Raw genomic sequence first — 230,686 nt, forward strand, 5'->3', positions numbered from 1 at the left:
TATCAAATGCTAGTTTAATTTGGTCACCAGGTGAAAATGTATGTCTTGCATCAACACGTGCTGCAAAATCTTGATTTCCAAGTTTCGTATATAAAATAGATTCAGCACCTAATAACTCAGCAACTTCAATTTTTGTTGTGAAGGCAGTAGATTGTGAAGCTTCTAAAAATAATAGTTCATCATGAATGTCCTCAGGACGAATACCTAAAACAATGTCTTTATTTACATAGCCTTGTTCACGTAATATCTTCATTTTTCCTTCAGTTACTTTAATTTTTGCAGCATTGTCTATAACGAAATCGGTTTCAGTTAATTTACCACGGAAGAAATTCATCGCTGGAGAGCCGATAAATCCACCAACAAAAATGTTTTCAGGTGTTTCGTATACTTCTTTTGGAGTACCGATTTGTTGAATTTTTCCGTCTTTCATAACAACAAGACGAGAAGCCATTGTCATCGCTTCAGTTTGATCATGCGTTACATAAATTGTTGTCGTTCCAAGGCGGTGGTGTAACTTAGAAATTTCTGAGCGCATTGCAACACGTAATTTAGCGTCTAAGTTAGATAATGGCTCATCCATTAAGAACACTTTCGCGTCTCGAACGATTGCTCTCCCTAACGCAACACGTTGACGTTGTCCACCAGATAATGCTTTCGGTTTTCTATCTAAATATTGTTCCAGTCCTAAAATTTTTGCTGCATCTTTCACACGACGATCAATTTCATCTTTTGGTATTTTTCTAAGTTTTAATCCAAATGCCATATTATCATATACACTCATATGTGGATATAGAGCATAGTTTTGGAAGACCATTGCGATATCGCGATCTTTTGGAGGGACATCATTCATTAGCTTACCATCAATTGAAAACTCTCCTTTTGAAATGTCTTCAAGTCCAGCCACCATTCGTAATGTTGTAGATTTTCCGCATCCAGAAGGACCGACAAATACGATAAATTCTTTATCTTGAATGTGTAAATTGAAGTCTGTTACAGCTGTTACGTTATTATCATATATTTTATAAATGTTTTCTAATTTCAGTTCTGCCATGGTATTTCCCCCTAGAAATAATTATGCAAACGTTTTCTTTTAGTTCATTATAAACGAATAGATTCAAAAAATAAACAAAAAAATAAAACGTTTTCATAAATTGGAAGGATATTAGTAAATTTCGTATGTTTTCTTAGAAAAATAAGAATAAAAGTTGTAAGCGCTATTTTAAATTAAGATAGAATCTGTTATCATTCATTAATGAAAACGTTTGCGCCTTAAAAAGAGAAAATCGAATTATGAATGAAATGGGGTAGCATAATGGAAAAACAGTGGTGGAAAGAAAGTGTAGTATATCAAATTTATCCTCGTAGCTTTATGGATAGCAACGGTGATGGTATCGGGGATCTTCGCGGTATTATTTCAAAGTTAGATTACTTAAAAGAATTAGGGATTGATGTAATTTGGTTATCACCAGTCTATGAATCTCCAAATGATGATAATGGTTATGATATAAGTGATTATTGTAAAATTATGAATGAGTTCGGAACAATGGAAGATTGGGATGAGCTATTACATGAAATGCATGAACGTAATATGAAACTTATGATGGACTTAGTTGTTAATCATACTTCTGATGAACATAATTGGTTTATTGAATCACGTAAATCAAAAGATAATAAATATAGAGATTACTATATATGGCGCCCTGGAAAAGAAGGAAAAGAGCCGAATAACTGGGGAGCAGCGTTTAGTGGATCAGCATGGCAGTATGATGAAATGACAGATGAATATTATTTACATTTGTTTTCTAAAAAACAGCCAGATTTAAATTGGGATAATGAAAAGGTAAGGCAAGATGTTTATGAAATGATGAAGTTTTGGTTAGAAAAAGGAATTGATGGCTTCCGTATGGATGTTATTAATTTTATTTCTAAAGAAGAGGGATTACCAGCTGTTGAAACAGAAGAAGAGGGGTATGTTTCAGGTCATAAGCATTTTATGAACGGTCCAAACATTCATAAATATTTACATGAAATGAATGAAGAAGCATTGTCTCATTATGATATTATGACGGTTGGTGAAATGCCTGGTGTAACGACAGAAGAAGCGAAATTGTATACCGGGGAAGAACGAAAAGAACTGCAGATGGTATTCCAATTTGAACATATGGATTTAGACTCAGGAGAAGGCGGAAAATGGGATGTAAAACCATGTTCACTCCTTACTTTAAAAGAGAATTTAACGAAGTGGCAAAAAGCATTAGAACATACAGGCTGGAATAGTCTGTATTGGAATAACCATGATCAGCCTCGCGTTGTATCTCGTTTTGGTAATGATGGAATGTATCGCATTGAATCTGCGAAAATGTTAGCGACGGTGCTTCATATGATGAAAGGAACGCCGTATATTTATCAAGGAGAAGAAATTGGAATGACAAACGTCCGATTTGAGTCGATTGATGAATATCGAGATATTGAAACGTTAAATATGTATAAAGAAAAAGTGATAGACCGTGGTGAAGATATAGAAAAAGTAATGGAATCTATTTATATAAAGGGTCGTGATAATGCTAGAACTCCGATGCAGTGGGATGATCAGAATCACGCTGGATTTACAACAGGTGAACCTTGGATTACGGTAAACCCTAATTACAAAGAAATTAATGTGAAACAAGCGATCCAAAATAAAGATTCAATTTTTTATTATTATAAAAAATTAATTGAGTTACGCAAAAATAATGAAATAGTTGTGTATGGATCATATGATTTAATATTGGAGAATAATCCATCTATTTTTGCATACGTAAGAACATATGGGGAAGAAAAACTTCTTGTTATTGCAAACTTTACTGCAGAAGAATGTGTATTTGAATTGCCTGAGGACATTAGTTATAGTGAAGCAGAGTTATTCATACACAATTACGAAGTAGAGAATGGACCGATAGAAAACATACCATTACGTCCGTATGAAGCAATGGTGTTCAAATTGAAATAAGAAAAATCCTTATACCACTTTGGTATAAGGATTTTTTTGATTACCATTTTAATATGGAGAATCCATATGGAGGAAGTGTGACTTGTAATACACTTGCTTCCGCTGAAAATTCTTCGTTTGTATAAATATTAATGATTTTCTTTCCAGTAACATGGAGAGGCAGTGAAGCTGTAATATCACTATTAGTCGGATTTAAAACGAAAAAGATAGTTTCATCTTTATATGTTTTTGTATAAGAAATATAATTATGTTCATCATTTGCTTCAATGAATTGGAAAGTACCATGTCCTCCAAATGCTTTATATTGCTTTCGTAACGAAATTAATGTTTGTACATGTGTAAATAATAGATGATCTTGTTCTTTCGTATCCCAAACCATACATTTGCGACAATCAGGGTCCATACCGCCATCCATACCAATTTCGTCTCCATAATAAATACAAGGAGAGCCGATGAAAGAAAGGTGGAATACATAAAGTAACTTTAACTTATTTTTATCTCCGTTACATGTTGTCAATATTCTTGGTGTATCATGGCTGTCTAATAAATGAAATGCTGCTTCATTTACATTCATAGAGTAGGAATGTAGAGATTCTATAATTTGTTTCATAAATTCATTTGCCTTAATGGAATTGTTAGCAAAGTAAGACAGTAGAGCGTTTGTAACAGGATAGCTCATTACAGCATCAAATTGATCTCCTTGTAACCATGGAAGTGCATCGTGCCAAATTTCTCCTAAAATATATACTTCAGAATTTAATGCTTTTATCTCATTTCGGAATTCTCTCCAAAAGTTATGGTCGACTTCATTTGCTACATCAAGGCGCCACCCGTCTATATTGAATTCTTTTACCCAATAACGCCCTACTTCAAGTAAGTATTCTTTTACATCCGGGTGTGCAGTGTTTAATTTTGGCATATACGGTGTAAACGCGAAAGTATCATAATTCGGAAGTGGCTCAGTTCTAATAGGGAACTCATGAATATGAAACCATTCTTTATATGCTGACTGTTCACCATTTTCTAGTACGTCTTGAAATTTATCGAAAAAGTATCCACTGTGATTGAATACGGCATCGAGCATTACTTTTATACCATGTGTATGACATGCTTGAACGAGTTCTTTGAATGTTTCTTTTGTGCCAAATTGCGGATCGATTTCCATGTAGTCAATTGTGTCATATTTATGGTTTGAATGTGCTTTGAAAATAGGTGTGAAATATATTCCCGAAATTCCAAGTTTAACAAGGTAATCGAGGTTTTGCATAATACCAGCAAAATCTCCGCCGAAAAAATTAGTTGGAGTTGGTTCAGCGCTTCCCCAAGGAAGGGTGTTTTCTGGATTCAACGTATGATCTCCATTAGCGAACCGTTCTGGGAAAATTTGATACCAAACAGTATCTTTAATCCAGGAAGGTGCTTTGAATACATCATTTGCATGAATAAATGGAAAACAGAAAAATTTACCAACGTCATCATTTGGAATGCTGGAAAAAAATCCGCGTTCTGCATAAATAAGCGTTTCTGTCTCTGCTTTTAATTCAAATCCATAACGTAAGCGCTTAAATTTTGGCTCGATGGAAATGGACCAATAATCAAACAATGCAGTAGAACCAGTTTTTTTCATCGGTGCACTTGAAGAAATCCACTTCCCGTCTGTCCATTCATAAGGATCACCATAAATAAGATTGGTGCTTTGAACATCGTCTCTTTTCGTACGTATTCGGATATGAATCGTTTTTTCATCGTAAGCGTATGCGTAATTATCTTTTGGCCTATGATAGATGGCGTCTTTAAGCATATAAAAAATCCCCCTTTACTATCTCTATGCATATTGTTCCCTTAAGTATAATAATAAAGCATATGTTGCAAACGATTGCCTTTTGCATAGCTTTAATATTGCTTATAAGAGTAGTATTCATTTCGTATAAAGTCAATGTACAAAGAGTATAGTAATAATATTTTTAAAATTAATATTTGCAAAATGAATAAAAGAATGTATAATGATAGACAAATAGCGCAAACGTTTTCATAGATTGAGATATTGTTTGCGCTTCTATTAAACTATTCAATGCAAACGTTTTCAATTAGTAGGGTACATATACAATTCAGGGAGGTTTTTGGGATGAAGAAAGCATTATCATTATTAACGGTTTCAGCATTATCAATTGGTATGTTATCTGCATGTGGACCGAAAGATTCAGGGAAAAAAGAAGAAAGTAAAGCGAAGAAAGATTACGATCTTCTCGTTTGGGAAGATGAGAAAAAAGGTGTTGGTCTAGAGCAAGCGGTGAAAAGTTTTGAAAAGAAATATAATGTGAAAGTAAAAGTTGAAGAGGTTCAGATGACGAAACAAATAGAAAAACTTCGTCTCGATGGTCCAGCTGGCACAGGACCAGATGTTGTAACATTACCACATGATCATATTGGTAATGCGGTAACAGAAGGACTACTTTCAGAAGTGAAAGTAGATGATACAGTAAAAAGTAAATTTACAGATTTATCAATAGAAGCACAAACATATAACGGAAAAATATACGGTTTACCAAAAGCGATTGAAACACCAATCTTTATTTATAATAAAAAATTGATGCAAAAAGCACCTGAAACGATGGATGAACTGTTTAACTTCTCAAAAGACTTTACGAAAGATGGAAAATACGGATTTTTAGCACTAGGAGATAATTTCTACTTCGCTAATGCATTTATGGCAGGTATGGGTGGTTATGTATTTGGTGAAAAAGATGGAAAGCCAAATGCAAATGATATTGGATTAAATAATAGCGGTGCAGTACAAGGTGCTGAATACATTCAAAAATGGTACAAAGAAAAGTTATTCCCGAAAGGTATTATCGGTGAATCTGGTGGTTCAGCTGCAGATGGATTATTTAATGAAGGAAAAGCAGCATCTATTATGAATGGTCCATGGGCATTCCAAGCGATGGAAAAGGCTGGAATAGATTATGGCGTTGCTCCAATGCCGAAATTACCAAATGGTCAACCAATGAAAACGTTTGTTGGAGTTAAAGGATGGCATGTAACAAGTTTCTCTAAACAAAATGATTTAGCTACAAAGTTCACTGAGTGGGTAACGAATGAAGAAAACGCAAAAATTCGATTTGAGAAAACAAAAGAAATTCCTCCAGTAAAATCAGTAATGGAAGATCCAATTATTAAAGATAACGAAGCTGCAAAAGCAGTTGCAACGCAATCTGAAAATGGAATTCCAATGCCAAACATTCCGGAAATGCAAGAAGTTTGGAAACCAGCTGGAGATGCGCTTCAATTAGTTGTATCAGATAAAGAAGCACCAAAATCCGCACTTGATAGTGCAGTGAAACAAATTAAAGGTAATATTGAGGCAAATCATAGTAAGAAAAAATAAGGTGAAATTCGTGCCTCTAATATGAGGGGCACGAATTCTCTCCCTTCCATGTGGGAAGAAAAAAGGGGGAAGGAACATGCAAACATCTATGGAACCTGCAAAGGGGTTAAACCATTCAAAGCATAGGAAAATGGCAACCATGTTATCAATCATTCCAGGCGTGGGTCAAATGTATAATAAACAATTTGTAAAAGGTCTTATTTTTCTAGTATTAACAGGTTCATTTATTGTAGCCTTTGCTGATTTATTAAATATGGGATTATGGGGCATTGTAACGCTTGGTACAGAAGTTCCACGTGATCATTCTGTCTTTCTATTAGTAGAAGGAATCTTGGCACTCATTGTCATCGTGTTTGGACTCGGAATATATGCATTTAACTTATATGATGCATATCAAAATGGGAAGAAACGTGATATTGGAACACCGTTAAATTCTGTAAAAGAGCAATACCGTAATTTGTTAGATCAAGGCTTTCCTTATTTAATGGTTTCACCAGGTTTTCTACTACTTATCTTTGTTGTCGTATTCCCAATCATCTTCGTAATTTTAATTGGATTTACGAACTATGATTTATATCATTCTCCTCCAGCTAAATTAGTAGATTGGGTGGGCTTTAAAAACTTTATTGATATCTTTACATTACCGATGTGGAGAGATACATTTTTAAGTGTATTTTCTTGGACTGTCATTTGGACATTCGTTGCAACAACATTACAAGTTGCACTTGGTATTTTTTTAGCGATTATCGTAAATCAGCCTGGTATTAAAGGCAAGGCAATTATTCGAACAATCTTTATTTTACCGTGGGCTGTTCCAGCATTCGTATCTATTCTTGTATTTGCTGGTATGTTTAATGAAACATTTGGAGCAATTAATAACCAAGTATTAGCTTTATTCGGGATTGAAAAGATTGCTTGGATGACAGACCCGTTTTGGTCAAAGATTGCTTTAATTATGATTCAAACGTGGCTTGGTTTCCCGTTCGTCTTTGCAATGACAACAGGTATACTGCAATCGATTCCAGGAGAATTATATGAAGCGGCTACAGTAGATGGAGCAACTGCTTGGCAACAGTTCCGCAAAATTACATTGCCACTTGTGTTATACGCAACAGCGCCAATATTAATTACGCAATATACGTTTAATTTTAATAATTTTAGTATTATTTATCTATTTAATAACGGAGGGCCTGCTGTGTCTGGACAAAATGCAGGTGGAACAGATATTTTAATTTCATGGATTTATAAGTTAACGATGACTTCCGCGCAGTACGGAAAAGCAGCAGCTCTTACAATGATTTTATCGTTAATCGTTATTACAGTTGCGTTATGGCAATTTAAGAGAACAAAATCATTCCAAGAAGAGGATATGATGTAAATGAATATTAAACGACAAAAGATGCTACGTCTTTCATTAAGTTATTTAGTTATCTTCATAATGTGTGCGATTATTTTCTATCCATTACTATGGATAATTGGCTCATCGTTTAATCCAGGGGATAGTTTATCTGGGTCAAGTATTATTCCGAAAAATGCCACATTAGATCATTATCGCAAGCTACTTGATCTCGATTCAAGTAATTACTTACTTTGGTATAAAAATACTTTGAAAGTTAGCGTAATGACGATGATTTTCTCTGTACTAGCCATTAGTTTTACTGCTTATGCATTTTCAAGATATCGTTTTGTTGGAAGAAAGAATGGTTTATTAACATTTTTAATTTTGCAAATGATCCCAAACTTTGCAGCGTTAATCGCACTATATATATTAGCTCAGTTAACAGGGTTACTTGATACACATCTTGCATTAATTTTAATTTATGTAGGCGGAGCCATTCCGATGAATACATGGCTTATGAAAGGGTATTTTGATACGATTCCGAAAGAGTTGGATGAATCAGCTCGAATGGATGGAGCAGGACATTTCCGTATTTTCTGGCAAATCATTATGCCACTTGCAAAGCCAATCGTAGCGGTTGTAGCGTTATTTACTTTCATCGGTCCATTTACAGATTTCATTTTAGCGAGTATTATTTTGCGCACACCAGAAAATTATACGTTAGCAGTTGGGTTATATGAAATGGTAGCGAAGAAATTTGGTAATGAATTTACAACGTTTGCAGCGGGTTCAGTATTGATTGCAATCCCAATTTCAATTTTATTCCTATCACTACAAAAATATTTTGTTTCCGGTTTAACAGCTGGAGGTACAAAAGGATGAAAAATGGGACATTACGTCCCATTTTTCTTTTCATCTCCCTATAAATAAGTTTATAGGGAGATGAAAAGAGATTTGACATCCCATATGAAAAGAAGTGAAATAAATAGTATATTATAGTATAGGAAAAAAGAGCTCTATCCCTTACAATACATGGAGAGGGAGAATATGATAGGTTTTACAAGATAGAATCAATGAAAGTTTATGACTTCTCCTATTACTTGCAACGGGTGCAAGATGAAAATATATAAAATGGCAGAGAAGTGAAAGGAGGGGGATTTTTATGACAGTTACAATTAAAGATGTGGCGAAGAAGGCGAATGTAGCACCATCTACCGTTTCTCGTGTAATTGCTGATAATCCAAGTATAAGTGAAAAAACAAAGCGTCGTGTTCGGAAAGTAATGAGTGAACTAGGGTATCATCCTAATTTAAACGCAAGAAACCTAGCTAACCAAACAACAAAAACACTTGGCCTTGTTATGCCAAGTTCTGCAAGTAAAGCTTTTCAAAATCCGTTTTTCCCAGAAGTTATAAGAGGGATTAGTTCGTTTGCACATGTGGAAGGGTATGCACTTTATATGTCGACAGGTGAAACGGAAGATGAAATTTTTAATGGTGTTGTAAAGATGGTGCAGGGGCGCCAAATTGGTGGCATTATTCTTTTATATTCAAGAGAGAATGATCGGATTATTCAATATTTACATAAACAAAATTTCCCGTTCGTATTAATCGGGAAACCATATGATCGTAAAGAAGAAATTACATATGTAGATAATGACAATTATACAGCTGCAAGAGAAGTAGCAGAATATTTGATTTCATTAGGTCATAAACAAATCGCGTTCATCGGCGGTGGATCAGATTTACTTGTAACGAGAGATCGTTTGGCTGGTATGAGTGATGCTTTAAAATTAGCAGACATTGTATTACCAAAAGAGTATATTTTACATTTTGATTTCTCAAGAGAAAGTGGTCAACAAGCCGTGGAGGAATTAATGGGATTGAAGCAACCACCAACAGCAATTATGGCAACGGATGATCTAATTGGACTTGGTGTGCTAAGTGCACTTTCTAAAAAAGGGTTCGTTGTACCGAAGGATGTTTCAATTGTAAGTTTTAATAATGCTTTATTATCAGAAATTTCGAGTCCGCCACTTTCAACAGTTGATGTGAATATATATCAGCTAGGATATGAAGCTGCAAAAGCTTTAGTTGATAAAGTAGAGAATGCAGAGTCTACTGCAAAGTGTATCATTATTCCGCATAAATTATTGAAGCGTCAAACTTGTGATCATTATGCATAAAAAAAGCTAAGAGTTTAACTCTTAGCTTTTTTTTGTAGAAAGGCTTCTAAACGGTCACAGCCTTCTTTTAAAGTTTCAATACTATACGCATAGGACAAGCGAAGGTAGCCTTCCCCATATTCAGAGAATGCTGTTCCGGGAACGACGGCAAGTCCAGCTTCTTTCACAAGATCAAGTGCAAAATCAAATGATGAAGATGTTAAATGGCCAACATATGGGAATAAGTAAAATGCACCTGTTGGCTTTTCAACTGTTAAGCCCATTTGAATGAGTCTATTATATACGTAATCACGGCGTTTTTTGTATTGATGACGCATCATTTTTGGTGCATCTTTAGCAGCTGTTAATGCTTCAATTGCAGCATATTGAGCGATTGAAGTAGCGCACGTTACGTTGTATTGATGAACTTTTAATATATGCCCAGCTAAATAGTTTGGTGCGAATAATAGACCGATACGCCAGCCAGTCATCGAATGCGATTTTGATAAACCGTTAATGACGATAGTCTTTTCGCGCATTTCTGGGAAATGAGCAATCGATGTATGTGTTTGTTCATATACAAGTTCGCTATAAATTTCATCAGAAAGGACGAAAATCTTTTTATCTTTTAAAACATGTACAATATCCTGTAGTTCTTCTTTTGATAAAGTTACACCAGTTGGGTTAGAAGGATACGGCAGTACGACGCATCTTGTTTTTTCTGTAATGGCATTTTTTAGTGCATCGGCTGTTAAACGGAAGCCAGTTTCACGAACATCTATAAATACAGGGGTTGCACCGCATAATCGAATAATCGGCTCGTACCCTGGATAAATAGGGGCAGGTAAAATGACTTCTGTTCCTGGCTCTAAAATCGTTCGAAATGCAACATCAATTGCTTCACTAGCACCGATTGTAACGATAGTTTCGTTTTCAGGTGAATAATGTAAATCGTAGTTATCTTTTACAAAGTTACAAGCTGCCTTGCGTAATTCTAGTAAACCAGCGTTATGTGTATAGCTTGTATAATTTTCTGTAATAGCCCGTTTTGCCGCTTCTTTTACGAGAGAAGGTGTAGGAAAATCAGGTTGTCCAATTGTTAAAGAGATAAGATTATCATAGTTTTGAATCATATTAGAGAATTGACGGATTCCAGAAATTTGGATGTCCTTCACTCTAGGGTTAATGAATTGTTCCATTGTATCTCCCTTTCTTCCGTTTGAAAATTAAATTCATTTTAACATATTTTCTATGATTTCGCTTGCGTATATGGTATGTAGAAAGAGAAGGATAATAGAAAAAAAGCCGCTGTAAGCGACTTTTTAATATCCGTATTCCCAATCTATTTCATCTTCATTCCAAAGTACAGAGGATACTTTGCCAAGGTGAACAACTGATTCATTCACAGCGCATGTGCAATTTTCTTCTCCTGTTTTATGCTGTAACTCTTCGTACACTGATTTTTCAACGTTTTCTAGAACGACCAAATTTTCTTCTTTTAAAACAAGCGTAGTACCCGCCATATTTATCTTCCTCCTACTAAAATAATGATCACTTATTTGTAAACATAGATAGTATGGATTATATGCTGTATTTTGCTATAGTTGTCCGTCTTATGAAGTATTTTTTATTTTCTTTGTAATCCGTATTCATTGTATACTGCCGGGCAGAAATTTGGTACAGGGTTTACATTCATTTCGAAAATCTGTAACAATTATTATGTGTTGTTAACAAAGAATTAACAAATATGTTAAGAAAAATCAAAATTTTAAAACAAACAAACCTGTAAAATGATATAATCATATCAAAATACATATAGGGGATGAGAGGCTATGGAGCTTATCCGTGATTTAATGATCCAAATTGCCATCATTATTTTGCCACTATTTTTATACGAAGCGATTCGTTTAAATCGTTATCAAGAAATGCCTCCGAAGCCGAACCGCTACTTTATTATGTTTTTATCTAGCATTACACTCGTTCTCTCTATGACATACTCTATTTGTTTTGGGGACGTTTGCGGGTATAACTTTCACCCAATCCCAATTGTTAGTGGTTTTTTATATGGTGGGATTGTTGGTTTAATCCCGGCCGTTATTTTTGTTGTCTATGAATGGGCGCTAAAGGGCATAAACCTTCTTCCAGTCATAGAAGTAATATTTCTATTGATAGTTCCATTATTTTTATCAAAGAAATGGTCTCTATTTTCAAGGGATAAGAAGCTAATTTTAGCATTTATGATTTCATCATTGTACGTACTTGTTTCTTTAGTGATTGGTATGATTAACGTTCTGTTAGAAAAGGGATTTACACCATATGTTTCGCACTTATATAGCGGATATATATTTGCTTCGCTTATTATGGTTATGACAATGGTATTTCAGGTGTACTTAACAGAATATTTAAATGAAAATGCAATACTACGTACAGAGATGCAAAAGTCAGAGAAACTTAATATTGTAAGTGAGTTAGCAGCAAGTGTTGCACATGAGGTTCGAAATCCACTCACTGTTGTTCGTGGTTTTATTCAATTGCTAGAAAGTACGGAAGATGTGAAGAATAAGGATTATATGCGTCTCGTATTAGCTGAATTGGACCGGGCAGAACAAATTATTTCAGATTATTTAAATTTAGCAAGACCACAAATTGAGAAAAAAGAACATATTTGCTTATCCGCTCAATTAATAGAAATGACAACTCTTATGTCATCATTTGCAGCGATGCAGGGTGTATATTTGCAAGTTGAGATTTCTGAAAGTCTTTATACGATCGGTGATAAAACGAAATTGAAGCAAGCTATTATGAATGTTGTTAAAAATGGTATTGAAGCAATTCAAGGAAATAAAGGATATTTAAAAGTAACGGCGATGCAAAAAGATGAAACGATTGTAATAAGAGTTAAAGATAGTGGTGTTGGGATGACGAAAGAACAATTAGCAAGGCTCGGACAACCGTATTATTCTTTAAAAGAAAAAGGGACAGGATTAGGACTAATGGTAACATTTAGTATTTTACAAGCGCATAATGGTACGCTGGAATATAAAAGCGAAAGTGGGAAAGGAACTGAAGCGATTATTATATTGCCAGCTGTAAGAAATAAGGAATAAAAGTTACCGATAGAAGGTAACTTTTTATTTTATATTAGAAAAAATATATTATGCTATTCAGTTGTTTTTTCTTGTTTTGTTCGGCTAAATAAACTTCTAAATGATTGGAAAAAGCTTTGTTCTTTTGAGGCGGCGACTAATCTTTTTGTTTCTTGAATTTCGCGAATTACTTGCATAAGTTGTGCATCACGGTTGCTATCTTTATTATAAATTTGATTTACGAGTTTATTCATTTTTTCTTCTTGTTTAGATTCTCGTTTATACATATGATTCATTAATAAGTCCATCTTTTCTTTTTGCAGAGCATCTGTTTGAGCGGCATGATCCACTAACTCTTGTAGCATCTTTTCCTGAGATCCTTCTTTTACATAAACTTGTTGCATCAACTCATCTAGCTTTTCATCTTTTAAACGATTTTGGGTAATAAGGGTAGAATTTTGATGAATAATGGCTTCATTTAGTTGAGCGAGCATTTCAAGTTTTAACATGAACTCCTCGAAGTTACGCCCATCTTCTTTTTCTTTCGGTTGTATTTCTTGCGTATCTTGTATAACTGGTACAGGTGGGGCCTCTTTTTCTTTTAAAATAATTGGTATCGTTTCTGAAATATCTTCCTGCAATGTAGCAGCTCTTTCATGTATAGATTTCAATAGTTTTAAATCATCAAGTTTATAAATACGAGCATCAGCTGTTTTGGAAATTATATAACCATGTTCCTCTAACAGTTGACTATATTTGCGGACTATATGTTTTGGGATGCCTGTTTTATTCGTCACATCTTTCGTTTTATAGGTAGCTTCCATGATATTTCCTCCCCAAAAAGTATCGTATATATCATTTCAATCTTTTATGAGGACTTCCTTTGAAAAAGAATGTCGGAAGGTTATTAGTTTTCTACAGCATTAGTGAAAAGATGAAGAAAAATGAGAGTTTTTGGCGGAATGGCGAAGAAGAGCTAAAATAATGTCTGAAAACATATACAGGATAAGTTTGTTATAATAAAGTGAAACTTTAATCAGTGGGGGTTTTGTTCATCCACCACTGATCATCAGCCCTCACCAATCGGGCTTTTACGGACAGTTAATCCCCCACCTAACTTCTTTGCTTTCGCTGAATTTTGAGGTGGGGGTCTTACTGCTCGTTAATGCGTGATAACTGAGGAAAAGAAACAGGTAGAATCACGGAGGTATACATGAAACAATTAAAAGGTATTATCATTTCAATTATTGCAATTCTTTCTATTGTAGTAGCGGTGTATGAAGTGCTTGTTCCAGAGGAAACAAGTATTAAAAAAACAAATGCGTATGATCAAGTTCTAGAATTTCCGAAAGATCGATATCCAGAGACAGGGAAACATATTACGGATGCTATAAAAGAAGGACATTCAGAAGTTTGTACAATCGACCGTGGTGGTGCTGCGGATAGAAGAAAATTATCGTTAGCTCCATACCCATCAAAAAAAGGGTATGATCGTGATGAATGGCCAATGGCGATGTGTAAAGAAGGCGGAAAAGGAGCACATATTGAATATATAAGTCCAGCCGATAACCGCGGAGCAGGCTCTTGGGTAGGAAATAAGTTAGATAAATACCCAGATGGTACGCGTGTGAAATTTGACGTAAAGTAGTAGTTGCATATTTCATAATGAAGGAGAAGGGAACGATGGAGTTAACAATTTCGTATTCGCAATTAATGTTGATGAACTATGACGGTGATCAGCCTTACGTTGACTGGACGGATGAGGATTTTGAAAGAGGTTATGCGAAGGCGGATGGAACTGTTATTTTTGAAGCACTCTCTGATTATACTTGTGAAGTAAAAGTGACCCCAGGGAAACATATTGAGAAAGAAGAAGTGATTAGAACGGTTACAGTTCCTTTTACAGTTGAAAATGAATGTATCGTTGTAACAAGTATTCTTTCAAATAAATTTCAAATCCCTATTCCAAATGGTGAGTATACGGTTGTATTACAAGCAACACCTCTTGAAGAACCAACGGATGATGAATTATATAAAATACAATATGAATTCTTTTTTGAAAGTAAAGAATAAAAAATGGGGTATCCTCAAAAAGGATACCCCATTTTTATTATGCGTTTGTTTTTAGCAAGGAACGAGCGTCTTTTGCCGCTTGCACCATGTGCTCTAAAGCTGGAATAACTTCTTCTGTTCTTCTCGTTTTTAAACCACAATCAGGATTAATCCAGAAATATTTAGGATCGCATACTTTTAAAGATTGTTCTACGATTTTATACATTTCATCTTTACTTGGTACACGTGGGCTATGAATATCATATACACCTAGACCGATGCCTTTTTCATATGTTGTATGTTTTAATGTATCAATAAATTCACCGTGACTTCTTGATGTTTCGATAGAAATCACATCTGCATCTAATGCGCGAATCGCATCAACGATATCTTCGAAGTTACTGTAACACATATGAGTATGAATTTGTGTTTCATTTGCTACAGAAGAAGTTGCTAAAAGGAAGGATTGTACTGCCCATGTAATATAAGCGTCCCAATCTTTTTCTTTTAGTGGCATTCCTTCACGAAGTGCTGGCTCATCGACTTGAATTACTCGAATTCCGGAAGATTCAAGTAGTTCAATTTCATGACGAAGAGCTAATGCAATTTGATATGAAACTTCTTTTCTTGGAATGTCATTTCGAACGAAGGACCAATTTAAAATCGTAACCGGTCCAGTTAACATTCCTTTTACAACTTTCTCTGTTAAGCTTTGTGCATAAACAGTTTCCTTAATAGTCATTCCGTTAATAAAGGCTACATCACCATAAATAACAGGTGGTTTTACGCAGCGGGAACCGTATGATTGCACCCAACCGTTTTTAGTGAATGAGAAACCAGCAAGGCGTTCACCAAAATATTCGACCATGTCAGTTCTTTCAAATTCACCATGTACAAGAACATCAAGACCAATTTCTTCTTGGTAACGAATCCATTTTTCTGTCTCTTTTTCAATAAATTGTTCATATTGTTCATTTGAAATAACACCGTTACGCCATTCTTTTCGCGTTTGGCGAACTTCAGTTGTTTGCGGGAAGCTACCGATAGTTGTTGTTGGTAACAACGGTAACTTCAGGGCAACTTGTTGTAATTCATATCGTTTTTCAAATGGAAGAGGACGTGAAAAATCTTCTTCTTTTAGTGCTGTTCGTGCTGCTTTGACATCTTCTCGGTTACGTGCAGCAGATGAACGAATTGTATGATGTACATTTCGATATGTTTCTAGCTCATTATGAATGCTTTCTGTACCTTGAGTTAGAGCGGAATGAATAAGAACTAACTCTTCTAATTTTTGATTTGCAAATGCCAACGCATCAAATAGCTCAGTCGATAAGTGAGTTTCTTCTGTTTTATCGATTGGCGTATGCAATAAGCTACAAGAAGGCTGAACGATGAAATCTTTCGTTTGGACTTGTTTTTGTAACGTTGTAAATAACGTAAGAACTTCATCAAGATCGGCTCTCCAAATGTTACGGCCATCTATACAACCAACAGCTAAAGTTTTATCAGCTGGGAATCCATATTTTGAAATAGCATGTAGATTACCTTCTTTACCATGAACGAAATCTAATCCAATACTTGATACTGGGAATGTAATAATTTCTTCATAGTTTTCTTCTACACTATCAAAATATGTTTGTAAAAGAAGATTCGCATTTGGAACTTCTTTACGAATAGCTTCATAAATTTCTTTTGCTTGTTGAACTTCTTCTCTCGTTAAAGAAGCGAAAATCGGTTCATCAACTTGAATGATTTGTGCACCAGCTGCATGTAGTTCTGAAAGCAGTTGTACGTAGGGTGCAACTAACTGTTTTAAAATAGTAGCAAATTGTTCTTGTGTATAGCCTTTAGCTAATTTCAAGAAAGTATATGGTCCTAAAATAACAGGTTTTCCATCTACTCCTAATTCTTGTTTTGCCTCTTCGTATAAGCGAAGTGGACGATTATCTTTTAAAGAGATTTGTAATCCCTCTTCATATTCTGGAACGATATAATGATAGTTTGTGTTAAACCATTTTGTCATTTCGGAAGCTACGTGATCTTTAGAGCCACGCGCCATTGCGAAATATACATCAAGGTAAGATGTAAACTCAGAAAAACGTGATGGGATAAATCCTAGCATATAAGCAGTATCCAAAACGTGATCGTAATATGTAAAGTCGCCAATTGGAATAAGTTCAATCCCTTTTTCTTGCTGTGCTTTAACGTGTTGAAGACGAATTTCTTTCATTGTTGTTAAAAATTGTTCTTCATCAATTTTATTAGACCAAAAAGCTTCCAATGTTTTTTTCCACTCTCGTTGTAGTCCGATACGTGGATAACCTAAGTTACTTGTTTGAATTGCCATTTCAAATTCCTCCCCAATTGAAAGTAAGCATTTCCGTTTACTAGGAAATACCTATAACAAAAAGCATAAAGGCATAGAAAATAAGCCTTCCTTTTTGTTTTAACACCTCATCATCATCCGTGAATCTATCAGTGTTGTTAAAACAGGCAGGTCTCCTGACTTATGCTTCATATGATTTCTTTCACCTTCCCGTTTTCACAGTGGCATTAAAAAGAAATCTCAGCATTTACAGTGGCGGGACCGTGTTGGAGTTTCACCAAGCTTCCCTTTTAAACACGAAACAAACTGTTCGTGTACCCATTTTCCTTTTGAAAGGAATTTAACAAGCGATATGATATTGAAACAAATTCTAACACAATTTTTGGAATTTTGTCTACTGTTTTGAAATAAGAAAATTCTAAAGTTTTTTATTTTAATTATTTGTATTTTTCTGATTTTTTTAGAGTGGAGAAACATGAGGAGAATTGAAATAAAGTGCGATTAAATTTATAAAGAAATGGGTACCTATACATAGATAAGATGCCAGTTATGTTATTAAATAATTGGTTTATCTTATATCGAAAATTAAACAAGCATAACCCCAACCTAAATTAGAATGGGGTTATATTTGTTTTAGACTTTGAAATAAAATAACTATATTGTCATTTTACAGTTTCTATTTTGAAAGTTTAATCCGCATCTATATCAATTTCTGAAAGTCGCCCGGCAACAGCATCTGCAAGAAGGGTGTTTAACCATTGCAATTCAACTGTAATATGTTCAATAACGCTTTGCAAAATATATAGTTGTGCGCGTGGGATTTTTCCTTTGCTACAGTCATAAATAGTTTGCATGTTATGTAAATATTGAACGGTATCATTTTTCTTTTTTTCTAAAATAGGAATTAACTCTTGATCATCACCAAAATGAGCGAAAGAGAGTGCCGAATAAATTGGTTTATATATTTGATTTTTTGCCTCGAATTGTTTTAATAGCAACGTGTGAAATAATTGTTTACCTTCTTTTGTTATATGAAAGATTGTTTTATCTGGTCTATTTGTATCTCGAACAATAGTTGTAACACGAATTGCCCCTTGTTTTTCTAATTGCTCAAAGGCATAGTAAAGTGATCCTTTTGCATATTTAATATAACAGTCCATTTGTCGTTCTTTCATTATGTGTTGCACTTCATATGGATGTTTATCCCCTTCGAGTAGCAAACCGAGAATGACTAATTTCATGCTCATGCTGTCTCAACTGCTACTAAAAATATAGACAAATGTATATTCTTAGAGTATTCCTGCTTCTACGTGCCCTGCCTCGCTAATCACTTGCTACTACAGTTTGCTGTGACACTCCACAGGCGTAAATTCCGATGTAGCCCACCGTACATATATACAATCTATTTACGTTAGTATTGTATATTCTTTTGCTTGTAAAAGGTTGATCGCTGCGTTCAAATCTCTATCCATTACATTGCCACATTCACATGTATATACTCGGTCAGATAGCTTTAAATCCGCTTTCTTTTGACTGCAACATGAGCATAACTTTGACGATGGATAAAACCGGTCTACTTGACGTAATTCAATTCCATTCCATATTCCTCACATTTCGTCAAAAGCCACGTTTTAAAAGCAAAAAAAGACTGCTTGGCAATTGTTTTAGATAAATGTTTATTCTTCATCATACCTTTCACATTCAAATCTTCCACTGTAATAAACGTTGGCTTGGTTTTCACCACATTCGTTACAATAGACTTTACATACTCTATTCGAATATTCGCTAATCGAGCATGCAACTTTTGCACTCTAAGAACATTTTTATCTATATTCACTCTTTTATTAGTAACAGATTTTTCACCTCTTTTTTTTAGATTTTCAAATTTACGTGCTAAAGAGCGTTGTTCACGTTTTAACCGTTTTTCTATCTTTTTTACTTTTATTGTTTTGTTGATGTTTTCATGAACGATACCATCGCTACGTGTAGCAAAATCCTTCACTCCTAAATCAATCCCTAGACCTATTTTATTGAGTGCCAACTTTGTTGCCATTTCTTCCAATTCGCAAAGTACAGATACAAAATATCTTCCTGCTCTTTGATATACTGTGCCACTTTTTACAGTTGCATTTTTAGGGATATATCCATATTCTTTTAACCTTACCCAACCAATTGTAGGAACTTTGACTCTATGTCTTTCTACTGTCCAATCTGTTTTGTTGTTTTTCGGAAAGTAGCACTTCACATCTTGCTTTCTCTTTTTTTTATATCGTGGAAACTTAGATAAACCTTTAAAAAACCGCTTAAAAGCTTTATCTCCATTCATAATCGCTTGTTTTACCGCTTTGCTCGACACTTCTTTAATCCACTGGTCACACTCTTTTGTATGAATATTGTTCAGCCATTTGGAAAAGTCATAGCCACTAAGAAATTTCCCCTCCGACTCATATGCCTCTTTATTTTTAGAGATATACAGGTTATATACATATCGACACCCCCCAATAGTTTGACGGATTTTACTAACTTGTTCAGTTGTCGGTTTGATTTCTATTAAATATGCTCTTTTCATAAGTCTTCATCCTCCGACATTTTCTTTTTGTATTTTCTCAACCCATATATTCTACAGCTAAATACATGAATGATAGATATTAAATCCTGAACAAGTTCTTCTTGAATACCCATATATTCCTTATACTGTTCTTCTGTAGAATATCTTCTTCCTTTTTGGTTTCGGTAAGCAGTTAAAACACCTTGATTGTCCCACCTTTGTAATTTCTTAACAGAGACATTAAGCATTTCTGAAAATTCTTTTGGTTTATATTGTTTCATAATTACTTTTTTGCTATATATGCACACTTTTGTCTATGTTTTTGTTTACTGCTTCTTTCTCCTGTATATAGAAACTTTATCCCGATTGGTGAGGGATAATAACCAGTGGGAATAGTTCCTTACTGATCAAAGATTTACTTTATATATTATAAGCGGCATACCCTTTTTCATAAAGGGTATGCCGCTTCTTTTTTCTATACTAACTTACTTGCTTTTGTTTTTGTTTCGTTTTTGGTCCTGTAAAAAGACGCTCATTTCCCATAAGTAAAATGCAAATAATACTTAGTACAGCCGGGAGCAGTGCCCAGAAGAATGTACTGGCAATAGATGTAGCTAGAGCTTCTTTAATACCAGTTAATATTTCAGGTGGTATTTTATCGGTAGCACCTGGTGATAATAAGAAACTTGTGTCTCCACCCTTTGGAGCTAATTTTGCTAGTTCAGGTGGGAAGAGAGTGTTTAGTTTATCTGTAAAAATATGATTTTGAATTGTACCGAAAATTGTTACACCAAGAGTCATACCGAGTGAACGGAAAAATGAGTTTGTTGATGTAGCAGAACCACGATCTCTCATTTCTAATTTGTGAATCGAAGACATACTTAAAACTGAGAATGAGAAACCAACACCAAGTCCAGCGAGAACCATAAATAGTGTTACGAGTAGGCGAGGTGTATCCATTGTTAAAGTGCTTAGTAAATAAATGCCAAGAACGAAGAAAACTCCAGATGCCATCATAATGTTACGATAACTTGTTCGAGAAGCTAACTGTCCACCCGTTTGACTTCCAATTACAGAGCCAATCATCATAGGTGTTAAAATTAATCCAGCATTTGAGGCCGAACCACCGAGAACACCTTGAACGAAGATTGGGATATAAACTGTACAGATGATAAAAGCGGCACCATAGAAAAAGGCAACACCTTGGCTAGCTGCGAATAAAGGTTTTTTAAATAGATGGAAAGAAATGATAGGCTCGGTTGCTTTTCGTTCTACGAAGAAGAAAATAATAAGCATAATAACAACTGTTGTAAATAAGCCGATAATCACAGGGGAATTCCATGCGTATTCTTTACCACCAAGTTCTAAGGCGAACATTAAGCAAACGATACTAATAACAAGTGTAATAGCGCCAGCCCAATCAATTTTTTGTTTTCTAAATTCTAGAGATTCACTGTAATATTTCGTAATGAAGAAGAAGGAAATAAGTCCTAATGGAATATTAATATAGAAGACCCAGTGCCAACTTATATAGTCTGTAATATAAGCACCTAATAAAGGGCCGAATACACTAGATGTTCCGAAAACAGCACCGAATAGCCCTGTCATTTTTCCGCGCTTTTCTGGTGGGAATATGTCGTACATAATAGTGAAGGCGATAGGCATAAGAGCGCCGCCACCAATTCCTTGAATTGCTCTATAAATACTTAGTTGCTCAATACTAGATGCTGTTCCGCAAAGTGCAGAACCGAACAAGAAAAGAATAAGGCCACCAATATAAAAGCGTTTCCGTCCATACATATCAGAAAGTTTTCCGAAGATAGGCATCCCTGCCATTGTTGCTACCATATATGCAGACGTGACCCAAACGAACTTGTCAAATCCTCCTAGGTCTCCAACGATTGTTGCCATTGCTGTTGCAACGATTGTATTATCCATTGCAGCCATTAAAATACCAAGTAGTAAACCCGCAACAACAATTTTTGTCTTGCTGGAGTCTTTTTTTGATAATTGAGATTCCAAAGATAACCCTCCTTTAATAATAAGTAAACTATATTAAGTTTTGAGTGCAGCGCATAAAAATTATAAATATATTTTTTAAAATCAATTTACACAAGTGCACTGACAAAGCCATAAAGAATATTATAGTCAAATTTGACTAAAAGGCAAACTTTTTCTTCCGTCAAAATATTCTGTTGTATGGACAGCAAAAGAGTGAGTAATACTTAGTATTGGTAAAAAGTCAATGAAGGAAATTGTAAAAAAATATTTCAGTAAGAATACCTGCTGTTAACAGATGAAAAATGGTTTTTTCTTTACTTTGTCGAATAGGATAAAAGGAAGAGTAATAACTATATATCGTTTGTAACGAGCTTTATTAATATTGTGTAGAGAGGCAGAATAAGGTCGTATGGATATGATGCATCTGAAATGGGGTGAATATTATTATGAAAATATGGAAACGAATTCCGGATCAAGGAAGGCGTTCAATACCGCTACAACCGGTATTATGGATTGATGGCTCAAAAAAGGAAAACGAATGTCCTAACGTAGCAGTTACATTACAAATCCGTAGTATGTATAAAGAAAAATTTTCATATGAACTGACCTGTGATGTAAACGACATACTTATTATTCGAATTAAAGTTGAAAATAAAGGAATGAAAATGATTTCACGAGTTGTAGTAAGCCATATGATTCGAGATTATTTTGCATATATTCCAAATTCATTAAAGGCTGATAAGGGAATGAGCGAGTTTCTGTTCCAGCTTGTAAGGTGGAGAATCGATAATTTATTACCAAATGAGAAGGTAGAATTAATTTGCAAAATAAAAGCAAATAAAGATAAAGAACTCAAAAACACACTATTTCAAGCTACATATACATTTCAATATAACGGAGTATCATATGGTCCGCTGCAAACAAATGAAGTTGTGGTGCGACAATGATAAAAAGGAACCTGTATGAAAGGTTCCTTTTTTAGTCCCTTTTTTGTTCAATCAATATTTACAATAGCGTCAATTTGATTATATGTAATGAAGTTTACTCCGAAAGAATTAAATAGTAATTTTAGCGACAACAGAAACCCCGATAGTAAACATATAATATCTGATAGATTTTTCTTTTGTAGCATGTAGGTCACCATATTTCTAAAATGATGTATGGTATATATGAAATAGAATAGAAATGGTAGACAAGCTTAAGCGGAAATGTACACTCAATATGTACATTTTTTATTTTGTAGAAAAACATAATTGTTATAGAAACATATATTGGTATAGAAGGGAGGCGAAGCATGAAACATAAAGGGAAAATTAGTGGATTATTACTTGGGAATACAGTGGCAGTTACAGAATGGATTGCGCTTCAGGATGTAATTACAAAACTGGATTCGCGATCATTTTATACCGTCTTTATTATTTATATATTGCAAATGATACTCAGCTATTATTTTGGACATTGGTATGATAAAAGAGCGAGTGGGCGTATGGATACGGAAGTAGGAGGAATGGCAAGTAATGATTTTGTAGTTGATTTTTTTGAGAAAGTAGCTGCTTTATCAGAACGAGATTCTCATAATATTACAGTGTACATTCTTTCTGTGAAAGAATGGAAAGGACTAAAAGAAACAGTGCAAGAAAAAAAAATGGAGGTGTTAGTACAAAAGTTGGAGAGTACGATTGTAAAGACAATTCGTAAAGGCGATGTCGTTACGAAGTGGGATGAAAATAAGTATGTTATTGTGGCGATCGATAACGGACATGAAAAATCGACAATAACAAACCGATTAATGAAAAATATTGAAAGTGAAATAGAAAATGGCTTGTTAAGTATGACTCTATTATTTGGGGCTGCTAGTTATCCAATAGAAGGAAAAACGTTTGAAGAATTGTTAAGAAAGGCACAAAATCAATTGTACCAGCATAGAAATTCGTAAAAAAATAAGTAAAACTTTGATGTGAAGAAATATGATATGAAGAAGTTTTGATTGTAACATTTTTTTGACTTTTATTACAAAAAGAACTTTTTTTGTAATAAAAGTCTTTAAAAATATATGAAATAGGCATATAATTATGATGGATGTGTCAATGCATTTTGCACAATGTGTTTCACTTTAAAAGTGTAGAGGAAAGCATACTCTACACTTTTCCTTTTTAGGGAATAGTTGCAAGATCGCATTTATACTGTGTAAAATGAACAAAGAGATTATTTGATAGAAAGCGGGAAAGGGAATGATAGACGTGAGAGAACAACGAACATCTTTTATCAGGTGAATGATTACTGTTGTTCTTCAAATTATTATGGTTGTGATGAATTCCGTTGTACTTTTGTGTAATACATAATATCAATAGGTTTTAAAAAGTGCCAAGTAAAAGATGGATATGGAACTGCTATTTAGTCCAAAAACGGAAAATGTAATTTTAAGTAATACAATTTGTACAAGCATTATAAACAATATGAATGATTTTCGTGAAAAAGGTGCGAGTGTGGAGTTTATAAAAGACTATATAATTTCATAGCTTTATACACGATGATCGTATATAAGTAGGAGGAAAAAGATGTTGAAATATAGTAAATTAGCAATTGTAACTGCATTATCAATGACTTTACTAGCGGGTTGTTTCGGGCCGAAACCAGAAGAGGAATTATATGTTGCATTTGAAAATGCTGCAAAGCAAGAAAAAACAATGTTTGAAGATGCAAAAAAACTTGAAACTTTAGAGAAAGAGGGACAAGAATTATATAACCAGATTGTTCAAGAAGGAAAAGATAATAATCAAACTGTTAAGGAAAAACTAAACCAAGCAGTGAAAAATACAGATGAACGAGAAAAAGTGCTTAAACAAGAAAAAGAATCTTTAACTAAGGCACAAGAAGAAGTGAAATCGGCAGATAAATATGTGAAGAAAATTGAAGATAAGAAATTGAAAGATCAAGCGGATAAAGTGAAAAGCACATATGAGAAACGACATGATTCATTTAACAAAATGTATGATAGCTATAATAAATCGTTAAAACAAGAAAAAGAATTATATACAATGCTACAAGATAAAGGTACAAAATTAAAAGATATTAGTGAAAAAGTAAAAGTAGTAAATCAGTCTTATAAAGATATTGAATCAGAAAAAGACAAGTTTAATGAATTTACGAAATCTTATAATACAGAAAAAATAGCTTTTTATAAACAAGCAAATATTAAAATTAAAGAAGAGAAAAAATAAAACAGTTTGGCCTACAATTGGCCAAACTGTTTTATTTTTTTGTATAGGTACGACTATACCATGGGACAGGTTCACTTAATTTTTTTTCTTGTTTTAGCGCTTCAGGACCAATATAATCTTGAAGTGTTTTTTTTGCTACTGTTAAAGATAAGGTTGTTTTCGGATTTCGATAGGAGGATTCAAGATGACCGAGATGTGGTAGGATTCGAAAATCTTCTTTTGTAGGAGGAATATGGAAAAAGTAATCACCTAAACGTATAAGAACATCAGATTGTTGTTGGCTAAAACGTGGATTTCTAGAGAAATGTAATCCTTCTTTAATAGCTTTTTTTTCAGTAATTAAGCGTTCTAAAGCTGTCTTTTTTAACCAGTATAAATACTTCGGATTAGTTGCAGCTTTAGCATGACGATTCACAACGAAAATAGATTGAGCTAGTCGATTAATAGAATGTTGGTTTTGTAATTGAGATTGTGGTTGTGAAGGTTTCATATTAAATCTCCTTTCAATTTTTCATTATTATACCATAAGTAAAAGCGATTTTTATTATATGCAAAAAGTGATTGTATATATTTTCAATATTAAAGCAATATTGTTACAAAAAACAACTATTTTGTATAATAGTAATAGAATGTGTTTTAGAAATTTGATAATGAAAGAGTGAGAAGTTTGAAAGAAATATTAAAACAGCAATATGCCATTATAGATATTGGATCTAATACAATGCGTTTAGTTATTTATGAAAAGCAAAACGGAGGTTTTTATAAAGAGATTGAAAATACGAAAGTGGTTGCAAGGTTAAGGAATTACTTAGTCGATGGTGTGTTGATTGAAGAAGGAATAGAGATATTGTTACAAACATTATTTCAATTTCAAGAAAGTACACGATTCCATCAGTTGCGCCATGTACTTTGTGTTGCAACAGCAACAATTAGGCAGGCTGAGAATCAAGAGGAAATTAAAAAACTTGTTGAAGGACAAACAGACTTTACTCTTAGAGTATTATCAGAATATGAAGAAGCACGTTACGGCTATTTAGCGGTTATGAATTCAACTTCGTTCTCGGAAGGGATTACAGTAGATATTGGTGGAGGAAGTACGGAAGTTACATACTTTCGAAATAGAGAGATTTTAGAGTATCATAGCTTTCCTTTTGGGGCACTTTCTTTAAAGAAACAATTTATTAAAGAGGATATACCTACTGAAGAAGAGTTGGACAAGCTTCAAACGTATCTAGAATATCAATTTCGAACATTACCATGGTTAATTGATAAGAAATTGCCCCTTATTGCAATTGGTGGTAGTGCGAGGAACTTAGTGAAAATTCATCAAAATTTAATTTGTTATCCTATAGCAGGAGTACATTTATACAAGATGAAAAAAGAAGATATTAAAAATGTGAAAGAAGAATTGGAAGGACTGTCGTTCATAGAACTTCAAAAAATGGAAGGATTGGCAAAAGATCGAGCGGATACAATTGTTCCAGCAGCTGAAGTATTTCATACGCTTGTTAATGTTATAGAGGCGCCAGCATTTGTATTAAGTAGAAAAGGATTAAGAGAAGGTGTTTTCTATGAAGAGTTGACAAAAGATTTGGGGATTTCATATTATCCGAACGTGGTCGAAGAAAGTTTGTATTTATTATCACATGAATATGAAATGGACATGGAATTTGTAATGCAGCTTATTAAACATGGAAGATTAATTTGTCAACAGCTTGAAGAAACAGGGCTGATTTCTATGTCAATAAAAGACTGGGAAGTATTCCATCAAGCAGCGAAAGTATTTAATATAGGCAAATATATAGACGAAGAAGCGAGCCGCTTACATACGTTTTATTTATTAGCAAATAAAACAATTGATGGTATGATGCATAAAGAGCGAGTTAGATTAGCGCTTATTGCGTCTTATAAATCAAAAATGTTATTCAAACAACATCTGTCTCCGTTTGAAGGATGGTTTGATAAAAACGAACAAAAAAAAATACGCCTATTAGGGGCTGTTTTACAATTTTCAGCAGCTCTAAATATAAGACAAAGATCGCTTGTTGAATCGATATCTATAACAGAAAGCAAAGAAGGATTAACATTTAAAATTGTATGTGAGCAATCGGCATTAGCGGAAAAAGTGCAAGCTGAAAAGCAAAAAAAGCAGCTGGAAAGAGTATTGAAAACGAATATTAACTTATTCTTCGAATCAAAACAATAAGTTGTACGGATGTCTTTACAAAAAATTAACACTTTGGAATATTGTAATTTGTTAAAATGAAAGTAACTAAATTATAGTGAAAAAGTTTCAAGGGAAGTGTGAAGAGGATGGAAATGTTGAAGGGGAATATAGTCAATTTAAATGATACAGCTTATTACAACAATAGAGAACTAAGTTGGTTAGCATTTAATGAACGTGTACTACAAGAAGCACAGGATGAAATGAATCCGCTTTTAGAAAGATTAAAGTTTATTAGCATTTTTAGCTCCAATTTAGATGAATTCTTTATGGTACGTGTAGCAGGATTGAAGGATCAAGTGAGCGCTGGGTTTAACCAACCAGAAAATAAGGCTGGCTTAACACCAAAAAAGCAATTAAATAAAATTGCGATAAAGGCCCATGAATTAATGACTGTACAATATGATACGTTTAAAAATTATGTGTTGCCAGCGTTGGAGCTAGAGGGGATTGAGCGTTTAACATTCCATGATTTGACGAAAGAACAAAGAGAATTTATAGAAGAGTATTTTGATGAGCAAATTTTCCCAGTCTTAACACCTGTAGCTATCGATGCGTATCGTCCATTTCCTATGTTATTAAATAAAAGTTTGAATTTAGCTACTCTTTTATATGATGAGAAACAAGTGGAGGAAGAAAACCGCACGAAGTTAGGAATTGTACAAGTTCCTTCATTACTTGAACGTTTCATATTTTTACCGAGTGAAGGGCAAAAGCATAAATTTATTTTATTAGAAGATGTAATTAGTGGTTTTACTCATAAATTATTCACTGGATATAAAGTATCATCTGTTACTCGTTTCCGTATTACACGCAATGCGGATTTAACGATTCATGAAGAAGGTGCGAGAGATTTATTAAAAGTAATTGAAAAAGAATTAAAAAAGCGTAAGTGGGGAGCTGCTGTACGTTTAGAAGTTGGCAAAGAACACATTGATGAAAGAGTATTAGCGTTATTATATGAGGTGTTGGAAGTAAAAGATGAAGATGTGTATATAATGGATGGACCGTTAGATTTAACATGTCTATTTTCTTTATATAAAAAACTAGCACCTTTATATGAACATCTTGTATATCCGGCTCTTATTCCGCAACCTCCTCAAGACTTAGGTGATGAGGAAGATGTATTTGAAAAGGCGATCGAACATGATATTTTATTACATCATCCTTTTGAATCGTTTCAGCCAGTAGTTGATTTTGTTCGTGATGCGGCAGACGACCCAAATGTACTTGCGATCAAACAAACATTATATCGAGTAAGTGGTGATTCTCCAATTATTCAGGCGCTAAAGGTAGCGGCTGAAAAAGGGAAACAAGTGACGGTGTTGGTTGAATTAAAGGCAAGGTTTGATGAAGAAAATAATGTGCATTGGGCTAAAGAATTAGAACAGGCGGGTTGTCATGTTATTTACGGTGTAAGTCATTTGAAAACACATAGTAAAATTACGCTAGTTGTAAGAAGAAAAAACGGAAAAATTGAAAGGTTCGTACATCTTGGAACCGGAAATTACAATGATGCAACGGCAAAGCTATATACTGATTTTGGCTATATTACATCACGGAAAGACTTTGGGGTCGATGCAACAAATTTCTTTAATTATTTGAGTGGTTATACAACAAAGCCACATTTTCATCATTTATCGGTTGCACCATTTGATATAAGAGAGCAATTTATGGATTTAATAGATGAAGAAATTCGTTATCATAGGCAATATGGAAATGGATATATCATTGCTAAAATGAATTCATTAACTGATAAACCACTTATTAAAAAAATATATGAAGCATCACAAGCTGGAGTAAAGGTAGAACTCATCGTTCGAGGAACATGCTGCCTACGACCTGGCATTCCAAATGTAAGTGAAAATATTCGGGTAGTTAGTGTTGTCGGGAGATATTTAGAACATAGCCGTATTTATTATTTCCATCATAATGGAGAAGAGAAAATATATTTATCTTCAGCTGACTGGATGACACGAAATATGGAGAAACGTGTAGAAATCTCTTTCCCGATATTAGATATTGAAATGAAGGCACGAATTAAGGCGATTTTACAGCTTACTTTAGCTGATAATGTGAAAACACGTGAACAGAATAAATCTGGTGACTATTACTATGTTATTAATAGTAGTACAGAAGAAATTGATAGCCAAGTGAAGTTATTTAAGATGGCGTATCAAAATACAGATGCTGAATAATGAGAACAAAGTAAAAAACCTCTTTTTTAAGAGGTTTTTTACTTTGTTCTCTACTTATTATAAAGGATGCGTAGAGAGAATACTTTTTATTATAAGCATGTTAATGGATCATCAATCGGTTAAGAAAGGAAATAACATTAGTAGAATTGTTGTGGTACATTAATAATAGAATGGTTGTTGACAAGGTCCACCATAACAAGGATAAGGTGTCGGCGGTGGGAAAGGTGGTGGATATGGTGGGTAATACGGTCTAGGACCGAAAGCTAATGCTCCGCCAAGCAGTCCACCAGCAATACCAGCTAGAAATGGGACGCCAAAAAACGGAAAGAAGCGTGAGTCGCCTACTGGACCAATAGGTGCTGAACGGACTGGGATTGGTTGATAATATGGATACATGAACAAACCTCCTTTATTGGACTCACTTTTATCATATGGTAAATGAAACATGGATGAGCGCGTACAAGAAAGGATATGTAAGAAAATAGGCGAATGATTACGAATGCTGGAGCGTAAAAATTGTTATTTCAGGTTTTGCCATAAATCGGAATGGGACACGTGTTCTGCCAAGGCCTCGATTGACATAGAGAGCTAAATCTTGGATCGTATAGAAACCTTCTACATAGTTTTTAGCAAGTGCTGGGGTAATAATAGCGCCTAAAAAAGGAATTTGTACTTGTCCGCCATGGCTATGACCAGAAAGTTGTAAGTTAACTGGATATGTAGCAATTTGCGGTGCAATATCTGGTTCGTGAACAAGAACAATGTTATAAATATTTTTCCGAGCGCGCTGTAGTGTTTCCTTTATTTTTGGTTTGCCTAATAGTATATCATCAAGACCGAAAATTGAAATTTCACTATTATCCAGTAGACGGATTCTCTTTTCACTGTTTAGTAATAGTTCAAATCCAGATTCACGCATGATGTGTTCGTAGTATTCCGTTCCATATCCGCCGTGATCATGGTTACCATAAATAGAAAATTTACCGAAGGGTGCTTGTATATTTTTTAAGATGGATGCAACGAAAGGAGTGTCAGTATATGTTTGATAATTATCAATGAGATCACCAGTAAAGAGAACAATGTCGGGTTTTACAGCATTAATTTTAGAAACGATTTGAGATAAATGTTGGAGAGAGAAATAGTATCCGAGATGTAAATCACTAAATTGAAGAATCTTCATACCATGAAAACTTTTTGGTATGAGTTGTGATTTCAATGTATGCTCTGTAAAAGAGAGTAGATGAGGCTCAATATATTTAGCGTAATAGTATCCGACGCTAGTCGTTATAATTGAATATAGACACGTACGCATTCCAGTTTTTAGAAAATCTCTTCTCGTAATTTTCTTCATAAAAATATGAGTATACCTAATTGGTTTATATTATATGTGTTCGTTACATTTACAGGTTACTCAAATCTCCTTTCGTTTTTTTTAATATATTTTAAATCATGTAAAAGTAGTATAGATAACGAAAAAACGAATAAAAAGAAACCTCTTTACGTTAAGATATCAGAAAAGTTTAAAAATATAAAGATTTCTATTAAATAAAATGATAAAATGAATGTGTATTCATTTTTGGGAGGGGATATATATGAAAGAAAAAGTAGTTATTATAACAGGTGGATCGAGCGGAATGGGAAAAGGAATGGCGACTCGCTTTGCAAAAGAAGGGGCACGAGTTGTTATTACAGGACGTACAAAGGAAAAACTAGAGGAAACAAAATTGGAAATTGAACAATTTCCAGGACAAATATTACCGGTACAAATGGATGTAAGAAATACGGATGATATTCAGAAAATGATTGAACAGATTGATGAGAAGTTTGGACGAATTGATATTTTAATCAATAATGCAGCTGGAAACTTTATTTGTCCAGCAGAAGATTTATCCGTGAACGGCTGGAATTCGGTTATTAATATTGTGTTAAACGGTACATTTTACTGTAGCCAGGCTGTCGGAAAATATTGGATTGAAAAAGGTATAAAAGGAAATATCATTAACATGGTAGCAACATATGCGTGGGATGCAGGTCCGGGAGTTATTCATTCGGCTGCAGCGAAGGCTGGAGTATTAGCAATGACGAAGACACTCGCTGTTGAGTGGGGACGTAAATATGGAATCCGAGTTAACGCTATTGCGCCAGGACCAATTGAACGTACGGGCGGTGCTGATAAATTATGGATTTCAGAAGAAATGGCTAAGCGTACGATACAAAGTGTTCCGCTTGGAAGACTTGGTACGCCAGAAGAAATTGCAGGTCTAGCTTATTATTTATGTTCAGATGAAGCTGCGTACATAAATGGAACTTGTATGACAATGGATGGAGGACAACATTTACATCAATATCCATTTTAAAAGGGATAAGAAAAATGTGACGGAATTGTGACATATGAAAGAAAAGTGTTTACAAGAGGTCATATATACGTTATATTTAAGACCTCTTTTTTCTTCATAGTAGAATTGCTAATTCCCCTTAGCATTTTACCCCTCTAATCCCTTCAGGAAAACTGAAGGGATTTTTTATTATTTTTCCGTAAATATCATGTTATAATTTTTGAAAAGTAAAGGGAGGGAAGCACGTTGATAGATGCATTAGATGTAATGAGTAACTTGGATAAAGTCCTTCCTTATTATCAAGCAATTTTTAGTGCTGATGAACATACTGTAATTGGATATGAAGTAGTAGGGCGTATTCAAACAGAAGAGGGCATACAAAGTTTAGCTTCTTTCTTTCATGATGACTCTATTCCAAGTGAGTTTCAACTAGAAGCGGATAACATTATAGTAGAAAAAGCTTTAAATCGTTATTTAGAAAGTGATCAAAAACTATTATTATTTATACATCGGAATGCTAACGTATTAATGAACGATGATGATGAAAGTTTGCTTCAACTTTTATTGATGTATGAAAAACAAGGTTTAAATTTGAAAAACATTGTTTTAGAGATTACAGAACATGAATGTAAAGAAGATATAGAGCAATTTAATCATTTGCTTATGTATTATCGTACATATGGTATTCAAATTTCGATTAATAAAGTCGGAACAGGTACAAGTAATTTAGAACGTATTAGCGTGTTAGCACCTGATATTTTAAAAGTAGATTTAACAAATTTAAGGCAAACTGCACTTTTACAATCTTATCAAGATATTTTATATTCTTTATCATTACTTGCTAGAAGAATTGGTGCGACATTGTTATATGAAGAAATAGATGCTTTTTATCAATTACAATATGCATGGAAAAACGGTGGTAGGTACTATCAAGGGAATTATTTGAAAGAATGCTTACCTGATTTTATTGAAACGAACGTTTTGAAAGAACGACTTGGTAATGAGTGTCATCAATTTATTCAACATGAGAAGAAAAAACTACAAAAGATTTATAATTTAACAGAAATGTTACGCGATCGAATTGGCGATGTTTTAGCGAAACAGAAAAAGAATGAAGATATAAATGATTGGTTATTACAATTTAGCCAAAGTGTATCACAATGTAGTTTTCGTATATTTATTTGTAACGAAGATGGTTTCCAACAATCAGGAAACGTTATGAAAAAAGATGGGGAATGGATTGTGATGCCTGAGTATTACATGAAGAACTGGAGTTGGCGCCCGTATTTTCTAGAGAATATTATGAAAATGCGTTTTGAGAATAAAGCAAGACTTTCAGATTTATATGCTGATATTGAAACCGGTGAGATGGTACGAACATTTTCTTTCCCGATTGATGATGAAAACTTTTTATTTATAGATTTATCGTATGAATATTTATATGAAGAAGATGTTTTATTTTAATGCACGAAGAGATTCGTGCATTTTTTGTTTGTTTTTATCATAAATTGGTAATAGTGAAAATGGTGCTGAAAATGCTGTCTATCGTTGTAAAGATTTTACGAACGAAACCAGCCCTTTCTTTGCATAATCATTGTTACAATGAATACTACAAAGACAAGTTTTCTTAAAAGGAAGGTGAAAAAATGAGGAAATATGGAATATGGTTAGTTCTATTTGTATGCGTTGCCTTTCTAGTTGGTTATAGTGTTACAACTGTTTTAGGAAAAGAGGAAGTGAAAGTCGATCGGAAAGAAGTGTTTGAAACGATACAAAAAGGCTATGAAAGCCAATTTTCAATTCGTGGGAAGCATTTGCCGATGAATAAGATGATAGAAACGTTATCACCATATTTTACAGAGAATTTCCTTCAAGTATTTACAGATGAAAATAGTAGAAGTGATAAACAAAGTGGTGAATATTTACTTCCAGCAAAAGAAGCGCCATTTTCTTTTAATTCAGAAACGAAAATGTCATATGATGAAGAGCATAAAATTTTATATGTTTATGAGCGGGCGAAAAGTGGACAATATCAAATTGTAACATTGCAAAGAGATCAAGGGAAATGGAAATTGGCCGGATATCATGAAAGCCAAGAACTTTTAACTGAAATAAAAAGGTTACAACAATTATAAAGTGAAACTTTAATCAATAGGGGGCATACCCCGTTGAATATTAACCCGCCACAATCGGATGTATACTTCCAAAATATAGCGGGATAAGAATAGGAATAGGTCTTTACCTATTCCTATTCTATATTAAGTAGTTGTTGTAATTTTTCAATTTGAAAACCAGCAACGACTTCTCCGTCAATTACAACCGTTGGAGTTGAATAAGAATCATAGTCATATAAAAGACGATTGCGAGCAGCGGCGTCTTTTTTTACGTCAAATTCTTCGTATACAACGTTATTATGCTTTAAAAATTCTTTCACAATAACACATGGCGGACAATCAGGTTGTGTGTAAACCTCAATTTTTTTCATTGCAATTCCTCCTTTTTACTGTTTTTTATTATATTCTTCCAGTATAAAAATCGCAATAAAGAAGGGAAAAGATGTTCTTTCTGTTTTTTCCTTCGTATTTCGACAAATTTTTAGTTGAGTTTCTGGCCAATAACCTTTATCCTAGAGTGTGGAACATTTTTTCTGTTATGACGGATAGAATGAGTATAGCTGTAAAACCTATTGGTAGGAAGATCAGAGAAAGGAGAGATTTCATGTCTCTACTCCAAGGAATTTTAACTCGACTTGTTAGTCTACAAGAACAAGCTGAAAGCGGTGAAGTAGCACAACGCTATTTTGAAGTGAACGGTGAGCGCAAATGTAGCGTGAAATTTTTCGATAAAAGTGAAATGTATGAGTTAGAAGTGTATCAACAAGGTGAAAAACCTCAAGTGTATCAATTCGATAATATCGACATGGTTGCAATTGAGATTTACGATATCATTTCTTGATACATATAAAAAAGGTGTTGCCATAGGGCAACACCTTTTTTAGTTCTATTACTTTTAGTATATATGTATAAGGATTTTTCATTTTTCCTACAATGGTAATAAAGTGAAAGTGTAATTAGTAGGGTTTCTTCGGCCTATGCTGTTTATTATCCATCACCAATTGTAAATAGCGGGATGAAAATAGTGAGGAGGTGTGTTATATGGAACGTTTACCAGTTGTGATTTGTCCTAATTGTCACAATGCTGCTGAGATTATTCATGTACTAACGGCTCAATCGAATCAAAACGTAATTTATACGTGCCAAGTTTGCCAATATGTAATTCGGAATATTGAAACGAATAAAGGGTAGGGAGTTATAATTTTGGTTTTTGTCCCATACAATGAGAATACGAAAAGTCTGTCTAATTGAAAGGACGTGACTATGTGGCCGGTGAACATAAATTTTATAATGTTTCAGAGAGACATTTAAATTTTGATATGGTCTTTACCCGTATTTGTAATTTCATTGAAAAGGATCCGCGAAATTTATATCGTTTATCCATTGGGACAGACTCACAAGCACATCAAAAGGATACGAGGTTTATTACGGCAATTCATATTCATCGCGTTGGAAAAGGAGCCTGGGGGTGTTTACACCATCAATCAGTAAAAGATAAGCCAGCAACTTTACGTGAGAAAATATATTTAGAGACGCAGTTTAGTCAAGAAATTGCATGCCTATTTACTCCAAATCATATACAAACAATATGGGATTTATTGCATCCATATGCTCAAGATGGGGCTGGTTTTATAATGGAGATTCATTTAGATATTGGAAATGATGGTTTAACAAAAGAATTTATTCTAGATATGACAGCGAAAATTCAAGCGATGGGATTAACTGCAAAAATTAAGCCAGATGCTTATGCGGCGTTTAGTTATGCAAATCGATATACGAAATAAAAACAATTTATATATTTCTTCCACTAAAAACTGAATATTACATCTATTAAATAGGCTGAAAATTGTATATAATAATGGTAACGATGCGAGTATAAGGAGAGGGGTATATGAAAAGGGAATTTGTTTTAACGGAAGAAGAGGAAAGTTTGTTATTAGATATTTTATTTCAGCAAAATTATGCGAGTGAAATTTTAGCTGTGGAACTTACAGATATCGAGAATGGTTTAAAAAAGACAGACGTGATGCAATATAAAAAAATCACAAGGTTATTTTACAGATTAAAAAATAAAGGGTATTAAGCGCTACCGGAATGGTAGTCTTTTTTTTGTGTTATATGCTAAAATAGCTGTGTAATTTTGTTTTTACTGAAAGAATGTAAGGACAAAATAATAATGTGAAAACGCTGTCATAAAATGTGAATAGAGCCGGTAATTATAAGCAGGAAAAAGGGAAAATGGGGGATGTAATATGATTAGTATTCCAAAAGACGAGTTTCAACAAATTTTTGTAAAAGATTTAATGATTTCATCAGAAAAAGTAGCACACGTCCAAATAGGGAATGGTTTAGAGCATGCTTTACTCGTACTTGTGAAATCTGGATATTCGGCGATACCTGTTTTGGACCCGATGTACAAATTGCATGGGTTAATTAGTACTGCTATGATTTTAGACGGTATGTTAGGGCTAGAACGCATTGAGTTTGAAAGACTTGACGAAATGAAAGTAGAGCAAGTAATGAAGAAAGATATTCCGGTTCTTAAGTTAGAAGATTCATTTGCAAAAGCATTAGAAATGACTATTGATCATCCATTTATTTGCGCTGTCAATGAAGATGGGTATTTTGAGGGGATTTTAACACGTCGAGCCATTTTAAAATTGTTGAATAAAAAAGTAAGGCAACATAATCGATAATGTGAGAAAAGTGACTTCATAGAACCGAAGAAGTCACTTTTTTTTCGTGCATATCAGTTGTGTATGTATTATATTTAAAAAGATAAAAAATATAAGCGTATGTAGTTAAATTAAGGATGAAAAGCTTATTGAGATAAGGTGTATGGAAGCTAAGGAAAGAGGGAGAAAGTTGCAAATTGATGATTTTCAAATGATGGTTGTGTTAGCACAGGAATCAAATATGAGAAAAGCGGCGGAACGTTTATTTGTTTCACAACCTGCGCTTAGTCAACGATTACAATCTATGGAGAAACAATGGGGAATGAAGTTTTTTATTCGTTCGCAAAAAGGATTGACAATTACACCTGAAGGGGAAAAAGTCGCAAATTACGCAAAAGAAATGCTACAAAGGGAAGAGGATATTAAAAGTGAGCTAGCTGTTTTTAGAACAGAAACTCATGGGACGTTAAAAATAGCTGTCGCATCAGTTATTGGTCAATATTGGCTTCCTCCTGTTTTGAAGAAGTTTGTACATAAATATCCTTCTGTGAAAATATCGCTGTTTACTGGCTGGAGTAGTGAAGTGCAAAAGCAATTTTATGAAGGAGACGTTCATGTTGCTATATTGAGAGGAACACAAGAATATAAAGGCCAGAAGCAACAATTATTTGAAGATGAACTTTATTTAGTGGATAAAGAAATAAAAGATATTTCGATGTTAAAAGAAACAAATAGACCATTTATTCAATTTAAAAGTGATTCGACTTATTATGGACAAATACAAAATTGGTGGTATGGTTTATTTTCTAATCCACCTAAGAGAACAATTGTCGTTGATCAAATTGAGACTTGCAAACAACTCGTTTTAAATGGTATAGGTTATGCTCTTTTACCTTCTACTGTTTTAAAAGAAGTACAGGAAAATATGTATAAAACACCTGTCCAATTAACGAGAGAAACATGGTTATTGACGAGTGAATCAGCTAGACAATTGAAGCAAGTACAAGCATTTTTAGAAATTATAGAAGAAATTCAAATGGAAAAATAGGATTATTATCTTGCTACTCGCTCTATCGTTTGGTAGAGTAACATTATAAATGGATTTAGGAGGCAACAAGAATGAAAATGATGGACGCTAACGAAATTATTTCGTTTATTCAAAAAAGTGAAAAGAAAACTCCTGTAAAGGTATACATAAAAGGGGATTTAAAAGAAGTAACATTCCCTGAAACGGTACAAGCATTTGTAAATAAAAAGTCTGGTGTATTATTTGGAGAATGGTCTGAAATTAAGACAATTCTAGATGAAAATAGCAAGTACATTGTGGATTACGTTGTTGAAAATGACCGTCGTAATTCTGCAATTCCAATGCTTGATTTAAAAGGTATTAAAGCTCGTATTGAGCCAGGTGCGATTATTCGTGACCACGTTGAAATCGGCGACAACGCTGTTATTATGATGAATGCAACAATTAATATCGGTGCTGTAATTGGTGAAGGGTCTATGATCGACATGAACGCGGTACTTGGTGGACGTGCAACTGTTGGTAAGAACTGTCACGTAGGTGCAGGCGCAGTACTTGCAGGTGTTATTGAGCCACCTTCAGCAAAACCAGTTATCGTTGAAGACGATGTTGTTATTGGTGCTAACGTAGTTGTGTTAGAGGGAGTTACAGTAGGTAAAGGTGCAGTTGTAGCAGCAGGAGCTGTTGTAACAGAAGATGTACCTCCATATACAGTTGTAGCAGGTACTCCAGCACGTGTAATTAAAGAGATTGATGAGAAGACAAAAGCAAAAACTGAAATTAAACAAGAGCTTCGTCAATTAAACCCAGAGAAATAAAAACAAAAAAGCGTAAGAGCATAAACAGGCTCTTACGCTTTTTATAGATAGAGGTGCAAAAATGGTAGTAAGCAAATTCGTTCAAATTCGTAGAGACTTACACAAAATACCGGAAATTGGATTTAAAGAGTGGAAAACACAACAGTATATTTTAGATTACATAGGAACGCTTTCGAATGAACATGTGGAAGTGAAAGTATGGAGAACAGGTGTCATTGTTAAAGTAAAGGGAAGAAATCCAGAAAAAGTTATAGGTTATCGCGCAGATATAGACGGTTTACCAATTACAGAGGAAACTGGATATGAGTTCGCTTCTGTTCATGAAGGAATGATGCATGCATGTGGACATGACTTACATACGACAATCGGTTTAGGCCTCCTAACAGCAGCTGTAACAGAAAGAATAGATGATGACCTTGTATTTCTATTCCAACCAGCTGAAGAAGGGCCTGGAGGGGCTCTTCCTATGTTAGAGAGTGAAGAGTTAAAAGAGTGGAAGCCAAATATTATTCTCGGCCTTCATATTGCACCTGAATACCCTGTAGGAACAATTGCTACAAAAGAGGGGCTATTATTTGCAAATACATCAGAGTTATATGTTGATTTAAAGGGGAAAGGTGGACATGCAGCTTATCCTCATACTGCAAATGATATGATTGTCGCAGCTAGTCACCTTGTTACACAGCTTCAGTCCGTTATTAGTCGTAATGTAAACCCACTTGATAGTGCAGTAATTACAATCGGAAAAATAACAGGCGGTACAGTTCAAAATATCATAGCAGAAAAGTCTCGGTTAGAAGGAACGATTCGAACGTTATCAGTGGAATCAATGAGTCGTGTTAAAAGTAGGATTGAGGCAATTGTTGCAGGTATAGAAGCTTCCTTCCAATGTGAAGCGGCTATTGACTACGGAGCGATGTATCACCAAGTATACAACCATGAAGCATTAACGAGAGAGTTTATGCAATTTGTAAGTGAACAAACTGATATGAAAGTAATTACATGTACTGAGGCAATGACAGGTGAAGATTTTGGTTATATGCTTCAAGAGATTCCTGGATTTATGTTTTGGCTTGGGGTAAATTCAGAATATGGTTTACATCATGCAAAATTAAAGCCAGATGAAGAGGCTATTGAGAAAGCTATCGTATTTTTAGATCAATATGTAAAGTGGAAGGGAACTAGAAAGTAAATTTGCTCGCCAACTTGGTAACAATTTAAAGTGGGTATTCGTTAGTTCCAAGGTGAAAACATCTTTTATCCCGCTTTAATGGGCAGTAAGACCCCACCTCAAAATTCAGCGAAAGCAAAGAAGTTAGGTGGGGGTCGGGCTGCCCATAAAAGTCCGATTGGTGAGGGCTGATTAAAGTTTCACTTTATATTTGTTTTGGATACACATCGGCATACAAATAGATAAAATAATGAGCAGTGGTTTTGAGCCGCTGCTCATTATTCATTATCGCTTATTGAGAAAGATGATTAGTTAACTAGCTTATATATGTTTACAATTCGTGTGGAAAGTGTGTAAAATCAAGGTGAAACGTAGAAAAAAGGGTGGGGAATTACGTGCAGATTAGCAGTGCGATTTTATGTTTTGTTTTATATACATATGTTATTATTGCGGCGGTTTATTTTGGGATAAGTTTTTATGCCTACCGTTTAGCGAATAATAATGAATATGAAGAGACATACAACTGGGTGAAAAGGTATTTATCACCTGTACTAGAAATTATGAATGGGTTTGTTCTTTTTTTATTTATTGGATTAATTGCTTTTTCAACGAGCTTAGTAGGAAATAAGACTACATTATTTGTACTAGGTATCATTATTTTTATGCTATTAGGAATTCGTATTGGTAATACGGTATTTTGGAATGAGAGAAAAGTAGATGGTTGGACGGGAATGCTAATACCGTGTATGCTAGCTGCTATCGTGACGAATATAGAACATGAATATTATCAGTTGCATTTTTGGCTCATAATTGTTTTAACAATTCTCTCTGTTTTGTATATAAGTACTGTCGTGCTAACATACATTGCAAATGAAAAGGGAGATGTAAAAGGTACGCGTTTCTTTAGAGGGCGTGCATTGTTATGGAGTGTGCCAACGATGGCGGTTATAGCAATTATTGCGATATTAGTAAATGGGTATCAATTTGCGAATTGGCAACTGTTTTTAGAAAATTGGTGGATTTTCATTCTTTCTTTTATCGCTTTTTTAGGTGCAACGCATTACTTATTCCATCAACACCATTACATATTGGCATTGCTATTCGCATTTACACAACTATTATTTGCTTTCTTCGGACAAGAAACGTTATTATTCGTTTTTGAAACGTTTAGTTCATTCGGAAACATATTTGTATTTGGTATGTTAATTTTCAGTATCGCATTTTATTTACAACAGTATTTTTATATGCAAAAACAAAAATAAAGAATGATATACAGGTTTTTGTAGCAAATCTAAAGTATGTTACAATAAAAATACATAGTATTCAATGTTATTGGAGGAATTTCTGTGGGTGAAAAAGAGAAAGAATTTGCTGTCATTGGGCTTGGGCGTTTTGGTGGAAGTATTTGCCGGGAACTTGCTCAATTAGGTATGGAAGTAATGGCAATTGACTCAGATGAGGATAAAATTAATGAGTTTGCAAATATAGCTTCACATGCTGTAATTGCAGATTCAACAGATGAGATGGTATTAAAAAGTCTTGGTATTCGTAATTTTGATCATGTAGTCGTTGCGATTGGAGACAATTTAAATTCAAGTATTTTAACAACGTTAATTCTGAAAGAGTTAGGTGTAAAAAATATTACTGTAAAAGCTCAAAATGATTACCATGAAAAAGTATTAAGTAAAATAGGAGCAGATCACATTGTGCACCCAGAGCGTGATATGGGAAAAAGGATTGCTAATAATATTGCATCAAGTAATGTGTTAGACTATCTTGAGCTTTCAGATGAGCATAGCATTGTAGAGATTATTGCAAATAAAAAAATTGATGGTCATTCTTTAATCGAATTAGATATTCGTGCGAAGTTTGGATTGAATATTGTAGCGATTAAACGTGGTAAAGAAGTTATTGTATCCCCTCGAGCTACGGAAAACATTCAAGCGGGAGATATATTAATTGTAATTGGTCATGACGATGAAGTAGATCGTTTCAAGCACTTTTTAAGATAAGAGAAAAGGACAATACCATAAAGGTATTGTCCTTTTTCTTATATCTCCATAATGATTGGTAAAATCATTGGGCGACGTTTCGTTTTCTCATATAGGAATGGTGCTAATGTATCTGTAATTTCATTTTTAATTTCAGACCATTGCGTTGTTTTACGTTCCATTACTTTTTCTAAATGAGTTGTAATTAATGTTTGAGCATCATTAATTAAATCACTACTTTCGCGCATATAAACGAAACCACGTGAGATAATATCAGGCCCTGCTGCAACTTTAAATTCTTTCATATCAATGCTTACAACGACAATAACAAGTCCTTCTTCAGAAAGGATACGACGATCGCGTAATACGATATTACCGATATCTCCAATACCATTTCCGTCAATATAAACAGATCCAGATGGTATTTTACCAGCTACACTTGCTTCATCTGAACGTAAGGCAAGAACATCACCATTATCCATAATGAAACAGTTTTCTTCTGGAATACCACAATCATTTGCTAATTTCATATGCATACGTTGCATACGATATTCACCATGAATTGGCATGAAATACTTCGGTTTAATTAGACGAAGCATTAGTTTTTGTTCTTCTTGTCCACCGTGTCCACTCGTATGAATGTTTGACAGTTTTCCGTGGATTACATCAGCACCAGCACGGTACAACATATTAATTGTACGGCTTACACTAATTGTATTACCAGGGATTGGTGAAGAAGAGAAAACAACTGTGTCGCCAGGAATAATTTGAATTTGACGATGGGTACCATTAGCAATACGTGATAGTGCTGCCATTGGCTCCCCTTGACTACCTGTACATAAAATAACAACTTTATTAGCCGGTAGACGATTTAATTGAGATGCATCTATAAATGTATCTTTCGGACAGCGAATATAACCGAGGTTTTGTCCGATTTCAATCGCTGCTTCCATACTTCGGCCAAATACAGCCACTTTACGATTGTTTTCAACAGCCGCTTCAACGACTTGTTGCAAGCGATGGATATTTGATGCAAAGGTTGCGAAGATAATACGACCTTCTACTTTGCGGAAAATATCTTGAATACTATCACCAACACGGCGCTCAGACATTGTAAAGTTTGGAACTTCACTGTTTGTACTGTCAGATAAGAGACAAAGTACACCGTCTTTTCCGATTTCAGCCATTTTTGTTAAGTCCGCTGGTTCACCAACCGGTGTGAAGTCAAATTTGAAATCTCCAGTATGAACCACTTGTCCTTGAGGTGTTTTCACAACAACTCCGTATGAATCTGGGATACTGTGAGTTGTACGGAAGAAGGAAACAGATGTCTTTTTAAATTTAATAACATCATCTTCTTGAATTTCATAAAGCTTTGCTTTACGAAGTAATCCGTGCTCTTCTAATTTGTTTTTGATTAGTGCAATTGCTAATTTTCCGCCATAAATCGGAATGTTCACTTGACGTAATAAGTAAGGAATTCCACCGATATGATCTTCGTGACCATGTGTAATGAATAATCCTTTAATTTTATCTTCGTTTCGCACAAAATAAGTGTAATCTGGTATTACATAATCGATTCCGAGGAGTTCGTCTTCTGGAAACTTAATTCCAGCGTCAATTATAATAATTTCATCTTGAAATTGAACAGCATATGTATTTTTACCGATTTCACCAAGTCCACCTAAAGCAAAAACGGCTGCTTGATCATTCTTTAGAAATTTCATATGACTATACGATTTCCGCTAATGTTAAATCAGCGTTTTCTTTTTCATATTCAAGATGATTGCCAGTCACAGACTGAACGAATTCGATATTATATGCGAACTTATTTAATTTTGTACGAACATCCTTCTCAGACGTAGCCTCTAAATATAAAACTTTTGTATTTTCACGTACTGGAACCTCAGTCATTTTTTCTTGATAAAATACTTTAAAAATCATTTGGAAAACCTCTCCTTGTCTATGTTTTGCATTATCTGTTACTTATTATAAAGCAAACAGTCACGATTTTCATGTTTTTTCGAATGAGAATGAAGAAAAAGCCCGAAATGGGCACAATTTAAGCGATCGTCTTTTTACGGACTAGATCTTTTAAATAACGCTTCAGCTTTTTCTTCAGCTTCTTCAGCATGATTACTCCTTCCTTTCCTTATTTTAAACATGCATATTACTAGTGAAAACGCCGTCTCTGATATAAGAAAGAGGACAAAAGTGAATGTTGAATCTTGTCTTTTCTCATACAGAGAAAGTTATTCTATAGTAACGATTAGTAGCCGTTAGTTATAGATATAGTATGAGAAAGAATAGAAAAGAAAATTCATACGAACAAGTATCCACATTTTTTACTAATATATATATGCAGGTTTCATAAATAAGGTCAGAAAGTGAACGCTTTCTTCACAGATGTTTAATATGTTATACTTTTTTTTAGCATTTGAAAAGCGATAATCAAAATAGGAATATAGAGTAACAGAAAGGATTTTGACAAATGAATGATAAAATTGTCTTTTTTGATATTGATGGAACATTATTAGATCATGATAAGAAGATTCCGCAATCTACACGAGATGCAGTAAGACAGTTACAAGAAAAAGGCGTGCATGTAGCAATTGCGACAGGACGTGCACCATTTATGTTTGAAGATATTCGTAAGGAACTGAATATCCACAATTATGTTAGCTTTAATGGACAGTACGTTGTATTTGAAGATGAGGTAGTATTTAATAACCCATTACATCCAGCTGCTCTACATAAGTTTACTCAGTTTGCAAAACAAGAAGGATATCCGCTCGTATATCTTGATCATCAAGAAATGAGAGCATCAGTGGAATATCATGATTATGTGAAAGAAGGGTTTGGAAGTTTACATTTTGAGCATCCGGCATATGAACCTGATTTTTATGAGAAGCGTAATATTTATCAAACACTTCTTTTCTGTGAAGTAAATGAAGAAGAAAAGTTTATAAATCAGTACCCAGACTTTCATTTTATTCGCTGGCATGCGTATTCAATGGATATTATTCCAAATGGTGGTTCTAAGGCAAAAGGGATTGAGAAATTCATTGAAAAATTAGGATTTAACCGTGAACAAGTGTATGCATTTGGGGATGGTTTAAATGATTTAGAAATGATTGAAGCGGTTGGGACAGGTATTGTGATGGGGAATGGTCATGAAGACTTGAAAAAACTTGCAAATCATGTGACAAAGGATGTTAGCGAAGACGGTATATATCACGGTTTAAAATGGGCTGGATTGCTATAAGTGAATATGGAATCTATTTCATATAGTAAAAAGGCGGAAGAGTATCTTCCGCCTTTTTTACTATCGCTCCAGAGGTTTTGAATCGTCAGGAGCGGCAAATGGATTTTCTTTATTAATGTGGTCATAGAACATAACACCATTTAAATGGTCAATTTCATGTTGAAATACAATTGCTGGTAACCCTTTTAAACGTAATTTTACTTCTTCGCCGTTGATAGAAGTTGCTTTCACTGTAATTCTTGTATAACGAGGAACATAACCAGGTACTTCACGGTCTACTGATAGACAGCCTTCACCACTTTGTAAATATGTACGTTCAACAGAATGGCTAATGATTTTTGGATTGAATAATGCATGACTATATAACGTACCGTCCGTATCTGTTACATGAACCGCAATCATTTTCTTTGAAATACCGATTTGCGGAGCCGCTAATCCGATTCCAGGGCGTAAACTATATTTTTCAGCCATTTCAGGATCTTGGCTATTTATTACAAATTCAATCATTTCTTTAAGAGTATTTGTATCTTCTTCGCTTGCTGGTAGTACTACCTCTTCTGCAACGTTTCGCAAAATAGGATCTCCTTCGCGAATTACATCTTTCATTGTAAGCATATGTAATCTCTCCTTTCCCCTTTAGTCTACCAAAGGAGATGGAAAAAGTCATCGGCAAGTAAGGGGAGGATAGATCGGTTATGTAGGAATAAAAAGAAAGAGACGGCAGAGCCGTCTCTTTCTTTCCATAGTTGTTTCATTTTACATTAGCGAATGCAAGCAGCACCAACGATAATTAAAAGAATAAACAACACAACGATTAAGGCGAAGCCGCGTCCAGACCCACCACAAGAACCGCCATAACCGTAGGAAGGATATGAACAAGTTGGATAGCAATATGAATATCCGTACATGAGATGACCTCCTTTATCATTTCCCGCTAATACTGCGGTTACTATAATGTATGGAGGGAAGAGTAGAAATGTATGGGTAATTACCTATAAAAGGAAGAAGAGTTTGTATATTTTTGCTAAGAAGAGAGAAAAACTAAAGGGAATTAAATCGTTTACATATTATTCTAAGAGAAAAAACAAGTTAAAAAGGGAATAATATAACAGTAGGTTAATGCTTACTAATACAGATGTGAAAAATAAAAACACGTTTGTGTAGGAGAAACCTGCAGATTATTTATAAAAAAACGTATTCAAAGTAATTGACATCGTAATTAGAATAGTTGTAAACTAAAAAACGTGATCAAGATTGTATTAATATGTTTCTGAAAAAACATTAGTACAGATTGTTAGGTACACAAAATTATTCTCAACCGACAAATAAATTTGTTGGTTTACATTGTTGCGGTTTCCATCTAGCGAATAGATAGTGAAAGCGTTTCAGAATATGGTTCAAGAGAGGAAGAGGTGAACGGAATGGGTACTAAAACAAAAAAGACCCTATTTAATGTTGATGAGCAAATGAAAGCTATCGCAGCTCAATTTGAAACATTACAAATTTTAAATGAAAAAGGCGAAGTTGTGAATGAAGCAGCTATGCCTGAATTATCTGATGATCAATTAAAAGAATTAATGCGCCGTATGGTGTATACTCGCGTACTAGATCAACGTTCTATTTCTTTAAACCGTCAAGGACGTTTAGGTTTCTACGCACCAACAGCTGGACAAGAGGCTTCTCAATTAGCAAGTCATTTCGCACTTGAAGCAGAAGATTTCATCTTACCAGGATATCGTGATGTGCCACAATTAGTATGGCACGGTTTACCATTATACCAAGCATTCTTATTCTCTCGTGGACATTTCATGGGTAACCAAATGCCTGAGAACGTAAATGCACTTGCTCCACAAATCATCATCGGTGCGCAAATCATCCAAACTGCTGGTGTTGCGTTAGGTATGAAATTACGTGGTAAAAAATCTGTTGCAATTACTTACACTGGTGACGGTGGTGCTTCACAAGGTGACTTCTACGAAGGTATGAACTTTGCGGGTGCATTCAAAGCTCCAGCAATCTTCGTTGTACAAAACAACCGTTATGCAATCTCTACTCCAGTAGAAAAGCAATCTGCGGCTAAAACTGTAGCACAAAAAGCAGTAGCAGCAGGTATTTACGGAATCCAAGTAGACGGTATGGATCCATTAGCTGTATACGCAGCAACTGCTTTCGCTCGTGAGCGTGCAGTAAATGGCGAAGGTCCTACTTTAATCGAGACTTTAACATTCCGTTACGGTCCACATACAATGGCTGGTGATGACCCAACTCGTTACCGTACAAAAGATATCGAGAACGAATGGGAACAAAAAGATCCAATCGTACGCTTCCGTGCATTCTTAGAAAACAAAGGCCTATGGTCTCAAGAAGTTGAAGAGAAAGTAATCGAAGAAGCAAAAGAAGATATTAAACAAGCAATTGCTAAGGCTGACCAAGCTCCAAAACAAAAAGTTACTGATTTAATGGAAATCATGTACGAAAAAATGCCTTACAACTTAGCTGAACAATATGAAATTTACAAAGAAAAGGAGTCGAAGTAAGCCATGGCTCAAATGACAATGATTCAAGCAATCACTGATGCTTTACGCGTTGAAATGAAAAATGACCCTAACGTACTTGTGTTTGGTGAAGACGTTGGTGTAAACGGCGGTGTATTCCGTGCTACTGAAGGTTTACAAGCTGAATTCGGTGAAGACCGTGTAATGGATACTCCACTTGCAGAGTCTGGTATTGGTGGACTTGCAGTTGGACTTGCACTTGAAGGATTCCGTCCAGTTCCAGAAATCCAATTCTTCGGTTTCGTTTATGAAGTAATGGATTCAATTTCTGGTCAATTAGCTCGTATGCGTTACCGTTCTGGTGGACGTTGGACTGCTCCAGTAACAGTTCGTTCTCCATTCGGTGGTGGTGTTCATACTCCTGAACTACATGCTGATAGCTTAGAAGGTTTAGTGGCTCAACAACCTGGTCTAAAAGTTGTTATTCCATCTACTCCATACGATGCAAAAGGTCTTTTAATCTCTGCGATTCGTGACAACGATCCAGTTATCTACTTAGAGCATATGAAATTGTACCGTTCATTCCGTCAAGATGTACCAGAAGGCGAATACACAATTGATTTAGGCAAAGCTGATATCAAACGTGAAGGTACAGATGTATCTGTTATCGCTTACGGGGCTATGGTTCACGCTGCATTAAAAGCTGCTGAAGAACTTGAAAAAGAAGGTATCTCTTTAGAGGTTGTTGACTTACGTACAGTTCAACCATTAGATATCGAAACAATCATCGCTTCTGTTGAAAAAACAGGCCGCGTAGTTGTAGTTCAAGAAGCTCAAAAACAAGCTGGTATTGCAGCTAACGTTGTAGCGGAAATTAACGACCGTGCAATCTTAAACTTAGAAGCTCCAGTTGTACGTGTTGCAGCTGCTGATACAGTATTCCCATTCTCTCAAGCTGAGAGCGTATGGTTACCAAACCACAAAGATATTGTTGAAGCTGTTAACAAAGTAATGAACTTCTAATTTTTACTTATTCATGTGCAAAAGAAATCAGCACATGCTGATTTCTTTTGCCATATTCCATAATAAAGAAATGAATCAGGGGGCTGAATTCCGTGGCATTTGAATTTAAACTACCAGATATCGGTGAAGGTATCCACGAAGGTGAAATCGTAAAATGGTTTATTAAACCAGGCGACGAAGTAAACGAAGACGACGTACTTCTTGAAGTACAAAATGATAAAGCAGTAGTAGAAATTCCTTCTCCTGTTAAAGGTAAAGTACTTGAAGTACTTGTAGAAGAAGGTACGGTTGCAGTAGTTGGAGATACATTAATTAAATTTGATGCTCCTGGATACGAAAACCTTAAATTTAAAGGCGACGATCATGACGAAGCTCCTAAAGCTGAAGAAGCAAAAGAAGAAGCTCCTAAAGCTGAAGCTACTCCAGCAGCAACTGCAGAAGTAGTAAATGAGCGCGTAATCGCTATGCCATCTGTTCGTAAATATGCTCGTGAAAACGGCGTAGACATTCATAAAGTAGCTGGTTCTGGTAAGAACGGTCGTATCGTAAAAGCTGACATCGATGCATTTGCAAATGGTGGACAAGCAGTAGCAGCAACTGAGGCTCCAGCAGCAGTAGAAGCTACTCCAGCAGCAGCGAAAGAAGAAGCACCAAAAGCACAACCAATTCCAGCTGGTGAATATCCAGAAACTCGTGAGAAAATGAGTGGTATCCGTAAAGCAATTGCGAAAGCAATGGTTAACTCTAAACATACAGCTCCTCACGTAACATTAATGGATGAAGTAGATGTAACTGAACTTGTTGCTCACCGTAAGAAGTTCAAAGCTGTTGCAGCTGACAAAGGTATTAAATTAACTTACCTTCCATACGTTGTTAAAGCTTTAACATCTGCATTACGTGAATATCCAATGTTAAACACTTCTTTAGATGATGCTTCTCAAGAAGTAGTTCATAAACATTACTTCAACATCGGTATCGCAGCTGATACAGACAAAGGTCTATTAGTACCAGTTGTTAAAGATACAGATCGCAAGTCTATCTTCACAATTTCTAACGAGATCAATGATCTTGCTGGTAAAGCACGTGAAGGTCGTTTAGCTCCTGCTGAAATGAAAGGCGCTTCTTGCACAATTACAAACATTGGTTCTGCAGGTGGACAATGGTTCACTCCAGTTATCAACCACCCAGAAGTAGCAATCCTTGGTATCGGCCGTATCGCTGAGAAACCAGTTGTGAAAAATGGTGAGATCGTTGCAGCTCCAGTATTAGCATTATCTCTAAGCTTTGACCATCGTTTAATTGACGGCGCAACTGCTCAAAAAGCATTAAACCAAATTAAACGTCTATTGAATGACCCACAATTATTAGTAATGGAGGCGTAATAACAATGGTAGTAGGAGATTTCCCAATTGAATTAGATACAGTCGTTGTTGGTGCAGGTCCTGGTGGATACGTTGCGGCAATTCGTGCAGCACAATTAGGTCAAAAGGTAGCAATCATTGAAAAAGCTAACCTTGGTGGCGTATGCTTAAACGTTGGATGTATTCCTTCAAAAGCGTTAATCAATGCAGGTCATCGTTATGAGAATGCAATGCATTCTGATGACATGGGTATCACTGCAGAGAACGTAAAAGTTGACTTTACAAAAGTTCAAGAATGGAAAAACGGCGTAGTTAAGAAATTAACTGGCGGTGTTGAAGGCCTTCTTAAAGGTAACAAAGTTGAAATCATTCGCGGTGAAGCTTACTTCGTAGATGCTAACACATTACGCGTAATGACTGAAGATGCAGCTCAAACTTATACGTTTAAAAATGCTGTTCTTGCAACTGGTTCTACACCAATCGAAATTCCAGGATTCAAATACTCTAAACGTGTTATCAACTCTACAGGCGCTTTAAGCTTACCTGAAATTCCTAAAAAACTTGTTGTAATCGGCGGCGGTTACATCGGTATGGAATTAGGTACTGCATATGCTAACTTCGGTACAGAAGTTACTGTAGTAGAAGCTGGCGACGAAATCTTAGCTGGTTTCGAAAAAGCTATGAGCTCTGTTGTTAAACGTGCTCTACAGAAAAAAGGTAACGTAACAATCCATACAAAAGCTATGGCTAAAGGCGTTGAAGAAACAGAAACTGGCGTAAAAGTTAGCTTCGAAGTTAAAGGTGAAATCCAAACTGTAGAAGCAGATTACGTATTAGTAACTGTAGGTCGTCGTCCAAACACTCAAGAAATCGGTCTTGAGCAAGTTGGAGTTAAAATGACTGACCGCGGCATCATCGAAATCGATGAGCAATGTCGTACAAATGTACCAAACATCTATGCAATCGGTGATATCGTTCCTGGACCACCATTAGCTCACAAAGCTTCTTACGAAGGTAAAGTAGCTGTAGAAGCAATTAGTGGCCATGCGTCAGCTATCGATTACATCGGAATTCCTGCAGTATGCTTCACTGATCCAGAATTAGCATCTGTTGGTTACACTAAGAAACAAGCTGAAGAAGCTGGAATGACTGTAACTGTATCTAAGTTCCCATTCGCTGCTAACGGTCGTGCATTATCATTAAATAGCACTGACGGTTTCTTACAACTTGTAACACGTAAAGAAGATGGTCTTCTTGTAGGTGCTCAAGTTGCAGGTGCAGGCGCTTCTGACATTATTTCTGAGATTGGTTTAGCTATCGAAGCTGGAATGACAGCAGAAGATATCGCTCAAACAATCCACGCTCACCCAACATTAGGTGAAATCACAATGGAAGCAGCTGAAGTTGCTCTTGGAATGCCAATTCACATTGTAAAATAATTTAAGTAATGAAAATAGCCCATCTCTTATTTAAAGAGATGGGCTATTTTTTATTTTATAATAAAAGTGGCTTGCAAGGTCTTTATACGTACTTGTCGAATGAATATATAATAATTTAATTGAATCGTTAAAACATATATAAATCCAAAAGCCATATATATGCTTTTGTGTAATATGTAATTGATTCAAACTTAATACCATATATTAATAAAATAGAGCATGTCAAAGGAGAAGGTTCCATGAGAATATTACATGTTATATTTTATCATTTTTTATTATGGAGTGGTTTTTCTGTTGTATTATCATTGTCAAATGGTGATAAGTTGCATTATAAAGTTATTCTATTTTTTGTATTTCTTTATTTAGCATATGTGATCGCATATTTTGTATTACAAATTAGAAAGCAGGCATTATTCCTTACGTGTTCAAATTGCATACTTTTCTTAATTATATTTTCTATTTTTTAAATTAACGTTTATAGAAATACATTGTTCTTCCATTAAATAATTGTAACTCTCCTTCTAATTTCTTCGCTAGAAAACGGCAAAATTCATTTGCTTTTCCTTTATCACCAAATGTTGCATTAGGTGGTAAAGAAACTTGAATATAAGTTTGTTCCTTGTCTATACCGACACCAACATAAATGGAGTCATATCGATCGTGAGTAGATTGTAGTTTGAATGTTGTTGCTGATGTATCTAAAATTTCATACGGAAAAGCGGTATTTGTATAAGCGTAATTAATTTGAACACCAGTTTTGGAAGTAACTGTTTTATAATAATGAAAAAGTTGTTTTATATCATCTATTGAAACAGATTGTTGATTGGATTTAGGTACAAGCGTAATAAAGGCATGTTGCATATAAGTTCCCCCTAACTTAGTAGAATACTCTCATTCTACATCCTACTGAATTTTTTGACAATTAAAAGGAGTATTCCTTTTTTTGTTTAATATACTAATGAAAGGTGATGTAGAAAGGTGGAAACCGATGTTTGAAAAATTGTATGATGAACATGAAAGTGTGAAGGTACGATTTTTGGGGTTTATGACACATGATACTCGTTATGATTTTGGTGTTATTTATACAAATATGTTTTTTGGAAAGCCACTTATTGTTTGCATGCAAACAGGAAGGTCTACTTTACTTGGACGAGATGATGTAGAGAATGTTCAACATTTGCAGGAAGTGTTCAAATTAGGTTCAGAAGAGGAAGCAGCTGAGTTAGCTCAGTTCTTCTCATTTCTAGTTCCATCTACATCTTTGCATGCGGAATACGAAGAATAAATAATGTAAAACAGTCGTACGTATAAATATGGCTGTTTTTTTGTTTGAATATCGCATACTAATTTAAAATTAAAATATTTAATGTGTTATACTAAAAACCTATTGACGCAAAAAGTATAACATATTAAAATAAAGACAGAAAGTTAAGCGGTTACAAAAAGTTTTTGGGATTATAAACTTAGGGGGAAATGAAAAATGGGAACAATCGTATGTCAAGATTGTGAAGGTACAATTGCACACTTCGAGGATGAGAAAGTAACGGTACTTTACGGGAAATGTGGATCTTGCGGATGTGATCACACAGAGCATACAAAAGCCCAATAATTGATAGGAAATGGACAGCTGAAAGTTTTTAGGACCATAAACTTAGGGGGAAATGAAAAATGGGAACAATCGTATGCCAAGTATGTGAAGGAACAATCGGACATTTTGAAGATGAAAAAACGACAGTGCTTTACGGAAAATGCGGTACAAATTGTGACTGTGCTAGTAGAGATAATGCGAAAGCTTAATGATAAATAAATAGATTACTATTAAAACTCAGGGGGAAATGAAAAATGGGAACAATCGTATGCCAAGTATGTGAAGGAACAATCGGACATTTTGAAGATGAAAAATCAACAGTACTATACGGGAAATGTGGATCTCATTGCGACTGTGACCATAAAGAACATTCAAAAGCTTAAATAAAAAAAGCGCCTACATATGTAGGTGCTTTTTTTAATAAACTGTAGTTGTGTTGCCAACTGTTGCAACAATTGCATCATCTCTAATCGGAATAAATCCTATGGATGTCTGTGGTGTGCTAGGAGAAGCGTGGTAGCTCATAAGACGGCTATCAATACGGGTAATAGTATCGGTTAAGAAAGCGGAAATAAAAGCGTAAGGGACTCGTCGCTCATTTAACGCGTATATAATTTCTTCTTTTGTTTTTACACCTACGCCATGCCCATAAAAAAAGAAATTTCCTAGATAGATTGTATTTTCTCCTTGCCACTCGATTGTAGCTGGGTTCACTTGTGGATTTTTAAAGTAAACGAGATCACCTGGGACAAGATCGCCACCCGTCTTTGTTATGAGCTTTAAATCTTGATCGTAGTCCCACGTATAAAGTAAAAGGTTTGCAAAGAGACGGTTGAAGGTTTCTTCCTCATATAATGCTAGTAAAGCTTTGTAAAAAATAATGATCATAGCGGTGGCACATTCAGTTCCATATAGTTTTCCGTTTTTGAAAATATCTTGTATGGCAATGGAAGGGGGTATGTTTGGAAGGAGCTCGAATCCTCCAAGAGATGTTCTTTTCCAATACTGAGGGTTACAAAAAGATTGTTGAAATGTGCGAAACTGAAAACCACTTTGAAAAAGTTCTAATGCAGAAGTAATAATATTAACACGCAAATTTAGATCAAAGCTGAGTTCATCAGATGTTCGGAAGGAATAGATTTCTTGATTTCCTGCCATTATAGATAAAATTTGTTGTTTCTCATTTGCAAATGGCTCATATTCATTTGTGATATAAGGATGTACAATAGAACGGCCTATTACAATCATAATAGTATCCCCACCTATACGTTACATTACATAATATCGTATGAGAAAAGGCCAAAAGGGTGAAAGAAAAGCCTATCAACTGATAGGCTTGTACTCTTTAATCACGCGTAATGTTTGTAATGTCATATCTTCAGGACCTTGTACAGGTAAACCTGCTTCTAAGTTTTTACGAATATACTCTAAGTTATCTTGTGTAATAATTTCCCCCGGAGTAAAGATTGGAATCCCTGGCGGATAAACCATAACGAAATCAGCTATAATACGACCTGCTGCATTTTCAAATGGGATGACTTCTGTTTCCGAATAAAAAGCATCTCGAGGAGAAAGTGCTAAAACAGGTATTTCTGGAATTTCTACTTGCACTTGAACACCTTTATCAGCTTTATTTTTAAATGTTGCTGATAAATCTTGTAATGCTACAATAAGTGTATTTGTCTCACTTTCTGTATCCCCAAAAGTGATAAGACATAGTATGTTGTATAAATCTGAGAGCTCTACTTCAATGTTATATTGCTCTCTAAGCCATACTTCAGCCTGATGACCTGTAATACCTAAATCTTTTACAGATACAATTATCTTTGTAGGATCATAGTTAAAAGTAGCATCCGTACCTAGCATTTCTTTCCCTGGACAGTAAAGATGTTCAATATCATTTATAGCATCACGAACTTGTTCCGCTAATTGTATTGTTTGTTCTATGAGTGCCGTTCCTTCTGTAGCAAGACGTTTTCTAGCAACATCTAGGGAGGCTAACAAGATGTAAGACGTTGATGTAGTCGTAAGCATGCTAATAATAGATTGAACATGTTTTACGTTCACAAGGCCCTCTTTTACATTAAGAATAGAACTTTGCGTTAAAGATCCACCTAATTTGTGAACACTTGTTGCTGCCATATCTGCACCGGCTTGCATCGCTGACATCGGCAGTTCATCGTGAAAATGAATATGAACACCATGAGCCTCATCAACGAGTACAGGGATATCGTAAGAATGTGCTAATTGTACAATCTGTTCTAAGTCCGCAGCAAAGCCAAAGTATGTTGGGTTAATAACAAGTAGGCCTTTCGCATCTGAGTGCTCTTCAAGTGCCTTTTTGACAGATTGAATTGTGATTCCATGTGAAATACCAAGTTTTGGATCAATTTCAGGATGCATGAAAATAGGTTTTGCACCTGAGAAAATAATAGCTGACATTACTGATTTATGCACGTTTCTTGGTACTAGTATTTTGTCACCAGGACCGCAAACGCTCATCACCATTGTCATAATTGCGCCACTTGTACCTTGAATAGAAAAGAAAGTATGATCCGCACCAAATGCAGCGGCTGCTAAATCCTGTGCTTCTTTAATCATACCTTTTGGATGATGTAAATCATCGAGCGGCGCAATATTAATTAAATCAATTGCTAATGCATTATGCCCAATAAATTCGCGAAATTCAGGATCCATGCCCTGTCCTTTTTTATGCCCTGGAATATGGAATTGAATTGGATTTCGCTTACTGTGCTCAACTAAAGCGGTAAACAATGGTGTTTCGTATTGGGACAATCTATACACCCCTTCTTTTTTTAATATTTATGAGAGTTTGTTTTATATAATCTTGTTCTAAAAAAGTTACGTTCTTTTTTAGAATGAGACTTGTTTTTCTGCCATTCACAAAAGCTTTTTTGAGATGGAAGCTTCACTTTATTTTCTATAAAACAAAAGCATTATATCACCAATAATTATAGATGTATAGCAAAAAATATTTTTACGGTGAGTATGTTAAATAGTAGCGTCCTACTAACTTCTAGTGGAAGGCAATTCCATTAAAATGAATAAATAGTGTATAATGCAAAGTGGCTATAGTGAAGTAGAAAAAATCACTTTAAGATAGCGTATTGAAATAAGAAGAAATGATAAATGAGGTGCGAAATGGAATATCAATATCCGTTAGATTATGATTGGTCAAATGAGGAAATGGTTACAATTGTGAAGTTTTATGAAGCGATTGAGAAAGCATATGAAAAAGGAATTGTAAGAGAAGAATTAATGGGTTTATATCGTCGTTTTAAAGAGATTGTTCCATCGAAAGCAGAAGAAAAGAAAATTGATAAAGAGTTCCAAGAAGTAAGTGGATATTCTATATACCGTGCGATTCAGAAGGCTAAAGAAATTGAAGAAGAAAAGCTTGTGAAAATGTAAAAAATATTTTGAAAAATAAAAACTGAAGTGATATAATGTGATAACAACTAAAAACGGACAATATAAATTGTCCGTTTTCTACTATCGATTACAAAGTGCATATAAAGGAAGGAGTGATTGCATCGTAGATTCAATCTTAGCAAGGAATTGTTCGTTGGTCATTGCTGAAAACTCCTCTGGTGATATATGAATACCAACTAATAATTCTGCTTTTTTTACAGTAGCTAGACGTTCAATCATCTTTTGTAAATCATTTGTTTCAAGTGTTTTATGTAATTTTACACTTGGTTTAGTATGGTCAATGGACCAAACGAAGTCATTTGGAATATTTGTTTTTAAATCATTTATATGTTCTAAGAAGGCGTGAGCCGTCTCCACTTTTTGTGGACACTCATAGATTAAACCAAAGTATATGAAGGCATGAGTACCCCATAATCCAATTTGGAAATGTGGTAGCATTTTATATCCGCGTTTATTTGTTGAAAAAGCAACCCAAGTATCGTTTGGTGGATTGACTTTGCGACGTGCGTGTTTTGCTACATGATAAAAAAAGTTCTCATCAGTTTGTTTGGATAAATACGCTGCAAACTGTTCCCCTAAAGCTTCTAGCTTAGGATGAATGTTCGTTTTAATTGCACTCATTCGTTCTTCGAGACCATCAACTGTAAAGACCTCAAAATCAGTTGATTTGAATGTTTGTAGTGTCATGATTGTTCCTCCAACTCCTATTTTGCTTTTATTTTAGCATAGCTTGTACTATTCATAAAAAAAACAGCACAAAAAAATTTAAATAAAAAAATATAATTTTGTTGCATAGATGATTTATCCAACATAGTATAGTATAAAACAAAAAATCAGAAAATTGAATCAATTCTAGTCCGAGGGCAGACGAATATTGGGAGGAGGCAAATAATATGAGACAGGTGATTAATGCGTTAAAGAGAACAGATGCTGAAAAGAGAATACCGGTGCTACGTTTGGAGCTAGATTATGAATTAGCGACTTTATATGATGCGATGATGGAAAATGATAAACAGAAAAAAGAAGAGTGTGTACAAAAGTTAGAAGTGTTAAGACTTGAAATGATTCGTTTAGAAGCGTAATAATAGTATATGTATAAAAAATTAGTTGGTGCGAACCTTATAAAGGGTTCGTTTTTTCTGTGAACAGTATAGATCGGAGTGTTTAAACATGCAAGAAGTATGGAAAGACATCGATGCACACGCCAAACAGTGGATTCGGGATGCGGGAGAGCGTTTAATGGCATCAATGAAAAAAGCACTTATTATAGAAACAAAATCAAATGCAGCTGATTTAGTAACAAATATGGACCGAGAAATAGAACAGTTTTTAATTGGGAAAATTAAAGAAACATTCCCACATCATCATATTTTAGGTGAAGAGGGCTATGGAGACGAGGTAACTTCTTCTGACGGGGTTGTTTGGTTAATTGATCCAATTGACGGCACGATGAACTTTGTTCACCAAAAAAGAAATTTTGCAATTTCAATTGGAATTTATGAGAACGGTATCGGAAAGATTGGACTTATTTATGATCCAGTTCATGATGAATTATATCATGCGTTAAAAGGGGCTGGAGCATTTTGTAATGAAGTACCAATACCTTTATTAGAAAAAGGTACTGTAGAGCAAGGTATTGTAGCTTTAAATGCGATATGGCTTACCGACAATCCATTGCTTAATATGGAAAGTATGATGGCACTTGTTAAGAAAGCAAGAGGCACGAGATCATATGGCTGTGCAGCTTTAGAGATGGTATACGTTGCAACTGGAAGAATTGATGCATATGTAACGCCTAGATTATCACCATGGGACTTTGGTGGGGGACAGATAATTGTAGAGGAAGTTGGAGGCAAGGTAACAACATTCTCCGGAGCGCCACTTTCTATCGTGGAGAAGAGTAGCGTATTAGTTGCGAAGCCAGGGGTGTATGAAGAAGTGTTATCGTTTATCCCGCTTTAATGGGCAGTAAGACCCCCACCTCAAATTTCAGCGAAAGCAAAGAAGTGAGGTGGGGGGCGGGCTATCCATAAAAGCCCGATTGGTAAGGGCTGATTAAAGTTTCACTTTATATCCAAGTAACAAAAAAAGTAAGAGGCTATATACAGGCTTCTTACTTTTTGACGTTATTGCGATTTACGCATTTTTCTTTTTGTTACAAAACCGTATCCAACTGTAACAAATGTGCCGATAATGCAAATAATAATACCGATTGGACTATTTTCAGCAATCATAATGCCGATACCGATTAAGAAAATAACACCGATAATTGCAGTTAATAAAAAGCGATATTGAATGTGTTCCATTTCTTCACCCTCCAATCTCATTTTACTTTCACAAAAGTAAGAATACAACTATATTTTCATTCTTGATTTTATTTTAATTGCTATTGTATCCCCTTCGCTCTTATAATAGAGAAGGATTAAAAAGACATTAGGAGTTGGACATGTTGAAAAAACGACAAGATTTACGCAATATAGCAATTATTGCCCACGTTGACCATGGTAAAACAACACTTGTTGACCAGTTATTACGTCAAGCGGGGACTTTCCGTGCGAACGAACACGTTGAAGAGCGCGCAATGGATTCAAATGATCTAGAAAGAGAGCGCGGTATTACAATTTTAGCGAAAAATACTGCGATTCACTATGAAGATAAAAGAATTAACATTTTAGATACACCGGGTCACGCTGACTTCGGTGGAGAAGTAGAACGTATTATGAAAATGGTTGATGGTGTTTTACTTGTTGTTGATGCATATGAAGGTTGTATGCCACAAACACGATTTGTTTTAAAGAAAGCTCTTGAGCAAAACTTAACTCCAATCGTAGTTGTAAATAAAATTGACCGTGACTTCGCTCGCCCTGATGAAGTAGTTGATGAAGTAATCGACTTATTCATCGAACTTGGTGCAAACGAAGATCAATTAGAGTTCCCAGTTGTATTTGCATCAGCAATGAACGGAACAGCAAGCTTAGATTCAAACCCAGCAAATCAAGAAGAGAATATGAAATCATTATTTGATACAATTATTGAACATATTCCTGCACCAATTGATAACAGCGAAGAGCCACTTCAATTCCAAGTAGCACTTCTTGATTACAACGACTATGTTGGACGTATTGGAGTTGGACGCGTATTCCGCGGTACAATGAAGGTTGGACAACAAGTTGCTTTAATGAAAGTAGACGGAAGCGTAAAACAATTCCGCGTAACAAAATTATTTGGTTACATGGGATTAAAACGTCAAGAAATTGAAGAAGCAAAAGCTGGAGACTTAGTAGCTGTTTCTGGTATGGAAGACATTAACGTTGGTGAAACAGTATGTCCAGTTGAACATCAAGATGCGTTACCATTATTACGTATTGATGAGCCAACACTACAAATGACGTTCCTTGTAAATAACAGTCCATTTGCAGGTCGTGAAGGTAAATACATTACATCTCGTAAAATTGAAGAGCGTCTTCGTTCACAATTAGAAACAGATGTAAGTTTACGTGTAGATAATACAGAGTCTCCTGATGCATGGATCGTATCTGGACGTGGGGAACTACATTTATCTATCTTAATTGAAAACATGCGTCGTGAGGGTTATGAACTACAAGTATCTAAGCCAGAAGTAATTATTAAAGAAGTTGATGGCGTAAGATGTGAGCCTGTAGAGCGTGTACAAATCGATGTACCTGAAGAATACACTGGTTCTATTATGGAATCTATGGGTGCACGTAAAGGTGAAATGTTAGATATGGTGAATAACGGAAACGGTCAAGTTCGCCTTACTTTCATGGTTCCAGCACGTGGTTTAATTGGTTACACAACAGAATTCTTAACATTAACTCGTGGTTACGGTATTTTAAACCATACATTCGATTGCTACCAACCAGTACACGCTGGACAAGTTGGTGGACGTCGTCAAGGTGTTCTAGTTTCACTTGAAACAGGAAAAGCATCACAATACGGTATTATGCAAGTTGAAGACCGTGGTGTAATCTTCGTTGAACCAGGTACAGAAGTATATGCTGGTATGATTGTCGGAGAACACACTCGTGAGAATGACTTAACAGTTAACGTTGTGAAAATGAAACAACAAACTAACATTCGTTCTGCGACGAAAGATCAAACTTCAACAATGAAAAAACCACGCTTAATGACTTTAGAAGAATCATTAGAGTACTTAAACGATGACGAGTTCTGTGAAGTAACTCCAGAATCAATTCGTTTACGTAAAAAGATTCTTGATAAGAGCGAACGTGAAAGAGCTGCTAAGAAAAAGAAATCTGTAGAAGCGTAAAATAGTAAAACAGCTACCTTTAATTAAGGTAGCTGTTTTTTATGTTTTATTTTTTAGAATATTTACTCTTTTTGTGGACAGTATTTTTTTCACAGGTTACTCTTGTATTAAGTACATAAAGAAAAATGGTTTGATTTATGAGGAAGGGGGATAAATGGTGTTAGAAAGAATGTCGTTTTTTGCGAAGTTATGTAAAGTTGATGAAAATCCAGAACTAGGGATGTGGTTACTGTATGGCGTCATTATTGTATTAAGTGCACTTGTGTATAATTTAGGTTTTGCAAGAAAACTATCTATAATAAAAAATATAGTGATATATGTATCGTTAGCGATTGGGTGTACAGTGTTAACTTTCTTTGCAGTTTTTTTACCTGTTGGAGAGGGGCTTGTTGTAGCAGCAATTGTACTTGGGATTTATAGGTTGCGATTACGTCAAGCAAGACAACAAAAAGCAGGATGAGGGGGGAAGTTTTATGCGTTCCGTACAAGATGCGTTATATAATTGGTTAACAATTAAAACAGTTGCTGAAGCACGTCCGGATGATAGTGCTGCAAAAGAAACGTATTTGTTATTTCAAAATATGATATATGAAGAACATAAATTGAGAAATGTGGAAGTTAAGAAGGACGAGGAAATGTATTTAGTTACATATGAAATAAATGGAGAAAGAAAATCTGTAAGGTTTCCATTAGAAGCTATTGATTGTTTTTTGGATCAAATGAATCGCGAACCTGAAAAATATAAATAAGTCCTTTATCATATTGATAAAGGACTTATTTATATTTTACCAATCGTCTTCGACTTTTTTATCACGATATAATCGGAAATTACCGCTTGCATGACGTTCCATCGTACGTTCAGCAATTCGTTCCGAACATTCCATGCACATATATGTATGAATAGGGCGATTACGCAGTTTTTTTGCCATAGGATTTTCATCATCTAACATATCTTTTTTATCACAAATCATACATTTGACTCTCATTTCGTCACCTCAATACGAATTCTATCAGTATAAGTATATCATGGAAGTGTAATGTTTTTGAATAATAGCGGGAAAAAATAATATTTTCGCAATTCGAAAAATAGGTTATGATAAGGATATATGAAGTATATTTGGAGGTGGAAATATGGCGAATGTAGTAGAGCCCACATTAACAGATGATTTAGTACAAACATTACGTAAAGAGTGTATTGTTATGGTAGCGACAACAGATTTTGAAAAACAAGTTCCTAACGTAAGTGCTATTTCTTGGGTGTATGCAGTGAGTAAAACTAGTATTCGATTTGCAGTAGATCAACGTTCACGTATTGTGGAAAATATAAGACATAGTACTGGAGTGGTATTGACTATAATGGCGAATGAATCCGTATTTTCCATAAGTGGTGCAGGTGAAATTTTGACTGATAGAATGGAAGGCATTCCTCTAAAATTAACTGTAATAGAAGTAAATGTACAAGAAGTACGTGATGTTATGTTTTATGGTGCAAAACTTGCAATTGAGCCAACATATGAAAAAACGTATGATCTTCGTGCAGCTAAAAAGCTCGATAACCAAGTGTTAGCAGGAATGAAAGAATTATAAATGTGATAAATAAGAAAGTCAGTTATTAACTTTTGTAATCACTTATTGTGATTTTATGTTAATAATTATAATTAAAAGTAATATATTGAATAGAAATGAATAAAAAATAAATAAAAGGTTTAATGGCTATAAATTTCGATTCTACCTCGTTTATACGTTACATATAATTATAACAATGGTTCGTCCATATTTTATGGATGAAACCCTTGTTCTACAAATTTAAAAGTGGAGTCAGGGGGTAACAGGTTGGATAAAATTTATGTGTTAGATACGAATGTACTTTTGCAGGATCCTTTATCTATTTTTTCATTTGAAACCAATGAAGTAGTGATTCCAGCAGTTGTATTAGAAGAGGTTGATTCGAAAAAACGTTATATGGATGAAGTAGGACGAAACGCTCGTTATGTATCTAAGTTAATAGACAAATTTCGTGAAATAGGAAAACTGCATGAAAGTATTCCGCTAGAAAACGGCGGTACATTTCGTATTGAATTAAATCATCGTTCGTTTGTCCAACTACAAGATATTTTTGTAGAAAAAACAAATGATAATCGAATTTTAGCTGTAGCAAAAAATCTATCTTTAGAAGAACAAGAAAAAGAGGACGGGAAGTCTGTTATTTTAGTAAGTAAAGACGTGCTCGTAAGGGTAAAAGCAGATGCAATAGGTTTAAAGGCGGAAGATTATTTAAGTGATCGGGTCATTGAAGTGGAAAATATATATTCAGGATTTTTAGAAGGATATATATCAAAAGAACAATTGGATTATTTTTATGAAAAAGGCGAATTGCCTTTATCCGAAATTGCAAATCATCCTTTTTATCCAAATCAGTTTGTAGTAATGAAAGATGCATTAGGTGGATCTAGTTCAGCACTAGGTATTGTGGATCATTTAGGTAAGAAGGTAAAAAAACTTATTTTTCACAATGAACAAGTATGGGGAATACGACCACGAAATGTGCAGCAAATTATGGGATTAGAATTGTTGCTTCGTGAAGATATTCCACTAGTCACGCTAACAGGGAAAGCTGGTACAGGAAAGACATTACTAGCTTTAGCTTCGGGCCTCATGCAAACGGAAGATTTAGGGTTATACAAAAAACTACTCGTTGCACGGCCAATTGTTCCAGTTGGGAAAGATATCGGTTATTTACCGGGAGAAAAAGAAGAAAAGTTAAGACCGTGGATGCAACCGATTTTTGATAATCTAGAGTATTTATTTAATACGAAAAAACCAGGAGAGTTAGATGCTATTTTAGCTGGAATGGGTTCGATAGAAGTGGAAGCTCTTACGTATATACGCGGGAGAAGTATTCCAGATCAGTTCATTATAATTGATGAAGCACAAAATTTAACGAAGCATGAAGTGAAAACGATACTAACGAGGGTAGGAGAAAAAAGTAAAATCGTATTAATGGGAGATCCTCAGCAAATTGATCATCCGTATTTGGATGAGTATAATAATGGTTTAACATATGTTGTAGAGAAATTTAAAGAGCAACGTATTAGTGGTCATGTGAAATTTGTAAAAGGGGAGCGATCTAATTTAGCTCAACTAGCAGCAGATTTATTATAAAAAGGAGTGAGCTAAAGCTCACTCCTTTTCTTTAAATAATTGTAAATTTGCGGATGTTACGGATTGGATTTTGTCTATTAGATCCATCATTGTAATATAAATGAACAGGTCCATCTTCTTTTAATGGTTTTCCTTTTTTTGAAAAACCAAGAATAGCATGTTTGACAGTTTCTAATGGAAGCGTTATTGTAGCATCTACTGTTTCGATCTCGACTTGCGTAGCGTCATCTGAAATTTCGGCGTTAGCAAGAAAAGGTTGAAATGGTATACCGAATGTTCCAGTAATTAGCTGTTCTTTTTTAAATTTCTTTACACTTTGTTGTATCGGCGGGAAAGCAGCACCATCACGGATTTCGCGATCCCAATGTTCCGAAGTGTTTTTTAAATAAGTTTCTAGTTCTGAAGTGTTTTCTCTCGTTTCATCAAAGTAAGTTGTCAAATCTACTTTTCGATCATCAAAGATCCAAACGGTTGGATCGATAGTGATTGGAAAACGAACTTTTCCATTAATAAATAAAATTTCGCTCATTGTTGTTCCCCCATTTGTGTTATACTCCCACTTTTCAGTATAATAGTATTAGACACTATTGTCACAAAAAATGTTTCTATTGCAATTTATTAAAACTATCGCTAATATTAATAGATAGGAGAGAGTAGGACGGAAACGGAGGGAATCAATTTGGCGTCTGAGACAGTATCAAATCATCAGGAAAAGGCACTAGCCCTTCTACAAGCGGATGCGGAGAAGATTTTAAGACTTATTAAGGTGCAAATGGACCATCTTACAATGCCGCAATGTCCATTATATGAAGAAGTGTTAGACACACAAATGTTTGGACTATCCCGCGAAGTCGATTTTGCAGTTCGCCTTGGTCTTATTTCAGAAGAACAAGGGAAAGCAATGTTAGGAGAGCTTGAACGTGAGTTATCTGCACTTCATGAAGCATTTACAAACAAACAACAATAACGGGTTCAAATAAGGGGGCTCAAACTGAAAAAGTTTGAGCTTTTTATTTGTATAATAAAGCAGGAAGAATCAATGTACATATGGAATACAACAATAATTAAATTGAAACAGAGAGAGGAAATGAAATGAAAAGAGTATGGAAATCAATGGATTATTCATTATTACTTCCTCTTGTTATCTTATGTGTGCTGGGAGTTATAATGGTATATAGTTCTAGTTCCATTGTTGCGATTTCGAGGTTTGATAAACCAGCAAATTTCTTTTTTAAAAGACAATTAATTACTTTAGCTGCTGGGACAATAGTATTAATAATTCTTGCTATTATTCCATATAAAGTGTGGAGAAAACGAATCTTTTTATTGGGAAGTTATGGAATTAGTGTAGCGTTATTAGCAGCAGCTGCCTTTTTTGCTAAAGCAGTAAATGGTGCAAATGGATGGATATTTGGAATACAGCCTGCGGAATTTGTTAAGATAACAGTTATTCTCGTATTGGCTCATTTCTTTGCGAAAAGGCAAGAAACGAATACGTCTGTTTTTAAAGGATCAGGACCAGTACTTTTGGGTGTTGGTTTAATCATGTTTTTAATTTTAAAGCAAAATGACTTAGGTACCGATATGTTAATTGCGGGAACAGTAGGAATTATGTTTCTTTGTTCAGGAGTTAATGTGAATTTGTGGATAAAGAGATTCTTGTTAACGTCTATAGTATGGGCTCCGGCGTTGTATTTCCTTGGGAGTTATAAATTAAGTCAGTACCAAAAAGCACGGTTTTCCGTTTTTCTTGATCCATTTAGCGATCCACAAAAGGATGGATTTCAATTAATAAATTCGTTTATTGGAATTGCTTCGGGAGGGCTAAATGGTAGAGGATTAGGAAATAGTGTACAAAAGTATGGTTACTTACCAGAACCACAAACGGATTTTATAATGGCAATTATATCTGAAGAACTTGGTTTTATAGGTGTGGCTATTATTTTAATCTGTTTATTACTTATAATTATTCGGGCGTTTAGAGTTGCACAAAAGTGTAAAGATCCATTTGGAAGTTTAATAGCTATCGGAATTGCAAGTTTGTTTGGAGTCCAAACATTTGTTAATGTTGGTGGTATGTCTGGATTGATACCACTTACAGGAGTTCCTTTACCGTTTGTTAGTTATGGCGGGAGTTCCTTATTAGCTAATCTACTCGCGATGGGGATATTACTCAATATTGCTAGTCATGTAAAACGACAAGAGAAACAACAGAACGAGACAGTTAAAGAAAGAGAACAAGGCGGACCACATCTTGTAGTTGTAAAATAAAACACATTGTGCTTTAGAGCGCGATGTGTTTTTTTATTTTTAAGTATTTTTAAATATGATGTATTAATTTATCTTTTAGTTAAAGGGTATATCACATTAAGTTGAAAGTGATATACAATTAGGTTGTTACATAAGGAAGAGGTATGCTATACTATTTTTGTGAGACAAATTGCTCAGAAAACTTATCATTTGTTAAAAAATAAGGTATGATGGATAAAAATAAAGTGAAGCTTTCTAAGTATAATATAATGTAGAAAGTGAAGAACTTCACGCTCTTTATGGTGTGTATATATTTTATCTCTAGAGTGGTAGGAAAGTAGAGGGGGAAAATCATGACAAAGCTGCAACGTATTCAAAAAGTATTGGTAGCTAACCGTGGAGAGATTGCAATTCGTGTGTTTCGAGCTTGTTCGGAACTGGGATTAAAAACAGTTGCAATCTATTCTAAAGAGGATAGTGGTTCTTATCATCGTTATAAAGCCGATGAATCCTATTTAGTTGGGGAAGGAAAAAAGCCAATTGATGCTTATCTAGATATTGAGGGCATTATTGAGATTGCGAAAAGTAATCATGTAGATGCAATTCACCCTGGATATGGTTTCTTGTCAGAAAATATTCAATTCGCAAAACGTTGTGAAGAAGAAGGGATTATCTTTATCGGTCCAAAAAGTAAGCATTTAGATATGTTTGGAGATAAAGTAAAAGCAAGAACACAAGCGCAGCTAGCACAAATTCCAGTTATTCCTGGTAGTGATGGGCCAGTAGATTCATTAGAAGAAGTCGAAGAATTTGCCGAAAAGTATGATTACCCGATTATTATTAAAGCTTCCCTTGGCGGTGGCGGTCGTGGTATGCGTATTGTACGTACTAGTGAAGAATTAAGAGAATCGTATAATCGAGCAAAGTCAGAAGCAAAAGCAGCCTTTGGTAATGATGAAGTATACGTAGAAAAATTCGTTGAAAAACCTAAACATATAGAAGTTCAAATTTTAGCAGATGAAGAGGGCAATGTTGTTCATTTATACGAGCGAGACTGTTCTGTACAACGTCGTCATCAAAAAGTAGTAGAAATTGCACCTAGTGTGTCGCTTTCAGATGATTTGCGTCAGCGTATTTGTGATGCTGCTGTGAAATTAACGAAAAATGTAAATTATTTAAACGCAGGAACAGTTGAATTCCTTGTAAAAGATGATAATTTCTATTTCATTGAAGTAAATCCGCGTGTTCAAGTAGAACATACAATTACAGAAATGATTACAGGAGTCGATATCGTTCAATCACAAATTTTAATAGCTGATGGACATGCATTACATAGCAAAATGGTAGGTGTTCCAAAGCAAGAGGAAGTTGTTGTACATGGATTTGCAATACAATCTCGAGTAACGACTGAGGATCCACTAAATAATTTCATGCCGGATACAGGAAAAATTATGGCGTATCGATCAGGTGGTGGCTTTGGGGTTCGTCTTGATACAGGTAATAGTTTCCAAGGTGCTGTTATTACACCGTACTATGATTCTTTACTTGTAAAAGTTACAACATGGGCGCTTACTTTTGAACAAGCTGCTGCAAAAATGGAACGTAACTTAAAAGAATTCCGTATTCGTGGTATTAAAACTAATATTCCATTCCTAGAGAATGTAGTAAAACATAAAAACTTCTTATCAGGGGAATATGACACTTCATTTATTGATGCGTCACCGGAACTATTCTTGTTCCCCAAACGTAAAGACCGCGGAACGAAAATGTTAAATTATATCGGGACAGTAACAGTAAATGGCTTCCCAGGAGTAGGGAAAAAAGAGAAACCAATTTTCCCAGATGCTCGTATACCAAATGTATTACACTCAGAGCCAATCCAAAATGGAACGAAACAAATTTTGGATGAGCGTGGAGCAGACGGATTAGTAAAATGGGTACAAGATCAAAAACGTGTACTTTTAACGGATACAACATTCCGTGATGCGCATCAGTCATTACTTGCAACGCGTATTCGTACAAAAGATTTACACCAAATTGCAGAGCCGACAGCGAGAATGTTACCGAACTTATTCTCAGCAGAAATGTGGGGCGGTGCAACGTTTGATGTTGCATATCGTTTCTTAAAAGAAGATCCGTGGGAACGATTACTAGATCTTCGTGAAAAAATGCCAAATGTTTTATTCCAAATGTTACTTCGTTCTTCAAACGCGGTTGGTTACAAAAACTATCCGGATAATTTAATTCAAAAGTTTGTGGAGTGTTCTGCTCAAGCTGGAATTGATGTGTTCCGTATTTTTGATAGCTTAAACTGGGTAGAAGGTATGAGAGTTGCGATTGATGCTGTACGAGATACTGGTAAAATTGCAGAAGCAACTATGTGTTACACAGGGGATATCCATGATCCGTTACGTAGTAAATATGATTTAAATTACTATAAAAATTTAGCAAAAGAATTAGAAGCATCAGGAGCTCACATTTTAGGTATTAAAGATATGGCGGGCTTACTAAAACCAAATGCAGCATATGATTTAGTTTCAGCATTAAAAGAGACGGTATCGATTCCGATTCACCTGCACACACACGATACGAGTGGAAATGGTATATTAACGTATACGAAAGCAATTGAAGCAGGTGTTGACATTGTCGATGTAGCAGTAAGTTCTATGGCTGGTCAAACGTCACAACCAAGTGCGAACACGCTATACTATGCGTTAGGTGGAAACGAAAGACAGCCAGATGTTAATATAGATTCATTAGAAAAATTATCTCATTACTGGGAAGATGTACGTAAATACTACGCACCGTTTGAAAGTGGTATGAATGCTCCTCATACAGAGGTATATATGCACGAAATGCCAGGCGGACAGTATAGTAATTTACAACAACAAGCGAAAGCGGTTGGCTTAGGCGATCGTTTCGATGAAGTGAAAGTAATGTACCGCCGTGTGAATGACATGTTTGGTGATATTGTTAAAGTAACACCATCATCTAAAGTTGTCGGTGATATGGCATTATTCATGGTTCAAAATCACTTAACAGAACAAGATGTTTTAGAGCGTGGACATTCTATGGACTTCCCAGGATCTGTTGTTGAAATGTTCTCTGGAGATTTAGGACAACCATATGGTGGTTTCCCGAAAAAGTTACAAGAAATTATTTTAAAAGGGAAAGAACCATTAACAGTAAGACCAGGTGAATTATTAGAACCAGTAGATTTCGACGCGTTAAAAGAAGAGCTATTCCATAAACTTGGACGCGAAGTGACGATGTTTGATGTAGTTGCATATGCATTATATCCAAAAGTATTTATGGATTACGAAAAAGTTGCTGAGATTTATGGAAATGTATCTGTGCTTGATACACCGACATTCTTCTATGGTATGAGACTTGGTGAAGAAATCAATGTGGAAATTGAACAAGGTAAAACATTGATGGTTAAACTAGTATCAATTGGAGAGCCTCAGCCAGATGGGAATCGTGTTCTTTACTTGGAGTTTAACGGTCAACCACGTGAGATTGTTGTGAAAGACGAAAGTGTGAAAGCAACAGTTGCACAACGTGTGAAAGGAAACCGTGAAAATCCAAACCACATTAGCGCAACAATGCCAGGAACGGTTATTAAAGTAGTTGTAAAAGAAGGCGATGAAGTGAAAAAAGGCGATTCTATGGCAATTACAGAAGCGATGAAAATGGAAACGACAGTTCAAGCGCCGTTCAATGGTAAAGTGAAAAAAGTATATGTTAACGATGGAGATGCAATTCAAACGGGTGACTTACTCATTGAATTAGATCACTAAAATAAAAAAGAGTTGTGGAAACACAGCTCTTTTTTATTAAGAAAAAATACCTTGCCAATTCGGCAAGGTATTTTCATTTATTTTGTTTGTTTAGAAGTTGATGCAGCTTCTTTTGCATTCACTTTACTTCTTGTACCTAACATAACTAAATAGCATAGTACAGCAAACAAGCAAGAAATGAATAGTGAATGTAATAATGCCATTGATAAACTAGCATTTGTAAATACGACTAAAATTCCTACGATAGCTTGAAGTGTAACAAGGATAAATGAGATGATCCATCCCCAGTATACGACAGGCTGCTGTTTGTAATGGCGGATAGCGAGAATCATCGCGTATAGTATCCAAGCGAAAATTAACATCGCTGCAACTCTATGTCCCATTTGAACCCATTCATGTAATTGAGTTGGCATAGGTCTATTTTTGCTACATAAAGGAAAGTCTGGACAGGCTAAGCTAGCTCGTTCGTGACGTACTAAAGCCCCTGTGTAGACGACAATATAACTGTAAATTGTTACACCATAAATATGAAATTTCATTTTTTTATCCATAATAAGTGAACGTGCATCAAATTTTTGGTCAATTTCAAAGATAAGACACGTTAATAAAATGACAGAAGCAAATGAAATTAAGGAAATACCGAAATGGATAGCAAGTACAGCTGGCATTTGCCCCCAAACAACCGCTGCGGCTCCCATTAATGCTTGTGCAACTAAAAATACGAAGGATAAAATTGCTAACGTTTTTGTTTCGCGCACATGTTTATAATATTTCCAGGACAAAATACAAAGGAGAGTGACAAGAATTCCTGCTGATCCTGATGTAAGGCGATGACTTAGTTCAATAATAGTTTCCATTGATAAATTAGATGGAACAAATTCGCCGTTACAAAGTGGCCATGATTTACCGCACCCTTGGCCAGAGCCTGTTTTTGTAACTAAGGCGCCTCCTAATAAAACTATTAATAAATCAAGACTCGTAATGACTGCTAACCATTTAATAAAGCGTTGCAATCTCTTTCACCATCTTTCTGCTATGAAGTTATTGCGAAATATTTTCATTCCATTATGTATAGAATAAAACGCGCTAGTTCCTATGATATATAAAAAATAATAAAATAGCAAAGAAATGGAGGGGGAAGACAGGGAAGAGAAAACGGGTGTGGAAATAAGGTTTATAAGGAAATTTTTAGGTGAAAAATAGGCTATTTTGAAAAGAAATGGGGAGAATACGTGTTAAATATGACAAAAAAGTTTATTATAGAAGGTAACATCATGTTATGATATGGATAAGTAACAATTAAGTTTTTTATGTTCGACACAAAAAGTTCATGTTTTCTTCACAAAATGTTCGGGAAATATGATTTAATATATTGGAGTATGGGCGTAGATTAGTAGTAGAATGGGTTAACAATGTTTCTACTGTAATAATATTGCTATATAGAAGCGAAATATTTCAATTTGAAATAGGCGCAAAAAGAAAGATGAAAGTTTTAAGAGGGGGTTAAAGTGATGAACCATGCAACAAGTGAGCTGCATGATGAGTCTGCTGTTACAAGCGTACCGGAAACAACTCGGTTACAAGATTTAAAAGCGCTCGTTAAAATGGGGATTGTAAACTCAAATACACTTACTGTATTTACAGGATTTTGGTTGGCATTACACTTTAATGGATTAAGTGTAATGGACAATCTGGATAAGTTATTCTTTACAATCGTTGGTTCTGGATTAGTTATGGCAGGGGTATGTTGTTTAAACAACTACATTGATCGAGACATCGATCCATTAATGGAAAGAACAAAGACCCGTCCAACGGTTACTGGAAAGTATAAACCAGGATTTGCACTTACATTTGGACTAGTTATATTACTTCTTGGTTTTGTATTTTTATTATTAACAACACCAATGGCAGTCTTAATGGGATTTATTGGTGCTTTCACATATGTTGTTCTATATAGTTTATGGACAAAGAGAAAGTATACACTAAATACTGTTGTAGGTAGTATATCTGGTGCAGTTCCACCTTTAATTGGGTGGGCAGCAATCGATCCATCTTTAGGCCATCCAATTGCTTGGATGTTATTTTTAATTATGTTTATTTGGCAAATCCCACATTTCCTTGCATTAGCAATGAAACGTGTTGATGAATATCGAAACGCAGGAATTCCAATGCTTCCTGTAGTTCATGGATTTGAAATTACGAAACGCCAAATTATGATTTGGACAGTATGTTTATTACCACTACCATTTTATATGAGTGGACTAGGGATAACATTTATGGTAATTGCAACACTGCTTAACATCGGATGGATCGTTTTAGGTTTTTATGGCTTCCGTAAGAAAGATGACATCAAATGGTCTGTGCAAATGTTTGTTTATTCCCTAAATTATTTAACAATCTTATTTGTATCAATGATTGTAGTTACATTCTTCTAAGACAACGACATAATTGGATTTCTTTACGTTGAGATTTACTTTACTTAACTATAAAGTACAATCTAATTCACAAGGAAAGTGGGGGTTGTTTGTATGAAGAAACAGTGGCGACTGCTTTCGTTCGTTTCACTGCTGGCTTTACTGTTAGGGGGATGCGGTAAAGCCTTTCAATCTACTTTAATTCCGCAAGGAGAGGTAGCAAAAATGCAATATGATCTGCTCTTACTAGCAAGTGCGATCATGGTAGGAGTAGTACTAGTAGTTACTATTATTTTCTTATATGTAATTGTGCGTTTCCGACAAAAGAAAGGTCAGGAAGATTATATTCCGGAGCAAGTTGAAGGGAATCACAAACTAGAAATTATATGGACAGTTATTCCGATTATTCTTTTGCTAATCTTAGCTGTTCCGACGGTTACATATACATTCAAACTTGCTGATGTAAGTGCGATGGAGAAAAAGAATATTGATAAAGATACTATCGTTGTTGATGTAACAGCGAATCTTTATTGGTGGGAATTTTCTTATAAATCAGAAAAGATAGTAACTTCTCAAGATTTAGTCATCCCCACAGGTAAGAAAGTGTATTTGAATTTGAAGGGTGCCGATATTAAACATTCGTTTTGGGTTCCATCTTTAGCTGGGAAAATGGATACAAATACAGATAATGTGAACAAAATGTGGTTAAAGGCAGATAAATCGGGCACTTATAATGGTTTTTGTACAGAATTTTGCGGCCCATCACATTCTTTAATGCAATTCAAAGTGAAAGCTTTAGATGAAAGCGAGTACAAAAAGTGGCTTGCTGATATGAAGAAAATTGATGGGAAGAAAGAAGTAGCTTCAACAAAGGCGCAAGAAGGCCAAGAAATATTTAATAAAAGCTGTATTGGTTGTCACGCAGTTGGATCTAATGATAGTAGACCACCTTCCGCTCGTATCGCACCAAACTTAGCAAACTTTGCGGATCGCGATACAGTTGCCGGCATTGCTGAAAACAATGAAGAAAACTTAAAAAAATGGCTGAAAGATCCTGAAAATATGAAACCAGGAAATAAAATGACTGGTAAATATGGCAACTTAACAGACGATCAAATTGATGCATTAAATGCATATTTACAAACGTTGAAAGTTGAAAAGTAAAGAGGGATTATTCGCGAAGGGGAGGTTGAAAACGTGAGTTCTGTAGCAAAAAAACAGGGGATGGGTGCTGTCATATGGGATTATTTAACGACAGTAGACCATAAAAAGATTGCCATTCTCTATTTAATTGCAGGTGGATTGTTTTTTATAATAGGCGGAATAGAAGCTCTATTTATTCGCCTTCAATTAGCGATTCCTAACAACGCTTTTCTTGTTGGGGATGCTTATAATCAAGTATTAACTATGCACGGTACAACAATGATTTTCCTCGCAGCTATGCCACTCGTGTTTGCATTTATGAACGCCGCTGTACCACTTCAAATTGGTGCACGTGATGTAGCGTTCCCGTTTTTGAATTCACTCGGATTTTGGTTATTTTTCTTTGGTGGAGTATTTTTAAATTTAAGTTGGTTTTTAGGTGGAGCACCTGATGCAGGATGGACATCTTATGCATCTTTAGCTTTAGCCTCTAAAGGCCATGGTGTTGATTTTTATGTGCTTGGCTTGCAAATCTCCGGTATAGGTACATTAATTGGAGGTATTAACTTCCTTGTAACCATTATTAATATGCGTGCGCCAGGGATGACGTATATGCGTATGCCGATGTTTACATGGACGACATTTGTAACATCTTCATTAATATTATTTGCTTTTCCGCCGTTAACTGTAGGATTAGGACTTTTAATGTTAGACCGCTTATTTGGAACAAGTTTCTTTAATCCAGCACTGGGCGGGAATACAATTATATGGGAGCACTTATTCTGGATTTTCGGTCATCCAGAAGTATACATTCTTATACTCCCAGCTTTCGGAATATTCTCGGAAATCTTCGCGACGTTTTCGAAGAAACGATTATTTGGTTATTCGTCGATGGTGTTTGCGACAGTATTAATTGGATTTTTAGGATTTATGGTATGGGCGCATCATATGTTTACCGTTGGGCTTGGTCCGGTTGCAAATGCTATTTTCTCGGTTGCAACAATGGCGATTGCGGTTCCGACTGGTATTAAAATATTCAACTGGCTCTTTACAATGTGGGGCGGAAGTATTCGTTTTACGACACCGATGATGTGGGCAGTAGCCTTCATTCCATCATTCGTAATGGGAGGAGTTACAGGTGTTATGCTAGCATCTGCACCAGCTGATTATCAATTTCATGATAACTATTTCGTAGTAGCTCACTTTCATTACGTAATTGTCGGCGGTGTTGTATTTGGTTTACTAGCAGGAGCCCATTATTATTGGCCACTGATGTTTAATAAAGTATTGAATGAAACGTTAGGAAAGATAACATTTTGGTTATTCTTTATCGGTTTCCATTTAACGTTCTTCATTCAGCATTTCCTAGGATTAATTGGTATGCCACGTCGTTACTACACATATCTTGAAGGTCAAGGGTTGGAAATGGGCAATATGATTAGTTCTATTGGAGCGGTATTTATGGCTCTTGGAACGATTGTTCTTCTATTCAATGTAATTAAAACAACAGTATCAAAAGAAAAGGCTGGTCGTGATCCATGGGATGGACGTACATTAGAATGGACAATGCCAGCACCTACACCAGAATATAACTTTAAACAATTACCATTTGTTCGCGGGTTAGATCCGTTTTGGATTGAAAAACGTGAAGGGAATAAAGAGATGACAGCGGCGGAACCAGTTGGTGATATTCATATGCCAAATCCATCATTTTCACCATTTATCATTTCTTTAGGATTGTTTATAGCGGCATTCGGTGCAATGTATATGCAGGGTGGAAAAGATAAGTTTTGGTTATTAGTAGCAATTATCGGTTTAATTATTACGTTTGGTACAATGTTCCTACGTTCAGTAATTGATGATCATGGATATCATATTCATAAAGAAGATTTAGAAGATAAGGGGGGCAAGGCGTAATGCATGTAGATGAAAAATTAACGAATGAAACATTTCCAGCAGAGCCTGAAAAAGCAACCCTTGAGGGGAAAAATAAGTTTGTCGGTTTTTGGTTATTTCTTGGAGGCGAAACAGTATTGTTCGCTTCCTTATTTGGCACATATTTAGCGTTAAAGAATTCTACAAATGGCGGACCAACATCTCAAGAGATGTTCCAAATGCCACTCGTTTTCATTATGACGATGCTTTTATTAACGAGTAGCTTAACGAGCGTATATGCGATGTACCATATGAAAAACTTTAATTTTAAGAAAATGCAACTTTGGCTACTGGTAACAGTGCTGCTAGGTTTAGGGTTTTTAGGATTTGAGATCTATGAGTTTTATCATTATACGCATGAATTTAAGCATACTATGAGAAGTAGCGCATTTGGTTCCGCGTTTTATGCTCTTGTTGGTACACATGGACTCCACGTATTGTTTGGATTGTGTTGGATTTTAACATTAATCTTTAGAAATGCGAAGAGAGGTCTAAATTTATACAATGCACCGAAGTTTTATGTTGCATCGATTTATTGGCACTTTATTGACGTAGTTTGGGTGTTTATTTTCACTGTAGTATATTTGATGGGAATGGTGGGATAAACAATGGCGATAAAGCAAACGAATAATCCTAAAGTTGATCTTGTTTATCGGAAAAGAAAAAGTGCGGAGGAAATGAAGCATCAAGTTATTACATTTGCATTAATGATTTTTTTAACATTAGTTGCATTTGTAGCAGTAGCATATCCGAAAACTTTTAGTCCGACTTTTTCAGTACCATTTATTTTACTATTAGCGGTGGTACAAGTAATTTTTCAATTGTATTATTTTATGCATATGAGTCATAAAGGACATGAAGCGGCAAGTTTCTTTCTTTATTCTGGTCTGTTGATCGGATTAATTACAATTTTAGCTTTTATGACAATTGTGTGGATTTGAAAAGTGAAGAATAAGGGAGCTTGTGTTGACACAGCTCCCTCTTCATGTTATGTGAACGGATAACCTTAAGAAGGTAGGTGTGAAAATGAGTAACTTGTGGATATTTGGTTTTCAAGCGCTATGGAGTCCAATCTTTTTACTATTTATGATTTCAATCCTTATTGGGTACTTTTTAATTATTGGGCCATATAGAATGCGATTTGAACATGCGACAAAGGTAAGTAAGAAGCAAGTTTTTTATTTTACGACTGGAATTGTTCTTTTGTATTTTGTAAAGGGAGGGCCTATTGATTTAATTGGTCATATTATATTTAGTGCACATATGTTTGAAATGGCAGTTATGTATATTGCCGTTCCGCCGTTATTGTTGCTTGGTATACCAGTTTGGTTATATCGCTATATTACTTCTTTTAAGTTCGTTCAAATTATATTGAAGATATTTGCTAAGCCACTTATTGCATTGTTTGTATTTAATGGCCTGTTTTCTTTTTATCATTTACCAGTTGTTTTTGATACAGTAAAACAAAGTCAAATTGCTCATCCTATTTGTCTCGCTATATTGTTCTTTACGGCAATCATGATGTGGTGGCCGATGCTAAATCCATTACCAGAATATCAAACGTTGAGTGATATAAAGAAACTTGGTTATATGTTTGCTAATGGTATATTATTAACGCCAGCTTGCGCGTTAATCATTTTTGCGACGGCACCATTATTTGCAACGTATACGGATCCGGCTGCTTGGATGAAGGCGATGGAATTATGTGTACCAGCGGGAACTTTATCTGATTTAAATATAACTGGACCAGAATTTTTACACTGGATGCCCGTCGTGCAAGATCAACAAACAGGTGGCATCATTATGAAAATTGTCCAGGAAATAGTGTACGGTACGATTATTGGTTATGTGTTCTTTCGATGGGCGCGTAGAGAGCGTGAAAAAGATAAAGAACAGTTGCAACAATTACCGCCATATTTACAAACGAAGTAAAAAGTGTATGGGTTTCCATACACTTTTTTAGTTTTACTAAACTTTTATAGATTGAATTTTCTGATTATTTATGTTAAGTTAGTGTAGGCATGTACTAAAAGTGGATATAAGATTTACTACTAGCTTTAATGCATAATAATTCCATGTGTAGTACAAGTTTTTTAGAGAGTTACAAATTTATATTGTTATCTTTAATAAAACAAGGACTATTTTAAGGGGGAATTTAAATGGGTAGTAGTGGAAGTATGGTAAAGCCAATTAGTGGTTTTTTAACAGCATTAATACAATATCCAGTACCGGTAGTAGAGTCACGTGCAGACATTGATAAACAAATTAAACAGATCATAAAAACAATTCATTCAACTAAAGCAGGGTATCCTGGATTGGAATTAATAGTATTTCCAGAATATAGTACGCAAGGGCTTAATACAAAAAAATGGACTACAGAAGAGTTTTTATGTACAGTCCCTGGGCCAGAAACAGACTTGTTTGCTGAGGCATGTAAAGAGTCTGAAGTATATGGTGTTTTTTCTATAATGGAAAGAAATCCTGATGGTGGAGAACCGTATAATACAGCAATAATTATTGATCCACAAGGTGAAATGATTTTGAAGTATCGTAAGCTAAATCCTTGGGTGCCAGTTGAACCTTGGAAGGCTGGAGATTTAGGTTTACCTGTTTGTGATGGACCTGGAGGAAGTAAATTAGCTGTTTGTATTTGTCATGATGGTATGTTTCCTGAAGTAGCTCGTGAAGCAGCTTATAAAGGCGCAAATGTCTTGATTCGTATTTCTGGATATAGCACACAAGTTAGTGAACAATGGATGTTAACTAATCGTTCGAATGCATGGCAAAATTTAATGTATACATTGTCGGTGAACTTAGCCGGTTATGATGGTGTATTTTATTATTTTGGTGAAGGACAAGTATGTAATTTTGATGGGACTACTTTAGTGCAGGGACACCGAAATCCTTGGGAGATTGTTACTGCTGAAGTATATCCAGAGCTAGCAGATCAAGCTAGATTAGGATGGGGTCTCGAAAATAATATATATAATTTAGGTTCAAGGGGATATGTAGCGACTCCTGGTGGGGTGAAAGAAAACCCATATACGTTTGTAAAAGATTTAGCTGAAGGTAAATATAAGGTTCCTTGGGAAGATGAGATTAAAGTAAAGGATGGAACTATTTATGGGTATCCAGTCAAAAAGACGATTCATTCTTAAGTAAGATAAATAGAACAAGCGCATCAATATGATGCGCTTGTTCTATTTACTCAATGATTTGGAATTCTTTTAACTCTTTTTCGACATTTTGTAGGAGTTGTTCGCTTTTTTGAAGTACATTCGTTGGGAAAATTTCACCATCACCATATTCAACGCCGTGAGGATAATAGTGTTTACCTAATAAAGGAGGAAGTAGCTTTATTTCAGCGTGTCTACTACCAATGTCACCTTCAACAGCTAAACCTTGTACACGTAAATAATAAACATCGTTTAATATTTCGAATTTATAATCGTATGTAACTCGTTCATAATCCCACTGTCCAGCAAGTACAAAATGGTTCTTTTCCATAATCTCTGTTAATAGTGTTAAATCAACGACGGCTCCATTAAATTTTGTATTTGTAAATTGCATAAAATACCTCCTTTTTTAATGTTACATCATTATTTTTATAATAGTATGAATAATAAGAAAGTGCAATTCATATTGAGAGAAAAGGGATAATCCAGACTTTTTTTGCGAAAATATGATATAGTGAAAAGAGTACGGTACACACAAAAAAAGGAAAGAAAAGGATTTGTGTATATCTCAATTTTATGTTTTGTGCAGGAGGTATATCGATTGAAGAAATTATTGCGTATCGTAATGATTACAATTTTAATTTTAGCTGTTGATTTATACGGGAAATTACTCGTTTCACAATATATATTAACCCCATCTCAATCAAAGCAAGAAAATAAAATTGTGAAAAAGAAAAAACAAGTAAATGAAGACTCTTCCGATACGGTTTTAAATATGATTGGTGGGGACTCTGAAATTTTATTAGCAAAATGGGGCGAACCTTCTCGAATAGAGCCATCTGCTTACGGATATGAATGGTGGGTATACAATCAAGATTTATCTCAGTATGTTCAATTTGGGGTTGCTGAGCGTAAAGTTGTAACGGCGTATGTTGCTGGTGAGCAAGTTAAGGTGCCACCTTATTATATAAATGAAAAGTATGAAGATGTGTATAAAAAGAATCCACTCTCGCATGAGATTTCATTAAAAAGAGGGAAGAGTAGTTATCAATTTGAGTTATCTGATACTGAAGTGATGGAGCAACCATTAATACCAGTAGAAGATGGCTGGGCACAATTATATTTTGATCATTTTACGCATGAGCTTGTTGGTGTTCGTTATATGGATGACGAAACGTTATTACGTCAAAGACCGTATCAGCTCGTTTATTCAGGTGAATTACTGGCAGAACAACCATTAACTCCAGATAAAATGAAACAAATAGAGAATGGGAATATGCAACAAATTTTTGATTTAACAAATATTATTCGAAGTCGTCATAATTTACCGTTGTTAGCGTGGGACCAACAAACGGCAGAAGTGGCAATCGGTCATAGTAAAGATATGAAGGATAATAATTACTTTTCACACGATTCACCTACGTTAGGTACGTTAGGAGATCGTTTACAACGCGGGAAAGTAGGATTTCAACTTGCCGGTGAGAACATAGCGGCTCAACATAGTGATGGAGTTGCTGCATTGCAAGGTTGGTTAAACAGTGAGGGACATCGAAAGAATTTATTGAATGAACAATTTACAGGATTAGGTGTTGGCGTATACGATAAGTTTTATACACAAAATTTTATTCGGAAATAAAATGAAACTGTAAATTGTGGATGGGAATCTTCCCCTATGCAAATAGTAGGATAAAAAGGTGCATGAATCGTCTAAAAATAGGCGAACCATGCGCCTTTTTTTTCTTATTATATAGTAGATATACATGAAGAGGTGAGGATTATGCCGACAACAAAAGGACCGTTACATCCATCGGTTCAACAGTTTAAAGAGTTTGTAAACCATCACCCTAAAATGGTTCATGAAGTTCGAAGTGGTCATAAAACTTGGCAACAGTTTTATGAGGAATGGTACTTACTTGGTGAAGAAGATCCAATATGGGCAACTTTTAGACCGGATGGAGCGCCTGCTTTTTCTTCGGTAAAAGAAAAGAAAAAAGAAAAAGGAAAAGAAAAGGATACTCGAACTGAAGAGGAAAAAACTGCTGATGTGATGGGACAAATGCTTTCTTTTTTTAAAAAGTTAGACGTGGAACAAATGCAACATCATTTAGCCAATGTGACGAGTGCTATTGGTAGTGTGCAACAAGTTTTTCAACAATTTCAAGGAAAACGCACGCAGCAAGAAGAGAGTACTTCCGAAAATAATCCATTTTTCTTTCAGAAGGATTAGGAGGAAAGCGGATGAGAGCAGAAATTATGGAGTTTATAAAGGCTGATGAGGATTTATCTCGCTATATTAGGGAGCAACCTTACTGGTATAGAAAACTAACGCGAAACCCTGAAGAAAAAGAGGCATTTGAGTTAGCAGCTATGCAACATTTCAAAAAAACGATACCAGATAAAGTTGAGAAATTCCAAAATCAATTGGCAGTTGCTTCCATTATGATTGATATGTTTCAGTATATGAAGCAGCAAAATGCAACATAATTGGAAGGGAAAACTATGTCCGTCATGCAGAACTTTTGATACAATAGAAGCGGATTATTTAAAAAGGAGTTGCAGCATGAGCATGACGGAAATTTGTTTAGTACGACATGGACAAACTGATTGGAATTTTCAAGAGATTATTCAGGGACGTGAAGATATTCCGCTTAATGAAGTGGGGAAGAAGCAAGCAAGTCAAAGTGCAGCTGCTTTGAAAGCGGAGGCATGGGATATAATTATAAGTAGCCCATTAATTAGAGCGCAAGAAACAGCTAAGGAAATTGCAGAGGCAACTGGATTACAATCAATTTTATTAGATGAGCGATTTGTTGAACGTAATTTTGGTGAAGCTTCTGGGAAGCCAGTTGCGACTGTTAGGGAATTAATTGCAGAAGGTAAAGTAGAAGGTATGGAGCAAGATGAAGAAATTGTAGCTCGTTGTTTTGCTGCGGTAAAAGACGTTGCAGAAACTCATTCTGGCAAACGTATTATTATTGTAGCCCATTCACATGCGATAAAAGCAATTTTACATGCAATTGCTCCGGAAGATATTTCGTTTAAGACACCGTTAAAAAACGCATGTATTAGTTATGTGAATGAAAATAGTGGGAAGTGGGATGTTCTTAAATACAACATTGCGGAACATATTAATGTATAAATGCGTACTGAAATTATTAAAAAATAGTTAGAATGATATCTTTCTGTTTAGTGAGACACTTCAATTAGTAGTTCTATTCTAAATGTGGTATGATAAATACTCGGAGGTGTCTCTCATGATTGTAGCGACGCTAGAAAGCGTATTAATATTAGATAAGGCAGAGCAGCTTGCAAAAGCGATCATCTGTTCAGATATAGCAGAAGATTACCGTAAATGTTATAAAGACTTGCATGAAGATATGGAAGTTCAGACGTTAATTCAGCAATTTACAGCGATGAAAGAACGATATGAGGAAGTGCAACGTTTCGGTAAATATCATCCTGACTATACTTTCGTTTCGACGAAAATGAGGGAATTGAAGCGTTCTGTAGACTTACATGATAAGATTGCAGCTTTTAAACGAGTAGAAACGGCTTTACAAAAGTTGTTAGATGAAGTGAGTGTAGCAATCGGTTCTGAGGTGTCCTCTTCCATCAAAGTTCCAACAGGAAATCCATTTTTTGATGCTGGTGGCTGTGGTGGCGGTTGTGGTACCGGCGGAGGTTGCGGTTGTAAAAAAACGGGGTAAATCACCCCGTTTTTTAGAAGATAGAAGAAAACGTATACAGAGTTTGTCCTGTAATGTCATAAATTTCTGATTGGTTTTCATAAAATATAAAATATATGTTTTTAAAAGGAGAAGATGGAGAAGATTATGTTCGGGCAACGACAAAGTATGATTGTTTATTTACATTCATTGAAACATGCCAAGATTTTAAGAAAATATGGTAACATACATTACATATCAAAACGTTTAAAATATGCAGTAGTATATTGTGATATGGAACAAATTGAGCATATGATGCAAAAGTTGAACAAACTTCCTTTTGTGAAAAAGATAGAACAGTCGTACCGCCCGTATTTAAAAACGGAATTTGAAAATTCACGTCCTGATCGGGCAAAAGAATACGATTATAGCTAATAGAAAAAATCCCCTGCTAATTTTAGCAGGGGATTTTTCATTTGAAATAACACATTATTTCATTGGAGGAATAAAATTATTCATTCGTAAAATACCAATTAAATGATTGAAAAACAGTTCTTTTTCTGGGAAAGTTGTGGATGGTTTTACCGTAAAGGTAGTCACTTTTTTTCCAAGTTGTTCTGCCGTTTCTTCAAATAAAATGACGCGTTTACTTTTTTTATTTTCAAGTACAGGAATGCCTTCACGACATATGTATAATGGTTGGAAATCACCAGTAGTAGTTGGTTTTAATATTACAACAAGTGAGCACACTTTTTTTTCATTTTTAATTGTTTCAAATTGTAACATATGTGTTATACGTTCTTGATTTGCTTTGGCAATTTCAAGTAATTCATATAAATCAGAGTAGCCCTCTCCGAGTTCTATAAAACGTTGAATCATATCTTTTCCTCCTCTTTCTTTTACTGTACCATCTCACTTTTTAAATGAAAAGTAGACAAAGAAAAAAAACCCTGCAAAGCAGGGCCCTTCTTATACTAGCATGTACTAGTAAGAAGGCAAAGGGAGAGGAGAAACCGGAGGAAGAACTTATGGGGAAACGTAAGTCTTCTCCGCGGTTGGCAACAACATCGAAGGTGATGTTGTTATAGTTATTTATGTCCAATCTAAATGAAGATATACATGATGAAATTAAATTTTATGTTGGGCTTTTTATTTTTCTTTTTTTTATTTTATGATAGGATAAAAAAGATAAAGTGAAACTTTAATCAGTGGGGGCATTTCCCACTGATTATTAGCCCGCACCAATCGGGCTTTTACTGCCCGTTAACGCGGGGTAAAGTGAAACGAATAGTTCGTGTTAGCGAATGGTGAGATGAATACATAAAAATGCAGAGCGGTTATTTTAAGTTAAGTTCTTCTAGTCTTCGTTGGAAGATGAATGGAATCGTAAAGTTTGGTAGCGGTTACCGAATGAAGAAGGGCTTTCTATAATTGCTCGATAGATTGAAATAAAGGTAGTGACAACAGATGAGAGTAGTTTCAGGAAAATGTAAGGGACACCCGCTTAAAGCGGTGCCAGGTAATACAACACGTCCAACGACTGATAAAGTAAAAGAATCCATTTTTAATATGATAGGCCCTTATTTTGATGGGGGTGTCGCTCTTGATTTATTTGGTGGTAGCGGTGGTCTTGGAATCGAAGCTATAAGTAGAGGGATTGATAAAGCGATTTTTGTTGATCGAGACAATAAAGCGATAAAGGTAATCCATCAAAATTTAGAAAGTTGTAGAATACAGGAACAAGCTGAAGTATATCGGAATGATGCAGAACGTGCGATAAAAGCACTTATAAAACGTGAAATATCATTTGATCTTATATTAATTGATCCTCCATATAAAGATCAAAAAATTATATCTTTAATTAGTGTAATGGATCAACATGGATTGCTACATAACGATGGTTTAATTATGGCGGAGCATGGTAATGATGTAGTTTTACCCGAGTCTATAGGAAGACTTGTAAAAGTGCGAGCTGAAAATTATGGTATTACAGCGATATCGATTTATAAGTATGAAGGTGAGGGGACGGAATGACAAGTATAGCTATTTCTTCGGGAAGTTTTGATCCAATTACCCTTGGGCATCTGGATATTATTAAAAGGGGAGCAAAAGTATTTGACGAGGTATACGTAGTAGTTTTAAACAACTCGTCAAAAAAACCGTTCTTTTCAGTGGAAGAGCGTTTAGATTTAATTCGAGAAGCAACAAAGGATATTCCTAATGTCAAAGTAGATTCACATAGTGGACTACTAGTTGAGTATGCAAAAATGCGTAATGCGAACGCGATTTTACGTGGATTACGAGCAGTTTCTGATTTTGAATATGAGATGCAAATTACTTCTATGAATCGAAAGTTAGATGAAAACATTGAAACCTTTTTTATTATGACAAACAATCAATACTCATTTTTAAGCTCGAGCATTGTGAAAGAAGTTGCGAGATATGGAGGAAGTGTAGTAGATCTTGTACCTCCTGTTGTAGAACGTGCTTTAAAAGAAAAGTTTCAAACCCCGTTAAAGTGAACGGGGTTTTTCTTTGTTGCTCCGAAAAAATAATAAGATGACATATACATATAAACAAAATAATGTAAATATCGGTCCGTAGTGTATAAAAGATGTCCAAATTTCATGCAGAATAGAAGAATGATTCGATAAAAAGACGGGGATATCTTTTTGCATAGGTGAAAAAGAGCTTACTTTTTCATAAAATGGTTTCCAAAATATAAAAGTAAAAATAGGAGCAAGAATACTTTGGATAATTCGTGCGAAAAAATAGGGCTTAAATCTAATGTCTGTTTCAGCTAATATGCTAGCGACTTGTGCCTGAATAGAAAGGCCGCTAAATGCTAAAATAAAGCTTGTTACCATAGCTTGCTGCAGGAGGGGTGTTTCAGTTATTTGACTAATCATTTGGCTTCCAAGTGTCATTTCAAACATGCCAGATAATATCGGGATACTAAATTCGGTAGTTAGTTGGAAGAATGATAAAATATGTTGCATAATAAAAGAAAGGGCTGCTGTAATATGAAATACAGTAATCATTTTATTTAAAACAGAGAATAAAATAATAAATCCACCAATCATAAGTAGCGTTTGAATAGAAGAAACGATAGCGTCCCCAAGTAATTTTCCTATTGGTCTTTTTTCTTGCATACGTGTCTCGTGTAGAATTGAAAAAGGGTTTTGAAAAGGGTGTTTTTTAGTAACATGTTTATCATGCGTGGAACTGTTGTTATTGCCGTAAAAACGCATCAGTAACCCGACAGCAAAATTACTTAAATAATGTGCAGCAGCTAATACGATTCCTAATTTCGGATTATTGAAAAAACCGATAGAAACAGCGCCAAAAATAAAAAGTGGATTGGATGAGTTTGTAAAAGATACGAGGCGCTCTGCTTCAATTTGTGTTAGCTGATTGCTTTTGCGCAGTCTAGCGCTTAATTTGGCGCCAGCGGGAAAGCCTGAAGCCATTCCCATTGCCCAAACAAATCCGCCTATTCCTGGAACGCGGAAAAGTGGTCGCATAAGTGGTTCTAATATAACGCCTATAAATTTTACAACACCAATACTAATGAGAAGTTCGGCAATGATGAAAAACGGTAAAAGTGAAGGGAATACAACTTCCCACCATATATTTAACCCTCGAATGGAAGCTTGTAAAGCAGCTTGGGGGTGGAGTACAAGAGAAAAGGTTAAAAAAAGTGTTGATATGGTAAGGAAAGCCGTTTTCCATTTTTCATACATGTAAGTAAATCCCCCTTTGTCCCAAAAAACGTTCATTTCAGTATACGTGGATACGTAGTGAATTTAGACCATAAGTATGAAAAAGGAACGAAAAAAATTAAAGGGTGAGAAAAGTGAAAGAACCGAAAATTGGCTTAGCTCTTGGATCTGGGGGCGCAAAAGGTTTTGCTCATATTGGTGTTATAAAGGTTTTAAGGGAAAATGATATACCGATTCATATGATTGCAGGAAGTAGTATGGGGGCTTTAGTAGGTACATTTTATGCCGCTAGTTCAAACGTTGAAAGACTGTATAAACTGGCAAATGTTTTTAAGAGGAAATATTATTTAGATTTTACGGTTCCGAAAATGGGATTTATTTCTGGAAAACGTGTCAAAGATATGATTAAAATGTTTACATATAATAAAAATTTAGAAGAATTAGATATCCCGACGGCTGTTGTGGCTACTGATATCTTAAAGGGGGAAAAAGTTGTTTTTACAAGTGGTCCAGTTGCAGAGGCGGTGAGAGCGAGTATTTCTGTACCTGGAGTGTTTGTGCCAGAGAAAATAGATGGACGATTATTGGTAGATGGTGGAGTGATTGATCGCATCCCAGTATCGGTTGTGAAAGAGTTAGGTGCCGATATTGTCATTGCTGTTGATGTATCCCCGATTAAAGTAAATGGAGAGGTTACGTCTATTTATGATGTAATTATGCAGAGTATTGAAATTATGCAACATGAGCTTGTGATAAATCGGCAAATTGCATCTGATTTAATGATGCGCCCAGCTGTAGAACAATTTAGTTCCCGGGCTTTTACAAACATTGAAGACATTATTCGAGTTGGAGAGGTAGAAGCGGAAAAGCATGTTGCAAATATTCATTTATTAATTGAGCAGTGGAAGGAGAAACATAATGTTTAAGCGTTTTCGGTTTATATATGCAATTTTAATAGGGGTTATATTGGCAATGTTACTTGTTTATGTACGCCTGCCGTATTATGTAACGAAACCAGGAATGGCTGCCAAATTAGAGCCTTACGTTCAAGTTGAAGGGGGAACAAAAGAATCTGGTGATTTTATGCTTGTTACGGTTTCAATGGGACCGGCAAATGTAGTGAATTTAATAGCGGCACAGTTTAATAAATATACACATATTTCAAAAGCGGAAGAAATATTGCAAAAAGGTGAAAGTGATGAAGAATATCAATTTCGCCAAAATTATGCGATGAAAGATTCGCAAAATGCAGCGATTTATAATGCTTATAAACGTGCAAATCGTACTGTTTCTTTTGAAAATAAAGGTGTGTTGGTTGCTGGTGTAGCGAAAGGGATGCCTTCAGAAGGAAAGCTTAAACTTGGAGATGTTATCATTGCCGTCGACGGAAAAACATTTGAAAAGACAGAACAATTTATTGAATATATGACAGGGAAAAAAGAAGGAGATACAGTAAATATTGAGTACAAGAGGGATGGGAAACAGTTAAAAGAAAATTTAAATGTAAAGACTATTCCGAATGGAAATGGACGTGTTGGTATAGGTGTTTCTATCGTTACGGAAAGAGAATTAGTGGTAGATCCGAAAGTGAAAATTGACTCTCATGAAATAGGCGGACCATCGGCAGGCCTAATGTTTACATTAGAAATATATAATCAACTGGTGGAAGATGATTTAACAAGAGGGCATGAAATAGCTGGAACAGGGACGATCAATGAAAAGGGAGAAGTTGGTCCGATTGGTGGTATTCAGCAAAAAGTGGTTGCTGCAAGTGATGCTGGTGCTGAAGTGTTCTTTGCACCAAATGAAAAAGGTGCGGAGAAATCGAATTATAAAGATGCACTTGAGGCTGCGAAAGATATTAAAACGAAAATGAAAGTTGTGCCAGTTGATACGTTGGATGATGCATTAATGTATTTGGAAAAAATGGGAAAGAAATAAAAAAATCTCTCTGAAAAGAGAGATTTTTTTATAGGAATTTTGCAGTTGTTTCATCGTAACGAATTGGGTGATGTGTTGCATCTTGTTTTAGTAGTTGTGTTCGTAATGGTTCTTGTATGATGGAGAAATATACAGAATTGGCTTTTCGCTCTATGTGTAAAGTAGGATGGTCAAATGTTTTTGTATGGGTAAGGATTGGAAGCTCTATTTTTTTCTTGTTTTTTGAAAGGTACGTTTGTCCTTTTTGTGACATGCCTAATAGACGAATGTATGGTGCATGTTGCTCTATATTTGCGCAATGTATTTCTTCTTTTGTTGTATTTGTTAAAATATGTGTACAAGCTCTTTGTAATCTAGTCCACGTATAACGTTTCGTTTTTAGCGCTTCCATGAATGAATGGAAGGAGGAACTGGTTTGTATTTTTGATAAAATACGATGCTCTAAACCTTCCTCAATTTCATATATATGTCGTAAGTCTTCTGGAGACATTGTCATAAGTTTGTATTTAAAAAATGAAAAGTATTGTTCCCAATTATGTAATGTCCCGTAGTTTTGTTTATAACTCGCTAAAAGAGAAGCAGTCGCTTTTGGGATGAAAGGCTCAACTTCTGTAAAGGAACTATTTTCACTAAAAAGTTGTTTGCGAATACTTGTTGCGCTTGCAATATGTTGGTCGTTAAATGTTTCATCATGATAATGAGATGCGAATCTTTTTATCGTTTGTGCTTGCATAGAACTATTTTGCATTAGAATTGCTTTTATGTATTGGAAGCCTAAAATGTTATTTGGTTGTGACATGTCTATATTTTTTTCAGAAGATAAAATGTGTAGGAAAGCTTCAGATGTAGCTTTTGCGTAACTATTACCTGCGTTCATAAATTGCTTTACAAGACGATTAAAAGTCTTTTCTTCACTTTTTTGCACAGAGATGGTGTTATAAAAATTTTCGATTTGTCCATCTTCACTGCCGAAACAAATTTCAGAAACGTGTAGGGCGTTTAAAATAGAAATAGCGCCATTTGCAAAGGTTTCGGCCTTTTGCGTTGAAAAGGCATAAGGAAGCTCTACAACGAGGTCTACACCGCATGCTAAGGCCATTTTGGTACGATACCATTTGGATACGAGTGCTGGCTCACCACGTTGTAAAAAAGGGCCACTCATAACAGCGATTGTAATATCAGAGTGTGTTAACTTTTTTGTTTGTTGCACATGATAAGCATGACCGTTATGAAAAGGGTTATATTCAACAACAATACCACTGGCTTTTATGGTAATCTCTCCTTTCGATGTAGCATCTTTTTGAAAAACGTGATACTCTATATATTATTTACTATGATGACTTCATTATAGTGTAAAGAAAAAACATTGACAAATATAAAATGGCTAGCTATAATTTTGTTTGTTGCCTTGAGGTGATATGATATGAAATGGTCCATCCATCAATTGAATAAATTGAGAAATAAAGGATTGACATTGGATGAGATGGTAGATGTAAGTGAGCTAAAAGAGGTCGAGAAAGATATTCGTGAAATTAATCCTGTTCACGTAACAGGAAGAGTTGATTTTGGCTCCGGTAAGTTTACGTTCCATCTACATATAACTGGAAGCATGGTTTTACCATGTTCTCGCTCTTTAGTAGATGTGACATTACCATTTGACATTAAAACAACTGAGGTGTTCCAAACTTCACAAGAAGAATTTGAAACTGAAGCTGAAATTCATTGTTTAGAAGGAGAAGTACTTGACTTACTGCCCGTAATCAAGGAAAATATACTTTTGGAGATTCCAATGCAAATTTTCAGTGATGATGTTTCTGGTGGAGCACCGACGCAAGGTCAAGACTGGCAAGTGATTTCGGAAGAAGACAAAGAAAAGCCTGTTGATCCAAGATTGGCAGGACTTGCAAAGTTTTTTGACAAATAATCGGAAGACTGGTTCAGGCCTTCATATGAAAATAACTATTTCTTTTAAGGAGGTGGGAAGAATGGCTGTACCTTTTAGAAGAACTTCTAAAACAGTAAAAAGAAAGCGTCGTACGCATTTCAAATTATCAGTACCTGGTATGGTAGAGTGCCCAAGCTGTGGTGAAGCGAAATTAGCTCACCGTGTATGTAAAGCATGCGGTACTTACAAAGGTAAAGAAGTAATCAGCAAGTAATTGCGGGAAAATAAACGTAGAAGATATCTTCTACGTTTATTTTTTTTGTCTTATTCTTCATTTGTTGTATTCTATCTTTTCTAGTAACTGCATATGTTTAATAAAAAATGCATAGGGAGGACTAGAGAGATGGCGACAACAAGACAAGATGCTTGGACTGATGATGAAGATTTGCTTCTGGCAGAAGTAGTACTCCGGCATATTCGAGAAGGTGGAACGCAATTATCTGCCTTTAAAGAAGTGGGAAGACATTTATCTCGTACACCAGCAGCATGTGGCTTTAGATGGAATTCTTACGTTAGAAAGCAATACAAAGAACGTATTGAAGAAGCGAAGCAACAGCGTAAAGTGGAAAATTATGAAGTGAAAGAGACGAAGGTATTAGAACCTACGTCAATTACATTGAATGATGTTATTGATTTCTTGCAAAATTATAAAGATGAGAACTCTTTAGTGGTGTTGCAACAGCAAATTGAATCGTTACAAACAGAGAAAGAGAGCCTGTTGGAGCGATTATCAGTATATGAGGAAGAATATAGAACGTTGCTTGATTATATCGATCAAAAAAGAAGTGTAATGGTAGCGGAAAGAAATAGCGCTCGTTCGAATGGGAAATTAGAGAAGTTAAAGAAATAAAAAAACAGCTGCTATGTAGCTGTTTTTTTATTTCTTATGCAGACTCTTCATTTGTAACCGCATTCAAATTTGTTTCTGGGTGCCAAACGTAAAAATCACCATCAGGTACTGATACAGGTTGGAAATTTAATTTATCCCAAAAACCAGCTGAATGGATACGTGCGATCGTTTTAATTGGGAACTGCAGTCCCTTCGCATAATTTACAAGCATTTCTCCGAATCCTTGTTTTTGGAAAGTTGGTAATACTTCAAGTTTATAAAGTTCTAGGTAAGTACCTGTAATTTCGAATGGTTCCCCGCCGTTCCTTTTCATGTATAGACTCATACGTGCAATGAGTGATCCGCCGTAATAAATACCGTAAAATGGAGATTCACTATTGTTTTCAATAATGTTTGCTTGTAATTCTTCTAACATGGATAGTTCTTGAGCTCCGCAGCCTTTAAATTTTTTAAACTCGTCTAATGTTTTATAATTGATGAGCAAGCGCTCAACTTTTGGGAATCCCATAACATCACATCCTTTTTGTCTCATTGAATGCAGAAAAGTGAAAATATTTATAATAATATTATAACTCATTTTTTTATTTTTATGAAGATGATAGTGTATTTCTTTTATTATTTTTTTGAGGATTTGCTAAACTAAGAGTAGAAGCATAGTAATAAGTAGTATATACATATTGAAAGAAGAGGTGGCATTTGATCATCTTTAGTTAATTATGATTCCGTATGAATCGGGGGTTCGCGGAATAAAAGAGGAGGGGAAAAAGGGACTTATGTATCGTGTTCAGATGAGTTCCTTGTGTGAAAATGAAAATTGGAGTTGTGGGACCGGGAGCTATTGGTCTATTGTATACATTTTATTTACAAAAAAGTAATCAAGATGTTACGTTGTTTACAAGGACAGCTAAGCAGGCTGACGAATTAAATATAACGGGTGTAACTTGTATTAGGGAGGGGAAACGTGAAACTGTATTCCCGCCAGTATTACCAATAGAAAGTATGCTAGACCAGCAGCTAGATTATATATTTATTGCTGTTAAGCAATATCATATAACTGACATACTACCTTTTGTGCGAGGGAAATCCTCAGTAGTCTTTTTGCAAAACGGAATGTCACACCTTCATGCTATGCAGAAAATAGAGAATGAAAATATTGCAGTTGGAATTGTAGAGCATGGTGCAAAAAAAGAAGAAAGACATACCGTTTATCATACAGGGATAGGTGTAACGAAGTTTGGAATCGTGCGCGGTCGGTCTATACATTTTGAAAAAATGTTTAATTGCTTTCCTTTTCCGCATTTTCCAATTCGAATAGAAGATGATTGGAAGGGTGTTATGCACAAAAAATTAGTAGTGAATGTATGTATCAATCCATTGACGGCATTATTACAGGTCAAGAACGGGGAATTGATTACGAACCCGTTTTTTTATCAGATGATGGAGCAAGTATTCCAGGAAGTCGTTTTTCTCGTTAAAGAAGAAAAAGAAATGGTATGGGAAATGGTACGTCATGTATGTGAAAGAACGTCTCATAATACATCATCTATGCTGGCAGATGTAAGGGCGAATAGACAAACAGAGATTGGTGCGATTGTTGGATATGTATTAGAAGAAGCGAAGAAACAGCAACGATCCGTTCCGACACTTCAATTTTTGTTCGACGCAATAAAAGGATTAGAAGTAAAAGTATAAGTGTAATTCTTTGCTTTTACGTGAAACATTGACTACAATGTGGATTGGTGAGAGAACAGGATACGAAAGGAAGAATTATATGGAGATAAAAGAAATCTCTGTTCCGCAACAAGGTGTTGTAGCGGACTATATGAACGGTAAAAAAGAGATACAGTCGTGTTTTGATTATATGTTAACAGAAGATGCTTTTAAACAGCGTGTACAAGATTTGCGTGAGAGGGAGTTTTTCCGCCAAGATTTAGTAGCGCATTTATTAGAATATAATACAAAATTACAAGCGGGAGAAGCTACAATTCAAAATGTAAAAGCGCTTGAAGATGAAGATACATATGTTGTTATAGCTGGACAACAAGCTGGGCTATTAACTGGGCCACTTTATACGATTCATAAAATTATTTCAGTTTTACAGCTTGCGAAGGAAAAGGAAGAAAGTTTAGGCGTTAAAGTTATTCCTGTTTTCTGGATTGCTGGTGAAGACCATGATATGGATGAAATTAATCATACTTTTGTAACGAAGAATAAAAAAATAAAAAAGACCATTTTTCATGATCGTAATCCGAAAAAGGCGAGTGCTTCAGAGTCTGAGCTTTCTTTGGAAGACTGTAGAAAGTGGATTGAAGAAATTTTTAAAACATACCCTGAAACGAATTTTACAAAGGATGTACTGCGATTTATTGATGATTCTTTAGGGAAATCGAATACGTATGTAGATTTCTTTGGTCACCTTATTATGAAAATGTTTATGAATTCTGGTTTAATTCTTGTCGATTCGCATCATCCTGAATTAAGAAAATTAGAAGTGCCGTTTTTTAAACAAATTGTAAGTAAGTATAAAGAAGTGCAAGAGGGGCTTCATAACCAACAGGAAGTAATTAAAGAATTAGGATATAAGCCAATTATTGAAACAAAGTCTAATGCAGTACATATATTCATGGAAATTGATAATGAGCGAGTGTTGCTTGAAGACAATCAAGGGAAGTTTGTTGGGAAGGATGGGACGTATTCCTTTTCATATGAGGAATTGATTGAAGAGATGGAAAGAAGCCCAGAGCGCTTTAGTAATAATGTTGTAACGCGCCCTCTTATGCAAGAGTATGTATTTCCTACGTTGGCGTTTATTGGAGGTCCAGGGGAATTAGCTTACTGGAGTGAATTACAACAAGTCTTCCATACTATCGGCTTCCGAATGCCGCCTGTCGTTCCTCGTATTACAATTACTTATATTGAGAGGGATATAGCGACAGATTTACACGATTTACAATTGCAAGAGAGTGACCCGTTTTTAAATAACGTAGATAAGTTGCGTGAAAACTGGCTATCTAATCAAATAGAGGAACCGATAGATGAACGATTTGTAGAGGCGAAAAAAGAAATAATTGATATTCATAAGTCATTACAACAGTTTGTGAAGAAAATAGATCCTGGATTAAGTTCGTTTGCAGGGAAAAATGAGTTCAAAATTAATGAACAAATTGAACTGTTGGAAAGAATGTTGAAAAGAAATGTTGAGAAAAAACATGAAGTGGAACTAAATAAATTCCGTCGTATACAATTTGCAATCCGTCCATTGGGAGCGCCACAAGAGCGTGTGTGGAATGTATGTTACTATTTAAATCAGTTCGGTTTAGATTTCGTTGATCGTGTAATGGAAAAACCGTTTTCTTGGAATGGAAAACATCATGTTATAAAACTATAGAATCTTGCTCTTAGGAGCAGGATTTTATTTTTATCCCGTTGAATTTACTGTGAAGTGAAATTTTTCTGAATTATTAATTTTAAAAAACTAATATCGTAATTATGCAGGATACTTAAATATATGACAAAATAGCACAAAATGTAAACGTATTATTATCTTTTTCGACAGTTTTTTATTTAAATTCCCGCAAAAGATGATAAAATTTAGTATATAATAAAAGAAAATAGCGATTTGTATAGTATGCTGCCTTTGTAGGCAAGTTAAATGAGTCGTTCTTTCATAGTATTTCGTTCTCTAGTCGTGAAATATGCGTTTAGAGGAGGAGATACATTCAACATAATTAATTGGAAAAAGAGTAGGTGCAACAATGTTTAATCACGTAACAGTGCTTTTGAAGGAAACAGTAGATGGCTTAGATATAAAGCCAGGTGGTACATATGTAGATTGTACACTGGGGGGAGGAGGACATAGTTCTTATTTATTATCCCAATTAACTGAAGGCGGAAGATTAATCGCGTTTGATCAAGATGAGATAGCAATTCAAAATGCGAAAGAAAAATTCTCTTCATACGGTGAGCAGTTCATAACAGTAAAGAGTAATTTCCGTTACCTATCTGAAAAACTACAGGAATTAGGTATAACAGAAGTAGACGGTATTTTATTTGATTTAGGTGTTTCATCCCCGCAATTAGATACACCAGAGCGTGGCTTTAGTTACCATCATGATGCACCGTTAGATATGCGAATGGATCAAGATGCCCCATTAACAGCCTATGATGTTGTAAATAGTTGGTCATATGAACAACTTGTAAGAATTTTCTTCCAGTATGGCGAAGAGAAATTTTCAAAACAAATAGCAAGAAAAATTGAAGCGTATCGTGAGAATAAAGCTATTGAAACGACAGGGGAATTAGTAGAACTAATTAAAGAGGGTATTCCAGCTCCTGCTCGTAGAACGGGTGGACATCCTGCGAAGCGAGTGTTCCAAGCGATTCGTATTGCGGTAAATGATGAATTGAAAGTATTTGAAGAAGCGTTGGAATCTGCAATTGAGATGGTCAAGCCAGGCGGAAGAGTGAGTGTTATAACATTCCATTCTTTAGAAGACCGTATTTGTAAAACGACGTTTAAGCGAAATAGTACAACGCCACAATTGCCACCAGGATTACCGATTATTCCTGATGAATTTAAGCCGAAATTAAAGCTTATTACAAGAAAACCGATTTTACCTTCTGATATAGAGTTAGAAGAAAATAATCGAGCGCGTTCTGCGAAATTGAGAATCGCTGAAAAACGATAAAAAGGGGAGAGAGGTATGAGTAACTTAGCTGTAAAGTACAAGCAACAAGCGCAAGAAGAGGTTCAGATTCAAACGCCCCCACAGCAGATGGTTCAGCCGAAAGCTAAAGCGAAGATTACAAGAATCGAAAAACTGTTGTATGTAGCGTTTATTGGCTTTTTATTGTATGCCTGTGTAGCGTTTATTGGAAATAAAGCAGGCCTTTATCAAGTTAATGTAGAAGCTGCGACAATAGAACAAAAAATTGTACAGCAGCAAAAAGAAAATCAAGAGTTACAGGCTGAAGTAGAGAAGTTAAGTCGTTATGAACGAATCGCTGAAGTTGCAAAAAAACACGGGCTAGAAATTAATGCGAATAATGTGAAAGGCCTCAAATAAGGCAATAGGTGTGAAGGGAAAATGAAGAGAAATATGACTAAATTTCATACCAATAAGGGAGCAGGGTATTTTATGATTTTATTCCTCCTGCTCTTTTTGCTGTTATTAGCCCGATTTTTTTACATACAAGCGACAGGAACAGTGCATAATCAGGATTTAGATACACTTGCTAAGCAAAAACATAGTAAAACAGGAGTTCTGGAAGCGAATCGTGGGACGATTTATGATCAAAACGGTCATGTGTTAGCGCAAGATGCAAACTCTTATAAACTTGTAGCGGAACTAAAAGGTGCGAAGCCTGTTGAGAATAAAGAGGATACTGCTAAGAAAATTGCGGGCGTACTTGGAAAAGATGAAGAGAAGATTTTAGCTATTTTAAATAAAGAGGGTAGAAGTCAAGTAGAGTTTGGGAAATTAGGTAAAGGCTTGACGAAAGAACAGAAAGAACAAATAGAAGCATTGAAATTACCAGGTATATCTTTTATTACTGAAAATGCAAGAGTGTATCCGAACGGTGATTTTGCATCTTATGTTGTAGGTCATGCGAGACCTGATGAAAAGGGAATCGCTGTAGGTCAATTTGGTTTAGAAAAGAGTTTGAATAAGTATTTAGGTGCTTCCAATGGAGAGGTAGCTTATACAGGCGATCGTAGAGGCGTATCTCTTGACGGTGGAAAAGTGAATGTGAAGGCACCTAAAAATGGAGATAATGTATATTTAACACTCGACCAGCGTATTCAAAGTTATTTAGAAGATGCAATGAAAGAAGCGAGTAAACATTATGAGCCAGAAAGCTTAATAGGAATTGTTGCGGATCCCAAAACAGGGAAAATATTAGCGATGTCTAGTAAGCCTAGTTATGATCCGAACCAAGAGAATAATAATTATTTTTATAATGACGCAATTGCAAATGCATTTGAACCTGGATCAACAATGAAAATTTTTACACTAGCAGCAGCTATTAATGAAGGTGTGTATAAGGGACAAGATTATTATCAGTCTGGTACATATCAAGTCGGGAACCGCAAAATAAAAGATCATAATGGCGGTGCTGGATGGGGATCTATCACATTTGATGAAGGGGTAGAGCGCTCTTCCAATGTAGCGTTTGCTATTTTAGGTGATCAAAAACTTGGTCCAGACCGTTTCAGAAAGTATATCCATGCTTTCGGATTAGATGAAAAAACGAATATTGATTTACCTGGTGAAGGTTCAAATACCATTTTATTCGATCAGCAAATACAGCAAGTAACGACAGCTTTTGGACAAGGCTCCACTGTAACGCCAATTCAGCTTGTGCAAGCTGCAACGGCTATTGCGAACGATGGGAAAATGATGAAACCTTATACAATTGATAAAATTGTAGATCCGATAACAGGGGAAGTAAAATTAGAACATAAGCCAGAAGAAGTGGGCAAACCGGTTACAAAAGAGACAGCAGCGCAAGTAAGACAGTTATTAGAACGCGTTGTTACATCGCCGAAAGGAACAGGAACTGCTTATAAAGTCGATGGATATTCAGTTGGTGGTAAAACAGGAACAGCGCAAATCCCGGATGGAAAAGGTGGCTATATGACGGGAAGAGAGAACTATATATTCTCGTTCTTAGGTATGGCACCTATGGATGATCCGCAACTTGTTGTGTATGTAGCTGTTAAACAGCCAAAATTGAAAGATGATGAGAGCGGCGCACAACCTTTAGCTGATATTTTTAAATATGTAACGAAGAATAGTTTAGAGTATTTAAAGATTAAGCCTAATGAAGTGAAAGATCCGAAGAAATATGTGAAAGAGCAGCAAACTGCTGTTCCAGATGTAACGGGAAAAACGATGGAAGAAGCGAAAAAAGCCATTGATAAAGCAAAACTTCGTCCAATCGTATTAGGTGAAGGGAAAGTGCAGCAACAAGTACCGAAAGCGACTGAACAAACATTGAAGGGTGATCGAGTGTTCTTAGTGGGAGATCAACCTACAATGCCGAATATACAAGGCTGGGCACTTCGTGATGTTATGAATTTAGCAAAAACATTAAAGCTTAACTTAAAACCTACTGGTACAGGATATGTAACCGAACAAAGTGTACCAGAAGGAACATTGTTGCAACCTGGTACAGAGTTAGGTGTAACACTTGTACCGCCACTTGAACCACAACAAGAAGCAGAAAAGCCGTAATGGTAAAAGAGAAGAAGTTCTAATTAAATAAGTACAAGCATATATTGGAACAAGCTAGGCGTAAGGGAGGCTTGTTCCAATATGCGTGTATCAAATGTAACAGTTAGAAAACGACTTATTTTTATACTTATATCAGGTATACTTATTTTCACTATCATCGATATTCGTCTTGGATATGTGCAATTTTTTCTTGGGAATATGTTAACGGATCGTGCGAAAGATTCATGGAGTCGTAATATTACTTTTGAGCCTGAACGTGGGAAGATCTTAGACCGAAATGGTGTGGAACTTGCTACGAATAAAAGTGCTCCAACTGTCTTTGTTGTACCGAGGCAAATTGAAAAACCAGCAGAGACTGCAGAGAAGTTAGCTGCAGTATTAGGTGTGGAAAAAGATGAGATCTATAAGAGAATTACAAAAAAAGAATCGATTGTAAGGTTAGATAAAGGCGGAAGGAAAATATCACATGATAAAGCGAAAGAGGTACGAGGATTAAGTTTGAAAGGTGTTTATATCGCAGAGGACTCTATCCGGTACTATCCATTTGGTAACTTTTTATCACACGTGTTAGGGTTTGCTGGTAGTGATAACCAAGGTCTTATGGGACTAGAAAAATACTATGATAAAGAACTAAATGGTGATGAAGGTCATGTGCGTTTTTTTGCAGATGCAAAAGGACAAAGGATGCCTAATGTTGGGGATGATTTCAAAAAACCAGAAGCTGGTTTGAATTTAGGCTTAACAATTGATGCACGTATTAATAGAATTATGGAAAGAGAAATGAATATTGCAGAGTCGACATATAATCCAGATGGTATGATTGCAATTGCGATGAATCCGAAAAATGGTGAAATTTTAGGTATGTCGAGTCGGCCGAGCTTTGATCCAGCAGATTTTCAAAGTGTTTCTCCAGAAGTGTATAATAGAAATTTACCAGTATGGAGTACGTATGAGCCAGGTTCAACATTTAAGATCATTACGTTAGCCGCAGCTTTGAATGAAAATTTAGTAGACTTAGAGAAAGATACGTTTTATGATGATGGAGCAGCTGAAGTTGGTGGAGCTAGATTGAAATGCTGGAAAGCAGGAGGTCACGGTAGTCAAACGTTTTTAGAAGTAGTTCAAAACTCTTGTAACCCAGGATTTATTGAACTGGGTGATCGCCTTGGTAAAGACCGATTGTTTAAATACATTCGTAATTTCGGCTTTGGACAGAAGACCGGAATTGATCTGCAAGGTGAAGGTAGTGGGATTTTATTTAATTTAGATAAAGTCGGTCCAGTTGAGCAAGCAACAACTTCATTCGGTCAAGGTGTTTCTGTTACGCCAATCCAACAAGTAGCGGCAGTAGCAGCGGCTGTAAATGGTGGAACTTTGTATCAACCGTATATAGCTAAAGAATTTATTGATCCGAAAAACAATCAAGTTGTAAGCAAAAAGACACCTGTAGCAAAAAGAAAAGTTATTTCCAAGGAAACTTCAGAGAAAGTTCGGTATGCATTAGAGAATGTTGTAGCAAAAGGATCTGGTAAAGGTGCTTTCATTGATGGGTATCGTGTAGGTGGGAAAACAGGTACGGCTCAAAAAGTGAAAGATGGTAAATATTTAGAGAATAATTATATTGTATCTTTTATCGGTTTTGCTCCAGCAGATGATCCAGAAATTGTTGTATATGTTGCTGTTGATAATCCGAAAGGTGTAACGCAATTTGGTGGAGTAGTAGCTGCTCCAATTGTTGGGAATATTCTTCGGGATGCACTTCCTGTTATGGGAGTGAAACCGAGAAAAGAACAAGTTGAGAGAGAATATAAATGGGGCGATATACCAACTGTGGAAGTTCCGAATTTAATTGGTATGAAAAAGAAAGACTTACAGACGCAACTCGTCGATTTGAAGCTTGATATAAGTGGAGACGGAGAGAAAGTCATTAAGCAGTCCCCAGAAGCAGGAGCTAAAGTGAAAGAAGGCTCAAAAATTAGAATTTACTTCGGGAATTAAAGGTAACCTAGTACGTTTTATGGTACAATTGGTGGAAGTGAGTTCTTTATAGAAGAGTTACTTAATTTGAGGCCGTAAGAGTCTCAGTTATAAATAGGTCTATTTATTAGACAGAGTGGCACTTACCTCCTATTTTATATAATTAGGAGGTAGCGTGTTGCTTATTAATAAAAGAGATAAATACACAATGTAGAGAGGGTTTAGTGAAATGAAGTTGCATACACTTGTATCATGTTTGCATGATTTTCCAGTTGTTCCAAAAGAAAATCCAGAAATCACATCTATAGAAGCTGATTCACGTAAAGTGAAAGAAGGAAGCTTATTTGTATGTATGAAAGGATATACGGTTGATAGCCATGATTTTGCTAAGCAAGCAGCGGCACAAGGAGCGGCTGCTATTGTTGCGGAAAGACCAATTGATGTTGACGTTCCAGTTGTACTTGTGAAAAATACTTTTCGTTCGTTAGCGGTTTTAGCTGATTATTTTTATGGTCAACCAACACACAAGTTACATTTAATCGGTATTACAGGTACAAATGGAAAGACAACAACATCGCATATTATGGATGAGATTATGCGCGCACATGGTCATAAAACGGGGCTAATTGGAACGATTAATATGAAAATCGGTGATGAAACATTTGAGGTGAAAAATACAACACCAGATGCACTAACACTTCAACAGACGTTTGCAAAAATGGTTGAACACGGTGTGGATAGCACAGTAATGGAAGTTTCGTCACATGCTTTAGATCTTGGCCGTGTACACGGATGTGATTACGATGTAGCAGTGTTTACAAATTTAACACAAGATCATTTAGACTATCATAAAACGATGGAAGAATATAAACATGCAAAAGGGTTGCTATTTGCGCAACTTGGCAATAGTTATAATCATAATCGTGAAAAATACGCGGTATTGAATAACGATGATGCTGTAACAGCGGAATATATGAGAAGTACTGCAGCAACTGTTGTAACGTATGGAATTGATACAACAAGTGATGTTATGGCCAAAGATATCGTTATGACAAGTGGTGGAACTACATTTACGCTTGTAACACCGTATGAGAGTGTAAATGTTACGATGAAATTAATTGGGAAATTTAATGTATATAACGTACTAGCTGCGACAGCGGCAGGACTTGTTTCTGGTGTAAGTTTAGAAACAATCATTGATGTAATAAAGGAACTAGCTGGAGTTCCAGGACGTTTTGAAGTAGTTGATGGTGGACAAAATTATACAGTTATTGTTGATTATGCACATACACCAGATAGCTTAGAAAATGTATTGAAAACAGCAAAACAGTTTGCAAAAGGTGACGTATATTGCATCGTCGGTTGTGGCGGTGATAGAGATAGAACGAAGAGACCAATCATGGCAAGTGTTGCAACACGATATGCAACTCACGCCATTTACACTTCAGATAATCCAAGAAGTGAAGAGCCAGGAGCTATTTTAGATGATATGGTACATGGTGCAAATGGAAATAATTATAAAGTAATTATTGATAGAAAAGAAGCGATATACCATGCAATTGCTAACGCAAAAGCTGAAGATATCATCATTATTGCTGGTAAGGGTCATGAAACATATCAAATTATTGGTAAAGATGTTCATCATTTTGACGATCGTGAAATCGCTAAAGAAGCAATTACAGAGCGTTTAAACAACGAAGAGTAACAACGTGAGAGGAGGACTACATGTGCTTGAGCAAGGTTTATTAGTAACGGCTGGGGTAGCATTCTTAATTTCTGTTGCCCTTTCGCCATTGTTTATTCCATTTTTAAGAAAATTAAAGTTCGGACAGAGTATTCGTGATGAGGGACCAAAATCACATCAAAAAAAATCAGGGACACCGACAATGGGTGGTATCGTCATATACGTATCTATGATGGTAACTTCACTTATTATGGCGATTAAGTTTAATCATTTAGGTGCAGAGGTATCGTTATTACTATTAGTGACATTTGGTTACGGATTGATTGGATTTTTAGATGACTACATAAAGGTAGTTAAGAAGAGAAATCTTGGTTTAACATCAAAACAAAAATTAGTAGGTCAGCTTGTTATTGCTATTGCGTTCTTTTTAATTGGAAAAGGGCAAGCGTTCCACACATACATCATGATTCCGGGAACGGATGTTAAGTTTGAATTAGGTTGGGCGTATTTTGTACTTGTACTATTTATGCTTATTGGTGGATCAAATGCAGTTAACTTAACTGACGGTTTAGATGGTTTATTATCAGGAACAGCTGCTATTGCATTTGGAGCATTTAGTATTATTGCTGTGGCACAAGAGCAATTTGGAGTAGCGATATTCTGTATGGCAGTTGTAGGAGCTGTACTTGGATTTTTAGTATTCAATGCGAATCCAGCAAAAGTGTTTATGGGAGATACAGGTTCATTAGCTTTAGGTGGAGCCATTGCAGCTGTAGCAATTTTATTAAAACAAGAATTGCTACTTGTAATCATTGGCGGAGTATTCGTAATGGAAACTTTATCGGTTATTATTCAGGTTATTTCGTTTAAAACAACAGGAAAACGTGTCTTTAAAATGAGTCCATTACACCATCATTATGAATTATGTGGTTGGTCAGAATGGCGTGTTGTTGTGACGTTTTGGTCTGTAGGATTTTTATTAGCTGTGTTAGGAATTTATATCGGGGTGTGGATGTAATTGAAAACTGTAACTGAATTTCAAAATAAGAATATTCTTGTATTAGGCATTGCAAAAAGTGGTTATGCAGCAGCTACATTGTTACAAAAGTTAGGGGCAAATGTTATTGTAAATGACGGAAAGCCTTTAGCAGAGAATGTACTTGCTGCAGAATTACAAGCAAAAGGAATGGATGTTGTATGCGGTGGTCATCCTTTAGAATTATTAGAGAGAAATATTTCTCTTGTAGTAAAAAATCCAGGAATCCCGTATTCTAATCCAATATTAGTTGCTGCGAAAGAAAAGCAAATTCCAATTGTTACGGAAGTTGAATTAGCATATCGTATTTCAGAAGCACCATTTGTTGGGATTACGGGGTCTAACGGTAAAACGACGACGACAATGCTTACATTTGAAATGCTAAAAGAAGGACAAAAGCATCCCGTAATTGCAGGGAACATTGGAACTGTTGCGTGTGAAGTAGCACAGGATGCAAAAGAAAATGAAGTTGTAGTTACAGAGCTTTCATCGTTCCAATTGATGGGAGTAGAATTGTTCCAACCTAAAATTGCTGCGTTTTTAAATTTATTTGAGGCCCATTTAGATTATCATGGGACGAAAAAAGAATATGGCTTAGCAAAAGCAAATATTTTTAAAAACCAAACAGAAAATGATTATAGTGTAATAAATGCAGATGATGCAGATGTGATGGCTTTATCTGCTTATAGTAAAGGTCAAAAAGTACTGTTCTCAACAACGAAAGAAATTGAAGATGGTGCGTGCATAAAAGATAATGCTCTTTATTTTAAAGGCGAAAAAGTTGTTGAAGTAGGCGATATCGTTTTACCTGGTCAACATAATTTAGAAAATATTTTAGCAGCGATGAGTATCGCAAAATTATTGGGTGTTTCTAATGAAGCGATTACGGCAGTTTTAAAACGTTTTACAGGTGTAAAACATCGTTTAGAATATGTAACAACTATAAACAACCGTAAGTTTTATAATGACTCAAAAGCAACGAATATGTTAGCGACAGAGAAAGCTTTATCTGCGTTTACACAACCGACTGTGTTATTAGCAGGTGGGCTGGATCGTGGAAATGAATTCGATGATTTAATTCCGTATTTCAAAAATGTTAAAGCGATTGTAACATTTGGACAAACAGCTCCAAAATTAGTAAGAGCTGCAGAAAAAGCGGGATTAGATACAATTGAAAGTGTCGATACTTTAGATGAAGCTGTAGTGAAAGCTTATGCTCATTCTACAGATGGCGATGTAATTCTTCTTTCTCCAGCATGTGCAAGCTGGGATCAATTTAAAACATTTGAAGAAAGAGGAGACATTTTTATACAAGCTGTGCATAAACTTATATAAAGTAAATCAAAACATCAGTAGGCTAACACCTACTGATGTTTTGTTACATAGGGCAAAAGTTTCTGCCTAAAGAGGTGGTGTTTATGGGTAATGAAGAAAACGCCTGATTTTATTCTCATCATCGTTACACTTGCGTTGTTAACAATCGGAATGATTATGGTTTATAGTGCGAGTGCAGTTTGGGCCTCTTATAAAATGGGGGACTCATTCTTTTTTGCAAAAAGGCAATTGCTATTCGCAGGTCTTGGTGTAGTGGCTATGTTTTTTATTATGAAAATTGATTATTGGGTGTGGCGTACGTATTCAAAAGTAATTTTGCTAGTTTGCTTCATTCTTCTTATTCTCGTTCTTATTCCTGGAGTAGGTCTTGTTCGAGGAGGAGCGCGAAGTTGGATTGGAATCGGGGCATTTTCCATTCAACCGTCCGAATTTATGAAGTTTGCGATGATTATTTTCTTAGCGAAATTTTTAGCGGAACGACAGAAATTAATTACTTCTTTTAAACGTGGTTTACTACCAGCTCTAGGTTTTGTATTTCTTGCTTTCGGAATGATTATGTTACAGCCGGACCTTGGTACAGGAACGGTAATGGTTGGGACATGTATCATTATGATATTTATCTCAGGAGCAAGGGTCTTTCACTTTGCAATGTTTGGTTTGCTTGGTGTAGCAGGATTTGTAGGGCTAATTGCATCAGCACCGTATCGGATGAAACGTATTACATCATATTTAGACCCGTGGTCAGATCCGCTTGGAAGTGGATTTCAAATTATTCAATCGTTACTCGCAATTGGACCAGGTGGATTATTCGGGCTTGGACTTGGACAAAGTAGACAAAAGTTTCTTTATTTACCTGAACCGCAAACAGACTTTATATTTGCAATCTTATCCGAGGAATTAGGTTTTATTGGTGGTTCATTTGTGTTATTATTATTTAGTCTATTATTATGGCGTGGGATTCGTATAGCTTTAGGAGCGCCAGATTTATATGGTACGTTTTTAGCAGTAGGTATTGTGGCGATGATTGCGATTCAAGTAATGATTAATGTTGGTGTTGTAACAGGATTGATGCCTGTTACGGGTATTACTTTGCCGTTTTTAAGTTATGGTGGATCAAGTTTGACATTAATGTTAATGGCAGTAGGTGTATTATTAAATATAAGTCGCCATTCTCGCTACTAAACCCTGTTTTATAAGACAGGGTTTTTCGTATGTGTACGAAGAAACAATATGTATATAGAAATAAATACGACTGTAATAAGAAAAAGAGAAGCGGAGGAGTTAGTAGTGCGTGTATTAGTAAGTGGTGGGGGCACTGGAGGTCATATTTATCCGGCTCTTGCTTTAATAAGAGAAATAAAAAAATTAAATCCGGAAGCAAGGTTTTTATATATTGGTACGGAGAATGGGTTAGAGAGCACAATCGTGCCCAAAGCAGGTATACCGTTTCAATCTATTGTTATAAGTGGATTTAAGCGTAAAATATCGTTAGATAACGTGAAAACGGTGATGCGCTTCCTAAAAGGTGTACAAGATAGTAAACGATATATTCGTCGTTTTAATCCAGATATTGTAATCGGAACGGGTGGATATGTATGTGGACCTGTTGTATATGCTGCGGCAAAATTAGGTATTCCAACTATTGTACATGAACAAAATAGTGTACCTGGTGTAACGAATAAATTTTTAAGCCGCTATGTTGATAAAGTTGCAGTTTGTTTTGAAGCGGCTGCAGAACATTTTCCGCAGTCAAAAGTGGTCATGACAGGAAACCCAAGAGCGTCAGAAGTAATGGATCAAAATGGAATGAAAGGAAAGCGTTCAGTAGGTTTATCTCTTCCTAAAAAATCTGTGCTTATTTTTGGTGGCAGCCGTGGGGCTAGACCAATTAACGATGCTTTCGTAGAGGCAATTGAACAGTTTGGAAATAAAAGTTACGAAATATTGTATGTAACAGGTGAAGTTCATTACGACAAAGTGATGGATGCAGTGAAGCAAAAAGGGAATCCGAATAATGTTATTATTAAACCTTTCATTCATAATATGCCAGAAGTACTTACAGGTGTAGACCTGGTTGTCTCAAGGGCTGGAGCAACAACACTTGCAGAATTAACAGCGTTAGGTAAGCCAAGTGTGTTAATTCCGAGTCCTTATGTAACAAATAACCATCAGGAAAAAAATGCACGTTCTGTTGTCGATAAAGGAGCAGCAAAAATGTTGCTTGAAAAAGATTTAACAGCTGCAACACTTATTCGTGATATTGACGAGATTTTATTAGATGCACAAACATTACAAAATATGAAGCTTGCTGCTGGGCAATTAGGTATTCCAGATGCAGCAAATAAGTTGTATGAAGTAATGAATAAGCTTGTAAAAAAATAACGTTAGGTGAACGCCCTGCATACTACTGTAATAAGGATGCTTAGTATGGGGGAGATTGTTTATGGAGCAATTAGTAAATGAGCTTATAGAAGCAAATGTTGGTCGTGTGTTAGTGGATGAACCGTTAGCACGTTATACAACTATGAAAATAGGTGGACCAGCTGATATTTTAATTGTGCCAAAGCATGTTGCCAGTATTGAAAAAACGTTGCAGTTAGTAAAGAAATATAAAACAAAGTGGACTGTAATTGGTCGCGGTTCGAACCTTCTCGTATCTGATCTGGGTATAGAAGGTGTCGTTATTCGTTTAGGAGAAGGATTAGACCACTTAGAAGTCGAAAAACATAGAGTAAGAGTTGGTGGTGGGTATCCCCTGATTAAATTATCAACTTTACTTAGTCGTCAAGGGTTAGCTGGTCTGGAGTTCGCAAGTGGTATTCCAGGAAGTGTTGGCGGTGCAGTGTATATGAATGCAGGAGCACATAAATCGGATATATCAAACATATTATCAAAAGCTCTTATTTTGTTTGAAGATGGAACAATTGACTGGTTAACGCATGAAGAAATGGAGTTTTCCTATCGTACATCTGTATTGCAAACGAAACGCCCTGGTATTGTTTTGGAAGCTGAGTTTCAATTACAGATAGGAGAGCGTGAGGGAATTGTAAGTGTCATGCAAAAGAATAAAGATTACCGTCGTGAAACACAGCCATGGAATCACCCTTGTGCAGGAAGTGTGTTTCGGAATCCAATTCCATACTTTGCAGGAGATTTAATAGAGAAGGCGGGGCTTCGTGGTTATCAAATAGGTGGAGCTCAAATTTCTGAAATGCATGGGAACTTCATTATTAATACTGGTGGAGCTAGCGCGCAAGATGTATTATCTTTAATAGCATTAGTAAAACAAACAATCAAGGATAAATTTAGCGTAGAAATGCATACAGAAGTAGAAATCATTGGAAGATAACGGTTATTCGTTCCGCTCATTATCATTTATGTTATAATAAGAAGATAAGAACGGCATGAGGAACATGCCGTTCTTTATGTTACGTAGGGGGATCGTACATGAAAAATAGTAAAGTGATTAAACTACAGGATCGTGTACCAAAGTTAAAAAATCAGCAGAAAAAAAACAAGAAAAATGTTAATCATCGGTTGATTTTATACATATCAATTTTATTTTTATTAGTGCTCTTTTTAATTTATTTTCGGTCTCCGCTTAGCAATATAAAAAAGATAAGCGTGTTTGGAAATCATTATATGACAGATGAACAAGTGATGAAGGAATCAGGTGTGACATATGATACAAGTTATTTCCGAGTGACAGCACATAAAGCAGAAGAAAACTTAACGAAACGAAAAGAAATTAAAGCAGTAAATGTAAAGAAGCGTTTTCCAAATAAAATTGACGTTCATATTGAAGAATATTTAACGATTGGTTATATAAACAAAGATGGGAAATTACAACCGTTATTAGAGAACGGGAAAACACTTGATGTACTCCCGAACGGAAAACTTCCTGTTGCAGCGCCAATTTTTGAACCTTTTAAAGAGGAGAAAATGAAGGAGTTAATTGCTGAGCTTGAAAAACTAACACCAACTATTTTAAGGTCTATTTCTGAAATTCGTTATTCACCGACAAATGCGAATGAAGACCACCTTACTTTATATATGAATGAAGGGTATGAAGTGAGCACTACGATTCAAAATTTCGCAAAACGTATGGAAGCTTATCCACTAATGATAAAGCAAATTGAACCAGGTAGAAAAGCTCTAATTCATTTAGAGGTAGGAGCATACCTTAAATATTTAGATGGTGAAGAAAAGGAACAGTAAAATAGCATTTTTTATAATTGTATAAACGTAATTAAGGGACATACGTTCGGTTTGATGTATCTGAATTTACAAGAATGGTTCATTTGATGAAAAATATGTAAAAATTCTTAGATTCATACTAGGATTGGTACAAGTTTCACTTTTCTATGAGTACATCTTAGTGTAGACTTATACTTGGCGGTAATCTTTACACTTGAAATAGAATTATTTCAAGATAAGCAGTTATTCACAGTTTACTGCGATATTCTTAAATGAATGTTAAATAAAAATAAGAAAAATATAGGGTTAAAAAAGGGAAACGTATAAAGACGTTGAATATTTTTCTTATAAATAGTAAAGTTGCGATTGTTGTTCCATATATTGAGTTGTATGGTATAAATAAAGAAGGAGGTGCCAAAGAATGAACAGCAATGAAATATATGTTAGTCTTGACATCGGTACATCCAATGTTAAAGTCATCATTGGTGAAATGGTTAATGACAGCTTAAACATTATTGGTGTTGGAAATGTAAAATCAAATGGTTTAAAGAAGGGATCGATAGTTGATATAGACGAGACTGTTCGATCAATTAAAAAAGCAATTGAACAAGCTGAGCGCATGGTGGGAATCCACATTGAGCAAGTTGTAGTAGGTGTCAATGCAAACCAGGTACAGCTACTTCCTTGTCACGGAGTAGTCGCTGTTTCAAATGAAGATCGTGAAATCGGGAATGAAGATGTCTTACGCGTTCTAGATGCAGCACAAGTTGTGTCAATTGCTCCAGAACGTGAGTTTATTGATGTGGTACCTCGACAGTTCATTGTAGACGGTCTTGACGAGATTAACGATCCGCGCGGGATGATCGGTGTAAGATTAGAAATGGAAGGTACACTTATTACAGGCTCAAGAACTTTACTACATAACCTACTTCGTTGTGTAGAAAAAGCAGGTCTTGAAATTGTTGATATTTGTCTTCAACCTTTAGCGGCTGCAACAGTTGCTATATCTTCAGATGAAAAAAATAGAGGAGTAGCCCTTGTTGATATGGGGGGAGGATCTACAACTTTATCTATTTTTAAAGATGGAGAGTTACAAGCGACGAGCGTATTACCATTAGGTGGAGACCATATAACGAAGGATATTGCGATTGGGTTGAAAACTTCAACAGAAAATGCAGATCAAATTAAGTTGAAATATGGACATGCTTTTTATGATACAGCGTCTGAAGAAGAGATGTTTACGGTTCCTATTATGGGAAGCGATCAAACAGAACAATATTCTCAGTTGGAATTATCGGATATAATAGAGGCTCGTGTAGAGGAAATTTTAATGTTTGTTCAAGATGAAGTGCGTAAGTTAGGAGTAAAGCAAGTAGCTTCTGGTTATGTACTAACTGGTGGAATTGCTTCTATGCCAGGTGTTCTTGATCTTGCATATGATATTTTACATGAAAATGTTCGTATAGCAACTCCTGATTATATTGGCGTGCGTGAGCCCCAATATACAAGTGGAGTAGGATTAATTAAACATTCTTATCAAAAAGCTAAGTTGCGTGGGAAAAATGTGCAGGAAAAACAAGAGCATTTTGAACCAGTACCAGCACCAGCTCCAACGCCGGTACAACAGCAACCTGCGAAACAAAAAACGCGTAATCAAAACAATAATAATCAAAATGATGACCGTATGATGTCAAAAGTAAAACGTGTATTCCGTTATTTATGGGATTAAAATTGGACACGAAAAATGAGGTTCTAGGGGGATTTCGACATGTTAGAGTTTGATACTACTCAAGATCAATTAGCGAATATAAAAGTTATCGGTGTCGGCGGTGGCGGAAACAATGCTGTAAACCGTATGATTGAACACGGTGTACAAGGTGTAGACTTTATCGCTGTGAATACTGATGCACAAGCATTAAATCTATCAAAAGCTGAAACGAAAATGCAAATTGGTGGAAAATTAACACGTGGACTTGGTGCAGGTGCAAACCCTGAAGTAGGGAAAAAAGCTGCAGAAGAAAGTAAAGAACAGATCCAAGAAGCACTTCGTGGTGCTGATATGGTATTCGTAACTGCTGGTATGGGCGGCGGAACTGGAACTGGTGCAGCTCCAGTTGTTGCTCAAGTGGCAAAAGAATTAGGTGCATTAACAGTTGGTGTTGTAACACGTCCATTTACATTTGAAGGACGTAAGCGTGCGACACAAGCGGCATCTGGTATTGCGGCATTTAAAGAAAATGTAGACACACTTATTGTAATTCCAAACGATCGCTTATTAGAGATTGTTGATAAAAACACGCCAATGTTAGAGGCATTCCGTGAAGCAGATAACGTATTACGTCAAGGTGTTCAAGGTATTTCTGATTTAATTGCAACACCAGGTTTAATTAACTTAGACTTCGCAGACGTAAAGACAATTATGTCTAATAGAGGTTCTGCTTTAATGGGTATTGGTTCTGGTAATGGAGAAAATCGTGCTGCTGAAGCTGCGAAAAAAGCGATTTCTAGTCCATTATTAGAAACATCTATTGATGGAGCTCAAGGTGTTATCATGAACATTACGGGTGGAGCCAACTTAAGCTTATATGAAGTACAAGAAGCGGCAGACATTGTAGCTTCAGCATCAGATCCAGAAGTAAATATGATCTTCGGTTCGGTTATTAATGAAGGATTAAAAGATGATATCGTTGTAACTGTAATTGCAACTGGTTTTGATGATACAATTGCAACTCAACCACCAAAACCAATTATCCGTCCGAATGTGAATCACACGCAACAACAGCAACAGCCAGTAGCTCAACCACCAAAACAACGTGAAGTAAAACGTGAAATGAAGCGTGAAGAGCCGGTTGTACATGAGCGTCATTCAGATTCAGATGATATCGATATTCCAGCATTCTTACGTAATCGTCGTAGACGATAAAAGAAAAGGAGCATTTATGCTCCTTTTTTGTTTTATACAGGGAAAAGATCTGCTAAGCAGGTCTTTTTTTATTGTAATTTATTCCGCTCTTTGCTGGGTAGCCCAATTGGTGCGTACAGATTAAGGTTTCACTTTATCCCGCTTTAATGGGCAGTAAGACCCCACCTCAAAATTCAGCGAAAGCAAAGAAGTTAGGTGGGGGTCGGGCTGCCCATAAAAGCCCGATTGGTGAGGGCTAATAATCAGTGGGGGATGAAGAAAACCCCCACTGATTAAAGTTTCACTTTATATGTAAGAAAAAAATATAGCATTCTATGAAACATATACTTTTATTTTTTACCGACAGATTATGTCTAGAAAGCACAAAATAACAAAAAAACACCTCCGCAAATTGACACACTTTCCTATTGGATATGCATTATACTAGTCTCAACTTAAAAAAAGAGGTGAATTGTTTGGTTGTTTACGCCGACGTTGTTTGGTTGTTAAACGCCTGCATTGATTTTCTTTTACTTTTATTAACAGCTACCGTGTTAAAAAAGAAGATCAAAAGATGGAGGCTTGTGTTAGGGGCATTGATAGGTTCAACCATTGTTATTTTTGCCTTTACTCCTTTTGCTTCTGTGATGACACATCCAATTATGAAACTACTGTACTCGTTACTTATTGTGTATACAGCATTTGGGTTTACAACATTTAGAAATTATGCACAAACTGTTTTTACTTTTTACTTTGTAACCTTTATGGTTGGCGGAGGGTTAATGGGCACTCATTTCTTTTTGCAAACGAATGAAATGGTAAATGGGTTGGTTCAATCTCAATCAATTTCTTACGGTGACCCAATTAGCTGGTTGTTTGTTATTTTTGGTTTTCCAGTCATTTATTATTTTTCTAAAAAGCGGATTGAAAGCGTAGAGGTTACAAAAATACACTATGATCAAATTGTGAAATTGAAAGTTCAATTAGCTGAAGAGGAGCTAGAACTTGCAGGCTTAATTGATAGTGGAAATCAACTTTACGACCCGTTAACGAAAACACCTGTTATGATTATGCATATTTCATCGTTAGAACATTGTTTGCCAGCTTGGTTAACAGAACAAATTTATTCCAAAACAGAAATTCCTCAAATACCAGAAAATGATTCTGGGTGGGCGACAAAATTACGCTTAATTCCTTTCCGAGCAGTGGGAGTAGAAAGTCAATTTTTATGGGCAATTAAGCCAGACAGTGTACAAATTTATCATGAAGGAAGTTCTATTGTTGTGAACAAAGTATTGATTGGGTTAAATACACAACAGTTGTCAACCAATGGAGAGTATCAATGTATTTTGCATCCGAAAATGTTAATTTCACAAAAAATGGTAATTGCTTAATAATGGGAGGCGGGATAATATGATGAAATTAAAATTTTATTTAGTATACCTTTGGTATAAAGTATTGCTGAAATTAGGAATTAAGACCGATGAAATTTATTACATTGGTGGAAGTGAAGCGTTACCACCGCCGTTAACGAAAGAAGAAGAGGAAGTTCTTTTAAATAAATTGCCAAAAGGAGATCAGGCGGCAAGATCGTTACTGATTGAACGCAACTTACGGCTAGTCGTATATATAGCAAGAAAATTTGAAAATACAGGGATAAATATTGAAGATTTGATTAGCATTGGAACAATTGGTCTTATTAAAGCGGTAAATACATTTAATCCAGAAAAGAAAATAAAATTAGCAACATATGCCTCACGTTGTATCGAAAATGAAATTTTAATGCATTTGCGCAGGAATAATAAAAATCGTTCAGAAGTTTCTTTTGATGAACCACTTAACATCGATTGGGATGGAAACGAACTTTTATTATCAGATGTATTAGGTACAGACGATGATATTATTACAAAAGATTTAGAAGCAACTGTGGATCGTCATCTTCTAATGAAAGCATTACATCAATTAAATGATCGTGAAAAACAAATTATGGAACTTCGGTTTGGGCTTGCTGGAGGAGAGGAAAAGACGCAAAAAGATGTAGCGGATATGCTTGGGATTTCACAGTCATACATTTCGCGTTTAGAAAAAAGAATCATAAAAAGATTACGAAAAGAATTTAATAAAATGGTGTAAAGAGTAAGACCAGCCGTTATCTAGGCTGGTCTTATTCTCTTTAGTTGTATGAGGAAGGACAACTAAAATGAAAAATGAAGAGAAAACCGCATGCATAAAATCCCCTTCAAAGGAAATACTTTACACTGTACAGCAACTCCCGATAGGAGGGAACACTTTGACGAGAAACAAAGTAGAAATTTGCGGTGTTGATACAGCTAAACTTCCCGTACTAAAAAATGATGAAATGCGTAAATTATTTCGTGAAATGCAAAGTGGAGAGATAAGCGCAAGAGAGAAATTAGTGAATGGAAACTTACGTCTTGTACTGAGCGTCATCCAAAGATTTAATAACAGAGGAGAATATGTTGACGATTTATTTCAAGTTGGTTGTATCGGACTTATGAAATCCATTGATAACTTTGATTTAGGCCAAAATGTAAAATTTTCAACGTATGCTGTGCCGATGATTATTGGGGAAATACGCAGATATTTGCGTGATAACAATCCGATTCGCGTATCTCGCTCCTTACGAGATATTGCGTATAAAGCGTTACAAGTAAGAGAAAAGTTGATTGCAGAAAATTCAAAAGAACCGACAGCAATGGATATTGCAAAAGTGCTTGAAGTGACTCATGAAGAAATTGTTTTTGCTTTAGATGCAATTCAAGATCCAGTTTCATTATTTGAGCCGATTTATAACGATGGGGGAGATCCTATCTTTGTTATGGATCAGTTAAGTGATGAAAAACAAAAGGACGAGCAGTGGGTTGAAGAGTTAGCTCTAAAAGAAGGAATGAAGCGTTTAAATGATCGTGAAAAAATGATTATTCGAAAACGTTTCTTCCAAGGAAAAACACAAATGGAAGTTGCAGAAGAAATTGGGATTTCTCAAGCGCAAGTGTCACGTTTAGAGAAATCAGCTATTAAACAAATGAATAAAACGATTCAAGGATAAGGTTTCACCATTTATGGTGAAACCTTTTTATATGTCATATAGTTTGTTTGCGCTCATAGTAGGGGAGCTGTGTTCATATAATGAAAATAATATGAGGTTGGCAAGAGGGTGCTTCCTGTTCATTTGAGAAACAATGTTTTTTCGATTCGTCATATATAAGGGAGAGGATGAAAGTGATACGAATTTCGGAATTACAGATGAAAGATATAATAAATGTTTCAGACGGAAAAAGACTGGGTAATATTGGAGATATCGAAATCGATATGAACACAGGAAAAATCGAGTCTATTATTATTTCCAAACAGGCACGTATGTTAGGGATCTTTGGGAAAGATATAGAAATTGTAATTCCTTGGAAAGAAATTGTGAAAATTGGGGAAGATGTCATACTTGTTAGAGTAAATTCTGTTAATTCTGTAACAGAATCAATACAAACACCGACAATTTCATAAAGAATATTACAAATTCCTCTTTTTTTTCTGTTAGGATTATGAAAAAATAAAAGTATGGTAAAATAGACAGGAAGTACCATGCTTTTTTATGTTATTTTAATTAAAAGGAGCCGCTATTATGAGAGAGCCATTTAAATATGTGGACGGTATACTGTATTTACAAGCGTGGAAAGAACTTGGGAACATTACTGCTGGATTTACGACAAAAGATGGTGGGGTAAGTACGGACTCCTTTCATGCGATGAATTTAGGATTACATGTGAATGATATTGCGGAGAACGTTCATGAAAATAGACGCATTTTAGCAAATAAGTTACAAAAACCATTAGAAAACTGGATTTGCTCTGAACAAGTTCATGATCATCATGTTGAAAAAGTGGGAGAACAGGAAAAAGGAAGTGGCGTTTATTCATATGAAGACGGCATTTCAAAAACAGATGGCATTTATACGACTAATAATGATGTTCTTCTAACATCTTGTTACGCGGATTGTGTTCCACTCTATTTTTATGCACCATCACATGGTATGATAGGACTTGCGCATGCTGGATGGAAAGGGACTGTAAAAGAGATTGCAAAAGAAATGATTCAAAAATGGAATGCAGAAGGGATTTCAAGTGATGAAATTCATGTTGCGATTGGACCAGCAATTGGATCTTGTTGTTACGTTGTTGATGATCGAGTGTTAACAGCAGCAGAGCAAGTAGTAAACGGTTCTGTCCCTTATAAAAAAATTTCTGACGGACAGTATGCAATTAATTTAAAAGAAATTAATCGTATATTATGTTTACAAGTAGGTATAAAAGAAGAGAATATTGTAATGTCATCTCTTTGTACAAGCTGTGAAGAGCAACTCTTTTTCTCTCATCGTCGTGATCAAGGTAAGACGGGGAGAATGTTGAGTTTCATAGGTTTTAAGGAGGAAGAAAGCAAGTGACAGTACAAACAAATTTAACAACTGTAAACGAATCAATTAAACAATCTTGCGCACGAGCAGGACGTTCGTTGCAAGATATTAAACTCGTTGCGGTTACAAAAACGGTAGGAATTGAAAAAACAAACGAAGTAATTGAAGCAGGAATTATCGATTTAGGTGAAAATAGAAATGAAGGTTTCTTACAGAAGTACGAACATTTCGGTTCAAAAGTGAATTGGCATTTTATTGGATCATTACAAACGAGAAAAGTAAAAGAAATCATTAATGAAATCGATTATTTACATTCATTAGATCGTCTTTCACTTGCAAAAGAAATTCAAAAACGTGCGGATAAGAAAGTGAAATGTTTTATTCAAGTGAAAACATCATCTGAAGAATCAAAGCAAGGATTGGCAATAGAAGAAACCGTTTCTTTTATTCAAAGTTTGCAAGAATTGGATAAGATTGAAGTGGTTGGACTAATGACAATGGCTCCGTTTACAGAAGAAGAGGAAGAAATCAGACGCTGTTTTAAGACATTACGTATGCTACAAACAGAGGTGCAGGAGTTAGAATTATTACATGCGCCATGTAAAGAACTATCAATGGGAATGTCTAATGATTACACCATTGCAATTGAAGAAGGTGCTACATATATTCGTTTGGGGACGATTTTAGTAGGAAAAGCGTAAAAGGAAGGAGAATCTTATTATGAGTTGGTCAAAAGTAAAATACTTCTTTTTTGATACACCTGAAGAAAAAGAAGCAGCTCAATATAGTTATGAAAAGGAGCAAACAGACATGAAGAAGCAGCAAGATCCGCCAGAACAACAAGATGTTACGTTTCCAAAAGCGCAAACGAAACAAAATGTTGTGAGCATTGAAACAGCGAAGCAATCTTCAAAAGTTGTTTTATTAGAACCACGCACATATTCGGAAGCGCAAGGAATTGCGGACCATTTAAAAGGTAGACGAGCTGTTGTGATTAATTTACAACGAATGTCTACGGATCAAGCTGTACGTATCGTTGACTTTTTAAGTGGTACTGTATACGCTATAGGCGGGGACATTCAAAAAATAGGACCGAAAACATTTATGTGTACGCCTGAAAATGTAGATATAGTTGGTGCAATTTCAGAGTTATTCGGTGAAGAAGAAGACACAAATATAAAGAGGTGGTAATACGCCATGGAAACAGTTTTAAGGCTTTTAGTTACTGCTATCGAGATTTACTCGTGGGCACTTATTATTTACATTCTCCTATCATGGTTCCCAGGTGCAAAGGAATCAACTTTCGGAGATTTTCTTGCCCGTATTTGTGAACCGTATTTAGAACCATTTCGCAGATTTATTCCGCCGCTTGGTATGATTGACATCTCACCACTTGTTGCGATTTTTGCGTTGAGACTTGCTACAAGTGGTTTAGTAACTTTATTCGGCTATTTCTTATAGTAAGAGGTTAAATACATGAGCATCTACGAGCATTTTAGACCTGATGAAGTGGTCTTTGTGGATAAAGTGTTAGAGTGGAAGCGAGCAGCGGAGTACCATCAAGTGAAGTTAACAGACTTTCTTGATCCAAGACAACAACAAATTGTCACTATGGTAATAGGACAAGGAGATGTTGCTGTACAGTTTGATGGTGCAACGTCTCAAGCAGAGCGCAAAAGAGCACTCATTTATCCGGACTATCTAGTAGTAAATGAAGAGGAATTTCAAGTAGAAGTATTGGAAATTGACTATCCTTCCAAGTTTTATACGCTAGAGCATAGGCAAATATTAGGTACATTTATGTCTCTCGGTTTAACGAGAGAAAAATGTGGTGATATTTTGCTTCAAGAAGATCGTGCCCAAATTGTAGTCGCGAAAGAAGTTGTATCTTATATTGAGATGAACTTACAATCTATAGGAAAAGTGAAAGTCTCCTTATCACCAGTGCAAGGGGAAAAAATTCTACAGATACAAGAAACGTGGGGGGAGAAATCCGGAACAGTTTCTTCACTTCGTTTAGATGTTATGTTAGCTGAAATGTTACATATATCTAGGCAAAAAGTACAACCTTTCATAAAAAATGGTTTAGTAAAAGTGAATTGGAAAACAGTGGAGCAAACCTCTTATGAATGTTATCCAGGAGATGTTTTTTCAGTGAGAGGATATGGACGCAGTAAATTGTTTTCTGTAGAAGGTAGAACAAAGCGCGACAAATGGAGAATTTTGTATGGTATACTAAAATGATTGGTTTTTTAGAAGGAAATCCTCCTATTTTGTCGAAGAAAAGATATAATTGAAAGAGGAAATTTAGATAACTACTTGGAGGTGGCGTTGTGCCGTTAACACCATTAGATATTCATAACAAAGAATTTGGTCGCGGATTCCGTGGCTATGATGAGGATCAAGTAAATGAGTTTCTTGATCAAATTATCAAAGATTATGAATTAGTCATTCGTGAGAAAAAAGCTTTAGAAGAACAAGTTGCGCAATTAGAAGGGAAGTTAGATCATTTCTCTAATATTGAAGATACGTTAAACAAATCTATCGTTGTTGCACAAGAAGCGGCGGAAGAAGTAAAACGTAATGCGCAAAAAGAGGCAAAATTAATCGTACGTGAAGCTGAAAAGAATGCAGACCGTATTATTAACGAAGCTTTAGTAAAATCAAGAAAAGTTGCTTTTGATATTGAAGAGCTAAAGAAACAAGCGAAAGTATTCCGCACTCGTTTCCGTATGTTATTAGAAACACAGCTTGAAATGTTAAACAACGATGATTGGGATAAACTAATTGAGTTAGAAGACGAAGTAGACGAGCTGTTGAAAAAAGAAGAAACAGTGTAAGCTTGACGTTTTTCTCATTATTACATATAATTTTAAACAACATATTTATTAAGAAAAACGAAGATAGGGATAAGTACCTTTTTCATACCTTATATAGCGAACTGAGGATGGTGTAAGCTCAGGATAAGGAGATAATGGGAATATCACCCTGGAGTTCCGCGCTGAACAAATAGAGTAAGCGTAGGCGTATATTCGCGTTAAGAATATAAAGAGGATTGTATACATACGTATAGAATCTACTAGGGTGGTACCGCGGGAGACTTTCTCGTCCCTTTTGGGGATGAGAAAGTCTCTTTTTTATTCCGTTTTTTAGGTCTTTCTTTTATACATGTAAGGAGGAATTGAGCATGGAGTACAAAAATACATTACTAATGCCAAAAACAGAGTTCCCAATGCGTGGGAATTTACCAAAACGTGAGCCTGCAATGCAAGAAAAGTGGGCGGAAATGAATATTTATGAAAAGGTACAAGAACATACGAAAGGTCGTCCTTTATTTGTACTGCATGATGGACCTCCATATGCGAATGGTGACATTCATATGGGACATGCATTAAATAAAGTATTAAAAGACTTTATCGTTCGTTATAAATCAATGACTGGTTTCTGTGCACCATATGTCCCAGGTTGGGATACACACGGTTTACCAATTGAACAAGCTTTAACAAATAAAGGTGTAAAGCGTAAAGAAATGACAGTTGCTGAGTTCCGTAAGTTATGTGCAGAGTATGCATATGAACAAGTAGAACGTCAGCGTGAGCAATTTAAGCGTTTAGGTGTACGTGCTGATTGGGATAACCCATATATTACTTTAGAGCCAGCTTATGAAGCACAACAAATTAAAGTGTTTGGTGATATGGCGAAAAAAGGTTATATCTATAAAGGACAAAAACCAGTTTATTGGTCACCAACGAGTGAATCAGCATTAGCGGAAGCTGAAATTGAATACCAAGATAAAAAATCTGCATCTATTTACGTAGCATTCCCTGTAAAAGATGGAAAGAACGTATTAGAAGGTGATGAGAAATTCATTATCTGGACAACAACACCTTGGACGTTGCCTGCAAACTTAGGTATTTCTGTTCACCCAGAACTTGAATACAGCATCGTGAAAGTAAATGATGAAAAATATATTATTGCTTCTGAATTATTTGAGACAGTTGCAAAAACGTTAGAGTGGGAAAACGCTGAAGTTGTAAAAACGGTAAAAGGTAGTGAACTTGAGTATACAGTTGCAAAGCATCCATTCTACGATCGTGATTCATTAGTTATGCTAGGAGATCACGTAACAACAGATGCAGGTACAGGTTGTGTTCATACAGCACCAGGACACGGGGAAGATGACTTTATTGTTGGTAAAAAGTATGGCTTAGAAGTACTTTGCCCAGTTGATGATAAAGGTGTATTAACAGAGGAAGCACCTGGATTTGAAGGCTTATTCTATGATAAAGCTAACAAGCCAATTACAGAAAAATTAGAAGAAGTAGGCGCATTACTGAAACTAACATTCATTACGCATTCATATCCACATGATTGGAGAACGAAAAAACCTATTATTTTCCGTGCGACAGCACAGTGGTTTGCATCTATTGAAGCATTCCGTAAAGAATTATTAGAAGCTGTTGCGGAAACAAAATGGGTACCAGCATGGGGCGAAACTCGTCTTCATAACATGGTTCGTGACCGTGGTGACTGGTGTATTTCTCGTCAACGTGCATGGGGTGTGCCAATTCCTGTATTCTATGCTGAGAATGGTGATCCAATTATTACGGATGAAACAATTAACCATGTAGCTGATTTATTCCGTGAACACGGTTCTAACGTATGGTTCGAGCGTGAAGCGAAAGATCTATTACCAGAAGGATTTACACATCCAGGTAGCCCAAATGGTGAATTCCGTAAAGAAACAGACATCATGGATGTATGGTTCGACTCAGGTTCTTCTCACCAAGCGGTATTAGAAGAGCGCGATGACTTACAACGTCCAGCAGATTTATATTTAGAAGGATCTGACCAATATCGTGGTTGGTTTAACTCTTCATTATCGACAGCAGTTGCTGTAACAGGAAAAGCGCCATATAAAGGTGTACTAAGCCACGGTTTCGTATTAGATGGTGAAGGACGTAAAATGAGTAAGTCGATTGGAAACATCGTCGTACCGAAGAAAATTATGGATCAATTAGGCGGAGATATTTTACGATTATGGGTATCTTCTGTTGACTATCAATCTGATGTACGTATTTCGGATGATATTTTAAAACAAGTAGCAGAAGTGTATCGTAAAATCCGTAACACATTCCGTTTCTTATTAGGAAACTTAGACGACTTTAAGCCAAGTGAAAATACAGTAGCTGTAGCTGAACTTCGTGAAGTAGATCGTTATATGTTAGTGAAATTAAATGACTTAATTACAAAAGTAAAAGAAGCATATGAGACATACGACTTCGCTGCTGTATATCATGCAATTCATAACTTCTGTACAATTGATTTAAGTTCATTCTACTTAGACTTTGCAAAAGACATTTTATACATTGAAGGTGCGAACCATGAAGATCGTCGTGCAATTCAAACTGTATTATATGATGTTCTTGTTGCATTGACGAAACTTGTAACACCAATCTTACCGCATACAGCTGATGAAGTATGGCCATACATTCCGGGTGTAACAGAAGAAAGTGTACAATTAACTGATATGCCAGAAGCTGTACAATTAGATGGTGCAGAAGCATTAAAAACAAAATGGGATGCATTTATGACATTGCGTGATGACGTATTAAAAGCGTTAGAAGTGGCTCGTAATGAAAAGGTAATCGGTAAGTCATTAAATGCAAGCATTACGCTATATCCAACTGCAGAAATGAAAGCTATGTTAGAGTCTATTAACGAAGATTTAAAGCAATTATTCATCGTTTCTGAGTACAAACTTGGTGGCATGATGGAAGAAGCGCCAGCAGATGCACCGAAGTATGAACATACAGCGGTTGTTGTTGCTCAAGCAACTGGTGAAACATGTGAACGTTGTTGGGTAGTTTCAGAAACAATTGGTAAAGATGCTGAACATGAAACATTATGTGAGCGTTGTGCAACGGTTGTTAAAGAAAATTATGTAAAATAATAAGGGGTGACTGCACGTAAAGTGCAGTCATTTTTTTGGTTAACAGTATATTGAAATAACTTTCACTCTCTTTCCTATGAAGGAAAAATGTGTGAGAGGTAAGCATATAAATTTCGGACACACTAATCGTACATTGCAACTGGGAGGAATGTACACGTGAATGAAATGTATATGGAAATCAAAGAAGAATTGCAATTGATGCGAAAAGAGTTACAAGAGAGGCTAGCTAAAGAGGTTATGTACAAATATAATACAGAGTTTAGCGAAGAGCTTGGATATGAAATTAAGGAAGAGATAAAGAAAAAACTATTATTACATGATATAAAAGAGGATTTAAAAGATGTAGAACGTGCATTATTTAAAATGGAAATAGATATGTATGGTATTTGTGAAGACACAGGGAGAGTAATGTCGGTAAAACAAATGAAAACGATGCCGACTGCACGTACCATTCATGAATTTTTCTATGAAAAAGTAAATGTATGAATGGGCACAACGATATTATATTACCTTTTTTTAATTTATTTTATTCTTCTATAAAGGTTCATTGTGAAAAGGTTGCAGCTATGCTAAAATTTTGAGGTACACTGTCTTTGTGGGGGAAATGAAAATGATATATTATGTAATAGCGTTATTTGTCATTGCCATCGATCAAATATCGAAATGGCTAATTGTAAAGAACATGGAATTGGGTACGAGCATTCCGATTATCGATAATGTATTATACATAACATCACATCGAAATAGAGGAGCTGCCTGGGGCATTTTAGAAAATAAAATGTGGTTTTTCTACATTATTACAGTCGTTTTTGTAGCATTTATCGTATTTTATATGAAAAAATATGCAAAAACAGACAAGCTTCTAGGAATTTCATTAGGTCTAATTTTAGGCGGAGCAATTGGTAATTTTATTGATCGTGTATTTAGACAAGAAGTAGTGGATTTCATTCACGTGTATATTTTCTCGTACAACTATCCAGTATTCAATATCGCTGATTCGGCATTATGTATTGGTGTTGTATTAATTATTATTCAAACATTATTAGAAGGCAAGAAAACGAAGGAGTAATTGAATGAGTGAAGTAGTACAAGTAACAGTTGCAGAAGAACAAAAAAATGAGCGAATTGATAAATTCGTTGCAGGAATAAATAATGAATGGTCACGTACACAAGTACAGCAATGGATTAAAGATGACGTTGTGACAGTTAATGGAAAAGCTGTAAAAGGGAATTATAAAGTTAAAGAAAATGATGAAATTACAGTGACGATTCCTGAGCCAGAAGAGTTAGATATTCAGCCAGAAGATATGAACTTAGAAATTTATTATGAAGATGCAGATGTATTAGTTGTTAATAAGCCACGTGGTATGGTTGTACATCCAGCGCCTGGTCATACAAGTGGTACGCTTGTGAACGGTCTTATGCACCATTGTACAGACTTATCGGGCATTAACGGTGTAATGCGCCCAGGTATCGTGCATCGTATTGATAAAGATACATCAGGCTTATTAATGGTTGCTAAAAATGATATGGCACACGAATCACTTGTAAATCAACTTGTAGCAAAAACAGTAACGAGACGTTACAAAGCGATTGTACACGGTGTTATTCCGCATGATAAAGGAACGATTGATGCTCCGATTGCTCGTGATAAGAAAGAACGTCAAAGTATGACGGTTGATGAAAATGGTAAGCATGCTGTTACGCATTTCCAAGTGTTAGAGCGATTCAAAGATTTCACACTTGTAGAATGTCGCTTAGAAACAGGGCGTACACACCAAATTCGTGTTCATATGAAATATATTGGCTATCCACTTGCAGGAGATCCAAAGTATGGACCAAAGAAAACATTAGACATGAATGGACAAGCACTTCACGCAGGTATTTTAGGATTTGACCATCCTCGTACTGGTGAATATATTCAGTTTGAGGCACCGATTCCAGAAGTGTTTGAAGACGCATTAAATATTTTACGAAAATAGTATTGACAAATCATAAGAAAACTGAGATACTGACAACAGTTAAATAATGATCCTTTAACACAGCCCCGTGAGGTTGAGAAGGTAACGGTTTGAAATACATAGGGTATGCTGTACCCTTTTTCAAAAGTCCTCTCGCACACGCTGAGAGGACTTTTTTTATACCATTACTCTCACGCAAGAAAAAAGCTTGGAGGTGTAGAGCATGCAAGAGAAAGCTGTCGTTTTAGATGACCAAATGATTCGCCGCGCTTTAACACGAATTAGTCATGAAATCGTGGAACGAAATAAAGGTGTCGATAATTGTGTTCTTGTCGGAATTAAAACTCGTGGAATTTTTATTGCACAACGTTTGGCAGAACGAATTGGTCAAATTGAAGGAAAAGAAATGGAAGTTGGAGAGTTAGACATTACGTTATATCGAGATGATTTAACACTACAATCGAAAAATAAAGAACCACTTGTAAAAGGTTCTGATATCCCTGTAGATATTACGAAGAAAAAAGTTATCCTTGTGGATGATGTATTATATACAGGCAGAACTGTTCGAGCAGCAATGGATGCTCTTATGGATTTAGGTAGACCATCACAAATCCAACTAGCGGTTCTTGTTGATAGAGGTCATCGTGAACTACCAATTCGCGCTGATTATGTAGGAAAGAACATTCCAACATCAAGTGAAGAGCGTATCGAAGTTGATTTGCAAGAGACAGATCAACAAGATCGAGTAAGCATATACGATAAGTAAAGCCCTTTTAAATGTAGTCCTGTGAGGCTGCCAAAGGGTCTTGGCTTTCATATGTCAAATTTGGCATACGAAAGTGTAGGACTCTTTGTGCACAGGCACAAAGAGTTTTTTTATTGCAAAGATTTAAACTGAAGGAGGATGTAACAATGGAACAAAAGCCAGTGTTAGACGTTAATGAAGTACCGAAACCGGGAAAATGGTTATTTTTAAGTATACAACATTTGTTCGCAATGTTTGGATCAACAGTGCTTGTTCCGTTTTTAACAGGATTGAATCCGTCAGTAGCATTAATATCAAGTGGATTAGGAACGTTAGCGTTTCTTCTTATAACGAAAGGTCAAGTACCTGCCTATCTTGGATCATCATTCGCCTTTATCGCACCGATTATAACAGCGAAAACGGCAGGGGGACCCGGAGCAGCAATGCTTGGTGGTTTGCTAGCAGGACTTGTATACATCTTAATCTCACTCGGAATTAAGAAATCAGGATCAGAGTGGATTATGAAATTACTACCACCAATCGTAGTTGGTCCAGTAGTAATGGTAATCGGTCTAGCTTTAGCACATACAGCAGTTAACATGGCGATGAATGGTGCGGATGGCAAATATAGCTTTACACACTTTTCAGTAGCATTAGTAACATTAGCAATTACAATCATATGCTCAATATTCGGAAGAGGATTTTTCAGTATCATACCAGTGTTACTTGGCATTATCGGCGGATATATTTTCGCTTACTTCCAAGGGCTAGTAGACTTAAAGCCGGTAGCTGAGGCAAAATGGTTTGTTGTACCAGATTTCACAGTACCATTTGTAACATACACACCAGAGTTTTCATGGAAGATTGTACTCTTGATGGTACCAGTTGCACTAGTAACAATTTCAGAACATATCGGACATCAAATTGTATTAGGAAATGTTATTAAAAGAGATTTAATTAAAAAACCAGGTTTACACCGTTCAATCTTCGGTGATGGAGTAGCCACATTAATCGCATCACTAATCGGTGGACCACCGAATACAACGTATGGTGAAAACATCGGTGTGCTAGCAATTACAAGAGCGTACAGTGTATACTTATTCATCGGTTCAGCCGTATTCGCAATCATGTTCGGATTTATCGGTAAGATTTCTGCACTGATTCATTCGATCCCAACACCAGTTATGGGTGGTGTATCAATCTTACTATTCGGTGTAATCGCATCAAGCGGATTACGCATGATGGTAGACGATAAAACAGATTTAAGTGACAAACGAAACTTAATGATTGCATCAGTAATACTAGTAATCGGTATTGGTGGAGCGGTACTTCACGTAGGAGAATCATTCCAAGTAGAAGGAATGGCACTAGCAGCAATTGTAGGTGTACTGTTAAATCTACTACTACCAGAAACGAAACAAATAAAACAATCTAAGCAGATTGCTTCATAATAATAACCTTTTAATTCAGTCCTGTGAGACCGGAAAGGGTGGCTTCTTTCTTGCACCCTAGTCTCACACGACTAGGGTATTTTTATGCAAAGGTTGTTATAAAAATACAAAAGTGGTAACATAAAAATCAGAAAGATGAGGGATGACGATGAGCCATTTGTTAACGATGAGTGAATTATCGGAATTAGAAATTTCAGAAATCCTAAAAGACGCAGAAGATTTTGCGAATGGAAAAGAGAGCAAAACGACAGAGCAAACTTTTGTTGCAAACTTGTTCTTTGAGAATAGTACGAGAACGAGATTTAGCTTTGAAGTTGCTGAGAAGAGATTAGGACTTGATGTTTTAAACTTTTCAGCTGATGCATCTAGCGTACAAAAAGGAGAAACTTTATACGATACGATAAGAACACTAGAATCAATCGGAACAAAAGCAGTGGTCATCCGCCATGAGCAAGATCGCTACTTCGATGAACTAAAAGATCAGGTGAATATCCCGATCTTAAACGCTGGAGATGGATGTGGAAACCACCCAACGCAGTGCCTACTCGACCTTCTTACAATTAAACAAGAGTTTGGAAGATTTGAAGGTTTGAAGATTGCAATAGTAGGAGATGTTCGTCATAGCCGAGTAGCGCGTTCTAATGCAGAAGCATTAACGAAGCTAGGTGCAACAATTTACTTTGCAAGTCCAGAAGAGTGGAAAGATGAAGACAACACATTTGGAACATACAAACCATTAGATGAACTTGTTCCGGAAGTGGATGTAATGATGTTACTTCGTGTACAACATGAGCGTCATGATCACTATGAAACAGACATTATGAAAGAGTATCATGAGAAACACGGATTAACAGTGGAAAGAGAAAAGCGTATGAAAGAAGGAAGCATTATTATGCATCCAGCTCCTGTAAACCGAGATGTTGAAATTGCAAGTGAACTTGTTGAGTGTGAGCGTTCACGCATATTTAAACAAATGGAAAATGGAGTTTACGTAAGAATGGCTGTACTAAAACGCGCCTTACCAAATGTATTAGGAGGAATGAAACATGAATTATTTGTTTAAAAATGGTCGTTATATGAATGAAGAAGGAAAAATCGTAGCAACGGATCTTCTCGTACAAGACGGTAAAATCGCTAAGGTAGCAGAAAATATTACGGCAGATAATGCTGAAGTAATCGATGTGAACGGAAAGTTAATCGCACCTGGATTAGTAGATGTACACGTACACCTTCGTGAACCAGGTGGTGAACATAAAGAAACAATTGAAACAGGTACGCTAGCAGCGGCAAAAGGTGGATTCACAACAATTTGCGCAATGCCAAATACACGCCCAGTACCAGATTGCAGAGAACATATGGAAGACTTACAAAATCGTATTAAAGAAAAAGCGCATGTTAACGTACTACCATATGGAGCAATTACAGTACGTCAAGCGGGTTCTGAAATGACAGATTTCGAAACGTTAAAAGAACTTGGAGCATTTGCTTTCACTGATGACGGTGTAGGTGTACAAGATGCTAGCATGATGTTAGCTGCTATGAAACGTGCAGCGAAATTAAATATGGCAGTAGTTGCGCACTGTGAAGAGAATACTCTTATTAATAAAGGTTGTGTACATGAAGGGAAGTTTTCTGAGAAACACGGATTAAACGGTATCCCATCAGTATGTGAATCTGTACATATTGCAAGGGATATACTGCTTGCTGAAGCGGCAGATTGTCACTATCACGTATGTCATGTAAGTACGAAAGGATCTGTACGTGTTATACGTGATGCGAAACGCGCTGGAATTAAAGTAACAGCAGAAGTAACACCCCATCACTTAGTGTTATGTGAAGATGATATCCCATCAGCTGATCCTAACTTTAAAATGAACCCACCGCTTCGCGCTAAAGAAGATCATGCAGCATTAATTGAAGGTTTATTAGATGGAACAATCGATATGATTGCAACTGATCATGCACCGCATACAGCGGAAGAGAAAGCGCAAGGAATTGAAAGAGCACCGTTCGGAATTACTGGTTTTGAAACAGCATTCCCACTTCTATACACAAACCTTGTGAAAAAAGGAATTATTACACTAGAACAGTTAATTCAATTCTTAACAGAAAAGCCAGCTGATACATTCGGCTTAGAAGCAGGTCGCCTGAAAGAAGGTAGAACAGCTGATATTACAATCATTGATTTAGAACAAGAAGAAGAGATTGATCCAACAACATTCTTATCAAAAGGAAAAAACACACCATTCGCAGGTTGGAAATGCCAAGGATGGCCGGTAATGACAATCGTTGGTGGTAAGATCGCATGGCAAAAGGAGAGTGCATTAGTATGAAAAGACAACTTATCTTAGAAGATGGAACAGTATTAATTGGAACAGGTTTCGGAGGAGAAATCGAAAAGTCAGGTGAGGTTGTATTTACAACAGGAATGACTGGATATCAAGAAACATTATCTGATCCATCATATTGCGGTCAAATTGTAACATTCACGTACCCATTAATCGGAAACTACGGCATCAACCGTGACGATTTTGAATCGATTCACCCATCTGTAAATGGTTTAATCGTAAACGAAATTTGTGATCACCCATCAAACTTCCGTAATGAAATTTCGTTAAATGACTATTTAAAAGAAAGAAACATTCCAGGATTAGCAGGAATTGATACGAGAAAATTAACGAGAAAAATTCGTCAATACGGTACATTACGCGGACGCCTTTGTAACATGGATGCAGATGTAGAATACATCGTAAGCCAATTAAAAGCGACAGTATTTACAGACCATGTAAAACGCGTATCAACGAAAGATCCATACCCAAGCCCAGGCCGCGGACATCGCGTTGTACTAGTAGACTTCGGTATGAAACATGGTATTTTAAGAGAATTAAATAAACGTGATTGTGATGTGATTGTAGTTCCTTACAACACAACAGCTGAAGAAATTTTACGCCTTAGCCCAGATGGAATTATGCTAAGTAACGGACCTGGGGATCCAAAAGATGTACCAGAAGCAATTGAAATGTTAAAAGACATTATCGGTAAAGTTCCTTTATTCGGAATTTGCCTAGGACATCAATTGTTCGCTCTAGCATCTGGTGCGAATACAAGTAAGTTAAAATTCGGCCACCGTGGTTTAAACCATCCAGTAAAAAATCTTGCAACTGGAAAAGTAGCAATTACATCTCAAAACCATGGTTACGCAGTAGAAGAAGAATCAGTTGAAAATACAGAACTTGAAATTACACATGTTGCTTTAAATGATGGAACAGTAGAAGGTCTTCGTCATAAGAAGTTCCCAGCATTTACAGTACAATACCATCCAGAAGCTTCAGCGGGACCAGAAGATGCAAATGATTTATTCGAAGATTTCTTAACAATGATTGAAAACTTCAAGAAAGAAGGGGAAGAGTTATGCCAAAACGTCTAGACATTAACACAATTTTAGTAATCGGATCAGGACCAATTGTAATTGGGCAAGCAGCGGAGTTTGACTACTCTGGTACACAAGCTTGTCAATCTCTTAAAGAGGAAGGTTACAAAGTAATCCTTGTTAACTCTAACCCAGCAACAATTATGACTGATACTGCAACAGCAGATAAAGTATACATTGAGCCTTTAACATTAGAATTTGTAAGCCGAATCATTCGTAAAGAACGTCCAGATGCAATCTTACCAACATTAGGCGGTCAAACAGGTTTAAACATGGCTGTTGAACTTGCAAAATCAGGCGTACTTGAAGAGTGCGGAGTTGAAATTTTAGGAACAAAATTATCAGCAATCGAGCAAGCGGAAGATCGTGATTTATTCCGTACATTAATGCAAGATTTAAATGAACCAACACCACCAAGTGAAATCATTCATAACCTTGATGAAGCATATGGCTTTGTAAAAGAAATTGGTTATCCAGTAATCGTTCGTCCAGCATTCACATTAGGCGGAACGGGCGGCGGAATTTGCCATAACGAAGAAGAGTTAATTGAAATCGTAACAAGTGGTTTAAAACATAGCCCAGTAACACAATGTTTATTAGAGAAAAGTATTGCTGGTTGTAAAGAAATTGAATATGAAGTAATGCGTGATTCAAATGATAACGCGATTGTAGTATGTAATATGGAAAACATCGATCCAGTTGGTGTTCATACAGGTGATTCTATTGTTGTAGCACCGAGCCAAACGCTAAGCGACCGTGAATACCAAATGTTACGTAATACTTCATTACGAATTATTCGTGCACTAGGAATTGAAGGTGGATGTAACGTTCAGCTTGCATTAGATCCATATAGCTTCCAATACTATGTAATCGAAGTAAACCCACGTGTAAGTCGTTCATCTGCATTAGCATCTAAAGCAACTGGATATCCAATTGCGAAATTAGCAGCGAAAATTGCAGTCGGCTTAACATTAGATGAAATCGTAAACCCAGTAACACAAAAAACTTACGCTTGCTTCGAGCCAGCATTAGACTATGTTGTTTCAAAAATTCCACGTTGGCCATTTGATAAGTTTGAATCAGCGAACAGAACACTTGGAACGCAGATGAAAGCAACTGGTGAGGTTATGTCAATCGGACGTAACTTAGAAGAATCATTATTAAAAGCGGTTCGTTCTTTAGAACTTGGCATTTATCACTTAGAATTAGACCACTTAAAAGAACTTGATAAAGAAACAATGAAAAAACGCATTATTAAAGCAGATGATGAGCGACTGTTTATCGTAGCAGAAGCAATTCGTCAAGGTGTAACGAAAGAAGAGATTAACGAATGGTGTGAAATGGACTTCTTCTTCTTACAAAAAGTTGAAAACATCGTAAATATGGAACGCGAAGTAAAAGCGAATGTAGGAAATATGGAAGTACTACAAACTGCAAAAGAAATGGGCTTCAGCGATCATTACATCGCAGCAGCTTGGAACAAAACGGAGCGCGAAATTTACGATATGCGTAAAGAAAATAATATGACGCCAGTATTCAAAATGGTAGATACTTGTGCGGCAGAGTTTGAATCTGCAACACCGTATTACTACAGCACATACGCTGAGGAGAACGAATCAATTGTAACAGATCGTAAGAGTGTAGTAGTTCTAGGATCTGGTCCGATCCGCATTGGTCAAGGTGTTGAGTTTGACTATGCAACAGTTCACTCAGTATGGGCAATTAAAGAAGCTGGATATGAAGCGATTATCATTAACAATAACCCAGAAACTGTTTCAACAGACTTCAGTATTTCTGACAAATTATACTTTGAACCATTAACGATTGAAGATGTAATGCACATCATCGATTTAGAAAAGCCAGAAGGTGTTATCGTTCAGTTTGGTGGACAAACGGCGATTAACTTAGCGGCGAAATTAGAAGAACATGGTGTGAAGATTTTAGGAACATCACTTGAAGACTTAGACCGTGCAGAAGATCGTGATAAATTCGAAGCTGCTTTAACAAAACTTGGTATCCCACAACCAGTTGGTAAAACAGCAACGACTGTAGAACAAGCGGTAGCAATCGCAGAAGAAATTGGTTACCCAGTATTAGTAAGACCATCTTACGTACTAGGTGGACGTGCGATGGAAATCGTATATCGTCAAGAAGAACTACTGCACTACATGAAAAATGCAGTTAAAGTTCACGCAGATCACCCAGTATTAATCGACCGTTACATGGTCGGTAAAGAAATTGAAGTAGATGCAATTTCAGACGGTGAGAATGTATTCATTCCAGGTATTATGGAACATATTGAACGCGCTGGAGTTCACTCGGGTGACTCAATTGGAGTATATCCACCACAAAGCTTATCTGAAAAATTAAAAGAACAAATTATTGAACATACAATTGCACTTGGAAAAGGATTAAACATTGTTGGATTACTAAATATCCAGTTTGTAGTATTCGAAGATCAAGTGTACGTAATTGAAGTAAATCCACGTGCGAGCCGTACAGTACCATTCTTAAGTAAAATTACAGGTGTACCAATGGCAAACGTTGCAACGAAAGTTATTCTAGGGCAAGACCTAGTAGAGCAAGGATACGGAACGGGCTATCACCCAGAAGAGAAAGAAGTATATGTAAAAGCTCCGGTATTCTCATTCGCGAAATTACGCTCAGTGGATACAACATTAGGACCTGAAATGAAATCAACAGGGGAAGTAATGGGTAAAGATTTAACGCTTGAAAAAGCATTATATAAAGGGTTAGTTGCTTCTGGAATTAACATCCCAACGCACGGATCAGTAATTATTACTGTAGCGGATAAAGATAAAGAAGAGGCGATGGAAATTGCAAAACGTTTCCATGAAATCGGCTATAACTTATTAGCAACAGCTGGAACAGCACAATCGTTAACAGAGCAAAATATCCCAGTACAAGTTGTAAACAAAATTGATTCTGAGGACTACAACTTACTAGATATTATCCGTCAAGGAAAAGCACAGTTTGTAATCAATACATTAACAAAAGGCAAACAACCAGCGCGTGATGGTTTCCGCATTCGCCGTGAATCAGTAGAAAATGGTGTAGCTTGCTTAACATCACTTGATACAACGAGAGCAATCTTACGAGTATTAGAATCTATGACATTCTCAGCTCATTCAATGAAAGAAATTACGCAAACAAAGCGTCACGAGGTGGTACATGCATGATGCAAAAGCAAAATATGATCGTCGTTAATCAAAAAGAAATCGCAAAGAACATTTACGAATTAGTGCTTCAAGGAACTTTAGTACAGCAAATGAACGAACCAGGGCAGTTTGTACACATTAAGGTGGCAGAGGGCATTGCGCCCCTTCTGCGCCGCCCAATTAGTATTTGTAATGTAGATCAAGAGAAGAACGAATTTACAATGCTATATCGTGCGGAAGGACAAGGGACAAAAACATTAGCAACTAGAAAACAAGGTGAAATGGTAGATGTATTAGGACCATTAGGACACGGTTTTCCTGTAGAAGAAGCAGAAGCTGGTCAAACAGCTTTACTAGTAGGCGGGGGAATTGGTGTACCACCACTTTATGAATTATCACAGCGCCTCGTTGCAAAAGGTGTACGTGTGATTCACATCTTAGGTTTTCAAACGAAAGATGTAGTTTTCTATGAAGAAAAATTTGCAGAACTTGGTGATACGTACGTTGCGACAGTAGACGGTACACACGGTACAAAAGGATTTGTCACAGATGTAATTGATCATTACGGAATTGACTTTGATATTCTTTATTCATGTGGTCCGTTAGCGATGCTTCGTGCATTAGAAGGACGTTACAAAGAGAAAAAAGCCTATATTTCATTAGAAGAACGTATGGGCTGTGGTATTGGAGCTTGTTTCGCATGTGTATGCCACTTACAAGAAGATCCAAGTGGACATTCTTACAAGAAGGTGTGTAGCGACGGACCAGTATTTCCAATCGGGGAGGTTGTACTATGAACAGATTGCAAGTTGAATTACCGGGATTATCATTAAAAAATCCAATTATACCAGCATCTGGATGCTTTGGGTTTGGTCGTGAATATGCACAGTTTTACGATTTAAGTGTACTAGGATCAATCATGATTAAAGCGACGACAGAACAACCACGCTATGGAAATCCTACGCCTCGTGTTGCTGAAACACCGGGCGGCATGTTAAATGCAATCGGACTTCAAAACCCAGGATTAGAAAAAGTAATGAATTCTGAATTACCATGGTTAGAACAATTTGACCTTCCAATTATTGCAAACGTTGCAGGTTCACAAGCTGAGGATTACGTAGCGGTTGCAAAGGAAATTTCTAAAGCGCCTAATGTCCATGCACTAGAATTAAATATTTCTTGTCCAAACGTAAAAACAGGTGGTATCGCCTTTGGTACAAATCCTGAAATTGCTGCTGATTTAACGAAGCGAGTAAAAGAGGTTTCTGAAGTACCTGTATACGTGAAGTTGTCGCCGAACGTGGCAAACATTGTGGAAATTGCAAAAGCGATTGAAAATGCAGGTGCAGATGGTTTAACGATGATTAATACATTGCTTGGTATGCGTCTAGATTTAAAAACAGCTAAACCAATTTTAGCAAACCGTACAGGCGGATTATCAGGTCCTGCGATTAAGCCAGTAGCAATTCGTATGGTACATGAAGTAAGTCAAGCGGTTAACATTCCAATTATCGGAATGGGTGGTATTGAAACAGCGGAAGATGTAATCGAATTCTTCTACGCTGGCGCAAGCGCAGTTGCAGTAGGTACAGCGAACTTTATCGATCCGTTCGTATGTCCGACAATTATTGAAGAGTTACCAGCATTACTAGATGAATTAGGATTTGATCACATTTCGGAATGTCAAGGAAGGAGCTGGAAGCAAACATGTCACAGTCGTTAATCGTTGCACTAGATTTTCCAGGGAAACAAGATGTAGAACAATTCTTGCGCCACTTTGAAGGGGAAGAGTTATTTGTCAAAGTTGGTATGGAGTTATTTTACAAAGAAGGCCCTGCAATTATTACGTACTTAAAAGAAAAAGGACATAAGATTTTTCTGGATTTAAAACTTCATGATATTCCAAATACAGTAAAAAGCGCTATGCGTAGCCTAGCTAGTCTAGATGTTGATATGGTAAATGTTCATGCTGCTGGGGGAAGCAGTATGATGAAAGCTGCGATTGAGGGATTAGAGGAAGGTAAGCAAGAAGGAAAAGAGAGACCGATTTGTATTGCAGTTACACAACTAACAAGCACTTCGGAAGCTATGATGAAAAAAGAGATCGGCATTGAGAAAACGTTAGAAGAAGCCGTTGCTCATTATGCAAAACTAACGAAAGAAAGTGGACTTGATGGCGTTGTTTGCTCAACGCTTGAAGTTCCAAAACTACGTGAAGTATGCGGAAATGAATTTGTAACAGTAACACCGGGGATTCGTCTTGCGAGCGATGATGTAAATGACCAGGTGCGCGTAGCAACACCGAAACGTGCGAGGGAACTTGGCTCAAGCTATATCGTAGTTGGACGTAGTATTACAAAAGCAGAAAATCCGCTTGAAGCGTATAAAACAGTAAAACAACAGTGGGAAGGTGTAACAGTATGAAAAAAGAAATCGCATCGCATTTATTAGAAATTGGAGCAGTATTTTTACAACCGAATGATCCATTCACATGGTCTTCAGGTATGAAATCACCAATTTATTGTGATAACCGTTTAACTTTATCTTATCCGAAAGTACGTCAAGCAATCGCAGCTGGATTAGAAGAGTTAATTAAAGAGCACTTCCCAACTGTAGAAGTTATTGCAGGAACAGCAACTGCTGGTATTGCGCACGCTGCATGGGTAAGCGATCGTATGGATTTACCAATGTGCTACGTACGTAGTAAAGCAAAAGGTCACGGTAAAGGGAACCAAATCGAAGGAAAAGCTGAAAAAGGTCAAAAAGTAGTAGTAGTAGAAGACTTAATTTCAACTGGCGGTAGTGCTATTACATGTGTTGAAGCACTTCGCGAAGCTGGCTGTGAAGTATTAGGAATCGTATCAATCTTCACATACGAGCTTGAAGCAGGAAAAGAAAAATTAGAAGCAGCTAACGTAGCATCATATTCTTTAAGCGACTACAGTGCATTAACTGAAGTAGCGGCAGAAAAAGGTATGATCGGACAAGCTGAAACGAAAAAATTACAAGAGTGGCGTAAAAATCCAGCTAACGAAGCTTGGATCACAGCGTAACACGAAAAAAGACGACTGCGGGGGAACGCGGTCGTCTTTTTTATATTATTGTTAGAACTTCATGTAAAGAACATATAGTAGGAACATCACATTTGAGTTGCAAGTTATCCCGATTTAACCATATCCCTTGCATTCCAGCTGCTGTACTACTAATTGCATCTGTCTCTAATCGATCACCAATATAATAGCAATCTTTCATTTCAAGATTCGATTGTAATACAGTTCTTTGAAAAATTTCAGGGTCTGGTTTCGATACACCAATTTCACTAGAAGTAAATATGTATTTGAAATATTGTAGAATGTTTATAGCAATTAACTTTTCGACTTGTTGCTCATATTCACCGTTGCTAATGATACCTAATGAGTGTCCTTTTTCCTGTAAGGTCTGTAATGTATAGTTTACATCTTCAAACGCATTCCAGTTGTTCTTATATAGTTCTATATATTGATTGCATCTGTGCTGAGATTCCTCGGGTGATAAGTTTAATCCATATGTTTTAAATAAATGATACATTCGCATCCCTTGTTGTTCTTGAAAAGATAATTCCTTGGATAAAAATTTGTTGAAATATTCTTCGGATAATTCATGCCAGACTTTTGTGGCCTCTAATTCATTACCTGAAAAAATAGTACTATATACTTGAAAGAAATCTATAATACCATTTCTTTCAGCGGCCTCATAATCAAGTAAAGTTCCATCGACATCAAAGAAAATCATATGACAATCTCCTCGTTAATAACTATTTAGCGCTGTCCGCAACTTCATGTCCTCTCACAAACAATAAAGTCATATAAGAAACAATAAATGAGAAGATGCTATACATGCCAACCCAAAAGAAAAACTTCGGAGTAAAGGCGATAACACCTATTATTAAAAAACTAGCAAACGTTACAATCGGCATGACGTAATACGTTTTCGTTTTGCGTGTTCCAATAACAGATACGATAAAGATAAATAATGGACAAATTAATAAGACGAAAATCAATTCATTCATAGGTATGTCCCCTTTTCTAATTGCAGTAATCTGTTTCTCGTAAACGTTTTGAAATAATTACTCTCCTAATATAATTTCGCTAAGTAATAACGAATCCCTCTTGAAAACTGATAATTCATGATGAATTTTACAAGCAAAAAACGTAAGCAAGAGAACACATGCTTACGTTATAGGATAAACATCGCAACAATTGTGGTGACAATTAAGCCGATAACAACCGGTAAAAAGTTTCGGCGTGCAAGTTCAAATGGATCGACCTTACAAATAGCAGCGGCAGGAATAAGTGCCCAAGGAATTAACGTCCCGCCCCCGGTCCATATAGCTGAAATTTGCCCGAGTGCTGTTAATGTAGCTGTTCCATGTCCAAGTGCTGTTCCGAAAAGATTGGCAATTGAACCAGCAAGTGATATACCAGAAAAGCCAGATCCATCTAAGCCGGTAATGGCACCAACGATAGTTAATGTCCCTGCCGATACATATTGATTTAAAGGAACAGTTTGAGACAAAGCGATTCCTAAGTCGTTAATGATTCCGTGTGAACCTTTCGGTAAATAGTCTCCGATAATTTTCACAAAACCGCTATCTCCTAAATAAAAGAGTGCAGCGATTGGGATAACTGGACCAAAGATTTTAAAGCCAAATTGGAGCCCTTCTATAAAATAATCGGTCGTTTTATTTAGTCCATTTCCTTTGTAAGCGATGAGAGAAATGATGATAATCATAATAACAGTGGTCCCACCGATAAGTGCAGTTGCATCGCTTCCTTGTAGTTTAAATTGAATCATGCAAAGGATATCGATGGCATATACGATCGGAATACAAATAGCGAGCCATTTTTTTGTCCGAGGAGATAATGAAGTGAGCGTTTTAGAAGACGCAGTTGATGGAATAGATTCTTGTATAGAAGATAATCCTGTATGAAATTCTTTTCGTAAGAAGAAAAATGCGACGGAAGTTGTCACTATGCCCATAACAATTACGAGAGGAACACTGGCAGAAACAACGCTAGAAACAGGAAGACCAGCAGCGTCCGCTGTTAATTTTGGTGCACCTTGAATAACGAAGTCACCAGATAAGGCGATGCCGTGTCCGAATAAGTTCATAGCGATGGCAACTCCAATTGGCGGAAGGCCAACGCGTACAGCAACCGGTAATAAAATAGCTCCCATTAAGGCGACAGCGGGAGAAGGCCAAAAGAAGAAAGAAATTGTCATCATCAAAAGGCCAATAATCCAGTAGGCGAGGGTAGGGGTACGGATCATCTTTGTAAATGGTGAAATCATTGTATCATTTATACCGGTATGAACGAGTAAATTGCTCATGGATACGATAATGGAAATGATTAATATAGTTGGTAATAGCTCAGTAATGGCGTAAATAAAACTTTGAAAAATGCTGCTAACGGCAAGAGGGATAGAACTTGTAGCAGTTAATGCTAATAAAAAGATAAAAACGATACAAATAATCGTCGTATCCTTTCGGAAAATAAAAAAGGTAATAATGGTGAGTAAACAAATAACATAAAGAGCGTGTAATAGCGTTAATTCAACTCCCATAACATTCACATCCTTTAGGCATTCGTGTAGTTTATTGTATGAAAGCGGTGAAAGTATGTGAGTATAGGAAAAAGAAAAAGTGAAATTTCATGTACTGTAATGGTAAGAATAATAAATGGATGTTACAATACAATTAATCCTAAAAATGGAATTAAAGGAGGACTTATGCACAAAAAAATTGGATTTGTGGGATTCGTTATATCTTGTAGTCTATTAATCATTTTAAACTTGTTTACAAACAATGAATGGATCAGTATTATACCTGTTTTCGGATTTGTTTTTGTACTGTTATATAACTGGGATGATATGAAACAATATAGTAAGAAAAATATTGGAATTATGATAGGTAGTATTGTTGTTTGCTCATTTTTCGTAGGGGTTATTTTAATAGAAGGGCAGAAACAAATGGAGAAAATGTCTATTTTTCAAGAGTGGATGTCTTCTGCGAAGGGGATTTATATTGTCATTGTAGTTGTTGTTTTTCTAAGAATTGTTATAAGGATAACAAGTTACATATTAAAGGGAAAGTAGAATGGTGGAGTATGAATGAGAGAGAAAATTGGGTATTATGGTGTGCTCGTTTGTTTGCTATTATCAGTTATTTCAGGACGATTTCTTAACAGTGCATGGGTGCCAGTTATATTATGTATAGGGGTGTTGGTTTTTGCTCCTATGTATCGCTGGGACGAGTGGAAAGCATACAGCCGAAAAAAGAAAATTGTTTTCAGCATCGAGTTTGTTATTATAATTAGCACGATTCCATTTTTGTTACTGAAGGGAAATGAGATAATAGATGGGATTGTAATGTTTCAAGGCTGGTTGTTTATTGCAAAATTACTATATTTAATGTGTGTTTTAATAGTGGTAGCGCTAGTCGCTAAAAAAGTAAATGAAAAGCTATTTGCTAATGAATAAAAAAAGTGCCACCTTATTCGGTGGCACTTTCTCATTTTATTGAATGAGCTTTTTGCATCTTCTTAATTAAACGAATTTGTCCGCGATGATTGATTTCATCTTCAAATACGTGAAACCACATAAAATAGTTATTTGCTTGTTTGTCATACCAAAAGTCTGTCGTTTTAAACAGCCATTCATCAGGTAACGATTGGAATGTTTCAATTGTTTTGGAACGTACTTCTTGTAATGTATCAATATAAAATTCTATAGAGTTTCCTTTTATTTTCTCACGTCCAAGAGCTTCTAACTCGAGGCCAGGTAACCATCTTTCTAGTTCGGACTCCGTTGGTTCGCGGTCTTCAAAAGTATGAATCTGGTAGTGAAATTCAACAGCAGCCATGTGATATAATAGCATGCCGATTGAATTTGCTTCCTCATTATATAAATAATCAAGTTCTTCCATTGTTAAATCTTCCACCGCTTGCATTGTTGTATAGCGAGCATAATTCATCATGGAAACTATTTTGGAAAATTCAGGATGTAAACCATCGATTTTATCTATTACAAAGTTCAATTACAATTCCCCCTCTTTAAACAAATACTCCAGAGAAGGCATTCTATGTGCAGAGAAAAAATCCTGTTAAAAATTTCGAAATATTAACAAGGGATTACAATTAGTTCTCTATTTGATTTTGTAATAACTTCATATCCATCTTTTTTAATGACGATATCATCTTCAATTCTACAACCGCCCCAGTTTGGTATGTAAATACCTGGTTCAACTGTAACGACCATACCTTCTTCTAAAATAATCTTACTTTCTTGGGATAGGCGAAGTGGTTCGTGAATTTCTAATCCAAGACCATGACCAGTAGAATGTCCAAAATATTGACCGTATCCATGCTCAGTAATGTAGTTTCTCGTTATATCATCGATACGTTTTGCAGTTTCTCCAGGTTTAATCGCTTCGGTCCCGCGTTTTAATGCTTCTCGTACAATATTGTATATCTTTTTAAATTCTTCTGATGGTTCCCCGATTGCTACAGTACGTGTTATATCGGAACAGTATCCGTCATAAAGTGCACCGAAATCTAATGTAACGATGTCGCCTCGTTCAATTATTTTATTTGATGCAACTCCATGTGGAAGAGAAGAGCGAACGCCAGAAGCTACAATAATTTGAAATGATGAAGAGGCAGCACCTTTTTTTCGCATGAAAAATTCTAACTCATCTCGTACATCATGTTCACTTATTCCCGGTTTTAGAAACGTAAGAATGTGGTGAAATGCTTCGTCCGCGATATTGGCTGCAATTTTCATTGTTTCTATTTCAGACGTGTCTTTAATGATACGAATATTTTCGATAATTTCGCATACTTGAATCATTTCCGCCTGTACGTATTTTTGCAAGTTGTTATATTGTTGCAATGTCATGTTGTTTTCTTCAATTCCAAGTTTTTGAATGTTTAATTTCGATACTTGATTTGCAACTTCTTCCTCTAAAATTCCTTTATGCATAATAATTTCAGCATCTTGTATTTGTGACTTTGCTTGATTTATATAGCGGAAATCTGTTATAAAAACAGCTTGATCGGCAGAGAGTAAGACGACGCCAGCACTACCTGTAAAGCCTGTTGCATATTGGCGGTTTTCTTTTTTTGTAATAAGTAACCCGTCAATTCCGTACTTATGTAGTTGTTTTTGGATATTAGTTATTCTTATATTCATTTTAATGCCTCCTTTTTATATTTAATAAAGCAAAAATTGTGCCAATATACTTATTGACAATAAAAGAGAAGAGGGAGTTTTGTGTCAAAAAAACTAGACAAATATAAAATGAGGATGTAAAAAATTTATACAGTAATGTAAACTTGCACATTATAATCTTTGAATTCTAATATTATATTTTTTGTATAAATAAATGGCGATAATTGGTATAATAAGAGGTCGTTATGTTTTCTTGTAGATAAAGGTGCGTAACGAATAAATAGGAATAAGGAATGTGAGTATATGAAGAAATTAAGTAAAGTCATGTCATTTTGCTTCGCTGCTAGTATGCTAGTTGTAACAGCGTGTGAAAAAAGTGAAATCAAAGTTCAAGCAAATGAAACGATTGAACAGCTTGATGAAGCGCCAGAAGTGACAGAAAAAGAAGCGAAAAAGATTGTAAGAAAGAGTGTAGATGCAATAGCAAATGCATTTAGTGAGATGGAAAAAGAAAATGGATGGAGTCGAAATAATCCTGGAGATTTGGCGACAGCGAAAAAAGGAGTTAAGGGATTAGTTACAGAAAAATTTGTAGAGAACCAGCTTCCTAATTCGCTTGAAACATTTAATAGATCTAGAGAGACAGATATGTTGCCATTCCCTATTAATATTGAACCAGAAATGAGATTAACGTATACACAGAAAGATAAAAATTTAACGATTGAAACGATTATACCTTCAAATGATATGGGAAATGAAGCAGAGATATGGGAATTTATTTTCGTTTATAAAGATGGAAAATGGTTAATGGATAAATGGTCATCGCATACACCGAGAGATTTAAAACTTACGAAGGAAGAAGCTAGTGAGTTTCTGAAAATTCGAGGCTTTAAGAATGTCGATTTTGTTAAAGAAGAAAACAGTGGTGACAAAAAATATATTTTTAAAGAAAATACTAGATCAATAGCTGTGGATGCAAAAACATCGGTTATTACATATAATTTAGATGAGCAAAAGCAGGAAAAAGAAGCGAAAGAAAATAGTAGTCAAGAACACGAAAACATTAAGGAAAATAACATGAGTACGCATGCTACTTCTAAAGAAGAGAAGCAGACTAAAAAAGAAACTTCGTCAGCAGTAGGTAAAAGTAAGGTTTTAAATGAGTTAGCGGCTCTAGAAAACCAAGAAAAACATACAAATGTCATGTCAACAAATGACATAGTAAATGAAATAGAAGGAAATTATGAACTGTGGGATAATAAACTAAATGAAATTTACAGTACATTAAAAAATACGATGTCCCCTAATGCATTTCAGTCATTAAAAACGAAACAAATTGCGTGGGTTAAAGAAAAGGAAAGTAAGGTTAAAGCAATTGGTACTGATACAAATAACGGGACGATGAGACGTATAGATGCTTCAGAAGAGAAATACAAGATGACAAAAGAAAGATGTTATGAATTAGTGAATGGGTATATGAACTAGTTTGAACGAATATAAAAATGCGTTGCTTATGAGCAACGCATTTTTATATTTAAGCTTTTAATTTCATTACAGTATCAGCATCTGGTGTTACATAAACAGTTTGCTGATTGTCGTACGTAACAAAACCAAGTTTTGCACCACTCGGCTTTTTCACATGGCGTATTTTGGTGAAATCAACAGGTACAGAACTAGACTCTTTTGCTTTACTGTAATAAGCAGCAATTTTAGCAGCTTCTAGTAAAGTTTCTTCAGCAGGTTCTAAAGAACGAATGACAACGTGAGAACCAGGTATGTCTTTCGTATGTAACCAAATCTCATCACGACGGGCAAATTTCGTTGTTAAATAATCATTTTGTTTATTATTTTTACCGACGAAAATCTCTGTGCCATCACTTGCTACATATTTATCTAATACTGGTTTAGTAGGCTTTTTCTTTCCGTTTTTCGTTTTACGATTGCGCATATAACCTTCTTCAGCTAATTCCTCACGAATTTCTTCAATATCTTTTGAAGAAGCAGCTTCCATTTGTTGAAGTAAGCTATCAAAATAAAGAATTTCTTCCTTTGTTTTTTCGATTTGTTCTTCTACAACAACAACTGAATTTTTCGCTTTTTGGTACTTTTGGAAATAGCGTTGTGCATTTTCAGATGGTGTTTTTAAAGGATCTAATGCGATTTTTACAGTTCCACCATTTTCATCATAATAGTTAACGACTTCAATATCTTTATCGCCTTTTTTCAAAGCGTACATATTGGCTGTAAGTAGTTCTCCAAATAGTTGATATTTATCTGCTTTTCCAGCATCTTGTAATGTTTTTTCTAGTTTAATGAGTTTTTTCTCATTTTTATTTTTTTCGTTTTGCATAAAGCGCTCTAAATCATGAGCTTGTTGTTTTACACGGTCACGCTCTGCTTTTCCGAAAAAGAAACGGTCTAGCAATTCACTAACAGATGAGAATGTCTTGTCTTCTCCTGCTAAGTGCGCAAGAGGGAAAAGATAAAAGAATTCTTTCCCGTTTGAAGTAGTCATTGTTGGTGAATATGTATGAGTTAATAATGGTTTTTGTATGGAGAAAAATGCGTCAGCTAATGCTTTTTCATTTACCATACCTGCTTTTTTCACTACTTCTTTTGCGAATAATGGTGATATTCCGGTAAAGGTTCCGACTAGCTGTTTATCCATGTTTCCAGATAGAAAGTCTAGCGGTCTAATAAATTCATCATTTGTTTCGATCTGAAGTGGGTTAATTTTATGTTGTGCTGGTGGTGCAATATATTCAGCCCCAGCGTATACAGTTCGATGTCGGTTTACTGCTAAGGAAACGTGTTTTAAACTATCTAAAATATTGTTTGTTTTTGTGTCTACTAAAATGATGTTACTATGTCGTCCCATAATTTCAATTACTAATGTTTTTAGCGATTCATCACCAATTTCATTTCTGCTACGAACAGTGATTTGAATAATACGCTCTAAATCAATTTGTTCAATTTTTTCAATAAATCCACCTTCTAAATGCTTACGAAGAAGCATACAGAACATTGGTGGAAGTGCAGGTGAATCATAATTTTGATTTGTTAAGTGTAAACGTGCATATGTCGGATGAGCGGAAAGAATCAGTTTTTGATTTTTTCCGTTTGCTCGAATATGTAATAAAATCTCGTATTTTGAAGGTTGATATATTTTTGAAATTCTTCCCGTGTAAAGAGAATTTGCAATTTCATGTGTAATCGCTCTTGTAAATAATCCATCGAATGCCATAAATGAACACTCCTTTCTAACTAAAAGTTAATTATAGCATTTTTTTGGACGAGGCTGAATAAGCTTTCAATAGAGTATGTCTGGAATCAGGAGGTCGATAGCAGGATGAACTGGTATGGAATGCGTGCACATGAAGTGGAAGAAAGAACGAATACGAATGTGAAGGTTGGACTTACAGAGAAAGAAGCAGAAGGGCGAATAAAAAAATTTGGTACAAATGAACTAGATGAAGCGAAAAGGCCTTCTGCACTAATGGTATTTTTGGCGCAATTTAAAGATTTTATGGTGCTTGTTTTGTTTGGTGCAACAATCGTTTCGGCCTTTTTAGGGGAATACATTGATTCTATTGCGATTGTGGCAATTGTTATTATCAATGGTATTCTCGGCTTTTTTCAAGAAAGAAAGGCTGAAAAGTCATTGGAAGCTTTAAAAGAGCTAGCCGCCCCGCAAGTAACTGTACTGCGAAATGGAAAGTGGGTAAAGGCACCGTCTAAAGCACTCGTTTTAGGTGATATTATTAAATTTTCTAGTGGCGATCGTGTTGGAGCTGATGTACGTCTTGTTGAGGCGTCAAGTTTATATATTGAAGAATCGGCTTTGACAGGAGAGTCAGTACCCGTGCAGAAGAAAGTAGAAGCATTGCAAGGGCAAGATGTTTCAATTGGTGATCAAAAAAATATGGCTTTTATGGGTACGATGATTACACGAGGATCTGGAACAGGAGTCGTTGTAGCAACGGGTATGAATACAGCGATGGGACAAATTGCAAATATGTTACAAAATGCAGAGCAGATGGAAACACCGCTGCAAAGAAGATTAGAGCAACTCGGAAAAATATTAATTATTGTGGCTCTTGTTTTGACAGCGCTTGTCGTGTTAGCTGGTGTGTATCAAGGGAATGAAGTGTATCATATGTTTTTAGCGGGTGTGTCGCTAGCTGTTGCTGCTATTCCAGAAGGATTGCCAGCAATTGTTACAGTAGCCTTATCGCTTGGTGTACAGCGTATGATAAAAAAGAGAGCAATTGTAAGAAAGTTACCAGCAGTAGAAACGTTAGGTTGCGCTTCTGTTATATGCTCTGATAAAACAGGAACGATGACGCAAAATAAAATGATGGTAACACATATGTGGTCAGGTGGAGAGTTGTGGAAAGTGACAGGTCAAGGATATGAACCTAATGGCTCGTTTATGAAAGGTGAAAAAGAAATTAATCCAGCTAAGACGAAATCACTTTATCAACTACTTACATTTGGTTCGTTATGCAATAACGCAAATATTATTCAAAAGAAAAAGGCGTATGTATTAGATGGAGATCCAACTGAGGGAGCGCTTGTAGCTGCAGCAATGAAAGCGGGGATAACGCGTGAGGCGCTGAAAGGAAAATTTGAAATTATCCGTGAATTTCCGTTTGATTCAACTCGAAAAATGATGAGTGTTATTGTACGAGATCGAGAGGGTAAAAAGTTTGTCGTTACGAAGGGAGCACCAGATGTCCTTCTGCAAATGAGTCAAACGATTTTATGGGGGGATAAGCAGCAACCATTAAGTGAGTTGTATAGAAAAGAAGTACAGGCGGCTATTCATAGCTTAGGTAGTCAAGCACTTCGAACAATTGCAGTTGCTTTTAAGCCTTTAAAAGTAACAGACTCAATTGAACATGAAAGAGACGTTGAAAAAGATTTTATGTTAGTTGGAATACAAGGAATGATTGATCCGCCAAGGCCAGAAGTAGAGCGGGCAGTAAAAGAGTGCAGAGAAGCTGGTATTCGAACAGTGATGATTACAGGTGATCATAAAGTGACTGCAATGGCGATTGCAGAACAATTAAGCATTTTACCACCAGGTGGACGCGTTGTTGAAGGGGTAGAACTCGCAACTATGGATGTAGAAGAATTAGAAAATGTTGTAGAAGATACGTATGTATTTGCTCGTGTATCACCAGAACATAAATTAAAAATTGTTAAGGCGTTGCAAAATAAAGGACATATAGTAGCGATGACAGGTGATGGAGTAAACGATGCTCCAGCTATAAAAACAGCGGATATTGGGATAGCGATGGGAATTACAGGGACAGACGTTGCGAAAGAAGCTTCTTCTCTTGTATTACTGGACGATAATTTCGCTACGATAAAATCAGCAATTAAAGAAGGTAGAAATATATACGAGAACATACGTAAGTTTATTCGTTATTTATTAGCATCGAACGTTGGAGAAATTTTGGTCATGCTATTTGCAATGTTGCTTGCATTACCGCTGCCAATGGTTCCAATTCAAATTTTATGGGTGAATTTAGTTACTGACGGTTTACCGGCGATGGCATTAGGTTTGGATAAGGCCGAGGGAGACGTGATGAAGAGGACGCCGCGTCATCCGAAAGAAGGGGTATTTGCTAGAGGGCTTGCCTGGAAAATTATAAGCCGTGGCTTTCTAATTGGGGCAGTGACGTTAGTAGCGTTTATTATTGCATATAATCAACATCCAAATGAACTGAAATATGCACAAACTGTAGCGTTTGCAACGTTGGTACTTGCTCAGCTGATTCATGTATTTGATTGCCGAAGTGAGCATTCTGTTTTCCACCGCAATCCGTTTGGAAATGTGTATTTAGTAGGAGCGGTTATCATTTCATTACTACTCATGCTCGTCGTTATATATTATCCACCGTTACAGCCGATTTTTAGCACGATGCCAATACAAGCGAGAGATTGGTTGTTAATTGGAGGTTTATCATCAATTCCGACCTTCTTATTAGTAGGCTCTTTATTAACAGGGAAAAAGGGGAAGAAGGAAAAGCCAATATTATATAAGAAGGGATTAAACTTGAAATAGTCAATGATATGAAAATGTGATATAATTTACAGAAGGTAGTAGAGCCTTGTCTCTATTACCTTTTTCATTGAGTTATTTCATGGCTTGGATGTGATAAAAAATGATTTGTAGTATGACAGGATTTGGAAGGTCGAAAGTAGAGAGTGATACTTTTCAAATTACAGTAGAAATGAAATCGGTGAACCACCGTTTTCTAGAGATGAGTATTCGACTACCGAAGCAAATGATGGTATTTGAAGACAAAATTCGTAAAATAATTGCACAGCAAGTTCGCCGTGGACGTATTGAAGTGTCTATTAGTATAGCGGGTGAAGGGCTTGTTGAAAGAAAATTAAGTGTGAATTGGTCGCTTCTTGAGCAGTACCAATCAATTATGGAAGATATAAAAGGAAAATTTCAATTACAAGATTCTATTACACTCGAGCAATTAATGGCAATGCCAGAAGTAACAGCGATTGAAGAGGTAGAAAACGTAAATGAACAATTTGAGAACAGTTTATATGAGGCTGTTCGCCAAGCTGCTCATATGTTAAAAACGATGAGAGATGGCGAAGGAGAACGATTACATAAAGATATAGCGTATCGCTTACAAGAGATTCACAATTGTGTAAATGCTATTATTCCGCATGCACCAATTGTTACACGAAAATATCGTGAACGATTAGAAAATCGCTTAAAGGAATTACATAATCAAGATCTAGATGAACAAAGATTGCTAACAGAAGTTGCAATCTTTGCTGAGCGTTGTGATATTCACGAAGAGTTAGTTCGTTTGCAAAGTCATTTAGAACAATTCCGTGAAACACTGCAGATTGAAGAGCCTGTTGGAAGGAAAATGGATTTCATCGTGCAAGAGATGCATAGAGAAATTAATACGATTGGTTCTAAGGCAAATGACTTAACAATTTCAAAATATGTTGTAGAAATGAAAAATAACCTTGAAAAAATTCGTGAACAAGTACAAAATATTGAGTAGCTTTCAAAAAATATATAAAGTTATACGTGGTGGAGAAATCGGATAGACTTACTAGGAGGCGCAAACTATGGCCATGCGGTTTTTAAATATTGGATACGGAAATATTGTATCTGCTCATCGAATTATTGCTATTGTAAGTCCGGAGTCAGCTCCTATTAAACGAACAGTACAGGAAGCACGCGAACATAATGCTTTGCTTGATGCTACGTATGGGAGAAAAACAAGGGCGGTTATTGTTATGGATGATGGGCATGTTGTATTAAGTCCAATTCAGCCAGAGACGATTGCACATCGTTTGAATAATAAAGAAGATTTAAGTGAGGAAGGGTAGGTTTTACATATTTATGAGAAGTAGAAGAGGATTGCTCATCGTTCTTTCAGGACCTTCTGGGGTTGGTAAGGGAACGGTTCGAAAAGAGCTGTTTAGTCATGAGGATACACGTTTTCAGTACTCCATTTCAGTAACGACACGTAAGCCACGTGAAGGTGAAGTGGATGGTGTGGATTATTTCTTTAAAGAGAGAGAAGAATTTGAGGAAATGATTCGTAATGAAAAATTACTTGAGTGGGCTGAGTTCGTAGGTAATTATTACGGAACACCAATTGACTATGTTGAAAAAACATTACAAGAAGGAAAAGATGTATTCTTAGAAATTGAAGTGCAAGGAGCAATTCAAGTTAAGAAAGCTTTCCCAGAAGGTGTATTTATTTTCTTAGCACCTCCAAGTTTATCTGAACTAAAGAACCGAATTGTCGGTCGTGGTACAGAAACTGAAGATGTTATTGAAAATCGTTTAACGGTAGCGAAAGAAGAAATTGATATGATGGACGCTTACGACTACGTTGTAGAAAACGACCAAGTTGAACTAGCTTGTGAAAGAATTAAAGCAATTGTGGTTGGCGAACATTGCCGCCGCGAAAGAGTAGCAAAATATTATAAAGAAATGACGGAGGGTCTATAATTATGTTAAATCCATCAATTGATTCATTATTAACAAAAATCGATTCTAAATATACACTTGTAACAGTGGCTGCAAAACGTGCGCGCGAAATGCAACTTGCTAATAACTGTGTTGTAGAAAAACCAGTTTCTCATAAATGTGTAGGTAAAGCATTAGAAGAAATCGATATTGAAGCGTTAAGCTACGTACCAAGTGAAGATAAAGTAACTGAATAAGACTTTGTCTTCGACAATTTAAAACATAGACTTTATAATTTTCTATGTAACGGTAACAACCTATTTACAAGTAGGTTGTTATTTTTTTACGGTAGGGAAGAAATATTGATACTGATGAGCTGATAATCTTGTTTCAGTATTATAAGTTTGAAAAAGAAAGAGGACGAGCCATATGCTAAAAGGGAAAAAGATACTTTTATGTGTAACAGGAGGCATTGCGGTCTTTAAAGCTGCTGCGTTAACGAGTAAATTGACACAATCTGGTGCTATTGTAAAAGTAATGATGAGTGAGTCGGCAATGAAATTTGTTACACCTCTTACATTCCAAGCGCTTTCTCGCCATGATGTATATACGGATACATTTGATGAGAAAGACTCAGCTGTTATTGCTCATATCGATTTAGCAGATTGGGCAGATGTTGTACTTGTTGCACCTGCTACAGCCAATTGTATTGGAAAGTTAGCTAACGGTATTGCAGATGATATGATTACAACTACTTTGTTAGCTACTACAGCCCCAGTGTGGATTGCACCTGCTATGAATGTGCATATGTATGAAAATAAAATTGTTCAAAAAAATATGATGACGTTAAAAACGTTAGGATATACATTTATTGAGCCTGGAGAAGGTTTTTTAGCGTGTGGTTATGTAGCGAAAGGAAGATTAGAAGAACCTGAAGCGATTATCGCACGGTTAGAAGAGGCTTTTTCAGAACAAAAACCATTACATGGAAAAAGAATATTAATAACTGCTGGTCCAACGCGTGAAAAGATTGATCCAGTTCGTTTTATGACCAATTTTTCTTCTGGAAAAATGGGATATGCGATTGCGGAAGTGGCAGCGAACTTAGGTGCTGACGTCATACTCGTTTCGGGACCGACAGCATTACATCCACCATTACATGTAACTACGGTGCAAGTGGAATCTGCGCAAGATATGTTAGAGGCGGTTATTCAACATTATGAAGACGTAGATGTTGTTATTAAAACAGCAGCAGTTGCAGATTATCGCCCGAAATACGTTCATGATAATAAAATGAAAAAGAAAAATGGCGATGCTGTAATTGAACTTGAGAGAACAGTAGATATTTTAAAAACGTTAGGTGAGATGAAGGACAAACAGTTACTTATCGGTTTTGCGGCTGAAACGACAAACGTAGAGGAATATGCAACGAAAAAATTACGTGAGAAAAATGCGAATATGATTGTTGCCAACGACGTAAAGGCGCAAGGAGCTGGATTTGGTACAGATACGAACATTGTAACAATGTATAGAAAAGATGGAGAAGTTATAGAGTTGCCACTTTTAACGAAGAAAGAGGTTGCTCGTGAAATATTAAAGCAAATTGAAATGATGTTAGAAGATGATCGTCTATGAAATTTGCAAGTGTAATTGTTGATGTACCTGCACGTCAGACAGATCGACCATTTGATTATATTATCCCTAAAAAATGGGAAGATATTGTCCAGACAGGCATGCGTGTAGTAGTTCCGTTTGGCCCAAGGAAATTGCAAGGTTTTATTATTGGGATTAAAGATTCTGTTGAAGTAGAAAGTAAGAAGTTAAAGACAATCCATGAAATTTTAGATGTAACACCCGTTTTAAATGAAGAGTTGTTAAAGCTGGGGTATTGGCTTACAAGTGAAACGTTATGTTATATGATTTCAGCTTTTCAAGTTATGCTTCCAACGGCGATAAAAGCAACATATAAAAAACGTCTACAGCTTCGTAAACAAGAAGAAGTAGCACCTGAACTACTGTTTTTATTTCAGGACAAAGAAGCGATAGATTGGGAAGCGATTGAGACGCAGCCACATCTATACCGCACGATTCAACAAGAAATTAAACATGGCACGATTGAAGTTGTTTATCAAGTAAAAGATAAAGTACAAAAGAAGAAACAAAGAGTCGTTCAACCGGAGTTGCCAGAAGATAAATTAGAATTAGCAGCATTTGAACTGAAAAGTAAAAAACAACAAGATGTCCTCTATTATTTTGTGGAAAATTATAAAAGTGTACCGCTAAAAGTAATAACAGAAGAGTTACAAATAACAGATGCTCCAATTAAAGCACTTGTTAAAAAGGGACTACTCTCAGAAAAGTATGTGGAAGTGTACCGAAATCCGTATGACGATGACGATTTTGAACAAACGAAACCATTTCCACTTACTGAGGAACAAAAGCAAGTTATTACACCGATTTTATCATCAATTACAAATGAAACTTACAATCCATTTTTACTATATGGTGTTACAGGAAGCGGAAAAACAGAAGTATATTTACAATCTATAGCAGCGGTGCTCGAGAAAGGAAAAGAAGCTATTGTACTTGTTCCTGAAATTGCACTAACGCCTCAGATGGTAGATCGTTTTAAAGGTAGATTTGGCTCACAAGTTGCAGTTCTTCATAGTGCGCTGTCTGTTGGAGAAAAATATGATGAATGGCGTAAGATTTTAAGAAAAGAAGTGAAAGTCGTAGTTGGTGCACGTTCAGCTGTATTTGCTCCTTTTGAAAATTTAGGGATTATTATTATTGATGAGGAACATGAATCGAGCTATAAGCAAGAAGATAATCCGAGGTATCATGCAAGGGATGTAGCTGTGTGGAGAGGACAATATCATAAATGCCCTATCGTTCTTGGTAGTGCAACACCGACGCTTGAATCGTTTGCAAGAGCGAAAAAAGGTGTGTATGAATTACTGACGATGGAAAAACGTATGAACGAACAAGCTTTACCGACAGTAGAGATTGTTGATATGCGTGAAGAACTTCGTGAGGGGAATCGCTCCATGTTTTCAAAGGCGCTGCATGAAAAAATAGCAGATCGGTTAGAAAAGAAAGAACAAATGGTGCTCTTTTTAAATAGAAGAGGTCATTCTACATTTGTTATGTGCCGTGATTGCGGGTATGTTGTACAATGTCCGCATTGTGATATCTCGCTGACATATCATAAAATGAACCATCGTTTAAAATGCCATTATTGCAGTTACGAAGAAAATATGCCGACTGCGTGTCCTGCTTGTCAAAGTACATACATTCGTTTCTTTGGTACAGGTACGCAAAAGGTAGAAGAAGAAATTACAAAACTATTTCCAGAGGCACGAGTCATTCGAATGGATGTAGATACGACGAGTCGTAAAGGGATGCATGAGAAATTATTAAAGGCGTTCGGGGAAGAAAAAGCAGATATATTACTTGGAACACAAATGATTGCAAAAGGGTTAGATTTTCCGAAAGTAACGCTTGTTGGTGTTTTAACTGCTGATACGATGCTTCATTTACCTGATTTTCGGGCGAGTGAAAAGACTTACCAGTTATTGACGCAAGTAAGTGGACGAGCAGGCCGACATGAATTGCCAGGGGAAGTTATCATTCAAACGTATACGCCAGAACATTATAGTATAGAGTTAGCAAAGAACCAACAATATGATGTGTTTTTTGATCAAGAAATGCAAATGAGGCGAACGAGACAATACCCACCTTATTACTATGTTGTACTTGTGACGGTATCTCATCCAGAATTATTAAAGGCAGTACAAGTGACGGAAAAAATTGTCGGTCATTTACGGACTCACTGTTCGCAGCAAACGATGGTGTTAGGACCGGTTGCTTCAGCAATTCCAAGGATAAAAGATAGATATCGTTATCAATGCATGATAAAATACAAACGGGAACCAAACTTAAAGAACGTGCTCAAAATGGTAAATGAACATTATCAAGCAGAAATGCAAAAAGAGCTACAAATCTCAATTGATTTTAATCCAACAATGTTAATGTAGCGGAGGGAAATATGGCAGTTTTAGAAATAGTAAAGCATCCAAATGAAGTGTTAGAAACACCGTGTGAAAGAGTAATTAACTTTGATAAAAAGTTAGTGAAATTGTTGAAAGATATGCATGAAACAATGTTAATTGCGGACGGAGTCGGTTTAGCTGCGCCTCAAGTAGGGGTAAGCTTGCAAGTGGCGGTAGTTGATATAGGTGATGATACTGGGAAAATTGAGTTAATCAATCCATCGATACTAGAAAAACGTGGTGAACAAGTAGGTCCCGAAGGTTGTTTAAGCTTCCCGGGACTTTATGGTGAAGTGGAACGTGCGGATTATATTAAAGTACGTGCGCAAAATCGCAGAGGTAAAGTATTTTTATTAGAAGCAGAAGGGTTTTTAGCGCGTGCAATTCAACATGAAATCGATCATTTACACGGTGTGTTATTTACATCGAAAGTGACAAGATATTATGAGGAAAACGAATTAGAATAGGTATTAAAAGGAGCGGTTTTTAAATGATAAAAGTAGTCTTTATGGGAACACCGGACTTTTCAGTGCCGGTGCTTCGTCGTCTTATTGAAGATGGCTATGATGTAATAGGTGTTGTGACGCAACCAGATCGTCCGGTAGGCAGAAAGAAAGTATTAACACCTACGCCTGTTAAAGTGGAAGCAGAAAAACATGGTATTCCAGTGTTACAACCGTTAAGAATTCGTGAAAAAGACGAATATGAAAAAGTATTGGCATTAGAGCCGGATTTAATTGTAACAGCTGCGTTCGGTCAAATTGTACCAAATGAAATTTTAGAAGCACCGAAGTATGGATGTATTAACGTCCACGCTTCTTTACTTCCTGAACTTCGTGGTGGTGCACCAATCCATTATGCAATTATGGAAGGGAAAGAAAAAACAGGTATTACAATTATGTATATGGTAGAAAAATTGGATGCTGGTGATATCTTAACGCAAGTAGAAGTGGAAATTGAAGAGCGTGAAACGACAGGCTCGTTATTTGATAAGTTAAGTGAAGCAGGGGCACATCTTCTATCTAAAACAGTACCTTTACTAATTCAAGGTAAGTTAGAACCAATTAAACAAAACGAGGAAGAAGTAACGTTTGCATATAATATAAAACGTGAGCAAGAGAAAATTGATTGGACAAAAACAGGTGAAGAAGTATACAATCACATTCGCGGATTGAATCCATGGCCAGTTGCTTATACAACTTTAGCAGGACAAGTTGTTAAAGTATGGTGGGGAGAAAAAGTACCTGTAACGAAATCAGCTGAAGCAGGTACGATTGTTGCAATCGAAGAAGATGGTTTCGTTGTAGCAACTGGTAATGAAACTGGTGTTAAAGTTACAGAATTGCAACCTTCTGGTAAAAAGCGTATGAGTTGTTCGCAATTCTTACGTGGCACAAAACCTGAAATTGGAACGAAGTTAGGAGAAAATGCATGAGACAAAATGTTCGTGAATTAGCTCTTGATGGTTTAATTCAAGTAGAAAAAAGTGGTGCATACAGTAACTTACTTTTAAATAATCTAATTGAAAAAAGTACAATTGATAGAAAAGATATTGGTTTATTAACTGAAATTGTATATGGAACAATTCAACGTCGTGACACATTAGATTATTATTTACAGCCTTTTTTAAAAAAGAAGGTTGAAGCGTGGGTAAGAGTATTGCTTCGCTTATCTTTATATCAAATGATTTATTTAGACCGAGTGCCCGAAAGAGCGGCTATTCATGAAGCGGTTGAGATTGCAAAGCGTCGCGGGCATAAAGGAATTGCTGGTATGGTGAACGGTGTATTACGTTCGATTCAAAGAGAAGGTGTACCTTCTGTAGATGAAATCAAAGATCCAGTAGAACGCTTGGCAATTGCAACAAGTCATCCAGTTTGGCTTGTCCAAGAATGGGCTTCAGAATATGGTTTAGAAACTGCTGAGAAAATGTGTGAAGTTAACATGTTACCGCCTGTACCAACAGCGCGTGTAAATGTTGATAAAATAACAGTAGAAGAAGCAATTACATTATTAGCTAGTGAAGGTATAGAAGCGAAGCGTGGCGATTTATCAGATGATGCAATTCAAATTGAAAAAGGAAATGTAGCGCACACAGATGCGTTTAAAAAAGGTTTTCTTTCTATTCAAGATGAAAGTTCTATGCTGGTAGCAAGTGCCTTAGAACCAGATGAGGGAGATGTAGTTCTTGATAGTTGTGCTGCTCCAGGCGGAAAAACAACGCATATTGCAGAGCGATTAAAAGGAACTGGTCAAGTCATGTCCCTTGATTTACATGCACACAAAGTACGTTTAATTAAACAACAAGCAGAGCGACTTGGTCTAGGAAATGTCGAAACAAAGGCATTAGATGCTAGAAAAGTACAAGAACACTTTGCAAATGAAACGTTTGATAAAATATTAGTAGATGCCCCATGCTCTGGATTTGGTGTAATTAGACGTAAGCCTGATATTAAGTTAGGTAAAGATAAAGGCGATAGTGAAAGATTATCGACGATCCAACTTGCAATACTAGAAAAAATCGCACCGTTATTAAAACAAGGTGGTCGCCTTGTTTATAGTACGTGCACAATTGAAAAAATAGAAAATGAACAAGTAATAGAACGATTTTTACAAGAGCATCCTGAGTTTGAGTGGGATACTACGATAAAAGAGCGTATGCCAGAAAAGCTAAGTCCGTATATTGATGAAGGTCAAGTACAAATTTTACCGCATTATTTTGCAACAGATGGCTTTTATATTGCTTGTTTAAGGAAGAAGGTGTAGCATCGTGGAAACGACTGTGAGAAAACAAAAGAAAAATTTAGAAACGAAAAAACCATCAATTTACTCTTTACAACTTCATGAAATGCAAGATTGGTTAAAGGAGCAAGGAGAACCAAAGTTCCGTGCTGGACAAATTTTTGATTGGTTATATAAAAAACGTGTAAAAAATTATGAAGATATGTCAAACCTTTCTAAAGGATTGCGTGAAAAATTGTCGAATTCCTTTGATATTACTACTTTAAATACGTTAGTAAAACAAACGTCTTCGGATGGAACAATTAAATTCTTATTCCAATTATATGATGGATATTCTATTGAAACGGTATTAATGCGACATGAATATGGAAATTCCATTTGTGTAACAACACAAGTAGGTTGTCGTATTGGGTGTACGTTCTGTGCTTCAACGCTTGGCGGTTTAAAGCGAAACTTAGAAGCTGGAGAAATTGTAGCACAAGTAGTAGAAGTGCAACGTGCACTTGATGAATCAGAAGAACGTGTAAGTTCTCTTGTCGTTATGGGAATTGGAGAACCATTTGATAACTATGATAATTTAATGGGATTCTTACGCATCATTAACCATGAAAAAGGACTTCATATTGGTGCGAGACATATGACGGTTTCGACAAGTGGAATCATTCCGAAAATTTATAAGTTCGCTGAAGAAGACTTACAAATTAATTTTGCGATTTCACTGCATGCTCCAAACTCAGAATTACGTTCAAAATTAATGCCGATTAACCGTGCTTATAAGCTACCAGATTTGATGGAGGCTATTAAATACTATGTAAATAGAACAGGGCGTCGTATTACTTTTGAATATGGACTATTTGGAGGCGAAAATGACCAAGTTGAGCACGCTGAAGAGCTTGCTGCGCTCTTGAAAGGTGTAAAATGTCATGTGAACTTAATTCCGGTAAACTACGTACCTGAACGTGATTATGTACGTACGCCACGTGAACAAATTTTCTTATTTGAAAAAACGTTAAAAGATCGTGGAGTAAATGTAACGATTCGCCGTGAACAAGGTCATGATATTGATGCAGCCTGCGGTCAGTTGCGTGCGAAGGAGCGCAAAGAAGAGACGAGGTGACGAGATGAAAGCCGTGTTTCTATCAGATAAAGGAAAAGTTCGTCAACATAATGAAGATAGTGCAGGAGTTTTTCACAATTTAGATGGAAATATTTTAGCGGTAGTAGCAGATGGAATGGGAGGTCATCGAGCTGGTGATGTAGCTAGCTCGATGACCATTCAATTATTCCATGATTATTGGAAGCAAACGCATAATATGAACGAGCCAAAAAAAGTAGAAGAGTGGTTACATACTAGTGTGGGGATTATTAATGAGCGTATATATGAATACTCTAAGCAACATGTAGAATGTAACGGCATGGGAACAACACTTATAATAGCGATTTGTACATCAAATTTTGTGACGATAGGTCATATAGGAGATAGTCGTTGTTATATGGTATCAGAGGGGGAAATCTCGCTTGTAACGGAAGATCACTCACTTGTCAATGAACTTGTGAGACATGGTGAAATTTCAAAAGAAGACGCAGAATATCACCCGAAAAAGAATGTTTTGTTAAGGGCATTAGGAACAGAAGAGAAAGTCGGATTAGATGTGAAAACATTAGTGCTAGAGGAAGATGATCAGTTACTTCTTTGCTCTGATGGACTATCTAACAAAGTTTCTATTGCTGATATGCAACAAGTTTTACAGTTAAATGAACAGCTAGAAACTAAGGGACAACGTCTCATTCAATTGGCGAATGATCGTGGCGGGGAAGATAATATCACCCTTGTTCTGATTGATTATGCGGGTTCGACAAACGAAAGTAGGTGAAGTGCAACGTGCTGATTGGAAAACGCTTAAATGACCGTTATAAGCTACTGAAAATGATTGGTGGCGGTGGAATGGCCAATGTGTATTTAGCTCATGATGATATACTAGGTCGAGATGTAGCGGTGAAAATATTAAGACTCGACTATTCAAATAACGAAGAGTTTATTAAACGTTTCCATCGAGAAGCGCAGTCTGTTACAACGTTGTCGCATCCAAATATTGTGAATATGTATGATGTCGGAGAAGAAGATGGTATATATTATCTTGTAATGGAGTATGTACCAGGACAAACATTGAAGCAATACATAATTGAGCGAGGGATGTTACCGATAGGAGAAGCTCTTGATATTATGGAGCAGTTAACATCCGCCATGGCACACGCCCATCATTTTGAAATTGTGCACCGCGATATTAAACCGCACAATATTTTAATTCGAGCTGATGGAGTAATAAAAGTAACAGATTTTGGAATTGCGACAGCTACAAGTGCAACAACAATTACACATACAAATTCAGTACTCGGTTCGGTGCATTATTTATCACCAGAACAAGCACGCGGCGGGATAGCAAATAAACAATCAGATATTTATTCCCTAGGGATTGTTATGTTTGAGTTGTTAACAGGAAGACAACCGTTTTCTGGTGAATCTGCTGTTGCTATAGCTTTAAAACATTTACAAAGTGAAATTCCGTCTCCAAAAAGATGGAATGAAAGTATTCCGCAAAGTGTCGAAAATATTATATTAAAGGCAACTGCGAAAGATCCGTTTCATCGATATCAATCTGCCAATGCGATGAAACGAGATATTGAAACTGCGCTATATCCAGAGAGGATAAATGAGCAGCCATTTTACATACCGGAAGATATGGAAGCGACAAAAGCGATTCCGATTATTCAACAAGAACAATTATTCGAAAATGTTACTGATGAAACAATTGTTTTAAAAGGAAGTAAAGTGGATGAACAGACAAGAAAAGAAGAAACGGATTTAAATAAGAAGAAAAAACGAAGTAATAAATGGCTTAAAATTTTAATTACAACATTTTTACTTTTAGCGATCGGAATAACGTTAGCCCTTACTGTTATTCCAGGATTCTTTATTCCAAAAGATGTAAAAGTCCCTGATGTGTCTGGTATGAAATATACGACTGCAGTAAATACATTAGTTGAAAAGGGTTTTGAGGTTACGGAACCTAATATTGTATATACAGATGATGTAGAGGTCGGTGGTGTTCTAAAAACAGACCCTGCGGCCGGAAGAGTCGTGAAAGAGAACTCTAAAATTACTATCTATCAATCAGGTGGGAAAAAGAAAAATAAGATGAGTGATCTCACAGGAAAAGATTTTGAGAGCATAAGGTCTGAATTAGAAGAAAAATATAAACAAGTTACAATAAATTATATTGAAAATGATAGACCAAAAGGTGAAATCGTTGAGCAAATTCCGACGCCGGATCAAATGGTAGTAGAGGCGGAACAAGACTTGAAAATTTGGGTAAGTAAGGGTCCTTATCAAATTAGACCAGGTGACTTTTCAGGATGGACTGAAAATAGTGTCAATGGTTATTTGAATGAGAGGAAATTAACTCCAGATATAAAACGAGAGTATTCTGATACTGTTGATAAAGGACTTGTAATTTCGCAATCTCCAAAACCAGGAACGCCGTTAAAAGAAGGAGATAAAGTGACGATTGTCATCTCAGAAGGTCCTAAGCCGAAAGTAACGAAAACAGTGAAAGTAGATAATATTTCTATTCCGTATGAGTCTTCTATAATAGGTGAGAAAAAACCGCAAACGATAGAAATTTATAAAGAAGATATGCAACAAAAAATGGATAGACCAATTGAAACTAGAACAATTTCAGAGTCGGCAACTATTTCATTAGAATTTGTAATTCAAGAAGGTACAAAAGGACATTATAAAATTGTACGAGATGGTGTAACGATTATCGACAAAGAAGTACCATACCCAACTCAATAATAATGAATTCCATTTTATCTCCAAAGAGAATGGAATGTATTACTTCTGCCTGTTATGCTGTCTACATATAGTGGACTGTATAACAGGCAAAAATATATGATTCAAAAAGATATAAAAGTGATACTGTTATAAATAATATTTTAAATTTGATGGTAGATTAAATATATTAATGTGTATATATGACGGGTTTTGAAATCTTTATTTAAAGAATGATAATCCATTCAATATGAATTACAGCTTCACTTTATACAGAATAAAGGAGAATTATATGCCAGAAGGAAAAATTGTAAAAGCTCTAAGTGGATTTTATTATGTGCAGCATGAAGAAGGGATTACACAATGTCGCGGGCGTGGTGTGTTTAGAAAAAATAAAATTACACCACTGGTAGGAGACCAAGTTGTTTTTCAGGCTGATAATCCAAGTGAAGGATACGTGCTTGAAGTATTTGATCGAAAAAATGAACTTGTCAGGCCTCCTATTGCTAATGTTGATCAAGCAATTCTTGTTTTTTCAGCAGTAGAACCAGATTTTAATCCGGGACTGTTAGATCGATTTTTAGTGCTGATTGAATATCATAACATTAAGCCGATTATTTGCATTAGTAAGATGGATTTAGTGGATGAAAAAATGAGAGAGACTGTTGAATCTTATGCAAATGACTATCGTGAGATGGGATATGATGTATTATTTACTTCTATAAATACATCGGAAAGTATTGATATTTTAAAACCGTTCTTAGAAGGTTGTGTTTCCGTTGTTGCGGGGCAATCTGGTGTTGGAAAATCTTCTATGCTTAACGTCTTACGTCCAGAATTAGAACTGAAAACGAATGATATTTCCTCACATTTAGGACGCGGGAAACATACGACAAGACACGTAGAATTAATTGCGATTGGAAGCGGACTAGTTGCAGATACACCTGGTTTTAGTTCACTCGATTTCATAGATATAGAGGTAGAAGATCTTACATATTGTTTTCCAGAGTTGAAAGAAGCGAGCCAATACTGTAAATTTAGAGGGTGTACACATCTTTCTGAACCGAAATGTGCTGTGAAGGCTGCGGTTGAAGAGGGGAAGATTACAGAATATCGTTATAAGAATTACAAACAATTTGTAGAAGAAATTAGAGAGAGAAAGCCGAGGTATTAGTTATGATTAAAATTGCACCATCGATCTTATCAGCAGATTTTTCAAAATTAGGGGAAGAGATTAAAGATGTAGAAAAAGGCGGAGCGGATTACATTCACGTCGATGTAATGGATGGACATTTCGTACCAAATATTACGATTGGACCATTAATTGTAGAAGCAATTCGTCCGATCACATCGTTACCGTTAGATGTACATTTAATGATTGAAAATCCTGATAACTATATCCCGACTTTCGCAAAGGCGGGAGCGGATATTATTACTGTTCATGTAGAGGCGTGCCCTCATTTACATCGTACAATTCAGTTAATTAAATCTCATGGCATTAAAGCAGGGGTTGTATTAAATCCGCATACGCCAGTTTCAGTGATTGAGCATGTATTAGAAGATATTGATATGGTATTACTTATGACAGTAAACCCTGGATTTGGTGGGCAGAAATTTATCCATTCTGTATTACCGAAAATTAAACAAGTTGCAGAAATGGTTAAAGAGCGCAATCTAGAAGTAGAAATTGAAGTTGATGGTGGTGTAAACGCTGAAACAGCAAGACTTTGTGTAGAAGCAGGAGCAAATGTACTTGTAGCTGGGTCAGCAGTATACAATCAAAAAGACCGCGGTGAAGCAATTCGTGTCATTCGTGGATAATGAATGAACGAGTCTTTATCCCAGTGAATCTTCTAGTGTAGTAAGTTTTCACTATTTATAAAGGATAGAGAAAAAATATGTAAAAAGGCAATCTACCGAATGGCAGATTGCCTTTTTACAATAGAAGGGGGAAGGAAACATGATTATTCATATTTTAGCGGGAGGACCTGCGGAATATTGTGCAGATTTTTCTCCATATGAAAATGAGAAAGTAGTGTGGGTGGCAGTTGATAGAGGAGTATATCGTTTATTAAAAAGAGGTATTACTCCTGCTATTGCGTTTGGAGATTATGACTCGGTTACTGAAGAAGAATTAGCATGGATGGGGCAACAAACAAATGATTTACATATTGTTCCTCGTGAAAAAGATCAAACAGATTTAGAAATTGCGATTAACTGGGCGTTAGAACAAAAGCCGGCACTCATTCGTATTTTTGGTGCTACTGGCGGAAGACTTGATCACGGTTTAGCGAATATACAGATGCTTTTAAAAGGATTAGAAGTAGGAATAGAAATGTGTATTGTAGACAATCAAAATGAAATAAGTGTAAAAAGAGAGGGTACACATATAATTGAAGAAAATGAAAATTTCCCTTATGTATCTTTTGTGCCTGTTACTGAAATAGTGGAAGGGATTACATTACTTGGTTTTAAATATCCTCTAACGAATAAAAAAATAGAGTGGGGATCAACACTTTGTATTAGTAATGAACTCGTTGAGGAAAAAGGTACTTTTTCATTTACTTCTGGCATATTAATGGTGATAAGAAGCACTGATTAAAGAAACAATTTTGCTCCTTACATCATATAGTGAACAAGTGGAGTAATGGGGATTAGGAGGGAAACCATGAGATTTTATACAATTAAGTTACCTAAATTTCTTGGTGGAATTGTTCGTGCCATGTTAAATACCTTCAAAAAAGATTAAAAAAAGCACCTATTACCGGTGCTTTTTCCATTGGTATAGTAAAAAAAGAGCCTAGCGGCTCTTTTTTTTATTATTAAACACGTTCGATTTTGCCAGATTTTAATGCTCTAGCAGAAACGTAAACACGTTGAACTTTTCCGTCGATGCGTACGCGAACTTTTTGAAGGTTAGCGCCCCACTTACGTTTTGTAGCGTTCATTGCGTGAGAACGAGAGTTACCAGAACGAGCTTTTCTTCCAGTAATAGCACAAACACGAGCCATTTATATTTCCCTCCCTTGATACCTTACCATACGTAATTTTTCAATGTTAGTCTTTTATGCGATGCTAAAAACACTACTATAATTTAACACAACTAAAAAGAGAATGCAACACTGTAGAAAAAAGAAATCAAGAAAAATTACTTGACACTATATGTCAAGGAAGAAAAGTTGAAATCAAGAAAAATTGCTTGACATATTATAGTGATACATGTTGTATAATAACAATGGACTATTTTGCTCATCATAAAAAAGTGTAGTTTTCAACATAAAATATGAGAGTGAAAAAGAAAGAACGATGGAATTTTCTTTAAAAAGATTATATGATAGTAACTAAAGTAGTCTAACTCACTTTCACCATTTATGAAGGGGGAAAACGAGATGTCAATTGAAATTAAAACGAAGTACGGTCAAATTGATATTAGTACAGATGTAATTGCAACAATTGCTGGAGGTGCCGCGGTAGATTGCTACGGTATCGTAGGTATGGCATCAAAAAATCAGTTAAAAGATGGATTAACAGACATTTTACGAAAAGAAAATTTCACTAGAGGTGTTATTGTTCGTAAAGATGAAGATGAAGTACATATTGATATGTATATTATTGTGAGCTATGGTACGAAAATTTCAGAAGTAGCACATAACGTGCAGACGAAAGTGAAATATACATTAGATCAAACTGTAGGACTAGCAGTAGATTCTGTAAACATCTACGTACAAGGAGTTAAAGTAATAAACTTGTAATGTGCATTAAGGAGGAAAATCTGTGTCAATTCAAAAAATTGATGGGAAACGTTTATCACAAATGATCATTCAAGGAGCGAATAATTTAACGAATAATGTTCAGCTTGTTGATGCATTAAACGTATTTCCAGTTCCAGATGGCGATACCGGTACAAACATGAACTTATCTATGACTTCAGGCGCACGTGAAGTGAAAGCAAATCCTTCACAACATGCTGGTAAAGTCGGCGTAAGTTTAGCCAAAGGATTATTAATGGGAGCTCGTGGTAACTCTGGAGTTATTTTATCTCAGTTGTTCCGTGGTTTCTCGAAATCCATTGAACAAAAAGAAGAATTAACAACAGTTGATTTTGCTGCAGCTTTAGAAGCTGGAGTAGAGGCGGCTTACAAAGCGGTTATGAAACCGATTGAAGGAACGATTTTAACGGTTGCAAGAGAAACGGGTAAATATGCAGTAACAGTTGCGAAAAAACAGCGCGACTTTGTTTTGTTTATGGAAGACGTTGTGAAAGAAGCAAACGCATCGTTAAATCGTACGCCAGATTTATTACCTGTATTAAAACAAGTTGGCGTTGTAGATAGCGGTGGTAAAGGTCTTGTAGTAGTATACGAAGGATTTTTAGCTGACTTAAAAGGAGAAACGATTTCTTCTGATGCACCTGCCCAACCATCTATGAATGAGATGGTACGTGCAGAACATCACCGTAGTGTACAAAGCCAATTGAGTACAGAAGATATTAAGTATGGATATTGTACGGAGTTCATGGTGAAATTAGAAGCTGAAAAAGTGAAAGAACATAATTTCTCTGAACAAAAATTCCGTGAAGATATTAGTGTGTATGGTGATTCACTACTAGTTGTATCTGATGATGAAATTGTAAAAGTTCATATTCATGCAGAGCATCCTGGAGACGCTATGAACTACGGACAACGTTACGGTAGTTTAATCAAGATTAAAGTAGAGAATATGCGTGAACAGCATACTGCTTTATTAGATGAACCTGCTATGATGCCTGAGCCAACTAGCCAGTCTAAAGAGAAACAACCGTACGGTATCGTAACTGTAGCTATGGGATCTGGTATTAAAACTTTATTTGAAAGCATTGGCGCGACGAAAGTTATCGAAGGTGGCCAAACGATGAATCCGAGTACAGAGGATATCGTGAAGGCGATTGAAGAAGCAAATGCTGAAAAAATCATTATTTTACCGAACAACGGGAATATCGTAATGGCAGCAGAACAAGCAGCGTCAGTTGTGGATCAAGAAGTGATTGTAGTTCGTTCAAAAACAGTTCCTCAAGGTATGGCTGCAATGTTAGCATTTAATCCAGTTGGAACGCTAGAAGAAAATGAAGAAAACATGAAAGAAGCTTTATCTCATGTGAAAACAGGTCAAATTACGTATGCTGTACGTGATACGGAAATTGATGGTGTGGCAATTCAAAAAGATGATTTCATGTGTATCGCAGATGGAAAAATCGTATCAACAAATGCTGAAAAAGTAGGAGCTGCGAAGCAATTACTAGAAGCACTAATTGATGAAGATTCTGAAATCGTAACGATTCTACAAGGTGAAGATGCAACTGACGAAGAGGTAGCTGAATTAGTTGAATTTGTAGAAGAGAATTTTGAAGATGCAGAAGTAGAAGTACATGCTGGAAACCAACCGGTGTATTCTTTCATCTTCTCTGTAGAATAAGAAAAAATTCGTTTTGAAAATAAATGGATTACTTACTTGCTAATGGATAATAAGTAGTAATATGAAGTTTATTACTAGTTTTTATTCAAAAGGCTAGCATATTGAAGATCAAAAAGAGCCTTGCTGCTAATAGTGAGGCTCTTTTCTTTCGTGTTGTTTATGAGGGATTTGAGTAGTTTCTCTTAGAATGCCTATGATAGAATATATAGGGTGAAAGAGAGCGATTACAGATGTCAATCATGTTAATGGATAATGAATCAAAAAATAATGTGACGGAGCGTGAGAATCTTGAATGAAGTTGTACAAGTTCCTGTTACGGATGTAAAGGGAATCGGAGGAGAAACATCTGAATTACTACACGAGATGGGAATTTATACAGTTTCTCATCTATTAGAACATTTTCCGTACCGTTATGAAGACTATGCGATGAAAGATCTTGCGGAAGTAAAGCATGATGAACGTGTAACAGTTGAGGGGAAAGTTCATAGTGCTCCTTTACTGCAATATTATGGGAAGAAGAAGTCGCGTCTTACGGTTCGTGTCCTCGTAGGTCGTTATTTAATTACAGCTGTATGTTTTAATAGGCCGTACTATAAGCAGAAGTTAAATTTAGATGAAACGGTAACGATTACTGGTAAATGGGACCAGCATCGTCAAACGATTGCGGTATCAGAACTTCATTTTGGACCGGTTGTACGTCAACAAGAAGTGGAGCCTGTGTACTCAGTGAAAGGGAAACTTACAGTAAAACAGATGCGCCGTTTTATTGCACAAGCGTTAAAGGAGTATGGAGACTCTATAGTTGAAGTGTTACCAGATGGATTGCTAAGTCGGTATAAATTACTGCCACGTTATGAAGCGCTTCGGGCTTTGCACTTTCCAGCGGGGCAGGAAGACTTGAAGCAAGCGCGTCGCCGTTTTGTATATGAGGAGTTTTTCTTATTTCAGTTAAAAATGCAAACGTTACGAAAAATGGAGAGGGAAAATTCGAAAGGGACGAAAAAAGAAATTCCTTCAGAAGAATTGCAAGAGTTTATTGATGCACTTCCGTTTCCGTTAACTGGTGCGCAAAGCCGAGTTGTAGATGAAATTATGAAAGATATGACATCTCCTTATCGAATGAATCGTCTGTTGCAAGGTGATGTAGGTTCTGGTAAAACTGTGGTTGCTGCAATTGGTCTTTATGCAGCGAAATTAGCGCATTATCAAGGTGCTTTAATGGTTCCAACAGAAATTTTAGCAGAACAACATTATCAATCGCTTGCAGAGACGTTCTCGCACTTTGGTATGAAGGTTGAATTGTTAACAAGTTCAGTTAAAGGCGTGAGACGCCGAGAGATTTTGGCAAAATTAGAACAAGGAGAAATAGATATCCTTGTTGGAACGCATGCTTTAATTCAAGATGAAGTTATTTTTCATAGGTTAGGTCTCGTGATTACTGATGAACAACATCGATTTGGTGTAGCGCAGCGACGAGTTTTACGTGAGAAAGGTGAAAGTCCAGATGTATTATTTATGACAGCAACACCAATTCCACGTACGTTAGCAATTACTGCATTTGGAGAGATGGACGTTTCTATAATCGATGAGATGCCAGCTGGTAGAAAGGTAATTGAAACATACTGGGCAAAACATGACATGTTAGATCGTGTTCTCGGTTTCGTAGAGAAAGAGATAAAAAAAGGAAGACAAGCATATGTTATTTGTCCCCTTATTGAAGAATCTGAGAAACTTGATGTACAAAATGCAATTGACTTACATAGTATGCTGACTCATCATTATCAGGGGAAATGTCAAGTCGGATTAATGCATGGAAGATTATCATCTCAAGAAAAAGAAGAGATAATGGGGCAATTTAGTGAAAATAAAGTGCAAATTCTTGTGTCGACAACAGTTGTTGAAGTAGGTGTGAACGTACCGAATGCGACTGTAATGGTTATTTATGATGCAGAGCGTTTCGGTTTATCACAGCTTCATCAGTTAAGAGGACGTGTTGGGCGTGGTAGTGAACAATCGTATTGTTTATTAATAGCGGATCCAAAATCGGAAACGGGAAAAGAACGAATGCGTATTATGACCGAAACGAATGATGGATTTGTATTGTCGGAAAAAGATTTAGAGTTAAGAGGTCCTGGAGATTTCTTTGGGAGTAAGCAAAGTGGTTTACCAGAATTCAAGGTTGCTGATATGGTACATGATTATCGGGCGCTAGAAACAGCTAGACAAGATGCGGCGTTACTAGTAGATTCAGAAGCGTTTTGGCATAATGATCAATATGCGTCGTTGCGTACGTATCTTGACGGGACAGGTGTGTTCCAGGGAGAGAAGCTCGATTAAAGGGAGGCAACAAAAGTTTTTGTTGCATTCTACTTTTAATGATTATATACTACTGTTAGTACCTAGTCATAAAAATGGATGGTGCGGTATGAAAAAAAGAAGAAGTAAAAAAGAAAGACAAGAATTATTACAACAAACGATAGAAACGAATCCTTTTATTACGGATGAAGATTTAGCAGAAAAATTTCAAGTGAGTATACAAACCGTACGTCTTGATCGTATGGAATTGTCTATTCCTGAATTAAGAGAAAGAATTAAACATGTAGCTACAAAGCAACATGAAGAAGATGTGAAATCTTTACCGTTAGAAGAGGTTGTCGGAGAAATTATTGATATAGAATTAGATAGACATGCGATTTCTATCTTTGAAGTGAAGGTAGAACACGTATTTAAAAGGAATCAAATTGCCCGTGGGCATCATTTGTTTGCACAAGCAAACTCACTAGCTGTTGCAGTTATTGATGAAGAATTAGCTTTAACTGCAAAGTCTACCATTCGATACATTCGTCCTGTAAAATTAGGAGAGCGTGTTGTTGCAAAAGCGCGCGTGGAAGATGTAGAGAATGATAAAGGGCGGACGGTTGTCAAAGTGCGTAGCTTTGTTGGAGAAGAACTTGTTTTCACAGGCACTTTTGAAATGTATCGATCTAGTAATTATAGTGAGGAAGGTAACAACTTATGAAAATCGCAATAGATGCAATGGGCGGCGACCATGCTCCAAAGGCTGTCGTACTAGGAGCAATGAAAGCTATTAAGGAATATTCTGATTTACATATTACGTTAGTGGGGAAAGAAGAGGAAATTCGTCAATACTTAACGAGTGAAGAACGAATTACTATACTTCATACAGATGAAAAAATCGAATCGACAGATGAACCAGTAAGAGCGGTTCGTCGAAAAAAACAAGCTTCAATGGTACTTGCGGCGCAGCAAGTGAAAGACGGTGTAGCGGATGCTTGTATATCAGCTGGTAGTACAGGAGCTTTAATGGCGGCTGGATTGTTTGTTGTAGGTCGTATGGAGGGAATTGAGCGTCCAGCTTTATCCCCTACAATGCCAACTGTTGATGGAGAAGGTTTTGTTATGTTAGATGTTGGAGCGAACGTTGATGCAAAACCAATTCATTTATATCAATATGCAGTAATGGGATCTGTATATGCTGAGAAAGTAAGAGGAATTAAAAATCCTCGCGTTGGACTTTTAAACGTTGGAACAGAAGATGGTAAAGGTAACGAGCTTTCAAAACAAGTCTTTGCAATGCTTAAAGATGCCCCAATTAATTTCGTTGGGAACGTTGAATCAAGAGATTTATTGCAAGGTGTAGCAGATGTTGTTGTATGTGATGGTTTTACAGGGAATGTAGCACTGAAATCATTAGAAGGAACAGCACTTGCATTATTCTCTATGTTAAAAGAACAGTTAATGAGTTCGTTTACGAGCAAATTAGCAGCAGCGGTATTAAAGCCAAAACTTATGGTATTAAAAGATAAAATGGATTATTCGGAGTATGGAGGAGCGGCATTATTTGGATTGAAGGCTCCTGTCATTAAGGCTCACGGTTCTTCCAATGACCAATCGATATTTAGTGCGATTCGTCAGACGAGAGAAATGGTAGCGAAAGAAGTTATTCCTACTATTTCAAGCGTAATGGAGAAAGAGCCACTCCAATAAGAGGAGGATTTGAAATGGGAAAACTAGCATTTCTTTTTCCGGGCCAAGGTTCACAGGCAGTTGGAATGGGTAAACAGTTAGCAGAGAATAATAAAGAGGTTGCAAATGTATTTGCAAAAGCAGATGAGGTGTTGCAAGACTCACTTTCAGAAGTGATTTTTGAAGGGCCGCAGGAAAAGCTTACGTTAACAACAAATGCGCAACCTGCTTTATTAACAACGAGTTTTGCTATTTTGACAGCTTTAAAAGAGTATGATATTACACCAGACTTTGTCGCAGGGCATAGTTTAGGTGAGTATAGCGCTCTTGTAGCAGCAGGTGCATTAACTTTTGAGGATGCAGTATATGCTGTAAGGAAACGTGGGGAATATATGGAAGAAGCTGTTCCTAGCGGAGAAGGTGCAATGGCGGCTATTTTAGGTGCTGACCCACATATGCTGAAACAAGTTACAGAAGAAGTAACAAGTGAAGGATATGCAGTACAAATTGCTAATATGAATAGTACGAAGCAAATTGTGATTTCTGGAACAAAGCAAGGAGTCGAGATTGCTTCTCAAAGAGCGAAAGAAAATGGTGCAAAGAGAGCAATTCCGCTTAAAGTAAGTGGACCGTTCCACTCTGCGCTTATGAAGCCAGCGGCGGAGAAATTCCAAAGTGTCTTAAATGAAATTACAATTCAAGATACGAATATTCCGTTAATCGCAAATGTAACAGCAGACGTTATTACAAGTGGTGCGCATATTCAAGAAAAGCTAATCGAACAGCTCTATTCGCCTGTCTTATGGTACCCATCCATTGAATATATGGTGAGTCAAGGGGTAGATACATTTATTGAGATTGGACCTGGGAAAGTACTTGCTGGACTTATGAAGTCAATTGATTCATCAGTGAGAGCATACGCGATATACGATGAAGAGACATTACAAGATACCATTTCGAATTTGAGAGGAGAAAACTGATGTTAAAAGGGAAAGTAGCATTAGTAACGGGTGCTTCACGTGGAATTGGTCGTGCAATTGCGATTGATTTAGCAAAACAAGGGGCAAATGTTGTAGTAAATTATGCTGGTAACGAGCAAAAGGCAAATGAAGTAGTTGATGAAATAAAGAAATTAGGTTCGGATGCAATTGCAGTAAGAGCAGATGTTGCAAATGCTGAAGACGTTACAACTATGGTGAAACAAACTGTAGATGCATTTGGACAAGTTGATATTCTTGTGAATAATGCAGGGGTAACAAAAGATAATTTATTAATGCGTATGAAAGAAGAAGAATGGGATACAGTTATTAATACAAACCTAAAAGGTGTATTCTTATGTACAAAGGCAGTATCTCGATATATGATGCGTCAACGTCATGGACGTATTGTAAATATCGCTTCTGTTGTCGGAGTAACGGGAAACCCAGGCCAAGCAAACTATGTTGCTGCTAAAGCGGGTGTAATTGGATTAACAAAAACATCAGCAAAAGAGTTAGCGAGCCGTAATATTACTGTAAATGCAATTGCTCCTGGATTTATTGCGACAGATATGACAGACGTATTAGATGAAAATATAAAAGCTGAAATGTTAAAATTAATTCCTGCAGCTCAGTTTGGTGAGGCACAAGATATCGCGAATGCTGTAACGTTTTTTGCTTCTGATCAAAGCAAATATATTACAGGTCAAACGTTAAATGTTGATGGCGGTATGGTAATGTAATAAAAGAATCGATTTCAGCTAGTTTTTTTGGACAATATTTAATATAATATTTGAGGGGAGGTGAATGGAATGGCAGATGTTTTAGAGCGTGTAACAAAAATCATCGTTGATCGTTTAGGAGTAGAAGAAACAGAAGTAGTACCAGCTGCGAGCTTCAAGGAAGATTTAGGAGCAGACTCCCTAGATGTAGTAGAACTTGTAATGCAATTAGAAGACGAATTCGAAATGGAAATTTCTGATGAAGATGCTGAAAAGATTGCTACTGTTGGCGATGCTGTGACTTACATAGAGAGTCATCTATAATGCTTGAATGAAGTCCCGTTTTTTAGCGGGGCTTCTCGGCTTATATCTGGAGGGACCTATGCCGTACCGTAAATATAGAGAAAAAAAATACGAAACAAAATATCGTGAAGCGTTTAAAGTATTTCAAGAAAAGATAGGTATTACGTTTACAGATGAAAAATTATTGATTCAAGCATTTACGCATTCATCGTATGTGAATGAGCATCGAAAAAAACCGCATGAAGACAATGAGCGTCTCGAATTCCTTGGAGATGCAGTATTGGAACTTACTGTATCGCAGTATCTGTTTCAAAAATATCCGACAATGAGCGAAGGAGAGTTAACAAAACTACGTGCAGCTATTGTATGTGAACCATCTCTTGTTCGTTTTGCAAATGAGTTGTCATTTGGTAGCCTTGTTTTATTAGGAAAAGGTGAGGAAATGACAGGTGGACGTGAACGACCAGCTTTATTAGCGGATGTCTTTGAAGCGTTTATTGGTGCCCTTTATCTTGATCAAGGGCTAGAAACAGTATGGGGCTTCTTAAAAGAAATTGTATACCCTAAAATTAATGAAGGTGCTTTTTCTCATGTGATGGATTATAAGAGTCAATTACAAGAGTTGATTCAGCGTGATGGTAGTGGCAATATTGAGTATCAAATTTTGCAAGAAAAAGGCCCAGCCCACAATCGAGAATTTGTGTCACGTGTTACGTTAAATAACGTGGCTTTAGGACTTGGTAGTGGCAAGTCGAAAAAAGAAGCAGAGCAACAAGCTGCTGCAGAAGCGTTGAAAAAGTTAAAAGAACAACTATAAGGAATCCCCCTTTGAATGAGGGGGATTCCTTGTGCATAGAATGAAACTTTCCTTTCGTTTGTAAATGTAAGGAAATGAAATCCGTATAATCGTTTGTTTTTGTATAAACAACATTTATAGCAACGGAGAATAGGAGGAAGGCCTTTCGTGTTTTTAAAAAGATTAGAAATAGCAGGATTTAAGTCTTTTGCTGAGCGTGTATCTGTTGATTTCGTCCCAGGTGTAACGTCTGTAGTAGGACCTAATGGAAGCGGGAAAAGTAATATTACTGATGCCATTCGCTGGGTACTTGGTGAACAATCGGCAAAATCATTACGTGGTGCAAAGATGGAAGATATTATTTTTGCAGGCAGTGATACGAGAAGAGCAGTTAATGTTGCTGAAGTAACGATAACTTTAAATAATGAGGATCAACGTTTACCGATTGAATATAATGAGGTATGTGTAACGCGTCGTGTGTCTCGTTCTGGTGATAGTGATTTTTATATTAATAAACAATCATGTAGATTGAAAGATATTATCGATTTATTTATGGACTCTGGTATGGGAAGAGAAGCTTTTTCGATTATTAGCCAGGGGAAAGTTGAAGAGATTTTAAGTAGTAAATCAGAAGAACGCCGTGGTGTATTTGAAGAAGCAGCAGGAGTGCTGAAATACAAACTTCGTAAAAAGAAAGCTGAAGGAAAATTAGCAGATACACAAGAAAACTTAAATCGTGTACAAGATATAATTCACGAATTAAGTAGTCAAGTAGAACCATTAGAAAGACAAGCTTCTATTGCGAAAGATTATCTCGAGAAAAAAGAAGAGTTAGAGAAAGTAGAAGCGGCGCTTATTGTACATGAAATTGAAGAATTGCATGAGAAATGGGAAGCGCTTCGAAATCAGTTTGGGCATAATAAAAACGAAGAAGCTAAAATGTCAACGCATTTACAAAAAGGTGAAGAAGAGCTAGAGGAATTACGAGGCCAATTACAAGCAGTAGATGAGTCTGTAGATTCCCTGCAAGAAGTACTGTTACTTTCTAGTAAAGAGCTAGAAAAGTTAGAAGGACAGCGTGAGCTATTAAAAGAGAGAAAGCAAAATGCAACGACGCATTGTGCACAACTCGAACAGTTAATTGTTGAATTAACAGAGAAAGCTACAAGTTATGATGGTGAAATTGAATCGAGTACAGAAGTATTGATGCAATTTGTAAATCATGTAAAAGAGTTGGAGACGAAATTGCATGATAATGAGCAATTACTTGCAACGTTTGCTGACAATTTAGAGGAACAAATTGAGAATTTAAAAGGTGACTATATTGAACTTTTAAATCAACAAGCTAGTCATCGTAATGAGTTATCTATGATTGAAGAACAATCTAAACAACAAAACTCAAAAAATGAACGCCTTGATGAAGAAAATGCGAAATATGTAGAAATGCGTATGGAAATTACAGCGAAAAAGACAAAACTTGTGGAAAGTTATGAACAAGCAAAAGAAAAAGTAGCTGGAATTCTTTCGAATATACAAAAGACAGAAGCGGCACTTGGGAAATGCAAGGCGCAGTATAGTGAAAACGAAACAAAACTGTATCAAGCGTATCAATTTGTACAACAGGCACGATCTCGAAAAGAAATGCTAGAAGAGATGCAAGAGGACTACTCTGGTTTCTATCAAGGGGTACGTGAAGTATTAAAAGCTAGAGAAAATAGGTTGCAAGGTATTGAGGGTGCTGTTGCAGAACTGCTAACGGTACCGAAAGAATATGAAATTGCAATGGAAATTGCTCTAGGTGCAGCGATGCAGCATATAGTTGTACAAAAAGAAGAACATGCTCGTAATGCAATTGCATTTTTAAAACAAAATAAACATGGACGAGCAACGTTTTTACCGCAAGCTGTTATTAAAGGTAGATCGTTATCATTTGAGCAATTACGTATTGTAAATCAGCACCCATCGTTTGTAGGTGTGGCAGCAGAACTCGTGCAATATAACAATAAATATGAAAATGTAGTTTCAAATTTATTAGGTACTGTTATTGTTGCAAAAGATTTACGCGGAGCGAATGAGTTGGCGAAACAATTGCAATACCGTTATCGCATTGTAACAATCGAAGGCGATGTAGTAAACCCTGGCGGTTCTATGACGGGTGGAGCGGTAAAACAGGCGAAATCATCTTTATTAGGACGTCAACGTGAACTAGAAGAGTGGACGAGTAAGTTAACTGATATGGAAGAGAAAACAACGAAGTTAGAAAACTTTGTTAAAGCAGTCAAACAAGAGATTCAAGAAAAAGAAGTGCAAATACGCGAACTAAGGCAAAGTGTAGAAGCAGAGCGTGTAGATGAACAGAAATTAAGAGAAGAAATTAGTCGCTTAGAATTAGAAGAACATCGTATTAATGATCGTTTATCTATTTACGATTTAGAGATTGAAGGGTTCTTGCAAGACCAAGTGAAAATGCAAGGCCGTAAAGAAGAGTTAGAAAAGATTTTGGCGACTCTTCAGGCAGAGATTACGGAATTAGATAGCAAAATCACAGCTTTAACAAAACAAAAAAGTGAGCAACATTCTTCGAAAGAAAAAGTTCAAAAAGAAATGACTGAGTTAAAAGTGTTAGCAGCTGAAAAGCAACAACGCTTATCTAATCAAAAAGAAAAAGTAGAACGATTGACGAAGGAAAAAGAAGAAACCGATGCAACGCTTGTTAAAACGAAAGAGGATTTAGCATTCTTAAAACAAGAAATGACATCGAATTCAAGTGGTGAAGAACAAATTACGAATATGATTGAGAAAAAAGCATATGATCGTAATCAAACTTCAGAGTTAATTCGCTCTCGTCGTGAGCAACGTATATCGTTACAAGAGAGAGTAGAACAGTTAGAGCGTAACCTGAAAGAAACAACAGGTAAACATAAATACATTCTTGAGATGTTGAAAGACCAAGAGGTAAAAATAAACCGACTCGATGTAGAGTTAGAAAATAGATTACAACATTTACGTGAAACATATACGATTTCATTTGAAGCGGCAAAACTGAAGTATACAATGGTGATGCCTGCTGAGGATGCACGTAAAAAGGTGAAACTAATTAAACTCTCCATTGAAGAGCTAGGCACAGTAAACTTAGGAGCAATTGATGAGTATGAACGTGTGGCAGAGCGTCATACATTCTTACTAGAGCAAAAAGATGATCTAGAAGAAGCAAAAACGACATTGCACCAACTTATTACTGAAATGGATGAAGAAATGAAAAAACGCTTTTCTACTACGTTTGAAGGAATTCGAATGGAGTTTCAATCGGTGTTCTCTGAATTATTTGGAGGCGGTAGAGCGGATTTAGTGATGACGAATCCAGAGGACTTATTAAATACTGGTATTGATATCGTAGCGCAACCGCCAGGGAAGAAACTGCAAAACTTAGGTTTACTTTCAGGTGGAGAGCGTGCTTTAACGGCAATTGCGCTGCTATTTGGTATTTTAAAAGTGCGCCCAGTCCCATTCTGTGTATTAGATGAGGTAGAGGCTGCTCTTGATGAGGCAAACGTTGCCCGTTTTGCTCAGTATTTAAAGAAATTTAGTGATGAGACACAGTTTATTGTAATTACACATAGAAAAGGTACAATGGAAGAGTCTGACGTATTGTACGGTGTAACAATGCAAGAGTCAGGGGTATCTAAACTTGTTTCGGTTCGTTTAGATGATGGAGAAGAACTAGTTGCAAGCAAATAGGAAGGATGGGACAGTATGAGCTTTTTTAAAAAACTAAAAGAAAAAATTTCAAAACAAACAGATACGGTAACAGAGAAGTTTAAACAAGGATTAGAAAAAACGAGAAATTCGTTTGCAGATAAAGTAAATGATTTAGTCTTTCGTTACCGTAAAGTAGATGAAGATTTCTTCGAAGAATTAGAAGAAATTTTAATCGGTGCAGATGTTGGCGTTTCGACAGTGATGGAATTAATCGACCAGCTGAAAGAAGAAGTGCAACGCCGTAATATTCAAGATCCAAAAGAAGTACAAGCTGTTATTTCGGAAAAATTAATAGAAATTTATAAAGGTGACAGCGATTTTACTAATGAAATTAATGTGCAAAAGGATGGCTTGACAGTTGTTTTATTTGTTGGTGTGAATGGTGTAGGTAAAACGACAACAATTGGTAAGATGGCTCATAAGTTTAAATCAGAAGGTAAGTCTGTCTTATTAGCAGCAGGAGATACATTCCGTGCTGGAGCGATTGAACAATTAGAAGTATGGGGCGATCGCGTTGGGGTAGAAGTGATTAAACAAGGATCAGGGTCTGATCCAGCAGCAGTTATGTATGACGCTGTACAAGCTGCAAAAGCACGTAAAGTAGATGTATTACTATGTGATACAGCAGGACGTTTACAAAATAAAGTAAACTTAATGAAAGAGTTAGAGAAGGTAAAGCGTGTAATTGAGCGTGAAGTACCAGGAGCTCCTCATGAAGTATTACTTGTTATTGATGCAACAACAGGACAAAACGGTTTAAGTCAAGCGAAAACATTCCGTGAAGCAACGAATGTGACTGGTATTGTTTTAACGAAGTTAGATGGAACTGCTAAAGGTGGTATTGTATTAGCAATTCGTAACGAAATGGATGTACCGGTGAAATTCGTTGGATTAGGAGAGCAAATGGATGATCTGCAACAGTTCGATCCAGAACAATATGTATATGGTTTATTTGCGAACTTAGTAGAAACAGAAGAAGTATAAGTGAAAGAAGCGGTATTTTCCGCTTCTTTTTCTATAAAAATATGCGATGTTAAGAAAAAAACTTGACACTCTTTTGTACTCCATGTAAACTAATTCATGTAAAGGGAAATCACTTAACAAAGGATGATCCAACATGCTCGAAAAAACAACGAGAATGAACTATTTATTTGATTTTTATCAATCGTTGTTAACGCAAAAACAAAGAAGTTATATGTCGCTTTATTATCTAGATGATTTATCTCTTGGTGAAATTGCGGAAGAATTTGATGTAAGTCGCCAAGCCGTGTATGATAACATTAAACGGACTGAAGCGATGCTTGAAGAATATGAAGAAAAATTAGTATTACTTCAAAAGTTTCAAGAGCGACAGCGACTTGTTGCAAAGCTAAAACAGCTAATCAGCGAAGAAGAGCATGTGAATGAAGAAATGAAACAAGTTGTTGAAGCTATCGAAAAATTAGATTAGGAGGGCGGCAATATGGCATTTGAAGGATTAGCCGACCGACTTCAACAGACGATGCAAAAAATCCGCGGCAAAGGAAAAGTTTCTGAAGCCGATGTGAAAGAAATGATGAGAGAAGTTCGTCTAGCTCTTTTAGAAGCGGACGTTAACTTTAAAGTAGTAAAAGATTTTGTAAAGCGTGTATCTGAACGTGCTGTCGGACAAGATGTAATGAAAAGTTTGACACCTGGACAACAAGTAATTAAAGTTGTACAGGAAGAACTTACAGAACTTATGGGCGGAGAGCAAAGCAAAATTGCTGTTGCTAATAAGCCACCGACTGTTATTATGATGGTTGGTCTGCAAGGTGCAGGTAAAACAACGACGACAGGTAAGCTTGCGAATTTGCTTCGTAAAAAGCATAATCGTAAACCAATGCTTGTTGCGGCGGATATTTACCGTCCTGCAGCGATTAAACAGCTTGAAACATTAGGGAAGCAATTGGACATGCCTGTATTCTCTTTAGGAGATCAAGTAAGTCCTGTTGAAATTGCGAAACAAGCGATTGCAAAAGCGAAAGAAGATCATCATGATTATGTTTTAATTGATACAGCAGGTCGCCTGCATATTGATGAAGAACTAATGGATGAATTAGCGAAAGTGAAAGAAGTTGCGAAACCGGATGAAATTTTCCTTGTTGTCGATGCGATGACAGGACAAGACGCGGTTAATGTTGCACAAAGTTTCCATGAACAGTTAGGTTTAACAGGGGTTGTATTAACGAAGCTGGATGGTGATACGCGCGGTGGTGCGGCATTGTCTATTAAAGCTGTTACAAATACGCCAATTAAATTTGCTGGTATGGGTGAAAAACTAGATGCACTTGAAGCGTTCCATCCAGAACGTATGGCATCCCGTATTTTAGGGATGGGAGACGTCTTAACATTAATTGAAAAAGCGCAAGCTACAGTTGATGAAGAGAAAGCAAAAGAACTTGAGCAAAAAATGCGTACGCTTTCGTTTACACTTGACGATTTCCTAGAACAACTTGGACAAGTGCGTCAACTTGGCCCACTTGATGAATTGTTAGGAATGCTTCCTGGTGCAAATAAAATTAAAGGGCTGAAAAATGCACAAGTTGATGAAAAACAAATTGGGCATATTGAGGCAATTATTCGTTCTATGACTAAATTAGAGCGAGAACAACCGGAAATAATCAATGCTAGTCGCAAAAAACGCATTGCCAAAGGTAGCGGTACAACGGTACAAGAAATCAATCGTTTAATCAAGCAATTTGATGATATGAAAAAGATGATGAAAACGATGACTGGAATGCAAAAAGGTAAGAAAAAAGGACTAGGTGGATTGAAGTTTCCATTCATGTAAGGAAAAAAGATGGCTCTGTTAAGAAAAAATACTTTACAAAGCAATAGTCTTTTTGCTAATATAATTATCTGTGTGAAATAAATTCGGAGGTGCTTTATAAATGGCAGTTAAAATTCGTTTAAAACGTATGGGAGCTAAAAAAACTCCTTTCTATCGTGTAGTTGTTGCAGATTCTCGTTCTCCTCGTGACGGACGTTTCATTGAGGAAATCGGTACTTACAATCCGGTTGCTCAACCAGCTGAAGTTAAGATCAACGAAGAAGCAGCATTAAAATGGTTAGGAAATGGTGCTAAACCATCTGATACAGTTCGTAACTTATTCTCTAACCAAGGTATCATGGAGAAATTCCACTTATCTAAACAAGGTAAGTAATTGAGGCAATGACTATGAAGAAGTTAGTCGAGACGATTGTCAAGCCTCTTGTCGATCATCCTGAAGATGTAAAAGTTACACAGGAACTTTACAACGGAGAGATAAAGTATCGATTAACTGTACATCCTGAGGATGTTGGAAAAGTCATTGGAAAACAAGGGAAAGTTGCGAAAGCAATTCGAATGCTCTTGTATTCAGTGGGACATCACAATAGTGAAAAAGTAACACTGGAAATTCAATAAACGTAAAAAGGGCGAGGAGTTATTTCCTCTCCCTTTTTTAACATTTAAAGAGAAGTTGCATGTTCCATACGTGAAATGGGGATGCTTAATTTATATAGAAACCAGGGGTGACATACTGTTTATGACAAAATGGTTTAACGTAGGGAAAATTGTAAATACTCATGGCGTAAAAGGAGAAATTCGCGTGGTTTCTCGTACTGATTTTCCAGAAGAGCGATATAAAGTAGGGAATACGTTATACATATCGAATGAAAAAGGTGGAGAGCTTTTCCCAGTAAAGATTACTTCTCATCGTCAACATAAAACATTTGATTTATTGACATTCGAAGGATACGGGAATGTAAATGAAGTAGAACAGTTTAAAGGTTCTCTTTTAAAAGTGCCTGAAGATCAATTAGGCGAACTAGCTGAAGGTGAATACTACTATCATGAAATTATTGGTTGCAACGTTGTAACGGAAGAAGGAGAAGCGTTAGGGACAATAAAAGAAGTTTTATCTCCTGGTGCAAATGATGTTTGGGTAATTAAACGTCCAAAAGGTCAAGATCTGTTAATTCCTTATATTGATGATGTTGTACTTCAAGTTAACATTGAGAATAAATTAGTAACCATTCATGTAATGGAAGGGCTACTATAATGAAAATTGACATTTTAACTTTGTTTCCAGATATGTTTACAGGTGTGTTTGGATCTTCAATTTTAAAGAAAGCACAAGAAAAAGAAGCGGTAGAGCTTCGTGTTGTCAATTTCCGCGATTATACAACGAGTAAGCATAATAGTGTGGATGATTATCCGTATGGTGGCGGCGCTGGGATGGTATTAACTCCTCAGCCTATTTTTGATGCTGTAGAAGATTTAACGAAAGAGACAGAGCGTAAGCCGCGAGTTGTCTTAATGTGTCCGCAAGGTGAAAGGTTTACTCAGAAGAAAGCGGAAGAGCTTGCAGAGGAAGAACATTTAATCTTTGTATGTGGGCATTATGAAGGATATGACGAACGAATTCGTGAACATCTCGTAACAGATGAGATTTCTATCGGCGACTACGTATTAACGGGTGGAGAGTTAGCCTCTATGGTTATAACTGATAGTGTCGTACGTCTCCTTCCAGGAGTACTAGGAAATCATGCTTCACAAGTCGAGGATTCGTTTAGTACAGGTTTATTAGAGCACCCTCATTATACACGTCCAGCTGATTTTCGTGGTATGAAAGTGCCAGATGTATTAATGTCGGGAAATCATAAAAATATTGATGAATGGCGACATAAAGAATCGTTGCGTCGTACGTACACGCGTAGACCGGATTTACTAGAAGAACGAGAATTGTCTAAGCAAGAAAAGAAATGGCTAGAACAGATTAAAGAAGGCAAATAAGGGCTTGATATATTTTCTATTGCAACAGCCCTAGCAATATGCTATTATAACACTTGTGCTACTGAAATCAGTGGCCGTATTAACGATGTTCCGCTGTAATTTATTTAGACTTTATAAGAGCATCTGTTTAAAGGAGAGAATTTAATATGCAACAATTAATCGCAGAAATTACAAAAGGCCAATTAAAAACTGACCTTCCTTCATTCCGTCCTGGAGACACTTTACGTGTACACGTAAAAGTAGTTGAGGGAACTCGTGAAAGAATTCAGCTTTTCGAAGGTGTTGTAATTAAACGTCGTGGTGGCGGAATTAGTGAAACATTCACAGTTCGTAAGATTTCTTACGGTGTAGGTGTAGAGCGTACATTCCCAGTTCACACGCCAAGAATCGCGAAAATCGAAGTACTTCGCCGTGGTAAAGTACGTCGTGCTAAGTTATACTACTTACGTAACCTTCGCGGTAAAAAAGCACGTATTAAAGAAATTCGATAAGACATGTATGGGAGCTTGTAAATGCACAAGCTCCCTTTTTCCAATCTATATAAAATTTTGATATAATACGATCAGCTTACATAATCGTGGAGGGGAAAAGCATGAAGAAAGAAAAGAGTTCACTTTGGGAATGGATCAAGGCAATTTTGATAGCTGTTGTATTAGCAGGTGTTATTAGACAGTTTTTCTTTGCGCCAATTCTCGTAGATGGAGTATCGATGGCGTCTACATTACATGATCGCGATCGAATGATAGTTAATAAAATTGGTTATCACATAGGAGATCCGAAACGATTTGATATTATTGTATTCCGAGCAACGGAAGATAAAGATTATATTAAGCGTATTATCGGCCTACCAGGCGATGAAATAGAGTATCGTAATGATAAACTATATGTTAACGGAAAGGCTTATGAGGAGCCGTATTTAGACAAGCAGAAAAAACAAATTGCTGACGGACCGCTTACATATGATTTCACTCTTGAAGAAATGACAGGGAAGAAAACTGTTCCAGAAGGTCAATTATTTGTTTTAGGCGATAATCGTCGTTTTAGTAAAGATAGCCGTTCGATTGGTACAATTTCAATGGACCAAGTGATTGGAAAGGCAAATATACTATATTGGCCGTTAAAAGATGCTCGTATTGTGAAATAAAAGAAAAAGAAGGTGGCAACATGGTAATTCAATGGTTCCCAGGACATATGGCAAAGGCTAGACGCCAAGTAACAGAAAAATTAAAGTTAATTGATGTTGTAATTGAGCTTGTAGATGCTCGATTACCTTTATCTTCTCGAAATCCGATGATCGATGAGATTATTACACATAAACCAAGGCTTGTTGTTTTAAATAAAGCGGATATGGCAGACGATCGTTTAACAAAGCAATGGATCGCATATTTTAAAGAAAAAGGCCATATGGCAATTTCAATTAACGCACAGGCTGGACAAGGCATGAAGGAAATTGCGGCGGCTTGTAAAGTGTTAGTGAAAGAGAAATTTGATAAAATGGTTGCAAAAGGTATTAGACCGAGAGCGATTCGTGCATTAATTGTAGGGATACCGAATGTTGGTAAATCTACGTTGATTAATAAGTTAGCGAAGAAAAATATTGCTAAAACAGGGGATCGTCCTGGTGTGACAACAGCTCAGCAATGGATTAAAGTTGGGAAAGAAATGGAGCTGTTAGATACGCCGGGTATTTTATGGCCTAAATTTGAAGACCAATTAGTTGGGTTACGTCTAGCTACGACTGGTGCAATTAAAGATTCTATTTTAAATCTACAAGACGTAGCTGTTTATGCGCTACGTTTTATGGAGAAACATTACCCAGAGCGATTAAAAGAGCGCTATAATTTAAATGACATTCCAGAAGACATCGTGGAGTTATTTGATGCGATTGGAAAAAATAGAGGCTGTTTAATGGGCGGCGGAATGATTGATTATGATAAAACATCTGAACTTGTACTTCGGGAGCTTCGTGGTGGCAAACTTGGAAAAATGACGTTTGAAACACCGGAAGAGTTTGCGGAGCAGACAGAAGATGCAGAAAAAGTAGAAGAAGTATAAGACGTGCGTTTGTACGTCTTTTCTTTTTTTGTATATAAAAGGAGTGGCATGAATGCAAAAAGTGACTATTCAAGAGGCGGAACATTTACTACAAGAAATTAGGAGTGAAGAGGACGACCGCTTTCAAATATTAATAAAAGATGAACGTAAAGGAGTACAAAAACTCATCTCGAAGTGGTATAAACAAAAAGAGTTAGCACAAAAGGAAAAAGAAAAATTTCTAGAAATGTCTAAGTATGAAAATGCGTTACGTGAAAAAGGTCTCACATATATCGCAGGTATAGATGAAGTAGGTCGTGGACCGCTAGCTGGGCCAGTTGTGACGGCAGCTGTTGTTCTTCCGGAAGGCTTTTATATTCCAGGATTAAACGATTCGAAAAAGCTGAGTGAGGCGAAGCGAGAACGTTTTTATGATGAAATTAAAGCGCAAGCAATTGCAATTGGAGTTGGAATTGTATCACCGCAAGTTATTGATGAAATAAATATTTATCAAGCGACGAAACAAGCGATGTTAGATGCTGTTGCGAATTTATCTTGTACACCACAATATTTATTAATTGATGCGATGAAACTCCCTACACCAATTCCGCAAACATCTATTATTAAAGGTGATGCAAAAAGTATTTCTATTTCAGCTGCATCCATTATTGCGAAAGTAACGAGAGATCGTATGATGAAAGAGCTTGGAGAAAAGTATCCTGCATATGGATTTGAACAACATATGGGATATGGCACAAAACAACATTTAGAAGCGATTGAAGCGCATGGCATATTAGAAGAACATCGAAAATCGTTTGCGCCAATTAAAGATATGATTCAAAAATAAGCTGCGAAAACGCAGCTTATTTTGTATTTTGACATATAAACATTACTATTTTCCAAAAAGAATAAAGCGATTTCAGTTTTCTGACACTTTATTGTAGACAGCGTGCCAATCATCTTATACAATGGCAATGTAATGTTTTTTAAACATTAAAAAACTTTTCGAGTAAAACAGGAAAACAGGGGAGGATGGGACCATGAATATCCATGAGTACCAAGGTAAGGCAGTCCTTAGAAGCTATGGGGTTAGCGTTCCGAACGGGAAGGTTGCATTTACAGTAGAAGAAGCTGTAGAAGCGGCGAAAGAATTAGGAACGGATGTATGTGTAGTGAAAGCACAAATTCACGCTGGTGGACGCGGCAAAGCTGGCGGAGTAAAAGTTGCAAAAAATTTAGATGAAGTTCGTACATATGCAGAGAGCATTTTAGGAACTACACTTGTGACACATCAAACAGGTCCTGAAGGTAAGGAAGTAAAACGCTTACTTATCGAAGAAGGTTGCGATATTAAAAAAGAATATTATGTAGGTCTTGTTTTAGACCGTGCAACTTCTCAAGTTGTTTTAATGGCGTCTGAAGAAGGCGGAACAGAAATTGAAGAAGTAGCAGAAAAAACACCTGAAAAAATCTTTAAAGAATATATTGATCCAGCAGTAGGCTTACAAGGCTTCCAAGCACGCCGAATTGCATTTAACATCAATATTCCAAAAGAGCTTGTAGGACAAGCTGTGAAGTTTATGATGGGCTTATACCGTGCGTTTATCGAAAAAGATTGCTCTATCGCGGAGATTAACCCACTTGTTACAACAGGTGACGGTAAAGTTATGGCATTAGATGCGAAACTAAACTTTGATTCTAATGCTTTATATCGCCATAAAGACATTTTAGAACTTCGTGACCTTGATGAAGAAGATGCAAAAGAAATCGAAGCTTCTAAATATGACTTAAACTACATTCCTTTAGATGGAAATATCGGTTGTATGGTTAATGGTGCAGGTTTAGCGATGGCTACTATGGATATCATTAAACATTACCATGGCGATCCAGCTAACTTCTTAGATGTTGGTGGCGGTGCGACAGCTGAAAAAGTTACAGAAGCATTCAAAATTATCCTTTCTGACAAAAATGTAAAAGGTATCTTCGTTAATATTTTTGGTGGCATTATGAAGTGTGATGTTATTGCAGAAGGTGTTATTGAAGCAACGAAACAAGTAGGTCTTGAATTACCTTTAGTTGTACGTCTTGAAGGTACAAACGTAGAGTTAGGTAAGAAAATTTTAAATGAGTCTGGCTTAAATATTGTTGCAGCAGAATCTATGGCAGACGGTGCACAAAAAATTGTTTCACTAGTGGGCTAATAGAAAGCGGGGGAGAAAAATGAGCGTATTAGTTAATAAAGATACAAAAGTTATTGTTCAAGGTATTACAGGTTCTCAAGGGTTATTCCACACAAAACAAATGATTGAATACGGTACGAAAATTGTCGGTGGTGTAACGCCAGGTAAAGGTGGCACTGATATTGAAGGTGTACCAGTATTTGATACTGTAGAAGATGCAGTGAAAGCAACAGGCGCAAACGCTTCAGTTGTATACGTTCCACCCGCTTTTGCGGCTGATGCAATTATGGAAGCAGTTGATGCAGAAATTGATTTAGTAGTATGTATTACTGAAGGAATTCCTGTATTAGATATGGTAAATGTAAAGAGATATATGGCTGGTAAACATACACGTTTACTTGGACCGAACTGCCCAGGTGTTATCACACCTGATGAATGTAAAATCGGTATTATGCCAGGATACATTCATAAAAAAGGTCATGTAGGTATCGTATCTCGTTCTGGTACATTAACGTATGAGGCTGTACATCAGTTAACACAAGAAGGTATTGGTCAATCTACGGCTGTAGGTATCGGCGGAGACCCTGTTAACGGTACAGACTTTATTGATGCGTTAAAAGCATTTAATGAAGATGAAGAAACACATGCTGTAATTATGATTGGTGAAATCGGTGGTACAGCGGAAGAAGAGGCAGCTGAATGGGTGAAAGCTAATATGACAAAACCTGTTGTAGGCTTCATTGGCGGCCAAACAGCGCCTGCTGGTAAGCGTATGGGTCATGCTGGTGCAATCATTTCTGGCGGCAAAGGAACTGCTGCAGAAAAGATTAAAACGATGGAAGCTTGTGGTATTAAAGTAGCAGAAACTCCAGCAGTTATGGGTGAAACGCTAATCTCTGTCTTAAAAGAAAAAGGTCTATTTGAGACTTGTAAAAACTACTAATCTGTTGAAAGGCACCTTCTTGCTTGAAGGTGTCTTTTTACCAACTTCTTGTTTACATAATAAAAATTATGGGTAAGGAGAATTGAGATGAAAAGAGAACGGTTATTACATCTACATTACTTGTTAGCAGACCATTGGAAGGCGATAGAGAGGCTATTACATGTCGATCCAGAATTAAAGGAAATATACAATTTTAATACAAAACAAATTGAATGTTACACTGGAATATCCTCGAAAAAATCTTCAGAATTAGTAAATTTTCTTCAAAGTTCAAATCTCCCACAATATATATCTTATTTAGAGAAAAATCGATTCTTTTATATGACAATATGGGATGAAGATTATCCAAAATTATTACGTGAAATACAAGACCCTCCCTTTGTATTATATGGAAAAGGAGAGAAGGATTTCCTCAATAAAGCGAACAAATTAGCGGTTGTTGGAACGAGAGAACCGACTTTATATGGATATGAAAGTTTGAAATTTATTTTACATCCATTATTAGAAAAGGAATGGCTTATTGTCAGTGGATTTGCAAGAGGGATAGATACGTTGTCTCATGAAATTACAGTAAGACGGCATTGCCCGACAATTGCGATACTAGGACATGGATTATCGTATATATATCCAAGAGAAAATCAATATTTATATGAAGTGTGGAATGAATATATATTGTTATTAACAGAGTATCCTCCGCACTATGCACCGAAAAAATGGTATTTTCCAAAAAGGAATCGGATTATTAGTGGCATAAGTAAAGGTGTTTTAGTTGTAGAAGCGAAATCGAGAAGTGGAACACTTATTACCGCAGACCTTGCTCTAGAGCAAAATAGAGAGGTATTTGCACTTCCTGGACCTATATTTATAGATAGTGCATCAGGAACAAATCATCTCATTCAACAAGGAGCGAAACTAGTAAGAAATGCAGAAGATATACTGGAAGAGATTTTAAATTAACCTTATATTTTTATGTTTTTATTAAACAATTATTGACAAATGGTAGATAGGCACTGTATGGTATATTCATTCTTGATTGACAAAAACAAGAGAAATCAATAAGATTAATGAAGACTTGAATCCACCTCTTAAGGAGGCACTAGCATGTCAGATTACCTCGTAATCGTGGAGTCGCCTTCTAAGGCGAAGACCATTGAGAAATATTTAGGGAAAAAATACAAAGTTGTCGCGTCTATGGGACATGTTCGCGATTTACCTAAAAGCCAAATGGGGATAGAAGTAAAGAACAACTTCACCCCGAAGTATATTACCATTCGTGGTAAAGGTCCCGTCTTAAAAGACTTAAAATCAGCAGCAAAAAAAGCAAAGAAAGTCTATCTCGCGGCCGATCCAGACCGCGAAGGGGAAGCTATTGCTTGGCATTTAGCTAATACGTTAAATGTGGACGTTGAATCAGATTGCCGAGTTGTGTTTAATGAGATTACAAAAGATGCAATAAAGGAATCATTCAAACATCCTCGTGCGATTAACATGGATTTAGTAGATGCACAACAAGCAAGACGTATACTAGATCGTCTTGTTGGTTACAATATTAGTCCTTTATTATGGAAGAAAGTAAAAAAAGGACTAAGTGCAGGACGCGTACAATCTGTAGCAGTTCGTTTAATTATCGAACGTGAAAGAGAAATTCAAAGTTTCGAGCCTGAAGAATTCTGGACAATTAAGACAGAATTTGTGAAAGGGAAAGACACATTTGAAGCAAGCTTTTACGGTGTAGATGGTGAAAAAGTTCAATTAACGAATGAAACACAAGTGAATGAAATAATTGAACGGCTGAAAGATAATGCGTTCTCAGTTGAAAATGTAACGAGAAAAGAGCGAAAACGTAATCCTGCATTACCATTTACAACATCTTCCTTGCAACAAGAGGCAGCGCGTAAGTTAAACATGCGAGCAAAGAAAACGATGATGCTTGCGCAGCAATTGTATGAAGGAATCGATCTTGGAAAACAAGGAACTGTAGGTCTTATTACGTATATGAGAACTGATTCAACACGTATCTCAGAAACAGCTCAAACAGAGGCGCGTACTTACATTACTGAGGCGTTTGGTACGGAATACATAGGAACAGAAAAGAAGAAAGAAACGAAGAAGTCGAACGCACAAGATGCGCATGAGGCAATTCGTCCTACTTCGGTAATGAGAAAGCCAGAGGAACTAAAGAGTTTCTTAAGTCGTGATCAACTTCGATTGTATAAATTGATTTGGGAGCGATTTGTTGCAAGTCAAATGGCGTCTGCTATAATGGATACTGTGACAGCGAGACTCATTAATAATAATGTTCAGTTCCGTGCAAGTGGATCGGTTGTAAAGTTCCCAGGATTTATGAAAGTGTATGTAGAGTCGAAAGATGATGGGGCTGAAGAAAAGGATAAGATGTTGCCACCTTTAGAAGTAGGGGAAACCGTATTTTCGAAGGATTTAGAACCGAAGCAACACTTTACACAACCTCCGCCGCGCTATACAGAGGCTCGTCTAGTAAGAACACTTGAAGAGCTTGGAATTGGAAGACCGTCGACTTACGTACCGACACTTGAAACGATTCAAAAACGTGGATATGTAGGTTTGGATAATAAACGCTTCGTTCCAACTGAACTAGGTGAAATAGTAATTGAACTTATTTTAGAGTTTTTCCCAGAAATTATTAACATTGAATTTACTGCTAACATGGAGCAAAGCCTCGATGAAGTAGAAGAAGGAAATGCGAATTGGGTAAAAATTGTTGATGATTTCTACGTAGGATTTGAACCGCGTTTAGAAAAAGCGGAAAAAGAAATGCGTGAAGTGGAAATTAAAGATGAACCAGCTGGGGAAGATTGTGAATTATGTAATCACCCAATGGTCTTTAAAATGGGTAAATACGGGAAATTTATGGCTTGCTCGAATTTCCCAGATTGTCGTAATACAAAACCGATTGTGAAAGAAATCGGTGTTACTTGTCCGAAATGTGATAAAGGTCAAATTATTGAACGTCGTAGTAATAAAAAGAAACGTCTTTTCTATGGGTGCGGTACGTATCCAGAGTGTGACTTTGTATCTTGGGATAAGCCGATTGGCCGTAAATGTCCGAAGTGTGAAGGTATGCTAGTAGAGAAGAAGTTGAAAAAAGGCGTACAAGTACAATGTATTTCGTGTGATTATGAAGAAGAACAACAAATGTGAGCGTAACTGCTCACATTTTTTTCGGGAAGAAAAGGAAAGGTGATAAATATATGACAACACAAGTAGTAAACGTCATTGGCGCAGGTCTTGCAGGAAGTGAAGCAGCTTACCAAATTGCAAAACGTGGTGTCCAAGTAAGATTATACGAAATGAGACCGGTGAGGCAAACGCCAGCTCATCACACAGATAAATTTGCAGAATTAGTATGTAGTAACTCGCTTCGTGCAAACACATTAACAAATGCTGTTGGTGTTATTAAAGAAGAAATGCGCTTAATGGATTCTGTTATTATTCGTGCAGCTGATGAGTGCTCTGTACCAGCAGGAGGGGCTTTAGCGGTAGATCGTCATGAATTTGCGGCAAAAGTAACGGAATATGTGAAAAACCATCCGAATGTAACTGTGATGAATGAAGAAATTACTGAAATTCCAGAAGGTCCTACTGTTATCGCGACAGGTCCACTTACGTCGCCTGATCTTTCTGCGCAATTAAAAGAATTAACGGGTGAAGACTACTTTTATTTCTATGATGCTGCAGCACCGATTGTTGAGAAAGACAGCATTGATATGAATAAAGTGTATTTAAAATCTCGTTACGATAAAGGTGAAGCGGCATATTTAAACTGTCCAATGACGGAAGAGGAATTCGACCGTTTTTACGAGGCTTTAATCGCTGCTGAAACAGTACCTTTAAAAGAATTTGAAAAAGAAATTTTCTTTGAAGGTTGTATGCCAGTAGAAGTTATGGCAAGTAGAGGAAGACAAACACTAGTATTTGGACCGATGAAACCTGTTGGATTAGAAGATCCGAAAACAGGGAAAACGCCATATGCTGTTGTTCAGTTACGCCAAGATGATGCAGCGGGAACGTTATACAATATCGTAGGTTTCCAAACGCATTTAAAATGGGGACCGCAAAAAGAAGTGTTACAGTTGATTCCAGGACTGGAAAACGCAGAGATTGTACGTTATGGTGTAATGCATCGTAATACGTTTATTAATTCACCTAACTTGCTTCGTCCAACATACCAATATAAACAACGTGATGATTTATTCTTCGCTGGTCAAATGACTGGAGTGGAGGGATATGTTGAATCGGCGGCTTCAGGATTGCTAGCAGGTATCAACGCTGCTCGACTTGTGAAAGGTGAAGAGCCGGTTGTATTACCGCCTGTAACTGCAATGGGAAGTATGGCGAATTATATTACTGCGACAAATGCAAAAAACTTCCAACCGATGAATGCAAACTTCGGTCTGTTTGCACCGTTAGAGAAGAAAATTAAAAAGAAAGCAGAACGTAATGAAGCCTATGCAACACGCGCTTTAGAAACGATTCGAAATTTTGTAAATATTTAGTTAAATTTCTTGCAAAGGCTACTAAGTTGTGATACGATTTAGTAGCCTTTATTGAGGTGAATTGTGTGAATGTGAAGAAATTGTTACAATTATTCGTTGGATATTTACAAATTGAAAGAAATTATTCAAAATATACAATTGCAAGTTATCAAAATGATTTAGAACATTTTGTGCAATTTATGGAGCGAGAAGGCATATCCTCTTTTTTAGATATTACATACGCGGATGTTCGTTTGTACTTAACGACGTTGCACGATGAAAAGTTAGCCCGTAAATCTGTCGCAAGAAAAGTATCAAGCTTACGAAGTTTATATCGTTTTTTGATGCGTGAAGGTTATCTGAAAGATAATCCGTTTGCACTTGCGTCACTCCCCAAAAAAGAATTGTCAATCCCAAAGTTTTTATATGCTGAAGAATTAGAGGAATTATTTGAAGTTTCTGATACGGAAACCCCGTTAGGTCAAAGGAATCAAGCTTTATTAGAATTGATGTATGCGACTGGGATCCGTGTGAGTGAATGTGTCAATTTACAACTTACCGATATTGACTTTGCGGTGGGGACAATTTTAGTAATGGGAAAAGGAAAAAAACAAAGGTATATTCCGTTCGGGAGCTATGCACAAGATGCTTTAATTACTTATATAGAGAACGGGAGAAAACAGTTAGCCAAGAAAACTGAAGAACAATCTCATATGGTATTTTTAAATGCGAAAGGCACGCCGCTGACAAGTCGAGGAGTACGCTATGTATTAAATGAACTCATTAAGAAAGCTTCACTGACAATGCGTATAAGTCCTCATATGTTAAGGCATACATTTGCTACACATATGTTAGATGAAGGGGCAGATTTACGTACTGTACAGGAGCTACTCGGTCATGAAAATTTGTCTACGACACAAATTTATACGCATGTCTCTAAAGAAAGATTGCGTTCTGTCTACATGAAGCATCACCCACGGGCATAAATTGCTTTTAAAGCTATAAAAACATATAAAGGAGTTTTTTCTATGGGAAATTTCCATGCTACAACGATATTTGCAGTTCATCATAATGGAGAATGTGCAATGGCTGGAGATGGCCAGGTGACAATGGGAAATGCTGTTGTAATGAAACATACAGCTCGTAAGGTTCGTAAACTTTTTCAAGGGAAAGTTTTAGCTGGTTTTGCAGGTTCAGTTGCTGATGCATTTACTCTTTTTGAAATGTTTGAAGGGAAATTAGAAGAGTATAATGGAAACTTGCAGCGTGCTGCTGTTGAGATGGCGAAGCAATGGCGAGGTGACAAAATGTTACGTCAGCTAGAAGCGATGCTCATTGTCATGGATAAAACAACTATGCTCCTTGTTTCAGGTACGGGAGAAGTGATTGAACCGGATGATGGTATTTTAGCAATTGGATCTGGTGGGAATTATGCGCTTTCAGCAGGTCGTGCTTTAAAACAATATGCAAGTGAACATTTAACAGCGAAGCAAATTGCGAAAGCGAGTTTAGAAATTGCTGGCGATATTTGTGTTTATACAAACCACAACATAATTGTGGAAGAATTGTAGAATCGTAAGGGAGGCATTTTATATGCATTTACATTTTACTCCGCGTCAAATTGTGGAAAAATTAGATCAATACATTATCGGTCAAAAAGATGCGAAGAAAGCGGTTGCTGTAGCTTTAAGAAATCGATACCGCCGAAGTAAATTAGCTGAAAATCTACGTGATGAAATTGCACCTAAAAATATTTTAATGATTGGTCCAACAGGTGTTGGTAAAACAGAGGTAGCACGACGAATGGCGAAACTCGTTGGAGCACCTTTTATTAAGGTTGAAGCTACGAAGTTTACAGAAGTTGGATATGTAGGTAGAGATGTAGAATCGATGGTACGTGACCTTGTGGAAACGTCAGTTCGTATTGTGAAAGAAGAAATGGTAGTTAAAGTACAAGACAAAGCAGAAGAACAAGCGAACCAACGTCTTGTTGAAATTTTAGTACCGAGTCCGGAGAAGCAATCTGGATTTAAAAACCCATTAGAAATGCTATTTGGTGGCGCTCAAAATTCGAATCAAACAACAGATTCACAGGAAGATGTTGAAATCGAAAAGAAACGTCAAGATGTGGAAAGAAAGCTTACTGCAGGACTTCTTGAAGATGAAATTGTATCGATTGAAGTGACTGAACAACAGTCTTCCATGTTCGATATGTTGCAAGGAACTGGCATGGAACAAATGGGAATGAATTTCCAAGATGCATTAGGAAGTTTTATGCCGAAAAAAACAAAAAAACGTAAACTTTCTGTAAAAGAAGCAAGAAAAGTCTTGACAAATGAGGAAGCACAGCGCTTAATTGATATGGATGAAGTTACACAAGAGGCTGTTTATCGTGCTGAACAGCTCGGGATTATTTTTATCGATGAAATTGACAAAATTGCTGGTAAGCAGTCGAATAGTGTAGATGTATCACGTGAAGGTGTGCAACGTGACATTTTACCAATTGTAGAAGGATCAAATGTTGCGACAAAATACGGATCAGTAAAAACGGATTATATTTTATTCGTTGCAGCTGGAGCGTTTCATATGTCTAAACCGTCAGATTTAATTCCGGAATTGCAAGGGAGATTTCCGATTCGAGTAGAATTAACAAAATTATCAACTGATGATTTTGTTAAAATATTAATCGAGCCTGACAATGCGTTAATTAAACAATATATGGCTTTATTAGCGACTGAAGGTATAGAAATTGAATTTTCAGACGAAGCTATTCGTAAGATTGCTGAGATTGCTTATCAAGTTAATCAGGATACAGATAATATTGGAGCAAGAAGACTTCATACGATTATGGAGAAGCTCCTTGAAGATTTATCGTTTGAAGCATCTGAAATTACGTTAGAGAAAATAACGATAACACCTCAATACGTTGAGGAGAAATTAGCAACGATTGCTAAAAATAAAGATGTGAGCCAGTTTATTTTGTAATAGTGTCATCAGGTGACTCGCCCTAGTTTCCAAGTGATGAAAAAATATGTGAGTAACATGTAGGAGGAACTTTTGAAATGGAATTATTAGCAAAAACAAGAAAATTAAATGCGTTATTACAGAGCGCAGCAGGAAAGCCTGTAAACTTTAGAGAAATGTCTGACACAATGTGTGAAGTAATCGAAGCGAACGTATTCGTAGTAAGCCGTCGTGGTAAATTACTAGGTTATGCAATTCACCAACAAATCGAGAATGAGCGTATGAAACAAATGCTTGCAGAGCGTCAATTCCCAGAAGAGTATACACAAAGCTTATTCAACATTACAGAAACATCTTCAAACTTAGATGTAAACAGTGCTTACACAGCATTCCCAGTAGAAAATAAAGAATTATTTGGTCAAGGTTTAACTACAATCGTACCGATCGTTGGTGGCGGTGAGCGTCTAGGTACATTAGTTTTAGCTCGTCTTGGTCAAGAGTTCCTAGATGATGATTTAATTCTTGCTGAGTACAGCTCAACTGTTGTAGGTATGGAAATTTTACGTGAAAAAGCAGAAGAAATTGAAGAAGAAGCACGTAGCAAAGCTGTTGTTCAAATGGCGATCAGCTCATTATCTTACAGTGAGTTAGAAGCAATCGAGCACATCTTCGAAGAATTAAACGGAACAGAAGGTTTACTTGTCGCAAGTAAAATTGCTGACCGCGTAGGAATCACTCGTTCAGTAATCGTAAATGCACTTCGTAAATTAGAAAGTGCTGGTGTAATTGAGTCGCGTTCTTTAGGTATGAAAGGAACATACATTAAAGTATTAAACGACAAATTCTTACATGAACTTGCTAAATTAAAAACAAACTAATTTATAAAACTCTCCTCATTTTTGAGGAGAGTTTTTTGTGTATAAAAGATTGATGTTGTTAGTAAATAGCGGCATAATCGCATTTTTTGAAAAGCTATAAATTGCATTTCACTTTTTTGCTTAAAAGAAATGCAGGTTGGTAATACTAGAATTCGAGTATGAACAAAGAAAGTTTTACATTGTTCGCATTTTCGACTTGATTGTAATATTTCAGTATGATATAGTAAGCAGTGGTGTCAGTACAAAGTACACACGTTTACTGATTTAAGTGTTGGTGCTACGTTTGTAGTTTCGCTTAGAGATGAAGTAAACGGAGGATATCAAAAACCATTTAGGAGGAACTATATTATGTCAGTAATTTCTATGAAGCAATTGCTTGAAGCTGGTGTTCATTTCGGACATCAAACTCGTCGTTGGAACCCAAAAATGAAGCGTTACATTTTCACAGAGCGTAACGGTATCTACATCATCGACTTACAAAAAACTGTGAAAAAAGTTGAGGAAGCTTTCAAAGTTATGCGTGACATCGCTGCTGAAGGCGGAGACATCTTATTCGTAGGTACTAAAAAACAAGCACAAGAAGCTATTAAAGAAGAAGCAACTCGTGCTGGTATGTACTTCGTTAACCAACGTTGGTTAGGTGGAACTTTAACTAACTTCCAAACAATCCAAAAGCGTATCAAGCGTCTTAAAGACATCGAAAGAATGCAAGAAGATGGTACTTTCGAAGTACTACCTAAGAAAGAAGTTGTTCAACTTAAAAAAGAGTTAGAGCGTCTTGAGAAATTCTTAGGCGGTATTAAAGATATGAAAGGTCTTCCAAGTGCATTATTCGTAGTAGACCCTCGTAAAGAGCGTATTGCAGTTGCTGAAGCACGCAAATTACACATTCCAATCATCGGTATCGTTGATACAAACTGTGATCCAGACGAAATCGATCACGTTATCCCAGCAAACGATGATGCAATTCGTGCTGTAAAACTTCTTACATCTAAAATGGCAGACGCGATCCTTGAAGCAAAACAAGGTGAAGAAACTGTTACTGCGTAACAAAGTTGGAAAGGTGATAAGGGGTTCGGCCTTTTATCACCTTTTTTAAGGTATAAACACCTTTATAAAAGGTATAAATACATATTTTAGGAGGATGAAAAGTATGGCAATCACTGCACAAATGGTAAAAGAATTACGTGAAAAAACTGGCGCAGGTATGATGGACTGCAAAAAAGCTTTAACAGAAACTAACGGCGACATGGAGAAGGCAATTGACTTCTTACGTGAAAAAGGTATTGCGAAAGCTGCTAAAAAAGCAGACCGCATCGCTGCTGAAGGTTTAACTTTCATCGAAACAAACGGTAACGACGGTTTAATCTTAGAATTAAACTCTGAAACTGATTTCGTTGCGAAAAACGAAGGTTTCCAAACATTAATTAAAGAATTAGCTGCTCACTTATTAGCTAACAAACCAGCTAACGTTGAAGAAGCTATGGCTCAAACAATGGAAAACGGCAAAAAAGTAGAAGAGCACATCAACGAAGCAATCGCTAAAATTGGTGAAAAACTTACACTTCGTCGTTTCGAAATCGTATCAAAAACTGATGCAGATGCATTCGGCGCTTACTTACACATGGGTGGACGCATTGGTGTATTAACAGTTCTTGAAGGTTCTACTGATGAAGCGGCTGCTAAAGATGTTGCAATGCACATCGCTGCAGTTAACCCTAAATACATCGACCGCGATGCTGTAACAGCTGAAGAAGTTGAGCATGAGCGTCAAGTATTAACACAACAAGCATTAAACGAAGGCAAGCCTGAAAAAATCGTTGCAAAAATGGTTGAAGGCCGTCTTGGCAAATTCTTCGAAGAAATTTGCTTACTTGACCAAGCATTCGTTAAAAACCCTGATATGAAAGTTCGTCAGTTCGTTGAGTCTAAAGGCGGAACATTAAAAGGATTCGTTCGCTACGCTGTTGGTGAAGGTATCGAAAAACGCGAAGACAACTTTGCTGAAGAAGTAATGAACCAAGTAAAAGGTAGTAACTAATACAGATTAGGGAACACATTGTGTTCCCTTTTTTAAAATAAAGATGTAAGCAATTGGAGGTTCATTATGAGTAAACCGAAATATAATCGTGTCGTTTTAAAGCTGAGTGGAGAAGCTTTAGCTGGCGAGCAAGGATTTGGAATTAACCCAGCTGTTATTAAATCAGTTGCGGAACAAGTGAAAGAAATTGCAGAACTTGATGTAGAGGTTGCTGTTGTTGTTGGTGGCGGTAACATTTGGCGTGGTAAAATTGGAAGTGAAATGGGCATGGATCGTGCAGGAGCAGATTACATGGGCATGTTAGCGACAGTTATGAATTCATTAGCTCTTCAAGATAGCTTGGAGAATATCGGAATTCAAACTCGCGTACAAACTTCAATTGAGATGCGTCAAGTGGCAGAGCCTTACATTCGTCGTAAAGCAGTTCGTCACTTAGAGAAGAAACGTGTTGTTATCTTTGCAGCAGGTACAGGTAATCCATACTTCTCTACAGATACAACAGCAGCATTACGTGCAGCAGAAATTGAAGCAGACGTAATTTTAATGGCGAAAAACAATGTAGATGGCGTATATAATGCGGACCCATCTATTGATCCAACAGCTACGAAATACGAAACGCTTACTTACTTAGATGTATTAAAAGAAGGTTTAGGTGTAATGGATTCTACAGCTTCTTCTCTATGTATGGATAATGATATTCCATTAATTGTATTCTCAGTTATGGAAAAAGGGAATATTAAACGTGCCGTTCTAGGCGAAAATATCGGAACAGTTGTAAGGGGGAAATAAATATGGGACAACAAGTATTAAAGTCTTCAAATGAAAAAATGGAAAAAGCAGTTGCTGCTTATTCTCGTGAATTAGCAACAGTTCGTGCTGGCCGTGCAAACGCGTCTGTATTAGATAAAGTACAAGTTGATTACTATGGTGCACCAACACCAGTTGTGCAATTAGCGAACATTACAGTTCCAGAAGCACGTTTACTTGTAATTCAACCGTATGACAAAACTTCTATCGGTGATATCGAAAAAGCAATTTTAAAAGCAGATTTAGGCTTAAACCCTTCTAATGATGGAACTGTAATTCGTATTGCATTCCCTGCATTAACAGAAGAGCGTCGTCGTGATCTTGTAAAAGTTGTGAAAAAATATGCTGAAGAAGCAAAAGTTGCTGTTCGTAACGTACGTCGTGACGGAAATGATGATCTTAAGAAGCTTGAAAAAGCTGGCGAGATTACAGAAGACGATTTAAGAGGATATACTGAAGATATCCAAAAAGAAACAGATAAATATATTGCAAAAGTTGACGAAATCGCAAAAAACAAAGAAAAAGAAATCATGGAAGTGTAATAGCGATACTTTCGCAAATATGACCCTCTTCTTAAGGGGGTCTTTTTACACTTTTAGGCATACGTCTGCTTGTTGGAGGGTATGAATGATGTTTAAAAACTTTCCTTTTTTTAAAGGTAAAAAGGACACATCGTTTGATCATCTCGTTGAAGAAGTGAAAAAAGGATACATCCCAGAACATATTGCCATCATTATGGATGGTAATGGAAGATGGGCAAAGAGGAGAGCGATGCCTCGTATTGCGGGACATCATGAAGGCATGCAAGTTGTAAAGAAAATCACAAAATTTGCAAGCAAACTTAATGTGAAAGTATTAACTCTTTATGCTTTTTCAACTGAGAACTGGAAAAGACCAAAAAAGGAAGTTGATTATTTAATGAAGCTTCCAGAAGAATTTTTAGGTACATTTTTACCAGAATTGATTGAAGAGAACGTACAAGTCCGTGTAATAGGGCAACAAGATCGTCTTCCTACGCATACACGCAGAGCGATGGAGAAGGCCATGGAAGAGACGAAAGAGAATACGGGATTAATTCTGAATTTCGCGTTAAACTATGGAAGTCGAGATGAAATCGTTTCTGCTGTGCAACATATGATGAAAGATTGTGAGGAAGGAAAAGTTCGTGTTGAAGATGTAAGCGAAGAAATGCTTTCTTCCTACTTAATGACGAGTTCTTTACCTGACCCAGAGTTGTTAATTCGTACGAGCGGAGAGCTACGTATTAGTAATTTCATGTTATGGCAAATTGCATATTCGGAATTTTGGTTTACAGATGTGTATTGGCCAGATTTTACCGAGGAACATTTGCTAAATGCGATTACAGACTTTCAACATAGAGGGCGCAGATTCGGAGGCGTGTAGAAAGAGAGGGTTTGGTAGTGAAACAGAGAATTATTACTGGAGTGGTTGCTGCCGCGCTATTCATTCCCATCGTAATTTACGGTGGCGTGCCTTTTACGGTTTTAGTGTATGCACTTGCTTCTATAGGTTTATATGAATTAATTCGTATGAATAAGCTTACGCTTATTTCAGTGCCAACAGTTTTAGCTGCAGTATTATTATGGATTATTTTAATTCCAAGTAGTGCATCAGAACTGTTTACTTGGATTGGATTAGGTAAATTAGAAATCACATTTGTGATTGTTTTATTACTTTTATCATATACAGTCCTTTCTAAGAATACATTTACTTTTGACAATGCTTCGTTTTTACTAATGGCAACAACATATGTTGCAATGGGATTCTTATATTTGAATGAAACGAGAATTTTAGGAATTAAATATGTGTTTTGCGCATTATTTGTTATATGGGCTACTGATTCAGGCGCATATTTCGTAGGAAAAGCATTAGGAAAAAGAAAGTTATGGCCAGAAATTAGTCCAAATAAAACGATTGAAGGTTCATTAGGCGGCATCGTTTGTGGAATTATTGTAGCGCTTGTTTACAACATGTTTTTCCCAGTGGAATCGAATGTAGTAATTTTAATCGTGCTGACAATTATCATTTCTATTTTTGGACAAATTGGTGATTTAGTACAATCTGCATTTAAACGTCATTATGGCGTAAAAGATTCAGGTACAATTTTACCTGGACATGGTGGTATATTAGATCGAACAGATAGTTGGTTATTCGTTTTACCAATTCTCTACTTCTTATTACAATACAATTAATAAATGAACGAGGGGTTGGAGTCATGAAAAACATTAGTTTATTAGGTGCAAGCGGATCAATTGGTACACAAACTTTAGATGTATTACGCTCGCACCCAGACCAATTCCGTCTCGTTGCTTTTTCTGTAGGGAAAAATATTGACTACGCAGTAAAGGTCATTCAAGAATTTTCTCCGCAAATTGTCTCTGTGCAAAGAGAGGAAGATGTTTTAAAATTACAAGCTGTCTCTGGTAATACAAAAATTGTATATGGTAGTGAAGGACTTTTAGAAGTAGCATTACATCCAGATGCGGAGATCGTAGTAAATGCTGTTGTAGGTAGCGTAGGGTTGTTACCAACACTTCGTGCAATTGAGGCGAAAAAAACAATTGGAATTGCAAACAAAGAAACGTTAGTAACTGCAGGGCATCTTGTAATGGAAGCAGCGCGAAAACATAATGTTTCGTTACTTCCAGTAGACAGTGAACATTCAGCTATTTTTCAATGCTTGAATGGTGAAAATGAAAAAAGAATTTCTCGACTAATTATAACGGCTTCTGGTGGAAGTTTCCGTGATAAAACGAGAGATGAATTGCATCATGTGACCGTAGAAGATGCGCTTCGACATCCAAACTGGTCAATGGGTTCGAAAATTACAATTGATTCTGCTACAATGATGAATAAGGGGCTAGAAGTAATTGAAGCACATTGGCTTTTTGGTATCCCTTACGAGCAAATCGATGTTGTTTTACATAAAGAAAGTATTATTCATTCTATGGTTGAATTTGAAGATCGTAGTGTGATGGCACAGCTTGGCTCACCTGATATGCGAGTACCAATTCAATACGCACTTACATATCCTGATCGATTACCTCTTTCAGACACAAAGCAGTTAAATTTATGGGAAATGGGTACATTACATTTTGAGAAAATGAACCAAGAACGTTTCCGTTGCTTGCGCTTTGCGTATGAAGCTGGAAAAACAGGTGGAAGTATGCCAGCTGTAATGAATGCAGCGAATGAAGTAGCTGTTGAAGCTTTTTTACAAAAGAGAATTGGTTTCTTAACAGTGGAAGACCTCATTGAAAAAGCAATGAACCATCACAATGTCATTGCACGTCCGAGCTTAGAGGAAATTCTGGAAATTGATGCAACCACAAGACGGTTTGTGATGGAACAAATTTAGCAAAGGTGGTATGGAATTGAATACAGCGATTGCCTTTATATTAATTTTCGGTGCACTCGTATTTTTCCATGAGCTAGGGCATCTATATTTCGCAAAAAGAGCAGGTATTTTATGCCGTGAGTTTGCGATTGGTTTTGGTCCGAAAATATTCTCATTTGAAAAGAATGAAACGGTGTATACGATTCGATTACTGCCCCTTGGTGGCTATGTAAGAATGGCTGGCGAGGATGCAGATACAGTTGAGTTAAAGCCTGGGAAAAAGGTTGGCCTTGTATTAAACGAAAAAGACGAAGTTGTAAAATTAGTTTTTGATGGATATGAAAAGTATCCAAATGTTCGAGTTATTGAAGTCGAACAAGCTGATTTAGAGCATAATTTAACAATTTCGGGTTATGAAGAGTACGAGGAAGAGCTTCAAACATTCCGAGTGAATGAGAAGGCTCGTATTATTACTGCCGGTGAAGAAATTCAAATTGCTCCGTATAATAGACAGTTTGGCTCTAAGAAATTAGGTCAACGTGCTTTAACGATCTTTGCAGGTCCTGCAATGAACTTCATTTTAGCATTTGTTATTTTTGTGATTCTTGGATTTGTACAAGGTGTTCCTGTTGACAAACCAATGGTCGGAAAAGTGATGGAGAATAGTGCAGCAGAGCAAGCTGGATTAAAAGAAAATGATACAATTCAAGCTATTGATGGGAAAAACACAAGTACATGGAAAGATGTTGTTACCATTGTACGTGAAAATCCGAATAAAGAAATTACGTTACAAGTAAAGCGTGATAGTGAACAGTTTAATGTGAAAGTAACGCCAACGCTTGATAAAGAAGGTAAAGAAGAAGTTGGTAGAATCGGTGTTTATTCTCCTGTAGAGAAAACAGTGATAGGTTCTATTAAATCAGGTTTTGAACAAACATACCAATGGACGAAACTAATTTTTGAGTCTCTTGTGAAATTAGTAACCGGCCAATTCTCTATTAATGAGTTGTCAGGTCCAGTAGGAATTTATAATCTAACAGATCAAGTTGTAGATTATGGATTTACGCGTGTATTAAGTTTAGCAGCCGTTTTAAGTATTAACCTTGGTTTATTTAACCTACTACCAGTTCCTGCTTTAGACGGTGGACGTTTGTTCTTCTTCTTAATTGAGGCGTTACGCGGGAAACCAATTGATCGCCAAAAAGAAGGAATGGTTCACTTTATTGGTTTTGCATTATTAATGTTACTTATGTTAGTAGTAACTTGGAATGACATTCGTAAGTTTTTCTTGTAAAATAAAGTGAAACTTATAATGAAATAGAGCTCGTAGAATAAAATCCCTCACCTAACTCGAGGTGAGGGGTTTTCCTGCGTATAAGAGTAAAATGAAGAGGTGCGAATAAATGAAACAAAGTATGGTATTTAGTCCTACATTACGTGAAGTTCCAGCTGATGCTGAAATTAAGAGTCATCAGTTATTACTTCGTGCAGGTTTTATGCGTCAAAATGCTTCTGGTATTTATAGCTTTTTACCATTTGGATTAAAAGTGCTACACAAAGTAGAACGAATCGTTCGAGAAGAAATGGAGCGCGCAGGTGCTGTAGAATTATTAATGCCAGCGATGCAAGCTGCAGAATTATGGCAAGAGTCAGGTCGTTGGTATTCTTACGGATCTGAATTAATGCGTATGAAAGATCGTAACGCTCGTGAATTTGCATTAGGAGCGACACATGAAGAAGTAATTACGGATCTTGTACGTGATGAAGTGAAATCATATAAAAAATTACCGTTAACATTATATCAAATTCAAACAAAATTCCGTGATGAACAAAGACCTCGTTTCGGTTTATTACGTGGAAGAGAGTTTCTAATGAAAGATGCATACTCTTTCCATGCTACGCAAGAGAGCTTAGATGAAGTGTACGATCGCTTATACAAAGCATACTCTAACATTTTCGCTCGTTGTGGCTTGAATTTCCGTGCGGTTATTGCTGATTCAGGAGCAATGGGTGGAAAAGATACACATGAATTTATGGTATTATCTGATGTTGGTGAAGATACAATTGCATACTCTGATACATCTGATTATGCAGCGAACATCGAAATGGCTCCTGTTGTAGCTACGTATACGAAGAGTGACGAAGCAGAAAAAACGCTTGAAAAAGTAGCAACACCAGACCAAAAAGCAATTGAAGAAGTATCCGCATTCTTAAACATCGAAGCTGAAAAGTGCATTAAGTCTATGGTATTTAAAGTAGATGAGAAATTAGTAGTTGTACTTGTTCGTGGTGATCATGAAGTAAACGATGTAAAAGTGAAAAATGTATACGGTGCTTCAGTTGTTGAGCTTGCTTCTCATGAAGAAGTAAAAGAATTATTAAATTGTGAAGTTGGTTCATTAGGTCCGATTGGTGTAACAGGTGATATTGAAATTATCGCTGATCACGCTGTAGCATCGATTGTCAACGGATGTTCAGGAGCGAACGAAGAAGGGTTCCATTATGTAAATGTAAATCCAGAACGTGACTTTAAAGTAAGTCAATATACGGATTTACGATTTATTCAAGAAGGAGATCAATCTCCAGACGGAAACGGAACAATTCTTTTCGCACGCGGAATTGAAGTTGGTCATGTATTCAAATTAGGAACTCGTTATAGTGAAGCAATGAACGCAACATTCCTAGATGAAAACGGAAAAACACAACCACTTATTATGGGTTGTTACGGCATTGGTGTGTCTCGTACAGTGGCAGCAATTGCAGAGCAGTTTAATGATGAGAACGGTTTAGTTTGGCCAAAAGCTGTTGCACCGTTCCATGTGCATGTAATTCCAGTAAATATGAAATCTGATGCACAACGTGAAATGGGTGAAAACATCTATAACTCATTACAAGAGCAAGGATATGAAGTATTACTAGATGATCGTGCAGAACGTGCAGGCGTTAAATTTGCTGATGCTGATTTATTCGGCCTTCCAGTTCGCGTGACAGTTGGTAAAAAAGCAGACGAAGGTATTGTAGAAGTGAAAGTACGTGCTACAGGTGAGTCTGAAGAAGTGAAAGTAGAAGAGCTTCAAACATATATTGCTAATATTTTAAAATAAGAAGAGGTACCTCATAACGAGGTACCTTCTCTTTCTTTGTAAACGTATTTTGTAAAAGACGAAGGGAGAAATCTTTCTTTGTAGTACGTTTCAATTTATAATAGCAAATGGAAGGAGAGTGCTTATGTCTTTAACAAATGAACAACAAGAGCGATTTCAAATTTTGCTCCAGCAGTTGCAAATACCAGAAGACCTTATAAATCAATATTTACAAGGCGGTGGCATTGAAAAGCTAGTTATTGATAAAGCGAATAAAAGTTGGCATTTTGACTTACAAGTGCCGCGTATTTTGCCTACAGAATTATATGAATTGCTAGAAACAAAGCTTAAGCAATCATTTTCTCATATTGCAAGAACAACATTTGCATTAGAAACAGAGAACAAACAATTTACTGAAGAAGAAGTGAGGGCGTATTGGCCACTTTGTACGGAACGAATTACATTTTCACCTATGTTTGCTTATTTAAAGAAGCAGCTTCCGCAGGTTAATGGAGTGAAGTTACTTATAAATGTGAATAATGAGCTGGAATCTACTGCTTTAAAGAAAAACGTTGCGAAACCAGTAGGGGATCAATACGAGGCTTTTGGATTCCCGCGTTTCCAGTTAGACACACATATACAGCAAAATACAGAAGAAATGCAAAAGTTTCGTGAGCAAACGCAGCAAGAGGACCGCGAGCGTGTTATACAAGCTATGGAAGAAATGGCGAAGAAGCAAGCTGAAGAAAGCAGCGTTGTGCATGAAGGGCCGATCACACTCGGGTATCTTATTAAGCCAGATGAAGAGATTACACCGATGCGAGAAATTCAAGATGAAGAAAGAAGAAAAACAGTTCAAGGATATGTCTTCCATGTGGAAACGAAAGAGCTTCGTAGTGGACGTACGTTATTAACTTTAAAAATAACGGATTATACAGATTCGATTATGATCAAAATGTTCTCACGTGATAAAGAAGATATTCCAATGTTACAATCCTTGAAAAAAGGAATGTGGGTGAAGGCTCGTGGTTCTGTTCAAAATGATACATTTGTTCGAGATTTAGTAATGATTGCAAATGATATTAATGAAATAACAGGACCGTCTCGTAAAGATAAAGCCCCAGAAGGCGAAAAACGTGTAGAGCTGCATCTTCACACGCCAATGAGTCAAATGGATGCTGTTACTCCTGTTTCTAGACTTGTTGCCCAAGCAGGTAAATGGGGACATGAGGCTATTGCGATTACAGACCATGCTGTGGCTCAGTCGTTCCCGGAAGCATATTCTGCAGGGAAAAAGGCTGGAGTTAAAGTTATATACGGTGTAGAAGCGAATTTAGTTAATGACGGTGTACCAATAGCGTATAACGAAGCGCATCGTTTACTTGCAGAGGAAACGTATGTTGTTTTTGACGTTGAGACGACAGGTTTATCAGCTGTATACGATACAGTTATTGAGTTAGCTGCTGTAAAAGTAAAAGGTGGCGAAATAATTGACCGCTTTGAATCTTTTGCAAATCCGCATCAACCATTATCGGCAACGATCATTGAATTAACAGGTATTACAGATGATATGTTAACCGACGCACCAGAAGTAGACGAAGTGTTTAAAAAGTTTGAAGAATGGATGGGCGACCATACACTTGTTGCTCATAACGCAAGTTTCGATATGGGCTTCATTAACGTAGGTTTTAAAAAGGCGGGGTTAGAAAAAACGAATAACCCAGTAATTGATACGTTAGAACTTGCACGATTCCTATTCCCGGAAATGAAAAATCATCGATTAAATACGTTGTGTAAAAAGATGGACATTGAATTAACTCAGCATCACCGTGCGATTTATGATACAGAAGCAACGGGATATTTACTAGTAAAAATGTTAAAAGATGTGATTGAAAAAGGGTTTGAATATCATGACCAATTAAATGATAGCATGGGACAAGGAGATGCGTATAAGCGCGGGCGTCCAAGTCATATGACATTACTTGCTACATCAGATGTCGGATTGAAAAATTTATATAAACTTGTTTCATATTCTCACCTGAATTATTTTTACCGTGTACCACGTGTACCGAGATCACTATTAAAAAAATATCGTGAAGGAATTTTAGTAGGAACGGCTTGTGATAAAGGTGAAGTATTTGAGGCGATGATGCAAAAAGCTCCTGAAGAGGTAGAAGAAATTGCACAGTTCTATGATTACATTGAAGTAATGCCACCAGAAGTGCTACGTCATTTAGTAGAGCGTGAACTCGTTCGAGATGAGGGGCAATTAAAAACAATTATTTCGAACTTAGTAAAACTAGGTGAGACGTTAGATAAACCAGTTGTTGCTACCGGAAACGTACATTATTTAGATCCAGAAGATGCAATGTATCGTAAAATTTTAGTTAGTTCACAGGGTGGAGCAAATCCGTTAAACCGACATTCATTACCACCTGTACATTTCCGTACAACAGATGAAATGTTAGAGTGTTTCTCATTCTTAGGTGAAGACGTAGCGAAAGAAATTGTCGTAACGAATACACAAAAGATTGCATCATTAATTGGCGATGTTCATCCAGTAAAAGATGATCTATATACACCGAAAATTGAAGGTGCAGATGATGAAACGCGTGATATGAGTTATAAAATGGCGCGTAGCATTTATGGTGAAGAGTTACCTGAAATTGTAGAAGCACGTTTAGAAAAAGAATTAAAAAGTATTATTGGACATGGATTCGCCGTAATTTATTTAATTTCACATAAGCTGGTGAAAAAATCGTTAGTAGACGGATATCTAGTAGGGTCGCGTGGGTCGGTAGGTTCATCATTCGTTGCAACGATGATGGAAATTACAGAAGTAAACCCATTACCACCACACTATGTATGTCCGAAGTGTAAGCAATCAGAATTCTTTAATGATGGTTCTGTAGGGTCTGGTTTCGACTTACCGGATAAAGAATGTCCAACTTGTAATATTCCATATGTAAAAGATGGACATGACATTCCGTTCGAAACGTTCCTTGGATTTAAAGGAGATAAGGTACCCGATATCGATTTGAACTTCTCTGGAGAATACCAACCACGTGCCCATAACTATACGAAAGTACTGTTCGGCGAAGATTATGTATATCGTGCGGGAACGATTGGTACAGTTGCGGAAAAAACTGCTTATGGATATGTAAAAGGTTATGCAAATGATCATAACTTAACGATTCGAAATGCAGAAATTGACCGTTTAGTAGCAGGATGTACCGGTGTAAAACGTACAACAGGACAGCATCCAGGTGGTATTATCGTTGTGCCAGATTACATGGACATTTTTGATTTCTCACCAATACAGTATCCAGCAGATTCAATAGGGGCTGAATGGAGAACGACACACTTTGACTTCCATTCTATTCATGATAATTTATTGAAACTGGATATACTAGGACACGATGATCCGACAGTTATTCGTATGTTACAAGATTTAAGTGGTATTGATCCGAAAACAATCCCAACGGACGATCCAGAAGTAATGAAAATTTTCTCAGGGCCAGAATCGTTAGGCGTAACGGAAGAACAAATTAACTGTAAAACAGGTACACTTGGTATACCAGAGTTTGGTACGAAATTCGTAAGACAGATGTTAGAAGAGACGAAACCTACGACATTCTCAGAGTTAGTCCAAATTTCTGGATTATCACATGGTACGGACGTATGGCTAGGTAATGCAAACGAGTTAATTTATAACGGTACATGTACGCTGAGTGAAGTTATCGGTTGTCGTGATGACATCATGGTATATTTAATCTATCAAGGTTTAGACCCATCATTAGCCTTCAAAATCATGGAGTCAGTACGTAAAGGTAAAGGTGTACCAGAAGAATGGGAAGAGGACATGAAAAGTAATAATGTACCAGGTTGGTATATTGATTCATGTAAGAAGATTAAGTACATGTTCCCTAAAGCCCATGCGGCTGCATACGTACTTATGGCTGTGCGTATTGCGTACTTTAAAGTACATTTCGCGCTTCTATTCTATGCGGCATACTTTACGGTTCGTGCAGATGACTTTGACGTAGAAGCGATGGCGAAAGGTTCAGCATCTATACGTGCAAGAATTGATGAAATTGCGCAAAAAGGTTTAGATGCAGCGCCGAAAGAGAAGAGTTTATTAACAGTATTAGAAATGACACTTGAAATGTGTGAACGTGGATACTCATTCCAAAAGGTTGATTTGTATCGTTCGCATGCAACAGACTTTATTATTGATGGAGACTCATTAATTCCTCCATTTAATGCGGTACCTGGTCTTGGTACGAACGCAGCTTTAAGTATTGTGGAAGCTCGCAAGAATGGAGACTTCTTATCAAAAGAAGACTTGCAGCAGCGTAGTAAGGTTTCGAAAACAATTATTGAGTACTTAGATAGTCAAGGTTGTTTAGGTGATTTGCCGGATCAAAACCAGTTATCACTGTTCTAATAGGTAGGAAAAGTCTTTGCAAATCAACATTTGCTATGGTATACTATTAACCGAGATAACCATGTCATGTATATTGTGTGAAAAAAAGAGTGGGGAAACCCACTCTTTCGTGTTACTATCTACATTTTATTGATGTGGAGAGGTAAGAAATTTCTGTCGTATATACATATTTTGTTACAAGTTTTACTTCTTAAATTTGGTAATACTAAGACAGATATTCCCTGCTTAACGGCAGGGGCTTTTGTTAGCTAACGAGAAAGAATAAGATAGACCGTTCTATGGGCGGGGTCTTTTCTTGTAAATGGTACATGGCGGCAGGAAGGAGGCTGTTTATGGATAAGAAAGTCACAGAAGTTGTAGAAGCATTTGCGCAGCCAATCGTTGAAGAGTTAAATCTTGAACTTGTAGATGTAGAGTATGTGAAAGAAGGACAAGACTGGTTCTTACGCGTATTCATCGATTCTGAAAAGGGAGTCGACATTGAAGAATGCGGTGCGGTGAGTGAACGTTTAAGCGAAGCTTTAGATAAAGAGGATCCAATTCCTCATCTTTACTTTTTGGATGTGTCATCTCCTGGAGCAGAACGCCCATTAAAGAAAGAGAAAGACTTCCAGCAAGCGGTAGGAAAACAAGTGGCAATTAAAACATATGAGCCGATTGATGGTGAAAAGATGTTTGAAGGAAAAATGCTTTCCTACGATGGTACTACAATTACACTATTATTAACAATTAAAACACGTAAAAAAGAAATCCAAATTCCAATGGACAAAGTTGCAAATGCGCGACTTGCTGTTACGTTTTAGTTAGAAGGGGGATCTTCATGAGCACTGAGTTGTTAGATGCCTTGCTCGTATTAGAGTCAGAAAAAGGAATTAGCAAAGATATTATTATTGATGCGATTGAAGCAGCGTTAATCTCTGCTTATAAACGCAATTTTAACCAAGCACAAAACGTTCGTGTGAGCTTTAACCCACAAGTGGGAACAATCCAAGTTTTAGCACGTAAAGACGTTGTTGATAATGTGTTTGATCCACGTCTTGAAATTTCTGTTGAAGAAGCAAGACAAATTAATCCAAACTATCAAGATGGTGACGTACTAGAAATTGAAGTAACACCAAAAGATTTCGGTCGTATTGCAGCACAAACTGCAAAACAAGTTGTAACACAACGAGTGCGTGAAGCAGAGCGTGGTGTTATTTACTCTGAGTTTAGTGATCGTGAAGAAGATATCATGGTTGGTATCGTACAACGTCAAGATGCTCGTTTCATCTATGTAAGCTTAGGGAAAGTAGAAGCTTTATTACCTGTAAGTGAGCAAATGCCGAACGAACAGTACAAACCACATGATCGTATTCGCGTATTCATTACGAAAGTGGAAAAAACAACAAAAGGACCACAAATTTACGTATCACGTACACATCCTGGTCTTTTAAAACGTTTATTCGAAATGGAAGTTCCTGAAATTTATGATGGAACGGTTGAAATTCGTTCTGTAGCACGTGAAGCAGGAGATCGTTCTAAAATCTCTGTACATGCAGAGAACATCGATGTTGATCCAGTAGGTTCTTGTGTAGGACCGAAAGGACAACGTGTACAACGCATTGTAGACGAACTAAAAGGTGAAAAGATTGACATCGTTCGCTGGTCAAATGATCCAGTAGAATATGTTGCCAATGCTTTAAGCCCATCACAAGTTGTTAAAGTGCTTGTAGATGAAGAAGAAAAAGCAACAACTGTTGTTGTTCCAGACCACCAACTGTCATTAGCTATCGGTAAGCGTGGACAAAATGCACGTCTTGCAGCTAAATTAACAGGCTGGAAAATTGATATTAAGAGTGAGTCTGATGCGAAACAACTTGGAATTGTAACAGAAGAAGATAGCGTAGTCGCATTCGGATTCGATTCAGTTGAAGACGAAATCGAGTAGAGGTGATGAGTATGAGCAATCGAAAAGTTCCGTTACGAAAATGTGTTGCAACGCAAGAGATGAAATCAAAACGAGAGCTCGTTCGCATTGTTCGTTCCAAAGAGGGAGAAGTGTCTATTGATTTAACTGGAAAGAAATCAGGACGAGGTGCTTATTTATCAAAAGATAAAGAAAGCATTCTTCAAGCTCAAAAGAAAAATGTTTTGGAACATCATCTAAAAGCGAAAATCGACAGTTCTCTTTATGAAGAGCTTCTTGAGCTTGTTGAGAAGGAGTCGAAATAAGTGTCCGATTGGAAATCGTTTTTAGGACTAGCAAACCGGGCTCGAAAAATTATTTCGGGTGAAGAACTCGTTTTAAAGGAAGTACGAAGTGGCAAAGCAAAACTTGTATTGCTATCTGAGGATGCATCAGTAAATACTACAAAGCGCATTACAGATAAAACGACGTACTACAACGTACCAATGAGAAAGGTCGAAAATCGACAACAATTAGGGCATGCGATTGGGAGAGATGAGCGAGTCGTTGTAGCTGTGTTAGATGAAGGCTTTGCGAAAAAGCTGCGTAGCATGCTCGATACAAATTACCGGGGGTGAAGGTATGAGTAAAATTCGAGTGCATGAATATGCGAAAAAACATAATATCTCAAGTAAAGATCTTATGACAAAACTAAAAGAAATGAATATCGAGGTTTCGAATCATATGACAATGTTAGACGATGAAGTAGTAAACAAATTAGATAATGAGTATCAAACTGAAAAACCTTCTGTTGCAGATGAGTTTGAAGTAGAAGAAAAAGTTGTTCGTAGTAAAAAGAACAGCAATAAGAAAAAGAAAAAAGGCAAAGGAAACGAAGACAAGCGTCAAGAGAACTTTGCTGGCAGACAACAAACACAAACTGTAGAAACACCAGATAAAATTACTTTCTCTGGAAGTCTTACAGTAGGTGATCTTGCTAAGAAATTAAGCAAAGAGCCATCTGAAATTATTAAAAAGCTCTTCATGCTTGGAATTATGGCAACAATTAACCAAGACTTAGATAAAGATACAATTGAGTTAATTGCTAACGACTACGGTATTGAAGTAGAAGAAGAAGTAATTGTAAGCGAAACTGAGTTTGAAACATTCATCGATGAGCAAGATGATGAAGAGAACTTAAAAGAGCGTCCAGCTGTAGTTACAATCATGGGACACGTTGACCATGGTAAAACAACATTGCTTGACTCTATCCGTAACTCTAAAGTAACTGCTGGTGAAGCAGGTGGAATTACTCAGCATATTGGTGCATACCAAGTTGAAGTAAATGACAAGAAGATTACATTCTTAGATACACCTGGTCACGCGGCGTTTACAACGATGCGTGCTCGTGGTGCACAAGTAACGGATATTACAATCCTTGTTGTTGCAGCTGATGACGGTGTTATGCCACAAACAGTTGAAGCAATTAACCATGCGAAAGCAGCAGGAGTACCAATTATTGTTGCTGTGAATAAAATGGATAAACCAGCTGCGAATCCTGATCGCGTAATGCAAGAACTAACAGAATATGAATTAGTTCCAGAAGCATGGGGTGGAGATACAATCTTCGTACCAATCTCAGCGATTCAAGGCGAAGGAATTGACAACTTACTAGAAATGATTCTTCTTGTAAGTGAAGTAGAAGAATATAAAGCAAATCCAAACCGCTATGCAACTGGTACTGTAATTGAAGCACAGCTTGATAAAGGTAAAGGAACTATCGCGACATTACTTGTTCAAAACGGTACGCTTCGAGTTGGAGATCCAATCGTTGTTGGTACTTCATTCGGACGTGTTCGTGCAATGGTAAGTGATATTGGTCGTCGTGTAAAAGTTGCTGGTCCATCAACTCCTGTTGAAATTACAGGTTTAAATGAAGTACCACAAGCGGGAGATCGTTTCATGGCATTCGCTGATGAGAAGAAAGCTCGTCAAATCGGTGAATCACGTGCACAAGAAGCGTTACTTGCTCAACGTGGTGAAAAATCTAAATTAAGCCTTGAAGATTTATTCCAACAAATCCAAGAGGGCGATGTAAAAGAAATTAACTTAATTGTGAAAGCAGACGTACAAGGTTCTGTAGAAGCAATGGCAGCATCACTTCGTAAAATTGATGTTGAAGGTGTCAAAGTTAAAATTATCCATACAGGCGTAGGTGCGATTACAGAATCTGATATCATTTTAGCTTCTGCATCTAATGCAATTGTAATTGGATTTAACGTACGCCCAGATGTGAATGCGAAGCGTACAGCTGAATTAGAGAACGTTGATATTCGTTTACACCGCATTATTTATAAAGTAATCGAAGAGATCGAAGCAGCGATGCAAGGTATGTTAGATCCAGAATTCGAAGAAAAAGTAATCGGTCAAGCAGAAGTACGTCAAACGTTTAAAGTAACAAAAGTTGGAACAATCGCAGGTTGTTACGTAACAGACGGTAAAATTACACGTGATAGTGGCGTGCGTATTATCCGTGATGGCGTAGTAATTTTCGAAGGACAACTTGATACGTTAAAACGTTTCAAAGACGACGTAAAAGAAGTTGCACAAAACTATGAGTGTGGTATTACAATTGAGCGATATAATGATCTTAAAGAAGGGGACATTATTGAAGCATACATTATGGAAGAAGTGAAGCGATGATAATCGCTTCACTCTCATTCGAGTGTATGATTTACGATGTGCATTCTTTAAAAGAGAAACGAGCAATTTTGCAACGGGTGCTAACTCGAGTGAAGCAGCGTTATAACGTAGCTGTTTCAGAAGTAGGGCATCAAGATGTATGGCAACGTACGGAAATTGCAATTGTTTCTGTATCCTCTAATCGTGTTATTTGTGAAAAAGAAATGAATCGTGTACTTGAGTACATCGATTCATTTCCTGAAATTGAACGTACGATAACACAATTGGAATGGTATTGAATGAGGTGAAGAGTTATGAAATTACGTGCAAACCGTGTAGGCGAGCAAATGAAAAAAGAATTAGGCGACATCATCAGTCGTAAAATTAAAGATCCACGTGTCGGATTTGTTACTGTAACAGATGTACAAGTGAGTGGAGATTTACAAATTGCTACAGTGTATATTTCTGTTTTAGGTGATGAAGAACAGAAAGAAAGTACACTAAAAGGTTTAGCGAAGGCAAAAGGCTTCATTCGTTCAGAAATTGGCCAACGTATTCGTCTTCGTAAAACGCCTGAAATTTCCTTTGAATTTGATGAGTCTATCGGATATGGTCATCGAATTGATACACTTTTACATCAAATTAATAAAGACGGTAAACGTGAAGAATAATGGATAGACATTTGTCTATCCATTTTTTCAATGTAAAATAAGTTTTAGGTAATGATCATGAAAGAATTACGATGAGGTGAACATATATGGAAGGTGTAGTATTATTACATAAGCCAAAAGGCATGACATCACACGATTGTGTATTTAAATTAAGAAAGATATTGCGTGAAAAACGAATTGGTCATACAGGAACATTAGATCCAGATGTAACAGGAGTATTGCCTATTTGTGTTGGGAGAGCAACAAAGATTGCACAATTTTTAACAAGTGAAACGAAAACATATGAAGGTGAAGTGACATTAGGATTTTCAACAACAACTGAAGATGCTTCTGGTGAAGTTGTGGAAACGAAACATGTAGATCGTGTTATTACTCGTAAAGAAGTGGAAGAGGTTCTTGCGGCATTAACAGGTACGATTGAGCAAATGCCTCCGATGTTTTCGGCTGTAAAAGTTAACGGAAAAAAATTATATGAATATGCAAGAGCAGGACAAGAGGTTGAACGTCCAGTTCGTACAATTACAATTCATGAATTTGTATTATTAGATGACCGTGAAGTGTTTGAAGGAGAAAATATTTCATTCCGTTTCCGTGTAACGTGTAGTAAAGGAACATATGTAAGGACATTAGCGGTAATGATTGGTGAAAAACTTGGTTTTCCATCACATATGTCTCACCTTGTAAGAACGGCTTCTGGTGAATTTTTATTAGAAGATTGCATATCATTTGAAGAAATTGAAGAAAACGTGCAAAATGAAACAGTAGAGTCTATCTTCATTTCAATTGATGAAGCATTAAGTAAGTTCCCGAAAATGGTTGTAGATGAAAAGCAAGCAGAAAAAATTAAGAATGGTATGTTCTTAAAAAATGAATCGCAAATAACGGCACCATTTATAACAGTGTTTGATAAAAACGATCGCTGCCTTGCAATTTATGAGCACCATCCAAAACATTCTGGTATGCTAAAGCCGATGAAAGTACTTGTGAATAATCAAGAACTAAAGCTATAATGAATTATTGGAAGGATTATTACAGAAAAAGGTGAATTCAAGCGTGAAACTTATTCATTTAACTCATCCACATGAACAAAATAAATTAGAATTACCACCTACTGTAATGGCATTAGGGTTTTTTGATGGCATTCATTTAGGACATCAATGTGTGATTCGAACTGCGAAACAAATAGCGGATGAACGAGGATATAAAAGTGCAGTGATGACATTTTATCCGCATCCATCTGTTGTTTTAGGTAAAAAAGAAGCGCATGCCGAGTATATTACACCAATGTGTGATAAAGAAAAAATAGTCGAGAGTTTAGGTATCGATATATTATATGTTGTTAAATTTGATGAATCATTTGCAGGCTTATTGCCACAACAATTTGTAGATGATTATATTATTGGTTTAAATGTAAAGCATGTAGTAGCAGGATTTGATTATTCATATGGACGTTTAGGAAAAGGAAAGATGGAGACTTTACCATTTCATGCAAGAGGGGAGTTTACACAGACTGTGATTGAAAAAGTTGAATTTCAAGAAGAGAAAGTAAGTTCTACTGCATTACGAAAGTTAATTCGAAATGGCGAAATGGAGCAAATTCCATCTATTTTAGGTAGAGCATATACAGTAGCGGGAACGGTTGTACACGGTGATAAACGTGGACGTCAAATTGGTTTCCCAACAGCTAATGTAGGTTTAAGTGATGAGTATCTATTACCACCTGTAGGTGTTTATGCAGTGAGATTACAAGTTCACGATGAATGGTACGATGGTGTATGTAATATTGGATATAAACCAACCTTTAAAGAAGATGAGCGCCAACTATCCATTGAAGTGCACTTATTTGAATTTAACAAAGACATATATGATCAAAATGTTACAGTAGAGTGGCATATGCGTATAAGAGAAGAGAAGAAATTCAATGGCATCGATGAGTTAGTTGAACAAATCGCAAAAGATAAGAAAACAGCACAAGAATATTTTGCGAACGAAAAGAATATACTTGCTTTTTCAAATGAAAAGTAGTATTCTATGTTATGTACTTTATGACAACCATTGCTTGGCATTGCGACTCACCGACGCTTGCTAGGTAATCGGGGGTTTAATTAATAGGAGGTGAAATAGGATGGCTTTAACACAAGAGCGTAAAAATGAAATCATTGCACAATTTAGAACTCATGAGACTGATACTGGTTCTCCAGAGGTTCAAATTGCTGTCCTAACGGAGCAAATTAACACTCTAAACGAGCACTTACGTACTCACAAGAAAGATCATCATTCACGTCGTGGTCTATTAAAGATGGTTGGTAAACGTCGTAACTTACTAACTTACCTTCGTAATAGCGATATCACACGTTACCGTGAATTAATCACAAAGCTTGGCTTACGTCGATAGTCAAAGAAGCGGGAATATTCCCGCTTTTTTGTTAGGTAAAAATATATCTTCTACTCTTTATAGCTTACTTCATTTTCGGTAATACTAGAGGTAGAATATTGTGATATACTATCCATTTACATAGAAGAATTGAATACTTTAAATTGAGAGGGGTACTTAAATGAGTCAAGAAAAGCAAGTCTTCTCGATAGATTTAGCTGGTCGCCAGCTAACAGTTGAAACAGGTCAGCTTGCAAAGCAAGCGAACGGAGCAGTATTAGTAAGATATGGCGATACAGCGGTTCTATCTACAGCAACTGCATCAAAAGAAGCAAAAAATGTAGATTTCTTCCCACTTACAGTAAACTATGAAGAGCGTTTATATGCAGTCGGAAAAATTCCTGGCGGTTTCATTAAACGTGAAGGTCGTCCAAGTGAAAAAGCAATTTTGGCAAGTCGTTTAATCGACCGTCCAATTCGTCCACTTTTCGCAGATGGTTTCCGTAACGAAGTACAAGTTGTCAGCATTGTAATGAGTGTTGATCAAGATTGTTCTTCTGAAATGGCAGCTATGCTTGGTTCTTCATTAGCGTTATCGATTTCAGACATTCCATTTGAAGGTCCGATCGCGGGTGCAACAGTTGGCCGTATTAACGGCGAATTCGTTATTAACCCAACAGTAGAACAGCAAGAACAAAGTGATATTCACCTTGTTGTAGCTGGTACGAAAGATGCAATTAACATGGTTGAAGCAGGAGCAGATCAAGTGCCTGAAGAAACAATGTTAGAAGCAATTATGTTTGGACATGACGAAATTAAACGTCTAATTGCATTCCAAGAAGAGATTGTACAAGCTGTAGGTAAAGAGAAATCAGAAGTGAAACTTTATGAAGTTGACGCTGATCTTAACCAAGCTGTACGTGAAATGGCTGAAAAGGATATGCATTCTGCAATTCAAGTACATGAGAAACATGCACGTGAAGATGCAATTAACGAAGTGAAAAAGCGTGTAATTGAGCATTACGAAGCGCAGGAAGTTGACGCTGATACATTAGGACAAGTAAATGAGATTTTATATAAAATTGTAAAAGAAGAAGTACGTCGTCTTATTACAGTTGAGAAAATCCGCCCAGATGGCCGTAAAGGTGACGAAATCCGTCCATTAGCATCAGAGGTTGGCATTTTATCTCGTACACACGGTTCTGGTTTATTCACACGTGGACAAACACAAGCATTAAGTATTTGTACATTAGGTGCATTAGGCGATGTGCAAATTTTAGATGGTCTTGGTGTAGAAGAATCAAAACGCTTTATGCACCATTACAATTTCCCATCGTTTAGTGTTGGTGAAACAAGACCGATGCGTGGACCAGGTCGTCGTGAAATCGGTCACGGTGCACTAGGAGAACGTGCTCTTGAGCCTGTAATTCCGTCTGAAAAAGATTTCCCATACACAGTACGTCTTGTATCTGAAGTATTAGAATCAAATGGTTCTACTTCACAAGCAAGTATTTGTGGTAGTACTTTAGCAATGATGGATGCTGGTGTTCCACTTAAAGCTCCAGTTGCAGGTATTGCAATGGGACTAGTTAAAACTGGTGAGCATTACACAATTTTATCTGATATTCAAGGTATGGAAGATCATTTAGGTGATATGGACTTTAAAGTAGCAGGTACAGCACATGGTGTAACTGCATTACAAATGGACATTAAAATCGATGGTCTATCTCGTGAAATTTTAGAAGAGGCATTACAACAGGCAAAAGTTGGTCGTGTGCACATTCTAAATCATATGTTATCTGTTATTGCAGAGCCACGCACTGAATTATCAGCGTATGCTCCAAAGATTATTACAATGACAATTAACCCAGATAAAATCCGTGACGTTATCGGACCAAGCGGTAAACAAATCAATAAAATTATTGAAGAAACTGGCGTTAAAATTGACATCGAACAAGATGGTACAGTATTCATTTCTTCAATAAATCAAGAAATGAACGACAAAGCTAAGAAAATTATCGAGGATATCGTTCGCGAAGTACAAGTAGGTGAAATCTACGAAGGAAAAGTGAAACGTGTTGAGAAATTCGGTGCTTTCGTTGAATTATTCAGCGGTAAAGATGGATTAGTTCACATTTCTGAACTTGCACTTGAGCGTGTAGGTAAAGTAGAAGACGTTGTGAAAATCGGTGATGTAATTACAGTTAAAGTTATCGAGATTGATAAGCAAGGTCGCGTGAATTTATCTAGAAAAGTATTGCTAAAAGAAGAGCAAGAAAAAGAAGCTGCTAAAGAAGAAAACAAACAAGAGCAGCAATAAGTAAAAGCCAGTTTAACTGGCTTTTTTTGTTATGTAAAAATATGATTTACACATATTTTTATGTCAGTATAGGTATAGTTTTCATTATAACGCTCAAATTAACAAAGATAAGAAGAAAATGGTTTTTATATAGTTAATGGGAGGGTTTATATGAAAGCTCGTATATTAGCATACATATGTATATTCTGTTTATATGTCAGTGTAGGCTCTTATTCCGTTTTTGCACAGGATAACTTATATGAAGAAATTCAAAAGCATGCAAAACAATATGAGATTGCACCGCAAAATGCGATGATTGATAAGATATGGAAAGCAACACCAGGATATAATGGAAGACAAGTTGATATGGAAGCATCCTATAACAATATGAAGAAGTTAAAGAAATTTGATCAAAAACATCTTGAATTCAAGGAAGTATCGCCGAGTGTCCACTTAGAAGATTTATCACCAGCGCCAATTTATAGAGGGCATCCGAATAAAAAGATGGTGGGATTAACAATAAATGTGGCATGGGGAAATGAGTATTTGCCTCGTATATTGGAAATATTGAAAAAACATGATGTGAAGGCGACGTTCTTTCTAGAAGGTCGTTGGGTGAAAGAAAATTTACGATTTGCAAAAATGATTGTCGATGCAAAGCAAGAAGTCGGAAATCATTCTTACACACATCCTAATATGAAAACATTATCGTCTGATGAAATAAGAGATCAGTTACAAAAAACAAATCGAATGATCGAAGCAGCTACGAATCAAAAGGTAAGATGGTTTGCACCGCCGAGTGGAAGTTTTCGGGATGAAGTCGTGAAAATTGCAGATGATTTTCAAATGGGAACGATTATGTGGACTGTCGATACAATTGATTGGAAGCGACCTGAGCCAGATGTACTATTGCAGAGAGTAATGAGAAAAATACATCCAGGTGCTATCGTATTAATGCATCCTACTTCGTCCACAACAGAAGCATTAGATACAATGATTACAAAATTGAAGGAACAAGGATATAAAGTAGGGAATATAACAGAATTACTGGATGAAAAACGTGTAGATTAAATACATTTGCATGACATTCATCCTTAAACTTGTTATCATTAAATAATAGCACTTATTTAGAGAAACTGGCAGTAGGAGGAAAGTTTTTGATTAAAAAATATACTTGTAAAAATGGTGTAAGAATAGTTATGGAGAATATACCAACTGTAAGATCGGTTGCGATTGGTATTTGGATCCATGCAGGATCAAGAAATGAAAATGAAAAAAATAACGGGATTTCTCACTTTTTAGAGCATATGTTCTTTAAAGGGACAGAAACACGTAGTGCACGCGAAATTGCAGAATCATTTGATAGCATTGGTGGGCAAGTGAATGCTTTTACTTCAAAAGAATACACTTGTTACTATGCAAAAGTGCTAGATGAGCATGCTAAATATGCTTTAGATGTATTAGCAGATATGTTCTTTAATTCAACATTTGATGAAGAAGAACTGAAAAAAGAGAAGAATGTCGTATGTGAAGAAATTAAAATGTACGAAGATGCTCCAGATGATATTGTGCATGATATGTTAACGAAAGCAACATATGAAACGCATCCGCTTGGATATCCTATTTTAGGAACAGAAGAAACGCTTAATACGTTTACAGGTGATACGCTACGTCAATATATTAAGGATCATTACACACCTGAAAATGTAGTTGTATCAATTGCAGGAAATATTGATGAAGCCTTTTTACAAACAGTAGAGCAATATTTCGGTAGTTATGAAGGAACGACAAACCGTGAACAAGTACATAGCCCAATTTTCCATTTTAATAAGGTAGCACGTAAAAAGGAAACAGAACAAGCTCATTTATGTTTAGGATATAAAGGCTTACAAATGGGACACGAAGATATTTATAACTTAATTGTATTAAATAACGTTTTAGGCGGTAGTATGAGTAGCCGTTTATTCCAAGAAGTACGTGAGCAACGCGGGTTAGCTTACTCAGTATTTTCTTACCATTCTTCTTATGAAGATACAGGTATGTTAACGCTGTATGGTGGAACAGGTAGCCAACAATTAGATACACTGTATGAAACAATGCAAGAAACATTAGAAACATTGAAAAATACAGGTATTACAGAAAAAGAGCTTATGAATAGTAAAGAGCAATTAAAAGGAAACTTAATGTTAAGTTTAGAAAGTACGAATAGTCGTATGAGCCGTAATGGTAAAAATGAATTGCTACTTCGTAAGCACCGTTCACTTGATGAGATTATTGAAAGTGTAAACACTGTAACAAAAGAAAATGTAGATGAGTTAATTCGTAACATGTTTACAGATGAATTTTCTGCAGCATTAATTAGTCCAGATGGAAAACTTCCAAAAGGAATAAAACTGTAATTACTATATATGATTTAAAAATAACCGTATCTCATTTAAATGAGATACGGTTATTTTTTGTGGGTATATAGAATAGGTACTAATTATGGATAACTTAAATGAATAATTTGGGTAGGGGGAGAGAGTATGCGATTAAGTGAACTAAGTGGGAAAGAAATTGTTAATTTAGAAAGAGCAGAAAAAATGGGGGTTTTAGGTTATGTGGATTTAGAGATTGATGAGAAGGATGGAAAAATACAGGCTCTTATTATACCTGCTGGGAAATGGGGAGGTTTTAAAAAGGAACCACAAGAAATAAGAGTAGCATGGAGTCAAATAAAAAAAGTGGGTCATGATATGGTTCTTTGCGATATTACAGATTGTTCAAATTCGAAGTGAAAGATGGCCATTTTGGTCATCTTTTTTTGTTCATTTTACTCAGAGCAAAATCCAACATAATGTCTTTTCCTATGCCGAATTTTGAGGTGGGGCCTTCCTACATACAAATAGCGGGATACATGATAGGCGCTTTTTGTTTTTCAATCACCTAAAACTCGTACATTACATATGATGTGGAGGAAAAAGAAAAAGTAGGCACTTTTCTTATAAATGACAGAAAAAGAAGGTGAATTAGGGAATGTTGACTGAGATGCATATTGCTGTCATAGGAGGAGATGCAAGACAGCTAGAAGTAATTCGCAAGCTCGTTGAATTGGATGCGAAACTTTCATTGATAGGGTTTGATCAGTTAGACCATGGCTTCACAGGGGCAGCAAAAGAAAGTATACAAAATTTAGATTTCACTTCTGTAGATGCAATTATTTTGCCAGTTGCAGGTACAAATGCCAAGGGAGAAGTAGATACTATTTTTTCAAACGAAAAAGTTTCTATAACGAAAGAACAAATTGAAAATACACCAGAACATTTTACTATATATTCAGGTATTGGTACGCCTTACTTGGAAAATCTCGTATCTACTACAAACCGTAAACTAATTAAATTATTTGATCGTGATGATGTGGCAATCTACAATTCTATACCAACTGTAGAAGGTACATTAATGATGGTAATTCAACATACCGACTATACAATTCATGGTTCTAATGTAATGGTTTTAGGATTTGGTAGAACAGGGATGAGCGTTGCCAGAGCATTTCAATCATTAGGAGCCCATGTCAAAGTTGGAGCAAGACGATCGGAACATATTGCACGTATTACAGAAATGATGTTTTCTCCTTTTCATATGCAGAACATTGAGAAAGAAGTAGGGGATATGGATATTGTCATTAATACAATACCGCATCTCGTTGTGACAGCAAATGTCATTTCAAAAATGCCGGCCCATACGTTAGTAATTGATTTAGCTTCTAAACCAGGCGGTACCGACTTTAGGTATGCGGAAAAAAGAGGAGTCAAAGCGCTGTTAGCACCTGGATTACCAGGTATTGTTGCTCCAAAAACAGCAGGACAAATTTTAGCGAACGTTCTTTCTCAGTTATTAGCAGAAGATGTAATCGCAAGAAAGGAGAATGGGGAATGAATTTAAAAGGGAAAAGAATAGGGTTTGGTTTTACTGGTTCACATTGTACGTACGAAGAAGTAATGCCTCATTTAGAAAAGTTAATTGCTGAGGGAGCTGAAGTGCGTCCAGTTGTTTCTTACACTGTTCAATCAACAAATACGAGATTTGGAGAAGGGGCAGAGTGGATTAAAAAGATTGAAGAAGTAACAGGTTTTAAAGCGATTAATTCAATCGTTGGCGCAGAACCGCTAGGACCTAAAATTCCACTAGATTGTATGGTAATTGCACCACTAACAGGAAATTCTATGAGTAAATTTGCTAATGCAATGACAGACTCTCCGGTATTAATGGCAGCGAAAGCGACGCTAAGAAATGGTAAGCCCGTCGTATTGGCTGTTTCGACGAATGATGCGTTGGGGCTTAATGGGGTAAACCTCATGCGCCTAATGGCCACAAAAAACATCTACTTCGTCCCATTCGGTCAAGATGCACCAGAGAAAAAACCGAACTCAATGGTAGCTCGCATGGAGTTACTGGAAGATACAGTATTAGAAGCGCTGCAAGGGAAGCAATTGCAACCGGTTGTCGTAGAAAAATTCAGATATATGAATTAAAAAACGAAAAAAAACGGACAATTTTCGATGAAACCATCATTCTTACTGTAGAATATGATAAAATTAACGTTATTAAGATTAGAAGGGGTATTGTATACTCCTTCTCATTCTAAGTTATAGAAGGATTGGTATCTAGAAAGGGGCATAGTGATGGAAAAGCAAAAAACTTTTCATGTCGCTGTAGTTGGAGCAACCGGCGCAGTTGGTGAACAAATGTTAAATACTTTAGAGAAACGAGAATTTCCAATCGGGAAGTTAACGTTACTTTCATCTAAACGATCTGCAGGTAAGAAACTTGTATTTAAAGGCGAAGAATTTACAGTTCAAGAGGCAACTCCTGAAAGTTTTGAAGGAGTAGATATCGCACTATTTAGTGCTGGTGGATCTGTATCAAAACAATTAGCGCCAGAAGCAGCAAAGCGCGGTGCGATTGTTGTTGATAATACAAGTGCATTCCGTATGACAGAAAACGTGCCACTTGTTGTACCTGAAGTAAATGAAAACGACTTAAAAGAACATAATGGTATTATTGCAAATCCAAACTGTTCTACAATTCAAATGGTAGTAGCTCTTGAGCCAGTTCGTCAGCAATATGGTTTAAAACGAGTAATCGTTTCCACATATCAAGCTGTATCAGGTGCTGGTGCGGCAGCGATTGAAGAACTTCATGAACAATCACAAGCAATCTTAAATGGTGAAGAAGTAAAGGCGAATGTTTTACCTGTATCAGGTGATAAGAAACATTTCCCGATTGCTTTCAACGCGATTCCACAGATTGATAAGTTCCAAGATAATGGATTTACGTTTGAAGAAATGAAAATGATTAATGAAACGAAAAAAATTATGCATATGCCAGAATTAGAAGTAGCGGCAACATGTGTACGTTTACCAGTTGTATCAGGTCACTCTGAGTCTGTTTACATTGAAGTAGAAAAAGAGGGCGTAACAGTAGAGGAATTAAAGAACTTACTTGCAAATGCGGAAGGTATCGTTCTGCAAGATAACCCAGAAGAGCAATTATATCCAATGCCAGCTACTGCAGTAGGTAAAAACGAAGTATTCGTTGGAAGAATCCGTAAAGATTTAAATAACGATAAAGGATTCCATCTTTGGGTCGTATCTGATAACTTATTAAAAGGCGCTGCATGGAATTCTGTTCAAATTGCAGAGCGCTTAGTAAAATTACAATTAGTGTAAACGGCTAAGAGAAGGTGCAAAATATGAAAATTATTGTTCAAAAATTTGGTGGCACATCTGTACGTGATGAAAATGGACGTAAGCATGCGCTTCATCATATAAAAAAATCGCTAGATGCGGGTTATAAAGTAGTGACTGTCGTATCTGCTATGGGTCGTAAAGGTGAACCATATGCAACTGATACGTTGTTAAGTCTTGTAAATCAAGAAGAATCTCACATTTCTAATCGTGAGCAAGATTTATTATTATCATGCGGAGAATTAATCTCAGCAATCGTTTTCTCTAACATGTTAAATGAGAACGGTATAAAAGCAGCGGCATTAAATGGTGCACAAGCTGGTTTTGTAACAAATGATGATTTTACAAATGCTAAGATTATTGAAATGAATTGTGATCGTATACACGAAGAGCTAGAAAATGTAGATGTAATCGTTGTGACAGGATTCCAAGGACAAACGAAAAAAGGTGATACGACAACACTTGGACGCGGAGGTAGTGATACTTCAGCTTCAGCTTTAGGTGTTGCGCTTCATGCTGAATATATCGATATCTTCACAGATGTAGAAGGTGTGATGACTGCGGATCCTCGCATTGTAAAAGATGCACGTCATCTTCAAACTGTAACGTATAACGAAATTTGTAACATGGCATATCAAGGTGCAAAAGTCGTTCATCCACGTGCAGTTGAAATTGCGATGCATGCAAAAGTACCGCTTCGTGTACGTTCTACGTACTCTGATAGTGAAGGTACGCTTATTTCAGCATCTGACGGCGCTACAAAAGGCCGTGATGTAGAAGAACGTCCTGTTACAGGTATTGCACATGTATCAAATGTGACGCAAATTAAAGTACTTGCAAAAGAAACAGCATATGATTTGCAACAGCATGTGTTTAAAGAAATGGCGAATGAAGGAATCAGTGTCGATTTAATTAACATTTCACCTACTGGGGTAGCTTATACGGTGAGTGATAATGTATCAAATCGTGCAGTTGAACTATTACAAAACCTTGGATATGAGCCAATTGTGACAGAGCATTGTGCGAAAGTATCTATTGTAGGAGCTGGAATGGCAGGATACCCAGGGGTTACTGCGAAAATCGTTACAGCTTTAGCTGAAAAAGGTATTCAAATTCTGCAATCAGCAGATAGCCATACGACAATTTGGGTTCTTGTAAAAGAAACTGATTTAGTGGAGGCTGTAAATGCATTACATAGTGCGTTTGAGCTTTCAAAAGAAAAGCAACTGGAACAATAAGGAGTGAGACCATGATAGATTTTGGGACAATTGCAACCGCGATGGTAACACCGTTTGATATAAACGGCAATATCGATTTTGCAAAGACAACGAAATTGGTAAATTATTTAATTGATAACGGTACAACAGCAATCGTGGTAGGAGGCACGACAGGAGAATCTCCTACACTAACTTCAGAAGAAAAAGTAGCGTTATATCGCCATGTCGTATCTGTTGTCGATAAAAGGGTGCCCGTAATCGCTGGAACAGGTAGCAATAATACGCATGCTTCTATTGACTTAACGAAAAAGGCAACAGAGGTTGGTGTTGATGCAGTAATGCTAGTAGCACCGTATTATAACAAACCGAGTCAAGAAGGAATGTATCAGCACTTTAAAGCAATTGCTGAAAGCACGCCGCTTCCGGTTATGCTATATAACGTTCCGGGACGATCTATTGTACAAATCTCCGTTGATACAGTTGTTCGTTTATCAGAAATAGAAAACATTGTTGCGATTAAAGATGCAGGCGGCGATGTGTTAACAATGACAGAAATCATTGAAAAAACAGCGGACGACTTCGCAGTATACAGCGGTGATGACGGTTTAACGTTACCAGCTATGGCAGTTGGAGCGAAAGGTATCGTTTCTGTAGCATCTCATGTTATCGGAAATGAAATGCAAGAAATGATTGCAGCATTCCAAGCAGGTGAATTTAAGAAGGCGCAAAAATTACATCAATTACTTGTAAGAGTAACGGATTCATTATTTATGGCGCCAAGCCCAACACCAGTAAAAACAGCATTACAAATGGTTGGATTAGACGTAGGTTCTGTACGTTTACCACTTCTTCCGTTAACAGAAGAAGAAAGAGTAACGTTACAATCTGTTATGCAATCTATCCCTCGTTAATAAAAAATGACCTAGTGTAGAACTAGGTCATTTTTTATAGGATGAAAGTCTTTTCTTCTCTTTTCTCACCTATATGTGTTTTTATTAGATCATTAACCGTTTCTTCATTATGAATTACAACATGTATAAGAAAATAATCGTCTCCCTTAAAATGAATCAAAAACGAAAGTGATTATAGAGTCAACATTTGTACAAACGTAATAAACCACCGCTTCTGTTTTTCGGAGAAATCCCCTCAAATGTGACGTAATTCATAAAAAAACTCCATTTTATAAGTATTTTTGTTCAATTTTAGAAAAATAGGTCTTGAAACGCCATATTATGAAATGAATTTAACGTATGTATGGCTATTTCTTCAAAATAATAGGTAGTATAAAATCGAAGTAAATATATAGGAACGCCATTTGATACTTTTGTTATAATTCCGTTCTTTTACTTTTTCTTTCGCACGATTTAACTTGTGTTCTATTTCTTGTATCAGGTATAATATGGCTAAGTAGCTTAGTACGGGTATGCTTAGCAAAATTGGTAAAAATTATAATTTGATTACATTTTCATATCATATCGAATAAGATATTTGATTTATATAATGAAAGAGAGGTGAAACCTGGTTTAAAAAATAAACAAGGACATGATATCGCATAACGGTAAGGACATTCGTCTTGGACGGTGAATATATGGTGGTTGTAGAGTTTCCCCTGGTGTCTCTGCAATTTTAGTGAAATCAGTGTTTGAAAGATTTTTAAACCAGGCAACAACATGAAGAGAAAAGAGAATGAGTCTGTTAAAGTATTTGCTCTTGGTGGAGTAGGTGAAATCGGGAAAAACATGTACTGTGTTGAAATTGATTCTGAAATCTTTATTGTAGATGCAGGGTTAATGTTCCCGGGAGATGAAATGTTTGGGATTGATATCGTTATTCCTGATATTACATATTTAGTAGAAAACCAAGAGCGAGTAAAAGGTTTATTTATTACTCACGGTCATGAAGATCATATTGGTGGCATTGTTTACGTACTTCGTAAATTATCAATTCCAGTGTATGCAACGAAATTAACGGTAGGACTTATACAAGAAAAACTTGGCGAAGCGGGTATGTTAGGTCGTGTAGACTTAAAAACAATCGATTCAAATTCAACAGTAGAGTTTAATACTACAACGGTGTCATTCTTTGGAACGACACATAGTATTCCGGATTCTGTTGGTGTTTGTTTCCATACATCAAAAGGTGCGATCGTATATACGGGAGACTTTAAATTCGATCAAACTCCAATTGGAAATAGTGGAGCAGACCTTGGAAAAATGGCTCAAATCGGAAATGAAGGCGTTCTATGCTTATTATCTGATAGTACAAATGCTGAGCGTCCAGGCTATACAGGTTCTGAAAAAGAAGTTGGTGTAGAAATTTCTAAAGTGTTCTACGGCGCAGAAGGACGTATTATCGTTGCTTCATTTGCATCGAATGTACATCGTATTCAACAAGTATTTGATGCAGCTGCTGAAACAGGACGAAAAGTAGCGGTTGTAGGACGTAGTATGGTGAAAGTGGTAGATATCGCAAGACGTCTTGGTTATTTAGATGTTCCAGAAGGTATGGTTATTTCACTACAAGAAGTAGACAATTTCCCAGAGAAAAAGGTAGCTATTTTAACGACAGGTAGCCAAGGTGAACCGATGGCAGCCCTTTCTAGAATGGCGAAGCAAGCTCATAAACAAATTTCAATTCGTAAAGGTGATACGGTTATTATTGCGGCTTCTCCAATTCCGGGTAATGAAATATCTGTATCAAAAATTATTGACTTGTTATTTAGAGCGGGAGCTGAAGTTGTTTATTACGGTGAAAGAAAAGTTCACGTTTCAGGTCACGGTAGTCAAGAAGAATTAAAATTAATGTTAAATTTAATGAAACCGAAATATTTTGTACCCGTACATGGTGAGTTCCGTATGCAAAAAGCACATGCATACTTAGCTGAAGATGTAGGTATTGCAAGAGAAAATATCTTTATCGTAGAAAAAGGCGATGTAATTGCTTTTGGTGATGATGAAGCGAACTTAGTTGGCAAAGTGCAAGCTGGCAATGTGTTAATTGACGGATTAGGTGTAGGTGACGTTGGTAATATCGTTCTTCGAGATAGAAAAATGTTATCTCAAGATGGAATATTAGTAGTTGTTGTAACACTGGGTAAAGATGAAAAGAAAATTATATCTGGTCCAGAAATCATTTCACGTGGTTTTGTGTATGTACGTGAATCAGAAGCGTTAATTGACCGCTCTACAGAGATTGTACGTATGATTGTTGAGCAATCAATTAAAGAATATTCAATTGAATGGTCTATGTTAAAACAAAATATTCGTGAATTATTAGGGCAGTTCTTGTACGAAGAGACGAAGAGAAAACCTATGATTTTACCGATTATTATGGAAGTATAAAAAAGATCACCTTTACGGGTGATCTTTTTTTCTTTTTTAACTCTATCGAATGAAATTTATAACTTAAGAAATACTAGTTATATACGAGTGAAAGGGGATGCGATATGACAGAACGTGATCGTTATACAAATGAAGAGAAAGAGGCTGAACCGAAAGAAACCGGAAAAGAAGCTTCAATAGTGGAAAAAATTCAACAGCTTGGACAAACGAATGTACCACAAATGAATGAATCACGTATTCATTGTTTAACAATCATTGGACAGGTGGAAGGTCATGTTCAGTTGCCACCGCAAAATAAAACAACAAAATATGAGCATATTATTCCGCAAATTGTTGCGATAGAACAAAATCCGAAAATTGAAGGTTTACTTTTAATATTAAACACGGTCGGAGGTGACGTTGAAGCTGGACTAGCAATTTCTGAGATGGTAGCTTCGCTTTCAAAACCAACGGTATCACTTGTTCTGGGCGGAGGGCATTCTATCGGTGTACCAATTGCTGTCTCTACGGATTATTCATTTATTGCAGAAACTGCGACGATGACAATTCATCCGATTCGTCTAACAGGTCTTGTTATAGGTGTGCCGCAAACATTTGAGTATTTAGATAAAATGCAAGAAAGAGTCATTCGCTTTGTGACGAAGCATTCGAAAGTAACGGAAGATCGTTTTAAAGAGCTTATGTTTGCGAAAGGAAATTTAACGCGAGATATTGGTACGAATGTAATTGGTGGAGATGCAGTGAAGTATGGTCTTATAGATGATGTCGGTGGTATCGGAAATGCGATTCGAAAATTAAACGAATTGATAGATGGTCGCGCGGATGATCATGCAGAAGGGACAATGTTACAATGATTTTATATACAATTATGCCAGAGCAACTCGTGTATCCAGCCGATTATTCGCAATGTGAAAGTCAAAAAGTCGTAAACATAAATGGTGTTGAATTAATGGTTTCAGAAGAAGAACATGGGTGTTATTCTATTGTACGCGTGTTAAGTACGGATCCGTTTCATTACTTAGAGTTTGAGCCGGGACAGAAAATAACCTTTTAGCAAAAAGAAGGATTTTGTTTAGAAGCTATGGTATAATATAAAAAACAAGACGGTTGAGCAGCCATGAGAGGGCTGCTTTCTTCTGTTTATTTAACATTTTACAAGAAGTGTAAAAATAGAAGATATAAAGACCTGAAAAAATAGAGAAAACAAACATATAAGCAGAGTTTTTAGGGAGTTTTACTTATATGTAGAACACGAGGTGAAGAAATGGCAAAACAAAAGCAAAGAGGGACGAAGGCAAAGGCAAGACGTACGATAAAGCCAACTTTGTATTATGAAATCGTCGGTTTAACTCTTTTTGCACTTTCAATCATTACGATTTTACAGCTAGGCGTTGTAGGGAAATCGTTTGTGTTATTTTTTCGCTTCTTCTTTGGTGAGTGGTACATAATTGGTGTGTTAGGTGTAATAGCTTTATCAGTTTCATTCGTTATAAAACGTGGATGGCCGAACCTTTTAAATAAACGGTTAATCGGTTTTTATTTAATAGTATTGGCGATATTAATGTTTAGTCATATTACATTATTTAACCTTCTTACGAAAGATGGAGCAGTGCAAAATACTTCTGTTATTGTAAGTACGAAAGATAATTTCTTTCTTGAAATGAAAAAAGGGCCAGATAGCGTTCATTTAGGTGGTGGCATGTTTGGTGCACTTATGTTCGCGACTTGTTATTTCTTATTTGATGAAGTAGGAGCTTATATTATTGGTATTATTTTAGTTATTCTCGGTATACTTTGTATAACAAATAAGCATATTGGAGAAGTGTTAGCTCCAGTTGGTAGAATTCTTAGAAGTCAATTTCAAGTGATGCAAGGGGACTATAAAGATTGGAGAGCTAAAAGAACGGCTGAACAAACAGAAAAGAAAAAAACAACAAGAAGCACAAGAAGCAAACGTGCTACAGAACAAGAAGAAATTATTGAGCCGATGGAAGAAATCTCAATTGATCCTCCGATTATTTCGAATTTCACTGAGAATTATCCTGTAAATGAAGAAGAGGATAAACGAATTGAAGTAGAGCAAGAAGAGTTAATCACTTCACCGTTTATTGAAGAGACTCCACCAGTTGAAGAGCCGAAGAAAAAGCGTGGAGAAAAAATCGTTGAATCGCTAGAGGGTGAAACACAAGCACCTCCTATGCAATTTTCAAATGTAGAAAATAAAGATTATAAGCTTCCTGCTCTTGATATATTGAAATTTCCAAAGAATAAGCAAGTTACAAATGAAAATGCGGAAATTTATGAGAATGCTCGTAAATTAGAACGTACTTTCCAAAGCTTTGGAGTGAAAGCGAAAGTAACAAAAGTACATAGAGGTCCTGCAGTCACAAAATATGAAGTGTATCCTGATATGGGAGTAAAGGTAAGCAAAATCGTCGGTTTAAGTGATGATTTAGCACTTGCGTTAGCTGCGAAAGACATTCGTATTGAAGCACCAATTCCCGGGAAATCAGCTGTAGGGATTGAAGTTCCGAACTCAGAAGTTTCTATGGTAACGCTTAGAGAAGTTCTTGATTCTAAAGCTAACAATCATCCGGAAGAGAAGTTGTTAATAGGTCTTGGACGAGATATTACAGGTGAAGCTGTATTGGCTCGTTTAAATAAAATGCCCCATTTACTAGTGGCAGGTGCGACAGGTAGTGGGAAAAGTGTATGTATTAACGGTATTATTGTTAGTATTTTAATGCGTGCAAAACCACATGAAGTAAAATTAATGATGATTGATCCGAAAATGGTAGAGTTAAATGTATATAACGGTGTGCCTCATTTGTTAACACCAGTTGTAACGGATCCGAAAAAGGCATCGCAAGCATTGAAAAAAGTTGTGAGTGAAATGGAGCGCCGTTATGAGTTATTTGCTCATAGTGGCACGCGTAATATTGAAGGATATAATGACTATATAAAAGAACATAATAGTCAATCAGAAGCGAAACAACCGGAATTACCGTATATTGTAGTAATTGTGGACGAGTTAGCAGATTTAATGATGGTTGCTTCGTCAGATGTAGAGGATGCGATTATGCGTCTAGCGCAAATGGCTCGTGCTGCTGGTATTCATTTAATTATTGCAACGCAGCGTCCGTCAGTTGATGTAATTACGGGAGTTATTAAAGCGAATATTCCATCACGTATTGCATTCGCTGTCTCTTCTCAAACAGATTCTCGTACAATTCTTGACGGCGGTGGTGCGGAGAAACTGCTAGGTCGTGGAGATATGCTATTTATACCAATTGGTGCATCGAAGCCTGTACGTGTACAAGGTGCGTTTTTATCAGATGATGAAGTTGAGAGAGTTGTAGAATATGTGATTGGTCAGCAAAAAGCGCAATATCAAGAAGATATGATCCCGCAAGATGTTCCTGATACGAAGCAGGAAGTAGAAGATGAATTATATGATGAAGCAGTTCAGCTCGTAGTGGAAATGCAAACAGCATCGGTTTCTATGTTGCAACGTAGGTTTAGAGTTGGTTATACGCGTGCTGCACG

General features: G+C 36.3%; 226 protein-coding genes, 1 pseudogene, 1 riboswitch and 1 other annotated feature (2 of these 229 only partly in view). Of the genes and pseudogenes, 189 read left to right on the forward strand and 38 right to left on the reverse strand.

Annotated elements, in window-relative coordinates; genetic code table 11:
• Nucleotides 1-1,051, reverse strand: partial view of an ABC transporter ATP-binding protein gene (locus tag ACTFRS_RS15420; RefSeq protein ID WP_440024726.1) — the 5' portion only. It extends 50 nt beyond the left edge of the window; only the first 1,051 of its 1,101 coding nucleotides appear in the window; its start codon is at nt 1,049-1,051; the stop codon falls past the left edge of the window.
• Between the two features lie 261 nt (nt 1,052-1,312).
• Here ACTFRS_RS15420 and malL point away from each other — a divergent pair, with 261 nt between their 5' ends.
• Complete coding sequence (gene malL / locus ACTFRS_RS15425) at nt 1,313-2,989, forward strand: oligo-1,6-glucosidase (RefSeq protein ID WP_440024724.1); 1,677 nt, start codon at nt 1,313-1,315, stop codon at nt 2,987-2,989.
• Between the two features lie 40 nt (nt 2,990-3,029).
• Here the strand turns inward: malL and ACTFRS_RS15430 are convergent, their stop codons facing one another.
• Nucleotides 3,030-4,790 (reverse strand): alpha-glycosidase, encoded by a 1,761-nt coding sequence (locus ACTFRS_RS15430; protein WP_139866853.1) that lies wholly within the window; start codon nt 4,788-4,790, stop codon nt 3,030-3,032.
• A gap of 324 nt (nt 4,791-5,114) precedes the next feature.
• Between ACTFRS_RS15430 and ACTFRS_RS15435 the strand changes: the two genes are divergently transcribed.
• The 4 genes from ACTFRS_RS15435 to malR all read left to right on the forward strand — a co-directional run bounded on the left by ACTFRS_RS15435 (nt 5,115) and on the right by malR (nt 9,898).
• Entirely contained in the window at nt 5,115-6,374 is a 1,260-nt protein-coding gene (locus tag ACTFRS_RS15435; RefSeq protein WP_062821086.1) for an extracellular solute-binding protein, read from the forward strand.
• A gap of 76 nt (nt 6,375-6,450) precedes the next feature.
• A complete protein-coding gene (gene malC / locus ACTFRS_RS15440) occupies nt 6,451-7,752 on the forward strand; it encodes a maltosaccharide ABC transporter permease MalC (RefSeq protein WP_062821085.1) in 1,302 nt (433 codons plus the stop codon).
• On the forward strand, nt 7,753-8,595 hold the full coding sequence (gene malD / locus ACTFRS_RS15445; RefSeq protein ID WP_001022600.1) for a maltosaccharide ABC transporter permease MalD: 843 nt from the start codon (nt 7,753-7,755) through the stop codon (nt 8,593-8,595). It begins immediately after the preceding gene.
• Between the two features lie 280 nt (nt 8,596-8,875).
• Nucleotides 8,876-9,898 carry a maltose operon transcriptional repressor MalR gene (malR, locus tag ACTFRS_RS15450; protein WP_048550592.1) on the forward strand — a complete coding sequence of 341 codons (1,023 nt, stop codon included), beginning with the start codon at nt 8,876-8,878 and terminating at the stop codon, nt 9,896-9,898.
• Between the two features lie 14 nt (nt 9,899-9,912).
• Here the strand turns inward: malR and ACTFRS_RS15455 are convergent, their stop codons facing one another.
• Nucleotides 9,913-11,076, reverse strand: a complete 1,164-nt coding sequence (locus tag ACTFRS_RS15455) for an aminotransferase A (protein ID WP_440024721.1) — start codon at nt 11,074-11,076, stop codon at nt 9,913-9,915.
• 123 nt (nt 11,077-11,199) lie between these two features.
• Entirely contained in the window at nt 11,200-11,400 is a 201-nt protein-coding gene (locus ACTFRS_RS15460; protein ID WP_000929285.1) for a hypothetical protein, read from the reverse strand.
• 309 nt (nt 11,401-11,709) lie between these two features.
• Between ACTFRS_RS15460 and kinB the strand changes: the two genes are divergently transcribed.
• Entirely contained in the window at nt 11,710-12,984 is a 1,275-nt protein-coding gene (gene kinB / locus ACTFRS_RS15465; RefSeq protein ID WP_062821081.1) for a sporulation sensor histidine kinase KinB, read from the forward strand.
• Nucleotides 12,985-13,037: 53 nt separating this feature from the next.
• Here the strand turns inward: kinB and ACTFRS_RS15470 are convergent, their stop codons facing one another.
• A complete protein-coding gene (locus tag ACTFRS_RS15470; RefSeq protein ID WP_000388461.1) occupies nt 13,038-13,787 on the reverse strand; it encodes a DUF3967 domain-containing protein in 750 nt (249 codons plus the stop codon).
• Nucleotides 13,788-14,176: 389 nt separating this feature from the next.
• Here ACTFRS_RS15470 and nucA point away from each other — a divergent pair, with 389 nt between their 5' ends.
• The gene (nucA, locus tag ACTFRS_RS15475; RefSeq protein WP_000811499.1) at nt 14,177-14,611 is read left to right on the forward strand and encodes a DNA-entry nuclease; all 435 of its coding nucleotides are present in this window, start codon (nt 14,177-14,179) and stop codon (nt 14,609-14,611) included.
• Nucleotides 14,612-14,646: 35 nt separating this feature from the next.
• On the forward strand, nt 14,647-15,036 hold the full coding sequence (gene comJ, locus ACTFRS_RS15480; RefSeq protein ID WP_000424015.1) for a competence protein ComJ: 390 nt from the start codon (nt 14,647-14,649) through the stop codon (nt 15,034-15,036).
• 37 nt (nt 15,037-15,073) lie between these two features.
• Here the strand turns inward: comJ and metE are convergent, their stop codons facing one another.
• The 5 genes and pseudogenes from metE to ACTFRS_RS15505 all read right to left on the reverse strand — a co-directional run bounded on the left by metE (nt 15,074) and on the right by ACTFRS_RS15505 (nt 21,911).
• On the reverse strand, nt 15,074-17,362 hold the full coding sequence (gene metE, locus ACTFRS_RS15485; protein ID WP_440024718.1) for a 5-methyltetrahydropteroyltriglutamate--homocysteine S-methyltransferase: 2,289 nt from the start codon (nt 17,360-17,362) through the stop codon (nt 15,074-15,076).
• 128 nt (nt 17,363-17,490) lie between these two features.
• Nucleotides 17,491-17,678: riboswitch (cobalamin riboswitch) on the reverse strand.
• A gap of 352 nt (nt 17,679-18,030) precedes the next feature.
• Nucleotides 18,031-18,588 (reverse strand): PadR family transcriptional regulator, encoded by a 558-nt coding sequence (locus tag ACTFRS_RS15490; protein ID WP_139866858.1) that lies wholly within the window; start codon nt 18,586-18,588, stop codon nt 18,031-18,033.
• 159 nt (nt 18,589-18,747) lie between these two features.
• Nucleotides 18,748-19,910, reverse strand: a pseudogene (locus ACTFRS_RS15495) (RNA-guided endonuclease InsQ/TnpB family protein).
• Nucleotides 19,907-20,170, reverse strand: coding sequence for a MerR family transcriptional regulator (locus ACTFRS_RS15500; protein WP_139866863.1), 264 nt, complete (start codon nt 20,168-20,170; stop codon nt 19,907-19,909). Before ACTFRS_RS15500 ends, ACTFRS_RS15495 begins: the two are co-directional and overlap by 4 nt.
• Before the next feature lie 199 nt (nt 20,171-20,369).
• Nucleotides 20,370-21,911: an MDR family MFS transporter gene (locus ACTFRS_RS15505; protein WP_440024715.1), complete on the reverse strand. Its 1,542-nt coding sequence runs from the start codon at nt 21,909-21,911 to the stop codon at nt 20,370-20,372.
• Nucleotides 21,912-22,336: 425 nt separating this feature from the next.
• On the opposite strand from ACTFRS_RS15505, the gene ACTFRS_RS15510 reads away from it, so the two are divergent.
• From ACTFRS_RS15510 to ACTFRS_RS15520, 3 genes are all read left to right on the forward strand, one after another.
• Nucleotides 22,337-22,837, forward strand: coding sequence for a hypothetical protein (locus ACTFRS_RS15510; RefSeq protein ID WP_139866866.1), 501 nt, complete (start codon nt 22,337-22,339; stop codon nt 22,835-22,837).
• Between the two features lie 347 nt (nt 22,838-23,184).
• Nucleotides 23,185-23,826, forward strand: coding sequence for a diguanylate cyclase domain-containing protein (locus ACTFRS_RS15515; RefSeq protein ID WP_242293997.1), 642 nt, complete (start codon nt 23,185-23,187; stop codon nt 23,824-23,826).
• Between the two features lie 622 nt (nt 23,827-24,448).
• Nucleotides 24,449-25,111 (forward strand): YkyA family protein, encoded by a 663-nt coding sequence (locus tag ACTFRS_RS15520; protein ID WP_139866868.1) that lies wholly within the window; start codon nt 24,449-24,451, stop codon nt 25,109-25,111.
• A 31-nt stretch (nt 25,112-25,142) separates the two neighbouring features.
• Here ACTFRS_RS15520 and ACTFRS_RS15525 read toward each other — a convergent pair whose 3' ends face one another.
• Entirely contained in the window at nt 25,143-25,601 is a 459-nt protein-coding gene (locus ACTFRS_RS15525; RefSeq protein WP_000804868.1) for a YkyB family protein, read from the reverse strand.
• 177 nt (nt 25,602-25,778) lie between these two features.
• On the opposite strand from ACTFRS_RS15525, the gene ppx reads away from it, so the two are divergent.
• Both ppx and ACTFRS_RS15535 read left to right on the forward strand, forming a co-directional pair.
• Complete coding sequence (gene ppx, locus ACTFRS_RS15530; protein WP_440024713.1) at nt 25,779-27,317, forward strand: exopolyphosphatase; 1,539 nt, start codon at nt 25,779-25,781, stop codon at nt 27,315-27,317.
• Between the two features lie 107 nt (nt 27,318-27,424).
• The gene (locus ACTFRS_RS15535; protein WP_139866872.1) at nt 27,425-29,533 is read left to right on the forward strand and encodes a polyphosphate kinase; all 2,109 of its coding nucleotides are present in this window, start codon (nt 27,425-27,427) and stop codon (nt 29,531-29,533) included.
• 159 nt (nt 29,534-29,692) lie between these two features.
• Here ACTFRS_RS15535 and ACTFRS_RS15540 read toward each other — a convergent pair whose 3' ends face one another.
• Nucleotides 29,693-29,929 (reverse strand): hypothetical protein, encoded by a 237-nt coding sequence (locus ACTFRS_RS15540; RefSeq protein ID WP_000283744.1) that lies wholly within the window; start codon nt 29,927-29,929, stop codon nt 29,693-29,695.
• A 97-nt stretch (nt 29,930-30,026) separates the two neighbouring features.
• The gene (locus tag ACTFRS_RS15545; protein WP_087954440.1) at nt 30,027-30,884 is read right to left on the reverse strand and encodes a metallophosphoesterase; all 858 of its coding nucleotides are present in this window, start codon (nt 30,882-30,884) and stop codon (nt 30,027-30,029) included.
• A gap of 241 nt (nt 30,885-31,125) precedes the next feature.
• Between ACTFRS_RS15545 and fadH the strand changes: the two genes are divergently transcribed.
• The 3 genes from fadH (at nt 31,126) to ACTFRS_RS15560 (ending at nt 34,004) form a co-directional block, all read left to right on the forward strand.
• Nucleotides 31,126-31,890 carry a 2,4-dienoyl-CoA reductase gene (gene fadH, locus ACTFRS_RS15550; RefSeq protein WP_000660909.1) on the forward strand — a complete coding sequence of 255 codons (765 nt, stop codon included), beginning with the start codon at nt 31,126-31,128 and terminating at the stop codon, nt 31,888-31,890.
• Nucleotides 31,891-32,115: 225 nt separating this feature from the next.
• Entirely contained in the window at nt 32,116-33,333 is a 1,218-nt protein-coding gene (locus ACTFRS_RS15555; RefSeq protein WP_000564304.1) for an EAL domain-containing protein, read from the forward strand.
• A gap of 182 nt (nt 33,334-33,515) precedes the next feature.
• Nucleotides 33,516-34,004, forward strand: a complete 489-nt coding sequence (locus ACTFRS_RS15560) for a DUF3993 domain-containing protein (RefSeq protein ID WP_139866875.1) — start codon at nt 33,516-33,518, stop codon at nt 34,002-34,004.
• A 113-nt stretch (nt 34,005-34,117) separates the two neighbouring features.
• Here the strand turns inward: ACTFRS_RS15560 and ACTFRS_RS15565 are convergent, their stop codons facing one another.
• Nucleotides 34,118-34,354 carry a glutaredoxin family protein gene (locus ACTFRS_RS15565; protein WP_000717880.1) on the reverse strand — a complete coding sequence of 79 codons (237 nt, stop codon included), beginning with the start codon at nt 34,352-34,354 and terminating at the stop codon, nt 34,118-34,120.
• A 233-nt stretch (nt 34,355-34,587) separates the two neighbouring features.
• Here ACTFRS_RS15565 and ACTFRS_RS15570 point away from each other — a divergent pair, with 233 nt between their 5' ends.
• The 10 genes from ACTFRS_RS15570 (at nt 34,588) to ACTFRS_RS15615 (ending at nt 41,683) form a co-directional block, all read left to right on the forward strand.
• A complete protein-coding gene (locus ACTFRS_RS15570) occupies nt 34,588-34,824 on the forward strand; it encodes a YkuJ family protein (RefSeq protein WP_000055151.1) in 237 nt (78 codons plus the stop codon).
• A 200-nt stretch (nt 34,825-35,024) separates the two neighbouring features.
• Nucleotides 35,025-35,174 carry a hypothetical protein gene (locus tag ACTFRS_RS15575; protein WP_048530729.1) on the forward strand — a complete coding sequence of 50 codons (150 nt, stop codon included), beginning with the start codon at nt 35,025-35,027 and terminating at the stop codon, nt 35,172-35,174.
• Between the two features lie 74 nt (nt 35,175-35,248).
• Nucleotides 35,249-35,767: a ribonuclease H-like YkuK family protein gene (locus ACTFRS_RS15580; RefSeq protein ID WP_000896650.1), complete on the forward strand. Its 519-nt coding sequence runs from the start codon at nt 35,249-35,251 to the stop codon at nt 35,765-35,767.
• A 107-nt stretch (nt 35,768-35,874) separates the two neighbouring features.
• The gene (gene abbA / locus ACTFRS_RS15585) at nt 35,875-36,066 is read left to right on the forward strand and encodes an antirepressor AbbA (protein WP_000817794.1); all 192 of its coding nucleotides are present in this window, start codon (nt 35,875-35,877) and stop codon (nt 36,064-36,066) included.
• Between the two features lie 169 nt (nt 36,067-36,235).
• The gene (gene cbpB / locus ACTFRS_RS15590) at nt 36,236-36,679 is read left to right on the forward strand and encodes a cyclic-di-AMP-binding protein CbpB (RefSeq protein ID WP_000623566.1); all 444 of its coding nucleotides are present in this window, start codon (nt 36,236-36,238) and stop codon (nt 36,677-36,679) included.
• A gap of 142 nt (nt 36,680-36,821) precedes the next feature.
• The gene (locus tag ACTFRS_RS15595) at nt 36,822-37,706 is read left to right on the forward strand and encodes a LysR family transcriptional regulator (RefSeq protein WP_001984809.1); all 885 of its coding nucleotides are present in this window, start codon (nt 36,822-36,824) and stop codon (nt 37,704-37,706) included.
• 71 nt (nt 37,707-37,777) lie between these two features.
• On the forward strand, nt 37,778-38,500 hold the full coding sequence (gene dapD / locus ACTFRS_RS15600; protein ID WP_000783248.1) for a 2,3,4,5-tetrahydropyridine-2,6-dicarboxylate N-acetyltransferase: 723 nt from the start codon (nt 37,778-37,780) through the stop codon (nt 38,498-38,500).
• 61 nt (nt 38,501-38,561) lie between these two features.
• The gene (locus ACTFRS_RS15605; RefSeq protein WP_139866877.1) at nt 38,562-39,692 is read left to right on the forward strand and encodes an N-acetyldiaminopimelate deacetylase; all 1,131 of its coding nucleotides are present in this window, start codon (nt 38,562-38,564) and stop codon (nt 39,690-39,692) included.
• 374 nt (nt 39,693-40,066) lie between these two features.
• Nucleotides 40,067-40,933, forward strand: coding sequence for a cytochrome C oxidase assembly protein (locus ACTFRS_RS15610; RefSeq protein ID WP_440024709.1), 867 nt, complete (start codon nt 40,067-40,069; stop codon nt 40,931-40,933).
• A gap of 84 nt (nt 40,934-41,017) precedes the next feature.
• Nucleotides 41,018-41,683, forward strand: coding sequence for a potassium channel family protein (locus tag ACTFRS_RS15615; protein ID WP_000504032.1), 666 nt, complete (start codon nt 41,018-41,020; stop codon nt 41,681-41,683).
• 38 nt (nt 41,684-41,721) lie between these two features.
• On the opposite strand, the gene rnjA is transcribed toward ACTFRS_RS15615, so the two are convergent.
• Both rnjA and ACTFRS_RS15625 read right to left on the reverse strand, forming a co-directional pair.
• Nucleotides 41,722-43,389 (reverse strand): ribonuclease J1, encoded by a 1,668-nt coding sequence (gene rnjA, locus ACTFRS_RS15620; protein WP_000670368.1) that lies wholly within the window; start codon nt 43,387-43,389, stop codon nt 41,722-41,724.
• A gap of 4 nt (nt 43,390-43,393) precedes the next feature.
• On the reverse strand, nt 43,394-43,606 hold the full coding sequence (locus ACTFRS_RS15625; protein WP_000576444.1) for a DNA-dependent RNA polymerase subunit epsilon: 213 nt from the start codon (nt 43,604-43,606) through the stop codon (nt 43,394-43,396).
• A gap of 547 nt (nt 43,607-44,153) precedes the next feature.
• On the opposite strand from ACTFRS_RS15625, the gene ACTFRS_RS15630 reads away from it, so the two are divergent.
• On the forward strand, nt 44,154-44,927 hold the full coding sequence (locus tag ACTFRS_RS15630; RefSeq protein ID WP_000998288.1) for a Cof-type HAD-IIB family hydrolase: 774 nt from the start codon (nt 44,154-44,156) through the stop codon (nt 44,925-44,927).
• A gap of 60 nt (nt 44,928-44,987) precedes the next feature.
• On the opposite strand, the gene def (ACTFRS_RS15635) is transcribed toward ACTFRS_RS15630, so the two are convergent.
• Together def (ACTFRS_RS15635) and ACTFRS_RS15640 are read right to left on the reverse strand one after the other, a co-directional pair.
• Complete coding sequence (gene def / locus ACTFRS_RS15635; RefSeq protein WP_046197916.1) at nt 44,988-45,542, reverse strand: peptide deformylase; 555 nt, start codon at nt 45,540-45,542, stop codon at nt 44,988-44,990.
• A gap of 146 nt (nt 45,543-45,688) precedes the next feature.
• On the reverse strand, nt 45,689-45,835 hold the full coding sequence (locus ACTFRS_RS15640; RefSeq protein ID WP_000274562.1) for a YjcZ family sporulation protein: 147 nt from the start codon (nt 45,833-45,835) through the stop codon (nt 45,689-45,691).
• A 513-nt stretch (nt 45,836-46,348) separates the two neighbouring features.
• On the opposite strand from ACTFRS_RS15640, the gene pdhA reads away from it, so the two are divergent.
• The 5 genes from pdhA (at nt 46,349) to ACTFRS_RS15665 (ending at nt 51,712) form a co-directional block, all read left to right on the forward strand.
• A complete protein-coding gene (gene pdhA, locus ACTFRS_RS15645; RefSeq protein WP_000536893.1) occupies nt 46,349-47,464 on the forward strand; it encodes a pyruvate dehydrogenase E1 component subunit alpha in 1,116 nt (371 codons plus the stop codon).
• Between the two features lie 3 nt (nt 47,465-47,467).
• Entirely contained in the window at nt 47,468-48,445 is a 978-nt protein-coding gene (gene pdhB / locus ACTFRS_RS15650; protein WP_000068166.1) for a pyruvate dehydrogenase complex E1 component subunit beta, read from the forward strand.
• A 92-nt stretch (nt 48,446-48,537) separates the two neighbouring features.
• Entirely contained in the window at nt 48,538-49,827 is a 1,290-nt protein-coding gene (pdhC, locus tag ACTFRS_RS15655) for a pyruvate dehydrogenase complex dihydrolipoyllysine-residue acetyltransferase (RefSeq protein ID WP_000863427.1), read from the forward strand.
• Between the two features lie 5 nt (nt 49,828-49,832).
• Nucleotides 49,833-51,245 (forward strand): dihydrolipoyl dehydrogenase, encoded by a 1,413-nt coding sequence (gene lpdA / locus ACTFRS_RS15660; protein WP_000260111.1) that lies wholly within the window; start codon nt 49,833-49,835, stop codon nt 51,243-51,245.
• A 239-nt stretch (nt 51,246-51,484) separates the two neighbouring features.
• Nucleotides 51,485-51,712, forward strand: a complete 228-nt coding sequence (locus tag ACTFRS_RS15665; RefSeq protein WP_001221351.1) for a hypothetical protein — start codon at nt 51,485-51,487, stop codon at nt 51,710-51,712.
• A 1-nt stretch (nt 51,713) separates the two neighbouring features.
• On the opposite strand, the gene ACTFRS_RS15670 is transcribed toward ACTFRS_RS15665, so the two are convergent.
• On the reverse strand, nt 51,714-52,106 hold the full coding sequence (locus ACTFRS_RS15670; RefSeq protein WP_139866883.1) for a DUF1885 family protein: 393 nt from the start codon (nt 52,104-52,106) through the stop codon (nt 51,714-51,716).
• 127 nt (nt 52,107-52,233) lie between these two features.
• On the opposite strand from ACTFRS_RS15670, the gene ACTFRS_RS15675 reads away from it, so the two are divergent.
• From ACTFRS_RS15675 to ACTFRS_RS15690, 4 genes are all read left to right on the forward strand, one after another.
• Complete coding sequence (locus ACTFRS_RS15675) at nt 52,234-52,530, forward strand: DUF3055 domain-containing protein (RefSeq protein WP_011040622.1); 297 nt, start codon at nt 52,234-52,236, stop codon at nt 52,528-52,530.
• Nucleotides 52,531-52,725: 195 nt separating this feature from the next.
• On the forward strand, nt 52,726-52,854 hold the full coding sequence (locus ACTFRS_RS15680; RefSeq protein ID WP_000536778.1) for a GapA-binding peptide SR1P: 129 nt from the start codon (nt 52,726-52,728) through the stop codon (nt 52,852-52,854).
• Nucleotides 52,855-52,913: 59 nt separating this feature from the next.
• Nucleotides 52,914-53,042, forward strand: coding sequence for a GapA-binding peptide SR1P (locus tag ACTFRS_RS15685; RefSeq protein WP_000536805.1), 129 nt, complete (start codon nt 52,914-52,916; stop codon nt 53,040-53,042).
• Nucleotides 53,043-53,087: 45 nt separating this feature from the next.
• On the forward strand, nt 53,088-53,216 hold the full coding sequence (locus ACTFRS_RS15690) for a GapA-binding peptide SR1P (RefSeq protein ID WP_000536793.1): 129 nt from the start codon (nt 53,088-53,090) through the stop codon (nt 53,214-53,216).
• A gap of 34 nt (nt 53,217-53,250) precedes the next feature.
• Here ACTFRS_RS15690 and ACTFRS_RS15695 read toward each other — a convergent pair whose 3' ends face one another.
• A complete protein-coding gene (locus ACTFRS_RS15695; protein WP_139866885.1) occupies nt 53,251-54,081 on the reverse strand; it encodes a protein-glutamine gamma-glutamyltransferase in 831 nt (276 codons plus the stop codon).
• Nucleotides 54,082-54,156: 75 nt separating this feature from the next.
• The gene (speA, locus tag ACTFRS_RS15700; protein ID WP_205689054.1) at nt 54,157-55,629 is read right to left on the reverse strand and encodes an arginine decarboxylase; all 1,473 of its coding nucleotides are present in this window, start codon (nt 55,627-55,629) and stop codon (nt 54,157-54,159) included.
• 366 nt (nt 55,630-55,995) lie between these two features.
• Here speA and ACTFRS_RS15705 point away from each other — a divergent pair, with 366 nt between their 5' ends.
• Nucleotides 55,996-56,265, forward strand: coding sequence for a UPF0223 family protein (locus tag ACTFRS_RS15705; RefSeq protein WP_000456556.1), 270 nt, complete (start codon nt 55,996-55,998; stop codon nt 56,263-56,265).
• Between the two features lie 81 nt (nt 56,266-56,346).
• Here the strand turns inward: ACTFRS_RS15705 and ACTFRS_RS15710 are convergent, their stop codons facing one another.
• Entirely contained in the window at nt 56,347-56,973 is a 627-nt protein-coding gene (locus tag ACTFRS_RS15710) for a YktB family protein (protein WP_000175082.1), read from the reverse strand.
• Nucleotides 56,974-57,179: 206 nt separating this feature from the next.
• Here ACTFRS_RS15710 and ACTFRS_RS15715 point away from each other — a divergent pair, with 206 nt between their 5' ends.
• Nucleotides 57,180-57,368, forward strand: coding sequence for a hypothetical protein (locus tag ACTFRS_RS15715; protein WP_001250168.1), 189 nt, complete (start codon nt 57,180-57,182; stop codon nt 57,366-57,368).
• Between the two features lie 88 nt (nt 57,369-57,456).
• A complete protein-coding gene (locus tag ACTFRS_RS15720) occupies nt 57,457-58,248 on the forward strand; it encodes an inositol monophosphatase family protein (RefSeq protein WP_087954450.1) in 792 nt (263 codons plus the stop codon).
• 164 nt (nt 58,249-58,412) lie between these two features.
• Here ACTFRS_RS15720 and ACTFRS_RS15725 read toward each other — a convergent pair whose 3' ends face one another.
• Nucleotides 58,413-58,592 (reverse strand): DUF5325 family protein, encoded by a 180-nt coding sequence (locus ACTFRS_RS15725; protein WP_000400127.1) that lies wholly within the window; start codon nt 58,590-58,592, stop codon nt 58,413-58,415.
• A 140-nt stretch (nt 58,593-58,732) separates the two neighbouring features.
• Here ACTFRS_RS15725 and typA point away from each other — a divergent pair, with 140 nt between their 5' ends.
• The 3 genes from typA (at nt 58,733) to ACTFRS_RS15740 (ending at nt 61,326) form a co-directional block, all read left to right on the forward strand.
• Complete coding sequence (typA, locus tag ACTFRS_RS15730) at nt 58,733-60,577, forward strand: translational GTPase TypA (RefSeq protein WP_000914763.1); 1,845 nt, start codon at nt 58,733-58,735, stop codon at nt 60,575-60,577.
• A gap of 157 nt (nt 60,578-60,734) precedes the next feature.
• Nucleotides 60,735-61,037, forward strand: a complete 303-nt coding sequence (locus tag ACTFRS_RS15735; RefSeq protein ID WP_242293333.1) for a YlaH-like family protein — start codon at nt 60,735-60,737, stop codon at nt 61,035-61,037.
• A gap of 13 nt (nt 61,038-61,050) precedes the next feature.
• Nucleotides 61,051-61,326: a hypothetical protein gene (locus ACTFRS_RS15740; protein WP_139866891.1), complete on the forward strand. Its 276-nt coding sequence runs from the start codon at nt 61,051-61,053 to the stop codon at nt 61,324-61,326.
• 36 nt (nt 61,327-61,362) lie between these two features.
• Here ACTFRS_RS15740 and ACTFRS_RS15745 read toward each other — a convergent pair whose 3' ends face one another.
• Nucleotides 61,363-61,563 (reverse strand): YlaI family protein, encoded by a 201-nt coding sequence (locus tag ACTFRS_RS15745; protein WP_001995040.1) that lies wholly within the window; start codon nt 61,561-61,563, stop codon nt 61,363-61,365.
• Nucleotides 61,564-61,708: 145 nt separating this feature from the next.
• Here ACTFRS_RS15745 and ACTFRS_RS15750 point away from each other — a divergent pair, with 145 nt between their 5' ends.
• Both ACTFRS_RS15750 and ACTFRS_RS15755 read left to right on the forward strand, forming a co-directional pair.
• Nucleotides 61,709-62,164 (forward strand): pyridoxamine 5'-phosphate oxidase family protein, encoded by a 456-nt coding sequence (locus ACTFRS_RS15750; RefSeq protein ID WP_000024588.1) that lies wholly within the window; start codon nt 61,709-61,711, stop codon nt 62,162-62,164.
• A 246-nt stretch (nt 62,165-62,410) separates the two neighbouring features.
• Nucleotides 62,411-63,739 carry a PhoH family protein gene (locus tag ACTFRS_RS15755; protein ID WP_000358083.1) on the forward strand — a complete coding sequence of 443 codons (1,329 nt, stop codon included), beginning with the start codon at nt 62,411-62,413 and terminating at the stop codon, nt 63,737-63,739.
• 31 nt (nt 63,740-63,770) lie between these two features.
• Here ACTFRS_RS15755 and ACTFRS_RS15760 read toward each other — a convergent pair whose 3' ends face one another.
• Nucleotides 63,771-64,268 carry a peptidyl-prolyl cis-trans isomerase gene (locus tag ACTFRS_RS15760; RefSeq protein ID WP_139866893.1) on the reverse strand — a complete coding sequence of 166 codons (498 nt, stop codon included), beginning with the start codon at nt 64,266-64,268 and terminating at the stop codon, nt 63,771-63,773.
• Between the two features lie 150 nt (nt 64,269-64,418).
• Between ACTFRS_RS15760 and ACTFRS_RS15765 the strand changes: the two genes are divergently transcribed.
• The 3 genes from ACTFRS_RS15765 to pyc all read left to right on the forward strand — a co-directional run bounded on the left by ACTFRS_RS15765 (nt 64,419) and on the right by pyc (nt 69,789).
• Nucleotides 64,419-64,706: a YlaN family protein gene (locus ACTFRS_RS15765; RefSeq protein WP_000135697.1), complete on the forward strand. Its 288-nt coding sequence runs from the start codon at nt 64,419-64,421 to the stop codon at nt 64,704-64,706.
• 125 nt (nt 64,707-64,831) lie between these two features.
• Nucleotides 64,832-66,010, forward strand: coding sequence for an FtsW/RodA/SpoVE family cell cycle protein (locus tag ACTFRS_RS15770; protein WP_087954453.1), 1,179 nt, complete (start codon nt 64,832-64,834; stop codon nt 66,008-66,010).
• 332 nt (nt 66,011-66,342) lie between these two features.
• Nucleotides 66,343-69,789, forward strand: coding sequence for a pyruvate carboxylase (pyc, locus tag ACTFRS_RS15775; RefSeq protein WP_139866897.1), 3,447 nt, complete (start codon nt 66,343-66,345; stop codon nt 69,787-69,789).
• Nucleotides 69,790-69,866: 77 nt separating this feature from the next.
• On the opposite strand, the gene ctaA is transcribed toward pyc, so the two are convergent.
• A complete protein-coding gene (gene ctaA / locus ACTFRS_RS15780) occupies nt 69,867-70,802 on the reverse strand; it encodes a heme A synthase (RefSeq protein ID WP_001188737.1) in 936 nt (311 codons plus the stop codon).
• Between the two features lie 498 nt (nt 70,803-71,300).
• On the opposite strand from ctaA, the gene ctaB reads away from it, so the two are divergent.
• The 7 genes from ctaB to ACTFRS_RS15815 all read left to right on the forward strand — a co-directional run bounded on the left by ctaB (nt 71,301) and on the right by ACTFRS_RS15815 (nt 78,439).
• Nucleotides 71,301-72,224 (forward strand): protoheme IX farnesyltransferase, encoded by a 924-nt coding sequence (gene ctaB / locus ACTFRS_RS15785; protein WP_001015058.1) that lies wholly within the window; start codon nt 71,301-71,303, stop codon nt 72,222-72,224.
• A gap of 93 nt (nt 72,225-72,317) precedes the next feature.
• Entirely contained in the window at nt 72,318-73,367 is a 1,050-nt protein-coding gene (gene coxB, locus ACTFRS_RS15790) for a cytochrome c oxidase subunit II (RefSeq protein WP_000745271.1), read from the forward strand.
• A gap of 60 nt (nt 73,368-73,427) precedes the next feature.
• Nucleotides 73,428-75,263 (forward strand): cytochrome c oxidase subunit I, encoded by a 1,836-nt coding sequence (gene ctaD, locus ACTFRS_RS15795; protein ID WP_011040617.1) that lies wholly within the window; start codon nt 73,428-73,430, stop codon nt 75,261-75,263.
• Nucleotides 75,263-75,886 carry a cytochrome c oxidase subunit III gene (gene ctaE / locus ACTFRS_RS15800; RefSeq protein ID WP_000557861.1) on the forward strand — a complete coding sequence of 208 codons (624 nt, stop codon included), beginning with the start codon at nt 75,263-75,265 and terminating at the stop codon, nt 75,884-75,886. The genes ctaD and ctaE overlap by 1 nt, the downstream gene beginning before the upstream one ends.
• A 3-nt stretch (nt 75,887-75,889) precedes the next feature.
• Nucleotides 75,890-76,222: a cytochrome c oxidase subunit IVB gene (gene ctaF / locus ACTFRS_RS15805; RefSeq protein WP_000985703.1), complete on the forward strand. Its 333-nt coding sequence runs from the start codon at nt 75,890-75,892 to the stop codon at nt 76,220-76,222.
• A gap of 85 nt (nt 76,223-76,307) precedes the next feature.
• The gene (gene ctaG, locus ACTFRS_RS15810) at nt 76,308-77,213 is read left to right on the forward strand and encodes a cytochrome c oxidase assembly factor CtaG (protein WP_139866899.1); all 906 of its coding nucleotides are present in this window, start codon (nt 76,308-76,310) and stop codon (nt 77,211-77,213) included.
• A gap of 227 nt (nt 77,214-77,440) precedes the next feature.
• Complete coding sequence (locus ACTFRS_RS15815; protein ID WP_000535791.1) at nt 77,441-78,439, forward strand: formamidase; 999 nt, start codon at nt 77,441-77,443, stop codon at nt 78,437-78,439.
• Nucleotides 78,440-78,485: 46 nt separating this feature from the next.
• Here the strand turns inward: ACTFRS_RS15815 and ACTFRS_RS15820 are convergent, their stop codons facing one another.
• Entirely contained in the window at nt 78,486-78,851 is a 366-nt protein-coding gene (locus tag ACTFRS_RS15820) for a YugN family protein (protein WP_001160939.1), read from the reverse strand.
• Nucleotides 78,852-79,058: 207 nt separating this feature from the next.
• On the opposite strand from ACTFRS_RS15820, the gene ACTFRS_RS15825 reads away from it, so the two are divergent.
• The 6 genes from ACTFRS_RS15825 (at nt 79,059) to ACTFRS_RS15850 (ending at nt 82,557) form a co-directional block, all read left to right on the forward strand.
• The gene (locus ACTFRS_RS15825) at nt 79,059-80,093 is read left to right on the forward strand and encodes a CAP domain-containing protein (RefSeq protein WP_242293332.1); all 1,035 of its coding nucleotides are present in this window, start codon (nt 79,059-79,061) and stop codon (nt 80,091-80,093) included.
• 141 nt (nt 80,094-80,234) lie between these two features.
• The gene (locus ACTFRS_RS15830; protein ID WP_001143334.1) at nt 80,235-80,684 is read left to right on the forward strand and encodes a YlbD family protein; all 450 of its coding nucleotides are present in this window, start codon (nt 80,235-80,237) and stop codon (nt 80,682-80,684) included.
• A gap of 11 nt (nt 80,685-80,695) precedes the next feature.
• Complete coding sequence (locus tag ACTFRS_RS15835; RefSeq protein WP_001200990.1) at nt 80,696-80,941, forward strand: YlbE-like family protein; 246 nt, start codon at nt 80,696-80,698, stop codon at nt 80,939-80,941.
• A gap of 82 nt (nt 80,942-81,023) precedes the next feature.
• The gene (locus ACTFRS_RS15840) at nt 81,024-81,596 is read left to right on the forward strand and encodes a histidine phosphatase family protein (RefSeq protein WP_139867111.1); all 573 of its coding nucleotides are present in this window, start codon (nt 81,024-81,026) and stop codon (nt 81,594-81,596) included.
• 115 nt (nt 81,597-81,711) lie between these two features.
• Nucleotides 81,712-82,164 carry a YlbF family regulator gene (locus ACTFRS_RS15845; protein WP_000634351.1) on the forward strand — a complete coding sequence of 151 codons (453 nt, stop codon included), beginning with the start codon at nt 81,712-81,714 and terminating at the stop codon, nt 82,162-82,164.
• 126 nt (nt 82,165-82,290) lie between these two features.
• Nucleotides 82,291-82,557 carry a YlbG family protein gene (locus ACTFRS_RS15850; RefSeq protein ID WP_002080814.1) on the forward strand — a complete coding sequence of 89 codons (267 nt, stop codon included), beginning with the start codon at nt 82,291-82,293 and terminating at the stop codon, nt 82,555-82,557.
• A gap of 54 nt (nt 82,558-82,611) precedes the next feature.
• Here the strand turns inward: ACTFRS_RS15850 and ACTFRS_RS15855 are convergent, their stop codons facing one another.
• The gene (locus ACTFRS_RS15855; RefSeq protein ID WP_000616011.1) at nt 82,612-83,001 is read right to left on the reverse strand and encodes a DUF7147 family protein; all 390 of its coding nucleotides are present in this window, start codon (nt 82,999-83,001) and stop codon (nt 82,612-82,614) included.
• A 588-nt stretch (nt 83,002-83,589) separates the two neighbouring features.
• Here ACTFRS_RS15855 and rsmD point away from each other — a divergent pair.
• Together rsmD and coaD are read left to right on the forward strand one after the other, a co-directional pair.
• The gene (rsmD, locus tag ACTFRS_RS15860) at nt 83,590-84,156 is read left to right on the forward strand and encodes a 16S rRNA (guanine(966)-N(2))-methyltransferase RsmD (RefSeq protein WP_061685628.1); all 567 of its coding nucleotides are present in this window, start codon (nt 83,590-83,592) and stop codon (nt 84,154-84,156) included.
• Nucleotides 84,153-84,644, forward strand: a complete 492-nt coding sequence (gene coaD / locus ACTFRS_RS15865) for a pantetheine-phosphate adenylyltransferase (protein WP_000200598.1) — start codon at nt 84,153-84,155, stop codon at nt 84,642-84,644. Before rsmD ends, coaD begins: the two co-directional genes overlap by 4 nt.
• Here coaD and ylbJ read toward each other — a convergent pair.
• A complete protein-coding gene (gene ylbJ, locus ACTFRS_RS15870; protein ID WP_016718385.1) occupies nt 84,636-85,865 on the reverse strand; it encodes a sporulation integral membrane protein YlbJ in 1,230 nt (409 codons plus the stop codon). The genes coaD and ylbJ overlap by 9 nt on opposite strands.
• A gap of 113 nt (nt 85,866-85,978) precedes the next feature.
• On the opposite strand from ylbJ, the gene ACTFRS_RS15875 reads away from it, so the two are divergent.
• On the forward strand, nt 85,979-86,770 hold the full coding sequence (locus ACTFRS_RS15875) for a patatin-like phospholipase family protein (RefSeq protein WP_000662598.1): 792 nt from the start codon (nt 85,979-85,981) through the stop codon (nt 86,768-86,770).
• A complete protein-coding gene (locus ACTFRS_RS15880) occupies nt 86,763-87,785 on the forward strand; it encodes a SepM family pheromone-processing serine protease (RefSeq protein WP_000476306.1) in 1,023 nt (340 codons plus the stop codon). Before ACTFRS_RS15875 ends, ACTFRS_RS15880 begins: the two co-directional genes overlap by 8 nt.
• A gap of 28 nt (nt 87,786-87,813) precedes the next feature.
• Here ACTFRS_RS15880 and ACTFRS_RS15885 read toward each other — a convergent pair whose 3' ends face one another.
• Nucleotides 87,814-88,995: a nucleotidyltransferase gene (locus tag ACTFRS_RS15885; protein ID WP_396349950.1), complete on the reverse strand. Its 1,182-nt coding sequence runs from the start codon at nt 88,993-88,995 to the stop codon at nt 87,814-87,816.
• Between the two features lie 213 nt (nt 88,996-89,208).
• Here ACTFRS_RS15885 and ACTFRS_RS15890 point away from each other — a divergent pair, with 213 nt between their 5' ends.
• The 3 genes from ACTFRS_RS15890 (at nt 89,209) to ACTFRS_RS15900 (ending at nt 90,580) form a co-directional block, all read left to right on the forward strand.
• Entirely contained in the window at nt 89,209-89,709 is a 501-nt protein-coding gene (locus ACTFRS_RS15890) for a YceD family protein (protein ID WP_000872145.1), read from the forward strand.
• Nucleotides 89,710-89,770: 61 nt separating this feature from the next.
• Nucleotides 89,771-89,944, forward strand: coding sequence for a 50S ribosomal protein L32 (gene rpmF, locus ACTFRS_RS15895; RefSeq protein ID WP_001984764.1), 174 nt, complete (start codon nt 89,771-89,773; stop codon nt 89,942-89,944).
• A 129-nt stretch (nt 89,945-90,073) separates the two neighbouring features.
• Nucleotides 90,074-90,580 (forward strand): RsfA family transcriptional regulator, encoded by a 507-nt coding sequence (locus tag ACTFRS_RS15900; RefSeq protein WP_440024701.1) that lies wholly within the window; start codon nt 90,074-90,076, stop codon nt 90,578-90,580.
• A 34-nt stretch (nt 90,581-90,614) separates the two neighbouring features.
• Here ACTFRS_RS15900 and ACTFRS_RS15905 read toward each other — a convergent pair whose 3' ends face one another.
• Complete coding sequence (locus ACTFRS_RS15905) at nt 90,615-91,088, reverse strand: N-acetyltransferase (protein ID WP_000506707.1); 474 nt, start codon at nt 91,086-91,088, stop codon at nt 90,615-90,617.
• A gap of 293 nt (nt 91,089-91,381) precedes the next feature.
• On the opposite strand from ACTFRS_RS15905, the gene panE reads away from it, so the two are divergent.
• From panE to pyrE, 39 genes are all read left to right on the forward strand, one after another.
• Nucleotides 91,382-92,272, forward strand: coding sequence for a 2-dehydropantoate 2-reductase (gene panE, locus ACTFRS_RS15910; protein ID WP_242293329.1), 891 nt, complete (start codon nt 91,382-91,384; stop codon nt 92,270-92,272).
• Between the two features lie 79 nt (nt 92,273-92,351).
• Nucleotides 92,352-93,968 carry a bacillithiol biosynthesis cysteine-adding enzyme BshC gene (gene bshC, locus ACTFRS_RS15915; protein WP_242293328.1) on the forward strand — a complete coding sequence of 539 codons (1,617 nt, stop codon included), beginning with the start codon at nt 92,352-92,354 and terminating at the stop codon, nt 93,966-93,968.
• Between the two features lie 367 nt (nt 93,969-94,335).
• Complete coding sequence (gene rsmH / locus ACTFRS_RS15920; protein WP_000481789.1) at nt 94,336-95,268, forward strand: 16S rRNA (cytosine(1402)-N(4))-methyltransferase RsmH; 933 nt, start codon at nt 94,336-94,338, stop codon at nt 95,266-95,268.
• 15 nt (nt 95,269-95,283) lie between these two features.
• Nucleotides 95,284-95,646 (forward strand): cell division protein FtsL, encoded by a 363-nt coding sequence (gene ftsL / locus ACTFRS_RS15925; protein WP_000067081.1) that lies wholly within the window; start codon nt 95,284-95,286, stop codon nt 95,644-95,646.
• Nucleotides 95,647-95,667: 21 nt separating this feature from the next.
• Complete coding sequence (locus tag ACTFRS_RS15930) at nt 95,668-97,818, forward strand: penicillin-binding protein (protein ID WP_440024698.1); 2,151 nt, start codon at nt 95,668-95,670, stop codon at nt 97,816-97,818.
• An 81-nt stretch (nt 97,819-97,899) separates the two neighbouring features.
• On the forward strand, nt 97,900-99,816 hold the full coding sequence (locus tag ACTFRS_RS15935) for a stage V sporulation protein D (protein WP_139866913.1): 1,917 nt from the start codon (nt 97,900-97,902) through the stop codon (nt 99,814-99,816).
• A gap of 208 nt (nt 99,817-100,024) precedes the next feature.
• Nucleotides 100,025-101,500 carry a UDP-N-acetylmuramoyl-L-alanyl-D-glutamate--2,6-diaminopimelate ligase gene (gene murE / locus ACTFRS_RS15940; protein WP_139866915.1) on the forward strand — a complete coding sequence of 492 codons (1,476 nt, stop codon included), beginning with the start codon at nt 100,025-100,027 and terminating at the stop codon, nt 101,498-101,500.
• A gap of 22 nt (nt 101,501-101,522) precedes the next feature.
• Nucleotides 101,523-102,497, forward strand: coding sequence for a phospho-N-acetylmuramoyl-pentapeptide-transferase (mraY, locus tag ACTFRS_RS15945; RefSeq protein WP_000893058.1), 975 nt, complete (start codon nt 101,523-101,525; stop codon nt 102,495-102,497).
• Nucleotides 102,498-103,850 (forward strand): UDP-N-acetylmuramoyl-L-alanine--D-glutamate ligase, encoded by a 1,353-nt coding sequence (gene murD / locus ACTFRS_RS15950; protein WP_000860122.1) that lies wholly within the window; start codon nt 102,498-102,500, stop codon nt 103,848-103,850. It abuts the gene before it with no gap.
• Between the two features lie 90 nt (nt 103,851-103,940).
• Nucleotides 103,941-105,032 carry a stage V sporulation protein E gene (gene spoVE, locus ACTFRS_RS15955; RefSeq protein WP_000753510.1) on the forward strand — a complete coding sequence of 364 codons (1,092 nt, stop codon included), beginning with the start codon at nt 103,941-103,943 and terminating at the stop codon, nt 105,030-105,032.
• Between the two features lie 105 nt (nt 105,033-105,137).
• Nucleotides 105,138-106,232, forward strand: coding sequence for an undecaprenyldiphospho-muramoylpentapeptide beta-N-acetylglucosaminyltransferase (gene murG / locus ACTFRS_RS15960; protein ID WP_139866917.1), 1,095 nt, complete (start codon nt 105,138-105,140; stop codon nt 106,230-106,232).
• A 61-nt stretch (nt 106,233-106,293) separates the two neighbouring features.
• Entirely contained in the window at nt 106,294-107,199 is a 906-nt protein-coding gene (murB, locus tag ACTFRS_RS15965) for a UDP-N-acetylmuramate dehydrogenase (RefSeq protein ID WP_139866919.1), read from the forward strand.
• Between the two features lie 98 nt (nt 107,200-107,297).
• Entirely contained in the window at nt 107,298-108,068 is a 771-nt protein-coding gene (divIB, locus tag ACTFRS_RS15970; RefSeq protein WP_000798234.1) for a cell division protein DivIB, read from the forward strand.
• A 400-nt stretch (nt 108,069-108,468) separates the two neighbouring features.
• The gene (ftsA, locus tag ACTFRS_RS15975) at nt 108,469-109,776 is read left to right on the forward strand and encodes a cell division protein FtsA (RefSeq protein WP_001087553.1); all 1,308 of its coding nucleotides are present in this window, start codon (nt 108,469-108,471) and stop codon (nt 109,774-109,776) included.
• Between the two features lie 39 nt (nt 109,777-109,815).
• The gene (gene ftsZ / locus ACTFRS_RS15980; protein ID WP_000888991.1) at nt 109,816-110,970 is read left to right on the forward strand and encodes a cell division protein FtsZ; all 1,155 of its coding nucleotides are present in this window, start codon (nt 109,816-109,818) and stop codon (nt 110,968-110,970) included.
• A 455-nt stretch (nt 110,971-111,425) separates the two neighbouring features.
• Complete coding sequence (gene spoIIGA, locus ACTFRS_RS15985) at nt 111,426-112,343, forward strand: sigma-E processing peptidase SpoIIGA (protein WP_242293326.1); 918 nt, start codon at nt 111,426-111,428, stop codon at nt 112,341-112,343.
• 19 nt (nt 112,344-112,362) lie between these two features.
• Nucleotides 112,363-113,082 (forward strand): RNA polymerase sporulation sigma factor SigE, encoded by a 720-nt coding sequence (gene sigE, locus ACTFRS_RS15990; protein ID WP_000976948.1) that lies wholly within the window; start codon nt 112,363-112,365, stop codon nt 113,080-113,082.
• Between the two features lie 157 nt (nt 113,083-113,239).
• Nucleotides 113,240-114,019 (forward strand): RNA polymerase sporulation sigma factor SigG, encoded by a 780-nt coding sequence (sigG, locus tag ACTFRS_RS15995; RefSeq protein ID WP_000197753.1) that lies wholly within the window; start codon nt 113,240-113,242, stop codon nt 114,017-114,019.
• 167 nt (nt 114,020-114,186) lie between these two features.
• The gene (locus tag ACTFRS_RS16000) at nt 114,187-114,471 is read left to right on the forward strand and encodes a YlmC/YmxH family sporulation protein (RefSeq protein ID WP_014893538.1); all 285 of its coding nucleotides are present in this window, start codon (nt 114,187-114,189) and stop codon (nt 114,469-114,471) included.
• 118 nt (nt 114,472-114,589) lie between these two features.
• Nucleotides 114,590-115,408 (forward strand): peptidoglycan editing factor PgeF, encoded by an 819-nt coding sequence (pgeF, locus tag ACTFRS_RS16005; protein ID WP_139866923.1) that lies wholly within the window; start codon nt 114,590-114,592, stop codon nt 115,406-115,408.
• On the forward strand, nt 115,405-116,079 hold the full coding sequence (locus ACTFRS_RS16010; protein WP_016718318.1) for a YggS family pyridoxal phosphate-dependent enzyme: 675 nt from the start codon (nt 115,405-115,407) through the stop codon (nt 116,077-116,079). The genes pgeF and ACTFRS_RS16010 overlap by 4 nt, the downstream gene beginning before the upstream one ends.
• A 19-nt stretch (nt 116,080-116,098) precedes the next feature.
• Nucleotides 116,099-116,569: a cell division protein SepF gene (locus ACTFRS_RS16015; protein ID WP_000119138.1), complete on the forward strand. Its 471-nt coding sequence runs from the start codon at nt 116,099-116,101 to the stop codon at nt 116,567-116,569.
• A 6-nt stretch (nt 116,570-116,575) separates the two neighbouring features.
• A complete protein-coding gene (locus ACTFRS_RS16020; RefSeq protein ID WP_000450919.1) occupies nt 116,576-116,839 on the forward strand; it encodes a YggT family protein in 264 nt (87 codons plus the stop codon).
• 15 nt (nt 116,840-116,854) lie between these two features.
• Complete coding sequence (locus tag ACTFRS_RS16025; protein WP_000029728.1) at nt 116,855-117,622, forward strand: RNA-binding protein; 768 nt, start codon at nt 116,855-116,857, stop codon at nt 117,620-117,622.
• An 89-nt stretch (nt 117,623-117,711) separates the two neighbouring features.
• A complete protein-coding gene (gene divIVA, locus ACTFRS_RS16030; RefSeq protein WP_001131612.1) occupies nt 117,712-118,218 on the forward strand; it encodes a septum site-determining protein DivIVA in 507 nt (168 codons plus the stop codon).
• A gap of 51 nt (nt 118,219-118,269) precedes the next feature.
• Nucleotides 118,270-118,494: a binding site (T-box leader), on the forward strand.
• Nucleotides 118,495-118,565: 71 nt separating this feature from the next.
• Entirely contained in the window at nt 118,566-121,331 is a 2,766-nt protein-coding gene (gene ileS2 / locus ACTFRS_RS16035; protein ID WP_071726835.1) for an isoleucine--tRNA ligase, read from the forward strand.
• A 156-nt stretch (nt 121,332-121,487) separates the two neighbouring features.
• Nucleotides 121,488-121,817, forward strand: coding sequence for a molecular chaperone DnaK (locus ACTFRS_RS16040; protein WP_001004664.1), 330 nt, complete (start codon nt 121,488-121,490; stop codon nt 121,815-121,817).
• A 124-nt stretch (nt 121,818-121,941) separates the two neighbouring features.
• On the forward strand, nt 121,942-122,400 hold the full coding sequence (lspA, locus tag ACTFRS_RS16045) for a lipoprotein signal peptidase LspA (protein WP_000642177.1): 459 nt from the start codon (nt 121,942-121,944) through the stop codon (nt 122,398-122,400).
• Nucleotides 122,401-122,404: 4 nt separating this feature from the next.
• Nucleotides 122,405-123,313, forward strand: a complete 909-nt coding sequence (locus tag ACTFRS_RS16050; RefSeq protein WP_000005835.1) for an RluA family pseudouridine synthase — start codon at nt 122,405-122,407, stop codon at nt 123,311-123,313.
• A gap of 202 nt (nt 123,314-123,515) precedes the next feature.
• A complete protein-coding gene (gene pyrR, locus ACTFRS_RS16055; protein ID WP_001156491.1) occupies nt 123,516-124,058 on the forward strand; it encodes a bifunctional pyrimidine operon transcriptional regulator/uracil phosphoribosyltransferase in 543 nt (180 codons plus the stop codon).
• 146 nt (nt 124,059-124,204) lie between these two features.
• Nucleotides 124,205-125,488 carry a uracil permease gene (uraA, locus tag ACTFRS_RS16060; protein WP_000435929.1) on the forward strand — a complete coding sequence of 428 codons (1,284 nt, stop codon included), beginning with the start codon at nt 124,205-124,207 and terminating at the stop codon, nt 125,486-125,488.
• 148 nt (nt 125,489-125,636) lie between these two features.
• Nucleotides 125,637-126,551, forward strand: coding sequence for an aspartate carbamoyltransferase (gene pyrB / locus ACTFRS_RS16065; protein WP_087954475.1), 915 nt, complete (start codon nt 125,637-125,639; stop codon nt 126,549-126,551).
• The gene (gene pyrC / locus ACTFRS_RS16070; protein ID WP_029439620.1) at nt 126,535-127,821 is read left to right on the forward strand and encodes a dihydroorotase; all 1,287 of its coding nucleotides are present in this window, start codon (nt 126,535-126,537) and stop codon (nt 127,819-127,821) included. The genes pyrB and pyrC overlap by 17 nt, the downstream gene beginning before the upstream one ends.
• Entirely contained in the window at nt 127,818-128,915 is a 1,098-nt protein-coding gene (locus tag ACTFRS_RS16075) for a carbamoyl phosphate synthase small subunit (protein ID WP_139866931.1), read from the forward strand. Before pyrC ends, ACTFRS_RS16075 begins: the two co-directional genes overlap by 4 nt.
• On the forward strand, nt 128,900-132,118 hold the full coding sequence (carB, locus tag ACTFRS_RS16080; RefSeq protein ID WP_139866933.1) for a carbamoyl-phosphate synthase large subunit: 3,219 nt from the start codon (nt 128,900-128,902) through the stop codon (nt 132,116-132,118). Before ACTFRS_RS16075 ends, carB begins: the two co-directional genes overlap by 16 nt.
• Nucleotides 132,115-132,894, forward strand: coding sequence for a dihydroorotate oxidase B electron transfer subunit (gene pyrK, locus ACTFRS_RS16085; RefSeq protein ID WP_000983358.1), 780 nt, complete (start codon nt 132,115-132,117; stop codon nt 132,892-132,894). Before carB ends, pyrK begins: the two co-directional genes overlap by 4 nt.
• Nucleotides 132,891-133,820: a dihydroorotate oxidase B catalytic subunit gene (gene pyrD / locus ACTFRS_RS16090; RefSeq protein WP_001081057.1), complete on the forward strand. Its 930-nt coding sequence runs from the start codon at nt 132,891-132,893 to the stop codon at nt 133,818-133,820. Before pyrK ends, pyrD begins: the two co-directional genes overlap by 4 nt.
• On the forward strand, nt 133,805-134,521 hold the full coding sequence (gene pyrF / locus ACTFRS_RS16095; RefSeq protein WP_000083496.1) for an orotidine-5'-phosphate decarboxylase: 717 nt from the start codon (nt 133,805-133,807) through the stop codon (nt 134,519-134,521). Before pyrD ends, pyrF begins: the two co-directional genes overlap by 16 nt.
• A complete protein-coding gene (gene pyrE, locus ACTFRS_RS16100) occupies nt 134,518-135,150 on the forward strand; it encodes an orotate phosphoribosyltransferase (protein ID WP_000711449.1) in 633 nt (210 codons plus the stop codon). Before pyrF ends, pyrE begins: the two co-directional genes overlap by 4 nt.
• Before the next feature lie 40 nt (nt 135,151-135,190).
• Here the strand turns inward: pyrE and ACTFRS_RS16105 are convergent, their stop codons facing one another.
• From ACTFRS_RS16105 to ACTFRS_RS16115, 3 genes are all read right to left on the reverse strand, one after another.
• A complete protein-coding gene (locus tag ACTFRS_RS16105; RefSeq protein WP_440024690.1) occupies nt 135,191-135,868 on the reverse strand; it encodes an HAD family hydrolase in 678 nt (225 codons plus the stop codon).
• Nucleotides 135,869-135,890: 22 nt separating this feature from the next.
• Nucleotides 135,891-136,145: a YbeF family protein gene (locus ACTFRS_RS16110; protein ID WP_139866935.1), complete on the reverse strand. Its 255-nt coding sequence runs from the start codon at nt 136,143-136,145 to the stop codon at nt 135,891-135,893.
• Nucleotides 136,146-136,312: 167 nt separating this feature from the next.
• Nucleotides 136,313-137,701: a hypothetical protein gene (locus ACTFRS_RS16115; RefSeq protein WP_139866937.1), complete on the reverse strand. Its 1,389-nt coding sequence runs from the start codon at nt 137,699-137,701 to the stop codon at nt 136,313-136,315.
• A 99-nt stretch (nt 137,702-137,800) separates the two neighbouring features.
• Between ACTFRS_RS16115 and ACTFRS_RS16120 the strand changes: the two genes are divergently transcribed.
• Both ACTFRS_RS16120 and ACTFRS_RS16125 read left to right on the forward strand, forming a co-directional pair.
• Nucleotides 137,801-138,232, forward strand: coding sequence for a YoqO family protein (locus ACTFRS_RS16120; RefSeq protein ID WP_440024951.1), 432 nt, complete (start codon nt 137,801-137,803; stop codon nt 138,230-138,232).
• A 15-nt stretch (nt 138,233-138,247) separates the two neighbouring features.
• Entirely contained in the window at nt 138,248-138,616 is a 369-nt protein-coding gene (locus tag ACTFRS_RS16125; protein ID WP_440024688.1) for a YoqO family protein, read from the forward strand.
• A 31-nt stretch (nt 138,617-138,647) separates the two neighbouring features.
• On the opposite strand, the gene ACTFRS_RS16130 is transcribed toward ACTFRS_RS16125, so the two are convergent.
• Both ACTFRS_RS16130 and ACTFRS_RS16135 read right to left on the reverse strand, forming a co-directional pair.
• Nucleotides 138,648-139,172: a DinB family protein gene (locus ACTFRS_RS16130; protein ID WP_440024686.1), complete on the reverse strand. Its 525-nt coding sequence runs from the start codon at nt 139,170-139,172 to the stop codon at nt 138,648-138,650.
• 83 nt (nt 139,173-139,255) lie between these two features.
• Nucleotides 139,256-140,326: a M24 family metallopeptidase gene (locus tag ACTFRS_RS16135; protein ID WP_139866943.1), complete on the reverse strand. Its 1,071-nt coding sequence runs from the start codon at nt 140,324-140,326 to the stop codon at nt 139,256-139,258.
• A 282-nt stretch (nt 140,327-140,608) separates the two neighbouring features.
• On the opposite strand from ACTFRS_RS16135, the gene ACTFRS_RS16140 reads away from it, so the two are divergent.
• Entirely contained in the window at nt 140,609-141,790 is a 1,182-nt protein-coding gene (locus ACTFRS_RS16140) for a lysozyme inhibitor LprI family protein (RefSeq protein ID WP_440024684.1), read from the forward strand.
• Nucleotides 141,791-141,839: 49 nt separating this feature from the next.
• Here the strand turns inward: ACTFRS_RS16140 and ACTFRS_RS16145 are convergent, their stop codons facing one another.
• Nucleotides 141,840-143,549 (reverse strand): Rqc2 family fibronectin-binding protein, encoded by a 1,710-nt coding sequence (locus ACTFRS_RS16145; RefSeq protein WP_000863254.1) that lies wholly within the window; start codon nt 143,547-143,549, stop codon nt 141,840-141,842.
• A gap of 105 nt (nt 143,550-143,654) precedes the next feature.
• On the opposite strand from ACTFRS_RS16145, the gene ACTFRS_RS16150 reads away from it, so the two are divergent.
• The 17 genes from ACTFRS_RS16150 to spoVM all read left to right on the forward strand — a co-directional run bounded on the left by ACTFRS_RS16150 (nt 143,655) and on the right by spoVM (nt 161,649).
• Complete coding sequence (locus ACTFRS_RS16150; RefSeq protein WP_139866947.1) at nt 143,655-146,378, forward strand: calcium-translocating P-type ATPase, SERCA-type; 2,724 nt, start codon at nt 143,655-143,657, stop codon at nt 146,376-146,378.
• A 100-nt stretch (nt 146,379-146,478) separates the two neighbouring features.
• Complete coding sequence (locus ACTFRS_RS16155; protein ID WP_139866950.1) at nt 146,479-147,354, forward strand: YicC/YloC family endoribonuclease; 876 nt, start codon at nt 146,479-146,481, stop codon at nt 147,352-147,354.
• A gap of 67 nt (nt 147,355-147,421) precedes the next feature.
• Nucleotides 147,422-147,685: an extracellular matrix/biofilm regulator RemA gene (gene remA / locus ACTFRS_RS16160; protein ID WP_001251456.1), complete on the forward strand. Its 264-nt coding sequence runs from the start codon at nt 147,422-147,424 to the stop codon at nt 147,683-147,685.
• A 13-nt stretch (nt 147,686-147,698) separates the two neighbouring features.
• Entirely contained in the window at nt 147,699-148,316 is a 618-nt protein-coding gene (gmk, locus tag ACTFRS_RS16165) for a guanylate kinase (protein WP_001257738.1), read from the forward strand.
• Between the two features lie 2 nt (nt 148,317-148,318).
• Nucleotides 148,319-148,531, forward strand: coding sequence for a DNA-directed RNA polymerase subunit omega (gene rpoZ / locus ACTFRS_RS16170; protein WP_000933969.1), 213 nt, complete (start codon nt 148,319-148,321; stop codon nt 148,529-148,531).
• 172 nt (nt 148,532-148,703) lie between these two features.
• On the forward strand, nt 148,704-149,909 hold the full coding sequence (gene coaBC / locus ACTFRS_RS16175) for a bifunctional phosphopantothenoylcysteine decarboxylase/phosphopantothenate--cysteine ligase CoaBC (RefSeq protein ID WP_000911756.1): 1,206 nt from the start codon (nt 148,704-148,706) through the stop codon (nt 149,907-149,909).
• Nucleotides 149,906-152,311 (forward strand): primosomal protein N', encoded by a 2,406-nt coding sequence (gene priA, locus ACTFRS_RS16180; RefSeq protein WP_139866954.1) that lies wholly within the window; start codon nt 149,906-149,908, stop codon nt 152,309-152,311. Before coaBC ends, priA begins: the two co-directional genes overlap by 4 nt.
• Before the next feature lie 11 nt (nt 152,312-152,322).
• Nucleotides 152,323-152,793: a peptide deformylase gene (gene def / locus ACTFRS_RS16185; protein WP_000279468.1), complete on the forward strand. Its 471-nt coding sequence runs from the start codon at nt 152,323-152,325 to the stop codon at nt 152,791-152,793.
• Nucleotides 152,794-152,816: 23 nt separating this feature from the next.
• A complete protein-coding gene (gene fmt, locus ACTFRS_RS16190; RefSeq protein ID WP_000598791.1) occupies nt 152,817-153,761 on the forward strand; it encodes a methionyl-tRNA formyltransferase in 945 nt (314 codons plus the stop codon).
• Nucleotides 153,758-155,092 (forward strand): 16S rRNA (cytosine(967)-C(5))-methyltransferase RsmB, encoded by a 1,335-nt coding sequence (gene rsmB / locus ACTFRS_RS16195; RefSeq protein ID WP_139866956.1) that lies wholly within the window; start codon nt 153,758-153,760, stop codon nt 155,090-155,092. The genes fmt and rsmB overlap by 4 nt, the downstream gene beginning before the upstream one ends.
• Before the next feature lie 4 nt (nt 155,093-155,096).
• Nucleotides 155,097-156,185 carry a 23S rRNA (adenine(2503)-C(2))-methyltransferase RlmN gene (gene rlmN, locus ACTFRS_RS16200; RefSeq protein ID WP_000450543.1) on the forward strand — a complete coding sequence of 363 codons (1,089 nt, stop codon included), beginning with the start codon at nt 155,097-155,099 and terminating at the stop codon, nt 156,183-156,185.
• A gap of 4 nt (nt 156,186-156,189) precedes the next feature.
• A complete protein-coding gene (locus ACTFRS_RS16205) occupies nt 156,190-156,942 on the forward strand; it encodes a Stp1/IreP family PP2C-type Ser/Thr phosphatase (RefSeq protein WP_139866958.1) in 753 nt (250 codons plus the stop codon).
• A gap of 8 nt (nt 156,943-156,950) precedes the next feature.
• Nucleotides 156,951-158,924 carry a serine/threonine protein kinase PrkC gene (prkC, locus tag ACTFRS_RS16210; protein ID WP_242293313.1) on the forward strand — a complete coding sequence of 658 codons (1,974 nt, stop codon included), beginning with the start codon at nt 156,951-156,953 and terminating at the stop codon, nt 158,922-158,924.
• A gap of 268 nt (nt 158,925-159,192) precedes the next feature.
• Nucleotides 159,193-160,074 (forward strand): ribosome small subunit-dependent GTPase A, encoded by an 882-nt coding sequence (gene rsgA / locus ACTFRS_RS16215; RefSeq protein ID WP_001113936.1) that lies wholly within the window; start codon nt 159,193-159,195, stop codon nt 160,072-160,074.
• 2 nt (nt 160,075-160,076) lie between these two features.
• Complete coding sequence (gene rpe / locus ACTFRS_RS16220; RefSeq protein WP_000589966.1) at nt 160,077-160,721, forward strand: ribulose-phosphate 3-epimerase; 645 nt, start codon at nt 160,077-160,079, stop codon at nt 160,719-160,721.
• A 139-nt stretch (nt 160,722-160,860) separates the two neighbouring features.
• Entirely contained in the window at nt 160,861-161,502 is a 642-nt protein-coding gene (locus ACTFRS_RS16225; protein ID WP_139866962.1) for a thiamine diphosphokinase, read from the forward strand.
• A 66-nt stretch (nt 161,503-161,568) separates the two neighbouring features.
• Complete coding sequence (gene spoVM / locus ACTFRS_RS16230; RefSeq protein WP_001213599.1) at nt 161,569-161,649, forward strand: stage V sporulation protein SpoVM; 81 nt, start codon at nt 161,569-161,571, stop codon at nt 161,647-161,649.
• Nucleotides 161,650-161,722: 73 nt separating this feature from the next.
• On the opposite strand, the gene rpmB is transcribed toward spoVM, so the two are convergent.
• Nucleotides 161,723-161,911, reverse strand: a complete 189-nt coding sequence (rpmB, locus tag ACTFRS_RS16235; RefSeq protein WP_000124776.1) for a 50S ribosomal protein L28 — start codon at nt 161,909-161,911, stop codon at nt 161,723-161,725.
• Between the two features lie 378 nt (nt 161,912-162,289).
• Here rpmB and ACTFRS_RS16240 point away from each other — a divergent pair, with 378 nt between their 5' ends.
• From ACTFRS_RS16240 to ACTFRS_RS16550, 63 genes are all read left to right on the forward strand, one after another.
• The gene (locus ACTFRS_RS16240) at nt 162,290-162,652 is read left to right on the forward strand and encodes an Asp23/Gls24 family envelope stress response protein (RefSeq protein WP_000021109.1); all 363 of its coding nucleotides are present in this window, start codon (nt 162,290-162,292) and stop codon (nt 162,650-162,652) included.
• A gap of 22 nt (nt 162,653-162,674) precedes the next feature.
• The gene (locus ACTFRS_RS16245) at nt 162,675-164,351 is read left to right on the forward strand and encodes a DAK2 domain-containing protein (protein WP_000027114.1); all 1,677 of its coding nucleotides are present in this window, start codon (nt 162,675-162,677) and stop codon (nt 164,349-164,351) included.
• Between the two features lie 288 nt (nt 164,352-164,639).
• A complete protein-coding gene (gene recG, locus ACTFRS_RS16250; RefSeq protein ID WP_087954491.1) occupies nt 164,640-166,688 on the forward strand; it encodes an ATP-dependent DNA helicase RecG in 2,049 nt (682 codons plus the stop codon).
• Nucleotides 166,689-166,776: 88 nt separating this feature from the next.
• Nucleotides 166,777-167,370, forward strand: coding sequence for a transcription factor FapR (gene fapR / locus ACTFRS_RS16255; protein ID WP_000747352.1), 594 nt, complete (start codon nt 166,777-166,779; stop codon nt 167,368-167,370).
• Nucleotides 167,367-168,359 carry a phosphate acyltransferase PlsX gene (gene plsX, locus ACTFRS_RS16260; protein WP_000684108.1) on the forward strand — a complete coding sequence of 331 codons (993 nt, stop codon included), beginning with the start codon at nt 167,367-167,369 and terminating at the stop codon, nt 168,357-168,359. The genes fapR and plsX overlap by 4 nt, the downstream gene beginning before the upstream one ends.
• Nucleotides 168,360-168,373: 14 nt before the next feature.
• Nucleotides 168,374-169,318 carry an ACP S-malonyltransferase gene (fabD, locus tag ACTFRS_RS16265; protein ID WP_016718307.1) on the forward strand — a complete coding sequence of 315 codons (945 nt, stop codon included), beginning with the start codon at nt 168,374-168,376 and terminating at the stop codon, nt 169,316-169,318.
• Nucleotides 169,318-170,058 carry a 3-oxoacyl-[acyl-carrier-protein] reductase gene (gene fabG, locus ACTFRS_RS16270; protein WP_016718306.1) on the forward strand — a complete coding sequence of 247 codons (741 nt, stop codon included), beginning with the start codon at nt 169,318-169,320 and terminating at the stop codon, nt 170,056-170,058. The genes fabD and fabG overlap by 1 nt, the downstream gene beginning before the upstream one ends.
• 69 nt (nt 170,059-170,127) lie before the next feature.
• A complete protein-coding gene (gene acpP / locus ACTFRS_RS16275; protein WP_000786062.1) occupies nt 170,128-170,361 on the forward strand; it encodes an acyl carrier protein in 234 nt (77 codons plus the stop codon).
• 58 nt (nt 170,362-170,419) lie between these two features.
• Nucleotides 170,420-171,157: a ribonuclease III gene (gene rncS, locus ACTFRS_RS16280; RefSeq protein ID WP_001146876.1), complete on the forward strand. Its 738-nt coding sequence runs from the start codon at nt 170,420-170,422 to the stop codon at nt 171,155-171,157.
• Nucleotides 171,158-171,304: 147 nt separating this feature from the next.
• Nucleotides 171,305-174,874: a chromosome segregation protein SMC gene (gene smc, locus ACTFRS_RS16285; RefSeq protein ID WP_016718305.1), complete on the forward strand. Its 3,570-nt coding sequence runs from the start codon at nt 171,305-171,307 to the stop codon at nt 174,872-174,874.
• Between the two features lie 15 nt (nt 174,875-174,889).
• Complete coding sequence (gene ftsY, locus ACTFRS_RS16290) at nt 174,890-175,879, forward strand: signal recognition particle-docking protein FtsY (protein WP_000007647.1); 990 nt, start codon at nt 174,890-174,892, stop codon at nt 175,877-175,879.
• A gap of 133 nt (nt 175,880-176,012) precedes the next feature.
• Nucleotides 176,013-176,345: a putative DNA-binding protein gene (locus tag ACTFRS_RS16295; RefSeq protein ID WP_000891062.1), complete on the forward strand. Its 333-nt coding sequence runs from the start codon at nt 176,013-176,015 to the stop codon at nt 176,343-176,345.
• Between the two features lie 12 nt (nt 176,346-176,357).
• Nucleotides 176,358-177,707: a signal recognition particle protein gene (ffh, locus tag ACTFRS_RS16300; protein ID WP_000863461.1), complete on the forward strand. Its 1,350-nt coding sequence runs from the start codon at nt 176,358-176,360 to the stop codon at nt 177,705-177,707.
• 100 nt (nt 177,708-177,807) lie between these two features.
• Nucleotides 177,808-178,080 (forward strand): 30S ribosomal protein S16, encoded by a 273-nt coding sequence (gene rpsP / locus ACTFRS_RS16305; protein WP_000268750.1) that lies wholly within the window; start codon nt 177,808-177,810, stop codon nt 178,078-178,080.
• Between the two features lie 14 nt (nt 178,081-178,094).
• Complete coding sequence (locus tag ACTFRS_RS16310; protein ID WP_000737398.1) at nt 178,095-178,322, forward strand: KH domain-containing protein; 228 nt, start codon at nt 178,095-178,097, stop codon at nt 178,320-178,322.
• A 121-nt stretch (nt 178,323-178,443) separates the two neighbouring features.
• A complete protein-coding gene (gene rimM, locus ACTFRS_RS16315; RefSeq protein ID WP_440024676.1) occupies nt 178,444-178,959 on the forward strand; it encodes a ribosome maturation factor RimM in 516 nt (171 codons plus the stop codon).
• A complete protein-coding gene (trmD, locus tag ACTFRS_RS16320) occupies nt 178,959-179,693 on the forward strand; it encodes a tRNA (guanosine(37)-N1)-methyltransferase TrmD (RefSeq protein WP_000686892.1) in 735 nt (244 codons plus the stop codon). The genes rimM and trmD overlap by 1 nt, the downstream gene beginning before the upstream one ends.
• 146 nt (nt 179,694-179,839) lie before the next feature.
• On the forward strand, nt 179,840-180,184 hold the full coding sequence (rplS, locus tag ACTFRS_RS16325; RefSeq protein ID WP_001186516.1) for a 50S ribosomal protein L19: 345 nt from the start codon (nt 179,840-179,842) through the stop codon (nt 180,182-180,184).
• Between the two features lie 101 nt (nt 180,185-180,285).
• Nucleotides 180,286-180,837 carry a signal peptidase I gene (gene lepB / locus ACTFRS_RS16330; protein ID WP_000711857.1) on the forward strand — a complete coding sequence of 184 codons (552 nt, stop codon included), beginning with the start codon at nt 180,286-180,288 and terminating at the stop codon, nt 180,835-180,837.
• Between the two features lie 20 nt (nt 180,838-180,857).
• Nucleotides 180,858-181,748: a ribosome biogenesis GTPase YlqF gene (gene ylqF / locus ACTFRS_RS16335; protein ID WP_000236700.1), complete on the forward strand. Its 891-nt coding sequence runs from the start codon at nt 180,858-180,860 to the stop codon at nt 181,746-181,748.
• 52 nt (nt 181,749-181,800) lie between these two features.
• Nucleotides 181,801-182,574, forward strand: a complete 774-nt coding sequence (gene rnhB / locus ACTFRS_RS16340) for a ribonuclease HII (protein WP_087954496.1) — start codon at nt 181,801-181,803, stop codon at nt 182,572-182,574.
• A gap of 193 nt (nt 182,575-182,767) precedes the next feature.
• Nucleotides 182,768-183,928 carry an ADP-forming succinate--CoA ligase subunit beta gene (sucC, locus tag ACTFRS_RS16345; RefSeq protein ID WP_001020785.1) on the forward strand — a complete coding sequence of 387 codons (1,161 nt, stop codon included), beginning with the start codon at nt 182,768-182,770 and terminating at the stop codon, nt 183,926-183,928.
• A gap of 19 nt (nt 183,929-183,947) precedes the next feature.
• The gene (gene sucD, locus ACTFRS_RS16350) at nt 183,948-184,850 is read left to right on the forward strand and encodes a succinate--CoA ligase subunit alpha (RefSeq protein WP_000115178.1); all 903 of its coding nucleotides are present in this window, start codon (nt 183,948-183,950) and stop codon (nt 184,848-184,850) included.
• A gap of 87 nt (nt 184,851-184,937) precedes the next feature.
• Nucleotides 184,938-185,807, forward strand: coding sequence for a DNA-processing protein DprA (gene dprA, locus ACTFRS_RS16355; RefSeq protein WP_139866967.1), 870 nt, complete (start codon nt 184,938-184,940; stop codon nt 185,805-185,807).
• A 144-nt stretch (nt 185,808-185,951) separates the two neighbouring features.
• Entirely contained in the window at nt 185,952-188,030 is a 2,079-nt protein-coding gene (topA, locus tag ACTFRS_RS16360) for a type I DNA topoisomerase (RefSeq protein WP_046198501.1), read from the forward strand.
• Nucleotides 188,031-188,080: 50 nt separating this feature from the next.
• The gene (gene trmFO, locus ACTFRS_RS16365) at nt 188,081-189,385 is read left to right on the forward strand and encodes an FADH(2)-oxidizing methylenetetrahydrofolate--tRNA-(uracil(54)-C(5))-methyltransferase TrmFO (RefSeq protein ID WP_046198542.1); all 1,305 of its coding nucleotides are present in this window, start codon (nt 188,081-188,083) and stop codon (nt 189,383-189,385) included.
• A 65-nt stretch (nt 189,386-189,450) separates the two neighbouring features.
• A complete protein-coding gene (xerC, locus tag ACTFRS_RS16370) occupies nt 189,451-190,350 on the forward strand; it encodes a tyrosine recombinase XerC (RefSeq protein ID WP_139866969.1) in 900 nt (299 codons plus the stop codon).
• Between the two features lie 42 nt (nt 190,351-190,392).
• Nucleotides 190,393-190,935 (forward strand): ATP-dependent protease proteolytic subunit HslV, encoded by a 543-nt coding sequence (hslV, locus tag ACTFRS_RS16375; protein WP_000526272.1) that lies wholly within the window; start codon nt 190,393-190,395, stop codon nt 190,933-190,935.
• 22 nt (nt 190,936-190,957) lie between these two features.
• Nucleotides 190,958-192,349 carry an ATP-dependent protease ATPase subunit HslU gene (gene hslU / locus ACTFRS_RS16380; protein ID WP_139866971.1) on the forward strand — a complete coding sequence of 464 codons (1,392 nt, stop codon included), beginning with the start codon at nt 190,958-190,960 and terminating at the stop codon, nt 192,347-192,349.
• 77 nt (nt 192,350-192,426) lie between these two features.
• Nucleotides 192,427-193,206, forward strand: coding sequence for a GTP-sensing pleiotropic transcriptional regulator CodY (gene codY / locus ACTFRS_RS16385; protein ID WP_000421288.1), 780 nt, complete (start codon nt 192,427-192,429; stop codon nt 193,204-193,206).
• A 348-nt stretch (nt 193,207-193,554) separates the two neighbouring features.
• Nucleotides 193,555-194,256, forward strand: a complete 702-nt coding sequence (gene rpsB, locus ACTFRS_RS16390) for a 30S ribosomal protein S2 (RefSeq protein ID WP_000111483.1) — start codon at nt 193,555-193,557, stop codon at nt 194,254-194,256.
• Between the two features lie 103 nt (nt 194,257-194,359).
• Nucleotides 194,360-195,247, forward strand: coding sequence for a translation elongation factor Ts (gene tsf, locus ACTFRS_RS16395; RefSeq protein ID WP_001018581.1), 888 nt, complete (start codon nt 194,360-194,362; stop codon nt 195,245-195,247).
• Between the two features lie 66 nt (nt 195,248-195,313).
• Nucleotides 195,314-196,036: a UMP kinase gene (pyrH, locus tag ACTFRS_RS16400; RefSeq protein WP_000042663.1), complete on the forward strand. Its 723-nt coding sequence runs from the start codon at nt 195,314-195,316 to the stop codon at nt 196,034-196,036.
• A 2-nt stretch (nt 196,037-196,038) separates the two neighbouring features.
• Nucleotides 196,039-196,596: a ribosome recycling factor gene (gene frr / locus ACTFRS_RS16405; RefSeq protein WP_000531501.1), complete on the forward strand. Its 558-nt coding sequence runs from the start codon at nt 196,039-196,041 to the stop codon at nt 196,594-196,596.
• 85 nt (nt 196,597-196,681) lie between these two features.
• Entirely contained in the window at nt 196,682-197,458 is a 777-nt protein-coding gene (gene uppS / locus ACTFRS_RS16410) for an isoprenyl transferase (protein WP_139866973.1), read from the forward strand.
• 17 nt (nt 197,459-197,475) lie between these two features.
• Nucleotides 197,476-198,267 carry a phosphatidate cytidylyltransferase gene (cdsA, locus tag ACTFRS_RS16415; RefSeq protein WP_000813584.1) on the forward strand — a complete coding sequence of 264 codons (792 nt, stop codon included), beginning with the start codon at nt 197,476-197,478 and terminating at the stop codon, nt 198,265-198,267.
• Nucleotides 198,268-198,290: 23 nt separating this feature from the next.
• A complete protein-coding gene (gene dxr / locus ACTFRS_RS16420) occupies nt 198,291-199,433 on the forward strand; it encodes a 1-deoxy-D-xylulose-5-phosphate reductoisomerase (RefSeq protein WP_000790363.1) in 1,143 nt (380 codons plus the stop codon).
• Nucleotides 199,434-199,449: 16 nt separating this feature from the next.
• Nucleotides 199,450-200,706, forward strand: coding sequence for an RIP metalloprotease RseP (gene rseP / locus ACTFRS_RS16425; RefSeq protein WP_139866977.1), 1,257 nt, complete (start codon nt 199,450-199,452; stop codon nt 200,704-200,706).
• A gap of 109 nt (nt 200,707-200,815) precedes the next feature.
• On the forward strand, nt 200,816-202,516 hold the full coding sequence (locus ACTFRS_RS16430) for a proline--tRNA ligase (protein ID WP_139866979.1): 1,701 nt from the start codon (nt 200,816-200,818) through the stop codon (nt 202,514-202,516).
• A gap of 124 nt (nt 202,517-202,640) precedes the next feature.
• Nucleotides 202,641-206,942, forward strand: coding sequence for a PolC-type DNA polymerase III (locus ACTFRS_RS16435; RefSeq protein ID WP_139866981.1), 4,302 nt, complete (start codon nt 202,641-202,643; stop codon nt 206,940-206,942).
• Between the two features lie 332 nt (nt 206,943-207,274).
• On the forward strand, nt 207,275-207,745 hold the full coding sequence (gene rimP / locus ACTFRS_RS16440; RefSeq protein ID WP_000359097.1) for a ribosome maturation factor RimP: 471 nt from the start codon (nt 207,275-207,277) through the stop codon (nt 207,743-207,745).
• 17 nt (nt 207,746-207,762) lie between these two features.
• Nucleotides 207,763-208,869 (forward strand): transcription termination factor NusA, encoded by a 1,107-nt coding sequence (nusA, locus tag ACTFRS_RS16445; RefSeq protein WP_000102609.1) that lies wholly within the window; start codon nt 207,763-207,765, stop codon nt 208,867-208,869.
• Nucleotides 208,870-208,880: 11 nt separating this feature from the next.
• A complete protein-coding gene (rnpM, locus tag ACTFRS_RS16450) occupies nt 208,881-209,153 on the forward strand; it encodes an RNase P modulator RnpM (RefSeq protein WP_000071128.1) in 273 nt (90 codons plus the stop codon).
• Nucleotides 209,154-209,465 (forward strand): YlxQ family RNA-binding protein, encoded by a 312-nt coding sequence (locus tag ACTFRS_RS16455; RefSeq protein WP_001286523.1) that lies wholly within the window; start codon nt 209,154-209,156, stop codon nt 209,463-209,465.
• 4 nt (nt 209,466-209,469) lie between these two features.
• Nucleotides 209,470-211,530, forward strand: a complete 2,061-nt coding sequence (gene infB, locus ACTFRS_RS16460) for a translation initiation factor IF-2 (protein ID WP_000036344.1) — start codon at nt 209,470-209,472, stop codon at nt 211,528-211,530.
• Nucleotides 211,527-211,808 carry a DUF503 domain-containing protein gene (locus ACTFRS_RS16465; protein ID WP_000582364.1) on the forward strand — a complete coding sequence of 94 codons (282 nt, stop codon included), beginning with the start codon at nt 211,527-211,529 and terminating at the stop codon, nt 211,806-211,808. Before infB ends, ACTFRS_RS16465 begins: the two co-directional genes overlap by 4 nt.
• A 15-nt stretch (nt 211,809-211,823) precedes the next feature.
• Nucleotides 211,824-212,180, forward strand: coding sequence for a 30S ribosome-binding factor RbfA (gene rbfA / locus ACTFRS_RS16470; RefSeq protein WP_000776445.1), 357 nt, complete (start codon nt 211,824-211,826; stop codon nt 212,178-212,180).
• An 86-nt stretch (nt 212,181-212,266) separates the two neighbouring features.
• Nucleotides 212,267-213,190 carry a tRNA pseudouridine(55) synthase TruB gene (truB, locus tag ACTFRS_RS16475; protein WP_440024671.1) on the forward strand — a complete coding sequence of 308 codons (924 nt, stop codon included), beginning with the start codon at nt 212,267-212,269 and terminating at the stop codon, nt 213,188-213,190.
• Nucleotides 213,191-213,233: 43 nt separating this feature from the next.
• Nucleotides 213,234-214,205: a bifunctional riboflavin kinase/FAD synthetase gene (ribF, locus tag ACTFRS_RS16480; protein WP_000766719.1), complete on the forward strand. Its 972-nt coding sequence runs from the start codon at nt 213,234-213,236 to the stop codon at nt 214,203-214,205.
• Nucleotides 214,206-214,305: 100 nt separating this feature from the next.
• Nucleotides 214,306-214,575, forward strand: a complete 270-nt coding sequence (gene rpsO / locus ACTFRS_RS16485; RefSeq protein ID WP_001229392.1) for a 30S ribosomal protein S15 — start codon at nt 214,306-214,308, stop codon at nt 214,573-214,575.
• Nucleotides 214,576-214,735: 160 nt separating this feature from the next.
• Nucleotides 214,736-216,874 (forward strand): polyribonucleotide nucleotidyltransferase, encoded by a 2,139-nt coding sequence (pnp, locus tag ACTFRS_RS16490; RefSeq protein WP_086421443.1) that lies wholly within the window; start codon nt 214,736-214,738, stop codon nt 216,872-216,874.
• Nucleotides 216,875-217,024: 150 nt separating this feature from the next.
• Nucleotides 217,025-217,924 (forward strand): polysaccharide deacetylase family protein, encoded by a 900-nt coding sequence (locus ACTFRS_RS16495; protein ID WP_242294616.1) that lies wholly within the window; start codon nt 217,025-217,027, stop codon nt 217,922-217,924.
• An 86-nt stretch (nt 217,925-218,010) separates the two neighbouring features.
• On the forward strand, nt 218,011-219,252 hold the full coding sequence (locus ACTFRS_RS16500; RefSeq protein ID WP_000592994.1) for a M16 family metallopeptidase: 1,242 nt from the start codon (nt 218,011-218,013) through the stop codon (nt 219,250-219,252).
• A gap of 126 nt (nt 219,253-219,378) precedes the next feature.
• On the forward strand, nt 219,379-219,630 hold the full coding sequence (locus ACTFRS_RS16505; protein ID WP_242294615.1) for a YlmC/YmxH family sporulation protein: 252 nt from the start codon (nt 219,379-219,381) through the stop codon (nt 219,628-219,630).
• A 238-nt stretch (nt 219,631-219,868) separates the two neighbouring features.
• Nucleotides 219,869-220,771 (forward strand): dipicolinic acid synthetase subunit A, encoded by a 903-nt coding sequence (gene dpaA, locus ACTFRS_RS16510; protein ID WP_139866987.1) that lies wholly within the window; start codon nt 219,869-219,871, stop codon nt 220,769-220,771.
• Entirely contained in the window at nt 220,768-221,367 is a 600-nt protein-coding gene (gene dpaB / locus ACTFRS_RS16515; RefSeq protein ID WP_001049480.1) for a dipicolinate synthase subunit B, read from the forward strand. The genes dpaA and dpaB overlap by 4 nt, the downstream gene beginning before the upstream one ends.
• Nucleotides 221,368-221,517: 150 nt before the next feature.
• Nucleotides 221,518-222,564: an aspartate-semialdehyde dehydrogenase gene (gene asd, locus ACTFRS_RS16520; RefSeq protein WP_000414848.1), complete on the forward strand. Its 1,047-nt coding sequence runs from the start codon at nt 221,518-221,520 to the stop codon at nt 222,562-222,564.
• A gap of 23 nt (nt 222,565-222,587) precedes the next feature.
• Nucleotides 222,588-223,820 carry an aspartate kinase gene (dapG, locus tag ACTFRS_RS16525; protein WP_000692473.1) on the forward strand — a complete coding sequence of 411 codons (1,233 nt, stop codon included), beginning with the start codon at nt 222,588-222,590 and terminating at the stop codon, nt 223,818-223,820.
• An 11-nt stretch (nt 223,821-223,831) separates the two neighbouring features.
• Nucleotides 223,832-224,710 carry a 4-hydroxy-tetrahydrodipicolinate synthase gene (dapA, locus tag ACTFRS_RS16530; RefSeq protein ID WP_000564761.1) on the forward strand — a complete coding sequence of 293 codons (879 nt, stop codon included), beginning with the start codon at nt 223,832-223,834 and terminating at the stop codon, nt 224,708-224,710.
• A 759-nt stretch (nt 224,711-225,469) separates the two neighbouring features.
• Complete coding sequence (locus tag ACTFRS_RS16535) at nt 225,470-227,140, forward strand: ribonuclease J (protein WP_000823084.1); 1,671 nt, start codon at nt 225,470-225,472, stop codon at nt 227,138-227,140.
• A 104-nt stretch (nt 227,141-227,244) separates the two neighbouring features.
• Complete coding sequence (tepA, locus tag ACTFRS_RS16540; protein ID WP_103625729.1) at nt 227,245-227,994, forward strand: translocation-enhancing protein TepA; 750 nt, start codon at nt 227,245-227,247, stop codon at nt 227,992-227,994.
• Nucleotides 227,991-228,194, forward strand: a complete 204-nt coding sequence (locus tag ACTFRS_RS16545; protein WP_242294789.1) for a YlzJ-like family protein — start codon at nt 227,991-227,993, stop codon at nt 228,192-228,194. The genes tepA and ACTFRS_RS16545 overlap by 4 nt, the downstream gene beginning before the upstream one ends.
• Nucleotides 228,195-228,404: 210 nt before the next feature.
• Nucleotides 228,405-230,686, forward strand: partial view of a DNA translocase FtsK gene (locus ACTFRS_RS16550; protein WP_242294790.1) — the 5' portion only. It continues 100 nt past the right edge of the window; 2,282 of the gene's 2,382 nt are visible here — the first part of the coding sequence; the start codon lies at nt 228,405-228,407; the stop codon falls past the right edge of the window.

The sequence above is a fragment of the Bacillus cereus group sp. MYBK139-1 genome, assembly GCF_051916915.1.
Classification (GTDB): Bacteria; Bacillota; Bacilli; order Bacillales; family Bacillaceae_G; genus Bacillus_A; species Bacillus_A pacificus.

What these genes read in the sequence shown, in the direction of transcription:
- malL (WP_440024724.1), top strand. Translation starts at nt 1,313, where the DNA reads ATGGAAAAACAGTGGTGGAAAGAAAGTGTAGTATATCAAATTTATCCT.
- ACTFRS_RS15430 (WP_139866853.1), bottom strand. Translation starts at nt 4,790, where the DNA reads ATGCTTAAAGACGCCATCTATCATAGGCCAAAAGATAATTACGCATAC.
- ACTFRS_RS15435 (WP_062821086.1), top strand. Translation starts at nt 5,115, where the DNA reads ATGAAGAAAGCATTATCATTATTAACGGTTTCAGCATTATCAATTGGT.
- malC (WP_062821085.1), top strand. Translation starts at nt 6,451, where the DNA reads ATGCAAACATCTATGGAACCTGCAAAGGGGTTAAACCATTCAAAGCAT.
- malD (WP_001022600.1), top strand. Translation starts at nt 7,753, where the DNA reads ATGAATATTAAACGACAAAAGATGCTACGTCTTTCATTAAGTTATTTA.
- malR (WP_048550592.1), top strand. Translation starts at nt 8,876, where the DNA reads ATGACAGTTACAATTAAAGATGTGGCGAAGAAGGCGAATGTAGCACCA.
- ACTFRS_RS15455 (WP_440024721.1), bottom strand. Translation starts at nt 11,076, where the DNA reads ATGGAACAATTCATTAACCCTAGAGTGAAGGACATCCAAATTTCTGGA.
- ACTFRS_RS15460 (WP_000929285.1), bottom strand. Translation starts at nt 11,400, where the DNA reads ATGGCGGGTACTACGCTTGTTTTAAAAGAAGAAAATTTGGTCGTTCTA.
- kinB (WP_062821081.1), top strand. Translation starts at nt 11,710, where the DNA reads ATGGAGCTTATCCGTGATTTAATGATCCAAATTGCCATCATTATTTTG.
- ACTFRS_RS15470 (WP_000388461.1), bottom strand. Translation starts at nt 13,787, where the DNA reads ATGGAAGCTACCTATAAAACGAAAGATGTGACGAATAAAACAGGCATC.
- nucA (WP_000811499.1), top strand. Translation starts at nt 14,177, where the DNA reads ATGAAACAATTAAAAGGTATTATCATTTCAATTATTGCAATTCTTTCT.
- comJ (WP_000424015.1), top strand. Translation starts at nt 14,647, where the DNA reads ATGGAGTTAACAATTTCGTATTCGCAATTAATGTTGATGAACTATGAC.
- metE (WP_440024718.1), bottom strand. Translation starts at nt 17,362, where the DNA reads ATGGCAATTCAAACAAGTAACTTAGGTTATCCACGTATCGGACTACAA.
- ACTFRS_RS15490 (WP_139866858.1), bottom strand. Translation starts at nt 18,588, where the DNA reads ATGAGCATGAAATTAGTCATTCTCGGTTTGCTACTCGAAGGGGATAAA.
- ACTFRS_RS15500 (WP_139866863.1), bottom strand. Translation starts at nt 20,170, where the DNA reads ATGAAACAATATAAACCAAAAGAATTTTCAGAAATGCTTAATGTCTCT.
- ACTFRS_RS15510 (WP_139866866.1), top strand. Translation starts at nt 22,337, where the DNA reads ATGAAAATATGGAAACGAATTCCGGATCAAGGAAGGCGTTCAATACCG.
- ACTFRS_RS15515 (WP_242293997.1), top strand. Translation starts at nt 23,185, where the DNA reads ATGAAACATAAAGGGAAAATTAGTGGATTATTACTTGGGAATACAGTG.
- ACTFRS_RS15520 (WP_139866868.1), top strand. Translation starts at nt 24,449, where the DNA reads ATGTTGAAATATAGTAAATTAGCAATTGTAACTGCATTATCAATGACT.
- ACTFRS_RS15525 (WP_000804868.1), bottom strand. Translation starts at nt 25,601, where the DNA reads ATGAAACCTTCACAACCACAATCTCAATTACAAAACCAACATTCTATT.
- ACTFRS_RS15535 (WP_139866872.1), top strand. Translation starts at nt 27,425, where the DNA reads ATGGAAATGTTGAAGGGGAATATAGTCAATTTAAATGATACAGCTTAT.
- ACTFRS_RS15540 (WP_000283744.1), bottom strand. Translation starts at nt 29,929, where the DNA reads ATGTATCCATATTATCAACCAATCCCAGTCCGTTCAGCACCTATTGGT.
- ACTFRS_RS15545 (WP_087954440.1), bottom strand. Translation starts at nt 30,884, where the DNA reads ATGAAGAAAATTACGAGAAGAGATTTTCTAAAAACTGGAATGCGTACG.
- fadH (WP_000660909.1), top strand. Translation starts at nt 31,126, where the DNA reads ATGAAAGAAAAAGTAGTTATTATAACAGGTGGATCGAGCGGAATGGGA.
- ACTFRS_RS15560 (WP_139866875.1), top strand. Translation starts at nt 33,516, where the DNA reads ATGAGGAAATATGGAATATGGTTAGTTCTATTTGTATGCGTTGCCTTT.
- ACTFRS_RS15565 (WP_000717880.1), bottom strand. Translation starts at nt 34,354, where the DNA reads ATGAAAAAAATTGAGGTTTACACACAACCTGATTGTCCGCCATGTGTT.
- ACTFRS_RS15570 (WP_000055151.1), top strand. Translation starts at nt 34,588, where the DNA reads ATGTCTCTACTCCAAGGAATTTTAACTCGACTTGTTAGTCTACAAGAA.
- ACTFRS_RS15575 (WP_048530729.1), top strand. Translation starts at nt 35,025, where the DNA reads ATGGAACGTTTACCAGTTGTGATTTGTCCTAATTGTCACAATGCTGCT.
- abbA (WP_000817794.1), top strand. Translation starts at nt 35,875, where the DNA reads ATGAAAAGGGAATTTGTTTTAACGGAAGAAGAGGAAAGTTTGTTATTA.
- cbpB (WP_000623566.1), top strand. Translation starts at nt 36,236, where the DNA reads ATGATTAGTATTCCAAAAGACGAGTTTCAACAAATTTTTGTAAAAGAT.
- ACTFRS_RS15595 (WP_001984809.1), top strand. Translation starts at nt 36,822, where the DNA reads ATGGAAGCTAAGGAAAGAGGGAGAAAGTTGCAAATTGATGATTTTCAA.
- dapD (WP_000783248.1), top strand. Translation starts at nt 37,778, where the DNA reads ATGAAAATGATGGACGCTAACGAAATTATTTCGTTTATTCAAAAAAGT.
- ACTFRS_RS15605 (WP_139866877.1), top strand. Translation starts at nt 38,562, where the DNA reads ATGGTAGTAAGCAAATTCGTTCAAATTCGTAGAGACTTACACAAAATA.
- rnjA (WP_000670368.1), bottom strand. Translation starts at nt 43,389, where the DNA reads ATGAAATTTCTAAAGAATGATCAAGCAGCCGTTTTTGCTTTAGGTGGA.
- ACTFRS_RS15625 (WP_000576444.1), bottom strand. Translation starts at nt 43,606, where the DNA reads ATGATTTTTAAAGTATTTTATCAAGAAAAAATGACTGAGGTTCCAGTA.
- ACTFRS_RS15630 (WP_000998288.1), top strand. Translation starts at nt 44,154, where the DNA reads ATGAATGATAAAATTGTCTTTTTTGATATTGATGGAACATTATTAGAT.
- def (WP_046197916.1), bottom strand. Translation starts at nt 45,542, where the DNA reads ATGCTTACAATGAAAGATGTAATTCGCGAAGGAGATCCTATTTTGCGA.
- ACTFRS_RS15640 (WP_000274562.1), bottom strand. Translation starts at nt 45,835, where the DNA reads ATGTACGGATATTCATATTGCTATCCAACTTGTTCATATCCTTCCTAC.
- pdhA (WP_000536893.1), top strand. Translation starts at nt 46,349, where the DNA reads ATGGGTACTAAAACAAAAAAGACCCTATTTAATGTTGATGAGCAAATG.
- pdhB (WP_000068166.1), top strand. Translation starts at nt 47,468, where the DNA reads ATGGCTCAAATGACAATGATTCAAGCAATCACTGATGCTTTACGCGTT.
- lpdA (WP_000260111.1), top strand. Translation starts at nt 49,833, where the DNA reads ATGGTAGTAGGAGATTTCCCAATTGAATTAGATACAGTCGTTGTTGGT.
- ACTFRS_RS15665 (WP_001221351.1), top strand. Translation starts at nt 51,485, where the DNA reads ATGAGAATATTACATGTTATATTTTATCATTTTTTATTATGGAGTGGT.
- ACTFRS_RS15670 (WP_139866883.1), bottom strand. Translation starts at nt 52,106, where the DNA reads ATGCAACATGCCTTTATTACGCTTGTACCTAAATCCAATCAACAATCT.
- ACTFRS_RS15675 (WP_011040622.1), top strand. Translation starts at nt 52,234, where the DNA reads ATGTTTGAAAAATTGTATGATGAACATGAAAGTGTGAAGGTACGATTT.
- ACTFRS_RS15680 (WP_000536778.1), top strand. Translation starts at nt 52,726, where the DNA reads ATGGGAACAATCGTATGTCAAGATTGTGAAGGTACAATTGCACACTTC.
- ACTFRS_RS15685 (WP_000536805.1), top strand. Translation starts at nt 52,914, where the DNA reads ATGGGAACAATCGTATGCCAAGTATGTGAAGGAACAATCGGACATTTT.
- ACTFRS_RS15690 (WP_000536793.1), top strand. Translation starts at nt 53,088, where the DNA reads ATGGGAACAATCGTATGCCAAGTATGTGAAGGAACAATCGGACATTTT.
- ACTFRS_RS15695 (WP_139866885.1), bottom strand. Translation starts at nt 54,081, where the DNA reads ATGATTGTAATAGGCCGTTCTATTGTACATCCTTATATCACAAATGAA.
- ACTFRS_RS15705 (WP_000456556.1), top strand. Translation starts at nt 55,996, where the DNA reads ATGGAATATCAATATCCGTTAGATTATGATTGGTCAAATGAGGAAATG.
- ACTFRS_RS15710 (WP_000175082.1), bottom strand. Translation starts at nt 56,973, where the DNA reads ATGACACTACAAACATTCAAATCAACTGATTTTGAGGTCTTTACAGTT.
- ACTFRS_RS15715 (WP_001250168.1), top strand. Translation starts at nt 57,180, where the DNA reads ATGAGACAGGTGATTAATGCGTTAAAGAGAACAGATGCTGAAAAGAGA.
- ACTFRS_RS15720 (WP_087954450.1), top strand. Translation starts at nt 57,457, where the DNA reads ATGCAAGAAGTATGGAAAGACATCGATGCACACGCCAAACAGTGGATT.
- ACTFRS_RS15725 (WP_000400127.1), bottom strand. Translation starts at nt 58,592, where the DNA reads ATGGAACACATTCAATATCGCTTTTTATTAACTGCAATTATCGGTGTT.
- typA (WP_000914763.1), top strand. Translation starts at nt 58,733, where the DNA reads ATGTTGAAAAAACGACAAGATTTACGCAATATAGCAATTATTGCCCAC.
- ACTFRS_RS15740 (WP_139866891.1), top strand. Translation starts at nt 61,051, where the DNA reads ATGCGTTCCGTACAAGATGCGTTATATAATTGGTTAACAATTAAAACA.
- ACTFRS_RS15745 (WP_001995040.1), bottom strand. Translation starts at nt 61,563, where the DNA reads ATGAGAGTCAAATGTATGATTTGTGATAAAAAAGATATGTTAGATGAT.
- ACTFRS_RS15750 (WP_000024588.1), top strand. Translation starts at nt 61,709, where the DNA reads ATGGCGAATGTAGTAGAGCCCACATTAACAGATGATTTAGTACAAACA.
- ACTFRS_RS15760 (WP_139866893.1), bottom strand. Translation starts at nt 64,268, where the DNA reads ATGAGCGAAATTTTATTTATTAATGGAAAAGTTCGTTTTCCAATCACT.
- ACTFRS_RS15770 (WP_087954453.1), top strand. Translation starts at nt 64,832, where the DNA reads ATGAAAAGAGTATGGAAATCAATGGATTATTCATTATTACTTCCTCTT.
- pyc (WP_139866897.1), top strand. Translation starts at nt 66,343, where the DNA reads ATGACAAAGCTGCAACGTATTCAAAAAGTATTGGTAGCTAACCGTGGA.
- ctaB (WP_001015058.1), top strand. Translation starts at nt 71,301, where the DNA reads ATGAACCATGCAACAAGTGAGCTGCATGATGAGTCTGCTGTTACAAGC.
- coxB (WP_000745271.1), top strand. Translation starts at nt 72,318, where the DNA reads ATGAAGAAACAGTGGCGACTGCTTTCGTTCGTTTCACTGCTGGCTTTA.
- ctaD (WP_011040617.1), top strand. Translation starts at nt 73,428, where the DNA reads ATGGGTGCTGTCATATGGGATTATTTAACGACAGTAGACCATAAAAAG.
- ctaE (WP_000557861.1), top strand. Translation starts at nt 75,263, where the DNA reads ATGCATGTAGATGAAAAATTAACGAATGAAACATTTCCAGCAGAGCCT.
- ctaF (WP_000985703.1), top strand. Translation starts at nt 75,890, where the DNA reads ATGGCGATAAAGCAAACGAATAATCCTAAAGTTGATCTTGTTTATCGG.
- ctaG (WP_139866899.1), top strand. Translation starts at nt 76,308, where the DNA reads ATGAGTAACTTGTGGATATTTGGTTTTCAAGCGCTATGGAGTCCAATC.
- ACTFRS_RS15815 (WP_000535791.1), top strand. Translation starts at nt 77,441, where the DNA reads ATGGGTAGTAGTGGAAGTATGGTAAAGCCAATTAGTGGTTTTTTAACA.
- ACTFRS_RS15820 (WP_001160939.1), bottom strand. Translation starts at nt 78,851, where the DNA reads ATGCAATTTACAAATACAAAATTTAATGGAGCCGTCGTTGATTTAACA.
- ACTFRS_RS15830 (WP_001143334.1), top strand. Translation starts at nt 80,235, where the DNA reads ATGCCGACAACAAAAGGACCGTTACATCCATCGGTTCAACAGTTTAAA.
- ACTFRS_RS15835 (WP_001200990.1), top strand. Translation starts at nt 80,696, where the DNA reads ATGAGAGCAGAAATTATGGAGTTTATAAAGGCTGATGAGGATTTATCT.
- ACTFRS_RS15840 (WP_139867111.1), top strand. Translation starts at nt 81,024, where the DNA reads ATGACGGAAATTTGTTTAGTACGACATGGACAAACTGATTGGAATTTT.
- ACTFRS_RS15845 (WP_000634351.1), top strand. Translation starts at nt 81,712, where the DNA reads ATGATTGTAGCGACGCTAGAAAGCGTATTAATATTAGATAAGGCAGAG.
- ACTFRS_RS15850 (WP_002080814.1), top strand. Translation starts at nt 82,291, where the DNA reads ATGTTCGGGCAACGACAAAGTATGATTGTTTATTTACATTCATTGAAA.
- ACTFRS_RS15855 (WP_000616011.1), bottom strand. Translation starts at nt 83,001, where the DNA reads ATGATTCAACGTTTTATAGAACTCGGAGAGGGCTACTCTGATTTATAT.
- rsmD (WP_061685628.1), top strand. Translation starts at nt 83,590, where the DNA reads ATGAGAGTAGTTTCAGGAAAATGTAAGGGACACCCGCTTAAAGCGGTG.
- coaD (WP_000200598.1), top strand. Translation starts at nt 84,153, where the DNA reads ATGACAAGTATAGCTATTTCTTCGGGAAGTTTTGATCCAATTACCCTT.
- ylbJ (WP_016718385.1), bottom strand. Translation starts at nt 85,865, where the DNA reads ATGTATGAAAAATGGAAAACGGCTTTCCTTACCATATCAACACTTTTT.
- ACTFRS_RS15880 (WP_000476306.1), top strand. Translation starts at nt 86,763, where the DNA reads ATGTTTAAGCGTTTTCGGTTTATATATGCAATTTTAATAGGGGTTATA.
- ACTFRS_RS15890 (WP_000872145.1), top strand. Translation starts at nt 89,209, where the DNA reads ATGAAATGGTCCATCCATCAATTGAATAAATTGAGAAATAAAGGATTG.
- rpmF (WP_001984764.1), top strand. Translation starts at nt 89,771, where the DNA reads ATGGCTGTACCTTTTAGAAGAACTTCTAAAACAGTAAAAAGAAAGCGT.
- ACTFRS_RS15900 (WP_440024701.1), top strand. Translation starts at nt 90,074, where the DNA reads ATGGCGACAACAAGACAAGATGCTTGGACTGATGATGAAGATTTGCTT.
- ACTFRS_RS15905 (WP_000506707.1), bottom strand. Translation starts at nt 91,088, where the DNA reads ATGGGATTCCCAAAAGTTGAGCGCTTGCTCATCAATTATAAAACATTA.
- bshC (WP_242293328.1), top strand. Translation starts at nt 92,352, where the DNA reads ATGGAGATAAAAGAAATCTCTGTTCCGCAACAAGGTGTTGTAGCGGAC.
- rsmH (WP_000481789.1), top strand. Translation starts at nt 94,336, where the DNA reads ATGTTTAATCACGTAACAGTGCTTTTGAAGGAAACAGTAGATGGCTTA.
- ftsL (WP_000067081.1), top strand. Translation starts at nt 95,284, where the DNA reads ATGAGTAACTTAGCTGTAAAGTACAAGCAACAAGCGCAAGAAGAGGTT.
- ACTFRS_RS15930 (WP_440024698.1), top strand. Translation starts at nt 95,668, where the DNA reads ATGAAGAGAAATATGACTAAATTTCATACCAATAAGGGAGCAGGGTAT.
- ACTFRS_RS15935 (WP_139866913.1), top strand. Translation starts at nt 97,900, where the DNA reads ATGCGTGTATCAAATGTAACAGTTAGAAAACGACTTATTTTTATACTT.
- murE (WP_139866915.1), top strand. Translation starts at nt 100,025, where the DNA reads ATGAAGTTGCATACACTTGTATCATGTTTGCATGATTTTCCAGTTGTT.
- spoVE (WP_000753510.1), top strand. Translation starts at nt 103,941, where the DNA reads ATGAAGAAAACGCCTGATTTTATTCTCATCATCGTTACACTTGCGTTG.
- murB (WP_139866919.1), top strand. Translation starts at nt 106,294, where the DNA reads ATGGAGCAATTAGTAAATGAGCTTATAGAAGCAAATGTTGGTCGTGTG.
- divIB (WP_000798234.1), top strand. Translation starts at nt 107,298, where the DNA reads ATGAAAAATAGTAAAGTGATTAAACTACAGGATCGTGTACCAAAGTTA.
- ftsA (WP_001087553.1), top strand. Translation starts at nt 108,469, where the DNA reads ATGAACAGCAATGAAATATATGTTAGTCTTGACATCGGTACATCCAAT.
- ftsZ (WP_000888991.1), top strand. Translation starts at nt 109,816, where the DNA reads ATGTTAGAGTTTGATACTACTCAAGATCAATTAGCGAATATAAAAGTT.
- sigE (WP_000976948.1), top strand. Translation starts at nt 112,363, where the DNA reads ATGATGAAATTAAAATTTTATTTAGTATACCTTTGGTATAAAGTATTG.
- ACTFRS_RS16000 (WP_014893538.1), top strand. Translation starts at nt 114,187, where the DNA reads ATGAAAGTGATACGAATTTCGGAATTACAGATGAAAGATATAATAAAT.
- pgeF (WP_139866923.1), top strand. Translation starts at nt 114,590, where the DNA reads ATGAGAGAGCCATTTAAATATGTGGACGGTATACTGTATTTACAAGCG.
- ACTFRS_RS16015 (WP_000119138.1), top strand. Translation starts at nt 116,099, where the DNA reads ATGAGTTGGTCAAAAGTAAAATACTTCTTTTTTGATACACCTGAAGAA.
- ACTFRS_RS16020 (WP_000450919.1), top strand. Translation starts at nt 116,576, where the DNA reads ATGGAAACAGTTTTAAGGCTTTTAGTTACTGCTATCGAGATTTACTCG.
- ACTFRS_RS16025 (WP_000029728.1), top strand. Translation starts at nt 116,855, where the DNA reads ATGAGCATCTACGAGCATTTTAGACCTGATGAAGTGGTCTTTGTGGAT.
- ileS2 (WP_071726835.1), top strand. Translation starts at nt 118,566, where the DNA reads ATGGAGTACAAAAATACATTACTAATGCCAAAAACAGAGTTCCCAATG.
- lspA (WP_000642177.1), top strand. Translation starts at nt 121,942, where the DNA reads ATGATATATTATGTAATAGCGTTATTTGTCATTGCCATCGATCAAATA.
- ACTFRS_RS16050 (WP_000005835.1), top strand. Translation starts at nt 122,405, where the DNA reads ATGAGTGAAGTAGTACAAGTAACAGTTGCAGAAGAACAAAAAAATGAG.
- pyrR (WP_001156491.1), top strand. Translation starts at nt 123,516, where the DNA reads ATGCAAGAGAAAGCTGTCGTTTTAGATGACCAAATGATTCGCCGCGCT.
- uraA (WP_000435929.1), top strand. Translation starts at nt 124,205, where the DNA reads ATGGAACAAAAGCCAGTGTTAGACGTTAATGAAGTACCGAAACCGGGA.
- pyrB (WP_087954475.1), top strand. Translation starts at nt 125,637, where the DNA reads ATGAGCCATTTGTTAACGATGAGTGAATTATCGGAATTAGAAATTTCA.
- pyrC (WP_029439620.1), top strand. Translation starts at nt 126,535, where the DNA reads ATGAATTATTTGTTTAAAAATGGTCGTTATATGAATGAAGAAGGAAAA.
- ACTFRS_RS16075 (WP_139866931.1), top strand. Translation starts at nt 127,818, where the DNA reads ATGAAAAGACAACTTATCTTAGAAGATGGAACAGTATTAATTGGAACA.
- carB (WP_139866933.1), top strand. Translation starts at nt 128,900, where the DNA reads ATGCCAAAACGTCTAGACATTAACACAATTTTAGTAATCGGATCAGGA.
- pyrK (WP_000983358.1), top strand. Translation starts at nt 132,115, where the DNA reads ATGATGCAAAAGCAAAATATGATCGTCGTTAATCAAAAAGAAATCGCA.
- pyrD (WP_001081057.1), top strand. Translation starts at nt 132,891, where the DNA reads ATGAACAGATTGCAAGTTGAATTACCGGGATTATCATTAAAAAATCCA.
- pyrF (WP_000083496.1), top strand. Translation starts at nt 133,805, where the DNA reads ATGTCACAGTCGTTAATCGTTGCACTAGATTTTCCAGGGAAACAAGAT.
- pyrE (WP_000711449.1), top strand. Translation starts at nt 134,518, where the DNA reads ATGAAAAAAGAAATCGCATCGCATTTATTAGAAATTGGAGCAGTATTT.
- ACTFRS_RS16105 (WP_440024690.1), bottom strand. Translation starts at nt 135,868, where the DNA reads ATGATTTTCTTTGATGTCGATGGAACTTTACTTGATTATGAGGCCGCT.
- ACTFRS_RS16110 (WP_139866935.1), bottom strand. Translation starts at nt 136,145, where the DNA reads ATGAATGAATTGATTTTCGTCTTATTAATTTGTCCATTATTTATCTTT.
- ACTFRS_RS16115 (WP_139866937.1), bottom strand. Translation starts at nt 137,701, where the DNA reads ATGGGAGTTGAATTAACGCTATTACACGCTCTTTATGTTATTTGTTTA.
- ACTFRS_RS16120 (WP_440024951.1), top strand. Translation starts at nt 137,801, where the DNA reads ATGGTAAGAATAATAAATGGATGTTACAATACAATTAATCCTAAAAAT.
- ACTFRS_RS16125 (WP_440024688.1), top strand. Translation starts at nt 138,248, where the DNA reads ATGAGAGAGAAAATTGGGTATTATGGTGTGCTCGTTTGTTTGCTATTA.
- ACTFRS_RS16135 (WP_139866943.1), bottom strand. Translation starts at nt 140,326, where the DNA reads ATGAATATAAGAATAACTAATATCCAAAAACAACTACATAAGTACGGA.
- ACTFRS_RS16140 (WP_440024684.1), top strand. Translation starts at nt 140,609, where the DNA reads ATGAAGAAATTAAGTAAAGTCATGTCATTTTGCTTCGCTGCTAGTATG.
- ACTFRS_RS16145 (WP_000863254.1), bottom strand. Translation starts at nt 143,549, where the DNA reads ATGGCATTCGATGGATTATTTACAAGAGCGATTACACATGAAATTGCA.
- ACTFRS_RS16150 (WP_139866947.1), top strand. Translation starts at nt 143,655, where the DNA reads ATGAACTGGTATGGAATGCGTGCACATGAAGTGGAAGAAAGAACGAAT.
- ACTFRS_RS16155 (WP_139866950.1), top strand. Translation starts at nt 146,479, where the DNA reads ATGATTTGTAGTATGACAGGATTTGGAAGGTCGAAAGTAGAGAGTGAT.
- remA (WP_001251456.1), top strand. Translation starts at nt 147,422, where the DNA reads ATGGCCATGCGGTTTTTAAATATTGGATACGGAAATATTGTATCTGCT.
- gmk (WP_001257738.1), top strand. Translation starts at nt 147,699, where the DNA reads ATGAGAAGTAGAAGAGGATTGCTCATCGTTCTTTCAGGACCTTCTGGG.
- rpoZ (WP_000933969.1), top strand. Translation starts at nt 148,319, where the DNA reads ATGTTAAATCCATCAATTGATTCATTATTAACAAAAATCGATTCTAAA.
- coaBC (WP_000911756.1), top strand. Translation starts at nt 148,704, where the DNA reads ATGCTAAAAGGGAAAAAGATACTTTTATGTGTAACAGGAGGCATTGCG.
- priA (WP_139866954.1), top strand. Translation starts at nt 149,906, where the DNA reads ATGAAATTTGCAAGTGTAATTGTTGATGTACCTGCACGTCAGACAGAT.
- def (WP_000279468.1), top strand. Translation starts at nt 152,323, where the DNA reads ATGGCAGTTTTAGAAATAGTAAAGCATCCAAATGAAGTGTTAGAAACA.
- fmt (WP_000598791.1), top strand. Translation starts at nt 152,817, where the DNA reads ATGATAAAAGTAGTCTTTATGGGAACACCGGACTTTTCAGTGCCGGTG.
- rsmB (WP_139866956.1), top strand. Translation starts at nt 153,758, where the DNA reads ATGAGACAAAATGTTCGTGAATTAGCTCTTGATGGTTTAATTCAAGTA.
- ACTFRS_RS16205 (WP_139866958.1), top strand. Translation starts at nt 156,190, where the DNA reads ATGAAAGCCGTGTTTCTATCAGATAAAGGAAAAGTTCGTCAACATAAT.
- rsgA (WP_001113936.1), top strand. Translation starts at nt 159,193, where the DNA reads ATGCCAGAAGGAAAAATTGTAAAAGCTCTAAGTGGATTTTATTATGTG.
- rpe (WP_000589966.1), top strand. Translation starts at nt 160,077, where the DNA reads ATGATTAAAATTGCACCATCGATCTTATCAGCAGATTTTTCAAAATTA.
- ACTFRS_RS16225 (WP_139866962.1), top strand. Translation starts at nt 160,861, where the DNA reads ATGATTATTCATATTTTAGCGGGAGGACCTGCGGAATATTGTGCAGAT.
- spoVM (WP_001213599.1), top strand. Translation starts at nt 161,569, where the DNA reads ATGAGATTTTATACAATTAAGTTACCTAAATTTCTTGGTGGAATTGTT.
- rpmB (WP_000124776.1), bottom strand. Translation starts at nt 161,911, where the DNA reads ATGGCTCGTGTTTGTGCTATTACTGGAAGAAAAGCTCGTTCTGGTAAC.
- ACTFRS_RS16240 (WP_000021109.1), top strand. Translation starts at nt 162,290, where the DNA reads ATGTCAATTGAAATTAAAACGAAGTACGGTCAAATTGATATTAGTACA.
- fapR (WP_000747352.1), top strand. Translation starts at nt 166,777, where the DNA reads ATGAAAAAAAGAAGAAGTAAAAAAGAAAGACAAGAATTATTACAACAA.
- plsX (WP_000684108.1), top strand. Translation starts at nt 167,367, where the DNA reads ATGAAAATCGCAATAGATGCAATGGGCGGCGACCATGCTCCAAAGGCT.
- fabD (WP_016718307.1), top strand. Translation starts at nt 168,374, where the DNA reads ATGGGAAAACTAGCATTTCTTTTTCCGGGCCAAGGTTCACAGGCAGTT.
- fabG (WP_016718306.1), top strand. Translation starts at nt 169,318, where the DNA reads ATGTTAAAAGGGAAAGTAGCATTAGTAACGGGTGCTTCACGTGGAATT.
- acpP (WP_000786062.1), top strand. Translation starts at nt 170,128, where the DNA reads ATGGCAGATGTTTTAGAGCGTGTAACAAAAATCATCGTTGATCGTTTA.
- rncS (WP_001146876.1), top strand. Translation starts at nt 170,420, where the DNA reads ATGCCGTACCGTAAATATAGAGAAAAAAAATACGAAACAAAATATCGT.
- ftsY (WP_000007647.1), top strand. Translation starts at nt 174,890, where the DNA reads ATGAGCTTTTTTAAAAAACTAAAAGAAAAAATTTCAAAACAAACAGAT.
- ACTFRS_RS16295 (WP_000891062.1), top strand. Translation starts at nt 176,013, where the DNA reads ATGCTCGAAAAAACAACGAGAATGAACTATTTATTTGATTTTTATCAA.
- ffh (WP_000863461.1), top strand. Translation starts at nt 176,358, where the DNA reads ATGGCATTTGAAGGATTAGCCGACCGACTTCAACAGACGATGCAAAAA.
- rpsP (WP_000268750.1), top strand. Translation starts at nt 177,808, where the DNA reads ATGGCAGTTAAAATTCGTTTAAAACGTATGGGAGCTAAAAAAACTCCT.
- ACTFRS_RS16310 (WP_000737398.1), top strand. Translation starts at nt 178,095, where the DNA reads ATGAAGAAGTTAGTCGAGACGATTGTCAAGCCTCTTGTCGATCATCCT.
- rimM (WP_440024676.1), top strand. Translation starts at nt 178,444, where the DNA reads ATGACAAAATGGTTTAACGTAGGGAAAATTGTAAATACTCATGGCGTA.
- trmD (WP_000686892.1), top strand. Translation starts at nt 178,959, where the DNA reads ATGAAAATTGACATTTTAACTTTGTTTCCAGATATGTTTACAGGTGTG.
- rplS (WP_001186516.1), top strand. Translation starts at nt 179,840, where the DNA reads ATGCAACAATTAATCGCAGAAATTACAAAAGGCCAATTAAAAACTGAC.
- lepB (WP_000711857.1), top strand. Translation starts at nt 180,286, where the DNA reads ATGAAGAAAGAAAAGAGTTCACTTTGGGAATGGATCAAGGCAATTTTG.
- ylqF (WP_000236700.1), top strand. Translation starts at nt 180,858, where the DNA reads ATGGTAATTCAATGGTTCCCAGGACATATGGCAAAGGCTAGACGCCAA.
- rnhB (WP_087954496.1), top strand. Translation starts at nt 181,801, where the DNA reads ATGCAAAAAGTGACTATTCAAGAGGCGGAACATTTACTACAAGAAATT.
- sucC (WP_001020785.1), top strand. Translation starts at nt 182,768, where the DNA reads ATGAATATCCATGAGTACCAAGGTAAGGCAGTCCTTAGAAGCTATGGG.
- sucD (WP_000115178.1), top strand. Translation starts at nt 183,948, where the DNA reads ATGAGCGTATTAGTTAATAAAGATACAAAAGTTATTGTTCAAGGTATT.
- dprA (WP_139866967.1), top strand. Translation starts at nt 184,938, where the DNA reads ATGAAAAGAGAACGGTTATTACATCTACATTACTTGTTAGCAGACCAT.
- topA (WP_046198501.1), top strand. Translation starts at nt 185,952, where the DNA reads ATGTCAGATTACCTCGTAATCGTGGAGTCGCCTTCTAAGGCGAAGACC.
- trmFO (WP_046198542.1), top strand. Translation starts at nt 188,081, where the DNA reads ATGACAACACAAGTAGTAAACGTCATTGGCGCAGGTCTTGCAGGAAGT.
- hslV (WP_000526272.1), top strand. Translation starts at nt 190,393, where the DNA reads ATGGGAAATTTCCATGCTACAACGATATTTGCAGTTCATCATAATGGA.
- hslU (WP_139866971.1), top strand. Translation starts at nt 190,958, where the DNA reads ATGCATTTACATTTTACTCCGCGTCAAATTGTGGAAAAATTAGATCAA.
- codY (WP_000421288.1), top strand. Translation starts at nt 192,427, where the DNA reads ATGGAATTATTAGCAAAAACAAGAAAATTAAATGCGTTATTACAGAGC.
- rpsB (WP_000111483.1), top strand. Translation starts at nt 193,555, where the DNA reads ATGTCAGTAATTTCTATGAAGCAATTGCTTGAAGCTGGTGTTCATTTC.
- tsf (WP_001018581.1), top strand. Translation starts at nt 194,360, where the DNA reads ATGGCAATCACTGCACAAATGGTAAAAGAATTACGTGAAAAAACTGGC.
- pyrH (WP_000042663.1), top strand. Translation starts at nt 195,314, where the DNA reads ATGAGTAAACCGAAATATAATCGTGTCGTTTTAAAGCTGAGTGGAGAA.
- frr (WP_000531501.1), top strand. Translation starts at nt 196,039, where the DNA reads ATGGGACAACAAGTATTAAAGTCTTCAAATGAAAAAATGGAAAAAGCA.
- uppS (WP_139866973.1), top strand. Translation starts at nt 196,682, where the DNA reads ATGATGTTTAAAAACTTTCCTTTTTTTAAAGGTAAAAAGGACACATCG.
- dxr (WP_000790363.1), top strand. Translation starts at nt 198,291, where the DNA reads ATGAAAAACATTAGTTTATTAGGTGCAAGCGGATCAATTGGTACACAA.
- ACTFRS_RS16430 (WP_139866979.1), top strand. Translation starts at nt 200,816, where the DNA reads ATGAAACAAAGTATGGTATTTAGTCCTACATTACGTGAAGTTCCAGCT.
- ACTFRS_RS16435 (WP_139866981.1), top strand. Translation starts at nt 202,641, where the DNA reads ATGTCTTTAACAAATGAACAACAAGAGCGATTTCAAATTTTGCTCCAG.
- rimP (WP_000359097.1), top strand. Translation starts at nt 207,275, where the DNA reads ATGGATAAGAAAGTCACAGAAGTTGTAGAAGCATTTGCGCAGCCAATC.
- nusA (WP_000102609.1), top strand. Translation starts at nt 207,763, where the DNA reads ATGAGCACTGAGTTGTTAGATGCCTTGCTCGTATTAGAGTCAGAAAAA.
- rnpM (WP_000071128.1), top strand. Translation starts at nt 208,881, where the DNA reads ATGAGCAATCGAAAAGTTCCGTTACGAAAATGTGTTGCAACGCAAGAG.
- infB (WP_000036344.1), top strand. Translation starts at nt 209,470, where the DNA reads ATGAGTAAAATTCGAGTGCATGAATATGCGAAAAAACATAATATCTCA.
- ACTFRS_RS16465 (WP_000582364.1), top strand. Translation starts at nt 211,527, where the DNA reads ATGATAATCGCTTCACTCTCATTCGAGTGTATGATTTACGATGTGCAT.
- rbfA (WP_000776445.1), top strand. Translation starts at nt 211,824, where the DNA reads ATGAAATTACGTGCAAACCGTGTAGGCGAGCAAATGAAAAAAGAATTA.
- truB (WP_440024671.1), top strand. Translation starts at nt 212,267, where the DNA reads ATGGAAGGTGTAGTATTATTACATAAGCCAAAAGGCATGACATCACAC.
- rpsO (WP_001229392.1), top strand. Translation starts at nt 214,306, where the DNA reads ATGGCTTTAACACAAGAGCGTAAAAATGAAATCATTGCACAATTTAGA.
- pnp (WP_086421443.1), top strand. Translation starts at nt 214,736, where the DNA reads ATGAGTCAAGAAAAGCAAGTCTTCTCGATAGATTTAGCTGGTCGCCAG.
- ACTFRS_RS16495 (WP_242294616.1), top strand. Translation starts at nt 217,025, where the DNA reads ATGAAAGCTCGTATATTAGCATACATATGTATATTCTGTTTATATGTC.
- ACTFRS_RS16505 (WP_242294615.1), top strand. Translation starts at nt 219,379, where the DNA reads ATGCGATTAAGTGAACTAAGTGGGAAAGAAATTGTTAATTTAGAAAGA.
- dpaA (WP_139866987.1), top strand. Translation starts at nt 219,869, where the DNA reads ATGTTGACTGAGATGCATATTGCTGTCATAGGAGGAGATGCAAGACAG.
- dpaB (WP_001049480.1), top strand. Translation starts at nt 220,768, where the DNA reads ATGAATTTAAAAGGGAAAAGAATAGGGTTTGGTTTTACTGGTTCACAT.
- asd (WP_000414848.1), top strand. Translation starts at nt 221,518, where the DNA reads ATGGAAAAGCAAAAAACTTTTCATGTCGCTGTAGTTGGAGCAACCGGC.
- dapG (WP_000692473.1), top strand. Translation starts at nt 222,588, where the DNA reads ATGAAAATTATTGTTCAAAAATTTGGTGGCACATCTGTACGTGATGAA.
- dapA (WP_000564761.1), top strand. Translation starts at nt 223,832, where the DNA reads ATGATAGATTTTGGGACAATTGCAACCGCGATGGTAACACCGTTTGAT.
- ACTFRS_RS16535 (WP_000823084.1), top strand. Translation starts at nt 225,470, where the DNA reads ATGAAGAGAAAAGAGAATGAGTCTGTTAAAGTATTTGCTCTTGGTGGA.
- tepA (WP_103625729.1), top strand. Translation starts at nt 227,245, where the DNA reads ATGACAGAACGTGATCGTTATACAAATGAAGAGAAAGAGGCTGAACCG.
- ACTFRS_RS16545 (WP_242294789.1), top strand. Translation starts at nt 227,991, where the DNA reads ATGATTTTATATACAATTATGCCAGAGCAACTCGTGTATCCAGCCGAT.